This is a genomic window from Klebsiella sp. K5-204 (assembly GCF_030128585.1).
Taxonomy (GTDB): domain Bacteria; phylum Pseudomonadota; class Gammaproteobacteria; order Enterobacterales; family Enterobacteriaceae; genus Klebsiella; species Klebsiella quasipneumoniae.
Genome location: NZ_JAKUZS010000007.1, coordinates 1 through 229,077, shown reverse-complemented (window position 1 = coordinate 229,077; position 229,077 = coordinate 1). Strand labels below are relative to the sequence as shown.

Below are 229,077 nucleotides of genomic sequence, written 5' to 3'. Positions count from 1 at the left end.
TCAGGGCACACCCGGCTCCAGGCGATCTGAAAACGGTAGCAGTTCATGCCCAGATCCTGCATCAGATCGAAATCTTCCCTAAAGCGATGATAGGAATCGGTCGCCACCTTCCAGTCGGAAGCGAATTCTGCCGGTTGCCGGATATCGTACACCGACATCCCCTTGCCGCCCTCGTTCCACGCCCCCTCCGTCTGCATGCTGGAGACGGAATTACCCCATAAGAAATCTGCCGGTAGTCTGTTCTTCATCCTGCGCCTCGATATATGACTAGTCATTTAAACTTCATGACTAGTCATATATCGAAAAGCGAACGGATGCGCAAAGCCAGGGATCGTTTTCTGTGAGCCGGGCAAAAAAAAGATCGCCCCGGAGGGCGATCCTGTCGAACGACGTGGAGGTCGGCAGACTGCTGCGGAAATCAGGCGCAGAGTTTGAAGAGCCAATAGCCGGTGAGGGCCGCCCACAGCAGCATGGGAATGGAGTAGAGATGGAAACGCCACCAGATCCGCCGATCGCCAGCCATGCGCAGGGCGATGATATTGGCCAGCGAGCCCGGCAGCAGACCAAAGCCCCCCACGTTAACAGCCCAGGCGAGCAGGATCGACGGTGGGACATAATTGAGCAGCAGAATGGTCGAGGGCACATTGCTGATCACCTGCGACAGGCCGATGGCGGTCAGCCACAGTCCACCGCCGGAGAGCGTCCCGACCCCGCTCAGCACCTGGTGCAGCGCCGGAAGCTGGGTCAGCAGATGGACGTCGATAAACATCACCATAAACACCAGCAGCAGCGACCAGTCAACATGGACGATCACCGCCCGGGCCAGCGCCAGAAAGCCCAGCAGCACCAGCGCCAGTCCCCACAGCGCCTGATCCATCTCCAGCGCCGTCAGGAACACCAGATAGAGCCCCAGACAGCTCCAGACGAGCTTAGGCTGCCACGATGGCGCCATATCGCTGCTCTGGTAGGTAAGCCGCTTTGCCGGGAAACAGAACCAGCACAGCGCCAGCAGGGTCAGCATCATTGCCGCCGCCAGGGGCAGCATCTGGCCGATAAACCCAGGGAAAGAGAGACCGGAGCGTCCCCACAGCAAGATGTTCTGCGGGTTGCCGATCGGCGTCAGCAGCGACCCGGCGTTCACCGCCAGCGCTTCGAAAATAATCAGCCGGTTTACCGGGATGGCGCACCACTTCTTCAGGGTCAGGGTCAGGGGCACCACAATAAACAGCGCGACGTCGTTGGTGAGGAAGGTGGACAGCAGCGCCGCCGCCAGCACCATAAACATAGCCAGCTGACGCTCGGTGACAAAGCGGCGGGCCATTTTACGCCCCAGCACGTCAAAATAGCCGCTCAGTTCAATTCCCTTAGTCAACAGCATCAGGCCGCTGAGGGTGATGATGGTATGCCAGTCAATGGCCGCCGGCCAGCTTGCCGGGACAAACGGCACCATCACGCTGAGCACGCAGGCGATAATCAGCAGCAGATGGAGAAAACGGTCGCGCAGCAGCGACTGGACGAAGGGAAGAGTCATGCTTCCTGAGATCCCTGTGTTTGGGTAAATTTCAGGAACATCGCCAGCGTCTCTTCGCTCACGTGATGCTCCATCCCTTCGGCATCACGACGGGCGATCTCCGGACTGACACCGATCGCCAGCAGGAAGTTCTCCACGATTTGATGGCGCTCGCGGCTCTCCTGGGCCAGCTTCTCACCCTCCGCGGTTAAGAATATGCCGCGCCACGGGATCTGTTCGATAAGGCCGACGCTGGCCAGCCGTTTGAGCATCTTGGCGACGGTGGGCTGCGAGACCCCCAGCCGGGCGGCCATATCCACCTGACGCGCCTCGCCCACCTCGCGGATGAGGTCGGAAATCAGTTCAACATAGTCGTCAATCAGCTCGCGTCGATGCGCTTCCCGCACCTGGCGGAACCCTTCAACGTGCTCTTCAACATTTACTAACTGCGTCACTTTTTTTGTTATTGGCTTACCTGCGCGACGGTTCATTGTGCTTCCTCATTCGTGTGACGCGTCAAGCATCATATAAAAAGATCCACATTGTAATGGATTGCGCCAAGAGCACAAAAATTTAACGTTTTAGCCATAGCTATAAAATATAGCCTGTGCTATATCTGTATATAATGCAAACATCCATCAGGGAGTGATGGAGCGAACAGGCAGGAGGAGAGCAGATGAACGAATTCAAGAGGTGCTTAAACGTGTTCAGCCATTCACCCTTTAAAGTACGCTTAATGCTGCTCGGTATGCTGTGCGAGATGATCAACGGTAAACCGCAGCAGGACAAACCCCATCGCTAAGGCGGCGTCGCGGTACGCCGCTTCATTTTTCCGTCATCATCTGCCGCTAAACTGACCGGTTTATCCCGTTTCCCCCACCTTTTTTCAAGTTTTGTAAGCGTCCTCGCAAAACAATCTGTTATGTCTGGTTGACCTTACCATTTACAAGCCCTATCTTTGCACAGCCCTGCCACATTCGCGGCTCGCAGAGACCCTCTTCACGCACTGTCCAGCAGGTTTTACCCCTTGAAGCCAGGGGATGCGCATGGCCTCTTTTTGATTGTTTACTATGAATGTCACCACCCTGAAAGATACGCTGGTCGCCCGCCGACTGGCACTGAACCCATGGACAGGATTCTACTTTTTACAATCGCTGTTGATTAACCTGGCGCTGGGCTATGAATTTAGCCTGCTCTATACCGTGGCATTTACCTGCGTGTTACATCTTCTGTGGCGTGCCTTTCCGCGCGTGCAGAAAGGAGTGGTCGGCGCTTATTCTCTGCTGGCGGCCCTCTACTACCCGTTTGGCCAGGCTTACGGCGCGCCCAACTTCAATACCTTGCTGGCGCTGCACGCCACCAACGTGGAAGAGTCCACGGAAATCCTCACCATCTTCCCGTGGTACAACTATCTGCTGGCGGTATTTATCTTCGCGCTGGGGATCATCGCGGTCCGCCGCAGGATCGTCGAGCAGACCCGCTGGGGAAAAATGGAGACCCTGGGCCTGCTGTTCAGCATCGGGATCTTCTTTCTTCAGCCGGTGCAAAATCTCGCCTGGGGCGGTGTATTCAAGGTGATCGATACTGGTTACCCGGCCTTCCGTTTTGTCAAAGACGTGGTGGTGAATAATAACGAGGTGCTGGACGAGCAGGCGCGGATGGCGCAGCTGGCCGGCATGAAAGATAGCTGGCACGTGCTGGCGGTGAAGCCGAAGTACCATCTCTATGTGGTGGTGATCGGTGAAAGCGCCCGCCGCGACGCCCTCGGCGCCTTCGGCGGCCACTGGGACAACACGCCGTTTGCCAGCTCGGTGAACGGGTATCTGTTTAACAACTACGTCGCCGCCAGCGGCTCGACGCAAAAATCCCTCGGCCTGACCCTTAACCGGGTGGTCGATGGCAAACCGCAGTTTCAGGATAACTTTGTCACCCTCGCCAACCGCGCCGGTTTCCAGACCTGGTGGTTCTCCAACCAGGGGCAGATCGGCGAGTACGACACCGCTATCGCCAGTATCGCCAAACGGGCGGATGAAGTGCAGTTCCTGAAAAACGGCGATTTCGAAGCCAATAAAAACACCCAGGACGAGCAGTTACTGAAGCTGACCGAGCAGGTGCTCTCCACCCAGCGTACCCAGCCGCAGCTGATTGTTCTGCATCTGATGGGCTCGCACCCGCAGGCCTGCGACCGGACCAAAGGCAAATATACGGTTTTCGTCCAGTCGAAAGAGACCTCCTGCTATCTCTACAGCATGACGCAAACCGATACCCTGCTGGCTAAGCTCTACAGCCAGTTGCAAAATTCCGGCGACACCTTTTCCCTGACCTACTTTTCCGATCATGGTCTGGCGTTCAAGGAGCGAGGCAAAGAGGTGCAGTATCTGGCGCACGACGATAAGTTCCAGCAGAACTTCCAGGTGCCGTTTATGGTGCTCTCCAGCGATGACAAAGCGCATAAAGTCATTAAGGCGCAGCGCTCGGCAAATGATTTCCTCAGCTTCTTCTCGCAATGGACCGGCATCAAGGCGGCGGAAATCGCCCCGCGCTATCGGTTTATCTCTGAGCAGAAGGCCGGCCCGGTGTATATCACCAACTTCCAGCTGCAGAAGGTGGACTATTCACACCTCGGCAGCGATGAGTTCACCATCAACTAAAACGACGCGGTCAGCGCCGGCCAACCGGCCGGGCTGGCGGTCAGCAGGCAAAAAAAATCCGCCCCAGGAGGCGGATTTTTTATATCACCGGAGTGATTAGAAGCGGTAACCCACGCCAGCGATCCAGGTGCCGACGTCAACGTTACGAATACGAGACTGCTCGTAGGAGAAGTCCAGAGCAACGTTTTCGATCGGGTTGAACTGCAGACCAGCACCGTAGGAGAAACCGTAGTCGCTCATATCGGATTTATTAGGGAAGTTGTTGTTCTGGAATTTACCGTAACCAACACCCACTACGCCGTAGATGCTTGCCCAGTCGTTCAGACGGTAAGCCGGACCAGCGGTGATGCCGTAGTACTGACCTTTGTTGTAAGTACCGTTGCTGTTATTATCCTTTTCGGTGTAGGTGAAGGAACCGATAACGCCCAGCGGGTTGTTATCTTGCTCGTAACGGTATTTCAGGTTGAAACCGCCAGCTTTGTTCGCTTTACCCTGCATGTCGCTCTGCGCGTAACCGCCGGTTACGGTAGAAGTTGCAGCAAATGCAGTGGTACCTACGGATGCAGCCAGAACAACGGCCAGTGCTGAAAGACGTGCAATTTTATTCATAACCACCTCAAATGTGTTTCTAATAAGTCCTAAGCCTTAAATATATCAAAAACTTTTGGGAAACTCTTTGGAGTTTACATTGTCTAACATACTTTTTCATGTAACCAAAAGTTTCCATATTTCTATAACAATATGGAAAACAAGAGTTTTTGGCGTTAACTTACAGTTTAACGCTCATTAAGAAATTCGCAAGCATCCAGATTAATCCTAATCACCTGGTGAATTTCTCAGCAACTTTCGCCATTGTACTGTTTTTGCCCCTGTTTTTTTCAACAATAGCTCAACCGCCAGCAGCTAATTCCAGTACACTGGAACTTTTACCCCTTTTGACAAAAATTGACAGGAGAAAGGATGCCCGGTCCATCCCGAAAAGCGGCGGCATGGTTGCCGATAGTGGTGATTTTAATCGCTATGACCTCGATTCAGAGCGGCGCATCGCTCGCCAAATCGCTGTTCCCGGTGGTCGGCGCCCCGGGAGTTACAGCCCTGCGCCTGGCGCTCGGGACGCTGATCCTGGTGGTGGTGTTCAAGCCCTGGCGGCTACGTTTCTCTCCGGCGCAGCGCGTGCCGCTGCTGCTGTACGGCCTGGCGCTCGGGGCGATGAACTATCTGTTTTATTTATCCCTGCAGCGTATTCCGCTCGGCGTGGCGGTGGCCCTCGAGTTTACCGGCCCGCTGGCGGTGGCGCTTTTCGGCTCGCGCCGCCCGCTGGATTTTGTCTGGGTGGCGCTGGCGATCCTCGGGCTGTGGTATCTCCTGCCGCTGGGGCAGAACGTGGCGCAGGTGGATTTAACCGGCGCGCTGTTCGCTCTCGGCGCCGGGGCCTGTTGGGCGGTCTATATTCTGACCGGCCAGCGCGCGGGTGAGGAGCATGGTCCAGCCACGGTGGCGATGGGGTCGCTTATCGCCTCGCTGGTCTTTGTCCCGTTAGGTATGGCGCAAGCCACCGATACGCTGTGGCAATGGTCGCTGCTGCCCCTGGGGCTGGGGATTGCCATTCTCTCCACCGCACTCCCCTACTCTCTGGAGATGATGGCCCTGACGCGCCTGCCGACGCGCACCTTCGGTACGCTGATGAGCCTCGAGCCGGCGCTAGCCGCCCTGTCCGGTATGATCTTCCTTGGCGAAACCCTGAACCTCTCCCAGACCCTGGCGCTGGGCGCCATTATCATCGCCTCAATGGGCGCCACGCTGACCATGCAGCGGCAGAGCAAAATCAAGCAAGTCGATATCAATTAACATTCTGTTACGGCGGCGGCCCGCGCCAGTTGCGGGCCTGCCAGCCTTCGCTAACCTTCTGATTGGACTTGTTTTTTCAAATAGCCAACCACTTTGCGCTATCGGAGTGATATGGCCTGCCGATGCCTCAAACTTTAAAACCCTTGCTATACTTAGTCCCGAAGTTACCTGGGACAACGCTCCACATCATTCAGTTTTGAAGTGTGACGAGCATCAATATCAAGAGGATATGAAACGATGAGTACCGCTAAACTGGTTAAATCAAAAGCATCTAATCTGGTCTATACCCGCAACGATGTCGCTGACAGCGAAAAGAAAGCGACCATTGAGCTGTTGAATCGCCAGGTGATCCAGTTCATTGACCTGTCCCTTATCACCAAGCAGGCACACTGGAATATGCGCGGTGCGAACTTTATCGCCGTGCACGAAATGCTGGACGGTTTCCGTACTGCGCTCACTGAGCATCTGGATACCATGGCGGAGCGCGCCGTGCAGCTGGGCGGCGTCGCCCTGGGCACCACTCAGGTGATCAACAGCAAAACCCCGCTGCAGAGCTACCCACTGGATATCCATCATGTTCAGGATCACCTGAAAGCGCTGGCTGACCGCTACGCGGTAGTGGCTAACGATGTGCGCAAAGCGATCGGCGAAGCTAAAGACGAAGATACCGCAGATATCTTCACCGCCGCTTCCCGCGACCTGGATAAATTCCTGTGGTTTATTGAAGCGAATATCGAGTAAGGCTTTGCCGTCGGCCGCAGCGCGGTCGACGGCGCCTTTGCTTTCCCCACCCAGCACTTATTGTTTTTCCCTCCTCCGTTTTCCCTCACCCGCTGGCCCTGCACCATTTCAGGGCATCAAATTGATGAAAATGCGCACAAAAGTAAAACAATTGTAATAATCACCTCACACAATCGTTACGGCGAGATTGTTTTCCCATCAGGGTTTGCGCTAAAAATGGGCTCGTTATTCAGCGACCTCAGGATGCACCAAAATAACGCCCCGTTATGGTGCACTCTTTGCCTGAAACGATCGATATTGTGCAACGGCTACCGCTTCGTTTGTTGAAAAACAACAGCTTGTAAAAGTGGCACGATTTTTTCATTAGGCTAGTCGTTCTCGCAGGGGATCGTCCCGTGGATATAAAAGGAAATGCTATGAAGTCTGTATTTAAAGTTTCACTGGCTGCACTGACCCTGGCTTTTGCGGTTTCTTCCCATGCCGCCAATAAGACCCTGGTTGTCGCCACCGATACGGCGTTCGTCCCGTTCGAATTTAAGCAAGGCGATAAGTATGTGGGTTTTGACGTTGACCTGTGGGCGGCCATCGCCAAAGAGCTGAAGCTCGACTACACCCTGAAGCCAATGGACTTCAGCGGCATTATCCCGGCGCTGCAAACCAAAAATATCGATCTGGCGCTGGCGGGGATCACCATTACCGACGAGCGTAAAAAAGCCATCGACTTCTCTGACGGCTACTACAAGAGCGGTCTGCTGGTGATGGTCAACGCCAATAATAACGACATCAAAGATGTGAAAGATCTGAACGGCAAAGTAGTCGCGGTGAAGAGCGGCACCGGCTCCGTTGACTACGCGAAAGCCAATATCAAAACCAAAGATCTGCGTCAGTTCCCGAACATCGATAACGCCTACATGGAGCTGGGTACCGGCCGCGCGGATGCCGTCCTGCACGATACGCCGAACATCCTCTACTTCATCAAAACCGCGGGCAACGGCAAATTCAAAGCGGTAGGTGAATCACTGGAAGCGCAAAACTACGGTATCGCCTTCCCGAAAGGCAGCGACGAGCTGCGTGAGAAAGTGAACGGTGCGCTGAAAACGCTGCGCGAGAACGGCACCTACAACGAAATTTATAAAAAATGGTTCGGCACTGAACCAAAATAATAAAAACGTACATCGCCGGGCGCAGTCCCGGCGACTTCACAACGGTCTTCCGGCACAGACGTTGCGGGAGACAGTATTTTGGCGGAGGCTTTCCTCTGCTCTCGACACGGTAACAGGAACGTATTATGCAGTTTGACTGGAGTGCCATCTGGCCTGCCATTCCGATTTTGTTGGAAGGCGCCAAAATGACGCTGTGGATTTCCGTCCTCGGCCTGGCCGGCGGCCTGATCATCGGTCTGGTGGCCGGTTTCGCCCGCTGCTTCGGCGGCTGGATCGCCAACCACATCGCGCTGGTGTTTATTGAAATCATTCGCGGCACCCCGATTGTGGTGCAGGTCATGTTCATCTACTTTGCGCTGCCGATGGCCTTTAGCGATCTGCGCATTGACCCCTTCTCCGCGGCGGTAGTGACCATCATGATTAACTCGGGCGCCTATATCGCGGAAATTACCCGCGGCGCGGTGCTCTCCATTCATAAAGGCTTCCGCGAAGCGGGCCTGGCGCTGGGCCTGTCGCGTCGCGAAACCATTCGCCACGTGATCCTGCCGCTGGCGCTGCGCCGCATGCTGCCGCCGCTGGGCAACCAGTGGATCATCAGCATCAAGGACACCTCGCTGTTCATCGTCATCGGCGTCGCCGAACTGACCCGTCAGGGACAGGAGATCATCGCCGGCAACTTCCGCGCGCTGGAAATCTGGAGCGCCGTTGCCGTGATCTACCTGATCATCACCCTGGTCCTGAGCTTTATTCTGCGTCGTCTTGAAAGAAGGATGAAAATCCTGTGATTGAATTTAAAAACGTCTCCAAGCACTTTGGCCCGACCCAGGTGCTGCACGATATCTCTCTGAAAATCAATCAGGGTGAAGTGGTGGTCATTATCGGCCCGTCCGGCTCCGGTAAATCGACGATGCTGCGCTGCATCAATAAACTGGAAGAGATCACCAGCGGCGATCTGATTGTCGATGGCCTGAAGGTCAACGATCCGAAGGTGGACGAACGTCTGATTCGTCAGGAAGCCGGGATGGTGTTCCAGCAGTTTTACCTGTTCCCGCACCTCACGGCGCTGGAAAACGTGATGTTTGGCCCGCTGCGGGTACGCGGCGCCAGCAAGCAGGCGGCGGAGAAGCTGGCGAAAGATCTGCTGGCGAAAGTCGGTCTGGCAGAGCGCGCGCATCACTATCCGTCTGAACTCTCCGGCGGCCAGCAGCAGCGTGTGGCCATCGCCCGCGCGCTGGCGGTGAAGCCGAAGATGATGCTGTTTGATGAGCCCACCTCCGCGCTCGACCCGGAACTGCGTCATGAAGTGCTCAAGGTGATGCAGGATCTGGCGGAAGAGGGCATGACGATGGTGATTGTGACCCACGAAATCGGCTTTGCCGAAAAAGTGGCCTCGCGACTGATCTTTATCGACAAGGGACGAATTGCCGAAGACGGCAACCCACAGGAGCTGGTGAACAACCCGCCAAGCCCACGTCTGCGGGAATTCCTGCAGCACGTCGCCTGACCCACAACGGCTCTCTCCGTCGCGGAGAGAGCCGCTTTCCAGATTCCTCTTCCCTCCCCTTCCGCCATCGGCTTCTATACTTACCCGTTTACGTTGCAACGGAGGTGCCCATGCCGTGGATCCTGCTTTTGCTCGCTGCGCTGTTTACTCCCCCGCTTTCCGCCGCCGCCCTGCCCGGCGTGCCGACCGCTAATGCCGATAAAACCAGCGCCAGCGAACCCGATGTAGAACAGAAAAGAGCGGCCTATGCCGCACTGGCCGACGTGCTGGCCAACGACTCCGCCCGCCAGGAGCTCATTGACCAGCTGCGTAAAGCGGCCGCCACGCCGCCGCCCGACAGCACCCCGACGCTGACGCCGCCGGCGGTGAAAGAAGAGACCACGGTGCTGGAGAACGTCACGCAGATCAGCCGGGAATATGGCGATGAGTTCTCATCGCGCTTCTCCCAGCTGTGGCGCAATATTACCGGCTCGCCGCATAAGCCCTTTAATCCGCAAACCTTTACCAGCGCCGCCTGGCATTTTTTACTGCTGGCCGGGCTGGTGTTTGCCTTCTGGTGGCTGGTACGCCTCGCGGCGCTGCCGCTGTATCGTAAAATGGGCGAATGGGGACGGCATAAAAACCGCGATCGCGGAAACTGGCTCCAGCTGCCGTTGACCATCGCCGGGGCGTTTATCATCGATCTGCTGCTGCTGGCGCTGACCCTGTTTATCGGTCAGCTGTTGAGCGATCGCCTGAATGGCGACAACCCTACTATCGCCTTCCAGCAGAGCCTTTTCCTCAACGCCTTCGCGCTGATCGAATTCTTTAAAGCCATCCTGCGGCTCATTTTCTGCCCGCGCATACCGGCGCTCAGGCCCTTTAACCTCAGCGACGAGGCCGCCTCCTACTGGAGCCTGCGCCTGAGCGCCCTCAGCAGCCTGATCGGCTACGGCCTGATCGTCGCGGTGCCGATTATCTCCAACCAGGTGAATGTTCAGGTCGGCGCGCTGGCTAACGTCGTCATCATGCTGTGCATTACGCTGTGGGCGCTGTATCTGATTTTCCATAACAAAGCGGTGATTACGCAGGGACTGATCCATCTGGCTGACCGCTCGCTCTCCTTCTTTAGCCTGTTTATCCGCGCCTTCGCTCTGATCTGGCACTGGCTGGCCTGCGCCTACTTTGTGGTGCTCTTTTTCTTTTCCCTGTTCGACCCAGGCAACAGCCTGAAATTTATGATGGGCGCCACCCTGCGCAGCCTGGCGATCATCGGCGGCGCGGCGCTGGTGTCCGGCATTCTGTCGCGCTGGATAGCCAAAACCATCACCCTCTCCCCTGCCACTCAGCGCAACTATCCTGAGCTGCAAAAGCGGCTGAACGGCTGGATCTCCGCGTCGCTGAAGGCAGCGCGTATTCTCACCGTCTGCGTCGCCATCATGCTGCTCCTGAGCGCCTGGGGGCTGTTTGACTTCCGCGAATGGCTGCACAACGATGCCGGGCAAAAAACGGTGGATGTGCTGATCCGTATCGCCCTTATCCTCTTCTTCTCCGCTATCGGCTGGACGGTGCTGGCCAGCCTGATCGAAAACCGGCTGGCTTCGGATATCCATGGCCGCCCGCTGCCCAGCGCGCGGGCCAGGACGCTGCTGACGCTGTTTCGCAACGCGCTGGCGGTGGTGATCAGCACCATCACGGTGATGATTTTGCTCTCGGAGATTGGGGTCAATATCGCGCCGCTGCTGGCGGGCGCCGGGGCGTTGGGGCTGGCCATCTCGTTTGGCGCGCAAACCCTGGTCAAAGACATTATCACCGGCATTTTTATCCAGTTTGAGAACGGGATGAATACCGGCGACCTGGTCACCATCGGTCCTTTGACCGGCACGGTGGAACGGATGTCGATTCGCTCAGTGGGGGTGCGCCAGGATACCGGCGCTTATCACATTATCCCCTGGTCCTCGATCACCACCTTTGCCAACTTCGTGCGCGGCATTGGCTCGGTGGTGGCCAACTATGACGTCGACCGCCATGAGGATCTGGATAAAGCCAGTCAGGCGCTGAAGGCGGCGGTGGACGATCTGCTGGCCCAGGAGGAGATCCGCGGCCTGATCATTGGCGAACCGTCGTTCGCCGGGCTGGTGGGGCTGAGCAATACCGCCTTTACGCTGCGCGTCAGCTTCACCACCCTGCCGCTGAAGCAGTGGACGGTGCGTTTTGCCCTCGACACCCAGGTGAAAAAGCACTTCGACCGCGCCGGGGTTCGCGCCCCGGTACAAACCTGGCAGCAGCTGCCGATGCCGGGCGCCGACAGCCCGGCCGCGGAGTAGTTAGAACGGACGGCGGCGTTTGGCGTCGTCCATAAAGCTCCAGGCGATAAAGCGGCTCTGCTTTTGCCCCTGGGCCATCTCTTTTTTCACCACTTTCACTGCCCCGACCTCGGTCAGCAGGCGGTAGAGCGGCGGCAGATTGTCGCCGCGCGACACCAGCGAGGTAAACCATTTCACCTGGCGGGCGAAGGCCTGACTTTCGCGGATCATCTGCGAGATAAAGGCCACTTCGCCCCCTTCGCACCACAGCTCCTGCTGCTGACCGCCAAAGTTAAGCCCGCTGTCGGCGCCGAGTCCGAGATTGCGGCGCTTGCGCTCACCGCCCGCCCGGGCGCTCTCTGCGGAGTCATGGAACGGCGGATTACACAGCGTGGCGTCATAGGTCTCGTTTTTGTGGATCACGCCGTGGAAGATAGCCTGGCTCTCTTTTTGCCGACGCAGACGGATCTGCCGGGTCAATCCCGGGTTGCCATTGACAATCGCCTGCGCGCTGGCGAAGGCTTCCGGGCTGATTTCGCTGCCGGTAAAGCGCCAGCCGTACTCGTGAACGCCGATCAGGGGATAAATGAGGTTGGCGCCGGTGCCAATATCGAGGATCGTGGCTTGCTTCGGCACTTCGCCGCTGTCCCCGGCCAGCAGATCCGCCAGATGATGAATATAATCGGCCCGCCCGGGCACCGGCGGACAGAGAAAACCATCAGGAATGTCCCAGTGTTTGACCGCGTAGAAATGCGCCAGCAGCGCTTTATTCAACGCCTTTACCGCCTGCGGATTGGCAAAATCAATGGTCTGCTCACCCAGCGGATTGAGCGTAATGTATCCCTGCAGGTCAGGATGCGCCTGGCAGAGCGCGGGCAGGTCGTAGCGTTGATGGTGGCGGTTACGCGGGTGTAACCCCGGTTTCTGGGCTTTCATGACAATCTCCTTTGAACAGCCGCGTAAGATACCCGTTGACGGCCGCTCGGTAAATAAGGGAGTCTGGATATCTCCTTTATCCGTGACAGGTGCAGCATGTACTTTTATCAACCTTCGCAGGGCCACGGCCTGCCGCATGACCCGCTCAACGCAATAATCGGGCCTCGCCCGATAGGCTGGATCGCCTCGCAGGACGCCGAGGGCCAGCGTAATCTGGCGCCATACAGCTTTTTTAACTGTTTTAACTATCGCCCGCCGATCATTGGTTTCGCCAGCAGCGGCTGGAAAGACAGCGTGCGAAATATCGTCGAAACGAAGGAGTTCGTCTGGAACCTGGCGACGCGCCCGCTGGCCGCCGCGATGAACGAAACCTCCGCCTCGATCCCGCACCATGAGGATGAATTCGTGCGCGCCGGACTCACCGCCGCCGCCAGCCGCCTGGTCAAGGCCCCCCGGGTGGCGGAGAGCCCGGTGAACTTTGAGTGCCGCCTGTCGCAATGTATTCAGCTCACCACCGCCGACGGCAACCTTGTCGATACATGGCTGGTGCTCGGCGAAGTGGTCGCCGTGCATATCGATGAATCACTGCTGGAGAACGGCATCTATCAAACCGCCCGCGCTCAGCCGATCCTGCGTGCCGGGGGGCCAAGCGCCTATTACAGTATTGATGACAGCCTGCGTTTTGACATGATCCGCCCGGATGCCCGCTAAATAATATCCCTGGCGCGGGGACCGCCACCCTGCGCCGGTTGCGGGCGAAACGCCTTGTTTTTGCATAAAAAATTCCCTACCGCGCGGGCTGGAAAGGCCTACACTTAAGCTATGTCCCATGCTGTTTATGAGGATATGCTGATGAAAATCACCTCGCTGCTGTTTGCCGCTGCGCTTGCCGCTCAGGCCGACGCGGCCTCTTCCCTGCCGCCGCCCCCCGTACTGCCCTATGACGGGCCGCTGCGTCCTGTCGGCACCGTCTCCGCCTCCGGGGCCCGCACCCTTGACGACCTGGTGGCCGCCCTCGCGGATAAGGCCCACCGTCGTGGGGCGATAGCCTGGCGGGTCAATGCCGCCAGCAGCGGTAACCGGCTGTACGGTTCAGCTATAATTTATCAATAACCCTTTTTTACAGGAGGCAGACAATGGCATCAGGTTGGGCAGGCGACGGCGCCGTACAGGATCAGATCGACAGCACCATTGACGATGCGGTGGCTCGCGCCCGCCGCGAGCTTCCGCACGGCGAAAGCAACAAATTTTGTGATGAATGCGGAGAGCCGATTCCAGAGGCGCGCCGACAGGCGATACCCGGGGTGAGATACTGCGTGAAGTGCCAGCAGGAGAAAGATTTACATAACAATACATTTTCAGGATATAATCGCCGTGGTTCCAAGGATAGCCAGCTACGCTGACTTTCCTTTACCGTTCATGACAGCCTTTCGCATTATCTTTTCGCGCACACTTTTTGGCGATAAATGTCGCAATATGTGCCCTTAAGCGTGCCGGTCTCCCTCGCTCCGCCATCAGACGAAAAGAGTGAGAAATAATTTATTAATAATCAGTAAATTATTAATCATTCAAAAAATTAGATGAAGACTGTGAATTTCCTTCGATTTTATCTCCCGCAAAAAAGCGTGATACTTATCACATCGACGGAACATCGTCCCCTGAACAGAACAACCTGCGAGAGATTAACTATGAAAAACATCAAATATGCTGCCGCTGCCATCGCTCTGACCGCCCTTTCCTTCGGCGCCTTTGCCGCCGAGCCGGTTACCCCCGCTCAGGCTGAAAGCATGAATAAGATCGGCGTGGTGTCTGCGCAAGGCGCAACCACGTTAGATGGTCTGGAAGCGAAACTGGCTGCTAAAGCCGAAGCCGCTGGCGCAACCGGCTATAGCATCACTTCCGCTAACACCAACAACAAACTGAGCGGTACCGCGGTTATCTATAAATAATCGCAGCTCAACCCTGTAAGCCACTGAATTAACCCTGAAAAGACCTTTAATACCCTTGCCTTGCCCGTCCGAGCCACCGGACGGGCTTTTTTTTATCCTGCCGATCCGATCACCAGCAGTCGTTGACGCGGCTGAGCCCCTGCTCCAGGGTTGAGACCTCCCCGCAGGCCAGCAGACAGCAGGCAAGCTGGATCTTCAGCGAGTGGGGTACCGGTTCGACGCCGGCGACGCAGCGCTCGATCCAGCGCGCGGTCACGTCGGGATCTTTTGAGGCCGGCAGAATGACTTCCTCCGCCGCGGCCTCGGTCTGACGGTCGCACAGCGCCCGCACGCCCTGGTCATCGATCAGGCTGATCTGCGGGCAGCGCTGCGGGTTGGCGTACACTTCGCCTTCGGTACCGTGCATCAGCAGCGCGCGGCCACCGGTCTCGCGAAAGAAGCCCGCCACCCTGGGAACATATTCCGGATGCGATACGCTGGAGAGACGTAACGCCTCCCCTTCGCCAAACGGCGTGGCCAGTTTGGCCAACGTATGGGCGCTGTTGCGCACGCCCATCCGCCAGCGCATCGCCAGCTGTTTCTCCAGCGGCGGGCAGAAGGCCCCCACCGGGATATATACCGGTTCATGCCCCTCCAGCTGCGCCTGAGCCTGGCCGGCATGCCGGGTAGCCGGAATGTCCAGCAGGGTAAAAATGGTCTCGGTCAGCACCCGGGTCGGATCGTGACTGACGCCGTGAACCACGACCGGAAACCCCAGCTTGTGCAGGAGCATCGCCAACAGCGGCGTCAGGTTCGCCTGCTTGCGCGCGCCGTTGTAGCTGGGGATAACGATCGGCATCGGCTTGCCTGCCGGCGGGGTCAGGCGCAGAGTATGCTGCTGCATCGCGGCGTAAAAGCCTTTCATCTCCGCTTCGCCTTCGCCTTTGATGCGCAGGGCGATTAATATTCCCCCCAGCTCCAGCTCCGGCACCTCGCCGTTCAGCATCCGCGCGTAGAGCGCACGGGCGGTCTCTTCATCCAGGTCGCGGGCATGATTCTTACCGCGGCCCACCTCTTTTATAATTTTGCTGTACTCCATGGCTCCCCCTGTTGCGTCACGCGCCGGCGTCAACGACGTTTGCGGCCTGTCTGTTTTGCTGTCTGTTTTGCTTTACGTTTTACTATAACCTCCGGGACGCCCGGCTGCTCTATGGGAAAAACAGGCAACGCGTTCAGTAGACGCGCGCCGTAGTTTTTGGTCAACAGACGCTTATCGTAAATCACCACCTCTCCCCAGCAGTGATGGCTACGGATCAGACGCCCCACCTGCTGAATAAGATTAAAGGAGGCGCTGGGCAAACTCTGTACCTCGAAGGGATAACGATTGAGGCTTTTCAGCCATTCGCCTTCGGTGATCACTACCGGGCTGTCGATGGGCGGAAAGGCGATTTTATGGATATGCACCTGGCTTAACAGATCGCCTTTTAAATCGAGACCTTCGGCGAAGGACTGCAGGCCCACCAGCACGCTGCGCTCGCCGCTTTCCACCCGTTTGCGATGCAGCTCCACCAGCCGGTAGCGCGGCTGGTCGCCCTGCACCAGCAGCATCAGGCGCAGATCGGTCACATGCTCCAGGAAGCGATTCATCGCTCGCCCGCTGGCGAACAGCACCAGCATCCCGAGATGTTTCTTGCTCTCCACCTGCTGGCGAAAATAGGCTGCCATCTCGGCGATGTGCTGCTCTTCGTTATCCATCAGCGGTTCATAGCGCATTTGAGGAATAATAATTTTCCCCTGCTCTACGTGGTTGAACGGCGAATCCAGCGCCACGAAGCGGTCGCCCGCTTTCTCCTTCAGGCCGCTCATCTCCTGCAGGCGCGAGAAGCTGTTTAGAGAGCGCAGCGTCGCTGACGTCACCACGATATGCGGCACGCTGCGCCACAGCAGTCGTTCAAGCTGATCGCTGACGCGGATGCCGACGCAGTGGAACCAGACGTGGATCTGGCCGTCGCGCACCACCCGCGTCGCCCATTTGGTCACCGGCGCGCCAGAGGACTGCGCCAGCGACGCCAGACGCCACAGCTTGCTTTGGCTTTCAAACATGCCGAGGGCGCGGTTCATCTGCAGCAGCACCCGATGCAGGCGCACCACGTCATGGCTGCCGGTCTTTTCGCTGAGATCGTTAAGGAACAGCTCCGCCAGCCCGCGCAGCGTCTCGGTGAGCTTCGCCAGCCGCTGGCAGATCTCCATCACCTCCTGCGGCAGTTCGCCCATCGGGAAGCGATGCTCCGCTTCCTGACCGGCGGGCATATAGAGATTGAGAATATTATTCAACGACGCAATCAGCTCGAACAGCTCTTCGCAATGGCCGGCGAGCCGCTCCGCATTGGCCAGCGGCGGCGTGGTTTTCGGGCGGAACTGCTCCATGCAGGTAGCCACCAGCTTGCAGAACAGATCCAGCTGCAGGCGAAACCAGGGGGCGGTGATCTCGGCGCTCATCTCCAGCGCGTCGCGGGCGACGTCCGGCAGATGATGGCCTTCATCGAGGACCAGCAGCAGGTTTTTCGGCTCCGGCAGCACCGCCTCGCTCTCCATCGCCGCCATCACCAGCGCATGGTTGGCCACCACCACTTCCGCCTCCTGAATTTCCCGCCGCGCCACAAAGAACGGACACTCCCGATAGTAGTGGCAGTTGCGGTTCAGGCAGCTGGCCTTATCGGTGCTCAGCCGGCTCCACAGCCCATCGTCGATGGCTTTGTCGGTATGGTCGCGCAGCCCGTCCCAGCGGTAGCTGTCGAGATCCTGCTTCAGCGTCGCGCACAGCTTCTGCTCGGCCTGGTTGTTCGGGGTGAGATCGTCGTCGAGGAAGGCCAGCAGATCCTGCTGCGTCGGCTCGGTGCTGGCCAGCGCCGTCAGATTGCGCGGGCAGACGTAGCGTCCGCGACCGAAGGCGGCGGTGAAGCGCAGGTCGGGGATAATCTTGCGCAGCAGCGGCAGGTCTTTACTGTAGATTTGATCCTGCAGGGCGACGTTGGCGGTGCTGACCACCAGCGTTTTTTGTTCCTCACGGGCGATGGCAATGCCGGGGATCAGATATGACAGCGTTTTACCAACGCCGGTCGGCGCTTCGATAGCCAGATGCCGGCCCTCATCCCCGGCGAGGGTTTTCGCCACATCAGCGATCATCTGCCGCTGCGGGGGGCGGGGAATAAAGTCCGGGATCTGTTCCTGAAGCGCCTTATACCAGGCGGCGATTTGCGCTTTCAGCGCAGCGGTCAAAGCCATGAGAAAACCTGAATACTGTATAAACAGCCACTATTGTGCCATTTTTGCCCGCCCGGAGGTATTGCTTTCTGCTCAGTGTGGAAGCGTGCTCGACAAATAGTGTAATGGAAAGAAAAAGGCCCGCCGCCGCGTAGCGGACAGACGGGCCTGAGCCGTGCTTAACCGCATTCTCGCGGTCCGGGCATCAGCCTGTTATTCGCCAGCCGGTTTACGCGGGCGACGGCGGCGCGGCGGTTTGCCGTCCTGAGTGCGCGCTTTCGGCGCCTCGCCGTCCTGACGACGCGGGGCGCTGCTCTGGCTGCGCGGCTGTCCGCTGCGCCCCTGACCCTGGCCGCCTCGTCCCTGACCCTGACCACGACCGCCGCCGCGCTGCTGGCGACCGTTCTGGATAGGCTCGGCTTTAATGGACGGATCCGGCTCATAGCCGGCAATCGCAATGCGCGGGATCTCTTTCTTCAGCAGGCGCTCGATATCGCGCAGCAGCTTGTGCTCATCCACGCACACCAGCGACAAGGCTTCGCCGGTGGCCGCGGCGCGACCGGTACGGCCGATACGGTGGACATAATCTTCCGGCACGTTCGGCAGCTCGTAGTTCACCACGTGCGGCAGCTCTTCGATATCCAGACCGCGGGCGGCGATATCGGTCGCCACCAGCACGCGAATGCCGCCGGATTTAAAGTCGGCCAGCGCGCGGGTACGCGCCCCCTGGCTCTTGTTGCCATGGATCGCCGCGCTGCGGATGCCGTCTTTGTTGAGCTGCTCCGCGAGGTGGTTGGCGCCATGCTTGGTGCGGGTAAAGACCAGCACCTGCTGCCAGTTGCCTTCGCCGATAAGCTGCGACAGCAGCTCGCGCTTACGGTTTTTGTCAACAAAATGGACGTGCTGGGTGATCTGCTCGGAGGCCGTGTTGCGACGCGCCACTTCCACTTCCAGCGGGTTGTGCAGCAATTTCTCAGCCAGGCCTTTGATCTCGTCGGAGAAGGTCGCCGAGAACAGCAGGTTCTGCCGACGCGGCGGCAGTTTAGCCAGTACGCGGCGGATGTCATGGATAAAGCCCATATCCAGCATGCGGTCCGCTTCATCCAGTACGAGGATTTCCACTTTATCGAGGCTGACGGCGTTCTGGTGTTCCAGGTCCAGCAGACGGCCCGGGGTGGCGACGAGGATATCGACGCCGCCGCGCAGCTTCATCATCTGCGGGTTGATGCTCACGCCGCCGAACACCACCAGCGAGCGAACATTCAGATATTTGCTGTAATCCCGCACGTTCTCGCCCACCTGCGCCGCCAGCTCGCGGGTCGGGGTCAGGATCAGCGCGCGCACCGGGCGACGACCCTTCGCGTGCGGCTCGTTCTGGATCAGGCGCTGCAGCAGCGGCAGAGTAAAGCCCGCCGTTTTACCGGTGCCGGTCTGGGCGCTGGCCATCAGGTCGCGGCCCTGCAGTACCGCCGGGATCGCCTGCTGCTGGATAGGGGTCGGCTCAACGTAGCCCTGCTCAGCGACAGCGCGCAGGATATCGGGATTCAGGCCAAGGGAATCAAAAGACATAACAACTCCGAACCGCCCCGGCCCGGTGAAGGGCGTAGTTTTCAGGGAGATTATTGCGATAAGAGATGGCAAAAACCACAATGCCATGAAGGGGCGCAGTCTAGCAGATTTTGTGACAGGCCGCATAAAATCTGCAAAAGAATGCCGCCCCTGGCTGGCGGGGGGAAGAAGGCCGCTGAGGGCGCTCAGCGGCCAGGCGGGTCGCCGCAGCGCGGTTAACGCAGACGATACTTAATTTTTTCAACGATCTTCGCGGTGGAGATGCCGTAGCGATCGTGGAGGGTCGGCAGCGCGCCGGCTAACAGGAACGCGTCAGGCAGCCCTACGGTATCCAGCTCGCAGCGAACCCCATTGCGCATCAGCAGGGCGGCCACCGCCTCTCCTAACCCGCCGACCGCGGTGTGGTTTTCGGCGGTGACCACCAGGCGACCCGGCTTCGACGCCTGTTCAATAATCGCTTGTTCATCCAGCGGTTTGATGGTCGGCACGTGCAGGACCGCCACGCTGATATTATCGTCCCGCAGCTTTTCAACCGCCTCCAGCGCGCGCATGGTCATTAGCCCGGAGGAGATAATCAACACGTCGTTGCCGTCCTCCAGCAGCTTCGCTTTGCCCAGTTCGAACTGATAGTCGTATTTATCCAGCACCAGCGGCACCTTCCCGCGAAGCAGGCGCATATAAACCGGGCCATGATGATCGGCAATGGCCGGTACCGCCTGCTCAATCTCCAGCGCATCGCAGGGATCGACGATGACCATTCCAGGGATACCACGCATGATCGCCAGATCTTCGGTGGCCTGATGACTGGGGCCATAGCCGGTCGTCAGGCCCGGTAGCGCCGCGCAAATCTTGACGTTCAGATGCTCTTCAGCGATCACCTGATGAATAAAATCATAGGCGCGACGGGTCGCAAAGGCGGCATAGGTGGTGGCGAAGGGAATAAATCCCTCCTTCGCCATGCCTCCCGCCGCCGCCATCAGCAGTTGCTCCGCCATTCCCATCTGGAAAAAGCGATCCGGGAAGGCCTGGGCGAAAATATGCAGGTCAGTATATTTTGACAGGTCCGCTGTCATACCGACGATCGCCGGGCGCTGCGCCGCGAGTTTCGACAGCGCGACGCCGAAGGGCGCAGAGACGGTGGCCTGGCCTTCATCGGCAATCGAAGCGATCATCGCCGACGTTTTTAAACGGGGTTTACTCTGGCTCATTACAGCACTCCTTCCGGTTTGTTAGCGTCCAGCACCGCAATCGCTTTTTGCCATTCGTCGGCATCGACGCGAATAAAATGGTTCTTATCGCGGGTTTCGAGGAACGGCACCCCTTTGCCCATCAGCGTGTCGCATAAAATGACCCGCGGCTGGTTGCCGGAATAACTTTTCGCGTTGTCAAAGGCGGCCATCACCGCCGACAGATCGTTACCGTCCACGCGCTGCACGTACCAGCCGAAGGCGGCCCATTTATCCTGCAGCGGCTCAAAGCCGAGGATTTTGCGTGAATCGCCGTCGGCCTGCTGTTTGTTGACGTCGACAAGGTTAATCAGGTTGGTCAGGCCATAGTGAGCCGCCGACATCGCCGCTTCCCAGGTCGAACCTTCATCCAGCTCCCCATCGGACATCGAGTTATAGACCCAGGTCTTGCTCTGTTTCTGCCGCAGGCCGAGCGCCATGCCGACGGCGATAGACAGCCCCTGCCCCAGCGAGCCGCCGGACATCTCCATCCCCGGGGTGTAGGTCGCCATGCCGGACATCGGCAGGCGGCTGTCGTCGGAGCCGTAGGTTTCCAGTTCCGCTTCCGGAATAATGCCCGCCTCCAGCAACGCGGCATAATAAGCGATAGCGTAATGGCCATGAGAAAGCAGGAAGCGATCGCGCCCCTCCCACTCAGGATCTTCCGGGCGATAGGTCATGGCGTAACTGAAGGCGGTAGCCAGCACATCGGCATACCCCAGCGCCTGGCCAATATAGCCCTGCCCCTGAACTTCCCCCATTTGCAGGGCATAGCGGCGGATACGCCACGCCGCCGCGGCGACTTTTTGTGATTCGGTGATGTTCATCTCTGTGCCTCGCTTAGTGAATTAACATGCCGCCGTTAACGTCCAGGGTGATACCGGTGGAGTAGGAAGAGAGGTCGCTGCCGAGGAACAGCGCGGCGCGGGCGATGTCCACCGCGTCGCCGAGGCGGTTCATCGGAATGCCGGCAAGAATATTGGCCGTCATGTCGTCCGTCAGCTTGCCGGCGGTAATGTCGGTCTGAATTAGCCCCGGGGTGATGCAGTTAACGCGGACGTTGTCCGGGCCAAGCTCGCGCGCCATCGCCCGCGCAAGGCCGAGCACGCCGGCTTTTGCCGCGCTGTAGTGCGGACCGCCGAAGATACCGCCGCCGCGCTGGGCGGAAACGGACGAGATGCAGACGATGCTGCCGGATTTTTGCGACCGCATCGTGGGGATCACCGCCTGTGACATCAGCAGCGTGCCGCGCAAGCTGACATCGAGCACCGCGTCATAGTTGGCGCGCTTGATGTCCATTAGCTTCAGCGGCTGGGTGATCCCGGCGTTATTGACCAGCACATCGACCCGGCCGTATTTCGCCAGAATCTGTTCGATGGCCGCCTGCACCTGCACTTCGTCGGCGACGTTCGCCGCCAGGCCGAGATGGCCTTCGCCCAGCGCCGCCGCGGCGGTTTTACTGGCTTCGCCATTGAGGTCGATAATGACCACTTTCGCGCCGTTTTCGGCGAATAATTTCGCGGCCGCAAAACCCAAACCGCGTGCGGAGGCCGCGCCAGTAATAATGGCGACTTTATCTTTTAATAACATAGTTTCACTCCATGACATTACGTCATATTAATTAACAGGATCTATTTTCGTTATTGTGGCTCATCGAGGAAAAGAATCACCACCAAACCGATTGCGGCGCAGATACCAAAATAGGTAAAGACAGAATTAAAGCTCCCCGTTTTATCCAGTAAGAAACCGGCCACCATCGGCGCCACAAATCCGCCGAGGTTGCCGCCGCTATTAATAATGGAAGAGGCGATCGGATAGGTTTTGCTGTCCGAAACGGCCATACCGTAGGCGGTAAAAGCCGGCCAGCCGATATTCAAACAGAAACCGACAAAGAATAAACCAATACAGACCGCCAGGCTGCTTGCCGGTATATTCAGCATAATTAACATCATGACTACGGTTGATACCGCTGTGAATATCATGGTTGGTTTACGCCGACGGCCTAATAATTTATCCGAAATCCATCCGCCGCCAATCGCGCCAATAAAGCCGCCGATGCACGGCATACTGGCCACGAACCCCATACTCATCACATCGAAACCGCGCTCTTTCACTAAATACAGCGGGATCCAGGTTAATAATCCATATAACACGCTGACCATCATAAAATATGCGAGGCAGTCTCCTAGAATATTTTTTGAGGTAAATAATCCCTTCGCCGTATCCACAGGCGGCATTTTTTTCACCCGGATAATTTTATCCAGCCAGGTGAAGCGATCGGCGATTAATATATTTTCACGTACACCGTCATTATGATGGCTGTCCCGCCCGGCATTAATCTCTGCCAGTTCGCTTGGAGATACGAATCCGCTTTCCGCGGGCTTTGACTTCACCAACAGGTACCACGCTATCGCTGCTACGATCCCGGGAATAGCAAAGGAGAAAAAGACCCACCGCCAGCCCCAGGTCACCGCAATCCACACCGCCAGCGGCGGCACGATAATCGGGGCAAACATGGTCGCCGCGATGTAAACGCCGGTTGCCGTGGCTTTCTCTTTCGGCGGAAACCAGTTGTTTATCGTCGACGCCAGCCCCACCGGGCAGGGACCTTCGCTTAGTCCCAAGCCCAGCCGCACCAGCTTCAGGCCAAATACGGAGCTCACCGTGCCCATCAGCCAGGTAAAAGCGGAGAAGCCGAAAATAGATAGCGAAACCAGCCCTCGAGTGCCGCGTCTGGCGATGAAAAAGCCGGCCGGGATCTGGCTGACCGCATAGCCGAGGAAAAACATACTGGCAATCGCTCCGGCCTCAAAATTATTGATATGAAATTCATCAATGATAAACGGCAGTACCGCGCCGATGTTCGTTCTGTCGGCGTAATTGATGGCATACACCAGGAAAATCATCGTCAAAACCACAAAACGATATTTTGTTTTCCTGGCGTCAGTACAGACCAGCGTATCTATACGTGACATAGGGTTTCCTCATCTTATACCTCTTCCACTTCGCCGTAGGTTGCCGCCAGGGATCGCCGCGTTTCACGCGCCCTGGCGCAACAAGAGAGACATGTCTTTTCGCACAGCGAAACAGGTGGTTAGGTGTTTTATTATTGCGATCCAAGCGCATCGCAGTTTGTGATCAGGCCTGTGAGGGGAATATAACAACCCAAAAATGAAAAGGTATTCAAAAAAGCTCAATTATGATTGAGAAAAATTGAGTTAGTGACTCCCCGCAAATTTTAGCCTTTACTGAGAGGCGCGATTTTAACGAGATAAATTGTTAAGCCCATCACAAATTAAAAGGTTATTTTCGCTTTTCCCTATGCTGTTCATCACGGCTGCGCCACGCTGTTCGCCATTTTCTTTTATTCGCGCCCCGCGCAGGATGCCGCCATGAGTCAACCGCTGCCCAATAAAAATCTGCCGATGCCCTCTTTACGCAATATCCAGGCTTTTATTGAAGTCGCCGCAACCGGCAGCCTCAACCTGGCCGCAGAGAACCTCAACATTACCGCCTCGGCGGTCAGCCACCAGATAGCCAGTCTGGAGCACTTGCTGGGAAAAAAACTGTTCTCCCGCAGCAGCAAAGGCGTGATGTTAACCGCAGTGGGAGAAAAATATCTCAAAGAGGTCTCCGGAGCGCTGAATATGATTGGCCAGGCCACCAGCCAGGTGATCAACGATATTCATCAGGATTATTTACGCATTCACTCAGCGCCGAGCTTCGGCCTGCTGTGGCTGATGCCGCGGCTGAATAAATTCCGTCAGGCATGGCCGGAGCTAAAAATTAGCCTGACCTGCTCTTACGAAAGCATTCAGTTCTCCCGGGATAATATTGATATCGATATTCGCCACGGGCTGTCGCAGTGGCCGACGCTGCTGGTCAGGACCATTAAAAATGAGTGCGTCCTGCCCTACAGCGCCTCCTCTTATTTAGCCCGCCATGCGGTTCGCGCCCCGGAAGATCTGCTGGCCTGCGATCTGATCCATTCCGACAGCACCTTAATTAACTGGAGCAACTGGCTGTCGTGGCACAAGGTCCGCGGCTGGCACAAAAACTTTATCTTTAATTTCGACCGGTCGTACATGAGCATCGAGGCGGCCCGGATGGGGATGGGGGTGATCCTGGAAAGCAATCTGCTGGCCGGCGGCCACGTGCGTCAGGGGCAGCTGACGCCGGTGTTTGCCGACGAGCGGAGTATGCCGGTCGGCGCGCACCACTTCGTCCTTCCCCACGCCAATGAACAGAAGGAAAAGGTCCAGCGCTTCTTCGCCTGGGTCGCCGGGGAGCTACAGGAAGACGGTTTTCATATTTAGTCCAGGCTGGTGGACAAACCGCCAGTCGGCGCCTAAAGTTAATCAATCGATTGATTAATTTTTTCAGAGCGCGATGACCAGCAAAGGCGAACAGGCAAAAAGCCAGCTTATCGCGGCCGCTATCGCCCAGTTTGGCGAGTACGGCCAGCATGCCACCACCCGCGATATCGCCGCCCAGGCCGGGCAGAATATCGCCGCTATCACCTACTATTTTGGCTCGAAAGACGACCTGTATCTCGCCTGCGGCCAGTGGATCGCCGATTTTATCGGTGACAATTTTCGCCCGCACGCCGAAGCGGCGGAGGCCCTGCTCGCCGGAGAGTCGCCGGATCGCCAGGCGATCCGCGCCCTCATCCTCAGCGCCTGCCATAACATGATTCTGCTGCTGACCCAGGATGATACGGTCAACTTGAGCAAATTTATTTCCCGGGAACAGCTGGCGCCCACCGCCGCGTACCATCTGATCCACCAGCAGGTGATCGCCCCCCTGCACCACTATCTCACCCGGCTGATCGCCGCCTGGACGGGTCGCGATGCCGGTGATACGCAAATGATCCTCCATACCCACGCCCTGCTGGGCGAGGTGCTCGCTTTCCGTCTCGGGCGTGAAACCATCCTGCTGCGCACCGGCTGGACGCAGTTTGACGCGCAAAAAACCGAACAGATTTTTGAGGTCATTACCTGTCATATCGATTTCATTCTGCATGGGTTATCGCAAAGGAGTTTGGGCTGATGAAAAAACCCGTCGTCGTCATTCTGCTGATCGTGATTCTTCTCGCCGCGCTGGGCGGCGGCTGGTGGTGGTACCAGAGCAGCCGGCAGCAGCCGCTGACTCTGTATGGCAATGTCGATATCCGCACCGTCAATATGAGCTTCCGCGTCGGCGGCAGACTGGCCTCGCTGACCGTCGACGAAGGCGACAGCATCCGCGCCGGGCAAACCCTCGGCGAGCTTGACCGTGCCCCCTATGAAAACGCCCTGCTGCAGGCGCAGGCCAACGTCTCCACCGCCCAGGCGCAGTATGACCTGATGATGGCCGGCTACCGCTCGGAAGAGATTGCCCAGGCCGCGGCGGCAGTGAATCAGGCGCAGGCCGCTTACGACTACGCGCAAAACTTTTATCAGCGCCAGCTGGGTTTACGCGCCAGCAGCGCCATTTCCGCCAACGATCTGGAGAACGCCCGCTCCTCGCGCGACCAGGCGCAGGCAACGCTGAAGTCAGCGCAGGATAAACTGCGTCAATACCGCGCCGGCAATCGTCCGCAGGAGATAGCCCAGGCCAAAGCCAGCCTCGAACAGGCGCAGGCGGCGCTGGCCCAGGCTAAACTGGACCTGCACGACACCGTGCTGACCGCCCCTTCCGACGGCACGCTGATGACCCGCGCCGTCGAGCCCGGCACCATGCTCAACGCCGGCGGCACCGTGCTAACCCTCTCCCTGACCCATCCAGTATGGGTCCGCGCCTACGTTGACGAGAAAAACCTTGGCCAGGCGCAGCCGGGACAAGCAGTGCTGCTCTATACCGACAGCCGGCCGGATAAGCCCTATCACGGCAAAATCGGCTTTGTCTCGCCGAGCGCTGAGTTCACGCCGAAGACTGTCGAGACGCCGGACCTGCGCACCGATCTGGTCTACCGTCTGCGCATCGTGGTAACCGACGCCGACGGCGCGCTGCGCCAGGGGATGCCGGTGACCGTCTCCTTTGACAACGGGAACGGACATGAGTGAGGCCGTCATCGCCTTAAACGGCCTGAGCCGCCGTTTCCCCGGGATGGACAGGCCAGCGGTGGCCCCGCTGACCTGTACGATCCGCGCCGGCTACGTCACGGGACTGGTAGGCCCCGACGGCGCAGGGAAAACCACCCTCATGCGGATGCTCGCCGGGTTGCTTAAGCCTGATGAGGGCAGCGCCAGGGTGATTGGCTTTGATCCGCTAAAAGACGACAGCGCTCTGCACGCGGTGCTCGGCTATATGCCGCAGAAGTTCGGCCTGTATGAAGATCTGACGGTGATGGAAAACCTCACCCTGTACGCCGATCTACGCAGCGTTACCGGCGAGGCGCGGAAGAAAATTTTCGACCGCCTGCTGGAATTCACCGCCCTTGGCCCGTTCACCGGGCGGCTGGCGGGCAAGCTCTCCGGCGGCATGAAGCAAAAGCTGGGGCTCGCCTGTACCCTGGTGGGTGACCCGAAGGTGCTGCTGCTGGATGAGCCCGGCGTCGGCGTCGATCCGATCTCTCGCCGCGAGCTATGGCAGATGGTGCACGAGCTGGCCGGCGACGGCATGCTGATCCTGTGGAGCACCTCTTATCTCGATGAAGCCGAGCAGTGTCGTGATGTGCTGCTGATGAACGAAGGCAAACTGCTCTATCAAGGGGAGCCGACGGCCCTGACGCAAACCATGGCCGGGCGCAGCTTTCTGGTCTCCAGCCCGCAGGAGAACAACCGCCGCCTGCTGCAGCGGGCGCTGAAGCTGCCGCAGGTTAGCGACGGCGTGATTCAGGGCAAATCGGTGCGTCTGATCCTGAAAAAGGAGGCGCGCATCGATGAGGTTCAGCAACATGACGATATGCCATCGCTGCAGGTGACCGACACCGCGCCGCGCTTTGAAGACGCCTTTATCGACCTGCTCGGCGGCGCCGGGACCGCCGAATCGCCGCTGGGGGCGATTATCCATCGCGTTGACGGCAGCAAAGACGAAACGGTGATTGAGGCGCAGTCGCTGACTAAAAAATTTGGCGATTTCGCCGCCACCGACCACGTCGATTTCCAGGTCAAGCGCGGCGAGATCTTCGGCCTGCTCGGCCCCAACGGCGCAGGGAAATCCACCACCTTCAAAATGATGTGCGGCCTGCTGGTGCCCACCTCCGGCAAAGCGCTGGTGCTGGGGATGGATCTCAAGGTCAGCTCCGGCAAGGCGCGTCAGCATCTGGGCTATATGGCGCAAAAATTTTCGCTGTACGGCAACCTCAGCGTCGAGCAGAACCTGCGCTTTTTCTCCGGGGTCTACGGCCTGCGCGGCCGGGCGCAAAATGACAAAATTGCCCGCATGAGCGATGCCTTCGGTCTGAACAGCATCGCCCGCCACGCCGCCGACGAGCTGCCGCTCGGCTATAAGCAGCGGCTGGCGCTGGCCTGCTCCTTGATGCATGAGCCCGACATTCTTTTTCTCGACGAACCCACCTCCGGGGTCGATCCCCTCACCCGTCGCGAGTTCTGGCTGCATATCAACAGCATGGTGGATAAAGGGGTGACGGTGATGGTCACCACTCACTTTATGGATGAAGCGGAGTATTGCGACCGCATTGGGCTGGTCTATCACGGCAAGCTTATCGCCAGCGGCACCCCGGACGCGCTGAAGGCCCAGGCGGCGGATGACAACCAGACGGACCCGACCATGGAGCAGGCGTTTATTACTCTGATTAACCGTTGGGATAAGGAGAATGGCCATGAGCAGTAATCTCCTCTCCTGGCGGCGGGTCCGCGCCCTGTGCGTCAAAGAGACCCGGCAGATCGTCCGCGATCCCAGCAGCTGGCTGATTGCGGTGGTGATCCCTCTGCTGCTGCTGTTTATCTTCGGCTACGGCATTAACCTCGACTCCAGCAAGCTGCGGGTGGGGGTTCTGCTGGAGCAGCAGAGCGAAGAGGCGCTGGACTTCGTGCATACCATGACCGGATCGCCCTATATCGACGCCACCGTCAGTGACAATCGCCAGCGGCTAATTGAGCTGATGCAGGCCGGTCGCATCCGCGCGATGGTGGTCATTCCGGTGGACTTCGACCGCCAGATGGCCCGCCCCGGCGCCACTGCGCCGCTCCAGCTCATCACCGACGGCAGCGAGCCCAATACCGCTAACTTCGCCCAGGGCTACGTGGAGGGTATCTGGCAGATCTGGCAGCAGCAGCGGGCGGAAGACCGCGGCGAGACCTTTGAACCGCTGATCGACGTGCAGATGCGCTACTGGTTTAACCCGGCGGCCATCAGCCAGCACTTTATTATCCCCGGGGCGATCACCATTATCATGACCGTGGTCGGCGCCATATTGACCTCGCTGGTGGTGGCCCGCGAATGGGAGCGCGGCACCATGGAGGCGCTGCTGTCGACGGAGATCACCCGCGCTGAACTGCTGCTGTGCAAGCTCATCCCCTACTACTTCCTCGGCATGCTGGCGATGCTGCTGTGTATGCTGGTGTCGGTGTTTATTCTCGGCGTCCCCTATCGCGGTTCGCTGCCGATCCTGTTTGTCATCACCAGTCTGTTTTTGCTCAGCACCCTGGGGATGGGACTGCTGATCTCGACGATCACCCGCAACCAGTTTAACGCAGCGCAGGTGGCGCTGAACGCCGCCTTTTTACCGTCGATAATGCTGTCCGGGTTTATTTTCCAGATAGACAGCATGCCGGCGGTGATCCGCGCGGTGACCTATGTGATCCCGGCGCGCTATTTCGTCAACACCCTGCAAAGCCTGTTTCTGGCGGGCAATATTCCGGTGGTGCTGCTGGTGAATGTGCTGTTTTTGATTGCTTCGGCGGTGATGTTTATCGGCCTGACGTGGCTGAAAACCAAACGGCGTCTGGATTAGGTTTTGCCCGGTGGCGCTGCGCTGACCCGGCCTACGGTTTAACCAACATCGATTATACGGTTCGCCGAACCCGTAGGCCGGGCGTACGCAGTGCCGCCCGGCGTTGTTGAATGGGCCAAAGGAGCTATTATGTTTCACCGTTTATGGACATTGATCCGCAAAGAGCTGCAGTCGCTGCTGCGCGAACCGCAGACGCGGGCGATTTTAATCATGCCGGTGCTGATTCAGGTGCTGCTGTTTCCCTTTGCCGCGACGCTGGAGGTGACCAACGCCACCATCGCCATCTATAACGAGGACAGCGGTCGCCACGCGGTGGAACTCACTCAGCGCTTTGCCCGCGCCAAAGCCTTTACCCACGTCCTGCTGCTGAAAAGCCCGCAGGCGATCCAGCCGACCATCGATGAACAAAAAGCCCTGCTGGTGGTGCGCTTCCCGGCGGATTTCTCACGCAACCTCGACAACTATCAAACCGCCCCGCTGCAGCTCCTGCTCGACGGGCGCAACTCCAACAGCGCGCAAATCGCCGCCAACTATCTGCAGCAGGTCGTGAAAAATTACCAGCAGGAACTGCTGGAGGACAAAGCGAAGCCGAACAATAGCGAACTGGTGGTGCGCAACTGGTATAACCCGAATCTCGACTACAAGTGGTTCGTGGTGCCGTCGCTCATCGCCATGATCACCACCATCGGGGTGATGATCGTCACCTCGCTGTCGGTGGCCCGCGAGCGCGAGCAGGGCACCCTCGATCAGCTGCTGGTCTCGCCTCTCGCCACCTGGCAAATCTTTGTTGGTAAAGCGGTGCCGGCGCTGATCGTCGCCACCCTGCAGGCGACTATTGTGCTGGCGATTGGTATCTGGGCCTATCAGATCCCGTTTGCCGGCTCGCTGCTGCTGTTCTATTTCACCATGGTGATTTACGGTCTATCGCTGGTGGGCTTTGGCTTATTAATCTCATCGCTGTGCGCCACGCAGCAGCAGGCGTTTATCGGCGTGTTCGTCTTTATGATGCCGGCGATTCTTCTCTCCGGCTACGTTTCACCGGTGGAAAACATGCCGCAGTGGCTCCAGGATCTGACCTGGATAAACCCGATCCGCCACTTTACCGATATCACCAAGCAAATTTATCTGAAGGATGCGAGTCTGGAGATTGTGTGGGGAAGTTTGTGGCCGCTACTGGTCATAGCGGCCACCACCGGCTCAGCGGCGTATGCGATGTTCCGAAGAAAGATTGCGTAATTTTTTATCTTTCGCCAGCAGCGAGACCACCGCCGGGCCTGCCAGTATCACCAGCCCGGCGAGGGCCAGCAGCAGGTTGTTGTGCAGCACGCGCGACAGCAGCCACAGCGCTATCATGGCGGCGCCGAAGTACCAGGTGGTGGTGAGCTCCTCAAGGAAGTCTCCCACATCGCGCCAGCGCGCCTCGTGATGACGCTGCAGAAACAGCATCGCCAGCAGCGTGACGCTGTAGAGGACGCACAGCCCTAATCCGACGCGCACCAGCGCGCCGCTCATCCATCCCATCACCAGCACTGCCACGACCAGTAGATGCAACATAATCTGCCAGCAACTAAGACCTGTTGCGACGCGTACACGTTGTTGCCACTTCATGGCTTCTCTCCTGAAGGATTTTTCTCTGCTACTCAGAGTACCGCACTTTACGGAAAATTCCGTAACACCGCATCTTTTTGTGACGTCTACTACACTATTTTATTCAGGAAAGTGACATTTACTGGAGAATTATGGCTGAGCCAACGTCGGGATTTTCGTTGAACGTGCTGACAATTAACACCCATAAAGGCTTTACGGCGTTTAATCGGCGTTTTATTTTGCCCGAGCTGCGCGAAGCCGTTCGCAGCGTCAGTGCTGACATAGTTTGCCTGCAGGAAGTGATGGGCGCTCATGAAGTTCACCCGCTGCATATCGAAAACTGGCCAGATACGACCCATTACGAATTTCTCGCCGACACCATGTGGAGCGACTACGCCTATGGGCGCAACGCGGTCTATCCGGAAGGTCACCATGGCAATGCCGTGCTGTCGCGCTTCCCGATTGAATACTATGAGAATCGCGATATCTCGGTCGGCAACGGGGAGAAACGCGGCCTGCTGTACTGCCGCATCGTGCCGCCTCAGAGCGGCGTCACGATTCACGTCATTTGCGTTCATCTCGGACTGCGTGCCGACCAGCGGCAGGCGCAGCTGGGGATGCTGACGGAATGGGTCAACACCCTGCCCGCCGGCGAGCCGGTGGTGGTGGCCGGGGATTTTAACGACTGGCGTCAGCAGGCTAACCAGCCGTTAAAAGCCCAGGCGGGGCTGGAAGAGATTTTTACCCGCGCCCGCGGACGCCCGGCGCGCACCTTTCCGGTCAGTTTTCCGCTGCTGCGCCTCGATCGCATTTACGTCAAGAACGCCCACGCCAGCCGCCCGAAGGCGCTGGCCCTCAAACAGTGGCGGCATCTGTCCGATCATGCACCCCTTAGCGTGGAGATTCATTTGTGAAATGTCGTTGGCAGGAAGGCAACCGCATTACGCTACTGGAGAACGGCGACCAGTACTATCCGGCGCTGTTTGCGGCCATCGGTCGCGCCAGCCGGCGGGTGATCCTCGAATCCTTTATCTGGTTTGAAGATGAGGTCGGCCGACAGCTGCACGCGGTTCTGCTGAAGGCCGCCCGCCGCGGCATCCAGGTGGAAGTGCTGCTTGACGGCTACGGCTCGCCGGATCTTAGCGATGAGTTTGTCGGCGAACTGACCGCCGCCGGGGTGATTTTCCGCTATTACGATCCGCGCCCTAAGCTGATGGGAATGCGCACTAACCTGTTCCGTCGCATGCACCGTAAAATCGTGGTGATCGACGACACCACCGCCTTTGTCGGCGGCATTAACTACTCCGCCGAACATATGAGCGACTATGGCCCGGAGGCGAAGCAGGATTACACGGTGCAGGTCGAGGGGCCGGTTGTGCTCGATATTCTGCAGTTCGAACTGGAGAATCTGCCCAACAGCGAAACCGCCCGCCGCTGGTGGCGCCGTCGTCGCCATCAGCCGGAGATCAACCAGACCCCCGGCGAGGCGCAGGCGCTGTTCGTCTGGCGCGATAATCAGGATCACCGCGACGATATCGAACGCCACTACCTGAAGATGCTGACCAGCGCCCGCCGGGAGGTGATAATCGCGAACGCCTATTTTTTCCCCGGCTACCGTCTGCTGCATGCGATGCGCAATGCCGCGCGGCGCGGGGTGCGGGTGAAGCTGATCGTCCAGGGCGAACCGGATATTCCAATTGTGAAATTTGGCGCCCACCTGCTCTATCACTACCTCGTCAAAGGCGGCGTGCAGATCTACGAATATCGCCGCCGTCCGCTGCATGGCAAAGTCGCCCTGGCGGACGACCACTGGGCCACCGTTGGGTCGAGCAACCTGGACCCGCTCAGCCTGTCGCTGAATCTGGAAGCCAATCTGATCATCCACGACCGGGTGTTTAACCAGACGCTGCGCGATAACCTTAACGGGCTTATCGCCCGGGATTGCCAGCGGATCGATAAAGCAATGCTGCCGAAACGCAACTGGTGGCGGCTGGGGGTGAGCGTGATGGCCTTCCACTTTCTGCGCCACTTTCCGGCGTGGGTCGGCTGGCTGCCGGCCCATACTCCGCGGCTGGCCAGGGTCAGCCCGCCGGTGCAGCCGGAGATTGAAACGCAGGATCGCGTCGAGTCACCTACCAGGGATAATCCACTATGAGCAAATCGCACCCGCGCTGGCGGATGGCAAAAAGAGTGCTGACCGTGCTCTTTTTTATCGCCGTGATCGTCCTGCTGGTGATTTACGCGCAGAAGGTCGACTGGCAGGAAGTGTGGAAGGTGATCCGCGGCTACGATCGGCTGGCCTTGTTCAGCGCCATTGCGCTGGTCATCGTCAGCTATCTGATCTACGGCTGCTACGATCTGCTTGGCCGCGCCTGGTGCGGACACAAGCTAGCGAAACGCCAGGTAATGCTGGTGTCGTTTATCTGCTATGCCTTCAACCTGACCCTCAGCACCTGGGTCGGCGGCATCGGCATGCGCTACCGGCTGTACTCCCGGCTGGGGCTGAACAATAGCACCATCACCCGTATTTTTTCCTTAAGCATCACCACCAACTGGCTGGGCTATATCCTGCTCGGTGGGGTGATCTTTACGGCGGATCTGGTGAAGCTGCCGTCGCACTGGTACATCAGCCAGACCACCCTGCGGATTATCGGCGGAGCGATGCTATTTCTCACGCTGTGCTATCTCTTCGGCTGCGCGTTCGCCAAACGCCGTCACCTGACGATCAAAGGCCAGCGGCTGGTGCTGCCCTCCTGGCGATTCGCGCTGCTGCAGATGGGGGTCTCGGCGGCGAACTGGATGGCGATGGGGGCGATCATCTGGCTGCTGTTGGGTAGCGAGATTAACTATTTCCTGGTATTGGGAGTACTGCTGGTGAGCAGTATCGCCGGGGTGATTATCCACATCCCGGCCGGGATTGGCGTGCTGGAGGCGGTGTTTATCGCCATGCTCTCCGGGGAAGAAATTTCGAAGGGGGCGATCATCGCCGCCCTCCTCGCCTGGCGCGCGCTCTATTATTTCCTGCCGCTGCTGCTGGCGACGGTGGCCTATCTGCTGCTGGAGAGTCGGGCGAAAAAGCTGCGGCAAAAGAACCAGCGCAAGCTGGCCCGCGAGTGAAATCGCCCGGCGGCGCTGCGCTTGCGCGGGCCTACGGGGTGTGAGCCTGTGAGGGGGGTCCTCCAGGCCGGGTAAGGCGCAGCCGCCACCCGGAAACATCACCGGTACCGCGCCTGGCGTCTCGTCCGGCGGCGCTGCGCTTGCGCGGGCCTACGGGGTGTGAGCCTGTGAGAGGGTCCTCCAGGCCGGGTAAGGCGCAGCCGTCACCCGGCAACATCACGGGTACCGCGCCTGACGTCTCGCCCGGCGGCGCTGCGCTTGCATGGGCCTGAACGCCAGCCGGACTGTTTCCGGGAGAGGGGAAGCACTGCCGTGTGGTTGTTTATGTTATCTGTGGCTTCAGCGTAGTTTGCGCTCCCGGCTAGTCTTCTGCGTTATGTCTCTTACGGCGCGGGGAGCGCACAGGGGGCGGCCAGTCGCCGCCGCCCCCTGTACCCCCGGGCTCCGGCCAGCAAAATCGCCACTGCGTGGTCCCTTCGACTTATCCCTGCAGGCTTCGGGTCGGGCCGAGGCAGCATCCATGCAAAACACGGCCCTCAGCCCGCATCCATGCGGGCTGCCCCGGCCTTCCGGGAACGTCTCAGCGATTTTGAGGCCGTCAGCACCGGCAGTTTCAGCAAGGCTGGTGAACAAATGAACGACACCCTGTAGGCCGGGTCAGGCGCAGCCGCCACCCGGCAAAAAAACGGCGCAACAGGGTTGCCTGGAAGGTAATCAAGCTTGCCCGGCGGCGCTGCGCTTGCCGGGCGTTCGGAGATGCAACCTCTTGATATAAAGAGGTTAGCGGCGATTGCCCATAATACGTAGCAGCATCAGGAACAGGTTGATGAAATCCAGATACAGCGTTAAGGCGCCGAGGATCGAGTATTTACGCAGCGTGGCGCTGTCGCGGGTATCAATCTGCTCGCCGATATTTTTCAGCTTCTGGGTGTCGTAGGCGGTCAAGCCGACAAACAGCACCACCCCAATGTAGGTCACGGCCCACATCAGCGCCTCGCTCTTCAGCCACAGGTTGACCAGCGACGCCAGTACGATGCCAATCAGCCCCATAAACAGCATGCTGCCGAAGCCGCTCAGATCGCGTTTAGTGGTGTAGCCGTAAAGGCTCATCGCCCCGAACATCCCGCCAGTGACCACAAAGGTGCTGGCGATGGACGAGTAGGTATAAGCGATAAAAATGCTCGACAACGTCAGCCCGGTGAGCGCCGAATAGAGCATAAACAGGGTGGTCGCCATCCCGGCGCTCAGCCGCTGTACCATCCCCGACAGCACAAACACCAGCGCCAGCTGGGCGATGATCAGCCCGAAGAAGGTGATTTTGCTCGAAAAGACGAACATCATCACCGCCGGGGTGTTAGCCGCAAACCACGCGATAAACGCCGTCAGCAGCAGGCCAACCGTCATCCAGCCGTACACCTGCGCCATATAAGTCTGCAGGCCGCTGCGGCCCTGCACTATTGAATCGGAACGCGGATATCTGTCCATGACTCTCTCCTGATTAACAAAGTTTCACTCTGTAAGCGTATCACACTACCAGCGCTCTGCCGCCTGGCGATCGCTGTCGCGGGCGTCGACCCAGCGCTCGCCCTCCGGCGTCGCCTCGCGTTTCCAGAACGGCGCGCGGGTTTTCAGGTAGTCCATCATAAACTCGCCGGCGGCGAAGGCGCTGCCGCGGTGGGCGCTGGTGACGCCGACAAACACAATCTCTTCCCCCGGCCACATTTCGCCGATGCGATGGATAATGGTTACCCGGCCCAGCGGCCAGCGCTCGCGCGCCTGGTCGACGATCTCCGCCAGCGATTTCTCGGTCATCCCCGGATAGTGCTCGAGGGTCAGCGCTTTCACGCTGTCGCCGAGGTTGTGATTGCGCACTTTGCCGGTGAAGGTGACCACCGCGCCGTCTTCATCGCGTTCGGCCAGCCAGGGATACTCCTCGCCGACGCTAAAGCGCGCCGGGCTAACGACGATACGAGTTTGCGTCATGTCAGCCTCCGGTGACCGGCGGGAAGAACGCCACTTCATCCCCGCTGGCGACAGGATGGTCAAAGGCGGTCAGCGTCTGGTTAACCGCCGCCAGCAGTTTGCCCTCCTCCAGGGCCAGCGCCCAGCGATCGCCGCGAGCGGCAAGCTGCTGACGCACAGCCTCAACGGTGGCCAGGTCGCTGGCGTCGAGAGTCAGCGAATCAGTACCCACCAGCTCGCGCACCTGGGCAAAAAACAGAACCTTAATCATGGCGTTCGTCCACCTTAAAATCGCCGGACTTGCCGCCGCTTTTCGCCAGCAGACGCACCGGGCCAATCACCATATCCTTCTGCACCGCTTTGCACATATCGTAAATGGTCAGCGCGGCAACCGAGGCGGCGGTAAGGGCTTCCATCTCGACGCCGGTTTTGCCGGTCAGGCGGCAGAGCGATTCGATGCGCACCCGGTTATGTTCCGGCTGCGCCTGCAGATTGACTTCCACTTTGCTGAGCATCAGCGGATGGCACAGCGGGATCAGCTCCCAGGTGCGCTTGGCCGCCTGGATCCCGGCGATACGCGCAGTGGCGAAAACGTCGCCTTTATGGTGGCTGCCGTCGATAATCATCGCCAGGGTCGTCGCCTGCATCTCGACATAAGCCTCAGCGCGCGCTTCGCGCACCGTTTCCGCTTTGCCGGAGACATCCACCATATGGGCTTCGCCCGCGGCGTTAATATGGGTCAGTTGTGACATAAATTATTTCTTCAGGTGAGGAATAAAATTACAAGGACGGGTGCGGGCATCCAGCTGCGGGGCAATAATGTTGTCCCACGCGGTGCGGCAGGCTTTCGTCGAGCCCGGCATGGCGAAGATCAGCGTGTGGTTGGCGACGCCGGCCACCGCCCGGGACTGCAGCGTCGAGGTGCCGATCTCTTCGAACGACAGCATGCGGAACACTTCGCCAAAACCTTCCACCTCACGGTCAAACAGCGGCAGCAGCGCTTCCGGCGCCTGGTCCCCTTCGGTGAATCCGGTCCCGCCGGTGATCAGCACCACCTGCACCTCATCGCTGGCGATCCACGCCGATACCTGGGCGCGGATGGCGTAGCGGTTCTCTTTGACTATCGCCTTATCGACGACATGGTGCCCCGCCTCCTGCGCCGCCTCACGCAGCCAGTGGCCGGAAGTGTCGTCCTCTTCGCCGCGACGACTGGAAACGGTAAGAATAGCAATACGGGTCGGAATAAACTCAGCGCTAGCCTGGCTCATCTGAATGCTCCTTTCGAATACGATTATCCGCCAATATAGGACAGGTTCTGCGTAATGCCGGTGTTGCCCTGATGCAGGAAATGGGTCTGCTTTTTGTGGGTTAAGGCTTCGGCGATCCGCGCTTCCAGCGCAGCCTGCTGCCGATCATCGGCCATCAGGTCGCGCAGGTCGACGCCGCCTTCGCCAAACAGGCACAGGTGCAGTTTGCCGACGGAGGAGACGCGCAGACGGTTGCAGGTGGCGCAGAAGTCTTTTTCGTACGGCATGATGAGGCCGATCTCGCCGGCGTAGTCCGGATGACAAAAGACCTGCGCCGGACCATCGCTGCGCTGGCGGATCTGGTGGATCCAGCCGCGGCGCAGCAGCTCGTCGCGCAGCACCATGCCGGAGAGATGGTGACGGCGGAACAGGTCGCTGCCCTCGCCGGTTTCCATCAGTTCAATAAACCGCAGCTGAATTCGACGCGGCTGGATCCACGCGAGGAAGGTATCAAGCTGGTGATGGTTAACATCGCGCATCAGCACGGTATTCACCTTCACCTTGTCAAAGCCCGCGGCGAAAGCGGCGTCAATCCCGTCCATCACCTGGTGGAATTTGTCCTGGCCCGTGATGGCATGGAACTGGCGGGCGTCGAGGCTATCGACGCTGACGTTGATCGCCGTCAGCCCGGCATCGCGCCAGCGTTCGACATCGCGCGCCAGGCGGTAACCGTTGGTGGTGACGGCAATCTGACGGATCGCCGGGTTTTCACGCACGGCGGCGATGATCTCGGTGAAGTCACGGCGCAGGGAGGGTTCCCCACCGGTGAGGCGAACTTTTTCAGTGCCCAGCGCGGAGAAAGCGCGCGTAACCCGGCGCACTTCGTCTACGCTGAGAAAGCCGTTGTTATTGACGGCGCCGGGCTTGTAGCCATCCGGCAGGCAGTAGGTACAACGAAAATTGCACACATCGGTAATCGACAGACGCAGGTAATAAAACTTACGCGCGAATGCATCGGTAAGCTGTGAGGCCATATACACCTTTCCAAATACGGGAGACGCGGTCATTTCTTCCCACGCCCTGGCGACAACCGGCGGCGTCGCGGCCAAACCGCCATATCTTTTGACACAGGCGAAGAGGCTAGAGTGTTAACAGGTTATGCCGATAGTAGCGCGTTCCAGGCGGTTTCGCCATTTGCGATTTCGCTATATACTCTTGTATATATCGCTACCTTCGTGCATTTTCGTTACAGAATAGCCATAAATCATCTTTTTGCCTTGATATCGGTCAGTTTGTCGGGCTCCTCCCATCGTCTTTTAGGGGTAGATCGGGTAGTGTGTGGCCGTTTATGTGAAATAAGGAATTTCTATGCGCAATCGTACATTCGCTGACCTGGATCGGGTGGTGGCGCTCGGCGGCGGGCATGGTCTGGGTCGGGTGATGTCCTCCCTCTCCTCGCTGGGCTCACGGCTGACCGGCATTGTGACCACCACCGACAACGGGGGATCCACCGGGCGGATCCGCCGCTCGGAAGGCGGCATTGCCTGGGGCGATATGCGCAACTGCATCAATCAGTTAATCGCCGAGCCGAGCGTGGCGTCGGCGATGTTTGAGTACCGTTTTAGCGGCAATGGCGAGCTTTCCGGCCATAACCTGGGAAATCTGATGTTAAAGGCGCTGGATCACCTCAGCGTGCGGCCGTTAGAAGCGATCAATTTGATCAGAAACCTGCTCAAAGTGGACGCTTTTCTTATTCCGATGTCGGAACAACCGGTGGATTTAATGGCGCTCGATCATGAAGGCCATGAAGTATACGGTGAAGTGAATATCGATCAGCTGGATAGCGTGCCGCAGGAGTTGATGCTCACCCCGCCGGTACCGGCCACCCGCGAGGCGGTAGAGGCCATCGCCGAAGCCGATCTGATCCTCATCGGCCCGGGCAGTTTCTATACCAGCCTGCTGCCGATCCTGCTGCTTGACGAGATGGCCCAGGCGCTGCGCCGCACTCCGGCGCCGATGGTGTTTATTGATAACCTCGGCAAAGAGCACAGCCCGGCCGCGAGGCTCTCGCTGGCGGAGCGCATCGCGATTATGGAGCGCTACGTGGGCAAGCGGGTGGTGGATGCAGTCATCGCCGGCCCAAAAGCCGATATCAGCGGCATCGACGACCGGCTGGTGATCCAGACGCCGCTGGAAGCCAGCGACGTGCCCTATCGCCATGACCGGGCGCTGCTTCGCGGGGCGCTGGAGAAAGCGCTCCAGCTGCCGGGCTGATCCTGCGCGCCGAAGGCTCGGTTTTCGGCGCACCTTAAAATCTTAAGGTTGTCTTAAAACAGAGCTGGCACTATACCCTTATCTCTTCCTGTGGGTATGTACTATGTCGTTATTGCCTCTGCGTCGGCCGGTCGTCAGCCGCACGACTTATCTGATTATTTTCGCGGTCTATATCGGGCTTTTTCTTAACCTCGCCTTCTACCGCCAGGCGTATACGCTGCTGCCGGTGAACAACCTGCACACCGCGCTGGTGTTTCTGAGTATGCCGCTGGTGGCATTCAGCGTGATGAATATCCTCACCACCCTCGCCTCGTTCCTCAAGCTTGACCGGCTGGTGATTAGCCTTTTTATTCTGCTCAGCGCATCGGCGCAGTACTTCATCTGGAGCTTCGGCGTGGTGATCGACCGCAGCATGATCACCAACATCCTCGACACCACCCCAGCGGAGAGCTTTGCCCTGCTCTCCGGCGAAATGATCGTTGTCCTTGGACTCTCCGGGGTGCTGGCGGTGCTGGTCGCCTGGTGGGTTAAAATTCGTAAACCGGCCACGCTATGGCGCGGCGTGGCCTGGCGCCTGGTGAATATGGTGGCCTCCGCGCTGCTGATCGTCCTGATTGCCGTCCTCTTTTATAAAGACTATGCCTCGCTGTTTCGCAACAACAAGGAGCTGGTGAAATCCCTGAGTCCCTCCAACAGCATTGTGGCGGTGAACTCCTGGTATGCGCACCATCGCATGGACAACCTGCCGCTGGTGAAGATTGGCGAAGATGCCAAACAGAAACCGGTGATGCATAACGGTCCCCGTAAGAACCTGACGATTGTGGTGCTGGGCGAAACTTCCCGGGCGGACAACTTCTCGCTGGGCGGATATCCGCGCGACACCAACCCGCTGATGCAACAGGACGGGGTGATCTACTTCCCGCACACCACCTCCTGCGGAACCGCCACGGCGGTCTCGGTGCCGTGCATGTTCTCCAACATGCCGCGCGCGCACTATGACGAAGAGCTGGCCCATCATCAGGAAGGGGTGCTGGATATTCTGCAGCGCGCCGGCATTCAGGTGTTGTGGAACGACAACGATGGCGGCTGCAAGGGGGCCTGCGATCGGGTACCGCATCAGAACGTGACCGATCTGAAGCTAACCGGGCAGTGCATCGACGGCGAGTGCTACGATGACGTGCTGTTCCATCATCTCGACAGCTATATCGATAACCTGCAACAGGATGGCATTATTGTGCTGCATACCATCGGCAGCCATGGGCCGACGTACTACAATCGCTATCCGGCTGAATTCAAAAAATTCACCCCAACCTGCGACACCAATGAGATCCAGGGCTGTACCCGGGAGCAGTTGACCAACACGTATGACAACACCATCCTGTACGTCGACCACGTGGTGGATAAAGCGATAAAACTCCTGCAGGCGAAACAGGACAAATTCACTACCAGCCTGGTCTATCTTTCCGACCACGGCGAGTCGTTAGGGGAAGATGGGGTCTATTTGCATGGTCTGCCGTACTCTATCGCGCCCGATACGCAGAAACACGTGCCGATGGTGATGTGGCTCTCTGCCGACTACCAGCAACGCTACGGCATTTCCGCGCAGTGTCTGCAGCAGCGAGCGAAAAAAGAGAATTACTCGCAGGATAATCTGTTCTCCACCCTGCTCGGCCTGCTCGGCGTCAGCACCCACGAGTACCAGGCGGCAGATGATATTTTAACGCCATGTAGAGAGGCTGGTTGATGAAAATCTTAGTCATTGAAGACGATGCGCTGCTGTTGCAGGGGTTAATCCTGGCGATGCAAAGTGAAGGATACGTGTGCGACGGCGTCTCCACAGCGCACGAAGCGGCGCTGTCGCTGGCCAGCAATCACTATAGCCTGATCGTGCTCGATCTTGGCCTGCCGGACGAAGACGGCCTGCATTTTCTCGCCCGCATGCGACGGGAGAAAATGACTCAGCCGGTGCTGATCCTCACCGCCCGCGATACCCTTGAGGATCGCATTAGCGGTCTCGACACCGGCGCGGATGACTATCTGGTGAAACCCTTTGCCCTGGAAGAGCTGAACGCGCGCATTCGCGCCCTGCTCCGTCGGCATAATAATCAGGGCGATAACGAAATCAGCGTCGGCGACCTGCGCCTCAACGTCACCCGTCGCCAGGTGTGGCTCGGTGAGACGGCGCTGGATCTGACGCCGAAGGAGTATGCCCTGCTATCGCGACTGATGATGAAAGCCGGCAGCCCGGTACATCGCGAGATCCTCTACAACGATATCTACAGCTGGGACAATGAGCCAGCGACCAATACCCTGGAAGTGCACATCCACAACCTGCGCGATAAGATTGGCAAATCGCGGATCCGCACCGTCAGGGGCTTCGGCTATATGCTGGCTAACCACAACGAGACGGAATAGACCATGGCTCTGTTTGCAACCGAAAACTGGACCATGCGCCACCGGCTGCTGTTGACCATCGGCGCCATTCTGGTGGTCTGTCAGCTGATCAGCGTCTTCTGGCTATGGCATGAGAGCAAAGAGCAGATCCAGTTGCTGGTGGCCAGCGCCATCGAAGGGCACAACAATCAGAAGCATGTGGAGCATGAGGTAAGGGAAGCGGTCGCCAGCCTGCTGGTGCCGAGCCTGTTGATCGTGGGTCTGGCGCTGTATATCAGCATGCTGGCGGTACGCAAAATCACCCGCCCGCTTTCACGTCTGCAAAGCGAGCTGGAGAGTCGCACGCCGGACAACCTCACCCCCATCGTGCTCAGCGAATCGGTACCTGAGGTGACGGCGGTGACCACCGCCCTGAATCAGCTGGTTTCCCGCCTCAATCTGACCCTTGACCGCGAACGGCTGTTTACCGCCGACGTGGCGCATGAGCTGCGCACCCCGCTGGCCGGGCTGCGGCTGCACCTTGAGCTGCTGGCGAAAGTGCATGGCATGGGCGTCGACCCGCTGATCCAGCGCCTCGACCAGATGACCACCAGCATTTCGCAGCTGCTGCAGCTGGCACGCGTCGGTCAGTCCTTTTCCGCCGGCAGCTATCAGCAGGTGCTGCTGCTGGATGACGTGGTCAAACCGCTGCAGGATGAGCTGGAGACCATGCTGGCCGAGCGCCAGCAACGGCTGCTGCTGACGGATGTCGAAAGCGAGGCCGTCGTCTCTGGCGACGCGACGCTCATCCGCGTCATTCTGCGCAATCTGGTGGAGAATGCCCATCGCTACAGCCCGCAAGGGTCGACGATCCGCGTGTCGGTGAAAGCGGGTCTGATGCCGGTGATGGCAGTGGAAGATGAAGGACCGGGAATTGATGAGGCGAAAAGCGGCGAACTCAGTAAGGCCTTTGTACGCATGGACAGTCGCTACGGCGGCATAGGGCTTGGACTGAGCATCGTCACGCGCATTGCTCAGCTGCATGACGCCCAGTTCTTTTTGCATAACCGCCAGCCGGGGCCAGGGGTCCGCGCGTGGGTGTTATTCCCGCGGCGTGCGGGTCAGAACGTCAGCACCCACTGATGGAAGAAGGCAACAATAATGACCAGGGCGGTGGCGACCGCCAGATATTCACGGAAGTTGATTTTTTGCATGGGCACTATCCTCATCAGGTTGAGGATAGTGTCGCCTGGCGAGATTAAGCAAACATTAAGAAGGCCGCTTTGCGGCCTTTTTTCTTCTCCGCCGTGGGTTATCTGGCTGCGGAACGGTCAGCGCAGCGCCGTACCTTCACTGCCCCCTCGCCTATCCCCGTCCGGCGGTATGCGCCAACACTCAGGAGGCGGCGATAAACAGTTCGCGCAGCTGATGCAGCTGGTCGCGAATTTGCGCCGCCTCTTCGAACTCGAGGTTCTGCGCGTGCTGCATCATCTGCCCTTCCAGCTCGTGGATTTTCTGCTGCAGCGCTTTTGGCGTCATATCCACGCCGCTGAGCCCGGCAGGCTCGACGGCCTTCGCTTTACCGCGCCCTTTGGCTTTGGTTTTCGCCAGGCTCTGGCCCAGCTGCAGGATATCCACCACTTTCTTGTTCAGCCCCTGCGGCACGATGCCATGCTCTTCGTTGTAGCGCTGCTGCTTCTCCCGTCGCCGCTCCGTCTCACCGATGGCTTTCGCCATCGAGGGAGTGATCTTATCGCCGTACAGAATAGCCTTGCCGTTGACGTTGCGCGCCGCGCGGCCGATGGTCTGGATCAGCGAGCGTTCGGAGCGCAGGAAGCCCTCTTTGTCCGCATCGAGGATCGCCACCAGCGACACCTCCGGCATATCCAGCCCCTCACGCAGCAGGTTGATCCCCACCAGCACGTCAAACTCGCCAAGACGCAGGTCGCGGATAATCTCCATACGTTCGACGGTGTCGATATCCGAGTGCAGATAGCGCACCCGCTCGCCGTGCTCCTCAAGGTACTCGGTTAAGTCTTCCGCCATCCGCTTGGTGAGGGTGGTGACCAGCACGCGCTCGTTGATGGCCGTGCGCAGGCGGATCTCCGACAGCAGGTCGTCGACCTGGGTGGCCACCGGCCGCACTTCGATGATCGGGTCCAGCAGACCGGTCGGACGCACCACCTGATCCACCACCTCGCCGCCGGATTTATCCAGCTCGTAGGCGCCGGGGGTCGCCGACACGTAGATGGTTTGCGGCGCCAGCGCTTCGAATTCTTCAAACTTCATCGGCCGGTTATCCAGCGCCGACGGCAGGCGGAAGCCGTACTCCACCAGCGTCTCTTTGCGCGCCCGGTCGCCGCGGTACATGCCGCCGATCTGCGGCACCGTGACGTGGGATTCGTCGATCACCAGCAGGCCGTCTGCCGGCAGGTAGTCGAACAGGGTGGGCGGCGGCTCGCCGGGCCCGCGCCCGGAGAGGAAGCGCGAGTAGTTTTCAATGCCCGAGCAGTAGCCCAGCTCGTTCATCATTTCGAGATCGAACTGGGTGCGCTGGGTTAAGCGCTGCTCTTCCAGCAGCTTGTTGTTGGCCAGCAGCACCTTGCGCCGCTCCGCCAGCTCCAGCTTAATCTCTTCCATCGCCTGGACGATGCGTTCCCGCGGCGTCACGTAGTGCGTCTTGGGATAAATGGTGTAGCGCGGCACCGTCGATTCCACATGGCCGGTAAGCGGGTCGAACAGCGACAGGCGCTCAACTTCTTCGTCAAACAGCTCAATGCGCAGGGCGATATCGTCGGATTCCGCCGGGAAGACGTCGATCACCTCGCCGCGCACGCGGAAGGTGCCGCGCTGGAAGGCCTGATCGTTGCGGGTATACTGCAGCTCGGCCAGGCGGCGCAGGATCGCCCGCTGGTCAATCAGCATCCCCACCGTCAGATGCAACATCATTTTCAGATACAGGTCCGGGTCGCCGAGGCCGTAGATAGCCGAGACCGAGGCCACCACCACCACATCGCGCCGCTCAAGCAGCGCTTTAGTGGCCGACAGGCGCATCTGCTCGATATGTTCGTTTACCGAGGCGTCCTTCTCAATGAAGGTATCTGAGCTGGGGACGTAAGCTTCCGGCTGGTAGTAATCGTAGTAGGAGACGAAATACTCGACGGCATTCTCGGGGAAAAACTCTTTCATCTCGCCGTAGAGCTGGGCCGCCAGAGTTTTGTTTGGCGCCAGCACCATCGTCGGCCGCTGCAGATCGGCAATCACGTTGGCGATGGTAAAGGTTTTACCGGAGCCGGTGACCCCCAGCAGCGTTTGATGCGCGAGCCCATCCTCCAGCCCCTCTTCCAGGCGGCGGATGGCTTCCGGTTGGTCTCCGGAGGGGCGAAAGGCGGAATGCAGAACAAACGATTTACTCATCAATCAGAACCTGAAAAAGATTTAGCGGCCGGTGTTTAATTCTACCCCTCGGGCCGTTTTTTGCCAACAAAATATACTGGATATTTAAACAGTACGTGATTATGATAGCGCCACGATTTGGCCTTTTTTGCCGGCAACCGGGATATAAAACGCGCGCCGGGCGGAATAATCCTCCGGCCGTCAGGGTTATCCCCAGAAATTTTTACCTTTTAACATTTGTCAAGCGGACGGGTGAAAGTTTTATGGCAGAAGATGACGCTTTTCTTACACCCATTGATTTTATCTAACAAGCTGATATTTAATGCTTTTAAAGAAAAGACGCCTTTCGCGCCAATTCAGCCGCAAGCCGCGTACGCTCTAGCTTACCGCAGGTTTTCTAACTCTAATACACAAGGTTATCCACAGGAATAGTGGATAACTGTCTGCAGCCCAAGACCGCCGCCGCCCGGCGCAAATCGTCTGGCGGCCTAAACCGCGCGGCGAAAAATTTTTATCGAACTATTTTTGATAACTATCCGCTTAAAGCCGCTCGATTTTTGCTGCTTTTTGCACCACCCTTTAGCGTCGGGCACCGGAAAAGTGCAGCCCCGGCGCTGGCTGTGCCTGATGGTATCGGCGTTTAGCGTTTTTTTCCGAGCGTTCTTTTTCCTGGCAAGAGTTTTGCAGCATCTTTCTGTCGCCCTGACGCCAGGATAAGGAGAAAACGTCCATGTTGAATTTACAGGCAGTAAATCACTTTTACGGCAACCAGCATTCGCTGTGGAATGTCGATCTTGAACTACGCCCGGGGGAGTGCATTGGCGTACTGGGACGCGAGGGCATGGGAAAAACCACCCTGGTTAACTGCATTGCCGGGCATCTGCCGGTGGCCAGCGGCCGGATGACCTGGCATGACATTGGCGCCCCGCCGCAGGATCTCACCCCCCTGTCGGCCCAGTCGCGCAGCGCCATCGGTATCGGCTATGTGCCGCAGGATAAACGCATCTTCTCCCAGCTCAGCGTGGAAGAGAATCTACATATTGCCCTCGCGGCCGGGAAACCCGGGGCTAACGCCAGCGGCGGCGAAATCTATGAACATTTTCCCGAACTCTATGCCCTACGGCAGCGCAAAGGCGCCTCGCTGAGCGACGACGATCAGTACCAGCTGGCGCTGGCCAGGGCGCTGATTGTCCAGCCGCGGCTGCTGATCCTTGATGAACCCTCGCGCGGCAGAGGGCCGCGCTGTCTGCAAAAGCTGGCGGATCTGCTGCTGCGGTTGAATCGCGATATCGGCCTGACGGTGCTGCTCGCCGAGCAGCACCTGCCCTTTATCCGCCGGGTGGCGGATCGTTTCTGTGTTTTGCACCGGGGCCGTAACGTCGCCGAAGGCGATATTATGGCGCTGGATGAACCGCTGCTGGCGCAGTGGATGACGCCGGATCCAGCGCCCTGAGGTCCAGATACTGGCCGAGATCGTCGCGCTGCGCGATATCGGCAAGCCACGGTATTTCACCGAGGAACGGCGCGGCCAGCCGGTTTTTCAGCGTCGCCAGATACTCGGCGTGGCGCTTGCCCGGCGGCAGCACGTCATTGGCGATCCACCCCGCGAGCGGCAGCCCCGCCTGACGTACCGCCTGGGCGGTAAGCATCGCGTGGTTGATGCAGCCGAGCTTGACGCCCACCACCAGAATCACCGGCAGCTGCTCCGCCTGCGCCCAGTCGGCGAAGGTCAGGGTTTCCGAAAGCGGCGTAAACCAGCCGCCGGCCCCTTCCACCAGCACCCAGTCGGCGAGGCGTTCTAACTCGCGCAGCCCGCTGGAGAGCCTCGCCGCGGCGATCGGCCGTCCTTCGTCGGCGCTGATGATATGCGGTGAGGTCGGCTCGGCGAAGGTATACGGGTTAACCTGCTCATAGCGCAGCGCGACCCGGCTATGACGCTGCAGCGCCAGCGCGTCCTCATTACGCAGCCCGGCGGCGGTAAGCTCGCTGCCGGAAGCCACCGGCTTGTAGCCGGCGGTGTGAAAACCCAGCTGATTCGCCGCCTGCAGCAGGGCGCTGCTGGCGATGGTTTTCCCGACTTCAGTGTCGGTCCCGGTGACAAAAAAACGTTTAGTCACGCTCAATGACTCCTGTAAAAAGAGAATACGTCAGCGGGCAGACGCCCTGCCGCTGCGGCCAGGCCAGCTGTAGCTCGCGCAGTTTACCGCGGCTAAGCGGGGCCGATGCCCGCCCCTGGTGCAAATGGGTGGCGCCGATGCCCTTCAGCGATCGCATGGCGCTCAGCGCATCGACGAACGGCAGGCTAATCTGATGCACCTCACCGGACGCCCGCAGGCCGCTCAGCGCCTCGCGCACCGCCGCTTCGCTGAGAAAACGGTTGGCATGCGGCCGGTCGTCGATGGCCTGCCACGCCTGATTGAGCTCCGGCAGCGAGTCGGCCAGCAGCGTGCTAAACGCCACGCTGCCGCCGGGACGCACCACCCGGTACAGCTCGCCAAGGGCTGCGCGCAGATCGTCGCACCACTGCACCGCCAGATTGCTCCACGCCAGATCGACGCAGGCATCGGGCAACGGCAGCGCCTCAATGTCGCCCAGCAGGTAATGCTGGGCGGCGTCGTTACGCTGCGCCTGGGCCAGCATCCCGGGGGAGAGATCCAGCGCGGTCACCACGCTGCCCGCCTCACGCCAGCGGCGGCTCATGCTGCCTGGGCCGCAGCCGGCATCCAGCACCCGGGGAAAATCGCGACGCGCCAGCTGGCGCAGCAGCAGTTCCGCGCTGCGCCGCTGCAGTTCATCATGTTGCGAATAGCCGCTGGCCGCCCGGCCAAACGCCGCGGCGACCGCCTGCTTATTCACCGTGGCCATGCAGCACCTCCAGTAAACGGTTAATGTCCTCAGCCTGATGGGCGGCGGTCAGGGTCAGGCGCAGACGAGCGCTGCCGACCGGCACCGTCGGTGGACGGATCGCCGTTGCCCAGCAGCCCGCGTCGCGCAGACGGCTGGCCAGGCTCAGCGCCCGGCCGTTATCGCCGACGATCAGCGGCTGGATCGCGCTGACGGAGTCGGTCAAACCCAGCGACGTCTCGCCCATCCCCGCGCGGAACTGACGGATACGGGCGGCCAGGGTGTCGCGGCGGCGCTGGCCTTCATCGCTGCGTATCACCTGCAGCGCGGCGCTCAGCGCCACCGCCTGGGCGGGCGGCATCGCGGTGCTGTAGATCAGATGGCGGGCAAACTGCAGCAGATAATCGGCCAGCGCGTCATCGCACAGCACCGCCGCGCCGCTGACGCCGAACGCCTTGCCGAAGGTAACCACCAGCAGCTCAGGGCGCACCGCCTGCGCGGCGCAGCTCCCGCGTCCTTCGTCGCCGACCACGCCGACACCGTGGGCGTCATCCACCAGCAATAGCGCCCCGGCGGCCTGCGCCGCGGCGTGAATGGCCGCCAGCGGCGCGCTGTCGCCGTCCATGCTGAAAATGCCTTCGGTGACCGCCAACTGTTCGCCCGCCAGCGGCTTAGCCAGCAGTTGAGCGAGCTGTTGCGGATCGTTGTGGCCGAAACGGCGTAGCTGCGCCGGGCTCAGACTGGCCGCCTCCAGCAGGGAGGCGTGGCTCAGGCGGTCGGCCACAATCCGATCCTCTTTATCCGCCAGGGCGGCGATCAGCGCCTGATTGGCGGCAAAGCCGGAGATAAACAGCAATGCGCGCGGGTAGCCCAGCCAGTCGGCAAGTTCCTCTTCCAGCGCACGGTGGGCCTCGCTATAGCCGCTTACGTGTCCCGAGCCGCCGGAACCGATGCCATAACGTTCCGCCCCCTGCTGCCAGGCGGCGATAATCGCCGGATGCTGGCTCAGGCCGAGATAGTCATTGCTGGAGAAGTTAAGCCAGCGCTCCCCTTCCCGCTCCAGCCAGCGCCCGGCGCCGTGCGTCACCGGCAGGCGGCGGCGAAGGGCATCCGCCACCCGTCGCTCGTCCAGCGCCCGATCGATTCGCTGCTGCCAGGTCATAGCGCCGCCGCGTTGTAATATTCCTCAGTGTCCGGGGTGAGTAAGGCCTGCTCCAGACGCTGCTGCTGCTCATTGTCGCCTTCCAGCACCGCCGTCTGTTGCGGGTTGATCCCCAGCTTGCGGAACAGCTGCAGATCGTTGTCCTCTTCCGGGTTCGGCGTGGTCAGCAGCTTGCAGCCGTAGAAAATGGAGTTCGCCCCGGCCATAAAGCACATCGCCTGGGTCTGCTCGTTCATCTGCTCGCGGCCGGCGGAGAGACGCACGTAAGAGGTAGGCATCATGATGCGCGCGATGGCGATAGTGCGAATAAAATCGAAAGCGTCGACGTCGTCGTTATCCGCCAGCGGCGTACCTTTGACTTTTACCAGCATGTTGATGGGCACGCTTTCCGGCGGCGTGGGCAGGTTGGCCAACTGCAGCAGCAGGCCAGCGCGGTCTTTCACGGTCTCCCCCAGCCCGACGATACCGCCGGAGCAGACTTTGATCCCGGCGTCACGCACTTTGTCCAGAGTATCCAGGCGCTCCTGGTAGGTGCGGGTGGTGATGATGTTGCCGTAAAATTCCGGCGAGGTATCAAGGTTGTGGTTGTAGTAATCGAGGCCCGCCTCGGCCAGGCGCTGCGCCTGGCTGTCGGTCAGAGTGCCGAGCGTCATGCACGACTCCAGCCCCAGAGCCTTCACCCCTTTCACCATCTGCTCCAGATAGGGCATATCGCGATCGTTGGGGTTTTTCCACGCCGCTCCCATGCAAAAACGCGTGGAGCCGGCGTTTTTTGCCTGACGGGCGGACTCCAGAACCTGCTCGACCTCCATCAGGCGCTCGGTTTCGAGCCCGGTTTTATAGCGCGCGCTCTGCGGACAATATTTACAATCTTCCGGGCAGGCGCCGGTTTTGATCGACAGCAGGGTGCTGACCTGCACCTGGCGCGGATCAAAGTGTTGCCGGTGGATTTGCTGCGCTTCGAATAACAGATCGATGAGTGGTTTATTAAATAATTCAGTTACTTGCGACATTGTCCAACGTACGTGGTGAGCCATTGGCTTCTCCAAAGGGTTTTGTTAATTTACGGTTCGGTTTATACTCGTAAACCTAAATGTTTTCAAAATGGTTTACAAGTCGCTTATGACCCTGGACGATCTCGCCTTCGATCGGCGCCACATCTGGCACCCCTACACCTCTATGACTTCCCCCCTGCCGGTCTACCCGGTGGTTTCCGCCCACGGTTGCGAGCTGTCCCTCGCCGGCGGCGAACAACTGGTTGACGGTATGTCCTCCTGGTGGGCGGCGATCCACGGCTACAATCACCCGCGTCTTAATGCGGCGATGAAAGCGCAAATCGACCAGATGTCGCACGTGATGTTCGGCGGGATCACTCACCCCTCGGCGGTGGCGCTGTGTCGTCAGCTGGTGGCAATGACTCCGCAATCGCTGGAGTGCGTTTTCCTCGCCGACTCCGGTTCGGTAGCGGTTGAGGTGGCGATGAAAATGGCCCTGCAGTACTGGCAGGCGAAAGGCCAACCGCGTCGTCGTTTCCTGACCTTCCGCAACGGCTATCACGGCGATACCTTCGGCGCGATGTCGGTCTGCGATCCGCAGAACTCGATGCACAGTCTGTGGCAGGGCTATCTGCCGGATAACCTGTTTGCCCCCTCGCCGCAGAGCCGCTTTGACGGCGAGTGGGATGAAAGGGATATGGTGCCCTTTGCCCGCCTGATGGCCGCGCACCGTCACGACATCGCCGCGGTGATCCTCGAACCGATCGTTCAGGGCGCGGGCGGAATGCGGATGTACCATCCGGAGTGGCTGAAGCGGGTGCGTAAAATGTGCGACCGGGAAGGGATACTGCTGATCGCCGATGAGATTGCCACCGGCTTTGGCCGCACCGGCAAGCTGTTCGCCTGCGAGCACGCCGGTATCGCCGCCGATATTCTGTGTCTGGGCAAGGCGCTGACCGGCGGCACCATGACCCTCTCCGCCGCGCTGACCACCCGCGAGGTGGCGGACACCATCAGCAACGGTGAAGCCGGCTGCTTTATGCACGGCCCAACCTTTATGGGCAACCCGCTGGCCTGCGCGGTGGCCAGCGAAAGCCTGCGCCTGCTGGAGAGCGGCGAATGGCAGCGGCAGGTGGCGGCGATTGAAGCCCAGCTGCAGACCGAGCTGGCTCCGGCGCGGGGATCCGCCCTGGTCGCCGACGTCCGCGTGCTGGGCGCTATTGGCGTGGTTGAAACCTGTCGCCCGGTCAATATGGCTGCCCTGCAGCGCTTTTTCGTCGAGCAGGGGGTGTGGATCCGACCGTTTGGCCGCCTGATCTACCTGATGCCGCCGTATATCATCACGCCTGAACAGCTGTCCCGCCTGACCCGCGCCGTTAACCTGGCGGTGCAGGACGAAACATTTTTTAGCGAATAAATAGCGGAATTGCGTCGTGGTGCAGACTACACTTCCTGGTTAATCAGCGCATTATCAATGAGGATGAAGCATGAAACTGATCAGTCACGATCTCCAGGACGGCGGTAAGCTGCCTAATCGTCACGTCTTCAACGGCATGGGCTACGATGGCGACAATATTTCGCCGCATCTGATGTGGGATGATGTGCCCGCAGGAACCAAAAGCTTTGTGGTGACCTGCTACGATCCGGATGCGCCGACCGGCTCCGGCTGGTGGCACTGGGTGGTGGCTAACCTGCCTGCGGATACGCGCGTCCTGCCGCAGGGGGCCGGTTCCGGCCAGGCGGAGCTGCCGGAAGAGGCCGTTCAGACCCGCACCGATTTTGGCAAGGCGGGATACGGCGGCGCGGCGCCGCCGAAGGGCGAGACCCACCGCTATATCTTTACCGTCCACGCCCTGGACGTTGAGAAAATTGAGGTGGATGCCGAGGCCAGCGGCGCAATGGTCGGCTTTAACGTCCATTTCCATTCCCTCGCCAGCGCCTCCATCACCGCCCTGTTCAGTTAATCTTCCCCCGGATAGCGGCTTGCGCCTTATCCGGGCTACCTGCGGCGCCACGTGTTTTTCAGGTGGCGCTACACTCATCTTTACCAGATAACACTTACATATCAAATAAATACACATAGCTGTAGGCCTGGCAAGCGCCGCGCCGCCGGGAAAGTATTGATTACCTTCCAGGCAACCCTGTTGCATGGTTATTTTGCCGGGTGGCGGCTGCGCCTTACCCGGCCTACAGGGTCCTCTCCCAGGCTCATACCTCGTAGGCCCGGTAAGCGCAGCGCCACCGGGCGATGACAGCAGGCGCAGAGCCGATTTTGTGCCGGGTGGCGGCTGCGCCTGACCCGGTCTGGGGTTCGTGCAACCTGTCGTTCATTTATTCACCAGCCTTGCTGAAACTGCCTGTGCTGGCGGCCTCAAAATCGCTGAGACGTTCCCGAAAGGCCGGGGCAGCCCGCATGGATGCGGGCTGAGGGCCGTGTTTTGCACGGACGCTGCCTCGGCCCGACCCGAAGCCTGCAGGGATAAGTCGAAGGTACCGCGTAGCGGCGATTTTGCTGGCCGGAGCCCGGGGGTACAGGGGGCGGCGGCGACTGGCCGCCCCCTGTGCGCTCCCTGCGCCATGATTGACATAACGCAGACGATTAGCCGGGAGCGCAATCTGCCCGGAATTAACATAGAAGTTGTAGCCCTGCCAGGCGCAGTGCGAACAAGACATTTCCGGTTGTGCCGTTATTTTGCCGGGTGGCGGCTGCGCCTTACCCGGCCTACAGTTCCCTCTCACAGGCTCATACCTCGTAGGCCCGGTAAGCGCAGCGCCACCGGGCGATGACAGCAGGCACAGAGCCGATTTTGTGCCGGGTGGCGGCTGCGCCTGACCCGGCCTGGAGGGTCCTCTCACAGGCCAACACCTCGTCGCCCCGGCAAGCGCCGCGCCGCCGGGGAGATCTGATTTACTGCTCAGTGACAACCTGCAGCGCGGTTTTACGCACCCGCGCGTACCACACCACCGTCAGCAGCCCGAGCCAGACCAGGCCGGCGATCAGCGCCATCCGCGTCTCGGCAAACATCCCCAGCACAGCGATGACCAGCCCCATAAACAGCAGCGTTAACAGCGGCGCCACCGGCCAGAACGGAACGGGGAAGGCAATCTGGCTGCGCTCTTCGGCAGACAAACTACGGCGCATGGCGAAATGGGACAGCAGGATCATCAGCCATACCCACACCGTGGCGAATGCCGCCAGCGAAGCAATCAGCACAAATACCTGCTCGGGGATCAGATAGTTCAGCACCACCGCCGCCAGCAGCGCGCCGCCCATGACCACCACCGTCATCCAGGGTACGCCGTTGCTGGCGATGCGCTGGAAGCTTTTCGGCGCCAGCCCCTCCTTCGACATGCCATACATCATGCGTCCGGCACCGAAGATATCGCTGTTAATCGCCGAGATGCTGGCGCTGATCACGATGATGTTAAGGATTGTCGCCGCCGCCGGGATCCCCAGACCGTCGAAAATCAGCACAAACGGACTCCCCTGCTCGCCAAAGCTGTTCCACGGGAAAATCGCCATCAGCACCGCCAGGGTGCAGACGTAAAACAGGATAATGCGCAGCGGAATGGTATTGATGGCCTGCGGGATGACCTTCTTCGGATCCTTCGCTTCCGCGGCGGTGACGCCGATAATCTCCACCCCGCCGAAGGCGAACATCACGATGCCAAGCGAAGCGATAACGCCCTGCCAGCCGTTAGGGGCAAAGCCGCCGTGGCTCCAGAGATTTTCCAGCCCGGTGGCCGGGAAGCTATGGCCGAAACCAAAGAAGATGATCCCCGCCCCCGCCAGCATCATGGCGATAATCGCCACCACCTTCACCAGCGACAGCCAGAACTCCATCTCGCCGAACACCCGCACGTTGCACAGGTTCATGGCGCCGATAAAGAAGATGATGCTGAGGATCCAGATCCAGCGCGGGACATCGGGATACCACAATCCCATATAGATGCCGAAGGCGGTCACGTCGGCCAGGGCGACGATCACCATTTCAAAAGTGTAGGTCCAGCCGGTAATAAACCCGGCCAGCGGGCCGAGATACTGGCGGGCATAGCTGCCGAAGGAGCCGGAAACCGGGTTGCGCACCGCCATCTCGCCCAGCGCGCGCATGACGATAAACACCGCCGCGCCGCCAATCAAATAGGCCAGCAGCACCGCCGGGCCCGCCGCCTTGATGGCGGAAGCCGAGCCATAGAACAGCCCGGTGCCGATCGCGGAGCCGAGCGCAATAAATCGAATGTGTCGGGCATTGAGCCCGCGCAGCAGATGTGGCTTGTGTTGTTGTTGCATATACAGGTGTCCTGGTTTTTTTATTTGACGACAAATATGCGATGTAGGGCGGTCGGGGGAATGATTTCCCCCGACGCGGGTACAGAGAACAACGGTGATTAGTGCAGGCCTGGCAGTACGGCAGGCAGCAGACGCGTCAGGTGACGGGCCGCCAGAAGCGCAATGGCATTATCGATATCCGGGGCGAAGTAGCGATCCTGCGTATAGTGAGGGACGCGTTCGCGCAGCAGATGGCGCGCCTCTTCCAGCAGCGGGCTGGTGGTCAGCCCTTCGCGCATATCCAGCCCCTGCGCCGCCGCCAGCCACTCGACGGCCAGTACGCCGCGGGTGTTCTCGGCCATCGCCCACAGGCGGCGACCGGCCGCCGGCGCCATCGAGACGTGATCTTCCTGGTTGGCGGAGGTCGGCAGGCTGTCGACGCTGTGCGGGTGCGACAGCGCTTTGTTTTCACTGGCCAGCGCCGCCGCCGTGACCTGGGCAATCATAAACCCGGAGTTCACCCCGCCGTTTTTGACGAGGAACGGCGGCAGCTGCGACATATGGCTGTCCATCATCAGCGCGATGCGACGCTCGGAGAGCGAGCCGATTTCGGCAATCGCCAGCGCGATATTATCCGCCGCCATCGCCACCGGCTCGGCGTGGAAGTTACCGCCGGAGATCACGTCATTCTCGGCGGCGAAGACCAGCGGGTTATCGGACACCGCGTTGGCTTCGGCCAGCAGCACCTCAGCCGCCTGGCGGATCTGGGTCAGGCAGGCGCCCATCACCTGCGGCTGACAGCGCAGGGAGTACGGGTCCTGCACCTTGCTGCAGTTATGGTGCGACAGCGAGATCGCGCTGTCGTCGGTCAGCAGATGGCGATACAGCGCCGCCGCGTCAATCTGCCCGCGCTGGCCGCGCACTTCATGGATGCGCGCATCAAACGGACGACGGGAGCCCAGCGCCGCTTCGGTGGTTAACGCCCCGCAGACGACCGCGGAGGCGAACAAATCTTCGGCTTCGAACAGACCGCGCAGGGAAAAAGCGGTCGACGCCTGGGTGCCGTTGAGCAGCGCCAGCCCCTCTTTCGCCGCCAGGGTAATCGGCTCCAGCCCCGCCTGACGCAGCGCTTCGGTGGCCGGCAGCCAGTCGCCGCCGCGTACCCGCGCTTTACCTTCGCCAAGCAGGGTCAGCGACATATGGGCCAGCGGCGCGAGGTCGCCGGAGGCGCCGACGGAGCCTTTCGCCGGGATCCACGGCGTCACGCCGGCATTCACCAGGCCAATCAGCGCCTGGATCACGCTCAGGCGGATCCCGGAGAATCCGCGGGACAGACTGTTAATCTTCAGCACCATAATCAGGCGCGCCAGGTCATCGTCCAGCGGCTCGCCTACGCCCGCCGCATGGGACAGCACCAGCGAACGCTGCAGGTTCTCCAGATCTTCCGTCGAGATACGGGTCTGCGCCAGCAGGCCAAAACCGGTGTTGATGCCGTAGGCGGTCCGCCCTTCGGCAAGGATAGCGTTGACGCAGGCCACGCTCTCGTCAATGGCGGCAAACGCGCCGCTGTCGAGGGCAATATTCACCGGGTGGCTGTAGATGTCGCGGAGCTGCGACAGGCTGAGTTGACCCGGGATCAGAGTTAAAGATTTCATTTCGCGTTCCCCTGCGTTGCCGCCACCATCGGAAGATTCAGACCCTGTTCTGCCGCGCATTCAATGGCAATCTCGTACCCCGCGTCGGCATGACGCATCACGCCGGTGGCCGGGTCGTTGTGCAGGACGCGGGCGATACGCGCTGCCGCTTCATCGGTGCCATCGCAGACGATAACCATCCCGGAGTGTTGCGAGAAGCCCATGCCTACCCCGCCGCCGTGGTGCAGCGACACCCAGGTCGCGCCGCTGGCGGTGTTGAGCAGCGCATTCAGCAGCGGCCAGTCAGAGACCGCGTCAGAGCCGTCGCGCATCGCTTCGGTTTCGCGGTTCGGGCTGGCGACGGAGCCGGAGTCAAGATGATCGCGGCCAATCACGATCGGCGCGGAGACTTCGCCGCTGCGCACCATTTCGTTAAACGCCAGGCCCAGCTTCTGCCGCCATTCCAGACCGACCCAGCAGATACGCGCCGGCAGTCCCTGGAAGCTGATGCGCTCGCGCGCCATATCCAGCCAATGGTGCAGATGCTTATCATCCTTGATGATCTCTTTCACTTTCGCGTCAGTCTTGTAGATATCCTGCGGATCGCCGGAGAGCGCCACCCAGCGGAACGGACCGATACCGCGGCAGAACAGCGGGCGGATATAGGCCGGCACGAAGCCCGGGAAATCGAAGGCGTTGCTGACGCCCACTTCCTGAGCCATCTGGCGAATGTTGTTACCGTAGTCGAAAGTCGGCACCCCCATCTCATGGAAGGCCAGCATCGCCTGCACGTGGTCGGCCATCGAGTGTTTCGCCGCCAGAATGGTGCCCTGCGGATCGGATTCAGCTTTCTGCTGATACGCTTCCCAGCTCCAGCCTTTCGGCAGATAGCCGTGCAGCGGGTCGTGGGCGCTGGTCTGGTCGGTGACCATATCCGGGCGCACGCCGCGTTTCACCAGCTCCGGCACGATCTCCGCGGCGTTGCCGCACAGCGCGATGGAGATAGCCCGGCCTTCGGCGGTGTATTTCTTGATACGCGCCAGGGCGTCATCCAGAGAAGTGGCCTGTTCGTCCACGTAGCGGGTGCGCAGACGGAAATCGATGCGGCTCTGCTGGCATTCAATATTCAGCGAGCAGGCACCGGCCAGCGTCGCGGCCAGCGGCTGCGCGCCGCCCATGCCGCCCAGCCCGGCGGTTAGCACCCAGCGGCCTTTCAGGCTGCCCTGATAGTGCTGGCGACCGGCTTCGACGAAGGTTTCGTAGGTGCCCTGGACGATGCCCTGGCTGCCAATGTAGATCCAGCTGCCGGCGGTCATCTGGCCGTACATCGCCAGCCCTTTGGCATCCAGCTCGTTAAAGTGTTCCCAGGTCGCCCAGTGCGGAACCAGGTTGGAGTTAGCGATCAGCACGCGCGGCGAGTGTTCATGGGTTTTGAAAACGCCCACTGGCTTGCCGGACTGGACCAGCAGGGTCTCGTCGCTTTCCAAGTTCTTCAGCGCCTTCACGATAGCGTCATAGCATTCCCAGTTGCGCGCTGCGCGACCAATACCGCCATAGACCACCAGTTCGTGCGGGTTTTCGGCAACATCGGGATCGAGGTTATTCATTAACATACGCAGCGGGGCTTCGGTCAACCAGCTCTTCGCGGTCAGCGTCGTGCCTCTTGGCGCACGGACGTCCAGCTGGCGATATTTGCTTTGCGACATCGGGGTTTCTCCTGACAATGAACGTTGTTTACGTAGATACATATACTTGTCTATACAAGCATGCGCAAGCCAGGATTTAACAGAAATGATACAATTTTGTTATATTGCGTCAGCAATCACGTTTTGCTGACGCCAGCGTGGATCAGGAGCCAAAGCGGCCCTGCAGACGATAGCGGCTACCGGGAAACAGCAAGCGCGCGTGGGAGACGATGTGGGTTGTCGACCAGGTGCGGCGGCGGATCAGCAGGCAGGGATCGTGGGCGTGAATATGCAGCAGCGCGCACTCTTCCGCCGTGGCCTGCACCGCTTCAACAATATGTTCACCTTCTGTTAACGGGGCGATCAGCGACAGATAATCATGGGGCGTGGTGGCGGTATAATCCTGCTGGAGATAGTCCGGCACCACCGCGGCATTGACGCAGCGATCTTCGATTTGCACCGGCACCTCGTTTTCGTAATGCACCATCAGCGAGTGAAAGATGCGGGTGCCTTCCGCTACGCTGAGCGCCGCCGCCTGAATATGATCCGCCCGGGTCTCCTCCAGCAGCAGCACCTCGCAGCGGTGCTGATGGTGACGGGCAATAATTTCTTCGGCAATGCTGCGCACCTCAAACAGCGCCGACTGCCCTTTCGGCTCGGCGACAAAGGTCCCCACCCCTTGCAACCTGACCAGCAGGCCTTCATCCGTTAGCTCGCGCAGCGCGCGGTTGATGGTCATCCGGCTGAAGCCGAACTGGGCCACCAGCTCCGCTTCGGAAGGGATACGGTCATGCGGTCGCCAGACGCCGCTGTGAATTTTTTCACCGATAGCCTGCTTCACCTTCTCATAAAAAGGCGCGGGCGCGGAACGGGGTTGCTGTGAAAACATAGCCTGGCTTTCCTTTTGCAAAATGGGCGGCGAAACACCCAGAATATACCGGAATGGCTACTGCCACCAATGGACGATTTGCCATGCCAGACGGGCGGCCGCGCGGGCGCCCTGACCGTCAATGTCAAACTGCGGGTTGAACTCCACCAGATCCACCGCCTGCAGCTTACCGCTGCGGCACAGCGGCTCAACGATGCGCAGCAGGGTCGCCAGCGGCACGCCCAGCGCCGCCGGGGCCGACACCGCCGGCATTTCCCGCGCCGGGAGCACGTCGAGATCGATGGTCAGATACAGACGATCGTACTGCGCGATGTTGCGCTCAAGCTCCGCCAGCACCCGGGTTTCGAAGGCCTCCAGCACCTGGAGATCCTCCACGATAGCCACCTCGCGCCGCGCCGCTTCCTCCCAGAGCGCCTGGGTGTTGGCCGCCCGACTGACGCCGATGCAGGTATAGTGAAAAGCGCGCTGCTGCGCGTCACACTCCAGCGCCAGCTGGCGGAACGGCGTCCCGGAGCTGGCGCGCTCGGCAACGCGCAGATCAAGATGCGCATCGAGATTAATAATGCCCACTTTTTCGCCCGGGAAGGCATCCAGTACCCCCGCGCCATGACCGAAGGCGGTCTCGTGGCCGCCGCCCAGAACCAGCGTGCGTTTCCCGGCGCGCTGGCAGGCGGTTACCGCCTCGCGCAGCGCCTGATGCGCGGCTTCCAGCTGGTCGCCATCGACGCTAATCGTGCCCATATCCACGCAGCGGTCGTGGCCCTGATGGCTGGCCATATTGGCCAGCGCCCGGCGTAGGGTCGCCGGGCCGTCAGCCGCTCCGGTACGCCCTTTGTTGCGCCGGACGCCTTCGTCACAGGCGAAGCCAAGCAGCGCGATATCGCCGGGCAGCGCCTGCGGCGCGAAGCGTTCCGCGCGGGGGATGGTCTGAAACAGGCGCAGCGCATTCGGCGCTTCCGCACTATCATCGCGCCCCTGCCAAAGGTTGGCGGGCGTAGCTTGCCACAGCATCATTGCCATTCTCCTTGTACCACGCGTCCCCAGAGCGGACTGCGCCCCGGCTCATACACCATCTCGACCGGATGCTCGGCATCCCAGATGGCAAAGTTCGCTACAAAGCCCGCCGCCAGCTGACCGTGGCTGTTCTGCCGCCCCAGCGCCCGCGCGGCATGGCGCGTCACGCCGGCCCACGCCTCCTCCGGCGTTAAACCAAACTTGACGCAGGCCATATTCATCGCCAGATGCAGGCTGGCGAAGGGGCTGGTGCCGGGGTTGAAATCGGTCGCCACCGCCATCGGCACCTGGTACTTGCGCAGCAGTTCCACCGGCGGTTTGCGGGTTTCATTGAGGAAGTAAAACGCGCCGGGCAGCAGGGCCGCCACGGTGCCGCTTTCGCGCATCGCCGCCACCCCCTCTTCCGTCAGATATTCAATATGGTCGGCGGACAGTCCGTGATAACGGCTCACCAGCTGGGCGCCGCCCAGCGAGGAGAGCTGCTCAACGTGACCTTTAACCGGAATGCCCAACGCCTGCGCCGCCTGAAACACCCGCTCGGTTTGCTGCGGGCTGAAGCCGACGTTTTCGCAGAAGACGTCAACGCTTTCAAACAGTCCCTCCCGCCACAGCGTCGGCAGGATAGTGTCGCAGACCAGCGTAATATAGCCGTCGGCGTCGCCTTGATATTCCGGCGGCGTGGCGTGGGCGGAGAGCAGCGTCGCCGAGAGTTCCACCGCGTTATCACGCGCCAGCTGGCGGGCGACCCGCAGCATTTTGCGTTCGTTTTGCAGATCGAGACCGTAGCCGGATTTGATCTCCAGGGTGGTCACCCCTTCACGCAGCAGGCGGGCCAGACGCGGCTGCGCCAGCGCCAGTAATTCAGCTTCGCTGCTGTCGCGGGTGGCGCGCACGGTGGCATTAATCCCCCCGCCGCTGGCGCTGATGGTCTGATAGGAGACGCCGTTCAGCCGCTGCTCCCACTCCTGCGCCCGGCTGCCGCCGAAGATCAGGTGGGTATGGCAGTCGATTAATCCCGGCGTGACCAGCCGGCCTTCGAGATCGATCCTGCGCCCGCTGGGGAGGTCATTTTCGGGGACGATCGCCGCAATGCGACCGTCGCGCACCAGCAGCGCGTGGCGCTCCAGCAGACCGTACGGTTGGGAAGCATCAGGGTTCAGGGTGGCGAGACGGGCGTTTCGCCAGATAACGCGTTCGGAGGTGGCTTCAGTCATAGCGTTCAACTTGTCATGGGTTGTATAGACATTTATTTTCATAACGCCGGGAATGTCAACAAAAGCGCGAGTAAATGTTATTTATTTGTGACTGGAGACCGTCCGGCGACGCGGCGTATTGCGTAAAGAAGGTAAGTTTTTCAGCCCACGTCTTCCCGTTTCGTTCAAGTTAGTATAAAACAGCAGGTTTTAAAGGACTTATACCCTGGCGTCTCAGCCGGGGTATTTCACTACGCTTAATTTTGCCCGGAGCAACATGAACACATATTCCGTTTCCCGTCTGGCGCTGGCGCTGGCCTTCGGCGTGACGCTGTCCGCCTGTAGCTCGACGCCTGCCGATCAACAGCCCTCAACGCAGACTGCACCGGGCACCAGCGCGCGTCCCATTCTGAACGCCGATGAAGCGAAAAACTTTACCCAGGCGGCCTATTTCCAGTCGCTGACCCCCAATGCCGCGGCCTGGACGCCGTCCGCCATCAGCCTGCCGGCGCAGCCTGACTTTATCGTCGGCCCGGCGGGAACCCAGGGCGTGACGCATACCACCGTCCAGGCGGCGGTGGATGCGGCGATTGCCCGCCACTCTAACCGTCGTCTGTTTATCGCCATCATGCCGGGCGAATACCCGGGCACCGTCTACGTTCCGGCGGCGCCGGGCGCCCTGACCCTGTATGGTACCGGCGATAAACCGATCGACGTGAAGATCAGCGAAGCCATTGATTCCGAAATGGATCGCAACACCTGGCGTCGTCTGGTCAATCCGGGTGGCAAATACATGCCGGGCAAACCAGCGTGGTATATGTTCGACAGCTGCCAGAGCAAATCCACCGCCACCGTCGGCGTGATGTGCTCCGCGGTCTTCTGGTCGCAGAATAACGGCCTGCAGCTGCAGAACCTGACCATCGCCAACAACCTGGGCGACAGCGTCGATGCCGGCACCCACCAGGCGGTTGCCCTGCGCAGCGATGGTGACCAGGTGCAGATTGATAAAGTGAACATTCTTGGCCGCCAGAACACCTTCTTCGTGACCAACAGCGGCGTGCAGAACCGTCTGCAGAACAACCGTCAGACCCGCACCCTGGTGACGAACAGCTATATTGAAGGCGACGTGGATATCGTTTCTGGCCGCGGCGCCGTAGTGTTTGATAACACCGACTTCCGCGTGGTGAACTCGCGTACTCAGAAAGAAGCCTACGTCTTCGCGCCGGCCACCCTGAAGAGCGTGACCTACGGCTTCCTGGCGACCAACAGCCGCTTCACCGCCTCCGGGGATAACGTCGCGCAGCTCGGCCGCGCGCTGGACGTTGACGGCAACAGCAACGGCCAGGTCGTGATCCGCGACAGCGCCATCAATGAAGGCTTTAACATCGCCCAGCCGTGGGCGGCGGCGGTAGGCTCCGGCCGTCCGTTCAGCGGCAACACCGGCAGCGCGGATGACAAAGGCAATCTGCAGCGCAACCTCAACGACAATGGCTTCAACCGTATGTGGGAATATAACAACCGCGGCGTGGGAAGCAGCGTGGTCGCCGAGCCGAAACAATAAATCGCGATACCGGCACAGCACAATAAAAAGAGGGGGCGATGCCCCCTCTTTCCTTTTTCGTTCAACGCTTCACGCCGTCAGGCGGTTCGCCATTTGCGGGTCAGCGGTTTTTCCAGCTCCACAATCAGGAACATGGCGAAGCCGATGATAAAGGTGATCACCCAGTAGCGGAACGGCAGCCCGGTGGTGCCGAACAGCATCTGCATAAACGGCGCATAGATAATCAGCAGCTGCAGCACCAGCAGCACGCCGCTAACGATCCAGATCCCTTTGTTAGCCAGCAGACCTTTGGTCAACGAGAAACCATCCGACACGCGGCAGTTCAGCATATAGAACCACTGGGCGGTGACCAGAGTCTGCAACAGCACGGTACGGATAAACTCCGGCGAATAGCCGCGGGGCTGCAGCCAGGCTTCGAGAATAAAAGCGCTGACCGCAATCATCGACCCCACAAACGCCACGCGCCAGATGGCAAAGCCGTCCATCACGTGCAGTTTCGGGTCGCGCGGCGGCCGCCGCATAATATTTTTCTCACCGGCTTCAAACGCCAGACCAAACGACAGCGTGGCAGAGGTGGCCATGTTCATCCACAGGATCAGCACCGGCGTCAGCGGCAGTACGTTGCCCGCCAGCAGCGCGATCACGATCAGTAACCCCTGCGCAAGGTTGGTCGGCATGACAAAAAGAATGGTTTTTTTCAGGTTGTCATACACCCGGCGCCCCTCGCGGACCGCGCTGGCGATGGTGGCGAAGTTGTCATCGGTCAGCACCATATCGGCGGCTTCCTTGGTCACTTCGGTCCCCTTGATCCCCATCGCCACGCCGACGTCAGCCTGCTTCAGCGCCGGGGCATCGTTCACCCCGTCTCCGGTCATGCCGACAATCTCTTTCTTGCTCTGCAGAGCCTGCACCAGACGGAACTTATCTTCCGGGCTGGTGCGGGCGAAGATATCGAACTGCTGCGCGGCCACGCTCAGCTGCGCGTCGTCCATCACCTCCAGCTCGCGCCCTGTAATGGCGTTCCCCGCATTGCCAATCCCTAGCATTTTGCCGATGCTCATCGCCGTTTGCGGGTGGTCGCCGGTGATCATCTTCACGCGGATCCCGGCCTGCAGGCAGTCGGCAATCGCCGTGATCGCTTCCGGACGCGGCGGATCCATCATCCCGGCAACCCCTAATAAAATGACCCCCTGCTGCAGATCCTGATGGGTCAGCTCGGTCTGGCCTGCGGCAGCCGGCTTCCAGGCCGCGGCCACCATTCGCAGCCCCTCCCGGGCGTACTCTGCAATTTTGCTTTCCCAGTACGGGAGATCCAGCGGCTGCAACCCGCTGTCGCTCTGCTGATACTGGCACAGGCGGAACAGAACATCCGGCGCGCCGGTGACCAGCACCACCTCCTCTTCGCCCAGCCGGTAAAGCGTCGACATGTATTTATATTGCGAATCAAAAGGAATTTTACTGCGCAACTCGCTGGGCTGCGGCGACAGGGTTATCTTCGCCGCCAGCACCTTCAATGCCCCCTCGGTGGGGCCGCCAGTGATTTTCCACAGCCCGCTTTCCTCTTTGATAAGCTGGCTGTCGTTACACAGATCGATGGTGCGCAGATAGCGCTCAAGAAGCGATCCTGGCGCCACCGCAACCGGCGACGGGTCGTCGATAGCATGGATTTTACCGACCGGCTCATAGCTGTCCCCTTCCACCCGATAGACGCTGTCCGCGGTGATCACCGCCTTCACCGTCATTTCGTTCATGGTCAGGGTCCCGGTTTTATCCGAACAGATAACGGTCATCGCGCCGAGGGTTTCTACCGTCGGCAGCTTGCGGATAATCGCTTTCTGGCGGGCCATCGCCTGCACGCCGAGCGACAGAATAATCGAGATAATCGCCGGCAACCCTTCCGGGACCGAGGCCACCGCGAGGCTAATCAACGACAGCATCAGTTCGGAGACCGGCATATCACGGAACAGCAGGCTAAAGACGAACAGCGCCGCCATCATCACCAGAATCAGGATGAAGATGGCTTTGCCCAGCTTGTCCATCTGCACCAGCAGCGGCGTGCGGTGCTTCTCAATGCCCGCCATCATTTGGTTGATGTGGCCCAGCTCGGTATCGCCGCCGGTGGCCACCACGATCCCTTTCCCCGCCCCTGAGCTGACGGTGGTCCCGGAAAACAACAGGTTGCTGCGATCGCCGAGCGGTAAATCGCCGCTTAGCGGCTCGGTGGTTTTTTCCACCACCGTCGACTCGCCGGTGAGGATCGCCTCTTCCACCCGCAGGTTGTGCGCCTCAATCACCCGTAAATCGGCGGGGATACGGTCGCCGGCGCGGATCACCACGATATCGCCGGGTACCAGCGAGGTGGTGGGGATGGTTTCATGGTTGCCCTGTCGGATCACCACCGCCTCGCTGGACAGCATATTGCGGATACTCTGCAGCGATTTTTCCGCATTACTCTCCTGAATGAAGCCGATCAGCGCATTGACCACCGCCACCGCGAGGATCACTGACATGTCGATCCAGTGGCCCATTACCGCCTTCAGCAGCGCCGCCGCCAGCAGAACGTAGATCAGCACATCGTTAAAATGCACAATAAAACGCAGCCAGGCGGGTTTACCCGGCTTCTGCGGCAGGGCGTTTTCGCCATACTGCTGCAGGCGCGTGGCCGCCTCTGTTCCGCTAATCCCGTCCGGCGAACTCTGTACGCTGGCGAGCGTCTCCTCGACGGAGCGCTGATAATAGGGCGCCCCCGGTTTATCTGTATTCATACTCTCTCCCTCGATTTCTGAAGCGGAAGTCAGGACGACATCCCGCCGTCATCAGCGCACAACGAAAACCGGTACATGGGCATAGCGCACGATATTGGCCGCTTCCGAGCCCAGCAGGTGAGTCTGAATCCCCGGATTGCGCGAACCGACAATCACCACGTCCGCTTGTAGCTCATCGGCCAGAGCAATCACTTGATCGCGAACATTGCCACTGCGCACATAAAGATGGCTGGCGTCTTCCGCAAGGCCATTTTTTTTGACCAGCTCAGTCAGTTTTTCCTTAGCGGTATTAATCAAATGGTCTTCCATCTTTCGCGCATCAGAGATAAATCCGCGCGTTAACACCGGAGAGAATGCCGGAATGACATGGACAAGATGAATTTGCCCGGAAGAATGCTGGGCGAGGAATTTCGCATGAGAAAGGGCTTTGTCGGCCAGGCCTGCATCAAACACGTCAACGGGAACAACGATATTTTTATACATGAGATAATCCTTTTATTACCAATACAATGCGTAGTGATGAATAACCCCATACTTGGGGAGGAACGAAATCTCAACAACAGAAGCGGCGAGCGGAATAGATGTTATTAAACGTAGCACAGGAAAATTAACATTAGAAAATGACGGATTAATAGACTGAAAAATATTATAAAAACCATATATTCCCTGCAGATCTCCTGCGTTTTCCCCAACAGTGCCGCTGCCGCTCGCGGTATGCTCTTTTTTAACACTTCACCTTTTCTCCGACTATGCTGATTACAAGCAGGAGTGCCGCTCCGAATGTCCGGTGGTCACCGTGGGGGCCGAATTAAATGACATTCGCGGTTCGGGTGGGAGTAAAGGGAGAAAATCATGTTTGGTTATAGCCTGTTACGTCTGGGATTATTTGTCGCGCTGGCCATTGTCGCCTGCACGCTGGTGGGACTATTCACCTATCTGGTTGTCGCCGCCCTCGCCGAATAAGCGTGCGCCGCGTAATAAAAATGTAAAATAAATCCTGAATCTGAGGGGAATACTGTGAACCGTTATTTTTCTCTCATCCCGGTTGTTATTTTATTTACAACCGCTTGCGATCAGAAATCGCCGTCCGTCGAGTCCGCCCCGCGCATGGTCAAGGTGGCGCAGGTGACCGCCGTGGGCAATACCCAGCAGCGAACGTTTCCGGCACGTATCGAGTCTGGCGACTCCACCGAGCTGTCGTTTAAGCGGGGGGGCCAGGTGGAATCGCTGGATATTCGCCAGGGGGCGACCATCGCCCAGGGGCAAACGCTGGCGCGCCTGAATGCCCGCGAGGCCCAACAGCGGGTCAATGAGCGACAAACGGCGGCTACGCTCGCCCAGCGTCAGTTTGATCGCTTCCAGACCCTGGCGGGACGTCAGGCGATTTCCCAGGCGGAGATGGACGTGCAGCGCGCCAATCGCGATGCCGCCAACGCGGCCTTAAAAATCGCCCGTGAAGAGCTGGCGCAAATGAGCCTCGCCGCGCCCTTCGGCGGGATTGCCGCCGGCGTGCATATCCGCAACCATCAGGTGGTCGCCGCCGGCCAGCCGGTGATCACCCTGACGCGTACCGACCTGCTGGATGTGGTCTTCAGCATTCCCGAAAATCTGTTCACCTCCCTGGATATCCGCAATACCGCCTACCGCCCCGTCGTCAGGATCAATACCCTGCCGGGCCGCGAATTTACGGCGGAATACAAAGAGCATACCGGCAGCAGCGACAACAGCACCCTTACCTGGCAGATCATTTTAACCATGCCGCGGCCGGATGATTTTCCCACCGTCGGCGGGGTCAGCGGCACCGTGACGGTCAATCTCGGCAATTTACCGGCCAGCGCCGGAAGGGAAACGCTCATGGTGCCGGTAGAGGCGGTGTTTAACCCGGATAACCGGCCGAAGAATGAACCGGTCGTCTGGGTGGTAAAAGGCGACAACGCGCATCGGTTTCTTGAGGAGCGCAAGGTCACGGTCGGCGAGGTGACCTCGCAGGGAGTGGCCATCACCGACGGTCTCCGCGCGGGTGAAGAGGTGGTCGCGGCGGGCGTGAGCGAGCTGCATGCCGGGCAGCCGGTGCGGATCTGGACGCGTGAACGAGGATTATAAATGGACATTTCCCGTCAGTTTATTAATAACCCGACCCGCGTCTGGTTAGCCATTCTGCTGCTGGGGGTGGGTGGTCTGTTCGCCCTGCTCAATATCGGCCGTCTGGAAGATCCTGCCTTCACCATCAAAACGGCGGTGATCGTGACCCACTACCCGGGCGCGTCCGCTCAACAGGTGGAGGAGGAGGTGACCCTGCCGCTGGAAAACGCGATTCAGCAGCTTCCCTCACTGGATAACGTCAGCTCCATCTCCTCAAATGGCTTATCGCAAATTACGGTGAATATCGCTTCGCAGTACCATTCCAGCGAGCTGCCGCAAATCTGGGATGAGCTACGTCGCCGCGTCGGTGACGCCAGCCGACTTTTCCCCCCTGGCGTAGTGACCCCCTTCGTCAACGATGACTTTGGCGATGTGTTTGGCTTTTTCTTCGCTATCTCGGGCGACAGTTTTACCAACCCCGAGCTGGTGCGCTATGCCGAACAGCTGCGTCGGGAGCTGGTGCTGGTTCCTGGGGTCGGTAAAGTCGCTATCGGCGGCGTCATTCCGCAACAGATCAATGTTGATATCTCGCTGGCGAAAATGGCGGCGCGCGGGATCACGCTCAACCAGCTCGCCGCTATCCTGACCCGGCTCAACGTGGTGTCCAGCGCCGGAGAGATCCGCGTTGGCAGCGAATCGATCCGCCTACACCCCACCGGGGAGTTTCAGAGCATCGATGAACTGGGGGATCTGCTGGTCAGCCCTCACGGCGCCAGCGCCACCACTCGACTGCGGGATATTGCCACGCTGTCGCGCGGACTGACTGACTCGCCGTCCAGTATTTATCATGCCAACGGCCGCCAGGCGGTGACCATGGGGGTCTCTTTTATTCCTGGCGTCAACGTCATTGACGTCGGGCACGCCCTTGAAGCCCGCCTCCAGCAGATGGCCGCCGACAAACCGGCGGGTATCGATATCGCCATTTTTTACGATCAGGCGGCTGAGGTCACCCACTCGGTCAATGGCTTTATTACCAACTTCCTGATGGCCCTGGCGATCGTGGTCGGCGTGCTGCTGGTGTTCATGGGAGTACGCAGCGGGATCATTATCGCCCTGTCGCTGGCGCTCAACGTCCTCGGCACCCTGCTTATCATGTTTGTCTGGGGGATCGAGTTACAGCGGATCTCCCTCGGGGCGCTGATCATCGCCCTGAGTATGCTGGTGGATAATGCCATTGTCATTGTCGAAGGGGTGCTTATCGCCCGCCAGCAAGGATCGCCGCTGCTGGGCGCCATTAACTATGTGATCCGCCGCTCCGCCCTGCCGCTGCTCGGCGCCACGGTCATCGCCATCCTCGCCTTCGCGCCGATTGGCCTCTCGCAGGACTCCACCGGAGAGTATTGCAAATCCCTGTTCCAGGTGCTGCTGATCTCCCTGATGCTCAGCTGGTTCTCCGCCCTGACCATCACTCCGGTGCTCATTAAGTGGTGGTTGTTTAAACACGCCCCGCCGGCCGCCGCGCCGGAGGAAAAAGCCGATCCCTACCGCGGCCGCTTTTACCGTGGCTATCAGCAGACGCTGCGAATACTGCTGCAGCAAAAGACCCTGACCCTGGTGCTGATGGGCGCCCTGCTGGCCGCGGCGATCTGGGGCTTCACCTTCGTGCGGCAGAATTTCTTTCCGTCATCGAATACGCCCATTTTCTTTGTCGACCTGTGGCTGCCCTACGGTACCGATATTAACGCCACCGAGCAGATGACCCGCGATATTGAGCGGTCGATCGCCGGCCAGCCGGGGGTGGTCACCACCGTCGCCACCATTGGCCAGGGCAGTATGCGTTTTATTCTTACCTACAGCGGTCAGCGGCAGTACAGCAACTACGCGCAGATTATGGTGCGGATGGACGACCAGCGCGGCATCGCCCCCGTCACCCGCCACGTCGAAACCTGGATCGCCAGAAACTACCCGCAGGTGAACGCCAGCACCAAACGCATTATGTTCGGCCCCTCCGGGGATAGCGCGATTGAAGCGCGCATTAAGGGCCCTGACCCGGATACACTGCGCGCGCTGGCCAGTCAGGTGAGCGATATTCTCGCTGAGGATCCGGCGACCGACAGCGTGCGTAACGACTGGCAGAACCGCAGCAAGGTGATCCGCCCGCAGTACTCCCTAGCGCTGGGGCGCGAGCTGGGGGTGGATAAACAGGACATTGATAACGCGCTGGAGATGAATTTCTCCGGCAGTCGCGCCGGGTTATATCGCGAGGGCGCCGATCTGCTGCCGGTGATCGTCCGGCCGCCGGCAGCGGAGCGACAGGATGCCAACCATCTGCATAACGTGCTGGTCTGGAGCCAGAGCCGCCAGCAGTATATCCCGTTGAGTAACGTCATCCATGGCTTCTCCCTGGAGTGGGAAGATCCCTTGATTCTCCGCCGGGATCGCACCCGGGTGCTGACGGTCCAGACCGATCCCAGCCCGCAAAGCGGCCAAACCTCGGGTGATATTCTCGCCCGGGTGAAACCGCGCATTGACGCATTGACGCTGCCGCATGGCTATCGCATCGAATGGGGCGGCGATGCCGAGAACTCCAGTGAAGCACAGCAAGGGCTGTTCACGACCCTGCCGCTTGGCTATCTGGTGATGTTTATCATTACGGTGCTGATGTTCAGTTCGCTGAAAAACGCTGTCGCCATCTGGCTGACCGTCCCGCTGGCGCTGATCGGCGTCACGCCCGGCTTTTTGCTGACCGGCATCCCCTTCGGCTTTATGGCCTTAATCGGCCTTCTCAGCCTCAGCGGCATGCTGATCCGCAACGGCATTGTGCTGGTGGAAGAGATAGAGCAACAAAAACAGGAGAAAGATCAACGACAAGCGATCATTGATGCGGCAACATCTCGTCTGCGGCCGATCCTGCTGACCGCCTTCACCACCGTGCTTGGCCTTGCCCCGCTGCTGCGCGATGTTTTTTTCCAGAGTATGGCAGTGGTGATTATGTTCGGTCTGGCCTTCGCCACCGTGCTAACGTTGCTGGTTCTGCCGGTGATTTACGCCTGCTTTCACCATAAGGATATGACGCCTCAACGATGAACAGTACCGGTCTGAGCATTATTAAGACACTCGGCTGTATGACAGCGGTGACTTTTTTCACCATCTATAACACCTGGGATCGCTTTGATTATGACTATCACTGGATCCTCGGGCTGCTGACCTTTGTCTCGACCATCGCCACGCCGCTGTTTTTTGTGGTTGCCGGCTATCTTGATGCGCAAACGCGACACGACGCCAACTGGCAACTTGGTAAAATTAAAAGCGTGGTGATCGTCTTTCTGTTTTGGGTGACGGTCTATTATGTCTGGGAGCCTTACCAGCGCGGCTATCTGATCCAGCCCTGGTTTATTTTCGCCCTGATTGTCATCTATACCTTCCATCCCCTGATTGCCTGGCTCAGCCAGCGGCGCGGTCTGTTTTTCACCGTGGTCCTGACGCTACTGTGCTGCTCTTATGGTTACGACCTGCTCTCGGTGCTCTACCCGGAAAGACATCTTTTCAGCCTGGCGCCGCAGTATCGTCTGTGGACGTGGCTACTTTTTTATTTAACCGGGCAGTTATTTAACGATCCGCGGGTCACGGAGTGGATACGCGACCCGCGGGTGATTAAAGCCGCCATTATCGCCCTGCCCTTTGTCTATTTATTTACCTGGTTTTATGAACGCCACTTTTTCTTCGCGTTGTTTAAAGCCGATCGCAATGCGTTCATTCTCACGGGGTCGCAGATTTATATTCTGATCGTCCTGCTGGTGATCGCCGCTAACGCCGTGCAGTTTAAAAAGAACCGCGAACTGAAGGAGGCCGTGCTGGCGACGGTTAGCAAAGCGATGACCGGGGTCTATATCCTGCACTACTCCGTTTTTCACCTACTGGTGATGCTGATCCCTATTCACTCGTTAGCCACCAAGCTGGGAGTGATTGTCCTAACGTTTGTCCTGTCGGTGCTCATTTCCCTCGCCGCGCTCTCCAGTACGCTGCTCAGGAAGGTGATAACCCTGTAACAAACGACGCGGTAACTTAGCGGAAGCTCCACTGGATGCTGATCACAAACACGCTGGGAATAATAATGCCGCTCTCAAGGGCGAAATAGTCGGTAAAGTTGTACTGGATAGCATGGTAGATATAGGGTGAAAAGCCGATCCCGGTGGCGTCCTTAAAATCTTTATAGGAGCCATGATCGCCGCAATGCTCGAAGGCGTCGAAGAAGAATTCGCCGGTATAGCCGTAAACGCCTTTGAAGGTCCACCCGCTGCCGTTGTGGTACCAGTCTCTTCTCACCCCCAGCGCCAGACAGCGATCGTCGAAACTGTTATTCATGGTGCCAATCAGCAGGCTGTATTTCGAGTCGTCAGAGAATTTCCGCTCCACCGAGAAAAAGTGGTTCTCGAAATTCTCAGTATATTGACCGTGATTATTGGTCAGATGGTAAACATAGGAACCGGTATTCACCGAATAGAGGTTAATCTCTTTCGCCTGCGCGAGAGTCGCTAACCCGGCCAGGAGTATCACGCTTTTAACGCGCATTTCCCCTCCTCACACCTCTACGCCTGTCCATAGACAGACTGCCTTTGCCGTATTTACCGGTCGTGACAGGGGTAAAAGACCCGACAGGGAAATGGGGGAAAGATAACGATGCCGAACCATCGCATCGCTAGTAAAAAGCGTAGCACACGCCTTATCCGCCAACAAACCGACCGAAGCGTTAACGAAATGGCCGATGTGTTGCTCTTTACCTGATTGTGCAAAAAACAGACAAAACCTCACCTGATATCCGCTATGATCAGCGTCCGACGCGGAAGAAAGCCACCTGTCGACGACAGAGTTGCTGTGTACCCCTTCCTGCGTCGGCGCGATTTCATCCAACACGCCAGCCAGCACAATACCTTCCCATTGAGCTCACGCCTGTCGTCAGCCTCTTCCCGCTAGTTTTACAGGTGGATCCTGCACAAACCGGCTTTTATGTACAAGTTATGCAAGCAATTAAACTATTTAAAATCAATAACTAAAAACACAAACTAAAAATCAGCCGTTCTGTTGTACATATAGTTCTGAAAAAAGTTGTACATAATGGGATCACCGTCTATAGTTTGGAGTGTTAACTGCTTGTTGCGTAACGAAGCGGGGATGTTTAACGGTGGCGCGGCAAGTCAGGCGGTGGTTCCTGGTTTTGCATTTCCTGTTCGTGACTTGGCGCGTACCGATGGTACGTAGCGACTTTTATTGTCAGTTTGCGTTATACGTGGGAGAGTTCGAGCTATGCATATTAAAAATACCATTCCAGCAGAGTTTGTCTTCAATTCGGCCCTGATGAAGAATATTGAAAATACGCTCATTAAGCAGCACAGAACGATAAATAATGAGCGGATGATTACGGAAATTCAGCATCGCCTGAAAACGGAAAGTAATGAAATACTCTCCGACCTCTATTTGCAGGCGCTGGATATGCTGTACAGCAAACCTCATCATTAATTAAACTCGCGGAGCTGGCAGCAGGCTTAAGCCTGCGGTGCCGGCACGCCTGGGTCTCTATCGGCTAACTGAGGCAAATAAAATGTCACACCATAATACCTGCTATCGTACTGAACATTACGATCTGTGGTTTGATAATCGTTTTCTTCTCTATGGGATGTCGCTGATCCTGAATAGTCTGCCGGCATCTTACTTTCGCAAAAAACATGTTTTCTTTACCAGCGACAATTATTTCGCGGTACTGCAGCACAACTATAATCGTCGGGATACGTTATTTATTCTGTTAACCGAAGGCAACGATCTTAATTTTCTTAGTGAACTGCCTATGCTGCGCTTACCGGCCAATTCAACGCCGGAAGAGTTAAAGATATTTCTGCACCAGCCAACCCGCTACTATAAAACCCACCCGGCGCCGGGCGCCTCGGTGCAGTTTACCGAGCGGGAAAAGAAAGTGATTCAACTTATCAGCAATGGCGAAGCGGTCGCCAGCATTGGCCGGTCGCTGAATCTGCATATTAAAACCATTTATCAGATCCGGCTGAATCTGATTAAAAAGCTCGGCTGTAGCGGTAGGACCGATTTTTTTAATATCAGCCGCAGCGAAACCTTTAAATCCTGGAGCCAGATCCACCTGTAACCCGGCGCGTTAGCCCCGGTCTGCTTTGCGGATCGGGGCGATTAATTATTACCGTGAAAATGGATGCTGAAGCCCTGCTCCTGCCAGTGGCTGAGCAGCTCTTCCTGGAGAGGGGTGGCGGCGCGTCCGGTCCAGACGAAGATATGCTGCCCGGGGAACAGCTCGGGCCGCGGCGACTCCAGCGGTTCGGCGAGGACGTTGACGTGCCAGCCGCGCTGGGAAAGACGCCATGCCTCCAGCCACAGACGCGTCCTGTCCTCATTGCTCCAGCCCACCAGCAGCGTCTCCCTGCCGTTCTTTTTACGCGCTTCGGCGAGAAACAGCGCCACGCAGTCAATCAGCAGACCATCCAGCAAACTACTAATCACCAGAGAGGTATTCTGATCGAGCTTCAGACGCTGACGTACCGGCACTATCAGGCTGTCGATGAGCGTGTCGACGGGGTGTTGATGGCTTAGCGCCAGTAATTTGGCACGGATTCTGGCGGGCTGCATATAACGCAGAATGGACATCATCTCTTCCTGAAGATGCGCAGATTCGTCGCGCGCCGCCGGCAGGTTACCCTCCAGCAGCGCTTTGACTTTCCCGACAGATACGCCGCGCTCGATCCAGCGCTTGATCTCTTCAATGCGCAGGATATCTTCTTCATCAAACTGCCGATGCCCGCCTTCGCTACGCTGCGGTTTCAGTAGACCGTAACGACGCTGCCAGGCGCGCAGTGTGACCGGATTGATTCCGCAACGTTCGGCGACTTCACCGATACTGTAAAACGCCATAGCAGCCTCACATCAACCTGATACTTTAATACCTAAACTAACGAATTCAGGCATCCTGTACAACTCTATTTTCTTGTACAGATAAAGATAACAGGTTGTGGCTCACAGCGCTTGGGAAAAAGATGAAAAAATAGTTGGCTGATTTCGCGGTGGATTATTTTTTTTCCGGCCAGGCGACGGCGGGTAAGCCCCCCAGGCGCGCGCTGGCGAACAAATTCCCCTGAAACTGCGAAATACCGGCTGATTCCAGCCACATCCACTCTTCAGCACGCTCAACGCCGACGGCAGAGACCGCAATCTCCAGCGAAAAACAGCATTTGATAATCGCCTGTACAATTGACTGACGCGGTCCATCCTGGTGGATATTGCGGATCAGCTCATGGTCGATTTTAATTCTGTCGGGCTGGTATTGCGCCAGCAGCGACAGCCCGGCAAACCCTGCGCCGAAGTGATCGATGGCAAGATTGATGCCCGCCCCTTTTAGCTTTCGCACCGCATCGGTAAAATCATCCATCCGCGAAATCACTTCCCGTTCGGTAAACTCGACAATAATCTGTTCAGGAATAAGATCATTACGCTGAATTTGATCGAGCAGGAAACCCACCGCGTTCGGCGCTTTAACCAGCGTCATCGGCAGTAAATTAATACTTAACGCCTTATTGCGTAAGCCTAATTTCCCGGCCAGCGACAGCGCGACGCGTTTACTGTGCAGATCGGCGAGATAAATATCGTCCCCGGAAAGCCCGGCAAAATAGGCGCCAGGCGACTGGCCGTCCGGTGTGCGTAACAGTGCTTCCCACGAAATAATTTCGCAGGCGAAAGGGTCGACGATCGGCTGGAAGGCAAAGGACCAGCTTTCCTTATTGTCAATTATCGGCGTATCAGGATAGAAAGTATTCTGATCGGGGATAAATACCCAGCTGTCAGCGGAAGGAATCTCAAAATAGTTCGCTTTTTCCGTTGATTCGACAAAGGTGCGGAAAAATTGCAGTGCCCGGTCGTCATAGGTGAGCTGATATTTTGTGGTCCCGCGGTCCATCACCGTCTGCAGCACCTCCTCGCGATCATGTTCCCGTAAATCAAACAGTTCCATACCGACCTTACCGAAACGGCGGGACGGCGCATAATCGCACAGAAGCTCTACCAGGTTATAATGGCGGGGATCGCGGCAAATATGCTGATAAATATCCTGAACCTTTTCTTCAGGCCCCTCAATGAGTTGAAAAAAATGCGTCCCGTTAAAAAGTAAAATACCGGTGACGTCCGCCTGCCCATTTCTTTCGTTTGCCCTGGCAACCATGGCCTCGATCGATTTGAATGAGACATTGTCGCAAATATGGCTGCGATAAATGATGGTGGTTAGCATAGTGATTCCAGATGGGAGGGTAAGCATTCACAGTAGCAGTTATCAGGCTAATCGTCTTGTAAAACTACGTTTTGTCTTAACAAAAAAGATACACTAAAAATCCCTTTTTTGTGCAAGGCTTTTTCATTTTTCTTTTCTTGTACAACGTGCACCGTTAAATCCTACCTTTACAAGCCAGAATCGCACAAAACACATAAAAATAAATTATTAAAAATCAACGGCTTAACCATGCCTGAATCATTATTGTTCAACTTTGTGTGTACAGGTTAATAATTATTGTATAAGTTTAATGGCAGTTAACAGATGAGTGAAATGTAAGGAGCAGATATGCAGCAGAATGGTTACATTCCAGATACAGCGAACGCAATTGCCCAGTATTTCAACAAAGCATCGTTACCTTCCCAGCAGGAAACGCTGGGTCAGATTGTGATGGATATTCTCAACGAAGGGCGTCATCTCAACCGCAAGGCGCTGTGCACTAAACTGTTGAGCCGCCTCGACCGGGCCCGTGCCCCCGAGGAAGAGAGTCACTATCAGACCTTAATTGGTCTGCTGTTTGCCGATCAGGAATAACGTCATCGATCGTCGCCTGTTGCGCCGCAGTAGCTGATGAGGGGCGATCGCTTCCATAAACCTGCTGCTGACCTGAATGCCCGTTCGCAGATTCAGGGAGAGAGTGGCATGCAGTGAGACGGTTATGAATAGCAGTGAAACTGAGGAAATCACCGATGAGATTATCGGCGAGGCGGTACTCGCGCTTCTGAAAACGAATCGCCCTATTACCACCCCGACCCTGCTGGTTCGACTTCGGTTGATGCAGGCGACAGAGTCAGACCGACAGCGAAGAAAGGTTATCGCTGCCGTGATTGAAGAAATTTGCGCAAAGCTTGCCCGTCAGCGGAAGCAAGCGCCTTTGCAGGTAAAGAAAATCAATGGCCGTTGGGAAACCCGAGGATCGCCGGCGCAAAGCGCCATGGCGCCGGAAGGTAAAAAGATCCACTGAGTATCCTAACCGTGGTGAATAACACAGAGTGAGAATGTGATGAGACAGACTATGCATCAGCAACCCGATATTTACGCAGGACTGCAGGACACCGCGCTCTCCGACTATTTCCGTAACGCCGGTGATAAGCTGGTTGATGAGTCCGCCGTGATGTCGCTGGCCATCAACAGTATTCTCCAGTCCGAAGGTCACCTGAACAATAAGGCCATTATTTTATGGCTGATTCAGGCGCTGGAAAGCACCGATGACGTGGTGACCGCAGACGTGATCCGTAAAACGCTGGAGATTGTCGTCGGCTACACCATGGACGATATCTAAGGCCGTCACGCTTCAGGCCCGCCAGGGCACCCCCTTTCCGACAGAGCCTGTCCGCTCTGTTAAAAAAACCTCGCTGACGCGAGGTTTTTTCTTTTACGCCTGACGGATCAGTGGGCGTTGACTACCACCCACATCGGCCCCTGCCCGACCGCATAGCGCCCCTTCTCCTGCAGCAGCCCCTGCTCGCCGCTAATTTTGTACACCGCGATATGGTGCGACTTCTGCCCGGCGGCAATCAGATACTTACCGCTGTGATCGAGATTAAAGCCGCGCGGCTGGGTTTCGGTCGGCTGATAGCCCTCCACCGCCAGCACGCTGCCATCTTCCGACACGCTGAACACCGTGATGATGTTGGCGGTACGATCGCAGGCGTACAGGTGACGACCGTCCGGAGTGATATGAATATCCGCCGCCCAGCGCACGCCGGTGAAATCAGACGGCATCATATCCAGCGTTTGTACACATTCGATATTGCCATTCGGGTCTTTCAGCTCCCAGACGTCAATTGAGCTGTTTAGCTCATTGACGCAGTAACCATACTGCTGGTTCGGATGGAACACCATGTGGCGCGGACCCGCCCCTTCGACGGTGGTGACTTCCGCTGGCTCCTGGGCGGAGAGGAAACCATCCTCGCTGAGGGTAAACAGGCAGATGCGATCCTGCTTCAGCGCCGGCACCCACAGGGTACGATTGTCCGGGGAGATATTGGCCGAGTGGCAGCCTTCCAGCCCGTCCACCACGGTGATGGTTTCGCCCGGCAGACCATCCTGCAGCGGGGTCACGCTGACGCAGCCCTGATTGTAAGAGGCGCTGAAGACAAAGCGACCATGATGATCGGTAGAGATGTGGGTCGGGCTGCCCGGCAGCGCCGCTTCCCCTGCGAAGGTCAACGCCCCGTTATCCGGCGTGATGCGATAAGCTAACACGCGAAACTCCGGACGAACGCCAACGTACAGATACTCCTTATTGGGGCTGACCACCATCGGCTGGACCTGCCCCGGGGCATCAACCACCTGCACCAGCGTCAGTTTGCCGTCCGCTTCAAGACTCCAGACGTGGATTTGTTGGCTTTCCGGGCTGGCGGTATAAACGGTTTGTTTCATGACTACTCCTTCCCTCACTGCACGTGGATTTTTCATTTTCAGGATAACTGCACCCTGAAAATTATAAGACATCCGCCCATGATACTCGCATCGCCCGCCGAATTACCGACGGACGGCGGCACAAAGGGCATACAGACATTCACGGCAGATGTGGAAAAATTGGTCCTGACGCCACGGCGGTGTACCATCATGGCCAGGTCACTTTTCAACATCAACCGGAAATAACACATGACAACACGCGTGATTGCCCTGGATTTAGACGGCACCCTGCTCACCAGCAAAAAAACCATCCTGCCCGCTTCGCTGGAAGCGCTGGCCCGCGCCAGAGAGGCGGGCTACCAGGTGATCGTCGTTACCGGACGTCATCACGTCGCTATTCATCCTTTTTATCAGGCACTGGCTCTCGATACACCTGCAATTTGTTGTAATGGCACTTATTTGTATGATTATCACGCAAAAAAGGTTTTGGCGGCCGATCCTATGTCGGTGGAACACGCGGTAAGCCTCACCGCCATGCTCGCCGAACAGCAGATCCACGGCCTGGCCTATGTGGATGACGCGATGCTTTACGAACAGCCCACCGGGCATGTGATCCGCACCCGCAACTGGGCGCAGGCGTTACCGGAGGATCAGCGCCCGGTCTTCAGCCAGGTCGACTCGCTGGCGCAGGCGGTCCGCGAGGTCAAGGCGGTATGGAAATTCGCCCTCACCGACGACGACATACCCCGTCTGCAGCGCTTTGCGCAGGAGGTCGGCGAGACGCTGGGCCTCGAGTGCGAATGGTCGTGGCACGACCAGGTGGATATCGCTCGCGCCGGCAACAGCAAAGGCAAACGCCTGGCGCAGTGGGTCGCTGACCAGGGGCTGTCGATGCAGAATGTGGTGGCCTTCGGCGATAACTACAACGATCTGAGTATGCTGGAAGCGGCAGGCACCGGGGTGGCGATGGGTAATGCGGTGGACGACGTCAAAGCCCGCGCCAACGTGGTCATCGGCGACAATGAGTCCCCCAGCATCGCCGAGTTTATCTACCGTCAGCTGCTGTGATCAGGCGGCAATCGACACGCTTTTGATCTGGGCAAATACCTGCTGGCCTGGCGCTATCGCCAGGTCATCCCGCGCCCACGGGCTGATTCGAGCCCACAGCGGATGGCCGCTCACCCTGAGCTGAACCTCAATCTGCCCGTTGACCTCCAGACACTGAACCACCTCGGCGCGTAAGATATTGCGGATGCTGGTTGCGGACGGCTGGGCCAGCACCAGCGAGACGTCCGACGCCTGGATGCGGATCCGCGCGCTCTCCCCGGCGGGACGATCGAGCCGGTTAACCCACAGCATTTGATCCCCCAGCGTCAGCGCGGTCATCGCGTACTGCGGATGCTGCGCGGCGACGGTGGCGCTGAGGATCGTACTCTGCTGTTCCGCCGGCAGCCAGGGGTGCATCACGCTGCTGCTCCAGACCTCCTCCAGCGGACCGAAAGCCTTCACCTTACCGGCCTCCAGCACCAGCACGCGATCGGCCAGATGCTGGATCTCGTCCAGCGAGTGGCTGACGTAGAGCATCGGAATATGGATCTCCTGCGCCAGCCGCTGCAGATAGGGCAACAGTTCGCGTTTGCGCGGAATATCCAGCGAGGCCAGCGGCTCGTCCAGCAGCAGCAGCTCCGGCGCGGTCAGCAGGGCGCGGCCGATGGCCACGCGCTGCTTTTCGCCGCCGGATAACCGGCTCGGAAGCCGATCCAGCAAAGGCGCAATTCCCAGCAGTTCCACCAGCTTATCGAACTGGCTGACCATGGATTTCGCCATTCCGTACTGCAGATTGCCGCGCACTTTATAGTGGGGAAACAGGCGCGCATCCTGAAATACATAGCCGATCCGCCGCTGCTCCGGCGCCAGGCAGATACGCTGCGCGGTGTCGTTCAGCACCCTGCCGTTGAGGACGATCCGCCCCACCTGCGGCCGGGTCAGGCCGCTGATAGCGTTGATCAACGACGTTTTCCCGGCGCCTGAGACGCCAAAGATGGCGGTGATCCCGCTGCTGGGCAGCGTTTCACGGATCTGCAGACAGTGGCTGCCGAGGGTCTGGGTGAAGTCCAGCTCGAGCATCATGATCCTCCCATTCGCTGGCGGCTCACGCGGGCCAGCCATTCTGAAATCAAGAGCGAGACCAGCGCCAGACCGATAGCGATGAGGCAGAGGCGGGCCGCCGCCCCCTCCCCACCCGGGGTCTGGATCAAGGTGTACATCGCCGAAGGCAGGGTGCGCGTTTCACCGGGAATATTGGAGACGAACGTGATGGTCGCGCCAAACTCCCCTAACGAGCGGGCGAAGGCCAGCACCGTGCCGACAATAATTCCCGGCAGAGTCAGCGGCAGCGTAATGGTGAAAAATACCCGCCAGCGGCTGGCCCCGAGGGTTCTCGCCGCCTGCTCCAGTTTGATGTCCACCCCCTCCAGCGCCAGGCGGATGGCGCGCACCATCAGCGGGAAAGACATCACCGCCGCCGCCAGCACCGCCCCGCGCCAGCTGAAGGCAAAGCTGATGCCGAACCAGTCATACAGCCAGCTGCCAATAAACCCGCGCCGCCCCATGGCCACCAGCAGCAGATACCCCACCACCACCGGCGGCAGCACCAGCGGCAGATGGAGAAGGCTGTCGAGCAGCGCCTTGCCGGGGAAGGTGCGCCGGACCAGCAGCCAGGAAAAAAAGATGCCAAAGGGCAGGCTCAGGGCCACCGCCAGGGAGGAGACTTTCAGGCTCAGCAGCACCGCCTGCCATTCGGGTTCGCTCAGAAACATCAGCGGGTGGTAAATCCGTAACGTTGAAAAATCGCCGACGCTTCCGGCCCTTTCAGGTAGTCATAGAAAGCGCTCACGGCCGCATTGCGGTGGCCATCGACAATCGCCAGCGGGTACTCGACTTTCTGATGCGACGCCTCAGGGAAAGTGCCAACCACTTTCACCCCTTTGCTGGCCACGGCATCCGATCCGTAGACGATGCCCAGCGGCGCTTCGCTACGCTCCACCAGCGCCAGCGCGCCGCGCACGTCTTCCGCCGGGGCGAGCTTCGGCGACAGGGTCTCCCAGGCGCCCAGTTTCTGCAGCGCTTCTTTGGCGTAGATACCTGCCGGAACGTGCTGCGGATCGCCCACCGCCAGACGGCCCCCTTTCAGCAGGCTGGTCCAGTCGGTTTTCTCATCAATGGTTATCGCCCCCTGCGCGCTGGCTTTCGGCGCCACCACCACCAGGCTGTTGCCAAGCAGGGTGGCGCGGGTCGCCGGATCGATGGCCTTTTTGTCTGCCGCGTAATCCATCCACTTTTGATCGGCGGAGATAAACAGGTCCGCCGGGGCGCCTGCTTCAATCTGCCGCGCCAGCGTTGACGACGAGGCAAACGACGAGACGACCTCGACGTTTTTCGCTTTCTTATACGCCTGGGCGATATCCTGCATCGCGTTGGTTAACGACGCGGCCGCGAAAACGGTCACTTTCCCCTCTGCCGCCAGCGCCTGACCCGCGACGCACAGCGTGAGCGATACCCCGACCACCCCGCGTAACCAAGAACCTGTCATCTGAATCTCCTGTCAATGCGTTATGTACTCGACAATATAACGATATGCGAAGCGTTTTTATAGTGACGCAGGACAATAAAATGAAGGGAAATGATACAGGAGGGAAATAGCACAGCGCCCGGTTAAACCGGGCGCCGGGAAATCAATGATTTTGCTGGCTGCGATCTTTGTGGCCGACGCCGGAGAAGAGGTTGAACACTTCGCCAAGACCGTAAATCAATCCCAGGATGACCGCCATCACCACCGGTACCATGATGACCGCAAAAACCAGACTTTTCAAAAGCTCTAACATGGTTCACTCCAGATAGTATGATTCCCTGATTGTAACGGTTTCAGCCGAAAAAACACGCCCCATTTGTGCGGTGGTTAATGACAAACCGCGCAGAGAGGTTTTGCAACGGGGTGACTATCGGTCACAATACGCTTTTTTGTCAGGAAACGATTATGCAGGCCGAAATTCTTCTCACCCTTAAGCTTCAGCAGCGCCTGTTTGCCGACCCCCGGCGGATCGCCCTGCTCAAACAGATTGACCAGACCGGTTCGATAAGCCAGGGGGCGAAGCACGCGGGTATCAGCTATAAAAGCGCGTGGGATGCCATCAACGAGATGAACCAGCTCAGCGAACAGCCGCTGGTGGATCGCGCCACCGGCGGCAAAGGCGGCGGCGGCGCGGTGCTGACCCGCTACGGGCAGCGTCTGATCCAACTGTACGATCTGCTGGCGCAGATCCAGCAGAAAGCGTTTGATGTGCTCAGCGATGACGACGCCCTGCCGCTGGACAGCCTGCTGGCGGCCATCTCGCGCTTTTCCCTGCAAACCAGCGCCCGCAACCAGTGGTTCGGCACTATCACCGGCCGCGATCGCCAGCAGGTGCAGCAGCACGTCGAGGTGCTGCTGGCCGACGGGCAGACCCGCCTGAACGTCGCCATTACCGCCCAAAGCGCTGAAAAGCTGGGGCTCGATGAGGGCCAGGAGGTGCTGGTCCTGTTGAAAGCGCCCTGGGTTGGCATCACCCTCGACCCGGCGGTGGCCCGCCAGGCCGAGAACCAGCTGTCGGGTCGCATCAGCCATATCGAATGCGGCTCCGGGCAGTGCGAAGTGCTGATGACCCTTGCGGACGGCCAGACCCTGTGCGCCACCCTGCCGCAGGCCCAGACCTCTGGCCTGACGGAAGGGACGGAGGCGATCGCTTACTTCAACGCCGATCGCATCATTCTCGCTACGTTATGCTGACCCCATTGACATTGCGCGCCTGAAGTCGTATCCCTGATGCACATCGCTGCAAAAAATGGGATACATCATGTCATCATTGCAAATTTCGCAAGGCACGTTTCGCCTGAGCGATACAAAAACCTTAAAAATAGACCACCTGAGCGTGGCGGCGGGTGAAAGCTGGGCGTTCGTCGGCAGCAACGGCAGCGGCAAATCCGCCCTCGCGCGGGCCCTGGCCGGCGACCTGACCCTGCTCAGCGGCCAGCGCGACAGCCTCTTCTCCCGCGTAACCCGCCTCTCCTTCGAACAGCTGCAGAAGCTGGTCAGTGACGAGTGGCAGCGCAATAACACCGACCTGCTCAGCCCCGGAGAAGAAGATACCGGACGCACTACCGCGGAGATTATTCAGGATGAGGTGAAAGATCCGGCCCGCTGCGCGCAGCTTGCCGAACAGTTTGCCATCAGCGCCCTGTTGGACCGCCGCTTTAAGTATCTGTCCACTGGCGAAACGCGTAAGACCCTGCTGTGCCAGGCCCTGATGAGCGATCCGCAACTGCTGATCCTCGACGAGCCGTTCGACGGCCTCGACGTCAACTCCCGCCAGCAGCTGGCCGCCCTGCTGGCCGACCTGCATCGCGCCGGCATCACCCTGGTGCTGGTGCTCAACCGTTTCGATGAGATCCCGGACTTTGTGCAATACGCCGGCGTGCTGGCTGACTGCCTCCTCAGCGAGACCGGCGAGAAGCACGCTCTGCTGCAGCAGGCGCTGGTCGCCCAGCTGGCGCACAGTGAAAAACTGGACGGTATCACCCTGCCGGAGCCGGATGCCCCACCGGCCCGCCATACGCTGACGGAGACGGCGCCGCGTATCGTGCTCAATGACGGGGTGGTCTCCTACAACGATCGCCCGGTCATCAACCACCTCTCCTGGACCGTAAACCCTGGCGAACACTGGCAGATCGTCGGCCCCAACGGCGCGGGTAAATCCACCCTCTTAAGCCTTATCACCGGCGATCACCCCCAGGGCTACAGCAACGATCTCACCCTCTTTGGCCGTCGGCGCGGCAGCGGCGAGACCATCTGGGATATTAAAAAGCATATCGGCTACGTCAGCAGCAGCCTGCATCTGGACTACCGGGTCAGCACCAACGTCCGCAACGTGATTCTGTCGGGCTATTTTGACTCGATCGGCATTTATCAGGCGGTGTCGGATAAACAGCATAAGCTGGTGCAGCAATGGCTGGATATTCTCGGCATCGATAAGCGCACCGCCGACGCGCCGTTTCACAGCCTGTCGTGGGGCCAGCAGCGGCTGGCGCTTATCGTCCGCGCGCTGGTGAAGCATCCAACCCTGCTGATCCTTGATGAACCGCTGCAGGGGCTGGATCCCCTCAATCGCCAGCTGGTGCGCCGCTTCGTCGACGTCCTGATTGGCGAAGGCGCCACGCAGCTGCTGTTTGTCTCGCACCATGCGGAAGATGCCCCGGACTGTATTACCCATCGCCTGGCGTTCGTTCCCAGTGGAGACGGTTACACTTATCAGCTCGGCCCCGTGGCCTGACGCCCCCTGCCGGGGATCGCAAGATCCCTGGTATTTTTCAGAAAAATAGCGCCTTACTCATCTAACAAGATGTATTTTAAACAAAATATATTAAACGATGCCGTTTCACTCTTGAGTGTAAACGATTCCACTAACTTGTTCTGTGTCACACTTTTCACTTCTTTGATATGCTATCTTCCTCATACACGATAAGCCGAATGGAGCGAATCATGAAAGTTCTGGTTACAGGTGGTAGCGGTTACATTGGAAGTCATACCTGCGTTCAACTGCTGCTGCAGGGGCATGAGGTGGTGATCCTCGACAATCTCTGCAACAGCAAGCGCAGCGTACTGCCGGTGATTGAGCGTCTCGGCGGCAAAGAAGCCACCTTTATTGAAGGCGATATTCGTAACGAAGCGCTGATGACCGAGATCCTCCACGATCACGCCATTGAAGCGGTGATCCACTTCGCCGGGCTGAAAGCCGTCGGGGAGTCCGTCGCCAAGCCGCTGGAATATTACGACAATAACGTCACCGGCACACTGAAATTAGTCTCCGCCATGCGCGCCGCGGGCGTGAAGAACTTCATCTTTAGCTCCTCCGCCACCGTCTACGGCGACCAGCCGAAAATCCCGTATGTCGAAAGCTTCCCGACCGGCACCCCGCAAAGCCCCTACGGTAAAAGCAAACTGATGGTGGAGCAAATACTGACCGACCTGCAAAAAGCGCAGCCGGAGTGGAGCATTGCGCTGCTGCGCTACTTCAACCCGGTCGGCGCCCACCCGTCGGGCGACATGGGCGAAGACCCGCAGGGGATCCCGAATAACCTGATGCCGTATATCGCCCAGGTCGCCGTTGGCCGTCGCGAATCGCTGGCCGTGTTTGGTAACGACTACCCGACCGAAGATGGCACCGGCGTGCGCGATTATATCCACGTGATGGACCTTGCCGACGGCCACGTCGCGGCCATGGAAAAACTGGCTGACAAAGCCGGGGTCCATATCTACAACCTTGGCGCCGGCGTCGGCAGCAGCGTGCTCGACGTGGTCAATGCTTTCAGCAAGGCCTGCGGCAAACCGATTAACTACCATTTCGCGCCGCGCCGCGATGGCGACCTCCCGGCCTACTGGGCGGATGCCGCCAAGGCCGACCGCGAGCTGAACTGGCGCGTGACGCGCAACCTGGACGAAATGGCGCAGGACACCTGGAACTGGCAGTCCCGCCATCCGCAGGGTTATCCAGACTAAGGAACCTTCATGAGCGTATTTAACCCCGTTGACCATCCGCATCGTCGTTATAACCCGTTAACCGGGCAGTGGATTCTGGTTTCTCCGCATCGCGCCAAGCGCCCCTGGCAGGGAGCGCAGGAGACACCGGCAAAACAGACCTTGCCGGCCCACGATCCGGACTGTTTCCTGTGCCCGGGCAACACCCGGGTCACCGGCGACACGAATCCGAATTACACCGGCACCTACGTGTTTACCAACGACTTTGCGGCCCTGATGACCGACACGCCGGATGCCCCGGAGAGTGACGATCCGCTGATGCGCTGCCAGAGCGCGCGCGGCACCAGTCGGGTGATCTGCTTCTCGCCAGACCACAGCAAAACGCTGCCGGAACTGAGCCTTGAAGCGCTGGAAGGCGTGGTTAAAGCGTGGCAGGAACAGACCGCGGACCTCGGGAAAAGCTACCCGTGGGTGCAGGTCTTTGAAAACAAAGGAGCAGCGATGGGCTGCTCCAACCCACACCCGCACGGTCAGGTATGGGCCAACAGCTTCCTGCCTAATGAAGCGGAACGGGAAGACCGTCTGCAGAAAGCGTATTACTCCAGCCAGGGCCAGCCGATGCTGCTGGACTACGCCCGGCGCGAACTGGCCGACGGCAGCCGCACGGTGATCGACACCGATCACTGGCTGGCGGTTGTGCCCTACTGGGCCGCGTGGCCGTTCGAAACGCTGCTGCTGCCGAAAGCGCCCGTGCAGCGTATTACCGATTTAAGCGACGCCCAGCGCAGCGATCTGGCGCTGGCGTTGAAAAAGCTGACCAGCCGTTACGACAACCTGTTCCAGTGCTCATTCCCCTACTCCATGGGCTGGCACGGCGCGCCGTTTAACGATGAAGACCATAACCACTGGCAGCTTCACGCCCACTTTTATCCGCCGCTGCTGCGCTCCGCGACGGTCCGCAAGTTTATGGTTGGCTACGAAATGCTGGCCGAAACGCAGCGCGATCTCACCGCCGAGCAAGCTGCCGAACGACTGCGCGCCGTCAGCGACGTCCATTTTCGTGAATCCGGAGTGTAATGATGAGTCTGAAAGAGAAAACCCAAACCCTGTTTGCTGAGGCCTTCGGCTACCCGGCCAGCCATGTCATTCAGGCGCCAGGCCGCGTCAACCTGATCGGCGAGCATACCGATTACAACGACGGCTTTGTGCTGCCCTGCGCCATCGACTACCAGACGGTGATCAGCTGTGCGCCGCGCGACGATCGTACCGTGCGGGTGATTGCCGCCGATTACGACAATCAGACCGACGAATTCTCTCTCGACGCGCCGATTCTCAGCCACGACACCCAGCAGTGGTCGAACTATGTCCGCGGCGTGGTGAAGCATCTGCAACAGCGGAACAGCCACTTCGGCGGCGCGGATCTGGTGATCAGCGGCAATGTGCCGCAGGGCGCGGGCTTAAGCTCCTCAGCCTCGCTGGAGGTCGCCGTCGGCACCGTGTTCCAGCAGCTCTACCATCTGCCGCTGGACGGCGCGCAAATCGCCCTCAACGGCCAGGAGGCGGAAAATCAGTTCGTCGGCTGCAACTGCGGGATCATGGATCAGCTGATTTCGGCGCTGGGCAAAAAAGACCATGCGCTGCTGATCGACTGCCGCTCGCTGGGCACCAAAGCCGTCTCGATGCCGAAAGGCGTGGCGGTGGTGATCATCAACAGCAACTTTAAGCGCACCCTCGTCGGCAGCGAGTACAACACCCGTCGTGAACAGTGCGAGACCGGCGCGCGCTTCTTCCAGCAGCCCGCTCTGCGCGATGTCACCCTTGAGCAATTCAACGCTGTCGCCCATGAGCTGGATCCGGTGGTGGCGAAGCGGGTACGTCATGTGCTGACGGAGAATGCCCGCACCGTGGAAGCCGCCAGCGCCCTTGAAAAAGGCGACCTGAAGCGGATGGGCGAGCTGATGGCCGAATCCCACGCCTCAATGCGCGATGATTTCGAGATCACCGTCCCGCAGATCGACACCCTGGTGGAGATCGTCAAGGCGACAATCGGCGATAAGGGCGGCGTGCGCATGACCGGCGGCGGTTTTGGCGGCTGTGTGGTAGCGCTGGTCCCGGAAGATCTGGTCGATACCGTTCAGCAGGCCGTTGCCAACGAGTATGAAGCGAAAACCGGAATTAAAGAGACGTTTTATGTCTGCAAACCGTCACAGGGGGCTGGTCAATGGTAACGCAAACTACCGCGCTGGCGCCGGACGGCCAGCCATGGCAGCAGGTAACCCTGCGCAATAAGGCGGGGATGACCGTCACCGTGGCGGACTGGGGCGCGACGCTGCTCAGCGCCGAGGTGCCGCTGGCCGATGGCAGCGTGCGCCATCCGCTGCTGGGCTGCGCAAAGCTGGAAGACTATGCCCGCCAGGCCGCGTTTCTTGGCGCCTCGGTAGGCCGCTACGCCAACCGTATCGGCAATAGCCGCTTCCCGCTTGACGGCCAGCTCGTCACCGTCACGCCGTCAAACGACGCGGGCCACCAGCTTCACGGCGGCCCGGAAGGGTTTGATAAACGCCGCTGGCGCATCGTCCGCGCCGACGAGCAGGAAGCGCTGTTCGCCCTGACCTCGCCCGATGGCGATCAAGGCTTTCCGGGCACTCTGCAGGCCACCGCGCACTATCGTCTGACCGACGATAACCGCATCGCGATTACCTATCGCGCCACCGTGGACCAACCCTGCCCGGTGAACATGACCAATCACGTCTATTTCAACCTCGACGGTGACCAGGGCGACGTGCGCCAGCACCAGCTGCAGATCCTCGCCCATCGCTATTTGCCGGTGGAAAGCGATGGTATCCCGGGCGGCGGACTCAAAGACGTCGCCGGCACCAGCTTTGATTTCCGCCAGCCGAAAACCATCGCCGCCGACTTCCTCGCGGATGCCGATCAGCAAAAGGTAAAGGGTTACGACCATGCCTTCCTGCTGGACGCCAGAGGCGACGCCAGTCAACCTGCGGCGCAGGTCTGGTCGCAGGACGGTAAGCTGCAGATGACGGTCTATACCTCCGCTCCGGCGCTACAGTTTTATTCCGGCAACTATCTCGGCGGCACCCCGTCGCAGACGACGGAACCCTACGCCGACTGGCAGGGGCTGGCGCTGGAGAGCGAATTCCTGCCGGATTCGCCGAATCATCCGGAATGGCCGCAGCCGGACTGTGTGTTACGTCCAGGCCAGGAGTACGTCAGCCTGACGGAATATCAGTTTATCGCCCGCTAATCGCCAGCGCCCTCCGCCGGGGGGCGCTGCTTTTCGTCCCCGCCCTCTTCTCTCCTGCCTCTTTTTTCAGCAACCTGCTCTATTTTCCGTCATCAAAGGACAAAAAAATAACCTGTGTTTTACAAGCACCTTACACTGAGCCACTATTTTCGCTATGGTTAGGGATAAGCATTGCCGTGAGCCAAATCACGGCAATATAATGAGAATAGTTATCAATCAATAACACATACACCAACATATTCAGCGCACCGTTCGCGGCGCGAGGGATGGCGTGTAGAGAGGAGTAAGAGAATGGCTGTAACTAAGCTGGTACTGGTTCGTCATGGCGAAAGCCAGTGGAACAACGAAAACCGCTTCACCGGTTGGTACGACGTTGATCTGTCCGAGAAAGGCGTTAGCGAAGCGAAAGCAGCAGGTAAACTGCTGAAGGCTGAAGGCTTCAGCTTTGATTTTGCTTATACCTCCGTGCTGAAACGTGCCATCCACACCCTGTGGAACGTGCTGGACGAACTGGATCAGGCCTGGCTGCCGGTTGAGAAATCCTGGAAGCTGAACGAGCGTCATTACGGCGCGCTGCAGGGCCTGAACAAAGCGGAAACTGCTGAGAAATACGGTGACGAGCAGGTTAAACAGTGGCGTCGCGGCTTCGCCGTTACTCCGCCGGAGCTGACCAAAGACGACGAGCGCTACCCGGGCCACGATCCGCGCTATGCAAAACTGACCGACGCGGAACTGCCGACCACTGAAAGCCTGGCGCTGACCATCGACCGCGTCGTGCCTTACTGGAACGAAACCATTCTGCCGCGCCTGAAAAGCGGTGAGCGCGTGATCATCGCCGCTCACGGTAACTCCCTGCGCGCGCTGGTGAAATACCTCGACAACATGGGCGAAGACGAGATCCTCGAACTGAACATCCCGACCGGCGTACCGCTGGTGTATGAGTTCGATGAAAACTTCAAGCCGATCAAACATTACTATCTGGGCAACGCGGAAGAGATCGCGGCGAAAGCGGCTGCCGTCGCCAACCAGGGTAAAGCGAAGTAATTTCCCCCGGTGAAAATAAAAAAGCGTGGAAATCTCCACGCTTTTTTTATGACCTGCGCGAGCGCAACGTAGCTTAGCCGCGGCGGGTTTTCACCGCTTCCGCCAGCTGACGCAGGATCGCTTCGGTATCCTCCCAGCCGATGCAGGCGTCGGTAACGCTCTTGCCGTAGGTCAGCGGTTCACCGCTCTCGAGGCTCTGGTTGCCTTCCACCAGATGGCTTTCAATCATCACGCCCATAATGGCGCGCTCGCCGCCGGCAATCTGCTGGCATACGTCGGCGCCTACTTCCATCTGCTTCTTGAACTGCTTGCTGGAGTTGGCGTGGCTGAAGTCGATCATCACCTGGGCCGGCAGGCCCGCTTTCGCCAGACCGATTTTCACCTCCGCCACGTGCTTCGCGCTGTAGTTCGGCTCTTTGCCGCCGCGCAGAATAATATGGCAGTCGCCGTTGCCGCTGGTATTGACGATAGCGGAGTGGCCCCACTTGGTGACCGACAGGAAACAGTGCGGCGCGCCGGCGGCGTTAATCGCGTCGATAGCCACCTTGATGGTGCCATCGGTACCGTTTTTAAAGCCCACCGGGCAGGAGAGCCCCGAGGCGAGCTCGCGGTGCACCTGGGATTCGGTGGTACGCGCCCCAATGGCGCCCCAGCTCATCAGATCGGCGACATACTGCGGGGTGATCATATCGAGGAATTCCCCCGCCGCCGGCAGGCCGCTGTCGTTAATGTCCAGCAGCAGTTTGCGCGCAATGCGTAACCCGTCGTTGATGCGGAAGCTGTTATCCATATGGGGATCGTTGATAAGCCCTTTCCAGCCGACGGTGGTGCGCGGTTTCTCAAAATAGACGCGCATGACGATCTCGAGCTCGCCCTTCAGCGCCTCGCGCAGGGTCAGCAGACGGGAAGCGTACTCTTTCGCCGCCGCCGGGTCGTGAATAGAACAGGGCCCAATCACCACCAGCAGGCGGTCATCATCACCTTTGAGGATCTGGTGGATCGCTTTGCGAGCATGTGCAACGGTGTTTGCAGCATTTTCGGTAGCAGGGAATTTTTCCAGGAGCGCAACGGGAGGTAATAATTCGTTGATCTCTTTAATGCGTAAATCGTCGTTCTGATAATTCATCTTCTTTCCAGCGTTGCCATACTTATTCAATGAAATGCAATCCCTCCAATCTATCTCTTCGCTGAAATAGTGTAAACGTGATTTTACAGTAGTGATGGAATAATCCTGGAAATAGGCAAAAATACGCCATAAAGTAGCGAAACCAGACTCATGAACTACAATATTTAACTGTTAAAGCTAATTAAGTCTTACGTTTCAGGATTATATAGTGACACTGCGATCGTCTGCGGAGTCTTTAACCATAGCGAGTCAGATCCCTGGCACACTTACCGCTGGAGGCGTGGTTACCGCTTCCCGACCCAACAGGAGTATCCGATGAACATGAAAAAACTGACGACCCTTTTGCTCACCGCCACCTTAGGTCTTGCCAGCGGCGCGGCCCTGGCGGCAGATGCCGGCGCCCAGTCCAACAATGGCCAGGCCAACTCTTCCGCTGATGCCGGTCAGGTGGCGCCGGACGCCCGTGAAAACGTGGCGCCGAATAACGTCGATAATAGCCAAATCAATTCTGGCTCTGGCACTGGCACTGGCGGCACCATGCTTCATCCTGACGGCTCGACGATGAGCCAGGACAATATGTCGAGCGATGAGGTCCATAAAAACTCGATGTGTAAAGACGGCCGCTGTCCGGACACCGGTAAGAAGCTGGACAACGGCGACAGCATGAACCATGACAACAGCAAAACCGACGGCACAACCCAATAATTGATGCGGTGAGTGCAAACAGAGAAAAGGCGAGCCGGGCTCGCCTTTTCTCTGTTTGTTATCGTTCTCTGTTTATGATGTCATAGCGTGATAATGATAACTATCAAGGGACGACACTATGGCGCACTCGCATTCGCACTCCCCTGCCCAGGCTCCGGATAACGGCAACGCCCGCCGGCTGCTCTGGGCGTTCATCGTCACCGCCGGTTTTATGCTGGTAGAAGCCATCGGCGGCGCGATCTCCGGCTCGTTGGCCCTGCTGGCGGATGCCGGCCATATGCTCACCGACTCCGCCGCCCTGCTGTTTGCGCTGCTGGCGGTTCGCTTCGCCAGCCGTCCCCCGAATGCCCGCCATACCTTTGGCTGGTTGCGTTTGACCACCCTGGCTGCGTTTCTCAATGCCATTGCTCTGGTGGTGATCACCATGCTGATTGTCTGGGAGGCCATTCAGCGCTTCCAGCACCCGCAGCCGGTTGCCGGCGTGACGATGATGGTGATTGCGGTCGCTGGCCTGCTGGCCAACGTGCTGGCTTTCTGGATCCTGCATCGTGGCAGCGAAGAGCGGAACCTCAACGTGCGCGCCGCGGCGCTACACGTGCTCGGCGATCTGCTGGGCTCGGTTGGCGCGATTGTGGCCGCCGTGGTGATCCTCACCACCGGCTGGACACCTGTCGACCCGATCCTTTCCGTGCTGGTTTCCTGCCTGGTGTTACGTAGCGCCTGGCGTCTGCTGAAGGAGAGTCTGAATGAGCTGCTGGAAGGCGCGCCGCGTTCGCTGGATGTGACGGCCCTGCAGCGGGATATCCGCCGCTCTATCCCGGAGGTGCGCGATGTTCACCACGTCCACGTCTGGCTGGTGGGGGAAAAACCGGTGATGACGCTGCATGTGCAGGTTGTGCCGCCGCACGATCATGATGCGTTACTCAACCGCATCCTGCATTTCCTGGAACATAAATATGAAATTGAGCATGCCACGGTGCAGATGGAGTACCAGCCCTGCAGCGGCCCGGAGTGCCATCTCAACACGATGCACGCCGGGCACGATCATCACCACCACCATTAGCCAGAAAACGCGTGAGAACCTCGCTCACGCGCGCTGTTTATCCACATCCGGCTGCCGTTCAGCGCAATGAACGTCAGCAAGAGATATTCCAGCGACATCGCATAGACGCCCTGACGGGCAAAAATCACCACGCTGATGACGTTGACGATGACCCACAGCAGCCAGTTTTCAACGTATTTGCGGGTCATTAAGATCATCGCCACTACCGACAGCACCGTCATACAGGAGTCCCAGAACGGGAAGGCGTCCGGCTGCAGTTCCGGCATAGTGACCTGCAAACCGAGCACTTGCATCAGGCTGACCGCGATCCGCGTCAGGAAAGCAAAAAAAGGATTGATAAACAGGGTCAGCAAGCCGATCGCCACCACGCAGGCCGCCAGCCAGCCCAGGGCTTTACTGCGCGGTAGCCAGCGGATCTGCAGCTCAGCCTCATGGTTGCTGCTTTGCCGCGACCAGGCATACCAGCCGTAAACGTTAGCGGCAAAGAAGAACAGCTGCAGCAACAGGCTGGCGTACAGCTGGATCTGAAAGAAGATGATGGCGAACAGCGTGACGTTGACCAGACCGAAGGCATAGTTACTGATCTTCTCCAGGCTCGCCAGCCAGATGCACAACAGCCCGGCGATGGTCCCCACGGCCTCTATCCAGGAGAGATCGTACCCCCCGGCGCCGATGGGTATATGTACTAAAATATTCTGCGTGCTAAAAAAATCCATTTTATCCTCTCAGCGCCAGATGACGCGGTAATAGGTTATCCCCGTAGTGTAGCCGCAAAATCCAGCATCCGGTTAAGGGGAATTAATGCGCCAGTCCGCAGCGCTTCGTCGACGTGGATTTCATGTTCAGCGCCGCCCTGCTCGAGACCCTCGGCAATGGCTTTCAGGCCGTTCATCGCCATCCACGGACAATGCGCGCAGCTGCGGCAGGTCGCCCCTTCACCGGCGGTGGGCGCTTCCAGCAGCGTTTTCTCCGGCACCGCCTGCTGCATTTTATAAAAGATACCGCGATCGGTCGCCACGATCAGCTGGCGCTGGGGCAGGCTTTTCGCCGCCGCGATCAGCTGGCTGGTGGAGCCTACGGCATCGGCCATCTCGACGATCGCCTGCGGCGACTCGGGATGGACCAGCACAGCGGCTTCGGGATGCAGAGCCTTCATCCGCATCAACGCCTGGGTTTTAAACTCGTCGTGCACGATGCACGCCCCCTGCCAGCAGAGCACATCTGCGCCGGTCTGACGCTGAACGTAACGGCCAAGATGGCGGTCCGGCGCCCAGAGGATTTTTTGACCAAGGCTATCCAGGTGGTCAATGAGTTCCACGGCGATGCTGGAGGTCACCACCCAGTCGGCGCGAGCCTTCACCGCGGCAGACGTATTGGCATAGACCACCACGGTGCGGTCAGGATGAGCGTCGCAAAAGGCGTTGAACTCCTCAATCGGACAGCCCAGATCCAGGGAACACTCGGCGTTCAGGGTCGGCATCAGAATGGTCTTTTCCGGGCTGAGGATTTTGGCGGTTTCCCCCATAAAACGCACCCCGGCGACCAGCAGCGTAGAGGCCGAATGGCGGGCGCCAAAGCGCGCCATCTCCAGCGAGTCGGCAATACAGCCGCCGGTCTCTTCCGCCAGCTGCTGAATTTCAGGATCGGTGTAGTAATGCGCCACCATCACGGCATCGCGCTCGCGCAGCAGACGCTTGATTTTTTCGCGGTAAAACTGCTTTTCATCGACGGTCAGCGGCTGCGGTTTCGGTGGGAAGGGATAAATCGCCGTTTCAGGATCAAACATTACGCTCATCATGCAATCTCGTTTTACTGGCTTAACTCTAAGACCGTCAGTATGGCCTGCCCGCGCCATGATACGGTCATGGTGTTTTATATGCTAAACAAGATAGCCGATTACGCGCCAAAAGTCGTGATGAATTTTGTACATCAGCGCCTGTTCCAGGGGACGATGCTGCGCAGGTGTCCGGACTACCGGTTCGCGCCCTGTGCAGGCGTGGTAAGCGCAGCGCGACCGTGGGAAAGCGCTGAATACAATATTGTGGCAATTGATGGGCTGGCAGATAGCAAAAAGGCGCCTTTAGGGCGCCTTTTTACATTGGTGGGTCGTGCAGGATGACTCGGCTTCGCCTCGCCCTTCGGGCCGTCGCCGCAAGCGGCTCCGTTGTCTCACTGCGTTCGACCCGAACCTGCTGCAGGTTCGAATCGTTAAGTTCCGCGGATAGCAAAAAGGCGCCTTTAGGGCGCCTTTTTACATTGGTGGGTCGTGCAGGATTCGAACCTGCGACCAATTGATTAAAAGTCAACTGCTCTACCAACTGAGCTAACGACCCCTTGCGGGATTTTGCTACTGTCACCATTCAGGATGGTGGGTCGTGCAGGATGACTCGGCTTCGCCTCGCCCTTCGGGCCGTCGCTGTCGCAACGTTATCCTTCACGTTTCTACCAGTTACCATCATTAAAGATTGGTGGGTCGTGCAGGATTCGAACCTGCGACCAATTGATTAAAAGTCAACTGCTCTACCAACTGAGCTAACGACCCGCTCTGGTACTACCTGAATAATTTCACTCGACACCAATATTGGAATTGGTGGGTCGTGCAGGATGACTCGGCTTCGCCTCGCCCTACGGGCCGTTGCTGACGCAACGTTATCCTTCACGTTCAACATCTGAGTTAAATGCTGAAATTGGTGGGTCGTGCAGGATTCGAACCTGCGACCAATTGATTAAAAGTCAACTGCTCTACCAACTGAGCTAACGACCCGAGTGGTGGGTGATGACGGGATCGAACCGCCGACCCCCTCCTTGTAAGGGAGGTGCTCTCCCAGCTGAGCTAATCACCCGATATTACGCTGGATACTGCTGATACTGCCTCCACCGACCCCATCATTAAAATGGTGGGTCGTGCAGGATTCGAACCTGCGACCAATTGATTAAAAGTCAACTGCTCTACCAACTGAGCTAACGACCCGGTGGTGGGTGATGACGGGATCGAACCGCCGACCCCCTCCTTGTAAGGGAGGTGCTCTCCCAGCTGAGCTAATCACCCGATACTACGCTGGATACTGCTAATTGGTGGGTCGTGCAGGATGACTCGGCTTCGCCTCGCCCTATGGGCCGTTGCTGTCGCAACGTTATCCTTCACGTTTTACTATCGCGTTCCACCATAACGATTGGTGGGTCGTGCAGGATTCGAACCTGCGACCAATTGATTAAAAGTCAACTGCTCTACCAACTGAGCTAACGACCCACTCTGGCGTCGCTTTGGGCTTGTTTGATATCCCTTGGCAACGGCGGCATATATTACTGATTTCAGAATTCAGCGCAACTAAAATTTCGATAAAGATCACTTAACTGCTGGCGATTCAGGCGACAAGACCAGAAATAACGCGATTTCTGGTCATGCCGTAATCAACCAAGAGCATTAAGTCGTTTTTGCGCTTGTTTCGCACCGTCGGTGCCGGGGAATTTGTTGATCACCTGCTGGTAAACCGCTTTCGCTTTCGCGGTATCACCTTTGTCCTGCATGATCACGCCGACCTTAAACATGGCGTCCGGCGCTTTTGGCGATTTCGGGTAGTTCTTCACCACCGAGGCGAAGTAAAACGCCGCATCGTCTTTTTTCCCCTTATTGTAGTTCAACTGTCCGAGCCAATAGTTGGCGTTCGGCTGATAAGTTGAATCCGGGTACTTTTTAACGAAGTTCTGAAACGCCGCCATGGCGTCATCCTGGCGTGAAGCATCCTTCACCAGGGCAATAGCCGCATTGTAATCGGTGTTCGCATCGCCGGTCATCGCCGGAGCGCCTGACGTGGCCGCTGGCGCTGCGCTGGCGGTAGCCGCGCTCTGATCGCCGGAAGACGACGACGCCTGGGCGCCCGCCGCCGCTGCGCCACCTCCGCTCGTCAGCCCGTCAATCTGCAGCAGAATCTGCTTCTGACGCTCAACGATCTGATTCAGCTGATACTGGTTCTCCTGGATCTGACCACGGAGAGAATCAATGTCAGTCTGGTTATCAGAGAGTTGTTGCTGGAGTTGGGTTAAAAGCTGGCTGTGAGCATTGGAAATACGCTCGAGTTGAGTGACACGGTCTTCGACCGAGCCTGAGCCGACACTACTGATTGGCGCCTGAGCAAAAGCGGCCCAGGGGGCCGCTATGCCAACCAGTAACGACAGACTCAATAAATGATGTCTGAAGTTACTGCTCATGCAATTCTCTTAGTAAACCAGTACGGCGCGACGGTTTTTGGCATATGCCGCTTCGTCATGACCCAGTACTGCTGGTTTTTCTTTACCGTAAGAAACGATGGAGATCTGATCGGCAGAAACACCTTTGCCCTGCAGATACATCTTAACGGCGTTAGCACGACGCTCACCCAGCGCGATGTTGTATTCCGGGGTACCGCGCTCATCCGCGTGACCTTCTACAGTCACTTTGTAGGACGGGTTGCTGCGCAGGAAGTTAGCGTGCGCGTCCAGCATTGCAGCGAAGTCAGAACGGATATCGTACTTGTCCAGATCGAAGTAAACGATGTTGTTCTGCTGCAGCTGCTGCATCTGCAGACGAGCTTGCTCTTCAGAAGACATGTTGCCGCCGTTACCGTTAGCGTCCATACCAGTGCCGGCACCCAGCATGCCTTCACCGCTCTGGTCGTTGCTGGCGTTCTTGTTAGAAGAACATGCCGCGATTGCCATAACCGGCAGAGCGATCATCAGCCCTTTCAGCACTTTGTTCAGTTGCATTTCTTTGATTCCTTTAATAATCAATTATTTATTATCACAGATACGGCGACCAGGCAGGCGATTTTACCTGTCCATCAGTTGCCGGAAGACGCGCTTTGAAACGCCCATCTGTAGAAACCAGATTCAGCACGGATCCCATCCCCTGAGAAGAGCTGTAGATTACCATAGTGCCGTTAGGTGCCAGACTTGGCGTTTCGTCTAAAAACGTTGATGACAGAACCTGTACACCACCCGCTTCCAGATCTTGTTTGGCAATGTGCTGCTGGCCGCCGGCCGAGCTGACCATTACCATCGTTTTACCATCCGCGCTCACGTCAGCGTCCTGGTTCTGCGAACCTTCCCAGGTGATACGCTGCGGCGTGCCGCCATTAATATTGACTTTATACACCTGCGGACGACCGGCCTGGTCAGAGGTAAAGGCCAGGTTCTGGCTGTCCGGGAACCAGCTTGGTTCGGTGTTGTTGCTGCGACCGTTGGTCACCTGACGAATCTGACCCGAGCCCAGATCCATCACGTACAGGTTCAGGCTACCGGTTTTCGACAGCGCGAAGGCCAGTTTAGAACCATCCGGCGAGAACGCCGGCGCGCCGTTGTGCTGCGGGAAGGAGGCAATCTGACGCACAGCGCCGTTCGCCAGGGTCTGCACCACCAGCGCAGAGCGACCGCTCTCGAAGGTGACGTAAGCCAGTTTTGAACCGTCCGGTGACCAGGCCGGGGACATCAGCGGCTGGGAGGAGCGGTGAACCACAAACTGGTTGTAGCCATCATAATCGGAAACGCGCAGCTCATACGGGAACTGACCGCCATTGGTCTGCACCACGTAGGCGATACGAGTCCGGAAGGCGCCTTTAATACCGGTCAGCTTTTCAAATACCGCGTCGCTGGCAGTGTGCGCGGCATAGCGCAGGTACTGTTTAGTGACTTTGAAAGAGCCTTGCGCCAGCGTTGTGCCCGGCGCACCGCCGGTATCCACCAGCTGATACGCTACCTGGTAAGAACCATCCGGGTTTGACGTCACCTGACCGACGACCACGGCGTCAATGCCCAGCGCAGACCAGGCAGCAGGCTGCACTTCCTGGGCACTGGTCGGCTGCTGCGGCAGACGCGAGCGATCCAGCGGGTTGAATTTACCGCTGTTGCGCAGGTCAGCCGCCACGATACCGCCAACATCTTCCGGCGCAGCGCCCTGGCCGGCCCACTGGAACGGTACCACGCCGATGGGGCGCGCCGAGTCCACCCCCTGGGTGATCTCGATACGTACTTCTGCGTGCAGCACCGCCGCCCACAGCATTAAAAAACCAAATGCTACTCGTAATGCCTGCTTCATCATATCTCCCTTATCCGGGCGGAAAGCCCACGATAATTTAGCAGAATGTTAACAAACTCAAATACACAAAACTACCAAAACCCATGACCGCCCTATTTTCTTTCCCCCCGCTGACGCGGGGGAAAAAGCGCTTAAGGTTTGAAGTCCAGTGGCGCATTTTTGAACGTTTCATAAACAGCCTGCGACGGCGGTTTAGGGAATTTGCTCATCCGACTGGTGGCCGCCAGCATTTGCTGGCAGAACGCCGGATCGCCGCCTTCCGATTTCACACTCAACAACGTTCCATCCTGAGCCAGGTTTACGCGCAACGTACATACTTTACCCTTGTACGTATCCCAGTCATAGAGATGTCCTTTAATCGCGGCCTGCACCTGCGAAATATAGCTGGCAATCTCCGCCTGAGACGCACCGCCCTGCCCCGGTTTACTTCCTTTAGCAGGTGAAGAGCCACCTGTGCTACCGCTGGTGCTACCTTTCGGCGCATTCTTACCTGAACTCAGATCGCCGAGCAGGTCGTCCACGCCGTCCGCTTCTTTCGCAGCAGCCGCTTTCTTCGCTGCCGCGGCTTTTGCTGCTGCCGCTTTGGCCGCTTTATCGGCCGCTGCCTTCTCAGCAGCAGCCGCTTTGGCTGCTGCGGCTTTTTCAGCTGCGGCGGCTTTCTCGGCGGCGGCCTTCTCCGCGGCCGCTTTTTGCGCGGCGGCCTTCTCAGCGGCTTTTTCAGCGGCTTTTTCTGCTGCCGCTTTTTCAGCCGCGGCCTGCTTAGCCGCTTCCTGCTGGGCCTTCTTCTCCGCTTCCTGTTGCGCTTTCTTCGCCGCTGCCGCTTCCGCTTTCTTCTGCGCCTCTGCCGCGGCTTTCGCCGCTTCGGCTTCCGCCTGTTTCTTCGCATCGGCCGCCGCTTTCGCGGCGGCGGCTTCGGCCTGTTTCTTCGCGTCAGCCGCCGCTTTCGCTGCCGCCAGTTCAGCCGCTTTCGCCTGGGCATCCGCCTTCGCTTTCGCCTCGGCGGCCGCTTTGGCCGCCGCTTCCTGCGCTTCTTTGGCCTGCGCATCCGCTTTGGCTTTCGCCGCCGCGGCAGCCTTGGCAGCGGCTTCCTCAGCCTGCTTCTGTTGTTCCTTCGCTTCTTTCGCCGCTTCCTGCGCCTGCAGCCGCTCCTGTTCGAGCTGTTTCAGCCGTTCCTGTTCCGCCGCCTGCTTCTCACGTAACTCTTCCGCCTGCTGCTGCGCCTGTTTTTCACGCTGTTCAGCGGCGCGACGTGCGCTGGCCTGCTGCTGTTGCTGACGGTTATAATTGTTTACCACCGCCCCCGGATCGACCATGACGGCATCAATCGACGATCCCCCGCCGCCGCCGGCAGAGGCATCCAGATGCTCGTCAAACGAACTCCATATCAGCAGCGCGATCAGTATGATGTGCAGCGCGACTGAAATGATGATCGCTCGTTTAAGCTTGTCGTTTTGTTCGGTTGCCTTTGACACTATCGGTTCCCAAAAACTGTTCGCCTGTACCCGCGATGCGCACCGACGGCGAGCGATACTCGCCGCCGAACGCCGTGCGGACGCACCTACCTGAAGCGATTAAATAGGTTTGGTCATCAAGCCGACCGATTTAACCCCTGCGCTATGCAACAGGTTCAGCGCTTTAATAATTTCATCGTAAGGGACGTCTTTCGCACCGCCGATCAGGAATACCGTTTTCTCATTGGCTTCAAGACGACGCTTCGCTTCGGCAATCACCTGCTCCGGCGGCAGCTGGGACAGCGTCTCCTGCCCCACTTTCACGCTGTACTGCCCTACCCCGGAGACTTCCACAATCACCGGCGGATCGTCATTGCTTTTCACCGCTTGCGATTCCGTGGCGTCCGGCAGATCGACTTCCACGCTCTGCGTAATGATCGGCGCCGTTGCCATAAAGATCAGCAACAGCACCAGCAGGACATCCAGCAGCGGAACGATGTTGATCTCGGACTTCAGTTCGCGACGTCCGCGTCCACGTGCTCTGGCCATGGCTTACCCCTTATTGCTTTCGCTGGTGGTAAAGGCCTGACGGTGCAGAATAGCGGTGAACTCTTCCATAAAGTTGTCGTAATTCAGTTCAAGCTTGTTCACCCGCTGGTTCAGGCGGTTGTACGCCATCACCGCCGGGATAGCGGCGAACAGACCGATCGCGGTGGCGATCAGCGCTTCGGCGATACCCGGCGCCACCATCTGCAGGGTGGCCTGCTTCACCGCGCCAAGGGCGATAAAGGCGTGCATGATCCCCCAGACGGTGCCGAACAGACCGATATACGGGCTGATGGAGCCTACGGTGCCGAGGAACGGAATATGGGTCTCCAGCGTTTCCAGCTCGCGGTTCATCGAAATACGCATCGCGCGCGATGCCCCTTCGACGATCGCCTCCGGCGCATGGCTGTTGGCCCGATGCAAGCGCGCAAACTCTTTGAAGCCGCTGTAGAAGATCTGCTCCGAACCGGTCAGATTATCGCGACGCCCCTGGCTCTCCTGATACAAACGGGACAGTTCAATCCCGGACCAGAATTTGTCCTCGAACGCTTCAGCTTCGCGCGCGGCCGAGTTAAGGATACGCGTTCTCTGAATAATGATAGCCCAGGAAGCGATAGAAAAACCAATCAAAATCAACATGATAAGTTTAACCAGAAGGCTCGCCTTCAGGAACAAATCAAGGATATTCATGTCAGTCACTGCTTAAACTCCGCGACAATAGACTTGGGAAGCGCACGTGGCTTCATTAAGAGTGGATCAACGCACACAATGAGAACCTCAGCTTCGTTTAACACTGTATTCTCGGCGTTGACGATTCGCTGCGTAAAAACCAAAGAGGTGCCGCGCATCGAGGTAATTTCCGTCTGGACTTCGAGCATGTCGTCGAGTCTGGCGGGGGCAAAATACTCCAGCGTCATTTTGCGAACCACGAAGGCAACGCGTTCAGCCAACAGAACCTGTTGACTAAAGTGATGGTGGCGCAGCATCTCTGTGCGTGCTCTTTCATAAAAAGCGACGTAACTGGCGTGGTAAACCACACCACCGGCGTCGGTATCTTCGTAGTAGACCCGAACCGGCCATCGAAACAGCGTTGTATTCACTTTACATCCCGGTAATGCAAAAAAAGGTTAGAGCTTTCAAACTTCGCTACTATACGCGCGGGAAAGGTGGTTTGGAATGGGGGAAAGTAAACGGGGAGTAAATTTTTATGGGCTTATGCAAGCCCATAGCATTAACAGAGATCTCTTATTCAAAAGAAGAAAAAGAAGAGACCTAAAGCGAGCACGATATCAGCGATAAGCGGACAAAAAATCCCCTGCCAGTGAACGGCACGCGGGCGGAAGCCCACGCCGTGAATTACGCCGCTGCAAACCGCCCACATCAGCAAGAAACCGTGCCAGATTTCCAGCTCGCTGGTCTTCGCGGCAAAGCGCGACGGATCCCAGAAAATGCAGCCTGCCAGCAGCAGCGCCATCAACAAGGAAAGCGCCCTTAACGGGCGCTTGTCCATTATCGCATACATATACTTTATCATTCACGTCGCCTCTTTGTTGGCTCCGTCTGCTTACCCCAGTCACTTACCGGTGTAAGCTCCTGGGGATTCACAGACTTGCCGCCTCGATGCAACCCGAATGATTTCGTATATCGCATCACGATAATACTCATCAGTGTTCTTCTTTACCTGCTTTGGTGGCTTCCACGTGCTCAAGCGCCAGCGCGGTAATCACCCCAAAGGCACAGGCAAGAAGCGTTCCCAAAATCCATGCGAAGTACCACATATATAGCTCCTTACCTTAGTACAGCGAGTGGGTGTTCTTTTCGATGTCTTCACGGGTGATGCGGCCAAACATCTTCCAGTAACACCAGCTGGTGTAGCCCAGAATGATCGGCACGAAGACAATCGCCACGTAGGTCATCAGGTTCAGCGTCCGCTGGCTGGAGGTCGCGTCCCACATCGTCAGGCTGGCGTTCAGCATGGTGCTGGACGGCATGATGAACGGAAACATCGCGATACCGGCAGTCAGAATGATGCAGGCCAGGGTCAGCGAGGAGAACAGGAATGCCCAGGCGCCTTTATCCGCTTTGGTCGAAACGACGGTCAGCAGCGGCAGCACCACGCCCAGGGCAGGGATCGCCCACAGCGCTGGCATATTGTTAAAGTTCACCATCCACGCGCCCGCTTCACGCACCACTTCTTTGGTCAGCGGGTTAGACGGGCCGGTATGGTCAATCACCGATTTCACCACATAGCCGTCGATGCCGTAGTAGACCCACACGCCCGCCAGCGCGAAGCAGACCAGCGTCACCAGCGCCGCCACCGTGGAGACGGTGCGGGTGCGCAGATGCAGTTCGCCTACGGTACGCATCTGCAGGTAGGTCGCGCCCTGGGTGAGGATCATCGCCACGCTGACGATACCGGCCAGCAGACCAAACGGGTTCAGCAGCTGGAAGAAGTTACCGGTATAGAACAGACGCAGGTATTCGTCGACATGGAACGGCACGCCCTGCAGCAGGTTGCCGAAGGCCACGCCAATCACCAGCGGCGGCACGAAGCTGCCGATGAAGATGCCCCAGTCCCACATGTTGCGCCAGCGGGTGTCCTCGATCTTGGAACGGTAGTCGAAACCGACCGGACGGAAGAACAACGAGGCCAGCACCAGAATCATCGCCACATAGAAACCGGAGAACGCCGCGGCGTAGACCATCGGCCAGGCAGCGAACAGCGCGCCGCCGGCGGTGATCAGCCACACCTGGTTACCGTCCCAGTGCGGGGCGATGGCGTTGATCATAATCCGACGCTCGGTGTCGTTACGGCCGAGGAAGCGGGTGAGCATGCCCACCCCCATGTCGAACCCGTCGGCGACGGCGAAGCCAATCAGCAGGATGCCAATCAGCAGCCACCAGATAAAACGCAATACTTCATAATCGATCATTTGACGACTCCTGTCTTAGCGTGCCGACTGAATAGCCGCAGAGGACTGTTCAAAGTGATAGCGGCCGGTTTTCAGGCTGCTAGGTCCTTTGCGGGCAAACTTGAACATCAGGAACAGTTCAGCCACCAGGAACAGCGTGTACAGACCGCAGATCAGCAACATAGAGAAGATCAGATCGCCCGCGGTCAGCGACGAGTTGGCCACCGCCGTCGGCAGGACTTCACCAATCGCCCACGGCTGACGGCCGTATTCGGCAACAAACCAGCCCGACTCCACGGCAATCCACGGCAGCGGCAGGCCATAGAACGCGGCGCGCAGCAGCCATTTTTTCTCGCCGATACGGTTACGAATCACGCTCCAGAAGGAGGCGCCGATAATCAACAGCATCAGGATGCCGCACGCCACCATGATACGGAAGGCGAAGTACAGCGGTGCGACGCTTGGAATAGAGTCTTTGGTGGCTTTGGCGATCTGCTCTTCCGTGGCGTCAGCGACGTTCGGGGTATAGCGTTTCAGCAGCAGACCATAGCCGAGATCTTTCTTCACGTTATTGAACTGGTCGCGAACGGCCTGGTCGGTGGAACCGGCGCGCAGTTGCTCCAGTAGCGCGTAGGCTTTCATGCCGTTACGGATACGCTCTTCGTGCTGAACCATCAGATCCTTCAGACCGATAACCGGCTTATCCACCGAGCGGGTGGCAATGATGCCCAGCGCGTAGGGGATCTGGATGGCGAAGTGGTTGGTTTGCGCATTCTGATCGGGAATACCAAACAGGGTAAAGGCCGCCGGCGCAGGCTGGGTTTCCCACTCTGCTTCGATAGCCGCCAGTTTGGTTTTCTGCACGTCACCCATTTCGTAACCGGATTCGTCACCCAGCACAATAACGGAGAGGATCGCCGCCATACCGAAGCTGGCTGCGATGGCGAAGGAGCGCTTAGCAAAGGCAAAGTCACGGCCTTTCAGCATGTACCAGGAGCTGATAGCCAGGATAAACATCGCACCGGTGACATAGCCAGACGCCACAGTGTGAACGAATTTCACCTGAGCAACCGGGTTGAGCACCAGTTCGGAGAAGCTGACCATCTCCATACGCATGGTTTCAAAGTTGAAGTCCGATGCGATAGGGTTCTGCATCCAGCCGTTAGCGACGAGGATCCACAGCGCGGAGAGGTTGGAGCCCAGAGCGACCAGCCAGGTGACGGCCATATGCTGAACTTTACCCAGACGATCCCAACCGAAGAAGAACAGACCTACAAAGGTGGATTCGAGGAAGAAGGCCATCAGACCTTCAATGGCCAGCGGCGCACCGAAGATATCGCCCACGTAGTGTGAGTAATACGACCAGTTAGTCCCGAACTGGAACTCCATGGTCAGACCGGTCGCCACACCCAGCGCGAAGTTGATACCAAACAACTTGCCCCAGAATTTGGTCATATCTTTATAAATCTGTTTGCCGGAAAGGACGTAGACCGTTTCCATGATGGCCAGCAGGAACGCCATACCGAGCGTCAGTGGCACAAACAGGAAGTGGTACATCGCGGTCAAGGCAAACTGTAAGCGCGACAGTTCGACTATATCTAACATCATGACTCCTTGCTCATCGCATGAAGACTCCGAAAATGAACCGAGAAGCTCTGGCTCATACGCATGCCCCAATACAAATTTTTATTTGTCGCCCGCCCGGAGCGGGTTTCAACCGAAAGTGAAACCACGCCAGGACAAGGTTACAAATACGTTAACGAAAAACCCAATTGATTCCCCAATATATTACGCCGCAATAACCTTACAATAAATATGTTTTTATTGTTCCAGTTTTACATTTTTCGACGGTGATCAATATATAGCGAAGATGGCCGGTTTAGGCCAATTTGACTTGAGACAATTTAACGTTTTTTGAAGGATTTTTCCAAGCATTAAGTATTGATATAAATCAATTTTTACTCTGCGTGTTAATTATGTAGCTCAATAAAGAATATTGGTAAACCCAATGTTAATGCTGTGTTTAAAGTATGCCTTGATTGGTTACTAAAAAGGGAAAGATGAGAATCATAGGTAATATTATTTAACGCCACAGGAAAAAAATAAAAAAAAGAGCCGATCCGATTAATGCTAGACCGCTCACAGTATTTTTTCCTGCTTTCTTCTCCCCTCCCCCACTCCTTTTTTTACTGTCTGTTTCGTTACCCTGCGGTACGACCAGGGCAAATTTTCATTTCCGACAACCGCGCGTCGATAATATTTATGAAATAATTCATAAAATCAATATGATAGATAAGGTTTTTGCCACACGCAGGGTTTACTGACGCAGCGGCGTACGGAAGAAGCGGACAACGGCCAAAAAAAAGGCCACCTGACGGTGGCCAACCATGTCGAAATCGGACAGATTTCTGCTTGCGGATAAGCAGAGAGGGTTTACTTGATGATAGCTTTCAGCGCTTCGCCGATATCGGCCAGGCTGCGAACGGTTTTCACACCGGCTGCTTCCAGGGCTGCGAATTTCTCATCGGCAGTACCTTTACCGCCAGCGATGATGGCGCCAGCATGGCCCATACGCTTGCCCTTCGGCGCGGTCACGCCGGCGATGTAACCGACAACCGGCTTGGTCACGTGCTCTTTGATGTAGGCAGCCGCTTCTTCTTCCGCGCTACCGCCGATCTCACCGATCATCACGATCGCTTCGGTCTGCGGGTCTTCCTGGAACAGCTTCAGGATATCGATGAAGTTAGAGCCCGGGATCGGGTCGCCGCCGATACCGACGCAGGTAGACTGACCGAAGCCGTAGTCGGTGGTCTGCTTAACTGCTTCATAGGTCAGGGTACCGGAACGGGAAACGATGCCCACTTTACCCGGCTTGTGAATGTGACCCGGCATGATGCCGATTTTGCATTCGCCCGGCGTGATCACGCCTGGGCAGTTCGGGCCGATCATACGCACGCCCGCTTCGTCCAGTTTCACTTTCACGGTCAGCATATCCAGCGTCGGGATACCTTCGGTGATGGTGATAATCAGCTTAATGCCCGCGTCAATCGCTTCCAGAATGGAATCTTTGCAGAACGGCGCCGGAACGTAGATCACGGTCGCGGTGGCGCCGGTCGCTTCAACGGCTTCGCGCACGGTGTTGAACACCGGCAGGCCCAGGTGAGTGGTGCCGCCTTTGCCTGGCGTCACGCCGCCAACCATTTGCGTACCGTAAGCGATCGCTTGTTCAGAGTGGAAGGTCCCCTGGCTACCGGTGAAGCCCTGGCAGATAACCTTGGTATCTTTATTAATTAAAACTGACATTATTTCCCCTCCACTGCGGCAACAACCTGCTGTGCTGCGTCCGTCAGACTTTTCGCTGCAATAATATTCAGGCCGCTGTCAGCCAGTTTTTTCGCGCCCAGTTCGGCGTTGTTACCTTCCAGACGAACCACGACCGGAACGTTAACCCCAACTTCCGCTACCGCACCGATGATGCCGTCAGCGATCAGGTCGCAACGTACGATACCGCCGAAGATGTTCACCAGCACCGCTTTCACGTTGTCATCAGAGAGGATGATTTTGAACGCTTCGGTGACGCGCTCTTTGGTCGCACCGCCGCCCACGTCGAGGAAGTTAGCCGGTTCGCCGCCGTGCAGTTTAACGATGTCCATGGTACCCATCGCCAGGCCTGCGCCGTTAACCATGCAGCCGATGTTGCCGTCCAGCGCGACGTAGTTCAGTTCCCACTGCGCCGCCTGCGCTTCACGCGGATCTTCCTGCGACTGGTCGCGCATTTCGCGCAGATCCGGCTGGCGGAACAGCGCGTTGCCGTCAGCGCCCAGTTTGCCGTCGAGGCAGATCAGGTCGCCCTGCTTAGTGATAACCAGCGGGTTGATTTCGATCAGCGCCAGGTCGCGCTCCAGGAAAATGGTCGCCAGGCCCATGAAGATCTTGGTGAACTGCTGAACCTGTTTACCTTCCAGACCCAGTTTGAACGCCAGTTCACGACCTTGATAAGGCATCGGGCCCGCCAGCGGATCGATGGCGATCTTGTGGATCAGGTGCGGGGTCTCTTCCGCCACTTTTTCGATTTCCACGCCGCCTTCGGTAGAGGCCATGAACACTACGCGACGGGAGCTACGGTCAACGACCGCGCCCAGGTACAGCTCTTTGTCAATATCGGTCGCCGCTTCAACCAGGATCTGGTTAACCGGCTGGCCGTTCGCATCTGTTTGATAGGTCACCAGACGTTTGCCCAGCCAGTGCTCGGCAAATGCGCGGATCTCTTCTTTGCTCTTCACCACTTTCACACCGCCCGCTTTGCCGCGGCCACCAGCGTGAACCTGACATTTCACTACCCACGGACCCGCGCCGATTTTTGAAGCGGCTTCTTCTGCTTCACGCGGAGTAGTACAGGCATAACCCACCGGCGCCGGTAAGCCATAGCGGGCAAAAAGTTGTTTTGCCTGATATTCATGTAAGTTCATGTGTTCAGTCCATCCTTCAGGGTGTAATTATCTTTAAACCTGTAGGCCTGATAACGGCGTTAACGCGTGTTATCCGGCCTACGGTAGGTAATACGCTTGCTGACTACACGTCCAGCAGCAGACGGGTCGGATCTTCCAGCAGCTCTTTAATCGCCACCAGGAAGCCTACCGATTCACGTCCGTCGATCAGACGGTGGTCGTAGGAGAGCGCCAGGTACATCATCGGCAGGATCTCTACCTTGCCATTCACCGCCATCGGACGGTCTTTAATGGCATGCATACCCAGGATGGCGCTCTGCGGTGGGTTGATGATCGGCGTGGACATCAGGGAGCCGAACACGCCGCCGTTGGTAATGGTGAAGTTACCGCCGGTCAGGTCGTCTACGGTCAGCTTGCCGTCACGGCCTTTCACCGCCAACTCTTTAATATTCTTTTCGATATCCGCCATGCCCAGCAGGTCAACGTCACGCAGAACCGGGGTGACCAGGCCGCGTGGAGTGGATACGGCCATGCTGACGTCGAAGTAGTTGTGGTACACCACGTCGTCGCCATCGATAGAGGCGTTCACTTCCGGATAGCGTTTCAGCGCTTCCACGACCGCTTTCACGTAGAAGGACATAAAGCCCAGACGGATGCCGTGACGTTTTTCGAACGCGTCGCCGTACTGCTTACGCAGATCCATGATTGGCTTCATGTTGACTTCGTTGAACGTGGTCAGCATGGCGGTGGAGTTTTTCGCTTCCAGCAGACGCTCGGCCACACGTTTACGCAGGCGGGTCATCGGGACGCGTTTTTCAGAGCGGTGGCCCAGCTGCGGCGCCGGCGCGGCTGCCGGGGCAGCGGCTGGCGCTTTGGCTTCTGCCGCCGCCGGGGCTTTCGCCAGATGTTTCTCGACATCTTCGCGGGTCAGGCGGCCGCCGACGCCGGTGCCTTTGATGGCCGCCGCGTCGAGGTTGTGTTCAGCCAGCAGACGACGGATCGCCGGGCTCAGCGCATCGTTGTTCTGCTCTTCCAGAGAGGCCTGCTGACGCTGCGCCGGCGTGGACGCTTTCGCATCGGCTTTTTCGCTGCTTTCTTTACCTGCGCTGTTACCTTCGCGCAGGCGGCCAAGGATCTGGCGAGACAGGACGGTAGCGCCCTCGTCTTCCAGCACTGCATCCAGAATGCCGTCCGCTGATGCCGGTACTTCCAGTACCACTTTGTCAGTTTCGATTTCGACCAGGACTTCGTCACGGACGACCGCGTCGCCCGGTTTTTTGTGCCAGGTGGCGACGGTTGCGTCAGCTACGGACTCAGGCAGGTCGGGAACCAGAATATCTACGCTACTCATTGTGTATCCTTTAATTAATCGACGTTCAGCGCGTCATTGACCAGATCTTGTTGCTGTTTCTGGTGAACGGACATATACCCTACCGCCGGAGAGGCGGAGGCCGGGCGGCCTGCATAACGCAGAGAGGCCCCAAACGGAATCACTTCACGGAAGTGATGCTGGCTGCAGTACCATGCGCCCTGGTTGAGCGGCTCTTCCTGGCACCAGACAAAATCATGTACGTGCGCATACGCTTTCAGCGCATCCTGCACCGCCTGATGCGGGAACGGATAGAGCTGCTCGATACGAACGATAGCGACATCTTTTTGCTCGTTTTTACGGCGCTGTTCCAGCAGGTCGTAGTAAACCTTACCAGAGCACAGCACCACGCGCTTCACAGCCTGCGGATCAAGTTGATCGATTTCACCGATGGCCGGCAGGAAAGTGCCGTTTGCCAGCTCATCCATGCTGGAGACCGCCAGCGGATGACGCAGCAGCGACTTCGGCGACATCACCACCAGCGGACGACGCATACCGCGCAGCGCCTGACGACGCAGCATGTGGTACACCTGCGCCGGCGTGGACGGCACGCATACCTGCATATTCTGCTCAGCGCACAGCTGCAGATAACGCTCCAGACGGGCGGAGGAGTGCTCCGGGCCCTGGCCTTCGTAGCCGTGCGGCAGAAGCATCACCAGGCCGCACATCCGGCCCCACTTCTGCTCACCGGAGGAGATGAACTGGTCGATCACCACCTGCGCGCCGTTGGCGAAGTCGCCAAACTGCGCTTCCCAGATGGTCAGGGTGCGCGGCTCTGCAGTGGCGTAACCATATTCAAACGCCAGCACCGCTTCTTCAGACAGCACGGAGTCCCAAACGCGGAACTGGCCCTGACCGTTATGGACATGCTGCAGCGGGGTGTAGGTTGAACCATTGGTCTGGTTATGGATCACCGCATGACGGTGGAAGAAGGTGCCGCGACCGGAGTCTTCCCCGGACAGACGCACCGGAATACCTTCGTCAACCAGCGTGGCGTAGGCCAGGTTTTCAGCGCCGCCCCAATCGAACAGCTTCTCACCTGCCGCCATCGCCTGGCGGTCGGCGTAAATTTTCGCCACGCGGGACTGCATTTCGATACCTTCCGGCACCGTACTGATGCGTTTGGCCAGCTCCTGCAGACGCTTCGGCTCCACTTTATCCGGATAGCTCTCGTCCCACTCATGGTTGAGGTACGGCGACCAGGTAAAGGAGTGCATGTTCATCGGACGCCATTCCTTCACCACGCATTCGCCGGCATCCAGCGCATCGCGGTAGAGGTTAACCTGCTCGGTAGCATCTTCCAGGGTCGCGACCTTGTCCTGCTCCAGCTTGTCAGCATAGATTTTGCGCGGAGTCGGGTGCTTTTTGATCTTCTGATACATCAGCGGCTGGGTTGCGCTCGGCTCATCGGCTTCGTTATGGCCGTGACGGCGGTAGCACACCAGGTCGATGAAGACATCGCGTTTGAAGGTATTGCGGAAATCCAGCGCCAGACGGGTGACGAAAGCGACCGCTTCCGGGTCGTCGGCGTTGACGTGGAAAATCGGCGCCTGCACCATTTTACCGATGTCGGTGCAGTACGGGGTCGAACGCGCATCCAGCGGGTTAGAGGTCGTGAAGCCCACCTGGTTGTTGATAACGATGCGCACGGTCCCGCCCACTTCGTAACCGCGGGCTTTGGACATGTTCAGGGTTTCCTGAACCACGCCCTGGCCGGTCACCGCGGCGTCGCCGTGGATAGTGATCGGCAGAACCTTGTTGCTGCTCGGCTCGTCCAGACGATCCAGACGGGCGCGTACGGAACCGATCACCACCGGGCTGACGATCTCGAGGTGCGACGGGTTAAACGCCAGCGCCAGGTGCACCAGACCGCCTTCGGTTTCTATATCGGAAGAGAAGCCCATGTGGTACTTCACATCGCCGGTACCAAGGTGTTCTTTATGTTTGCCGGCAAACTCGTCGAACAGGTCCTGCGGTTTTTTACCCAGCACGTTGACCAGCACGTTGAGACGGCCACGGTGCGCCATGCCCAGCACCACTTCACGGGTGCCGCTCTTACCCGCATGGCGGATCATCTCTTTGAGCATGGGGATCAGGGCGTCGCCACCCTCCAGCGAGAAGCGCTTCGCCCCCGGGAATTTGGCGCCGAGGTAGCGCTCTAGTCCTTCCGCGGCAGTCAGTTCGCCGAGGAAACGTTTTTTCTCTTCCGCGGTAAAGCTCGCTTTGCCGGCTACCGATTCAATGCGCTGCTGGATCCAGCGTTTTTCTTCGGTAGAGGTGATATGCATGTATTCCGCGCCGATGGAGCCGCAGTAGGTTTGCTTAAGGGCGGCAATCAGCTCGCCCAGCTTCATCGTGTCTTTACCGATGGCAAATGAACCTACGTTATAGCTTTCCTGGAAATCGGCCTCGGTCAGATCGTGGTAGGCCGGATCGAGATCCGCCACTCTCTCTTGCTTCCACAGCCCCAGCGGATCGAGATTCGCATGCTGGTGGCCACGGAAACGGTATGCGTTGATGAGCTGCAGGACTTTAACCTGCTTCACATTGGTGTCTGGGTCGGAAATCGAAGAAGTGTAACGTGAGGCATCCTTCGCCAGTCGACGGAAATAATCACGCGTTTTGGAATGAAATTGATCCGGTTTAACTCCGGTGCCAGGTAACTGCTGGAACATTGAACGCCAGTTGGCGTCAACAGAGTCAGGATCGGTTAAGAAGTCTTCATAGAGCTGTTCTATCCAGCTCTGGTTCGAACCAGAGAGGTAAGAAGAGTCCAGCCAGGCTTTCATTGCGCCGTTCTGCATCGTGATCCCTTAAGCATTCATATGCTTATTTCGCCGTAGAAACTACCACGCACACCGAGTGCACGTGCCGGGGTTCACTTGTTGCGGACGAGTTGTGGTTTCTATCCGCTAAGGAACCTTTAAAAACTGCCATTAATCTTCGGCGTTCAGGCTGCGGTTGCGTTAGCTGCCTTCACTTACCCCGGTCACATAGTTCACTATGCTCCCGGGGATGCGTTCAGTTGCCGCCTTACCTCGCTCGGAACGCCTTGATTACTGGTACATATTTGGCGGTTTTTAAAGATTTCCTGCTATATCTATTGCCTGATGGCGCTTCGCTTATCAGGCCTACAAAATATGCTCCTGTAGGCCGGATAAGACGTTTACGTCGCCATCCGGCAACTAAAACAACTTACGCGCTGCGCTGCAGCAGCATCGACTTAATATGGCCGATGGCGCGCGTCGGGTTCAGCCCCTTAGGACACACACTGACGCAGTTCATAATGCTGTGACAGCGGAATACGCTGAAAGCATCGCTCAGGCCGTCCAGACGCTCGCTGGTTTCGGTATCGCGACTGTCGATCAGGAAGCGATACGCGGCCAACAGGCCGGCCGGGCCGATGAACTTGTCCGGGTTCCACCAGAACGACGGGCACGAGGTCGAACAACATGCGCACAGAATACACTCGTACAGGCCATCGAGCTTCTCACGCTGCTCAGGCATCTGCAGATGCTCGCGAGCCGGAGGATTTTGCCCATTATTCAACAAGTAAGGCTTAATCTTCTCATATTGTGCATAGAATTGCCCCATGTCCACCACCAAATCACGGATAACCGGTAATCCTGGCAGCGGGCGGATAACAATCTTCTTGCCCGGCTGATTCAGCGCGGAGATCGGCGTGATGCACGCCAGACCGTTTTTCCCGTTCATGTTCAGGCCATCGGAACCGCAGACCCCTTCACGGCAGGAGCGGCGAAACGACAGCGACGGATCTTTTTCTTTCAGCTGGATCAGCGCATCCAGCAGCATCATGTCACGACCTTCTTCCGCGTCGAGGGTGTAATCCTGCATGTGCGGAGCGTCGTCAACATCCGGGTTATAGCGATAAATTGAAAACTCGAGTTTCATTTTCCTGTCTCCGCATTAATAAGTACGAATCTTCGGCGGGAATGCCGGACGCAGTTTCGGTTCCATGTTGACGCTACGACGCGTCATGGATTCCGACTCTGGCAGATACAGGGAATGGCACAGCCAGTTTTCATCATCACGATCCGGGAAGTCGAAGCGGCTGTGAGCGCCACGGCTCTCGGTACGGAAGTTAGCGGATACGGCGGTCGCGTAAGCGGTTTCCATCAGGTTATCCAGCTCCAGGCACTCAACGCGCTGGGTGTTGAACTCGCTGGAGGTATCGTCGAGACGGGCGTTTTTCAGGCGCTCGCGGATCACTTTCAGCTGTTCCAGACCTTTGTGCATCGCATCGCCTTCGCGGAACACCGAGAAGTTATGCTGCATACATTCCTGCAGCGCTTTGCGGATCGCCACCGGATCTTCACCGGAACGGGTGTTGTTCCAGCGGTTGAGGCGGTCCAGCGAGCCTTCGATATCGGATTCGCTGGCGTCGCGCAGCGTGCCCTGCTCGGCGATAGACTCCTGCAGATGCAGACCCGCCGCGCGGCCGAAGACCACCAGGTCGAGCAGCGAGTTGCCGCCCAGACGGTTGGCGCCGTGGACCGATACGCAGGCGATTTCGCCCACCGCGAACAGACCCGGGATCACCACGTCTTCGCCCTTCTCATTGACGGTCAGCGCCTGGCCGGTCACTTTGGTCGGAATACCGCCCATCATGTAGTGGCAGGTTGGGATAACCGGGATCGGCTCTTTCACCGGATCGACGTGAGCAAAGGTGCGGGACAGCTCAAGGATACCCGGCAGACGAGATTCCAGAACCTCTTTACCCAGGTGATCCAGTTTCAGTTTCGCGTGCGGGCCCCACGGACCGTCGCAGCCGCGGCCTTCGCGGATCTCGATCATGATGGAACGCGCCACCACGTCACGACCCGCCAGGTCTTTCGCGTTCGGCGCATAACGCTCCATAAAGCGCTCGCCGTGTTTATTCAGCAGATAACCGCCTTCGCCGCGGCAACCTTCGGTGACCAGAACCCCGGCCCCGGCGATACCGGTCGGGTGGAACTGCCACATTTCCATATCCTGCACCGGCACGCCGGCGCGGATGGCCATCCCGACGCCGTCACCGGTATTGATGTGGGCGTTGGTGGTGGACTGATAGATACGGCCTGCGCCGCCGGTCGCCAGCACGGTGGCGCGGGCTTTAAAGTAGACCACTTCGCCGGTCTCGATGCACAGGGCGGTACAACCCACCACCGCGCCGTCCTGGTTTTTCACCAGATCGAGGGCATACCATTCGGAGAAGATAGTGGTGTGGTTTTTGAGGTTCTGCTGGTACAGGGTGTGCAGCAGGGCGTGGCCGGTACGGTCAGCCGCCGCCGCGGTACGCGCCGCCTGCTCGCCGCCGAAGTTCTTCGACTGGCCGCCGAACGGGCGCTGATAAATACGGCCGTCGTCAAGACGGGAGAATGGCAAGCCCATATGCTCCAGCTCGAGAATCGCTTCCGGGCCGGTCTTACACATATATTCGATGGCGTCCTGGTCGCCGATATAGTCCGACCCTTTGACGGTGTCGTACATATGCCATTCCCAGTTATCTTCATGGGAGTTACCGAGCGCGACGGTGATACCACCCTGCGCGGATACGGTGTGCGAACGGGTCGGGAAAACTTTGGAGAGCAGCGCACAGGTCTGTCCGCTCTGGGAAATTTGCAGCGCCGCGCGCATACCTGCGCCGCCGGCACCGATGACAACAGCATCAAACTCTCTGACTGGCAATTTCATTACACACCCCACACCACAACAAATCCATAAAGAACGTAAGCCACCAGCGCCACAACGATAGCCAGTTGCAGAACCAGGCGCAGAGCCAGTGGTTTAACGTAGTCCGTTAACACCTGCCACATCCCGATCCAGGCATGGATAAGAATGGAAACGAGAGCCAGCAGAGTGAAGACTTTAGTGAAGCCGGAGGCAAAGAATCCGGTCCACACTTCCCATGAGATTTCACCGGTGGTCGCGAAGAAGCCAACCATGTAGATGATGTAGAGGGTCAGAACGATGGCGGTAGCACGGACCAGAATAAAGTCATGTACGCCGTTGCGTCCCAGTGCTGAGGCGTTGCTTACCATACGAGGACTCCTGCGAGAAGTGAAAGCACGACAGTAATAACAAAAGAAATCTTGGCGGAACGTTTCCCTGCTTCGAGGGTTTCGTCCAGGTAGCCAAAGTCCATCATCAGATGGCGGATACCAACAACGACGTGATAGGCCAGCGCGGTGAGAATGCCCCACATGATGAACTTCACAAAGAAGCTATCCATGATCGAGGCCGCCGTCAGAAAACCTTCAGGGGAGGAGAGGCTGGTGCCCAGCAGCCAAAGCAGAATTCCGACCGCCACGAAGGTGATGACACCGGAAACGCGATGGAGAATGGACGCTATCGCCGTGATTGGGAACCGTATCGTTTGTAGATCCAGATTGACAGGTCTTTGTTTTTTCACATTTCTTACCATGAATAACGCCCACATGCTGTTCTTATTGTTTCCTTCCTCCGGTCTGCTTGCGGGTCAGACAGCGTCCTTTCTATAACCAGAAGTCATGTTAAAACGTCTTTTCAGGCATTAAAACATCACTAAACAACGCTGGGTGGCTCGGGATTGCAGGGTGTTCCGGAGACCTGGCCGCAGTATAGGCCGTTCACAAAATCATTACAATTAACCTACATATAGTTTGTTGGGTTTTCTCCGGAACAGTGATCAAGGTCACGATAACAACATTTTTTTAATTTTTAATCACCTGATTTGACAAATATTAAACATTCTTGTTACAACCATTACCAGTTAAATGCAATAATGCTCAAAAGTTATGAGGTCACGCTTTCACCTGAGAATAAGTTATGTAACAGTGTGTCAGTATTGACCGATGTAATCAGGACAGTTATTAGTGGTATACAGGTTTTAATATTCGGACTGCTAAAACGCTGATTTGCTGTTGTTTCACCGCAGCCCTGAAGAACGTGCCATCAAGCGCCGTTGCTCTGTACCCTGCCCTTTTCGCTGACGCAGAGCTGTGTGCAACATAACAAACTGGTAACGTATACGGGCGCGGGCCGAAAGCAAATCCACCACCCGGCAGTCTTAAGCAATAAAGGCGCTAAGGAGACCATAAATGTCTGATGCTAAAGCAAAAATCACCCTGGGTGGTGACACTGCTATTGAACTGGATGTGCTAAAAGGCACGCTCGGTCAGGATGTTATTGATATTCGTAGTCTTGGTTCAAAAGGCGTATTTACCTTTGACCCAGGTTTCACATCTACCGCTTCCTGTGAATCTAAAATTACGTTTATCGATGGTGACGAGGGGATCCTGCTGCACCGTGGCTTCCCGATCGACCAGTTAGCGACCGAATCAAACTATCTTGAAGTTTGTTACATTCTGCTAAACGGTGAAAAACCGACCCAGGCCGAATATGACGAATTCAAAACCACCGTCACCCGCCACACCATGATCCATGAGCAGATTACTCGTCTGTTTCATGCGTTCCGTCGCGATTCTCACCCGATGGCCGTTATGTGCGGGATCACCGGCGCCCTGGCGGCGTTCTATCACGACTCCCTCGACGTGAATAACCCGCGTCACCGTGAAATTGCCGCCTATCGCCTGCTGTCCAAAATGCCGACCATGGCAGCCATGTGTTACAAGTATTCTATCGGCCAGCCGTTTGTTTATCCGCGCAATGACCTCTCCTACGCCGGCAACTTCCTGCGCATGATGTTCGCCACGCCGTGCGAAGAGTACGAAGTTAATCCGGTGCTGGAGCGCGCAATGGACCGTATTCTGATCCTGCACGCCGATCACGAACAGAACGCCTCGACCTCGACGGTACGTACTGCGGGCTCTTCCGGCGCTAACCCGTTCGCTTGTATCGCAGCCGGCATCGCCTCCCTGTGGGGACCGGCGCACGGCGGCGCCAACGAAGCGGCGCTGAAAATGCTGGAAGAGATCAGCTCCGTTGAGCACATTCCGGAATTTGTTCGTCGTGCGAAAGACAAGAATGACTCTTTCCGCCTGATGGGCTTCGGCCATCGTGTGTACAAAAACTACGACCCGCGCGCCACCGTGATGCGTGAAACATGCCATGAAGTGCTGAAAGAGCTGGGCACCAAAGACGACCTGCTGCAGGTGGCCATGGAGCTGGAGCATATCGCGCTGAACGACCCGTACTTCATCGAGAAGAAACTCTACCCGAACGTCGACTTCTACTCCGGTATCATCCTGAAAGCGATGGGTATTCCGTCCTCCATGTTTACCGTTATCTTCGCCATGGCGCGTACCGTGGGCTGGATTGCGCACTGGAACGAAATGCACAGCGATGGCATGAAAATCGCCCGTCCGCGTCAGCTCTATACCGGCTACGAAAAACGCGATTTCCAGTCCGACATCAAGCGTTAATCTCGCTGTCCGGATGATAAAAACGCGCCTGATGGCGCGTTTTTTTATGCCTGACGATGAGGTCTGGCGCTGCCTGGCCGCCGGCTTAATGCTGGCAGCGCGGGCACCAGTAAAACGGCCGCGAGGAGAGCATCGTCTTCTCAATCACGCCCCCGCAGCGCTCGCACTGTTCGCCATCGCGATGGAACACCTTAAAGCGGAACAGCGCGCCGTGGTGCTTGTTGTCATCGGGCTGGCCGCGGGTGCGATAAGAAAGCCGCGGGATATCGAGCAGCGCGTGCGCCAGCGCATCCAGTTGTATTGCATTCAGCTCCGAGGCCTTATGCTGCCCGGTCAGCCCCACCTGCCAGAGGATTTCCACCCGCAGATAGTTTCCCAGCCCGGCAAGAAAAGCCTGATCCAACAGCAGGCCGGAAAACTGACGATGGCGGAATTTGGCCGACAGCAGCCGCGCTTTCACCTGCTCCGCGGTTAACGTCATATCCAGTACGTCCGGACCGATGCGCAGCAAGAACGGATGGTTGGCCACCTGCTCCGCTGTGAGCATCTCAATGTCCGACGCGCTGTAGAGCAAAATCGCCTCGCTGGCGGTCTGGAGCCTGACGCGCAGCACCCGGTTAGAGGCGGGCTGTTCGCCAGCGTCAACCACGCGCCAGACGCCGTACAGCTGATTATGGCTGTACAGGGTCAGGCCGCCGGAGAAGCGGGTCAGCAGGGCTTTGCCCCGGGTGTCGATATGGGTAACCCGCTGACCAATCAGCGGGGTTTGGTAGGGTTGCAACCGGGGAAAGGCGAACCAGACGTCGGTTAAGGGTTCGTCTTTGATTGCCGCCTCCAGTGTATCCGCCGCGCGGCGGATCTCCGGACCTTCCGGCATACTGTCATCCTTTTGTCAGTGGGTGGCGCCGCCGCCCAGTTTACTGTCCACCAGCTGGCGCAGGGCCACGGCAATGGCCGTCTCCAGCGCCTCACGCACGGTGGCGATCGCCATACTCGGCTCACCGGGATGGGCCGCCGCCTGCGCCGGTAGCCATGGAATATGGATAAAACCGCCTCTCACCTCAGCCTGACCCTGCAGCCTGTGCAACAGGCCGTACATGACGTGGTTGCAGACGAAGGTGCCGGCGGTCTGCGACACCGAGGCCGGGATCCCGCGATCGCGCAGCGCGCTGACGATCGCTTTGATCGGCAAGGTGCTGAACCACGCCGCCGGCCCGCCGTCGACGATCGGCGTGTCGATGGGTTGCTGGCCTTTGTTATCGGGGATGCGCGCATCATCGACGTTGATCGCCACACGTTCGACGCTGATATCGACCCGACCGCCGGCCTGCCCCACCGCGATAACCAGCTTCGGCTGCAGGTCCTCTATCGCCGCGTCGAGCGCCGACAGCGCCTCGCCAAACACGCAGGGAAGCTGCCGGGCGGTCACCGGCTGGCCAGCAATCATAGTGCCGTCAAGCTGCTGCACCACTTCCCAGGAAGGGTTCACCGTCTCGCCGTCAAAGGGTTCGAAACCGGTGAGTAATACTCCCGCCACCATCCTCTCCTTCGCGGTCATGCCGATTGTCATATCTCAGCCTCAGGCTGAGCGCTGACCAGAATATGGCGCCCGGCGAACGCCGCCCGCAAACGGCGGGCAAAATCGAGGGCATGCGGACCATCACCGTGCAGACATACCGTCTGCGCCACCACGTTCGCCCATTCGCCGCTGACGCTGCGCACCCGGTGGTGTTGCACCATCTCGAGGGTTTGCGCCAGGGCCTGCTCTTCGCTGTCAATCAGCGCCCCGGGCTGGCTGCGCGGCACCAGGCTGCCGTCGGCCAGATAACCGCGATCGGCAAACACCTCCTGACGCGTCGTCAGACCATAGCGCTGTCCGGCGCGGATCAATTCGCTGCCCGCCAGACCCACCAGCACCAGCTGCGGGTTAACATCGCGGACCGCGCGGGCGATCGCGTCGGCCAGCGGCGGCGATTTGGCCGCCTGGTTGTAGAGCATGCCGTGCGGCTTCACGTGCTGCAGCTCGCCGCCCTGCGCCTGAACGATCGCCGCCAGAGCGCCAATCTGATACAGCGTCTGGGCATAGACCGTTTCCGGCGGTAGATCCATCGCCGTGCGGCCAAAATTTTCCCGGTCGGGATATCCCGGATGGGCGCCCACCGCCACGCCGTACTTTAGCGCCTCGCGCACGCTCTGCACCATCAGCCCGGCGTCGCCGGCGTGAAAACCACAGGCGATATTCGCCGATGACACCAGCTGGAGCAGCGCGCTATCGTTCGCCCCGCCTTCCCCGAGATCGGCATTAAGATCAATCATCATCGTGGAGTCTCCAGGCCAGTTGTTCCAGATAACGCTGGCGATCGGCCCGCGCCTTCAGCGCCTCCTCCAGCGAGCAGGCCACGAAATGGATTGGCTGCCCCAGCGGGATCTGCGCCAGCTGATACATATCGGCATCGATAATGCAGGCGATCCGCGGATAGCCGCCGGTGGTTTGCGCGTCGTTCATCAGCACAATGGGCTGGCCGTTGTGCGGCACCTGCACCACGCCCGGCAGCAGGCCGTGCGACAGCATTTCACGATCGGTGGTGCGTTTCAGCGGCTGCCCCTGCAGACGGTACCCCATGCGGTTACTCTGCGGACTGAGCTTCCAGGGGGCGCGCCAGAATGACGCCTGCGAGGCCTCGTCAAATTCATGGTACTCCGGCCCGGGCAGCGCACGAATGCGGTTGCCCAGCGGCAGCTGCTTGACGCCGCGCGGGGTGGTGAAGCGGCGGGCGGCTTTCCCGAGCTTCAGTTTGTCGCCATCCTGCAGGCGGCGTCCTTCCAGACCGCCAATCCCCGCCTTGAGATCCGTGCAGCGCGAGCCAAGGACCTCGGGGACCGCAATCCCGCCCGCCACCGCCAGATAGCTACGAATGCCATGCTGGGGCGTTTTCAGCACCAGCCGCTGCCCGGCCCGGTAGGCGGTGCGCCAGCCCACCCAGACCGCTTTACCGTCCAGCGTCGCTTCGCAGGCGGCGCCGGTCAGCGCAAACCAGCCGCTGCGGGCAAATTCGATCTCCACCTGGCCGAGGGTAATCTCCAGCCCGGCGGCATTCGCCTCGTTGCCAACCAGCAGATTGGCAATCACCAGCGAGGGATAATCCAGGGCGCCGCAGCGGCTGATGCCAGACTGGCGCAGGCCTTCTCGTCCACCGTCCTGTACAGAGGTGTACAGGCCGGCGCGGATCAAGGTCAACATACCCCCTCCTTTTGCGGCACAAAGCGAATTTTATCGCCCACGCGCAGTAGCGCAGGCTCCTTCCGCGCCGGGTCGAACAGCGTCAGCGCGGTGCGCCCCAGCAGCTGCCAGCCGCCGGGCGTCGCCAGCGGATAGATACCGGTTTGCGCGCCGCCGATACCCACCGACCCGGCCGGGACGAGCACGCGCGGTTCGGCGCGACGCGGCGTCGCCAGCGCCGCAGGCAGCCCGCCCAGGTAGGGAAATCCCGGCTGAAAACCAATAAACCAGACCAGATATTCCACCGAGGCGTGCAGCTCCACGACCTGTTTTTCACTCAGGCCGCTGTGCTGCGCCACTACCCCGAGGTCCGGTCCGGCCTCGCCGCCGTAGACGACCGGAACAGACAGCGAGCGCGACTCTGGCTCGATCGCGAGGCTCTCCTCCCACCAGCGCTGCAGACGGTCTATCGCCTCCCACGCCACCTCCTGCGGGCGGCGGAGCACCACAGTGATATTGTTCATGCCGGGAATGGCGTCAATCACCTCTTCATGGTTCGCCAGACGCTGGGCTAATCCCCAGATCCGTTGCTGGCTTTCAAGGGTAACCGGCGGCTCCAGCTCCAGCACGACAGCCGTTTCTCCTAACAGATAACAACGCGCTCGCTGCACTTTTCTCTCTCCCGTCAGGCAGGGTTAGGAATATCAATAAAGGTGACATCCAGGTCGGTGGTTTCCGTCAGCCATTCGCTGAGGGCGCGAATGCCGCCCCGCTCGGTGGCGTGGTGGCCGGCGGCATAAAAATGCAGGCCCTGCTCGCGGGCAGAGTGGATGGTTTGTTCCGACACCTCGCCGGTGATAAACGCGTCCACGCCAAAGCGCGCCGCGGCGTCGATAAAGCTCTGGCCGCCCCCGGTACACCAGGCGACGCGGCTGACGGTGTCCGGCCCGGTATCGCCGCACCACAGCGGCTTGCGTCCCAGCCGCGCTTCAATCCACGAGGCCAGCTCGAGGCCGGACACCGGCATCGACAGTTCGCCCCAGGGCACCAGCGGTTCGATTTCGCCCAGCACGTTAATCCCCAGCAGATGCGCCAGCTGCGCGTTATTGCCCAGCTCGGGATGGGCATCCAGCGGCAGGTGCCAGCCGTAGAGATTGATATCGTTGGCCAGCAGGGTTTTCAGGCGCCGGCGCTTCATGCCGCGGATCACTGGCGATTCGTTTTTCCAGAAATAGCCGTGATGGACGATTACCGCATCCGCCTGCAGGCGGACGGCCTCATCCAGCAGCGCCTGGCTGGCCGTGACTCCGGTGACGATCTTGTGCACCGTGTCGCGCCCTTCCACCTGCAGACCGTTAGGGGCGAAGTCACTGATGGCTGCGCTATTGAGCTTGTCGTTTATCAGTTGTTCCAGTTCGCTATTTTTCATCGCCACTCCAGCAGATAATCAGGGTATACAAAGGCATAACATAACCAGATCCATTCGGGTCGTCGATAGTCCGCCTCCGACACTGACGATGACTTTTTACCGAATAGCGCAATTTGTCTATTCATCCCGCCGCGCATTCGTGTATATTTATGCACTAATAAAGCATATTAAATAATCAGAAAGCCCCTCAAGCCATGAATATGACTAATTAAACGCTATTCATGCAGAACGATCGACTTTCGCTTTACGCCAGGAAACACACTTCTCATGAAGACAACATCATCGCAACCGCGGGCGATTTACTACGTCGTGGCGCTGCAAATCTGGGAATACTTTAGCTTCTACGGCATGCGCGCCCTGCTGATCCTCTATCTCACCAATCAGCTTAAATATGACGATAACCACGCTTACGCCCTGTTCAGCGCCTACTGTTCGCTGGTCTATGTGACGCCGATCCTCGGCGGCTATCTGGCCGATAAGCTGTTAGGCAACCGGATGGCGGTCATGCTCGGCGCGCTGCTGATGGCCATTGGCCATCTGGTGCTCGGGGCCAGCGAAACCGCCCCGGTCTTCCTCTACCTGTCGCTGGCGATCATCGTCTGCGGCTACGGGTTGTTTAAATCCAACGTCAGCTGTCTGCTGGGCGAGCTGTACGAACCCGCCGATCCGCGTCGCGATGGCGGTTTCTCGCTGATGTATGCCGCGGGCAATATCGGCTCGATCATCGCGCCGATCGCCTGCGGCTACGTCCAGGAGGAGTATAGCTGGGCGATGGGCTTTGCCCTGGCGGCCATCGGCATGGTGGCGGGACTGGTGATTTTCCTCTGCGGCAACCGTCACTTCCAGCATACCGCCGGCGTGAACCGCCAGGCGCTGTGCGCCCGTCGCTTCCTGCTGCCGAACTGGGGCTGGCTGCTGGTGCTGCTGGTCACTGCTCCGCTGCTGATTGCCGTGCTGTTCTGGCAGGAGTGGTCGGTATATGCCCTGATCGTGGCCACGGCCATTGGCCTCGCGGTGCTGGCGCGGATCTACCTGCGCGCCGAGACCGATAAACAGCGCAAGGATCTGCGCCTGATCGTCGTCCTGACCGCTTTCAGCCTGCTGTTCTGGGCCTTCGCCCAACAGGGCGGCAGCTCCATCAGCCTGTATATTGACCGCTTCGTTAACCGCCATATCATGAGCTACGAAGTCCCTACCGCTATGTTCCAGTCGATCAACGCCTTCGCGGTGATGCTCTGCGGCATGGTGCTGGCGTGGCTGGTGAAAGAGAGCGTCGGCGGTAATCGCACCGTGCGCATCTGGGGAAAATTTGCCCTCGGTCTGGGCCTGATGAGCGCCGGGTTCTGCATCCTAACCCTCAGCGCCCGCTGGTCGGCGGCCTATGGTCAGTCATCCATGCCGCTGATGGTGCTGGGGCTGGCGGTGATGGGTTTTGCCGAACTGTTTATCGACCCGGTCGCGATGTCGCAAATCACCCGCATTGAGATCCCGGGGGTCACCGGGGTGTTGACCGGCATCTATATGCTGCTCTCCGGGGCTATCGCCAACTATCTGGCCGGCGTTATCGCCGACCAGACCTCGCAGGCGTCATTCGACGCCGCCGGGGCGGTGAACTACTCCATTGACGCCTACATCAACGTCTTCAGCCAGATCACCTGGGGCGCGCTGGCCTGCGTCGGCGTGGTGCTGGTCATCTGGCTGTATCACTCGCTGAAGGTCAGGACCCGCCGTCTGGCGGTGGAGTAATCCCCTTTCTGGCGGCCTCCCAGGCCGCCAGCGTCTCCTGCCGCGCCTGCTTGTGATCGACTATCGGGCGCGGATAATCCAGCGTAATCCCCTGTTTATCCGCCCACGCCCACGGCTGATGCAGCGCCTTCTCCGGCACCTTTGCCAGCTCCGGCAGCCAGCGACGCATAAACACCCCCTGCTTATCAAACTTCTCGCCCTGGGTGGTGGGATTAAATATGCGGAAATAGGGCGCGGCGTCGGTGCCCGTCGAAGCCGCCCACTGCCAGCCGCCGTTGTTCGCCGCCAGGTCGCCATCAATCAGCTGGCTCATGAAATAGCGCTCCCCTGCCCGCCAGTCGAGGCGCAGATCTTTAGTCAGGAAGCTGGCGACGATCATGCGCAACCGGTTATGCATCCAGCCGGTGGCGTTAAGCTGGCGCATGGCGGCATCGACAATCGGATAGCCGGTCTCCCCGCGCTGCCAGGCCTGCAGGGCGCCATCCTCTTCGCGCCAGGCGACCTTATCGGTCCAGGCGACAAACGGCCGTCCTTTACAGAGTTTCGGATAGTAGACCATCAGATGGCGGTAAAACTCGCGCCAAATCAGCTCATTAAGCCAGGTGGCGCCTGCCCCGCCGTCCAGCGCGGCGGGGTGTTCCGTCAGCAGCCGATGCAGGCACTGGCGCGGCGACAGCACCCCGGTGGCCAGGCAGGGCGACAGGCGACTGGTCCCTTCCACGGCCGGGAAGTCGCGCTGCCCCTCATAATCCGCCGCCGGTTGCTGACAAAACGTGCGCAGCCGCGCCAGCGCCGTTTTTTCATCCGCGGCAAACAGCAGCCCATCGAACGGCGTTTGCGGATAGTTGAGCTCCGGCGGCGGCGGCGCCTGGCGGGCGGGTGCCTCGCGCGGCTTTGGCGCGGCCACGCACGCCGGCAGCCCTTCCCGCAGCCGGCGAATAAACGCATTCTTAAACGGAGTGAAGACTTTATACATTTCGCCGCCGCCGGTCAGTACGCTGCCGGGCGGCAACAGGACGCTGTCGTCAAATCCCTGGCAAATCACTTCGCTCAAGGTGTTCTCAACGGCGGCATCGCGCTGGCGTTCATTGAATTCGTACTGATAGTTGTAGAACAGGTGACTGACCTGGTGCTGCTGGCAAAACTGGGCCAGCCGCTCGACGCTGGCGCTAAAATCGTCCGCCTCTTCTACCCACAACGGTATGCCACGCTCCGCCAGCGCGGCGTGCAGACTGTGCAAATGGCTGGCGATAAAAGCGGCCTGCCGCGGCGCCATATGATGCTCGCGCCACTGCCCCGGGGTGGCAATATAGAGCGCCAGCACCTGCGCCTGCGAATCGCGGCAGGCGGCGGCCAGCGCCAGGTTATCGTGAATGCGTAAATCCGTGCGTAACCAGACCAGATGGGTGGCCATATCACTCCTCATTATCCGTCAGCAAAACTCATCTCATGATCTAAGCCGGAAAAAATAGCGCGCTCCGGCAAAATAAGCACCTGCCAATTCCGCTGCGGCGCTTGCAACGAGTGTAGACAAGCGACGAAAAAAAACCGCCGGGGGCAACCGGCGGTTATTGGCTTTCATTGCAGCAGGGCGAATCAGTAGAAGTCGTGAGCGGCTTTTTCCGCCTGCGCCATCCACACCGGCTGCTCGCTGGTTTTCGACCACACCCGGTGCAGCCAGCTGTAATAGCGGGCGCGATCTTTCCAGAACAGCATCACCGGCAGCGCCGCGACGCCAGCCACGACGGCGAAAGCCCGACGCAGCAAAATAATATGAGCAGGATAAGCTTTGTACAACGCCATCATTTCTCTCCCCTTTGTCAGGCCGGCAAGTCGCGCCGGTAAAAAATTACCATGTTTGTTTGAGCAAAATAGTACCGCGTTGGTTGTAATTTTACTACTCATCCGACCACTAAAAAGCACGTATTTATACTTAATTTACATTCATCCCGTAAATTAGTTACGAAAAAGTTAAATTAATACTAACCATCAGTTAAATTGTGCCTTTGCCATTTTTATACTTTTTTTACACCGCGCCCGCGGATTTTTGCGAAATCTTTGCGCCGTAATTTCTATTCTCCTGGTAAATCAAAAACACACCCGGAGGTGGATTGTGACTGCAGGCGTACTCACTGGCGTTGGGCTGGTGTTCCTGTTACTGGCTTATCTGGTTTATGCCTTGATACATGCGGAGGCATTCTGATGGCTGCCCAGGGATTTTTATTATTAGCCAGCTACCTGCTGGTATTGCTGGCGCTGGCGCGCCCGCTGGGGATGTGTCTGGCGAGAATGGTGAACAACATCCCGCTTCCCGGCCTGGCCGGCGTCGAGCGCGTCCTGTGGCGCGTGGCCGGGATCCGCGCCGATGAGATGGGCTGGCTGCAGTATTTGCTGGCGATCCTGCTGTTTAACGCCCTCGGCGGCCTGGCGCTGTTTGCCCTGCTGATGCTCCAGGGCGTGCTGCCCTTTAACCCGCAGCACCTGCCGGGGCTGCCGTGGGATCTGGCGCTCAACACCGCGGTCAGCTTTGTCAGTAATACCAACTGGCAGGCTTACGCCGGCGAAAGCACCATGAGCTATCTCAGCCAGATGGTGGGGCTGACGGTGCAGAATTTCCTCTCCGCCGCCACCGGCATCGCCGTGGTCTTCGCCCTGACCCGCGCCTTCGCCCGACAGAAAATGTCCACCCTCGGCAATGCCTGGGTGGACCTGACGCGCATTACCCTGTGGCTGCTGCTGCCGCTCTCTCTGCTGGTGGCCCTGTTCTTTATTCAGCAAGGCGTGCCGCAGAACCTGCAGGCTTACCAGCCCTTTACCACCCTCGAAGGGGCGCACCAGCTGCTGCCGATGGGGCCTGTCGCCTCACAGGAAGCGATTAAGCTGCTGGGCACCAACGGCGGCGGTTTCTTTAACGCTAACTCCGCCCATCCGTTTGAAAACCCGACGGCGCTGACCAATCTCGTGCAGATGCTGGCCATCTTCCTGATCCCGGCGGCGCTGTGCTTCGCCTTCGGCGAGGTGGTGAGCGATCGCCGCCAGGGGCGCGCTATTCTGTGGGCGATGACGCTGATCTTTATCCTCTGCGTCGCCGTGGTGATGTGGGCGGAAACCCGCGGCAACCCGCACCTGTTGACGCTGGGCGCCGACAGCAGCCTGAATATGGAAGGTAAAGAGAGCCGCTTCGGTATTCTCGCCAGCAGTCTGTTCGCGGTGATCACCACCGCCGCCTCCTGCGGCGCGGTCAACGCCATGCATGACTCCTTCACCGCGCTGGGCGGGATGGTGCCGATGTGGCTGATGCAGATTGGCGAAGTGGTGTTCGGCGGCGTCGGCTCGGGTCTCTATGGCATGCTGCTGTTCGTTATGCTGGCAGTGTTTATCGCCGGGCTGATGGTCGGCCGCACCCCGGAGTACCTCGGGAAGAAAATCGATGTCCGGGAAATGAAAATGATCGCCCTGGCCATTCTGGTCACCCCGACGCTGGTGCTGCTTGGCACGGCGCTGGCGATGATGACCGAGGCCGGCCGCGCCGGGATGTTCAACCCCGGACCACACGGCTTTAGCGAGGTGCTGTACGCCGTCACCTCGGCGGCCAATAACAACGGCAGCGCCTTCGCCGGCCTGGGCGCGGCGACGCCCTTCTGGAACCTGCTGCTGGCGTTCTGCATGCTGGCTGGACGCTTCGCCGTCATCATTCCGGTGATGGCTATCGCCGGCTCGCTGGTGGCGAAGAAAATTCAACCGGCCAGCCCCGGTACCCTGGCCACCCACGACGCCCTGTTTATCGGTCTGCTGATCGGCACCGTGCTGCTGGTGGGCGCCCTGACCTTTATTCCTGCGCTGGCGCTTGGCCCGCTGGCCGAACACTTTTCCTTACTTTGAGCGATGCGGAGCCCCCTGTTATGAGTCGCAAACAATTAGCCCTGCTGGAGCCGACGCTGGTGCGCCAGGCGCTGCTGGATGCCGTGAAAAAACTCAGCCCGATGGTGCAGTGGCGCAATCCGGTGATGTTTATCGTCTGGGTGGGCAGCCTGTTAACCACCCTGCTGGCCATCGCCATGGCTGGCGGCGCTCTGACCGGCAGCGCCACGTTTACCGCCGCCATCAGTATCTGGTTATGGTTTACCGTGCTGTTCGCCAACTTTGCCGAAGCGATGGCGGAAGGCCGCAGCAAAGCCCAGGCCAATAGCCTGAAAGGGGTGAAAAAAACGGCCTTCGCCCGTAAGCTGCGCGCCCCGCAGCACGACGCGACGGTCGACCATGTGCCGGCGGAAGACCTGCGCAAAGGCGACGTGGTGCTGGTGGAAGCCGGGGATATTATCCCCTGCGATGGCGAAGTCATCGAAGGCGGCGCCTCAGTGGACGAAAGCGCCATTACCGGCGAGTCCGCGCCGGTGATCCGCGAATCCGGCGGCGATTTCGCCTCGGTGACCGGCGGGACGCGCATCCTCTCCGACTGGCTGGTGATCCGCTGCAGCGTCAACCCGGGAGAAACCTTCCTCGACCGGATGATCGCCATGGTGGAAGGCGCCCAGCGCCGTAAAACGCCGAACGAAATCGCCCTGACGATCCTGCTGATCGCCCTGACGCTGGTGTTCCTGCTGGCCACCGCCACCATCTGGCCATTCTCGGCCTGGAGCGGCAATGCGGTGAGCGTCACCGTGCTGGTCGCTCTGCTGGTGTGCCTGATCCCGACCACCATCGGCGGTCTGCTGTCGGCGATCGGCGTCGCCGGGATGAGCCGTATGCTGGGCGCCAACGTGATCGCCACCAGCGGCCGCGCGGTGGAGGCCGCTGGCGATGTCGATGTCCTGCTGCTGGATAAAACCGGGACCATTACGCTTGGCAACCGGCAGGCCTCCGCTTTCCTGCCGGCGCGCGGTGTGGAAGAGCGAACCCTCGCCGACGCCGCCCAGCTCTCCTCGCTGGCTGACGAAACCCCTGAGGGACGCAGCATCGTGGTGCTGGCGAAGCAGCGCTTCAACCTGCGCGAACGCGATCTGCAGTCGCTGCACGCCACCTTTGTCCCCTTTACCGCGCAAACGCGGATGAGCGGCATCAATATCGATCAGCGCATGATCCGTAAAGGCTCGGTGGACGCGATTCGCCGTCACGTGGAGGCCAACGGCGGCCACTTCCCTGCCGATGTCGAGAAGCAGGTGGAAGAGGTCGCCCGCCAGGGGGCCACGCCGCTGGTGGTTGCCGAAGGTGAAAAGGTGCTGGGGATTATTTCGCTCAAAGATATCGTCAAAGGCGGCATCAAAGAGCGTTTCGCCCAGCTGCGCAAAATGGGCATTAAAACGGTGATGATCACCGGCGATAACCGCCTCACCGCCGCGGCGATCGCCGCCGAGGCCGGCGTCGACGATTTCCTCGCCGAAGCGACGCCGGAAGCCAAGCTGGCGCTGATCCGCCAGTATCAGTCGGAAGGTCGGCTGGTGGCGATGACCGGCGACGGCACCAACGACGCGCCCGCGCTGGCCCAGGCCGACGTGGCGGTGGCCATGAACTCAGGCACCCAGGCGGCGAAAGAGGCGGGCAACATGGTCGACCTGGATTCCAACCCCACCAAACTGATTGAGGTGGTCCATATCGGCAAACAGATGCTGATGACGCGCGGCTCGCTGACCACCTTCAGTATTGCCAACGACGTGGCGAAATATTTCGCCATTATTCCGGCGGCGTTTGCCGCGGTCTATCCCCAGCTGGCGATGCTGAACGTGATGGGCCTGCATTCGCCATCGTCGGCGATCCTCAGCGCGGTTATCTTCAACGCGCTGATCATCGTCTTCCTGATCCCGTTGGCCCTGAAAGGGGTGAGCTATCGCCCGCTCTCCGCCTCGGCGATGCTGCGCCGCAACCTGTGGATCTACGGCCTCGGCGGTCTGCTGGTGCCTTTTATCGGTATTAAAGCCATTGACCTGCTGCTGACCCTGAGCGGTCTGGTGTGAGGAACAAACTATGTCATTGATTCGTCCAGCACTTGTGCTATTTATTCTGTTAACCCTGCTCACCGGCGGCGTTTATCCTCTGCTGACCACCAGCCTGGGACAGTGGTGGTTTAACTCACAGGCCAATGGCTCGCTGATCCGCCTGCACGGCGAGGTGCGCGGCTCGGCGCTGATTGGCCAGAACTTTACCGCCGCAGGCTATTTCCAGGGCCGCCCGTCAGCCACCGCGGAAACAGCGGATAACCCGATGGCCTCTGGCGGCAGCAACCTCGCCGCCAGCAACCCGGCGCTGGATAAGGCGGTAAGCGAGCGGGTGCAGGCCCTGCGCGCCGCGAACCCGGATGCCGACCCGCGGGTACCAGTCGAACTGGTCACCACCTCGGCGAGCGGTCTCGATAACAACCTGACCCCGGCCGCCGCGCTGTGGCAGGCGCCCCGGGTGGCCAAAGCGCGCCAGCTGAGCGTCGACCAGGTGACCACGCTGGTTAACCAGGCCACACAAACGCCGCTGCTGAGCTTCCTTGGCCAGCCGGTGGTCAATATACTGCAACTCAATATGGCGCTGGATGCCCTGAAGGATAAGTAAATGAGTGACGAGCCGCTGCGTCCGGACCCTGACCGCCTGCTGCAGCACACCGCCGCCCCGCATCGCGGCAAACTGAAAGTCTTCTTCGGCGCCTGCGCCGGGGTGGGGAAAACCTGGGCGATGCTGGCGGAAGCGCAGCGGCTGCGGGCCCAGGGGCTGGATATTCTGATTGGCGTGGCGGAGACCCACGGCCGGAAAGAGACCGCCGCGATGCTGCAGGGCCTGAGCACCCTGCCGCCGCGGCGGCTCGCTCACCGCGGGCGCTACGTGTATGAGTTCGACCTCGACGCCGCCCTCGCCCGCCGCCCGGCGCTGATTCTGGTGGATGAACTGGCGCACAGTAATGCCCCCGGCTCCCGCCATCCGAAGCGCTGGCAGGATGTGGACGAACTGCTGGAAGCCGGGATTGACGTCTTCACCACGGTTAACGTTCAGCATCTGGAAAGCCTGAACGACGTTGTCAGCGGGATCACCGGCGTGCAGGTGCGGGAGACCGTCCCCGATCCCTTTTTTGACGCCGCGGACGACGTGGTGCTGGTGGACCTCCCCCCTGACGATCTGCGCCAGCGGCTCAATGAGGGCAAAGTCTACATCGGCGGCCAGGCCGAGCGCGCTATCGAGAACTTTTTCCGCAAAGGGAACCTGATTGCGCTGCGCGAACTGGCTCTGCGCCGTACCGCCGATCGCGTCGATGAGCAGATGCGCGCCTGGCGCGACCGCCAGGGCCAGGAGAAAGTCTGGCACACCCGCGACGCCATTCTGCTCTGTATCGGGCACAACACCGGCAGCGAAAAGCTGGTGCGTACCGCCGCCCGCCTCGCTGCCCGTCTGGGCAGCGTCTGGCATGCGGTATATGTCGAAACGCCTTCCCTGCACCGCCTGCCGGAATCCCGGCGGCGGGCCATCCTCGCCGCGCTGCGTCTGGCCCAGGAGCTGGGCGCCGAAACCGCCACCCTCTCCGACCCGTCTGAAGAGAAAGCGGTCCTCCATTACGCGCGCGAACATAACCTCGGAAAAATTGTCATCGGCCGCCAGAGCAAGCGCCGCTGGTGGGATCGCAGCGGCTTCGCCGACCGTCTGGCTCGTCACGCGCCGGACCTCGATCTGGTGGTCATCGCCCTGGATGAAAAGCCCTTCCCCCTTCCGGCGCGCGCCAGCGACACTCGTCCGGCGCTGGAGAAATGGCGGCTGCAGCTGCAGGGCTGCGCGTTGGCGGTGGCCCTGTGCGCCATCATTACTCTGGTGGCCATGCAGTGGCTGATGGCCTTCGAAGCCGCCAACCTGGTCATGCTCTATCTGCTGGGGGTGGTGATCATCGCCCTGCTCTATGGCCGCTGGCCGTCGGTGCTGGCGACGGTGATCAACGTTATCAGCTTCGATCTCTTTTTTGTCGCCCCGCGCGGCACGCTGGCGGTGTCAGATGTCCAGTATCTGCTCACCTTCGGCGTGATGCTCACCGTTGGCCTGCTTATCGGTAACCTCACCGCCGGCGTGCGCTACCAGGCGCGGGTGGCGCGCTATCGCGAGCGGCGTACCCGCCACCTGTATGAAATGTCCAAAGCGCTGGCGGTGGGTCGTAGCCAGCAGGATATCGCCACCACCAGCGAGCGGTTTATCGCCTCCACCTTTCAGGCTCGCAGCCAGCTGCTGCTCCCGGACGCCCAGGGGAAACTGCTGCCCTTAACCCACCAGCCCGGGCTGACGCCGTGGGATGACGCCATCGCCCGTTGGAGCTTTGATAAGGGGCAACCCGCCGGCGCCGGCACCGATACCCTGCCCGGCGTGCCGTATCAGATCCTGCCCCTGAAGAGCGCCGCCCGCACCTGGGGACTGCTGGTGGTGGAGCCGGCGAATCTGCGCCAGCTGATGATCCCGGAGCAGCAGCGGCTGCTGGAGACCTTCACCCTGCTGGTGGCCAGCGCCCTGGAGCGTCTCACCCTGACCGCCAGCGAAGAGCAGGCCCGGCTGACCAGCGAGCGCGAAAGCCTGCGTAACTCGCTGCTCGCCGCCCTGTCCCACGATCTGCGTACCCCGCTCACCGTGCTGTTTGGCCAGGCGGAAATCCTGACCCTCGATCTGGCCAGCGAGGGCTCGAAGCATGCCCCGCAGGCCAATGAAATCCGCCAGCATGTGCTCAATACCACCCGGCTGGTGAACAACCTGCTGGATATGGCGCGGATCCAGTCCGGCGGCTTTAATCTGCACAAGGAGTGGCTGACGCTGGAGGAAGTGGTCGGCAGCGCGCTGCGTATGCTCGAGCCGAGCCTCGGCGGCCAGCACGTTCAACTGGATTTACCCGACCCGCTGCAGCTGGTGCATGTCGACGGGCCGCTGTTCGAGCGGGTGCTGATCAATCTGCTGGAGAATGCCCATAAGTATGCCGGCGCCCGGGCGGACATCGGTATTCGCGCCGAAGCAGACGCCCGGCAGCTGTCGCTGGAGGTATGGGATAATGGTCCGGGGATCCCGGCGGGTCAGGAACAGGCTATCTTTGATAAATTCGCCCGCGGCAACAAAGAGTCGGCGATCCCCGGCGTCGGGCTGGGCCTTGCCATCTGTCAGGCCATCGTCGACGTCCACGGCGGGACCATCTCCGCCAGCAACCGGCCGGAAGGCGGCGCCTCATTCCGTGTTACACTGCCGGGAGAAACGCCCCCTGAACTGGAAGAGCTATCTGAGGAATTGTGATTAACGTTCTGATTATCGAAGACGAACACGCTATCCGTCGCTTTCTGCGCACCGCGCTGGAAGCCGACGGCATGCGCGTATTTGAAGCGGAAACCCTGCAGCGCGGGCTGATCGAAGCCGCCACCCGTAAGCCCGACCTCGCAATCCTCGATCTCGGCCTGCCGGATGGCGACGGCATTGATTTTATTCGCGACCTGCGCCAGTGGAGTCAGATGCCGATTATCGTCCTGTCAGCGCGTAGCGAAGAGCACGACAAAATTGCCGCCCTGGATGCCGGCGCCGATGACTACTTAAGTAAACCCTTTGGCATCGGCGAGCTGCAGGCCCGCCTGCGCGTCGCGTTGCGTCGTCACGGCGCGGCGCAGGCCGACGAGCCGGTGGTGCGCTTCGCCGACCTGGAGGTCAATATCCCCGCCCGCCGCATCCTGCGCGGCAGCGAAGAGATCCACCTGACGCCCATCGAGTTTCGCCTGCTGGCGGCGCTATTGAATAATCCCGGCAAAGTGCTTACCCAGCGCCAGCTGCTGAATCAGGTGTGGGGCCCTAACGCCGTGGAGCACAGCCATTATCTGCGGATCTATATGGGTCACCTGCGGCAAAAGCTGGAGGCCGATCCGGCGCGCCCGCAGCATCTGCTGACCGAAACCGGGATTGGCTATCGCTTTATGCCCTGAGCCCCGCCTCTGCAGTACCAGAGGCTGGCGATTTTCAACCCTTCAGAGAGCAGCAGGAAGCCTGCCAGGATCGCGAAATGCCGGACGCCGGCGGCCTGAATCAGCCACAGACCCACAGAAAGCGAGGGCTGCATAAACACCAGCCTGAGCGGCGCCTGCCCCCAGGCCAGCCACAGCCCATAGCGGCTCTGACGGAAAAAGAGGATCATCGACAGCGGGATGCTGATAATCAGCAGCACATTCAGCGGATAGAGCCAGACCGCCGCAGCGCCCCAGTCGTGCAGCAGCTGGAGGTAAGCCAGCAGGTCGTCGTAAAAAGGGAGTCGGCGGTGGGCAATATTCCACCATAAGAATTGCAGGACGAAAAAGAGATCCATCCACGCCCAGAACAAAAACAGGGACTTCCGTTGTATTTTCATCGCTATCCTTGCGAAAAAAATCAGGCCCGCGAGGGGCCTGATGGTCGTGCGCCTTTAGGCGTTCTTCAGCACTTCACTGACAATCTCTACCGCTTCTTTTTCGATCAGTTTGCGATGTTCTTCGCCGAGGAAGCTTTCGCAGTAGATCTTGTAGGCGTCTTCGGTGCCTGACGGACGCGCCGCGAACCAGCCGTTGTCGGTCATCACTTTCAGGCCGCCAATCGCCGCCCCGTTGCCCGGCGCTGCGGTCAGACGGGCGGTGATCGGATCCCCCGCCAGGGTGTCAGCGCTGACCATTTCCGGCGACAGCTTAGACAGCGCCGCTTTCTGCGCGGAGGTCGCGGAAGCCTGCAGACGGTTGTAGCTCGGCGCGCCAAAGCGCTCCGCCAGCTCGTTATAGTGCTCCTGCGGGTTTTTGCCGGTCACTGCGGTGATTTCCGCCGCCAGCAGGCACATGATAATGCCGTCTTTATCGGTGGACCACGGCGTGCCGTCGAAGCGCAGGAAGGAGGCCCCGGCGCTCTCTTCGCCGCCGAAACCGAAGCTGCCGTCGAACAGGCCGTCGACGAACCACTTAAAGCCCACCGGCACTTCCACCAGCTTGCGGCCCAGATCGTTCACCACGCGGTCAATCATCGCCGAGGAGACGAGGGTTTTACCGACCGCCACCTCTTTGCCCCACTGCGGACGATGCTGGAACAGGTAGTTAATCGCCACCGCCAGATAGTGGTTCGGGTTCATCAGCCCGGCTGGGGTGACAATCCCGTGACGGTCGTAATCCGGGTCGTTGGCAAACGCCAGATCGAACTTATCGCGCAGCGCCAGCAGGCCCGCCATCGCACATTCCGAGGAGCAGTCCATGCGGATGGCGCCGTCTTTATCGAGGTGCATAAAGCGGAAGGTCTGGTCTACCTGGTCGTTCACAATGGTCAGATTGAGCTTGTAGTGCTCGCCAATGCGCTTCCAGTATTCGATACCGGAACCGCCCAGCGGATCGACGCCCAGCGTCAGGCCCGCTTTCTGGATCGCCGCCATGTCGACGATATCCGCCAGGCCTTCAATAAACGGCTGCACCAGATCCTGCTCTTTGACGTGGCCGGAAGCCAGCGCCGCGTCCAGAGGAAGGCGTTTCACGCCCTGCAGGCCAGCGGCCAGTAGTTCGTTGGCGCGGTTTTCCACCACTTTGGTGACGTTGGTATCAGCCGGACCGCCGTTTGGCGGGTTGTACTTGATACCGCCATCTTCCGGCGGGTTGTGTGACGGGGTGATCACAATGCCGTCCGCCAGCGGACCGCCTTTTTTGTTATGCACCAGAATCGCGTTGGAGACCGCCGGCGTCGGGGTGAAGCCGTTGTTTTCCTGCACGATCACGTCAACACCATTGGCGGTTAACACTTCCAGCACCGAAATAAACGCCGGCTCGGACAGGGCGTGGGTATCTTTACCGACATAGCACGGACCGGTGATCCCGTTCTTCGCACGATCTTCCGCAATCGCCTGGGCGATGGCAAGGATATGCGGTTCGTTGAAGTTGTGACGCGCCGCGCTGCCGCGATGGCCGGAGGTGCCGAATTTGACCGCATGCTCCGCATTACCGACTTCAGGCTTCAGCACGTAGTACTGAGCAGTCAGTTGGGCGACGTTAATCAAATCACTCTGTTGCGCAGGCTGCCCCGCACGTTTATCGATTGCCATTGCCTGATCCTTCTGGTGCAAATGTTAAAAAGCTAGATCGTGCCGCAAACCTTTTCAATCAGCTCCGCAGGGAACTGCATCGACTGCATGATGTGCTCAATCATGCTGCATTTACGGCCGGTATTGGTATTGGTGATCACCCACCACGGTGTACCAGGAACCTGTTTCGGTTTGGTCTGATTACCGCTTTTCAGCAGCGTACGCGCATCTTCCGCGAAGTAGACGCGCGTGCGGCCATGCAGAGACTCGGTCGCCTCGGCAAATGCTTTACTGTCCAGGGAGTAGAGGGTCGTCAACACCAGCATAAAACGGTTCACCGCGCGCTTCTGCTCGGCGTATTCATCAGATAACAGCATCTCGCGCATGGCGCGGACTTTATCTTTCGCCGGGTTAGCGGGTTTCACCTCAACGGCAGGCGCGGGCGCCAGCGCCGGCGCGGCTTTGCTGACCTGTGTAGCCGGTTGGGAAACGGCGGAAAATTTCAGCATGCGCCGTAAAATGTCGGATGCGCTCTCGCCGATATGCAGAGTGTGGCTGGCAATATAGCGATAGAGTTCATCATCAACTTCAATTGTTTTCATCTTAATCCAGTGCGATATCTTTTCTGAATACAAATCGTTGGGATTATAAGTACAAATCCCAACCGCGGATAGCGTCAAACCAGGATGGCGGTAAAACTCAGAAAACTTCTGGGTCTTGCAGCCGGATGGCAGAATGTCCAACATAATACCCTAACCCGACGGAGCGAAAAAAAGAACTTTGCCATGAAATTAAATAGCCGAGCGCAATCTGCACAGAATCCGCACAACCACTCCCCGATCGTGCTGGTCCACGGTCTGTTTGGCAGCCTGGACAACCTGGGCATCCTCGCCCGCGACCTGGTCGCCGACCACGATATTCTGCAGGTCGATATGCGCAACCACGGTTTGTCGCCGCGGTCGCCAGAGATGACCTACCCCGCGATGGCGCAGGATCTGCTCGATACGCTCGACGCGCACCAGATTGAGCGCGCCACCTTTATCGGCCATTCGATGGGCGGCAAAGCGGTGATGGCGCTGACCGCCCTGGCGCCGGAGCGCATCAACGGTCTGGTGGCGATCGATATCGCCCCGGTGGATTATCATGTTCGCCGCCATGATGAGATCTTCGCCGCTATCCGCGCCGTCAGCGAATCCGCCGCCAGCACCCGCCAGCAGGCGGCGCAGGTGATGCGCGAGCATCTGCAGGAAGAGGGAGTGATTCAGTTCCTGCTGAAATCTTTCGTCGACGGCGACTGGCGCTTCAACGTCCCGGTGCTGTGGGACCAGTACCCGTATATCGTCGGCTGGGAAACCATCCCGGCCTGGCCGCACCCGACGCAGTTTATTCCCGGCGGTAACTCACCCTACGTGACCGACGCCTACCGCGACGCGCTGCTGGCCCAGTTCCCGCAGGCCCGGGCCCACGTCATCGCCGGCGCCGGACACTGGGTCCATGCCGAGAAACCCGAAGCGGTGTTGCGCGCGATCCGCCGCTATCTCACGAGCATTGGCGCCTGATTGGCTAAAATATGCCCGACCGCGCCGCAGAATGCCCGCGGTCGTTGGCGCAGCCGTTCGCCTGATGTATGATGGCGCGCTATCTGCGCCGGCTAGAGCCCGGCAGCTTGTTTCCCCGAAGTCACTCAGAATCATGGCAAAAGAACAAACGGACCGTACGACATTAGATTTGTTCGCAAACGAGCGTCGCCCGGGAAGACCAAAAACCAATCCGCTGTCGCGCGATGAACAACTGCGCATCAACAAACGTAATCAGCTGAAACGCGATAAAGTGCGCGGGCTGAAGCGCGTGGAGCTAAAGCTCAACGCCGACGCGGTCGATGCGCTTAACGAACTGGCGGAAGCGCGTAATATGAGCCGCAGCGATCTCATCGAAGAGATGCTGATGACGCAATTAACCGCCCTGCGCAGCCAGGGAAAAGTCTAACTTTCCGCGAAAAATCCGCATTCATGTAGCAGAGTGTGCAGTCGGGCGTGATTGCTGTTTCCGCGTCCTTGCCTGTTCTGCTATGATTGCCGTTATCTGTGGGCATCGCGTCCCTACCACATCATTTAAGTTTCAAGAGGTTATTTTACTCATGGCAATCATCGGCATCTTTTTTGGCAGCGACACCGGCAACACCGAAAATATTGCAAAAATGATTCAAAAGCAGCTTGGTAAAGATGTTGCTGATGTTCACGACATTGCCAAAAGCAGCAAAGAAGATCTGGAAGCCCACGACATCCTGCTGCTCGGCATCCCGACCTGGTACTACGGTGAAGCCCAGTGTGACTGGGACGACTTCTTCCCGACGCTGGAAGAGATCGACTTTAACGGCAAGCTGGTGGCGCTGTTCGGCTGCGGCGACCAGGAAGACTACGCAGAGTACTTCTGCGATGCGCTGGGCACCATCCGCGACATCATTGAGCCGCGCGGCGCGACCATCGTTGGCCACTGGCCGACTGCCGGCTATCACTTCGAGGCCTCCAAAGGCCTGGCGGATGACGACCACTTCGTCGGCCTCGCCATTGATGAAGACCGTCAGCCGGAACTGACCAACGAGCGCGTTGAGAAGTGGGTGAAGCAGGTGGCTGAAGAGCTGCACCTCGAAGAAATCAAAAACGCCTGATAATTAAGCGGCGCAATCGTTGAGTTGCGTCGTATTAATAGACAAAAGCAATCAAACTAATAGCTACAAGTTTTTAACTTTTAATCACATATCTGTACAATGTCCTCTGATTCTACGAGGCACGTGACGCAGTTTGTAGCTGGTGCCTCGTTTTTGACAGCAAACCAGGCCCGATGCTTGCAGTTTTCATTTACCAGTGGCAGTTCTATAATGAGACGCATTACGTCGGGTTAATTTCTGTATGACTTCCGTTGAAGGAAGTAGATCGTTTAGCAACAGGACAGATTCCGCATGACTGACAACAATACCGCATTAAAGAAGGCTGGCCTGAAAGTCACACTTCCTCGACTGAAAATCCTTGAAGTGCTGCAGGAACCGGATAACCATCATGTCAGTGCGGAAGACTTATATAAACGCCTGATCGACATGGGCGAAGAGATTGGTCTGGCGACCGTTTACCGCGTCCTCAACCAGTTTGATGACGCCGGTATCGTGACTCGTCATAATTTTGAAGGCGGTAAATCCGTTTTCGAACTGACCCAGCAACATCACCACGATCACCTGATCTGCCTCGACTGCGGCAAAGTGATCGAATTCAGTGATGACTCTATCGAAGCGCGCCAGCGTGAAATCGCTTCCCGTCACGGCATCCGCCTGACCAACCACAGTCTGTATCTGTACGGTCACTGTGCGGAAGGTGATTGCCGCGAGGACGAACACGCCCACGACGCAGTGGAAAAGTAATTCCCTGCTTCGCCTGCTCTGAAAAGCCAACCAGCCGGTTGGCTTTTTTATGGGCGCTTCTGCCGCGCTTCCCGCTCACGTCCCGGCGGCGACCCTCGCGAGTCCCCGCTTTGTCCGGAGAGTTGATATGGAACTTCGCCAGCTACGCTATTTTACGCGCATTGTTGAAACCGGCAGCATGGGCCGCGCCGCGCTCGATCTGAATATCGGCGTCTCGGCGCTCAGCCAGCAGATCGCGCGTCTGGAAAATGAGCTGTCCATTCGCCTCCTGCAGCGAACCTCTCGCGGCGTGACGCCCACCAGCGCGGGCCTCGCTTTCTACTCACAGGCGCAGCTGGCGCTGCGTCATGCCGATGATGCCATCCTCGCCGCCCGCGAGGCGCGGCTGTCGGGCCACGTCAGCGTCGGCATGGCCCCCAGCACCGCCTCCGTTCTTGGCGTACCGTTCATCAACGCGATGCGCGAGAGCTACCCCGACGTCCGCCTGCACCTGGTGGAAAGCCTCTCCGGGAATCTGGAGCGGATGATCAACACCCGCCAGCTGGATTTAGCCATCGTCTTCCAGCAGGAGAAGATCCTGCGCTGGAGCGCCAGACCGGTGCTCGAAGAGCGCCTGTTCCTGATTGGCACCCATGCGCTGTTGGCCTCGCTGCCGGATGACCCTGTTTCCCCTGACCAGCTCACCACCCTGCCGCTGATTATGCCAAGCCAGGGCCACGGCCTGCGCGGCAGGCTGGAGGCGGTTTGCCAGCAGCACAGCCTCAGCGTTGAGGTGGTGGCGGACATTGACGGTCTGGCCCTGCTGATGCAGGCCGTGCGCAGCGGACTGGGCGCCACTCTGCAGCCCGGGGCCGCTATTTCCCATCTCGACCATCAGGCGCTGAGGGTGATCGGCATCGCTAATCCGGTCCTCAGCCGCCCCAACTTTCTGGTCAGCCTGTCGGATGATGAGCTCACCCCGGCAGGCCTTGCGGCACGGGTCATACTAAGCAAAGTCATGCGCCAGCTGGTGGAGTCCGATCGCTGGCCAGGCGCCACCCTTTACGTTAACTAAACCCCTCTTTAGCGTTACGCCATAGCGCCCTGCCGCCGTTACCGCCTACATTCCCATTACAAATTTAACAATTAATTAAATTGTAAGGGAGCCGATAATGGTGGATGTACTGGTCATTGGCGGCGGCAATGCCGCGCTATGCGCCGCCTTAACCGCCCGGGAAGCCGGCGCCTCGGTGCTGCTGCTGGAGGCGGCGCCGCGGGAGTGGCGAGGCGGCAATTCGCAGCACACGCGTAACCTGCGCTGTATGCACGATGCGCCGCAGGACGTGCTGGTCGACAGCTATCCGGAAGAGGAGTACTGGCAGGATCTGCTGCGCGTCACCGAAGGGAACACCAACGAAGCGCTGGCCCGGCTGGTGATCCGCACCTCGTCACAGTGCCGGGACTGGATGCGTCAGCACGGGGTTAACTTTCAGCCGCCGCTCTCCGGCGCCCTGCACGTGGCCCGCACCAACGCCTTTTTTATGGGCGGCGGCAAAGCGCTGGTCAATGCCTATTACCGCAGCGCAGAGCGGATGGGGGTGCAGATCCGCTACAACACGCCGGTGCAGGCTCTGGAACTGCGCAACGGTGAATTTGTCGCCGCGCTGGCGGGCGAGGAACGGATTGTCGCGAGAAGCTGCGTCCTCGCCGCCGGCGGATTTGAATCCAACCGCGAGTGGCTGCGCGAGGCCTGGGGGCAAAATGACCGCGGCGAATGGCCCGCCGATAACTTTCTCATCCGCGGCACGCGCTTCAACCAGGGGGTGCTGCTCAAGTTTATGATCGACGCCGGGGCCGATATCATCGGCGATCCTTCCCAGTCCCACTGCGTCGCCATTGACGCCCGGGCGCCGCTCTATGACGGCGGGATCTGCACCCGCGTCGACTGCGTTTCGCTGGGGGTGGTGGTCAACCGCGATGCCGTGCGCTTTTATGATGAGGGGGAAGATTTCTGGCCTAAACGCTACGCCATCTGGGGCCGACTGGTCGCCCACCAGCCTGGACAGATCGGCTACTCGATCATCGACAGCAAAGCCATCGGCCACTTTATGCCCCCCGTCTTTCCCGGCGCTCAGGCCAATACCATCGAGGAACTGGCCCGCCAGCTGGGGCTGGACGGCGAACGCTTAGCGCAAACCATCGCCGACTATAATGCCGCCTGCGCGCCGGGCCAGTTCGATCACACCCGCCTGGATAACTGCGCGACCTCTGGCCTCACGCCGGCGAAAACCCACTGGGCGCGCCCCATCGATACGCCGCCTTACTACGGCTACGCCCTGCGTCCGGGGATCACCTTCACCTACCTCGGGCTCTACGTCGACGACACCGCCGCCGTCCATTTCGCCGGTCAACCTAGCCGTAATCTGTTCGTCGCCGGGGAAATGATGGCCGGCAACGTGCTGGGCAAGGGCTACACCGCCGGCGTCGGGATGTCGATCGGCACCACCTTCGGCCGCATCGCCGGCCAGCAAGCCGCCCGGGCGGCGCAGCAGGAGAAACACCATGAAGTCGCTTGAAAAGCTGATCATTGACGCGCAGATCATCACCGAGCCGGAGGCGGAAGTCGAACGGGTGATGCAGGTGTGTAACGCCTGCCGCTACTGCGAAGGGTTTTGCGCCGTGTTCCCGGCGATGACCCAGCGCCTGGCCTTTGGCAAGGCGGATATCAACTATCTGGCTAACCTGTGCCATAACTGCGGCGCTTGCCTGCATGCCTGCCAGTATGCGCCACCGCACGAGTTCGCCATTAACGTGCCGAAGGCGATGGCCGAAGTCCGGCTCGAGACCTATCAACACTACGCCCAGCCCGCCGCCTTTGGCAGCCTGTACCGCCGGGCCGGCATGACCACCGTGCTGGCGCTGGTCGGCGGCCTGATTGTCTTTCTGCTGCTGGCGATGGGGCTCAAAGGCTCGCTGCGCCATCCGCCGCTGGCGGGCGACTTCTACCAGATATTCCCCCATAACCTGCTGGCGTGGATGTTTGGTTCGGTCTTTGTGCTGGCGATTGGCTTACTGATGAGCGGGGTGATCCGCTTCTGGCGCGAGATCTCCCCGGGCCAGCCGCAACCGATTGATATTGCGAAGGCATCCCATGATGCGCTGACGCTGAAATATCTCGACGGCGGCCACGGGAAAGGCTGCAACGAAGCCGATGACGCCTTCACCCTGCTGCGCCGCCGTTTCCACCACTGCACCTTCTACGGCTTTATGCTCTGTTTCGCCGCCACCGTGGTGGCCACGGGCTATCACTATATCGCCGGCCAGGAAGCCCCCTACCCGTTCTTCAGCCTGCCGGTGCTGCTCGGCACCCTCGGCGGCATCGGCCTGCTGGTCGGCCCGGCGGGCCTGCTGTGGCTGAACCTGCGCCGCTCGCCGCTGCACGGCGACGCGCGGCAGAAACCGATGGATCGCGGATTTATTCTGCTGCTGCTGCTGACCAGCTTCACCGGCCTGGCGCTGCTGGCGGGGCGGGATACTTCGTGGATGGGCGTCCTGCTCGCCATCCACCTCGGGGTGGTGATGGCCCTGTTCTTAACCCTGCCGTATGGAAAATTTGCCCACGGATTTTATCGCTGTGCGGCGTTACTCAAGTGGGCGATTGAGAAACGCCGCGGAAAACAGGCGGGCGTCGCCGGCGACTGACCTGCCCCTCTGCACCCGATAACAACAAGATAATGACAATGGAGAGCACCCCCTATGACCCAACAACCCACCCGCGCCGGCACCGTCGGCGCTATCCTCCGCGTGACCAGCGGTAATTTTCTCGAACAGTTCGACTTCTTCCTGTTTGGCTTTTACGCCACCTATATCGCCCGCACCTTCTTTCCGGCGGAGAGCGAGTTCGCGGCGCTGATGCTCACCTTTGCGGTATTTGGCTCGGGCTTCCTGATGCGTCCTATCGGCGCGGTGGTGCTCGGCGCTTATATCGACAGAATCGGTCGCCGCAAAGGGCTGATGGTCACCCTGGCGATCATGGGCTGCGGGACGCTACTCATCGCCCTGGTCCCTGGCTATCAGACTATCGGCGTGCTGGCGCCGATCCTCGTGTTAGTGGGCCGTCTGCTGCAGGGGTTCTCGGCGGGCGTCGAGCTTGGCGGAGTGTCGGTCTATCTCTCTGAAATCGCTACGCCGGGCAATAAAGGCTTCTATACCAGCTGGCAGTCCGCCAGCCAGCAGGTGGCTATCATCATGGCGGCGCTGATCGGCTATGCGCTGAACGCCACGCTGGAACATGAGGAGATTGCCGCCTGGGGCTGGCGCATTCCCTTTTTTATTGGCTGTATGATCATTCCGCTGATTTTCGTGCTGCGCCGCTCGCTGCAGGAGACCGAGGAATTCCTGCAGCGTAAACATCGCCCGGATACCAAAGAGATCCTGACCACCATCGCCAGAAACTGGCGCATTATTACCGCGGGGACGCTGCTGGTAGCGATGACCACCACCACTTTCTACTTTATTACCGTCTATACGCCAACCTACGGCAGAGCAGTGCTGCACCTCAGCGCCCGCGACAGCCTGCTGGTCACCATGCTGGTGGGCATCTCCAATTTTATCTGGTTACCGATTGGCGGCGCGATCTCTGATCGGATCGGTCGTCGCCCGGTGCTGATGGGGATTACCGTGCTGGCGCTGCTCACCACATGGCCGGTGATGCACTGGCTCACCGCCGCGCCGGATTTCACCCGTATGACGCTGGTCCTGTTATGGTTTTCCTTCTTCTTTGGCATGTATAACGGCGCGATGGTGGCGGCGCTCACCGAAGTGATGCCGGTTTATGTCCGCACCGTGGGCTTTTCGCTGGCCTTCAGCCTCGCCACCGCCATCTTCGGCGGCCTGACGCCGGCTATCTCCACTGCCCTGGTCGAGCTTACCGGCGATAAAAGCGCGCCGGGATGGTGGCTGATGTGCGCTGCGCTGTGCGGGTTCATCGCCACCGCGCTGCTGTTCGTGCGCCTGAGTCGCGGCTATCAGCCGGCGGAGAGTCAGCGCTTAAAAAACAAACGGGCGGAGATAGACTCCGCCCGTTTGCCGCTGCCATCTGGCTTAATGGGTGGTGTTATTGCTGCGGATCTCTTTCCAGATCTGGTCGCAGCGCGCTTTCACCGCCTGATCGTTACCGGTACGGGTAGCCTGGATACACTGCTGATAATCCAGTACCCGGACGCTCTCCTGGTTAGCAAACTGCTGGTGCTGTTTATCCTCTTTCAGGACATTCAGTACGCTCTGGCAGGCTTCAATTTTGTCCGGATTGCCTTCCGCCGTATTAATACAGGCGCTATAGGCATCTTTCAGTTTGGTGTCTTCTTTCGGTGCCGGCGACGTGGTGCAGGCCACCAGAGCCGATGCCATCATGGCAATAAGCAGCATTTTTTTCATTGTCGTTCTCCCAGAGGTGCGGCAGGCTCACGCCCGCCGCGCAGGCATCAGAAAATTGTGAACGGGGCGATAACCATGAACTTCACGTCGCGCTCATCCTGGAAGATGTTGCCGTAGCCGCCGCTCCAGCTCGGAATATCGGAATGGTTGTCGTACTGGGTAAAGTGCAGTTTAAACAGCGTGCCCTTCGCCCGGCCTTCCTGCACGGTATACAGCGCATCCAGGCTGTAGGCCGACTCTTTCAGACGGTAATCAGCGTCATAGTAGGCGTCCGGGGAGGACATTTTGCCCGGCTTCGCATCCCAGGCGTACACATAAGACGCGCCAAACGCCCAGCCCGGCATATCCCAGTTTTTCATGTCATACATCGCGCCGAAGAAGACCGCTTTTTCGCCGTTGGCGTTGAAGTCGGAACGGTTATCCCACCAGATATCGAGACGACCGTTGGAGGAGGCGTAGGTCGGGGTCATACGCTGCAGGAAGTAGCCCTGCTGGCCATCGGCCTTCACCCAGGTCCCTTCCAGACGCAGATCCAGCACATCCGCCACTTTATAGCCAAAGGTTAACGCCTGCAGCCATGCGGTGCCGTCATAGATGTCGTTGACCCCGCCGTTGCTGACCTTATCGCGAGTGCCGTAGAACTGGTAGCTGGTGCTCAACGGCGCGCCGGCGACGTCAAACTTGTAGCTGGCTTTAGCAAAGTACTGATCGATATAGCCCTGAGCCTGACCAAATGCCGCCTCCAGCACCAGGTCGTTTTTGAAATCATATTTGGCGCCGACGGAGTGGAGATAATCGACTTTGGTCTTCTTATCGTTCTGGTAGAAATCATCCATCTCGATATGCCATGGCGCTTTATACTCGTTCGTCCACATGTAGGAGAAACTTAACGCGCCCGCGGTGCCATAGTCGAAGTTGGCCCCGGCTTCCGCCCCCTGATAGGTACCCGGCATAAAGCTCCAGTGCGGCGCCAGCAGGGTCTGACCGGTTGGCTGGATGTAGCCCGCGCGCGCCCATGCCGGACCGTATTTAAATTTCGCAGCGGCTTTATACAGGCTGATGCCGCTCTTATCGCCGGAGTAGTCTTCGTCATAGGCTTTGTTACGCGACGAGAAGGCGATTTCGTTCGGGTGGCCGCTGTCGCCGTTCTCCGCCATTTCAATCGCGGTAAACGCCGCAATATCAAGGCCAAACATATCGGCGGCATAGCCGGACTGGAAGTCCAGGTTGGCGTTCCAGGTGGAGTGGGAAAGGTTGGTTTTGTATTTGTCGCCGTCGGTCACATCTTTACGGTCACGCTCACGCTGCCAGTAATAGATACCGCCGGTTAAAGTAGAATCATCGATAAAGCCTGCTGCGCTGGCCTGCGGAATCACAACCCAGCCCGACATCGCGGTGACGGCGGCAATAGCCAGCGCCAGCGTACTACGTTTGCCACTAAACGTACGCATGTGCATATCCTCTTTGACGTTTTAAAAGGCGAAGACCAGGGGGTCATTCGCTAAAAAAATAAATAACACTGCAAAATGTGGGGCGGTGAAAAAGGCCGCGAAACCACTGTAGATAGACTATTTTTCGTGACGCGAATTATCAATGTTTTTCGTGAGGCAAAGCTTAAGATTATGACAAAGCGCACATAATTTATGTCGTTTTGTTACAGTCTTATCTCTGATGATTTTGTCATGGAAGTCATTGCAAAATCAGGGAAAAAAGCAAAACCTGAAAGCGATTACATTGGTTTTTTGTATGAGACAGGAAATATCAGAAGCGTTATTTATTTCCGGTTTGAAACAGAATTAATTCGCTTCGCGAAAATAAAAAGAGTAATTGGCTGATTCTGAAACAAAAAAAGCGCCGCAGAGTGCGGCGCTTTGACGGTAGGGAAACGGTTATTCGCCCGCTTTCGCCCAGGTATCGCGCAGACCGACGGTGCGGTTAAACACCAGACTGGTTGCGGTTGCATAGCGGCTGTCGAGGCAGAAGTAACCTTCACGCTCAAACTGGTAAGCTTTACCGGCTTCCGCCTGCGCCAGGCTCGGCTCCGCGTAACCCTGTTTGATCACCAGCGATTCCGGATTGATCACCGCGAGGAAATCCTCCGCTGCGCCCGGGTTTGGTACGCTGAACAGGCGATCGTAGAGACGGATCTCTACCGGCAGCGCATGCGCCGCGCTCACCCAGTGGATCACGCCTTTGACCTTGCGGCCGTCAGCCGGATCTTTACTCAGGGTGTCGGCATCGTAGGTGCAGAAGATAGTGGTGATATTGCCTTCGGCATCTTTCTCCACGCGTTCCGCTTTGATGACGTAGGCGTTGCGCAGACGCACTTCTTTGCCCAGCACCAGACGCTTGTACTGCTTGTTGGCTTCTTCACGGAAGTCCGCGCGGTCGATCCAGATTTCCGCGCTGAACGGCACTTCGCGGCTGCCCATCTCCGGCTTGTTCGGATGGTTCGGCATCGCCACCATTTCGCTTTCGCCCTGCGGGTAGTTCTCGATAACCAGTTTCACCGGATCGATCACTGCCATCGCGCGCGGCGCGTTTTCGTTGAGATCTTCGCGAATGCAGGACTCCAGCGACGCCATCTCAATAGTGTTGTCCTGCTTGGTCACGCCGATGCGCTTGCAGAATTCGCGGATGGATTCGGCGGTGTAGCCGCGACGACGCAGACCGGAGATGGTCGGCATACGCGGATCGTCCCAACCTTCCACGTGCTTCTCGGTCACCAGCTGGTTCAGCTTACGCTTGGACATCACCGTGTATTCAAGATTCAGGCGCGAGAATTCGTACTGGCGCGGGTGAACCGGGATGCTGATGTTGTCCAGCACCCAGTCGTACAGACGACGGTTGTCCTGGAACTCCAGGGTACACAGCGAGTGGGTAATGCCTTCCAGCGCATCGCTGATGCAGTGGGTGAAGTCGTACATCGGGTAGATGCACCACTTGTTGCCGGTCTGATGATGCTCAGCGAACTTAATGCGGTACAGCACCGGATCGCGCATCACGATGAACGGCGACGCCATATCGATCTTCGCGCGCAGGCAGGCCTTGCCCTCTTCGAAGCCGCCGCTGCGCATTTTTTCGAACAACGCCAGGTTTTCTTCCACGCTGCGGTCGCGATACGGGCTGTTCTTACCCGGCGCTTTCAGGGTGCCGCGATATTCACGAATTTCATCAGGAGAGAGTTCATCAACATAGGCCAGGCCTTTGTTGATCAGCTCAACCGCATACTGATGCAGCTGATCAAAGTAATCAGACGAGTAGCAAACGTCCCCGGACCAGTGGAAACCTAACCACTGCACGTCGTTTTTAATCGACTCCACGTATTCGATATCTTCTTTCACCGGGTTGGTGTCATCGAAACGCAGGTTGCATTGGCCCTGATAATCCTGGGCGATGCCGAAGTTCAGGCAGATGGATTTCGCATGGCCAATGTGCAGATAACCGTTCGGCTCCGGCGGGAAGCGGGTGTGAACGGTGGTGTGCTTACCGGTAGCCAGATCTTCATCAATGATCTGACGGATAAAGTTAGTCGGGCGGGCTTCTGCCTCACTCATCACGGGTTCCTCAAAGCGTAAACAACGTATAACGGCACATGATCTTACAAGCAGGGCGTAGTGACAACTATTAGTTACGTAAAATAGGTATCAGAAGAGGATTATGGGGCCGATTGCTGCAAAAAAAAGCGGCGAAGGTTTCCCTTCGCCGCTGAGGCATAAACTCGACTCAGGAGCCTTACTTGCCTTTAATCTCATACAGCGGCGTCTGGCCGGCAACAACCTTACCGCTCGCCAGTATCACCAGCGCGCTGTAGTCATCGCTGTTGCTGCAGACCACCGGGCTAATCATCGAGCGCGCGTTGGCGTTGAGGAAGTCCAGATCCATTTCCAGAATCGGCTCGCCCGCCTTCACGTCCGCGCCCTCTTCAACCAGTCGTTTGAAGCCCTTGCCTTCCAGCGCCACGGTGTCGATACCCATGTGGACAACGATTTCCGCACCGTTGTTGGTTTCGAGGCAGAACGCGTGGTTAGTGTTGAAAATTTTCACCACGGTACCGGCGGCCGGGGCCACCACGATGTTGCAGGTCGGTTTCACCGCGATACCGTCGCCGACGGCTTTGCTGGCGAAGGCTTCGTCCGGCACCTGTTCGAGGGCCACCACGTCACCGGTAATCGGCGAAACCAGCGACTCAACGGTCTTCGCGTTCGCTACCGCCTGCGGTTTAGCCGCGGGCGCTGCGGTGGCGACGTTGCCAGCCGGCGCGGCTGCCGCTGCCGCTACCGGGCCGCGGGTCACCACTTTTTTCATCTCATCGCCGATAGACTCTGCCTTCGCGCCGACGATAACCTGGATGGTTTGCTTATTCAGTTTCACCACCCCGGACGCGCCGAGACGTTTACAGGCGGCATCGTTGACTTTCGCCGAATCTCCCACGGTCAGGCGCAGACGGGTGATACAGGCGTCAATCGCTTTCAGGTTGTCCGTTCCGCCCACCGCGGCGATATAGCTGGTCGCCAGCTGGGTCAGGCCTTCTTCAGTGTTGCTGTTCGCTTCTTCCGTTACCACGTCAGCGGCTTTGTCTTCACGACCCGGCGTTTTCAGGTTGAACATGCGGATCACCGCGCTGAACAGCAGGAAGTAGACGAAGAAGAACACCACGCCCATCACCAGCAGCATCCAGACGTTTTTGCTGGCGGCCGGCAGGCTGTACATCAGCACGTAGTCAATAGCGCCTGCGGAGAAGGAGAAGCCCGCATGAATGCCCAGCGCCGTTGCGATGAACAGGCTGATACCGGTCAGTACCGCGTGCAGGAGGTACAGCAGCGGAGCCAGGAACATGAACAGGAATTCCAGCGGCTCGGTTACCCCGGTCAGGAACGCGGTGATGGCAACAGACAGCAGCATACCGCCCACCATCGGACGACGCGCTTTCGGAGCGGCCAGATACATCGCCAGCGCCGCGCCCGGCAGACCAAACATCATGATCGGGAAGAAGCCGGACATGAACATCCCCGCGGTGCCGTCGCCGGCGTAGAAGCGGTTGATGTCGCCGTGGAACACGGCGCCTGCGGCGTTCGTGAACTCACCAATCTGGAACCAGGCGATGGTGTTCAGCACCTGATGCAGACCGGTCGGGATCAGCAGACGGTTGATAAAGCCGAAGATACCGGAACCCAGCGCCCCTGCGGAAACGATCCACTCGCCGCCCGCATGGATAGCGTGCTGCACCGGCGGCCAGACGTAGCCGAAGAGCGCCGCGAGGATCAAACAGAAGAAGCCGGTGGCGATCGGCACGAAGCGTTTGCCGCCGAAGAAGCTCAGGAAGTCCGGCAGCTTGATGCCGGCCCAGCGATTGTACACCGCCCCTGCTACCAGACCGGTAATGATACCGGCCAGTACGCCCATGTTGATTTCCGGATTGATGGTGACCATCGCTTTGGTCATCACGAAATAACCTACTGCACCGGCCAGCGCCGCAGAGCCGGCGTTATCCTTGGACCAGCTTGACGCCACACCGATAGCAAAGATCAGCGCCAGGTTGTCGAAGATAGCCCCACCCGCTTGCGCGATGAAGGGTACATTCAACAGGTCTGGTTGCCCGAAACGCAGCAGCAATGCCGCGACCGGCAGCACTGCGATAGGGAGCTGTAACGCCCTACCCAGTCGCTGAAAGAAACCTAAAATATTCATCTTATTCCCCCTATGAGACCCCGATGAGGCTCATTTTCAAAGCCACTTTTTTATTGTGTAACAAGGTCGGTTTTATCACTTACCGGCAAAGTGTGTGAAAAATTAATTCGTATCGCAAATTAAACGGGTATTTTTTGTGATAATTATCACCAAATATCGTATTCCCCCCTCCCTTAGACTGGCTAACATCGAAAACTTATTTTATCATTCAAAAAATCAACACGGATTGACCCCGGTCGGCGCAGTTGCTGCAATACTCTCCTCAGAGTGCTGGCGCCAATCCGCCAGATTCTACTTTTAACTATAGAGGTGAAGAATGAGACTGATCCCCCTGGTAACCGCTGAGCAGGTCGGTAAATGGGCTGCCCGCCATATCGTGAACCGCATTAATGCATTCAAACCAACCGCGGACCGTCCGTTCGTGCTGGGTCTGCCGACCGGCGGCACCCCGCTCACCGCCTACAAGGCGCTGGTTGAAATGCATAAAGCAGGCCAGGTTAGCTTCAAGCACGTTGTCACCTTCAACATGGATGAATACGTTGGCCTGCCGAAAGAGCATCCGGAAAGCTATCATAGCTTCATGCACCGTAATTTCTTTGACCACGTTGATATTCCGGCAGAAAATATCAACCTGCTGAATGGTAACGCGCCGGACATCGATGCGGAATGCCGTCGCTATGAAGAAAAAATTCGTTCCTACGGTAAAATCCACCTGTTTATGGGCGGCGTGGGCAACGATGGCCACATCGCGTTCAACGAACCGGCCTCTTCTCTGGCGTCCCGCACCCGTATTAAGACCCTGACCCATGACACCCGTGTGGCGAACTCCCGCTTCTTCGACGGCGACGTGGATCTGGTGCCGAAATATGCGCTGACCGTCGGCGTGGGCACCCTGCTGGATGCAGAAGAAGTCATGATTCTGGTGCTGGGCCATCAGAAAGCGCTGGCGCTGCAGGCGGCAGTTGAAGGTAACGTCAACCACATGTGGACCATTACCTGTCTGCAGCTGCATCCGAAGGCGGTGATCGTCTGCGACGAACCGTCCACCATGGAGCTGAAAGTGAAGACGCTGAAATATTTCAACGAATTAGAAGCTGAAAATATTAAAGGTCTGTAATGTAGTCGCGTCCCGCGACTTTGCGCGGGACCATCTTTTTCTTTGTATGCATCATCAGGCCGGCGGCAAACGAACGTTCCCGGGCCTGATGAGACGTATATACCGGGGGTCGTAATGTATGCATTAACCCAGGGCCGGGTTTATACCGGTCATGAAATTCTCGATGACCATGCGGTTGTTATCGCTAATGGCCTTATCGAACGTCTTTGTCCGCTGGCAGATTTGCCGTCTGACATCGAGCAGCGCTCAGTCAACGGCGCGATCCTCGCCCCCGGTTTTATCGACGTCCAGCTCAACGGCTGCGGCGGCGTGCAGTTTAACGACAGCCCTGACGCGGTCACTGTCGAAACGCTGGAGATCATGCAGAAGGCCAACGAACGCTCAGGCTGCACCAGCTTCCTGCCGACGCTGATTACCTCCAGCGACGATCTGATGAAGCAAGGCGTCCGCGTGATGCGCGAATACCTGCAAAAGCACCCGAACCAGGCGCTGGGTCTGCATCTTGAAGGACCCTGGCTGAATATCGTTAAGAAAGGCACCCACAATCCCGACTACGTGCGTAAACCGGACGCGGCGCTGGTCGATTTCCTGTGCGACAACGCCGATGTGATCACCAAAGTGACCCTCGCCCCTGAGCGCGTCGAGCCGGAAGTGATCCGCAAACTGGTCGCCGCCGGGATCGTCGTCTCCGCGGGCCACTCCAACGCCACGCTGAAAGAGGCGAAAGTGGGCTTCCGCGCGGGCATTACCTTCGCCACCCACCTGTATAATGCAATGCCGTACATTACCGGCCGCGAACCGGGTCTGGCCGGGGCGATTTTTGACGAGCCGGATGTCTACTGCGGTATTATTGTCGACGGGATGCACGTCGATTACGCCAACGTGCGCAACGCCAAGCGCTTGAAAGGCGACAAACTGTGCCTGGTCACCGACGCCACCGCGCCGGCGGGGGCGAATATTGACCAGTTCATTTTTGCCGGGAAAACAATATACTACCGCAACGGGCTGTGCGTAGATGAAAACGGTACCCTCAGCGGATCTTCCCTGACCATGATTGAAGGGGTGCGTAATCTGGTTGAGCATTGCGGTGTGGCGCTGGACGAAGTATTGCGGATGGCGACGCTCTATCCCGCGCGCGCCATTGGTGTGGACAAGCAGCTCGGCAGCATTGCGCCGGGTATGGTCGCTAACCTGACCGCCTTTACACGCGATTATAAAATCACCAAGACCATCGTTAATGGTAACGAGGTCGTCACTGAGTAAGTAAAAGTATGACAGCAGGCGGACAAGCTCAAATTGGTAACGTTGACCTCGTAAAACAACTGAACAGCGCGGCCGTGTACCGCCTGATTGACCAGCATGGGCCTATCTCGCGCATTCAGATCGCGGAACAAAGCCAGCTTGCCCCTGCCAGCGTGACCAAAATCACGCGTCAGCTTATTGAGCGCGGCCTGATCAAAGAAGTCGATCAGCAGGCCTCCACCGGGGGGCGCCGCGCCATCTCCATCATTGCGGAGACGCGTAACTTCAACGCCATTGGCGTGCGCCTTGGCCGCTATGACGCCACCCTGACCCTCTATGATTTAAGCAGCAAGACCCTGGAGGAGGAGCATTTCCCGCTGCCCGAGCGCACCCAGGAAACGCTGGAACACGCCCTGCTGAATATCATCGCCACTTTTATCGAAAACTGTCAGCGCAAAATCCGCGAGCTGATCGCCATCTCGGTGATCCTGCCGGGGCTGGTGGATCCAGAAAGCGGCGTGATCCGCTATATGCCGCACATTGCGGTGGAAAACTGGGGCCTGGTCGGGGCGCTGGAAAAACGCTTCAACGTTACCTGCTTTGTCGGGCACGATATCCGCAGTCTGGCGCTGGCCGAGCACTATTTTGGCGCAAGCCAGGACTGCGAAGACTCCATTCTGGTGCGCGTGCACCGCGGCACCGGGGCGGGGATCATCTCCAACGGACGCATTTTTATTGGCCGTAACGGCAACGTGGGCGAAATTGGCCATATTCAGGTCGATCCGCTGGGCGAACGCTGCCACTGCGGCAACTTCGGCTGCCTGGAGACCGTCGCGGCGAACGCCGCCATCGAACATCGCGTTCGCCATCTGCTGGACCAGGGCTACCAGAGCCGCCTGACCCTCGATGACTGCACGATCAAAACCATCTGCAAAGCGGCCAACAAGGGCGATGCCCTGGCCTGCGAGGTGATCGAGTACGTAGGGCGTCACCTCGGAAAAACGATCGCCATCGCCATCAACCTGTTCAATCCGCAAAAAATCGTCGTCGCCGGCGAAATTGTGGAAGCCGAGAAAGTGCTGCTCCCGGCCATTGAGGGCTGCATTAACGCCCAGGCGCTAAAGGCGTTTCGTAAGAACCTGCCGGTGGTGCGCTCCACCCTCGATCATCGCTCAGCGATTGGCGCCTTCGCGCTGGTCAAACGCGCCATGCTCAATGGCACGCTGCTGCAGCGCTTGCTTGAGAGCTAATCGCCCCCCTTTACAGATAAGCGCGTCGCTCTGTCACTGGCGGGCATCGCCCGTCAGAGGTGTGAAACCGCATCGATGACGCGTATAGTTTCGTCTTTGTTAATGATTCTGGACCCACCATGACCATTCAAAACATAATTTGTGATATTGACGGCGTGCTGATGCACGATAACGTCGCCGTTCCCGGCGCTGCCGAGTTTATCAAGCGCATCCTCGATAAAGGCATGCCGCTGGTGATGCTGACCAACTACCCGTCGCAAACCGGCCAGGATCTGGCGAACCGTTTCGCCACCGCCGGGATTGAGGTGCCGGATAGCGCCTTTTACACCTCGGCGATGGCGACGGCCGATTTTCTGCGCCGCCAGGAAGGCAAGAAAGCCTATGTGGTGGGTGAAGGGGCGCTGATCCACGAGCTGTATAAAGCCGGCTTTACCATTACCGATGTCAACCCGGATTTTGTCATCGTCGGGGAAACCCGCTCCTTTAACTGGGAGATGATGCATAAGGCGGCCTTCTTTGTCGCCAATGGCGCCCGCTTCATTGCCACCAACCCGGACACTCACGGTCGCGGCTTCTACCCGGCCTGCGGCGCCCTGTGCGCCGGGATCGAGAAGATCTCCGGCCGTAAGCCGTTTTACGTCGGTAAACCCAGCCCGTGGATCATCCGCTCAGCGCTGAACAAAATGCAGGCCCACTCCGAACAGACGGTGATCGTCGGCGACAATCTGCGCACCGACATTCTGGCCGGCTTCCAGGCGGGGCTGGAGACCATTCTGGTGCTCTCCGGCGTCTCGACCCTCGACGACATCGACAGCATGCCGTTCCGCCCGTCGTGGATCTACCCTTCCGTCGCGGAAATCGATATTTTCTAATGCCAGCCACGTCTCAGGACGTGGTTGTTCATTTCTGACGCCTGCTAAAAGCCCCCCATCTAATAAAAACGGCTTATAATTGCGCATTCTTCAATAAAGCCGTTCAAAAGATACTCTTTTTTTACTATTCAACAATCGCAGTTGCGTTTTTTCTTTTTCCGGCCGTAAAACCCTTGCGCCGGCTTCCCCTTTACGGCATTTTCTTAAGCACGCACTCAGGCTTCGCCACGAGACGAAGCCAGCACAACATCAAACACGACAGGGTAATGGAGAAGGCTATGTGTTCTATTTTTGGCGTACTGGATATTAAAACTGACGCAGGCGAGCTGCGTAAAAAGGCGCTGGAGCTTTCCCGCCTGATGCGCCATCGCGGTCCGGACTGGTCTGGCGTGTATGCCAGCGACAAAGCGATTCTGGCGCACGAGCGCCTGTCGATTGTCGACGTCAACGCCGGCGCCCAGCCGCTGTACAACGCCGAAAAAACCCATGCGCTGGCCGTTAACGGCGAAATCTACAACCATCAGGCGCTGCGCGCGGAATATGGCGATCGCTATCAGTTCCAGACCGGCTCCGACTGCGAAGTAATCCTCGCGCTGTATCAGGAAAAAGGCCCGGCGTTCCTCGACGACCTGCAGGGGATGTTCGCCTTCGCCCTGTACGACAGCGAAAAAGACGCGTACTTAATTGGCCGCGACCATATCGGTATTATTCCGCTGTATATGGGCCATGACGAACACGGCAACTTCTACGTCGCCTCAGAAATGAAAGCCCTGGTGCCGGTGTGCCGCACCATTAAAGAGTTCCCGGCGGGCAGCTACCTGTGGAGCAAAGACGGTGAAATTCGCCAGTACTATCAGCGCGACTGGTTCGATTACGACGCGGTAAAAGACAACGTTACCGATAAGAACGAGCTGCGCCAGGCGCTGGAAGAGTCGGTGAAAAGCCACCTGATGTCCGACGTGCCCTACGGCGTGCTGCTCTCCGGCGGCCTTGATTCTTCGGTCATCTCCGCCATCACCAAGAAATTCGCCGCCCGTCGCGTCGAAGATCAGGAGCGTAGCGAAGCCTGGTGGCCGCAGCTGCACTCCTTCGCGGTCGGTCTGGAAGGCTCTCCCGACCTGAAAGCGGCGCAGGAAGTGGCTAACCACCTCGGCACCGTGCACCATGAAATTCACTTTACCGTTCAGGAAGGGCTGGATGCGATCCGCGACGTTATCTATCACATCGAAACCTACGATGTGACCACCATTCGCGCTTCGACGCCGATGTACCTGATGTCACGTAAAATTAAAGCCATGGGCATCAAAATGGTGCTTTCCGGCGAAGGCTCAGACGAAGTGTTCGGCGGCTACCTCTACTTCCATAAGGCGCCGAACGCCAAAGAACTGCACGAAGAGACGGTGCGTAAGCTGCAGGCGCTGCATATGTTTGACTGCGCTCGCGCCAACAAAGCGATGTCCGCCTGGGGCGTGGAAGCCCGCGTGCCGTTCCTCGATAAGAAGTTCCTCGACGTGGCGATGCGCATCAACCCGCAGGATAAGATGTGCGGCAACGGTAAAATGGAAAAACACGTGCTGCGCGAATGCTTTGAATCCTATCTGCCGGCCAGCGTGGCGTGGCGTCAGAAGGAGCAATTCTCTGACGGCGTCGGCTATAGCTGGATCGATACGCTGAAAGAAGTGGCCGCGAAACAGATCAGCGACCAGCAGCTGGAAACCGCAAGCTTCCGCTTCCCGTACAACACGCCGACCTCCAAAGAAGGCTATCTGTACCGCGAGATCTTCGAAGAGCTGTTCCCGCTGCCAAGCGCGGCGGAGTGTGTCCCTGGCGGTCCGTCGGTGGCCTGCTCTTCTGCCAAAGCCATTGAATGGGATGAAGCGTTCAAAACCATGAACGATCCGTCAGGCCGCGCGGTGGGCGTCCACCAGTCGGCCTATAAATAAGCCCTGACAGGCGATGAAACGCGAAACGGACCCTCCGGGGTCCGTTTTCTTTTTGCGGGATTTATGCCGCTGAAAAACGATAAATAACCAATAATTGCCGATTATTGCAGCGAGCTGTTCGCAACCTAACCAAACAGTCACATTACAACGATTTTCCTTGAAAAAGAGGTTGACGCTCGCAGGCCCAATACGCATAATGCGCCCCGCAACGCCGATAAGGTTACGCGAAAAAAAGATGGCTACGTAGCTCAGCTGGTTAGAGCACATCACTCATAATGATGGGGTCACAGGTTCGAATCCCGTCGTAGCCACCATCTTTTTTTGCGGGAGTGGCGAAATTGGTAGACGCACCAGATTTAGGTTCTGGCGCCGCAAGGTGTGCGAGTTCAAGTCTCGCCTCCCGCACCATTCACCAGTCAGCGTTGTACGGATGGGGTATCGCCAAGCGGTAAGGCACCGGTTTTTGATACCGGCATTCCCTGGTTCGAATCCAGGTACCCCAGCCATATTTCTTCGATATTTGCGGTTCACCGCGACGGTATTGGGGTATCGCCAAGCGGTAAGGCACCGGTTTTTGATACCGGCATTCCCTGGTTCGAATCCAGGTACCCCAGCCATCGAAGAAACAGTAAGACAATTTGGCTACGTAGCTCAGCTGGTTAGAGCACATCACTCATAATGATGGGGTCACAGGTTCGAATCCCGTCGTAGCCACCATATTCGGGACGTATCGATACACATCGATAAATCCGCAAACAATTTGTTGGGGTATCGCCAAGCGGTAAGGCACCGGATTCTGATTCCGGCATTCCGAGGTTCGAATCCTCGTACCCCAGCCAAATTAAAAAGTCGTTCAGCAATGAACGCACTGTTGCGCTAAAACCGGGATAGTGACGGTTAAATGCAACAGACAATTGGGGTATCGCCAAGCGGTAAGGCACCGGATTCTGATTCCGGCATTCCGAGGTTCGAATCCTCGTACCCCAGCCACTTCAATGCAAAAAAGCCCACCTCGGTGGGCTTTTTTGTTATTGGCGTTTTGCCATCCTGGCGCATCACTGACTGCCGGGCAGGCGCTTTCCACGACGCCCCTGCCCGCGACGCCGGTTTACAAGCCTAACGCATACTTCAGCGCCTGACGCTTCAGCGCCCCGGCGCGTTCGGCCGCCATCAGGCCAATATTGCGCAGCATCCGCACCGGCGCCAGGTCATTGCTGAATCCGGCGTAAAACAGATCCATCCCCGACTGCATAATAAAATTATCCGCCCGCCGCCGCCCCTGGTAGCGCTTGAGCACCAGCAGGCTGGCCCACTCTTCGCCGCGGCCGCGCGCTTGCGTCAGGACCTCCAGCAGGGCGTCGACATCACGGTAGCCAAGGTTAACCCCCTGCCCCGCCAGCGGATGAATGGTGTGCGCCGCATCGCCCACCAACGCCAGACCAGGCTGAACATACTGCAGCGCATGACGCCGGGTGAGCGGGAAGGCGCCGGCCGCCTGCGGCGTCACCCGCCCGAGACGCGCCGGGAAATGGCGGGCGATCTCCTGCTGGAGCTGGGGCATGGACATGCCCTGCAGCTGACGGATCCGCGCCGGGGCGTCATACCACACCAGCGAGGCCCAGTTGTCGAACAGCGGCAGGAAAGCGCGCGGTCCGCTGGGGGTAAACTGCTGCCAGGTGCTGTCGCCGGGATCGTCGGCGCATTGGACGCTAATGAGCATACAGGATTGCTGATATTGCCAGGCATGCACGCCGATGCCGGCCATCTCCCGCACCTGAGAGCTGGCGCCGTCGGCGCCGATAACCAGCCGGGCGTGGATCGTCTCCCCATCGCGTAAACGCAACGCCGTCTCCGCCTCGCCGCGCTGCATCGCCTCCAGTTCGCCGCCAACGCGCAGGGTAACCCCTTCGTGCGCCGTCAGCGCTTGCCACAGGCCCCACTGCAGGACCTTGTTCTCGACCATATAGCCCAGCTCCGGCAGCTTAAGCTCGGCGGCGTCAAAGGCGACGTGGGCGCTCTCCCACTCCCAGGTCTCCAGTCGACGGTAAGCGTGGACGCGCATCGCCCGCACGGCATCCCAGACGCTAAGGCTTTTCAGCAGGCCGACCGAGGCCGCGCTGATCGCCGAGATCCGCACATCCGGGGCGGATGCCGGATCGAAAGCCGGAGGCGCCGTTTTCTCAAGCACCGTCACGGTAAATCCCTGTTGCGCCAGCCCCAACGCCAGGGCGCCGCCGACCATGCCGCCGCCCACGATGGCGACATCTGTTGCGTGAATTGTCATGGCTATTATCCTTAAAGCAGAATCCGTTAAGTTTACCGGATTTTTCGCCCTCTTGCGGTGATAACGCTCGCACTGGTCAGGGGGCGACCAAAGCATTACAATACGCGCCCTGGAATGCGAAATTCACCCTGTATATATCCCCGCGTTTTGGATATCTATTACTGAGCATGAGCAAGTCAATGACAAAAAAACTCCATATTAAAACCTGGGGCTGTCAGATGAACGAGTATGATTCATCAAAGATGGCCGATCTGCTGGATGCGACACATGGGTATCAACTGACCGAAGTGGCGGAAGAAGCAGATGTGCTGTTGCTCAATACCTGCTCAATTCGTGAGAAGGCCCAGGAAAAAGTTTTCCATCAGCTTGGCCGCTGGAAGCTGCTGAAAGAGAAGAACCCGGACCTGATTATTGGCGTTGGCGGCTGCGTGGCTTCCCAGGAAGGCGACCATATTCGTCAGCGCGCGCACTATGTCGATATTATTTTCGGGCCGCAAACCCTGCACCGCCTGCCGGAGATGATTAACTCCGTGCGCGGCAACCGCAGCCCGGTGGTTGATATCAGCTTCCCGGAAATTGAAAAATTCGATCGCCTGCCAGAACCGCGCGCCGAAGGCCCGACCGCCTTTGTCTCGATTATGGAAGGCTGCAACAAATACTGCACCTACTGCGTGGTGCCCTACACCCGCGGAGAAGAAGTCAGCCGCCCGTGCGACGATATCCTGTTTGAAATCGCCCAACTGGCGGCGCAGGGCGTGCGTGAAGTCAACCTGCTGGGCCAGAACGTGAACGCCTGGCGCGGCGAGAACTACGACGGCACTACCGGCAGCTTTGCCGATCTGCTGCGCCTGGTCGCCGCTATCGACGGCATCGACCGCATTCGCTTCACCACCAGCCACCCGATCGAATTTACCGACGATATCATCGATGTCTATCGCGATACGCCGGAGCTGGTGAGCTTCCTGCACCTGCCGGTGCAAAGCGGCTCCGACCGCGTGCTGAACCTGATGGGACGCACCCATACCGCGCTGGAGTATAAAGCGATTATTCGCAAGCTGCGTGAAGCGCGTCCGGATATTCAGATAAGCTCCGACTTTATCGTCGGCTTCCCCGGCGAAACTACGGAAGATTTCGAAAAGACCATGAAGCTTATCGCCGACGTCAATTTCGATATGAGCTACAGCTTTATCTTCTCCGCCCGCCCGGGCACCCCGGCGGCCGATATGGTAGACGACGTGCCGGATGCTGATAAGAAACAGCGTCTGTATATTCTGCAGGAGCGCATCAACCAGCAGGCGATGGCCTGGAGCCGTCGCATGCTCGGCACGGTACAGCGCATCCTGGTGGAAGGCACGTCGCGCAAGAACATCATGGAGCTTTCCGGACGTACGGAGAACAACCGGGTGGTCAACTTTGAAGGCACCCCGGACCTCGTCGGCAAGTTTGTGGATGTCGAAATTGTCGATGTTTACACCAACTCGCTGCGCGGCAAAATCGTGCGCACCGAAGCGGAGATGGGTCTGCGTATCGCTGAATCACCTGAATCAGTGATTGCCCGCACCCGTAAAGAGAACGATCTTGGCGTGGGTATCTATCAGCCGTGATCCCTTCAGGCCTGTCGGTTCCGGCAGGCCTTGTAATTCCTCTCTCCGTCCCTATATCTACAGCAATGCTTGCGCCATTTTCCTGTGACGTAAATAATTTCCTGATTAGCCGGCCACGCGCCGCGTCCGGCCACCTGCGTAAAGAGGAACAGTTTGAACATAGACACTCGTGAAATTACCCTGGAGCCAGCGGATAACGCACGCCTGTTAGCCCTGTGCGGCCCGTTTGACGACAACATCAAACAGCTGGAGCGTCGGTTAGGCATTGAGATCAACCGCCGTGACAATCACTTTAAACTGACCGGACGCGCCCTTTGCGTGCACGCCGCCACCGATATTCTGCGCAGCCTGTATGTCGACACGGCGCCGATGCGCGGTCAGATTCAGGATATTGAACCAGAGCAGATCCATCTGGCGATCAAAGAGGCGCGCGTGCTGGAGCAGAGCGCCGAGAGCGTGCCGGAGTACGGAAAAGCCGTCAATATCAAGACCAAGCGCGGGGTGATCAAACCGCGTACGCCGAACCAGGCGCAGTACATCGCCAATATCCTCGATCACGACATCACCTTCGGCGTGGGTCCGGCAGGTACCGGGAAAACCTATCTGGCGGTGGCGGCGGCGGTCGATGCGCTGGAGCGCCAGGAGATCCGCCGCATTCTGCTGACCCGTCCGGCCGTCGAGGCGGGCGAAAAGCTCGGCTTCCTGCCCGGCGATCTGAGCCAGAAGGTCGACCCGTATCTGCGCCCGCTGTACGACGCGCTGTTCGAGATGCTCGGCTTTGAGAAGGTGGAAAAGCTGATTGAGCGTAACGTCATCGAAGTGGCTCCGTTGGCCTATATGCGCGGACGGACGCTGAATGACGCCTTTATCATTCTTGATGAAAGCCAGAACACCACCATCGAGCAGATGAAGATGTTCCTGACCCGCATCGGCTTTAACTCCAAGGCGGTGATCACCGGCGACATCACGCAGATTGACCTGCCGCGCAGCACCAAATCCGGTCTGCGCCACGCCATCGAAGTGCTGGCGGAAGTCGATGAGATCAGCTTCAACTTCTTCCATAGCGAAGACGTGGTCCGCCATCCGGTGGTTGCCCGCATCGTGAACGCCTATGAGGCGTGGGAAGCCGCAGACCAGAAACGTAAAGCAGAACTGGCCGCCGAGCGCAAACGCGAAGCCCAGGAACAGGAGCAAAAATGAGTCAGGTGATCCTCGATTTACAGCTGGCCTGCGAAGAGACCAGCGGCCTGCCGGACGAAGCCCTTTTTCAACGCTGGGTCGACGCCGTCATTCCGCCGTTTCAGGAGGAGTCAGAGTTAACGATTCGTCTGGTCGACGTTGCAGAAAGCCATGAGCTGAACCTGACCTATCGCGGCAAGGATAAACCGACCAACGTCCTCTCTTTCCCGTTTGAAGCGCCGCCGGGGATTGAAATGCCGCTGCTCGGCGATCTGATCATTTGCCGTCAGGTGGTGGAGCAGGAAGCCAGCGAGCAAGGGAAGCCGCTGGAGGCGCACTGGGCGCATATGGTGGTTCACGGCAGCCTGCATCTGCTGGGCTACGATCACATCGAAGATGACGAAGCGGAAGAGATGGAAGACCTCGAAACAGAGATAATGCTTGCTCTGGGCTATGAGGACCCGTACATTTCCGAGAAGATTGCTGAATAGCCCCCTGCCGGATGGCGGCGCTTGCGTCTCATCCGGCCGCTGTTCATGCATTTTACCCGCCTGAACCTCAGGCAACCCATGCCGTCCGGCGCTGAGTGTACGCGCGACGAGCGACATTAAATCAACATGAGAACCCAAACGACGCCATGAGCGACGACAATTCACACAGTAGTGACACAGTAAACAGCAAAAAGGGATTTTTCTCCCTGTTACTCAGCCAGCTCTTTCACGGGGAACCGAAAAACCGCGATGAACTGCTGGCGCTGATCCGTGATTCCGGGCAGAACGACCTTATCGATGAAGATACCCGTGACATGCTCGAAGGGGTAATGGATATCGCCGACCAGCGGGTCCGCGACATTATGATCCCCCGTTCACAAATGATTACCCTGAAACGCAATCAGACGCTGGACGAGTGCCTCGATGTCATCATCGAATCCGCCCACTCGCGCTTCCCGGTCATCAGTGAAGATAAAGATCACATCGAAGGGATTCTGATGGCCAAGGATCTGCTGCCGTTTATGCGCAGCGACGCCGAAGCTTTCAGCATGGAAAAAGTGTTACGGCCGGCGGTTGTCGTTCCGGAAAGCAAGCGGGTCGACCGCATGCTAAAAGAGTTTCGCTCACAGCGCTACCATATGGCGATCGTTATTGACGAATTCGGCGGCGTCTCCGGTCTGGTGACCATCGAGGATATCCTTGAGCTCATCGTCGGGGAAATTGAAGACGAGTACGACGAAGAAGAAGATATCGATTTCCGCCAGCTGAGCCGCCATACGTGGACGGTGCGCGCTCTGGCCTCTATCGAAGACTTCAATGACGCCTTCGATACGCACTTCAGCGATGAAGAAGTGGATACCATTGGCGGACTGGTAATGCAGGCCTTTGGCCACCTGCCGGCTCGCGGCGAATCTATCGACATTGATGGTTACCAATTCAAGGTAGCAATGGCAGATAGTCGTCGTATCATTCAGGTGCATGTTAAGCTGCCGGATGACGCTCCTCAGCCGAAGCTGGAAGAGTAAGCGGCGGCGCTGAAGGTCACGGCCAGCCGGGAGACAGACCGTGGGCGATCCCCGGTTGTCCCCTCCCCCGGCTGGCAAATAGCATAGCCTGTGGCAACAGGCGTTAATTAACGGGACGATTAGCCTAAATGGTATTTGCCTCTCTTCTTGAACGTCAGCGCGTACGTCTGCTGCTGGCGCTGCTATTCGGAGCCAGCGGAACGCTGGCTTTTTCACCTTATGACTTCTGGCCCGCGGCGATTATTTCGCTGGTCGGTCTGCAGGCGTTAACCCTCAACCGCCGCCCGCTGCAAAGCGCCGGCATCGGCTATTTCTGGGGGCTCGGCCTGTTCGGCACGGGTATCAACTGGGTCTATGTCAGTATCGCGCAGTTTGGCGGTATGCCGGGCCCGGTTAACGTCTTCCTCGTCATGCTGCTGGCGGCCTATCTCTCGCTCTACACCGGCCTGTTTGCCGGCCTGCTCGCCCGTCTGTGGCCCAAAACCAGCTGGCTGCGGGTGGCGATCGCCGCTCCCGTCGTCTGGCAGATCACCGAGTTCCTGCGCGGCTGGGTGCTGACCGGTTTTCCGTGGCTGCAGTTCGGCTACAGCCAGATTGACGGCCCGCTGAAAGGCCTGGCGCCGGTGATGGGCGTCGAGGCGATCAACTTCCTGCTGATGATGGTAAGCGGCCTGCTGGCCCTGGCCCTCGTACAACGCAACGGGAAGCCGCTGGTCATTGCCGCGCTGCTGTTCGCCCTGCCGTTCCCGCTGCGCTATATCCAGTGGTATCAGCTGCTGCCGGCGCGTGCGACGCAGGTCTCGCTGGTGCAAGGCGATATCCCGCAGGCCATGAAGTGGGACGAGAAGCAGCTGGTTAACACTCTGAAAACCTATCTGACGCTGACCCAGCCGCATATCGGCCACTCGCAGCTGATTATCTGGCCCGAATCGGCGATCCCGGATCTCGAGATCAACCAGCAGCAGTTCCTCAGCATGATGGACGATCTGCTGCGCGCAAAAGACAGCTCACTGATCACCGGCATCGTCGACGCGCGTCTCAATAAGCAGAACCGCTACGACACCTACAACACCATCATTACCCTCGGCAAAGATAACCCGTACCGCTACGACTCGACCAACCGCTACAACAAGAACCATCTGGTGCCGTTCGGCGAGTTTGTACCGCTGGAGTCGATTCTGCGTCCGCTGGCGCCATTCTTCGACCTGCCGATGTCCTCCTTCAGCCGCGGTCCCTACGTGCAGCCGCAGCTGATGGCGCATAACCTAAAGCTGACCGCGGCCATCTGCTACGAGATCATCCTCGGGGAACAGGTGCGGGATAACTTCCGTCCGGACACCGACTTCCTGCTGACCATCTCCAACGACGCCTGGTTCGGCAAGTCCATCGGCCCATGGCAACACTTCCAGATGGCGCGGATGCGCGCCCTGGAGCTGGCCCGCCCGCTGCTGCGCAGCACCAACAACGGCATTACCGCCGTCATCGGCCCGCGCGGCGAGATTCAGAAGATGATCCCGCAGTTTACCCGCGAGGTGTTGACCACCACCGTGACGCCCACCAGCGGCTTGACCCCTTACGCCCGCACTGGCAACTGGCCGCTGTGGGCGCTGACGGCGCTGCTCGGCTTCGGCGCGCTGCTGATGAGCCTGCGTCAGCGTCGCCGATAAATGCTCTGCCGGCGACGCCCGTCGTCGGCTTTTTTTTCTTCCCGTCATTTGCCACCCTGGCACAGTCATTGCTTTATTTAATCGGGTAGCGCCGTCCTCCGGCCCAGTGCAACCGGGTTGCACCATAAACGATCGGCGGTCGCGCTATTTTGGTGCAATGGAAGATATTTGCCTCCGATTGGTGCGGAGCGCTTCGCAAAAATAAACAATAAAACAGCAAAATCTTTACATTAAGCCAAACTAAATGCTAACAAACACATACAAATGCGGCACGTGGATGCGTGCCCCCAATAACAACACACACAATCACAATGGGTATCAATAGCGTCGGTGACGCTGCGGATAAGGAGTTGGATATGCAATTACGTAAACTGGCCACGGCAATGCTGGTAATGGGAATGACCGCTGGTCTGGCGCAGGCGGAAGATGCTGCCCCGGCGGCTGGCCAGAGCACTCTGGATAAGATCGCGAAAAATGGCGTTATCGTTGTCGGCCATCGCGAATCTTCCGTCCCTTTCTCTTACTACGATAACCAACAGAAGGTTGTGGGTTACTCTCAGGACTACTCCAACGCCATCGTCGATGCCATCAAGAAGAAGCTGAACAAACCCGATCTGCAGGTCAAACTGATCCCGGTTACCTCGCAGAATCGTATCCCGCTGCTGCAGAATGGCACCTTTGATTTCGAGTGCGGCTCAACCACCAACAACCTCGAGCGCCAGAAACAGGCGGCCTTCTCCGATACTATCTTCGTCGTCGGCACTCGTCTGCTGGTGAAGAAAGGCGGCCCGATCAAAGATTTCCCGGACCTGAAGGATAAGGCGGTCGTTGTCACCTCCGGGACCACCTCAGAGATCCTGCTGCATAAGCTGAACGATGAGAAAAAAATGAATATGCGCATCATCAGCGCCAAAGATCATGGCGACTCTTTCCGCACCCTGGAGAGCGGACGCGCGGTGGCCTTTATGATGGATGACGCTCTGCTGGCCGGCGAACGCGCCAAGGCGAAGAAACCGGATAACTGGGAAATCGTCGGCACCGCGCAGTCGAAAGAAGCCTATGGCTGCATGCTGCGTAAGGACGATCCGGCCTTCAAGGCGCTGGTCGATGAAACCGTTGCCCAGGCCCAGACCTCTGGCGAAGCGGCGAAGTGGTTCGATAAATGGTTCAAAAACCCGATTCCGCCAAAAAATCTTAACCTGAACTTCGAGCTGTCGGACGACATGAAAGCGCTGTTCAAATCACCTAATGACAAAGCACTGAACTAATTATAACAACCAGGGGCGGGATATCCTGCCCTCCCGATGATTGTCACAGCACGGACAGACTATACGGCGGCTGGTCGTTCCCCAGCCGCCGCGAATACCGAAACAAGCTGGACAACCGTCTTCGAGGGTAGCAATGGCTACCCTTTTTTTTCCAGGAGTCATGTATGTCAATAGACTGGAACTGGGGGATATTCCTGCAACAGGCCCCCTTCGGCAACACTACCTACCTGGGCTGGCTGTGGAGCGGTTTTCAGATCACCGTCGCCCTCTCCATCTCGGCCTGGATCATCGCTTTTCTCGTCGGCTCTCTGTTCGGTATTTTACGCACGGTGCCCAATCGTCTGCTCTCAGGGATTGGCACCTGCTATGTCGAACTGTTTCGCAACGTGCCGCTGATCGTGCAGTTCTTTACCTGGTACCTGGTGGTGCCGGAATTCCTGCCGGAAAATATCGGCATGTGGTTTAAATCGGAGCTGGACCCAAACATTCAGTTCTTTGTCTCCTCCATGCTGTGCCTGGGGCTGTTTACCGCCGCTCGCGTCTGCGAGCAGGTACGCGCCGCTATCCAATCGCTGCCGCGCGGGCAAAAGAACGCCGGTCTGGCGATGGGGTTGACCCTGCCGCAAACCTACCGCTACGTGCTGCTGCCGAACGCCTATCGCGTTATCGTGCCGCCGATGACCTCGGAGATGATGAACCTGGTGAAAAACTCGGCCATCGCCTCCACCATCGGTCTGGCCGATATGGCCGCGCAGGCGGGCAAACTGCTGGACTACTCCGCTCATGCCTGGGAGTCTTTTACCGCCATCACCCTGGCCTATGTTTTCATCAACGCGGTGATTATGCTGATTATGTATGTGGTCGAGCGTAAGGTTCGCCTGCCTGGCAATATGGGAGGCAAATAATGTACGATTTTGACTGGAGTTCGATCGTTCCCTCCATGCCCTACCTGCTGGCGGGGCTGGTGATCACCCTGAAGATCACAGTGATCGCCATCGTGGTCGGTATCGTCTGGGGCACCCTGCTGGCGGTAATGCGCCTGTCCAGCTTTCTGCCGCTGGCCTGGTTTGCTAAATCCTACGTTAACGTGTTCCGTTCCATCCCGCTGGTGATGGTTCTGCTGTGGTTCTACCTGATTGTCCCGGGCTTCCTGCAGAACGTGCTGGGACTGTCGCCGAAAACGGATATTCGCCTGATCTCGGCGATGGTGGCGTTTTCGATGTTCGAAGCCGCCTACTACTCGGAGATTATCCGCGCCGGCATCCAGAGCATCTCCCGCGGCCAGTCGAGCGCCGCGCTGGCGCTGGGAATGACCCACTGGCAGTCGATGCGGCTGGTGATCCTGCCGCAGGCCTTCCGCGCCATGGTGCCGCTGCTGTTAACCCAGGGGATCGTCCTCTTCCAGGATACCTCGCTGGTGTATGTATTGAGCCTCGCCGACTTCTTCCGTACCGCCTCGACGATTGGCGAGCGTGACGGGACCCAGGTCGAAATGATCCTGTTCGCGGGCGGCGTCTATTTTGTGATTAGCCTCAGCGCCTCGCTGTTGGTCAGCTGGTTGAAGAAAAGGACTGTGTAATGATTACCCTGAAAAATGTTTCAAAATGGTATGGTCACTTTCAGGTGCTGACCGATTGCTCCACGGAAGTGAAAAAAGGCGAAGTCGTGGTGGTCTGCGGGCCATCAGGCTCCGGTAAATCCACACTGATTAAAACCGTGAACGGCCTTGAGCCGGTGCAGCAGGGGCAGATTATCGTCGATGGCACCGTGGTTAACGATAAAAAGACCAATCTTGCCAAACTGCGCTCGCATGTCGGAATGGTGTTTCAGCATTTTGAACTATTCCCACACCTGTCGATTATCGACAACCTGACGCTGGCGCAGGTTAAGGTGCTCAATCGTGACAAAGCGTCATCGCGCAAGAAGGGTCTCAAGCTGCTGGAGCGCGTGGGCCTGGCGGCGCATGCGGAAAAATATCCGGCGCAGCTCTCCGGCGGCCAGCAGCAGCGCGTGGCCATCGCCCGTGCGCTGTGCATGGACCCGATCGCCATGCTGTTTGATGAACCTACCTCCGCGCTCGACCCGGAGATGATCAACGAGGTACTGGACGTCATGGTGGAACTGGCCAACGAAGGGATGACCATGATGGTGGTTACCCACGAAATGGGCTTCGCCCGCAAGGTGGCCAACCGGGTGATCTTTATGGATGAAGGAAAGATTGTCGAAGACGCCGATAAAGAAGCGTTCTTCGCTAACCCACAATCCGATCGCGCCAAAGACTTCCTCGCCAAAATTCTGCACTAACTTCTGCGGCGCGCACGATATCACCGTGCGCGCCTGTCAGCCCCTCCCCTTTTCAGTCGCTTCATCTCAAAGCGACAGCTTCACAACGTGAAGTAAAAATTTCACAAAGAATTCAGGGGCCGTAGAATAGATTAACCGCCACGTCATCGTTAGCATACGGCATCTTGTAATAATCCCCGTGAGTTTAAATTTCTTGAAAATAATATTTCAATTGACTTGCTATACGTCGCGCAGGCTATTTCATGCCGCGCACAACCATTAATTATAATCTTACTCAATGAAACAAACGGATATTGCTTCATGCGGACTAACACTAACAGACTGGCCATTATTTTGTGTTTAAATTTGCTCACCTGCTTTACCGCCTGGGCGGGTATTGAGGCCGCAACGGTAAACCAGGTTGAACAGGATAAAGCCCGTGAAAGCGCATTAATGCCCCATCAGCAGCAATACCAATCTTCTCGTACCCATACGAAAAAGCAAACCTTGATATTTCCCGAAGAAGCGACCTGTCGGTATATCACGAAAGTTGATATTACCTCCGAGGACAACGCAAAAACCACCGCCCTCCTCGGGAAGATCGCAGCCCAGGCGCCCGGCCATTGCCTCGGAATAGATGGGATTCGCCTGCTGACGAACGCCTTACAAAATGAACTGATAACGCAAGGATATATTACTTCCCTGATCGATATCCCTTCTCAGTCACTAGTAGGGGGCATTCTCAAAATAACGCTGACTTATGGCAAAACGGGGCATATTGATTTTGCGCCGAATAGTGCCGTGACGAACCTGTGGACCTCCATGCCCACGCATACCGGTAAAATCCTGCGCCTCAGCGATCTTGAACAAGGGATGGCTAACCTGCAGCGGCTGCCTGGCACCAGCGCCCATATGAAGCTGCGGCCCGGGGAACACATTGGCGAAAGTGATATTGAAATCGCCCGGGTAATGGATAAACAGTGGCAGGTTGGCGCCTGGCTTGATGACGCAGGCAGCCGCGCCAGCGGTCGCTATCAGGGCGGCGGCGCGCTATACCTTTACGATTTATCTTCATTGAACGATATTCTTTCCATCTCGGCAGGCGGCGACGTTGAATTCAACCAGCACAACGACGGCAACCATAACGGCAATCTTTACTACTCCGTGCCTTTAGGTTACTGGTCATTGAGCCTGTACGGCTCCTACAGCCAGTACCGCCAGCTGTTTAAAGGAAGATGGTCAAGCATCGACTACAAAAGTAAAAACCGTTATTACAGCGCGACCCTTAGCCGCCTGCTTTCGCATACCCGACAACAAAAAACGACCGCCGATCTGCGCATAGCAAAGAGCAGTTCGCACTACTTTTTTGGCGGCGATGAGCTGCATGTAATGCGTAAACAAAATCCTGTCTGGGAATTTACCCTGCGCCACCAGCGCTATTTTAACAATAAAATTGTCGACGCCAGCGTAGGTATTCAGCGCAGCCTGCCGTGGCTCAGCTCCGTGCCTACGCCGGAGGAAAAAGCCGGTTTATATAGCCGCCATTCGCGCATCGTTCACGCCGATATACAGGCCTTAATGCAGTTTGCCGCAACCGGCGAAAAGTTTAGCTGGATGCCGCGTTTCCATGCCCAGTTCAGCCCGGATAGATTATCTTCGGACAACCAGTTTAATATCGGCAATCGCTGGACGGTTCGCGGCTTTGATGGTGAAAATACGCTTTCGGCCAATCAAGGCTGGTACTGGCGCAATGATTTTAGCTGGAATATTCCCACCCCCGACCGGCAGGTATATCTTGGTCTTGACTTCGGCCGGATCATTGGTAGCGAGCGCGCCAGGCAAGGAAAAAGTCTTTCTGGCGCAGTCGGCGGCGTCCGCGGAGAAATAGCGTCTACGCAATATGACTTTTTTATCGGCACGCCCATCAGTAAACCTGACGACTTTCATAGCGATGCCATGAATATGGGCTTTTCATTACAGTGGAGGTATTAGTTTTCATCAGCACATTACTGCAATTTACTGATTCATTTTTTCATATTTAAAGGAATAAATTACATGTTTAAATTCAAGGTTTCATATGTTGCGCTGACTGCAGCGCTAAGTTCATCCGTTGTTTATGCCGATCCCTCAAGCTATACGCATAAATCAGGAGCAAATGTTATTGATATCGAAGCCCCAAATGCCGCTGGCGTCTCGCATAACTTATATCGCGAATTTAACGTCGGCCCTAACGGCACCATATTAAACAATAGTGCCAGTGACGTTAATCACGAAACTCACGGTAATATCGCAAAGAATAACAATCTGACCAACGGCAGCGCTTCCGTCATTTTAAATGAAGTGACCTCCAATAAAATGAGTAACCTGCAGGGCTTTATCGAGGTTAACGGACAAAAAGCCGATGTCGTTATCGCCAACCCTAACGGCATCTCCTGCTCCGGATGCAGTTTTATTAATACTAACAAAGCAGTGCTGACGACAGGCCAGGTCAATCTGAGCGACACCGGCGCGATTGATAGCTATACGGTCACGCAGGGTAAAATCACCATCGGTGATAAAGGCATGAACGCCTCCTCAAACTATGCGATCTTGCTTGCGGATGCCATTGCGATTAACGGTACCCTTAACGCCGCCAGCACCGCCCTCAGCGCGGGTAACTTCACATATAATAACGCTACCGGAGAGATAGCAAACCATGGGAAAACGGCTACGGTCATGCAGATGCTCATACCGGAATATAGTATTGATATCAGCAATCTAGGCGGTATCAAGGCCAATAGCATCAGTATGGTGGGGAATACCTTAGGCCTCGGCGTGCGTAATAAAGGCGTTATTAGCGCAAACTCTATGCTTATGATGACGAGCTATGGTTCTCTGATTAATGAGGGCGCCATCAACGCGGACGGCCTTGTCGCTAATATGGTGTCTGCAGGGGATATGAAAAATAAAGGTACCATTAATAGCACCGCTTACGCTACGGCGTTGTCCAGTTTGGGGACATTAAACAATGAAGGCACTATTGCCAGCAGCAAAACACTTGGCGTAAATGCTAGCGGCGATCTCGTTAACGCGGGTACTTTTAGGGGAACTCAGATGCTATCCGTAGCCAGCGGGGGCAATCTCACTACTCGCTATGGGTCCTATATCGACTCTGATGGCCAGTTAGCCGTGTCCGCTGTCAATATCGATAACGGCGGTTCAATCCTGGGCGATGTCACAAACATTGCTTTCAGCGGCAATACGCTTAACGTCACCGGCAACATCCGGGCTAACTCCAGCCTGACCGTGCAAGCTAAAAAGGATGACAACATCACTTCGGGGAAGATATATAACAAAGGTCGCATTGAAGGTAACGATGTATCCATAGTGACTAACGGTAATCTGGATCAGGAAGGGAATATTGTTGGTCAACATTCCCTGTCGATTAAAGGCGATGTGATCGATAATATTTATTATATTTACGGCGACACGCTGAGCATCGAGAGTAACTACCTGCGGAACAGGGCAACGATCGACGGGAATGCTGTCAACATCACCGCGAATAACGGCATACTTAATGAGGGTCAAATGATGAGTAGCGGGGACATGACTCTGTATACGCAACAAACCGCTGACATCACCAACTATAAAACGATTAAGGCGAATGGTTCCCTGACGATGACCACCCGGTATGTCAAAAATGGTGGCTACCGCTGCGGTTTCCTGAACCTTTCAATTTGTAATGCAGGTTCTCTTTCTGCTGATAAGTTAGTGGTCAATTCTTACCATAACTACGCCTCTGACATGGGTGGTCGCCAGCAGTATAAACAGGCAGAAATAAATACTATTCGTTGACAATAAGCGATGCGCTGGCGACAGCGCATCGCCGATGAGTCTCCGCAAATGACATAGCCTTGTTATCAGACAGCGCCCACGCCCCATTAGCAAGCGCACCGCGCATCTTATTCCAAATTAATTTGGTCAATATCATACGCTGAGCTGGCTGCGATACGCTGCGCGTTATGCTCCACGATAATCCGTGGCGGTGTAAAAAATATGAGCATAACACCAATAAATCTATAAGGTTTATATTGCCCCATTAGATTTATCATTAATTATTTTTTCACCGGCCCGGCGCAATCATTCAGCACCGGGCCCGATCGATCAGGGCTCAAACGGGCGACGCTGGAACTGATCGTGGCCGCACTTCGGACAGCGCGGTAGCACATCCGGGGTATACACCGCCAGGTGATAGTGACACTTCTCACACACCAGGTTACCTAAACCGACCACTTCGCCGCTGTGGTATACGCCGTGGTGATTCAGATCCTGAAAAACCTCCCGCCACTCAAGCTGGGTTTTGTCAGTGATATCAGCCAGCTCCTGCCACAGGCTCTCTTTGATCACCCGCATAAACACGCTGTCGCTCTCGTCTTCATGACTCTCTTCGTAGCTGCGGGCAAACTCCTCAAGATCGCGCTTGACCGCGGCTATCACCGACTCAATCTCGCTCTGCGTCAGATCGCCGGCGCGGACAATTTTATCGCGTGCCTGCGTCACCAGCGCGTCAATATCGCGTTCTCCATGGCGGAGCCGTTCGCTGAGCGAGGAGACCAGTTCACGGTAATATTGAGCAACCTTGTTCATCATTTCGCCTCCGGTGTGGTTAACGTCTTCTGATAATAGACCTTATTCCTCTCCCGCTGTGTCTGACAAGCCACAGACTCGCGAAATAATCTGCCCAGCTTTTGCCGATGTTGATGTGCGAAAAGCTGTTTTGACGTTGGCGTTTGGGCTATGCTATGCCGATCTGAAATAACACATCCATTGGCTACATTTTGTAGCTGTATTGAAAACAGGACCACTGGCTGCCATGCAAGAGCAATACCGCCCGGAAGAGATAGAATCGAAAGTCCAGCTTCACTGGGACGAAAATCGTACATTTGAAGTAACTGAAGACGAGAGCAAAGAGAAGTATTACTGCCTGTCGATGCTTCCTTATCCTTCTGGTCGACTACACATGGGTCACGTGCGTAACTACACCATCGGCGACGTGATTGCCCGCTATCAGCGCATGCTGGGTAAAAACGTCCTGCAGCCGATTGGCTGGGATGCGTTCGGTCTGCCTGCGGAAGGCGCGGCGGTAAAAAACAACACCGCGCCAGCGCCGTGGACCTACGACAACATCGCCTACATGAAAAACCAGCTCAAAATGCTGGGCTTCGGCTATGACTGGAGCCGCGAGCTGGCGACCTGCACCCCGGAATACTACCGCTGGGAGCAGAAGTTCTTCACCGAGCTGTACAAAAAAGGCCTGGTGTACAAAAAAACCTCCGCGGTGAACTGGTGCCCGAACGACCAGACCGTACTGGCCAACGAGCAGGTTATCGACGGCTGCTGCTGGCGCTGCGACACCAAAGTCGAGCGTAAAGAGATCCCGCAGTGGTTTATTAAAATCACCGCCTACGCCGATGAGCTGTTGAACGATCTGGATAAGCTGGACCACTGGCCGGACACCGTGAAGACCATGCAGCGCAACTGGATCGGCCGTTCTGAAGGGGTGGAAATCTCCTTTGACGTTAACCATTACGCCGACAAGCTGACCGTCTACACCACCCGCCCGGACACCTTTATGGGCTGTACCTACCTGGCGGTCGCTGCGGGTCACCCGCTGGCGCAGCAGGCTGCGGCCAACAATCCGGCGCTGGCCACCTTCATCGACGAATGCCGCAACACCAAAGTGGCGGAAGCCGACATGGCGACGATGGAGAAAAAAGGCGTCGATACCGGCTTTAAAGCTATCCACCCGCTGACCGGCGAAGAAATTCCGGTGTGGGCGGCTAACTTCGTGCTGATGGAGTACGGCACCGGCGCGGTGATGGCCGTTCCGGGTCACGACCAGCGCGACTACGAATTCGCCAGCAAATACGGGCTGAACATCAAGCCGGTGATCCTCGCCGCCGACGGTTCTGAGCCAGATCTCTCGGAGCAGGCGCTGACCGAGAAAGGCGTCCTGTTTAACTCCGGCGAGTTCAGCGGCCTCGATTATGAAGCGGGCTTCAACGCCATTGCCGACAAACTGGCAGCCATGGGCGTCGGCGAGCGTAAAATTAACTACCGCCTGCGCGACTGGGGCGTGTCCCGTCAGCGCTACTGGGGCGCGCCGATCCCGATGGTCACCCTGGAAGACGGCACCGTGCTGCCGACCCCGGAAGATCAGCTGCCGGTGATCCTGCCGGAAGACGTGGTCATGGACGGCATCACCAGCCCGATCAAAGCCGATCCTGAATGGGCCAAGACCACGGTTAACGGCCAGCCGGCGCTGCGCGAAACCGACACCTTTGACACCTTTATGGAATCCTCCTGGTACTATGCGCGCTACACCTGCCCGCAGTATCAGGAAGGGATGCTGGATTCGCAAGCGGCCAACTACTGGCTGCCGGTCGATATCTACATCGGCGGTATCGAACACGCGATCATGCACCTGCTCTACTTCCGCTTCTTCCACAAACTGATGCGCGACGCGGGCATGGTCAACTCCGATGAGCCGGCGAAACAGCTGCTGTGCCAGGGCATGGTGCTGGCTGACGCTTTCTACTACGTAGGCGAAAACGGCGAACGTAACTGGGTCTCCCCGGTTGACGCCATCGTCGAACGTGACGAAAAAGGCCGCATCGTGAAAGCGAAAGACGCGGCGGGCCACGAGCTGGTGTACACCGGCATGAGCAAGATGTCCAAGTCGAAAAATAACGGCATCGACCCGCAGGTCATGGTTGAGCGCTACGGCGCGGATACCGTGCGTCTGTTCATGATGTTCGCCTCCCCGGCGGATATGACCCTCGAGTGGCAGGAATCTGGCGTCGAAGGGGCGAACCGCTTCCTGAAACGCGTCTGGAAGCTGGTCTACGAACACACCACCAAAGGGGACGTTGCAGCCCTGAACGTGGCGGCGCTGAGTGAAGATCAGAAAGCGCTTCGTCGCGATATCCACAAAACTATCGCCAAAGTGACCGATGACATCGGTCGTCGTCAGACCTTCAACACCGCCATCGCGGCGATCATGGAGCTGATGAACAAGCTGGCGAAAGCGCCGCAGGAAGATGAGCAGGATCGCGCTCTGATGCAGGAAGCCCTGCTGGCGGTCGTGCGTATGCTCAACCCGTTCACCCCGCACGCCAGCTTCACCCTGTGGCGTGAGCTGAACGGTGAAGGCGATATCGACAACGCGCCGTGGCCGGTGGCAGATGAAAGCGCGATGGTGGAAGACAGCACCCTCGTCGTCGTCCAGGTCAACGGCAAAGTTCGTGGTAAAATTACCGTTGCGGTAGACGCAACTGAAGAGCAGGTCCGCGAGCGCGCCGGCCAGGAGCATCTGGTGGCGAAGTATCTCGACGGCAAAACCGTGCGTAAAGTGATTTACGTTCCGGGTAAACTGCTCAATCTGGTCGTTGGCTAAGCGCGGGAGGAAGCGTGCGATATCTGGTAACAATGTTGTTATCTCTGGCGGTGCTTGCCACCGCCGGCTGTGGCTGGCATCTGCGTAGCACTACCAAGGTGCCCACCACCATGAAAACCATGATCTTCCAGTCGAGCGATCCGAACGGGCCGTTAAGCCGCGCGGTGCGTAATCAGCTGCGTCTTAACGGCGTGGAACTGATCGACGCCAGCACGCTGCGTAAAGATGTCCCTTCTCTGCGCCTCGATGGATCGTCGATTCAGAAAGATACGGCATCGGTGTTCCAGGACGGTCGTACGGCGGAATATCAGATGGTCATGACCGTTCATGCCAGCGTCCTGATCCCGGGTCACGATATCTATCCGATAACCACCAAGGTCTATCGTTCGTTCTTTGATAACCCGCAGGCGGCGCTAGCCAAAGACGCCGAGCAGGATATGATTATCCAGGAAATGTACGATAAAGCGGCGGAACAGCTGATTCGTAAACTGCCAAGCGTTCAGGTAGCGGATGTTGAAGCCACCCAGCAGGAAGAAAAACCGGTCGCGGGCAGCACCGCGCCGGCGTCCTCGGGTAACCGCGTCTCCACCACGCTGGGTCAATGATGATTCGGTTGTACCCGGAACAGCTCCGCGCGCAGCTCACTGAAGGGCTGCGCGCGGCCTATCTGCTGCTTGGCAACGATCCTCTGCTGTTGCAGGAAAGCCAGGACGCTATTCGCGAAGCCGCTGCCGCGCAGGGCTTTACCGAACACCACTCCTTCACTATCGATAACAGCACCGACTGGCAGGCGCTTTTCGCCTTAAGCCAGGCGATGAGCCTGTTTGCCAGCCGGCAAACCCTGCTGTTGATCCTACCGGAAAACGGCCCCAACGCGGCGATCAACGAACAGCTGGCGACGCTGGTCGGTCTGCTGCACGACGACCTGCTGCTGATCGTTCGCGGCAGTAAGTTGACCAAAGCCCAGGAGAATGCCGCGTGGCTCACCGCGCTGGCTCAGCGCGCCGTCCAGGTCAGCTGCCAGACGCCGGAATACGCGCAACTGCCGCGCTGGCTGGCCGCGCGGGCCAAACAGCATCAGCTGCAGCTCGACGACGCGGCCAGCCAGCTGCTGTGCTACTGTTACGAAGGCAATCTGCTGGCGCTGGCGCAGGCGCTGGAGCGTCTGGCGCTCCTCTGGCCGGACGGTAAGCTGACCCTGCCCCGCGTTGAGCAGGCGGTGAACGATGCCGCGCACTTTACCCCTTACCATTGGGTCGATGCCCTACTGGCAGGCAAAAGTAAGCGCGTGCTGCACGTTCTGCAGCAGCTCCGTCTTGAAGGCTGCGAGCCGGCGATCCTGCTGCGTACGCTACAGCGGGAGCTGCTGCTGCTGGTCACCCTCAAGCGCCAGTCGGCACAGACGCCGCTGCGTTCGCTGTTTGATAAACATCGGGTCTGGCAAAACCGCCGTCAGCTGCTCAGCGACGCCCTCGCCCGACTCAGCGGCGAACAGCTGCGCCAGGCGGTGACCCTTCTGACCCGCGCGGAACTGACCTTTAAACAGGATTACGGGTACGACGTCTGGCCCGAACTGGAAAGTCTTTCGTTGTTGCTCTGCCACAAAGCCCTGGCGGACGTTTTTATTGATGGTTGATATGACTCACTTACAGGCAATCTATGGCGGCACCTTCGATCCGGTGCATTATGGTCACCTCAAGCCGGTCGAGATCCTGGCGAATCAGATTGGCCTGAGCAAGGTCATCATCATGCCTAATAACGTCCCGCCGCACCGTCCCCAGCCGGAAGCCACCAGCGCCCAGCGCGTGCACATGCTGAAGCTGGCGATTGCCGATAAGCCGCTGTTCACGCTTGATGAACGCGAACTGCGGCGCGATACCCCCTCCTGGACGGCGCAAACGCTGCAGGAGTGGCGCCAGGAGCAGGGGCCGCACAAGCCGCTGGCGTTTATCATTGGCCAGGATTCGCTGCTCACCTTTCCCACCTGGCATAACTATGAAACCATCCTCGACAATGTCCACCTGATTGTCTGCCGCCGGCCGGGTTACCCGCTGACCATGGCCCATGAGGCCGATCAGCGCTGGCTGGATCGCCATTTAACCCACGACGTGGAGTCTTTGCATCACCGCCCTTCCGGCGTGATCTACCTGGCTGAGACCCCGTGGTTCGATATTTCGGCGACGATCATTCGCCAGCGCCTTGAGCGCGGCGAGTCCTGCGCCGAGATGCTGCCGGCCGCGGTGCTGGACTACATCCGCGAGCAGGGTCTCTATTGCTGACCCCGGGCTGGGCCTGGCGCGAAAAAAGCGCTATCGTAACGCCACCTCTCCAACGCCTGTCAGAGCCTGTTCATGAAATTGTGGTTAGTTCGCCATGGCGAAACCGAAGCTAACGTTGCCGGGTTATACAGCGGCCACGCCCCCACGCCCCTGACGCCGCGCGGCGTCGCTCAGGCGCGAGCGCTCGGTGAACGACTGCGCGCGGTGCCTTTCGATAAAGTCTTCTGCAGCGAGCTGGCGCGGACCGGGACAACGGCCGATCTGCTGCTTGGCGATCGCGCTATCCCGCGTGAATGCCATGCCGCGCTCAATGAGATGTTTTTCGGCGACTGGGAGATGCGCCATCATCGCGACCTCCAGCGAGAAGATGCGGAAAACTATGCCGCATGGTGCGCTGACTGGCAGCACGCGGCCCCGACCAACGGCGAAAGCTTTCAGCGTTTTGCCCGCCGCGTCAGCGAGTTTACCCCAACGCTGACCGACTGCCGCCATCTTGACCACCTGCTGATCGTCGGCCATCAGGGCGTCCTGAGCCTGCTGACCGCCCTGCTGTTGCAAATGCCCGCCGCGGCGATGTGGCACTTTCCGATAGCCCATGGCGCCTGGAGTCTCCTCGACATTCGCGACGATTTCACCACCCTGCGGGTATTAAATAGCCAGGCCGTCTGGCAGCCGCAAGAAGAATTCCCGCCGAACCATTGACAGGCCAGAGCAGGCTGCTATTCTCCGCTGCCAGGCAGCATCCGCCAAAGCAGGTTTGCAGAAATTGTTTTACAAAAATGGCGATGCAATCCTCGGCGAGGGATGGGATGATACTCCGCCGCGAACGCCCGCCGACAGACATTTCACCCGACTTTTTCATTAGTTCAGGTATACTGTCAGGCTCTTTATGATTATCAATCTTCACGCACCCAGGGGGAACACTTGCAGGGTAAAGCACTCCAGGATTTTGTTATCGACAAAATTGATGACCTGAAAGGTCAGGACATCGTTGCCATTGATGTACATGGCAAATCCAGCATCACCGATTGCATGATTATCTGCACCGGCACCTCCACGCGTCATGTGATGTCCATCGCCGACCACGTGGTCCAGGAATCCCGCGCCGCCGGCTTGCTGCCGCTGGGCGTTGAAGGGGAAGCCGCCGCCGACTGGATCGTCGTCGACCTCGGCGACGTGATGGTTCACGTCATGCAGGAAGAGAGCCGTCGTCTGTACGAGCTGGAAAAACTCTGGAGTTAATGCGTGAAGTTGCAGCTGGTGGCCGTTGGCACCAAAATGCCGGACTGGGTACAGACCGGCTTTAGCGAGTATCTGCGCCGTTTTCCCAAAGATATGCCGTTCGAACTGGTGGAGATCCCTGCCGGTAAGCGCGGCAAGAACGCTGATATCAAGCGCATCCTCGAAAAAGAGGGCGAGATGATGTTAGCCGCTGCCGGTAAAAACCGCATCGTGACCCTGGATATTCCGGGTAAACCATGGGATACGCCGCAGCTGGCGCGCGAACTGGAACGCTGGAAACAGGACGGGCGCGACGTCAGTTTGCTGGTCGGCGGCCCGGAAGGCCTCTCTCCAGCCTGTAAAGCAGCGGCGGAACAGAGTTGGTCGCTCTCCACCCTCACCTTACCTCACCCGCTGGTGCGCGTACTGGTGGCCGAGAGCCTGTATCGGGCGTGGAGCATTACCACCAACCATCCGTACCACCGTGAGTAATGATGATCAGGGTAGACTGAGCAGCGAATGAAATTACAGAATTCTTTCCGCGACTATACGGCTGAATCCTCGCTGTTCGTGCGCCGGGCGCTGGTCGCTTTTTTGGGGATTTTGCTGCTTACCGGCGTTCTGATCGCCAACCTGTACAATGTGCAAATCGTTCGCTTCGACGACTATCAGACGCGCTCGAACGAAAACCGCATCAAGCTGGTGCCGATCCCGCCGAGCCGCGGCATTATTTACGATCGCAACGGCACCCCGCTGGCGCTTAACCGCACCATTTATCAGCTGGAGATGATGCCGGAGAAAGTCGATAACGTGCAGCAGACGCTGGATGCGCTACGCGACGTCGTCGATTTAACCGACGATGATATCGCCGGTTTCAAAAAGGAGCGCGCCCGCTCCCATCGCTTTACCTCGATTCCGGTCAAGGTCAACCTCAGCGAAGTGCAGGTGGCCCGCTTTGCCGTCAACCAGTACCGCTTTCCCGGCGTGGAAGTCAAAGGCTACAAGCGCCGTTACTACCCCTATAACTCTGCGCTGACGCACGTCATCGGCTACGTGTCGAAAATTAACGATAAAGACGTCGACCGCCTCGATAAAGAGGGCAAACTGGCCAACTACGCCTCGACCCATGACATCGGTAAGCTGGGTATTGAGCGTTATTACGAGGACGTCCTGCACGGTCAGACCGGCTACGAAGAGGTTGAAGTAAACAACCGCGGCCGCGTTATTCGTCAGCTCAAAGAGGTGCCTCCGCAGGCCGGACGCGACATCTACCTCACCCTCGACCTCAAGCTACAGCAGTATATCGAAACGCTGCTGGCCGGCAGCCGCGCCGCGGTGGTGGTCACCGACCCGCGTACCGGCGCCATTCTGGCGCTGGTTTCGACGCCGAGCTACGACCCGAACCTGTTCGTCGACGGCATCTCCAGCAAAGATTACTCCGGCCTGCTCAACGATCCCAACACGCCGCTGGTCAACCGTGCGACGCAAGGGGTCTATCCGCCGGCATCGACGGTCAAACCGTACGTCGCCGTCTCGGCGCTGAGCGCCGGGGTGATCACGCGCAATACCAGCCTGTTCGACCCGGGCTGGTGGCAGCTGCCCGGCTCGGAAAAACGCTATCGTGACTGGAAAAAATGGGGCCACGGCCATCTGAACGTCACCAAAGCGCTGGAGGAGTCCGCGGATACCTATTTCTATCAGGTCGCCTATGACATGGGCATCGATCGCCTCTCGGAGTGGATGAGCAAGTTCGGCTACGGCCACTATACCGGTATCGACCTCGCCGAAGAGCGCTCGGGCAACATGCCGACCCGCGAATGGAAGCTCAAACGCTTTAAAAAACCCTGGTACCAGGGGGACACCATTCCGGTGGGCATCGGCCAGGGTTACTGGACCGCCACGCCGATCCAGATGAACAAAGCGCTGATGATCCTGATTAACGACGGGGTGGTGAAAGTGCCGCACCTGCTGCAAAGCACCGTGGAAGACGGCAAGCCCGTTCCGTGGGTCCAGCCTCATGAGCCGCCGGTAGGCGACATCCATTCCGGCTACTGGGAAATCGCCAAAGACGGCATGTTCGGCGTGGCCAACCGCGGCAACGGCACCGCGCACAAATATTTCGCCAGCGCGCCGTATAAAATCGCGGCCAAGTCCGGTACCGCCCAGGTGTTCGGCCTGAAGGCCAACGAAACCTATAACGCGCACCGAATCTCTGAGCGTCTGCGTGACCATAAACTGATGACGGCGTTTGCGCCTTATAACAACCCGCAGGTTGCCGTGGCGATGATCCTGGAAAACGGCGGTGCCGGCCCGGCGGTCGGTACGATTATGCGCCAAATCCTCGATCACATCATGCTGGGCGATAATAACACCACGCTGCCAAGCGAAAACCCGGCGGTAACCGCAGGGGAGGATCAATAATGACGGATAATCCGAACAAAAAATCGCTGTGGGATAAGATCCATCTTGACCCCACTATGGTGCTGATCCTGCTGGCGCTGCTGACCTACAGCGCGCTGGTTATCTGGAGCGCCAGCGGTCAGGACGTCGGCATGATGGAGCGTAAAATCGGCCAGATCGCCATGGGCGTGGTGATCATGATCGTCATGGCGCAGATCCCGCCGCGGGTCTATGAGGGCTGGGCGCCCTACCTCTATATTTTCTGTATTATTCTGCTGGTGGCCGTCGACGCCTTCGGCGCCATCTCCAAAGGGGCGCAGCGCTGGCTGGATCTCGGTATCGTCCGCTTTCAGCCGTCGGAGATTGCAAAAATCGCCGTGCCGCTGATGGTGGCGCGCTTTATTAACCGCGACGTCTGCCCGCCTTCGCTGAAGAATACCGGTATTGCCCTGGTGCTGATCTTCCTGCCGACGCTGCTGGTGGCGGCGCAGCCTGACCTCGGGACCTCGATTCTGATCGCCCTCTCCGGTCTGTTTGTGCTGTTCCTCTCCGGCCTCAGCTGGCGCCTGATCGGCATTGCGGTGGTGCTGGTCGCCGCCTTTATCCCGATTTTGTGGTTCTTCCTGATGCACGACTATCAGCGCCAGCGCGTGATGATGCTGCTCGATCCGGAAACCGATCCGCTGGGCGCGGGGTATCACATTATTCAGTCTAAAATTGCCATTGGCTCCGGCGGTCTGCGCGGCAAAGGCTGGCTGCACGGCACCCAGTCGCAGCTGGAGTTCCTGCCGGAACGCCATACCGACTTTATCTTTGCCGTTCTCGCCGAAGAGCTGGGCCTGATTGGCGTACTGATCCTGCTGGCGCTCTATATTCTGCTGATCATGCGCGGACTGTGGATCGCCGCCCAGGCGCAGACCACCTTTGGCCGGGTCATGGCCGGTGGTTTAATGTTGATTTTATTCGTTTATGTCTTCGTAAATATTGGTATGGTGAGTGGTATTTTACCGGTGGTGGGCGTACCGTTGCCGCTGGTGAGCTACGGGGGCTCCGCCCTGATCGTATTGATGGCCGGGTTTGGTATCGTGATGTCGATCCATACCCACAGAAAAATGTTGTCGAAAAGCGTTTAAAGGGGTTCGCAATGCGTAAGCAATGGCTGGGGATCTGCATAGCAGCGGGGCTGCTGGCGGCATGTTCGAGTGATGACGTGCAACAAAAGACGGTCAGTACTCCACAGCCGGCCGTCTGTAATGGCCCGACGGTTGAGATCAGCGGCGCCGATCCGCAGTATGAAACGCCGAACGCGACGGCGAATCAGGATTATGAGCGCGACGGTAAGCGCTACAACATCGTCCAGGATCCGGCAAACTTTACTCAGGCCGGTTTCGCGGCGATCTATGACGCGGAACCCAACAGCAACCTGACCGCCAGCGGTGAAACCTTCGACCCGACGCAGTTGACCGCGGCGCACCCGACGCTGCCGATCCCAAGCTATGCGCGGATCACCAACCTCGCCAACGGGCGCATGATCGTCGTGCGGATTAACGATCGCGGTCCCTACGGCAACGATCGGGTTATCTCGCTCTCCCGCGCGTCCGCCGACCGCCTGAACACCTCGAATAACACCAAAGTGCGTATCGACCCGATCATCGTCGCGCCTGACGGTTCGCTTTCCGGCCCGGGAATGGCTTGTACCACCGTCGCCAAACAGACTTACGCCCTGCCCGCCCGTCCGAATCTGGACGGCGGTGACGCCGCTGGCATGAGCCAGCCCGCGCCCACTGACGTTCGCCCGATCAGCAACAGCACGCTGAAGCCGGAAGACAGCGTTGGCGCACCGGTGAACAGCGGCGGTTTCCTCGGCGCCCCGACGCCGCTGAATAGCGGCGTGCTGGAGAGCAGCGAACCCGCGGCCGCCGCCGCGACGGCACCTGCCGCCGGCGCCGTTGCCGCTTCGTCTTCCGCCACCTCCAGCGCCAGCGGTAGCTTTGTCGTGCAGGTAGGCGCAGTGAGCGACCAGGCGCGGGCGCAGCAGTATCAGCAGCGTCTGAGCCAGCAGTTCTCTGTGCCAGGCCGGGTCATGCAAAACGGCGCGGTGTGGCGTATTCAGCTGGGGCCGTTTGCCGACAAGGCGCAGGCCAGCGCCGTTCAGCAGCGCCTGCAAAGCGAAGCGCAGCTGCAGTCCTTTATTACTCGCGCCAACTAAAGGCCGCGGGCAGCCCGTTCACCTTGCGCATGTAAAAGTCATTAACAAACTCATGCGCAATGTCGGATGCTGGCCCGCAGAGCATTTGCTATAGTAAGGCACTTTTTTTAACTCCATCACGGATGCCGTTGTTCTGACCATGAAGACCTCTTTCACCGCTCGTTTACTCATCACGGCGCTCTCCGTTGCAGCGCTCTCCTCCGCTGCCCGCGCCGATGACCTGAATATCAAAACGATGATCCCAGGCGCCCCGCAGATTGACGCCGAATCCTGGATCCTTATCGATTACAACTCTGGCAAGGTGCTGGCTGAAAACAACGCCGACTCCCGCCGCGACCCGGCCAGTCTGACCAAAATGATGACCAGCTATGTTATCGGTCAGGCGATGAAAGCGGGCAAATTCAAAGAGTCCGATCTGGTCACCGTCGGCAACGACGCCTGGGCCACCGGCAACCCGGTATTCAAAGGCTCTTCCCTGATGTTCCTCAAGCCGGGGATGCAGGTGCCGGTTTCCCAGCTGATCCGCGGTATCAACCTGCAGTCCGGTAACGATGCCTGCGTGGCGATGGCCGACTATGTCGCCGGCAGCCAGGACGCCTTCGTCAGCCTGATGAACAACTACGTCAACGCCCTCGGCCTGAAAAACACCCATTTCCAGACTGTTCACGGCCTCGATGCTGACGGCCAGTTCAGCTCGGCGCGCGACATGGCGCTGATTGGCCAGGCGCTGATCCGCGACGTGCCGAACGAGTACTCCATCTATCGTGAGAAAGAGTTCACTTTCAACGGTATCCGCCAGCTGAACCGTAATGGCCTGCTGTGGGATAACAGCCTGAACGTCGACGGCATCAAAACCGGCCACACCGACAAAGCGGGCTACAACCTTGTCGCTTCCGCCACCGAAGGGCAGATGCGTCTGATCTCGGCGGTAATGGGCGGCCGGACGTTCAAAGGGCGTGAGTCGGAAAGCAAAAAACTGCTGACCTGGGGCTTCCGCTTCTTTGAAACCGTCAACCCAATTAAAGCCGGCAAAGAGTTTGCATCCGAACCGGCCTGGTTCGGCGACAGCGATCGTGCTTCGCTGGGGGTGGATAAAGACGTCTACCTGACCATCCCGCGCGGCCGGATGAAAGATCTGAAAGCCAGCTACGTGCTGAATAACACTGAGCTGCACGCCCCGCTGCAGAAAAACCAGGTCGTCGGCACCATTAACTTCCAGCTGGATGGTAAAACCATTGACCAGCGCCCGCTGGTGGTGCTGCAGGAAATTCCGGAAGGTAATTTCTTCGGTAAAATTATTGATTACATTAAATTAATGTTCCACCACTGGTTTGGTTAAAAATCGAACACTTGAAAGTGTGATTTCCATCCCCATATACTATTCATCCAAGTAACCTGATAACTCCCGCCCTTGGTGGGAGTTATTATTTTGTCGTAACACCGGAGCTGACATGAAAACCAAACTTAACGAACTGCTTGAATTCCCTACGCCATTTACTTACAAAGTAATGGGGCAGGCGTTGCCTGAGCTGGTTGATCAGGTGGTGGAAGTGGTACAGCGCCATGCGCCTGGTGATTACTCGCCGTCAGTAAAACCGAGCAGCAAAGGTAACTACCACTCGGTCTCCATCACCATCAACGCCACTCACATTGAACAAGTGGAAACGCTGTACGAAGAGTTAGGCAATATCGATATCGTTCGGATGGTGCTGTAACCTTTTCCCTGACCCGGCCGCCGTGCCGGGTCTTCTCATACCCTTCCGCACGGCTGTGATATACTCCCCGACCTGAATTCTCTCTTCCCGGCGGAGATGTTGTTTTGCAGCACAATAAAATTCTAATCCGGCAGCTAGGCCTGCAACCTTACGAACCCGTCTCGCAGGCGATGCATGAATTTACCGACGCCCGTGATGAAGACACCCTCGATGAGATCTGGCTGGTGGAACATCACCCGGTCTTCACCCAGGGTCAGGCCGGCAAAGCGGAACACCTGCTGGTGCCCGGTGATATTCCAGTGATCCAGAGCGATCGCGGCGGCCAGGTAACCTATCACGGCCCGGGACAGCAGGTAATGTACGTCCTGTTGAACCTCAAGCGCCGCAAGCTGGGCGTACGTGAACTGGTGACGCTGCTGGAGCAAACGGTCGTCAATACCCTTGCCGAATACGGTATTGAGTCGCACCCCCGCGCCGACGCCCCTGGCGTCTACGTCGGCGATCGCAAAATATGCTCTCTGGGGCTGCGGATCCGTAAAGGCTGCTCTTTCCACGGCCTGGCGCTCAATATCGCGATGGATCTGACGCCGTTTCTGCGTATCAACCCCTGCGGCTATGCCGGTATGGAGATGACGCAAATGCGCCAGTGGCAGCCGAAAGCCACTCCGGAGACAGTCGCTCCGCGGCTGGTCGCCCATCTGCTGGCGCTGCTGAACAATCCCCCGCACGAATACCTTCCTCAGCGTTAAGGGCAGACCAGCGCCCCGCTGACGGCGGGGTGCTGAACGAGTAACACATTATTTTTGCAATCAATTGTCACGCACGGCAACGCGGTGGGCCGCTATACTTGGCCTATCATTCCCAACCGGACTCATCGCGTGCCAGAGAATACGCCGCCGTCAGAATCTCCTGACCGACAGGACGAACGTTACGACCGTCAGATGTTTCGCATCCTGCGTAATATTGACCTCAATCTGTTGACCATCTTCGAAGCCGTGTACGTACACAAAGGTATCGTCAATGCCGCGAAGATACTCAATATCACGCCGTCGGCCATTAGCCAGTCAATAAACAAACTGCGGGCGCTGTTCCCCGATCCGCTGTTTATCCGTAAAGGCCAGGGCGTAACGCCCACCGCCTATGCCACCCATCTTCACCAGTACATCAGCCGCGGTATGGAGGCTTTCCTCAGCGCGCTGGATATCACCGGCAGCCCGCATCAGCAGCGGGTGATCACTATCGCCACCACGCCAGCCATGGGGGCGCTGCTGATGCCTGGCCTAGCCTGCGCGCTGAAGCCGGTCTTTCCGCAGATCCTGCTGCACAACATCGCCCTCACCGACGCCGCGCGGCAGCTAGAGCAGCGCCAGGTGGATCTGTTAATTGATACCCATCTGCACAGCGGCCAGGCGATAAGCCATCATGTCCTGTATCAGGATCGGGTGCAGATGTACTGCCGCGCAGGGCATCCCGCGCTGGACGGTCCACAGGATGAAACTACCCTCGCGAAGTATGAATTTGCGCTGCTGCTGCCGGAAGGCCAGCGCTACCCCACCCTCCACCGACGTTTGCAGGAAGAGATGGGCGAGCGCCGCTGCGGTTTCAGCACCTTCAACCTGCTAACCCAGGCGGCAATGATCGCCGAGAGCGACATGCTGGGGCTGACCACCGAGCGCCTGTTCGCCATGGTATCCCGTCTCTGGCCGCTGCAGACCCTGGACTTCCCCTCCCTGCGGGAAGAGCAGATTGATGTTGCGCTGCACTTCAATAAGCAGAGCGGGAAAGAGCCATTGCTGAAAGAGATCATTGAGACCGTGATCCAGGCGTTTAAGGCGTAGCGCACGGAAGGGAAAAGGATAAAACAACAACTATTTTACAATTTGCCGGGCAGGCAGGCTGCTTTCTGCCCCTTTTCAATGGTATACTGCCTGCTCTTGATTCAAAAATAGTTGATAATTGCAACATTTCATTGAATTAATTCGCTTTCCTTCGTGACTCGCAACTGGAACACGCACGCTATGAGTAAACCCATTGTGATGGAACGCGGTGTTAAGTACCGCGACGCCGATAAAATGGCCCTTATCCCGGTGAAGAACGTGGCAACTGAGCGTGAAGCTCTGCTCAGAAAACCGGAATGGATGAAAATCAAACTTCCGGCAGACTCGTCCCGTATCCAGGGAATCAAAGCAGCGATGCGTAAGAACGGCCTGCACTCCGTGTGCGAAGAGGCCTCCTGCCCGAACCTTGCAGAGTGCTTCAACCACGGTACCGCGACCTTTATGATCCTCGGCGCGATCTGTACCCGCCGTTGCCCATTCTGCGACGTCGCGCATGGCCGCCCGGTCGCGCCAGATGCGAACGAACCACAGAAGCTGGCGCAAACTATCGCCGATATGGGGCTGCGCTACGTGGTGGTCACTTCGGTGGACCGTGACGACCTGCGCGATGGCGGCGCACAGCATTTTGCCGACTGCATCAGCGCCATTCGCGAGAAAAACCCGACGATTAAAATCGAAACGCTGGTCCCGGATTTCCGCGGCCGCATGGATCGCGCCCTGGATATTCTGACGGTGACCCCGCCGGACGTCTTCAACCACAACCTCGAAAACGTACCGCGCCTCTATCGTCAGGTGCGTCCGGGCGCGGATTACAACTGGTCGCTGAAGCTGCTGGAGCGTTTTAAAGAAGCGCACCCGGAGATCCCGACAAAATCCGGCCTGATGGTGGGCCTGGGCGAAACCAACGACGAGATCATCGAAGTCATGCGCGACCTGCGCCGTCATGGCGTCACCATGCTGACGTTAGGCCAGTATCTGCAGCCGAGCCGTCACCACCTGCCAGTGCAGCGTTACGTTAGCCCGGAAGAGTTTGAAGAGATGAAAGCGGAAGCCATGGCGATGGGCTTCACCCACGCCGCCTGCGGCCCCTTCGTTCGCTCTTCCTATCACGCCGACCTGCAGGCTAAAGGGATGGAAGTTAAATAACCTGCCGCTTCTCCCGCTGCGTCACTTCCCGGCGCAGCGGCGCTCTCCGCTTCATTCGCTTCGCCTTCCCGTAACAGTTAGTTGCATCTTTCCTGCGCGGCGTCGACAAAAACGACAAAGGCCGCAACGTCAAACGTCGCGGCCTCTTCGCCGTACCACCCGCATCCCGCCAGGGGACGCAGCCGGAGAATTACTCTTTATGAGAGAGCTTCTGCGCCGGTGCTTCGTCTTCAGCGGTGGTTTTTTTCGCGCTATCGTCATCTTCGTTCATGGCTTTTTTAAAGCCCTTGATAGCCGATCCCAGGTCGCCGCCCAGCGTACGTAATTTCTTGGTACCAAACACTAAGATAATCAGTGCTGCGACTACCAGCAGTTTGGTAATACTAATCTCACCCATAGCTAACCTTCTTCTCTATACAAGCTGCGAATACGCCATCATACACGCATTTATCCGTCATATTGTAATCCACCTGTGCGTGGGCTGCGTGATTCAGCCCGAGGCCTCCCCTCCGGGAGCGAGCGCTGGGGTGTCCGTCCTGACGTGCACAGCGAATTATTGGGATAAACAATACGGGTATTTGGCGCGCGGACACAATAGCAATCTGTAACAAGGTGAATCAAGCCTTGTTTAAAAAAACATCACAATAATTGCGGTGGCGCAAACCGTCGGTTCTGCAGCACCGGCAAACGCTCGCGAACCCGCGCAAGGTAGTCTGCGGATATATCGGCATAGATAAGCTGCGGCTCGCTCCCCGCGCCCGCCACGGTGGTCCCCAGCGGATCGACGATGCGGCTCTGCCCGATGTTACGCGTCCCGCATTCGCCTGCCGCCACGACGTAGCAGGTCGTGTCCAGCGCGCGCGCCGCCAGCAGCGTCGCCCAGTGATGCTCTTTTTGCGGCCCTTTCACCCATGCGGTGGGCAGCACCAGCAGCTGCGCCCCGTTCAGCGCCAGCGACAGCGCCAGCTCCGGAAAACGCAGATCGTAACAGGTCATCAGGCCAACGCGGAAACCCGCCACTTCAATCACCGGCGGGATTTGCCGGCCGGGATCCACCCGCCGGGATTCCTGCATAGCGAAGGCGTCGTATAAATGAAGTTTGTGATAATGGGCAATAACCTTCCCTTCACGCAATACCACCAGCGTGTTGGTTGCTCTCCCCTCCCCCGACGGCACATGCAGCGTCAGGATCGTCGTCAGGCCGTTACGCGCGCTCTCGGCCAGCAGCAGCTGTAAAAACTCTCCATCCAGCGTTTGGGCCGAGTTCACCGACAGATCCGGGTCGTTGTCATCACGTGCCAGCAACGCCTCCGGCAGCACCAGCAGCGCCGCCCCTTCACGCGCCGCCTGCTGCATCATCGCCACACAAGTTTGCGCATTCGTCCGCCAAACTGGCGTGACGATAAACTGCCCTGCCGCTACCCGCATGTTTTTCTCCCGTCAGGTTATGAATAGCCAATTGCGTCCGTTGCGCGCTACACTTGACACTCTCTTACATCAAATAGCAGGAAACGACCGTGTTTCAACTTCTTTGCGCCGTTTTTATTGGCGGCGGCACCGGCAGCGTTTTGCGCTGGTGGCTCGGCATGAAGCTCAATCCTGTGCACCATGCTATCCCGATTGGGACGCTGACTGCCAACCTGTTAGGCGCCTTTGTGATCGGCGCCGGGCTGGCGTGGTTTAATAGACTGACCGGCATTGACCCGATGTGGAAACTGCTGATTACCACGGGTTTCTGCGGCGGGTTGACCACCTTCTCCACCTTCTCTGCGGAAGTGGTGTTTCTTCTGCAGCAGGGGCGAGTGAGCTGGGCGCTCCTCAACGTCGCGGTGAACTTGCTGGGCTCGTTTGCCATGACGGCTGTCGCCTTCTGGCTCTTCTCGCAGGCCGCCAGCCGCTAAAGGCGTAATCAACAGGCAAAAAAAAACCCGCTGATTAGCGGGTTTTTATATTCTACTGACGCGTTGCTTACAGAGCGATTACGTTTGCAGCAGAAGGGCCTTTGGCACCGTTAGTGATTTCGAACTCTACGCGCTGACCTTCAGCCAGAGTTTTGAAACCGTTGGACTGGATTGCAGAGAAGTGTACGAATACATCTTTGCTGCCATCTTCCGGAGTAATGAAACCGAATCCTTTGGACTCATTAAACCACTTAACGTTACCTTTAATCTTAGACATCAAAATTACCTTTATATGAAAAATCGACACTAATGCTGTGTCGGGTATCAGTACACCAATTGTGGTACCTTTTGTCCAGTGCAACTTTGCTAAAAAGTGATAAAAGTCGCTATCTTTTTTAGTGGGTAACGCTTTAGTCCTTGTTTTTCCACAAGACGCATCGCTTATCTCATTTATTGCTAAGACTTAGCGAATTAAAACTGTATGCGAGCCCAGGCGAAGTAAACGTTACCGTTATTGTAGGTACCGGGAATATAGGTCATCTGGAACGTTGCCGGACCGTAACCTATTGACGCTAAGGGCAAGATCACCGGAATCGGGATGTAGTTCCAGTTATCGCGCGCCGTCACCCCGAGGGTATAGCCGAGACCGAGGTGGAAGTTCTGGTCCGTCAGCGGACGCCAGGTTTTCTCCCAACCGTAGCCGCCGATGGGTTCCCACTTATTGAAAGAGTCTTTAAACGCCATCAGGTACAGGCCGTGCCAGTTCCCTTTCTCATCCCAGCGCGAAACGCCGAAGCCTGCCCCCCACGGACGTTCGTTATACTTGTCCGTCTTTTCCTTATCATAAGCAAAGCGCGCGTGCCAGGTGATGGCTGGAACGTACAGATCATAGTGCTCCGGCTCATTCCAGGTCTGCGCAACGTTATTACTTAAGGTATGGTAACCTTCGCTAAGGGTCGATGAAAACGACGCGCTGGCGTTTCCGGATACCAATAACCATCCTAAAAAACCAAGAGAAAACAATGAAAAACGACGTAACATCAACACTTTTCTATTACCACTTTCATTTAAAAGCCACCTAAGATAGCAAAGATAGTCTCAATACAGGTTGAACGAAATAAGGCAAACTCCTGATTTTCGCCCGCTGACCATCAGAACCGCTTAACTATCCATCTGGTGATTATATCCAGGCGGGACGGGAGGGGCGTAGTTCTTATCGCTTTATTGATTTGCATCAGCGAGTTTCGTCCGTTTTTTCGGCACATTCGCACATTAAAATTTGGTGTGGCGCTTTTTAACTACATATTCTTTGGGCTTAGGGGAAATGAATGCTGACGTTTGTTGAGATCCTGATCGGGATTGCGGTCATTGTGGGCGTCGCCCGCTATATCATTAAGGGCTATTCAGCCACCGGCGTGCTGTTCGTCGGCGGCTTAATATTGCTGATCGTCAGCGCCCTGCTGGGTCATAAAGTCTTACCAGGCAATACCGAGGGCACCGGTTACTCCGCCACTGACATTATTGAATACATTAAGATTCTACTCATGAGCCGTGGCGGCGATTTGGGTATGATGATCATGATGCTGTGCGGCTTCGCCACCTATATGACGCATATTGGCGCCAATGATATGGTGGTGAAATTAGCCTCAAAGCCATTGCGCTATATCAATTCGCCCTATCTGCTGATGATTGCCGCCTACTTTGTCGCCTGCCTGATGTCGCTGGCCGTCTCCTCCGCGACCGGCCTCGGCGTCCTGCTGATGGCGACGCTATTCCCGGTGATGGTAAACGTCGGTATCAGCCGCGGTGCGGCGGCGGCCATCTGCGCCTCCCCGGCGGCGATTATCCTTTCGCCTACCTCGGGTGACGTCGTGCTGGCGGCAAAAGCGGCCGAAATGCCGCTGATCGACTTTGCCTTCAAGACCACGCTGCCGATCTCCATCGCCGCTATCATCTGCATGGCGATCGCCCACTTCTTCTGGCAGCGCTATCTGGATAAAAAAGAGAACATTTCCCACGAAATGCTCGACGTCAACGAGATCACCACCAATGCCCCGGCGCTGTACGCCATCCTGCCGTTTACCCCGATTATTGGCGTACTGATCTTTGATGGCAAATGGGGGCCGGAACTGCACATTATTACCATCCTCGTCGGCTGCATGCTGCTGGCGGCGATCCTCGAATTCCTGCGCGGGTTCAACACCAAAAATGTCTTCAGCGGACTGGAAGTCGCCTACCGCGGGATGGCTGACGCCTTCGCCGGGGTGGTGATGCTGCTGGTCGCCGCCGGCGTTTTTGCTCAGGGATTAAGCACCATCGGCTTCATCAACGGTCTGATCTCCATCGCCACTTCCTTCGGCTCGGCCAGTATTATTCTGATGCTGGTGCTGGTGATCCTGACCATGCTGGCGGCGATGACCACCGGCTCCGGCAATGCCCCGTTCTACGCCTTTGTCGAGATGATCCCCAAGCTGGCGCACTCCTCCGGCATCAATCCCGCCTATCTGTCGATCCCGATGCTGCAGGCCTCTAACCTTGGCCGCACGATCTCGCCAGTCTCCGGCGTGGTGGTGGCCGTCGCCGGGATGGCGAAGATCTCCCCATTCGAAGTGGTCAAACGCACCTCGGTGCCGGTGATGGTTGGCCTGCTGGTGGTGATTGTCGCGACCGAGATCCTCGTCCCGGGCAGCGCGGTCCACTAATGGTCTAACCACGTGAAAAGGCGCCAGCAGGCGCCTTTTTTATGCTTTAATAACTCCCCGTTATCTTTTGCCATCCACAATCAGGAATAAACATGTTCAGGAAGGAATTCGCCGCGCTTGCCCTTGTGCTTACCGCCACTCAGGCCGGCGCTGAACCGCTCACCGCGACGCGATACGCTGATTTTGACCGCTATGTCCTGGCCCTCTCCTGGCAAACCGGATTCTGTCAGAGCATGTATGACCGTAACCGCAACGAACCGGAAGAGTGCCGCCTGCAGCAGGAAACCGCGAATAAAGCCGATTTTCTGACCGTGCACGGCCTGTGGCCCGGGCTGCCAAAGTCCATTGCCGCGCGCGGAGTGGATGAACGACGCTGGATGCGCTACGGCTGCGCCACGCGCCCGCTGCCCGACATGCCGGAGGTGAAAGCGAACCGCAAATGTCAGGCGGCGGAGACGGGATTGTCGCTGGAGATGGCCAACAAACTGAATAGCGTAATGCCGGGCGCGGGCGGCACCTCCTGCCTCGAACGTTACGAATATGCCAAACATGGTGTCTGCTTCGGCTTCGATCCCGACAGCTATTTTGGCGCCATGGTGCGCCTGAACGGGGAAATTAAGCGCAGCCCGGTTGGTGATTTCCTTGCCAAACACTATGGCCAAACCGTCAGCCGGGCCGACTTCGACGCCGCCGTGGCCCGCGCCTGGGGTCCGCAGAGCGTGAAGGCGTTTAAATTAACCTGTAACGGTAATCCTGCCTATTTGACCGAGATGCAAATCTCGCTCAACGCCGCGACCATCAACGCCCCACTGGCCACCTCCGCCTTTCTGCCCCAGCCTCACCCGGGTAACTGCGGCGCGCAGTTTATCCTCGATAAGGTTGGCCACTAGCGCAACGCGGCATACTGTTCAGAAAACGCCCTTCGCCGGAGGCGTTGCGCGCTGATTGTGCGTTTCATCACTTCAAACTGCCGGCAACTCTCAGTATGATGGGAGAACCTTAACCCTTGCCTTTTTCGGCGAGGGTTTTCTTTTACGGACAGGTTCCTGGATAACATGGAGTATGCAATGACCAGACCCGCAATCATCATTAACGAACTGGATGCCGAACGTATCGACAGGCTGCTGGAGCAGCCGGCTTTCGCCAGCTCGCCGGTTGCCGATGCCCTGAACGACGAGCTCGACCGCGCGCAAATGCTGGCGCCGGAAGCGATGCCGCACGATGTCGTCACCATGAACAGTACGGTTAAATTCCGCGATTTAACCAGCGGCGAAGAGCGCGTGCGGACGCTGGTGTTTCCGACGCAGGTGACCGACAGCGCCAGCCAGCTCTCCGTCCTCGCGCCGGTGGGCGCCGCGCTGCTCGGCCTCAAGGTCGGCAGCACCATTCACTGGGAGCTGCCGGGCGGGGCGTCGACGCACCTGGAAGTGCTGGCGCTGCTGTACCAGCCGGAAGCCGCTGGCGAATTCCACCGTTAATCCCCGCTGCCTGAGGCGTATCGCGCTTTATTCAGAGGATGTCCACACATCCTCTTTCTGCTGTCTTTCCCCCCGCTAACCTTTTTTTACGCTTTGCGCCTGCCTGACTGACAGTTTTGCGACCTGAATGACACAATATCCGCATATAATATGTTGATATAGACGCAAACGAACAAGGAGGATTGCATATGTATAAGACTATCATTATGCCGGTTGATGTCTTTGAGATGGCGCTGAGCGATAAAGCCGTCCGGCATGCGGAGTTTCTGGCCCAGCAGGACGGGGTGATCCATCTGCTCCACGTCTTACCCGGTTCAGCGAGCTTCACGATGAGCCGTTTTACCGCCGACCTGCGGCGTTTTGAGGAACATCTGCAGCACGAGGCGGAAACCCGCCTGCAGACCATGGTCAGCCATTTCAGCATTGACCCATCGCGGATCAAGCTGCATGTGCGTTTCGGCAGCGTGCGCGACATGGTCAACGAACTGGCCAGCGAAATAAACGCCGACGTGGTGGTGATTGGCTCACGCAATCCCTCCATCAGTACCCACCTGTTGGGCTCCAACGCCTCGAGCGTCATCCGTCACGCCCATATCCCGGTGATGGTCGTCAGGTAAGGCTGAGAAAAAGCGCATAAAAAAAGAGGCTACCCCCGGGTAGCCTCTTTGTTATGCAGGTCTATTGTCTGACTTGTTATGCGGTTTTCGTGCGGATCAGATAGTCGAAGGCGCTCAGCGACGCTTTCGCCCCCTCCCCTGCCGCGATGATAATCTGCTTGTACGGCACGGTGGTGCAGTCACCGGCGGCGAATACGCCTTTAACGTTGGTTTCGCACTTCGCATCGATGATGATCTCGCCCATACGGTTACGCTCAACCGCGCCTTCCAGCCAGGTGGTATTAGGCAGCAGGCCGATCTGCACGAAGATGCCCGCCAGCGCGACGTGATGCTCATCGCCGCTCACCCGGTCACGATACTGCAGACCGGTGACCTTGCTGCCGTCGCCTTTCACTTCCGTGGTCTGCGCATTGAGAATGATGTCGACATTCTTCAGACTGCGGACTTTATCCTGCAGCACCTGGTCGGCCTTCATCTCCGGTGCGAATTCCAGCAGGGTCACGTGTTCCACGACGCCCGCCAGGTCGATGGCGGCTTCCACGCCGGAGTTCCCCCCGCCGATCACCGCCACGCGCTTACCTTTAAACAGCGGGCCGTCGCAGTGCGGGCAGTAGGTTACGCCCTTGGTGCGATACTGATCTTCGCCCGGCACGTTCATGTTGCGCCATTTCGCCCCGGTGGCAATGATGACGCTGCGCGCCTTCAGCACCGCGCCGGAGGCGGTTTCGATCTGATGCAGGCCGCCCTCTGTCGCCGCTGGCGTCAGTTTGGTCGCGCTCTGGGAGTCGATCACATCGACGTTATAGTCGCTAACGTGCGCTTTCAGGGCCCCGGCCAGCTTCTGGCCTTCGGTTTTCGGCACCGAAATGTAGTTTTCGATATCCACGGTATCCAGCACCTGGCCGCCGAAGCGTTCGCCCATCAGGCCGGTACGAATCCCTTTACGCGCAGAGTAAACCGCGGCCGCCGCGCCGGACGGGCCGGAACCGACGATCAGCACATCGTAAGCGTCACGCTGATTCAGCTCTTCCGCTGCGCGTTTTTCCGCACCGGTGTCCACTTTGGCGACGATTTCCGTCAGCGTCATCCGCCCCTGACCAAACTCCTGGCCGTTCATGAACACCGCCGGCACGCCCATCACGTTGCGCTCGGTGATCTCATTCTGGAACGTCCCGCCGTCAATCGCCGTATGTTTGATACGCGGGTTGAGCACCGCCATCAGGTTCAGCGCCTGGACCACGTCCGGGCAGTTATGGCAGGAGAGCGAGTAGTAGGTTTCAAACTCGAAGTCGCCATCGATATCGCGGATCTGCTCCAGCAGAGACTGGGCCTCTTTCGACGGATGACCGCCGGTCCACAGCAGCGCCAGCACCAGCGAGGTAAACTCGTGGCCCAGCGGGGAGCCCGCAAAGCGTGGGCCCTGGTCGGAACCGGGGTTAGTAATCAGGAACGATGGCTTGCGTACCGCCAGCGTGTTGTCTTCTTTAAAGGTGACTTTGTCTGACAGTTCAGCAATTTCAGCCAGCAGTTCCCTGATTTCTGCCGATTTAGCGCTGTCATCCAGCGTGGCAATCAGCTCAACAGGCTTGGTCAGCTTCTCAAGATAGGCCTTGAGCTGGGTTTTCATGTTGGTGTCGAGCATTGTTATCTCCTGGGCTTAAAACATCATCATGCAAGCGGCCTTGTCAGGCTGCCTGAATGCGCTTGCATCATGGTGTTGGAATGAAATGGGCGCAGGTGCGCCCATGACTGAAGTAATTTCCAAAGTATTTCGCGTCAGAGCAAGGCGGCTAGCCTGAGAATCCCCGAGAGCTTACTGAAGTAAGCGACCGGGGTGAGCAGGCGACGCCAACGCAGCTATGGCGTGAAAGGCGACGGAAATTGTAATTCACCAGTATTTCGCGTTAGAGCAAGGCGGCAAGCTTATGAACCCCCGGGAGCTTACACGAGTAAGTGACCGGGGTGATTAAGCGCAGCCAACGCCGCTATGATGCGAAAGACGCCGTGATTATTAGATTTTGCCGACCAGGTCCAGGGATGGAGCCAGCGTCGCTTCGCCTTCTTTCCATTTCGCCGGGCACACTTCGCCTGGGTGGGAAGCAACATACTGCGCCGCTTTGATTTTACGCAGCAGGTCAGACGCGTCACGGCCGATACCTTCAGCGGTAACTTCGATCGCCTGGATGATACCCTGCGGGTCAACCACGAAGGTGGCGCGGTCAGCCAGACCTTCATCTTCACGCATGTTGTCGAAGTTACGGGTCAGGGCGCCAGTCGGGTCGCCAATCATCGCGTATTTGATTTTCGCGATGGTTTCAGAGCTGCTGTGCCACGCTTTGTGGGTGAAGTGGGTATCGGTAGAAACAGAGTAAACGTCTACGCCCAGCTTCTGCAGTTCTTCGTAATGGTCAGCCACGTCGCCCAGTTCGGTCGGGCAGACGAAGGTGAAGTCAGCCGGATAGAAGAAGAAGACGCTCCAGCGGCCTTCGGTGTCTTTCTCGGTGACTTCGATGAATTCACCATTTTTGAATGCCTGGTTTTTGAACGGTTTGATTTTGGTGTTAATTAAGGACATCTATACTTCCTCCGTGTTTTCGTTGAGGTCTAAGTTAACGAATTTTTCCTGACCCGACCAATGCGTTTACATTATCGAATCAATAAGCGTTATCTAACAACCGGAACAAGACAACAATGTGAACCTGTCGACGCGTTCAGCGCAGTTCGCTGTTTTTCGCATCATTTGCCGCGACAAAAGTAAAAAGGCCACCCTTTCAGGCGGCCCCGTTACCTGAAATACCCGAAGGTAGGTTCAGCGCCAGTCAGACTGGCTATGTGTTGCGCTCTACATTACCTTAATGTAACAGCATCCAGGATTACATCACCCATGCCAGGAAAGGGCAATCCGTCGTTCTGCTGATCCTGCCTATAACTGTAATAGGTTTGGCAATGTTTCTTCCTTTCCTGCTGATTTTACAAGGAATACTCATGTTAAAACGTCTGCTGTTGCTCAGCCTTATGCCTTTTTGTAGCTATGCGGAAGAACTGCCCGCCCCGGTAAAAGCAATTGAAAAACAGGGCATTACCATCATCAAACCCTTTGACGCGCCGGGGGGAATGAAGGGCTGGCTGGGGAAATACCAGGATATGGGCGTCGCCATCTACCTCACGCCTGACGGCAAACATGCCATTTCCGGTTATATGTACGACGAAAACGGCAACAACCTCAGCGAGCAGTTATTTCAAAAAGCGCTCTACACGCCGGCGGGACAGGAGATGTGGAAGAAGATGGCCAGCGCCCACTGGCTGCAGGATGGCGACAAGGACGCCCCCATCGTGCTGTATGTCTTTGCCGATCCCTTCTGCCCTTACTGCAAACAGTTCTGGCAGCAGTCCCGTCCCTGGGTGGAGGCCGGTAAAGTGCAGATCCGCACCCTGCTGGTAGGCGTGATCAAGCCGGAGAGCCCGGCCACCGCCGCGGCGATCCTCGCCAGTAAAGATCCGGCGAAAACCTGGCACGATTACGAGCAATCGAACGGCAAAATGGCCCTGACGATACCGAAGGCTATCCCGCCGGAGAAGATGAAAATGCTCAACGTCAACCAGCAGCTAATGGACGATCTGGGGGCCAACGTCACGCCAGCTATTTATTATATGAATAAGGATAATATGCTGCAGCAGGTGGTCGGCCTGCCGGATAAAGAGAAGCTGTCTATTATGATGGGTGAAAAAGAGTAATTTCGTCCCGGTGTGGCGCCTGGCGAATCCGACCGCTGGTGCCACTGCCGATAGTAAGATATATTAAGCAAAACTTAATTTTATTTGCCCACAATTAAATTCACACCACAAATACTAAGACTCAAGATATTATCGTTAGAAATATTTTAACTTACACTGGCAATAAACAGGACTGTGTTAATGGCAAATCTTTACGATCTGAAAAAGTTCGATCTAAATTTATTGGTTATTTTTGAATGTATCTATCAGCATTTAAGCATCAGCAAAGCGGCGGCGATGTTATTTATCACCCCGTCAGCGGTAAGTCAGTCATTGCAGCGTCTGCGTCAGCAGTTAGACGACCCGCTATTTGTGCGCGTCGGGAAGGGAATGACGCCCACCACCGCCTGCGTGAATCTTCATTACCACCTGCAGCAAAATCTGGAGCAGCTGGAAAAAACGATCAATCTCAATAACCGCTCCGATCTGCGTAAACGTATTGTAATATATGGCCCCCCGCTGTTCTGTTCAGTAAACAGCCACTTTATGATTAACCAGCTTTGTCATCAGGCCAACTTGCAAATTGAGCACCATAACCTGACCACCACCGAATCGGCTGAGGAGCTGCTGGCATATCGCCAGGCTGACCTGGTGTTCACCCGAATGCCCATCACCAACCGCGCCACCATCTGTCAGCCCTATCAGACGGTGCAGACCCTCGCGGTGTGTCGGACGAACCATCCGCGGCGCGAGGCGCTCACGTCAGTTGACGCGCTGGCGCAGGAGTTTTTCACCCACTATATTACCAACGATCCCGTTATCCAGCGCGTTCAGCAAAGCAGCACGCCCTGGCTGAACCCGCGTAATATTGCCTTTCGCAGCGACTCTTTTATGACCATTCTTAACATGATCAATAAAACCGATCTGATTGGCTTCTTGCCATCCTATTTATATGATTTTATTTCGCCAGCCATGCAACTTCACGTCCTCGATATAAACGAACTTTTTCCAGACATTACGATATATATTAACTACCATCAATCATCCGCACAAAATCATTTTTTATCTGAATTAATCACCATTTTAATGAATGACAGAGAGATATCACGTCCCCAATTCAATAACAGCCAATAACGATCCGACTTATTGCCCCTCCCCAAGGGAAAGGAAAGTCGACCATTAATTTCCCGCTCGTCATCGTTTATACTGAGCGAACGGGAATCTCTAGTATTAAAGGATTAATGGTCATGTCGTTTATCAAATATCCCTTAGCGGAATCGGTGCTGCAGGCGACGGAGCAGCGGATCGATTGGGTTATGGATAATTTTTCACGCATTTGCGTCTCTTTCTCTGGCGGAAAAGACTCTACCGTTATGCTCCATTTAACCGCGCAGGCAGCGCGGTTACAGGGTAAGAAAATCAGTGTGCTGTTTATTGACTGGGAAGCGCAGTTCTCCTGCACCATCGCTCACTGTGAAAAACTGCGCGCCCTCTATCAGGATGTTATCGATACCTTTTACTGGGTCGCCCTGCCGCTCACTACCCAAAATGCCCTGACGCAGTATAAGCCGCAATGGCAATGCTGGCAGCCCGGCACCGCCTGGGTCCGCCAGCCCCCCTCCTGGGCCATTACCCACCCGGGCTATTTTTCGTTTTACCAGCCGGGGATGAGCTTTGAAGCCTTCGTCAGCCACTTTGCCGAGTGGTTTTCACAGCGCCGTCCCGCCGCCGTGCTGGTGGGTATTCGGGCAGATGAGTCGCTGAATCGCTTTATGACCATCTCTTCTCAGCGAAAACAGCGCTTCGCCGACGATAAACCGTGGACCACCTCGGCGCCGGGCGGCCACGCCTGGTACATCTACCCGATCTATGACTGGAAAACCGCCGATATCTGGACCTGGTTTGCTAAAAGCGGCCAGCCCTATAACCCGCTGTACGATCTGATGTATCAGGCCGGTGTGCCGCTGCGCTATATGCGCATCTGCGAACCCTTCGGTCCTGAGCAGCGCCAGGGGCTATGGCTGTACCATGTGCTGGAGCCGGAGCGCTGGGCCGCGATGTGCCAGCGGGTGAGCGGCGCGCACAGCGGCGGCGTCTATGCCGGGCATGATAATCAATTCTACGGTCACCGAAAAATCGACAAACCGGACCATTTGACATGGAAAAGCTATGCGCTGTTTCTGCTCGACAGCATGCCGGAAACCACCGCCGAGCATTACCGCAATAAGATCGCCGTCTACCTGCGCTGGTACCAGAAAAAAGGCATGGAAGAGATCCCCGATACTCAGCCCGCGGACGTTGGCACCAAAGATATCCCCTCCTGGCGACGGATCTGCAAAGTGCTACTCAATAATGACTACTGGTGCCGCCAGCTCTCCTTCAGCCCAACCAAAAGCAGCCACTATCAGCGCTACCGAAAACGTATGGAAAAACATCGCCAACAATGGGGGATATTATGCAACAACAACTAACGCAGGCGCTGGAGGATTTCCTGCAAACGCTGGATGACGAAGCGCGTATCGAGGCTATCAACGCGTTTCGCCAGGTGCTCCACCAACACAGTCCCTTCCGCTCGCAGCCCGTTGACTGTGTGCTGTGGGTCAAACAGGAGCAGGTTATCCCCAACGACTATAATCCGAATAACGTGGCGCCGCCGGAGAAGCGCCTGCTGCAGACCTCGCTGGAGGCCGATGGCTTTACCCAGCCGGTGGTGGTCATCAGGCAGGGACCGCAGGGGTACGCGATTGTCGACGGTTTTCACCGCCATGAGCTGGCCTGCAGCAAAGCGTCGCTGAAAAAAAAGCTGAAAGGCTATCTACCGGTCACCTGCCTGACGCATGAAAACGCCTCACGCGACGGGCTGATGGCAGCGACAATACGCCACAACCGGGCGCGCGGACGCCACCAAATTCACGCCATGTCAGATATTGTCCGCGAGCTAACCCGGCTCGGCTGGACGCCGCAAAAGATCGGCAAAGAGCTGGGGATGGATGCCGATGAGGTGCTGCGCCTGAAGCAAATTAGCGGCCTGGCAGAGATGTTCGCCGACCGCCAGTTCTCTCAGGCGTGGACCATAAAGTAACTACAGCTCGCACAAACGCGCCGCCGCGGCCAGCAGGGTCTCCGGTTGTTTAGCGAAGCACAAGCGGATCAGCTTGTGCGGGAACGGGTCGGCGCAGAAGACGGAGAGCGGGATCGCCGCCACCCCAACCTCTGTCGTCAGCCAGCGGCAGAAGCTGACGTCGTCAAGGTCGGAGATGGCGCTGTAGTCCGCCAGCAGGAAATAGGTCCCCTCACAGGGCAGGAGCTCCAGCCGGCTGGGGCGCAGCGCCTCAATAAACAGATCGCGGCGTTCACGATAAAAGGCCGGTAGTTCTCGGTAGTGATCCGGCGCCTCGCGCAGCATGTCGGCGATCGCCAGCTGCGCCGGGGTATTTACCGAGAAGGTCAGATACTGGTGCACCTTGCGCAGCTCCGCGCTGATGGCCGCCGGCGCCACGCAGTAGCCAACCTTCCAGCCGGTCATATGAAACGTTTTGCCAAACGAAGAGACCGCCACCGCCCGCTCGCGCAATAGCGGATGCGCCAGCACGCTGGCGTGGCCGTCCTCGGCAAAGTTGATATGCTCATAGACCTCGTCGCTGAGAACATAGATCTCACGTTCGGCAATCGCCTGCCACAGGGCGGCAAAATCCTCGCGTTGCCAGACCGTGGCCGAGGGATTGTGCGGGGTGTTGAGGATCACCAGCCGGGTTTTGTCGCTCAGCGTCGCGGCAAACTGCTGCCAGTCGACGCGAAAATGCGGCGGCTGAAGGGCAATACGGCGTAATTCGCCGCCGGCCAGCGCCACCGCGGGAGCATAGCTGTCGTAGCTGGGATCGAAACAGACCACCTCGTCGCCGCGGCGCACCAGAGCGGTAATCGCCGCGTACAGGGCCTCCGTCGCCCCGGCGGTGACCGTAATATCGCTGTTGACGTCGGGTCGATATCCATACCGCTCCGCCGTCTTGTCAGCGATCGCCTCGCGCAGCGCCGGCACGCCGGTCATCGGGGCATACTGATTCGCCCCCTGCGCCACGTGGTACGCCAGACGCTCCTGAAGATAGCGCGGGCCGTCGAAATCGGGAAAGCCCTGCGACAGGTTTATGGCCTGATGCTGCTGGGCGAGAGCGCTCATCTGGGTAAAAATGGTGGTGCCAAGTGACGGGAGTTTACTCTCTGGAATCAATGGGTTATTACTCATTCTTTTTGTACCGATTGTAATGCTGTTGTTGAAGCCACTATAACACGATGTTAATATTTGGCAATCAAGACGCTTAGACGTCTAAATGCTAATGTTATTCCACGCTACGCCCACTCTGGAGAAACCATGATCCGCGCCATCGTGACCGACATAGAAGGCACCACCAGCGATATCCGCTTCGTGCATAACGTGCTGTTCCCCTACGCCCGCGAACGACTGGCCGGCTTTGTGACCGCTCAACAGCACGCTGAACCGGTGAGAACGATCCTCGACAACTTGCGCCGCGAGACAGACGCCCCCGCCGCCAGCACCGCCGACCTGATTGCTACCCTCTTCGCTTTTATGGACGAAGATCGGAAATCCACTGCGCTGAAGGCGCTGCAGGGGATCATCTGGCGCGACGGCTACCTCAACGGCGACTTTACCGGCCATCTCTACCCGGACGTGCTGCCGGCGCTGGAGAAATGGAAAGCACAGGGCATTGATCTGTATGTATATTCTTCTGGCTCCGTGGCAGCGCAGAAATTGTTATTTGGCTACAGCGATGAAGGTGATATTACTCATCTGTTTACGGGCTATTTCGATACCCTGGTAGGCGCCAAACGCGAAGCGCAGTCCTACCGCAATATTGCTGAACACCTGGGCCACGCCCCCGGGGCCATCCTGTTCCTGTCGGATATCCATCAGGAACTCGACGCCGCCGAAGCCGCGGGGTTGCGCACTGTCCAGCTGGTACGCGGCGACCGCGACCCGGCAAGCCGCCACCCTCAGGTTCAGCGTTTTGACGACATTCATCCGGAGCAGATCCCAGCATGAGCGCATTAACCCTTTTTTCCGTGAAAGATCCGCAAACGCCGGTCTGGCACAGCACCGACGCCAAAGCGATTCAGGAGCAGCTTAACGCCAAAGGCGTCCGTTTTGAGCGCTGGCAGGCTGACCGCGATCTCGGCGCGGCCCCCAGCGCAGAAACTGTGATTGCCGCCTATCAGCATGCGATTGACAAACTGGTCGCCGAAAAGGGCTATCAGAGCTGGGACGTCATCAGCCTGCGCGCCGATAACCCGCAGAAAGAGGCGCTGCGGGAAAAATTCCTGAACGAACACACTCATGGCGAAGACGAGGTCCGGTTTTTTGTCGAGGGCGCCGGCCTGTTCTGCCTGCACATTGGCGACGAGGTGTTCCAGGTGCTGTGCGAAAAGAACGATCTGATTTCGGTTCCCGCCCACACTCCGCACTGGTTTGATATGGGTTCAGAACCGAACTTCACCGCCATTCGCATTTTTGATAACCCGGAAGGCTGGATCGCCCAGTTTACCGGCGACGATATCGCCAGCGCCTACCCACGGCTGGCGTAACGTCGCCCTGTCATCAGCCTTAAAACGCCTGGCGCGCGCTTTCCCGGAGGCGGCGCATACCGCGCCTTCTCCGGGATAGCCGACCCGCCGCCGGCGATCCCTGACACCTAAACCGCAATAAACTTCGGCGGGTCAAAGGCGGTGATCGGCGGCAGTTCCTCTCGCCACGGGGCGATCTCCACCCAACAGCTCTGGGCGCTACAGCCCTGTCCCAGGCGCGAACTGCCGCGATCCGCGGTTAACACGTTGGGATTACCGTGCTTATCGAGAGATCCTTTTTCATTCGGATCCAGAGGGTCATACCACGCGCCGGTGGACATCTGTACCACCCCCGGCAAAATCTGCTCGCTCAGGTGCACGCCCGCGAGAATCGCCCCACGGTCGTTATACACTTTCACCACGCTGCCTTCGCGAATGTCTCTTGCCTGCGCATCCTGCGGATGCATCCACAACGGCTCGCGTCCCTGAATTTTCGTCGCCCGGCTGACGCTGCCGTGGTCGTACTGACTGTGCAGACGGGCGCGCGGCTGACTGGAGAGCAGATGAAGCGGCCAGCGCGCCGCCTCCTGTCGCTGCCGGGCGGCCTCTTCCTCATCCCACCAGGGATGGCCAGGGCATTCGCGATAGCCAAACCCGGCGACGGTAGCGGAAAAGAGTTCAATCTTGCCGGAGGGCGTGGAAAGCGGATAGCGCTGCGGATCGGCGCGAAAATCGGCGAGAAAGACCTGCGGCCGCGCCGGCGCGCTGTACTCCAGCACCCCTTGCTGCCAGAAGTCTTCGAACGAGGGCAGCGCAATGCCCTCCTCCTGCGCCCGCGGTCTTGACTCCTCATAGAGATGGCGCAGCCATTGCCCGGCGTCCCGCCCCTCGCTGAACTGTTCTCCGAAGCCCAACCGCCCGGCAAGATCGAGGAAAATAGCGTAATCATCACGCGCTTCGCCCACTGGCGGGATCTGCGCGCTCATGGCAATCATAAACCCGTCGTGACCGCCGCTGCCGATATCCTCTCGCTCCAGCGAGGTGGTAGCCGGCAGAACGATGTCGGAGAATTTGGCCTGCGCGGTCCAGTACTGCTCATGCACCACCACCGTCTCCGGACGGCGCCAGGCCTCGCACAGTCGGTTAATATCCTGGTGATGATGAAACGCATTGCCTCCCGCCCAGTAGACCAGACGGATGTCGGGATAATGCAGCTGCTGACCGTCGAACCCATAGGCTTCTCCCGGGTGCAGCAGCATATCGGACAGCCGCGCCACCGGGATGACGCTGTCCACCGCATTCTCCCCGGCGGGCAAGCGCGGGCCGGAAAACGCTTTTCGCACCGCGCCCGCCAGGTTGGTACAGGCATAGCCAAACCCGAGGCCGCCGCCCGGCGTGCCGATCTGTCCCAGCAGCGCGGTCAGGGCCACCGTCGCCCAGTAGGCCTGCTCCCCCTGACGGGCGCGCTGGATAGACCAGGAGATATTCACCATCGTCCGGTGGCGGGCCATCTCCCGCGCCAGGTCGGCGATGCGCTGCGCGTCCAGGCCGGTTATCGCCGCCGCCCACGCCGGGGTTTTCGCCACGCCGTCATGCTCGCCCAACAGATAGGCGCGATAGGGAGCAAACCCGACGGTATGGCTGGCGACAAACGCCTGGTCGTAGAGGGACTCAGCGATCAGCACATAGCTCAGCGCCAGCAGCAGTGCGGTATCGGTACCCGGCCGAATGGCCAGCCACTCGGCGTCGGCCACCGCGCTGAGGTCATTGCGCACCGGACTGATATTAATAAACCGCGTGCCGTTGGCCTGCATCTTATCCAGCCAGTACGGCAGCATATGGTCATTGGCGCCGCCGCCGTTGACCTGGGCATTGCGCAGCGGCAGACCGCCAATCGCGACAAACAGCTGACACTCCCGCGCCAGCTCGGAAAAATGGGTATGCTGACGGTGCAGCGGGCTCAGCGGCCCGAGAATATGCGGCAGAATGCGCTCGCCCGCGGCGCTGCTATAGGTATTGGTGCTGGCGGTATACCCGCCAAAGCCCTTAAGAAAACGGTGCAGCTGGCTCTGCGCATGGTGAAAGCGCCCGGCGCTGGCCCAGCCGTAGGAGCCGCCGTAAATCGCCTCATTGCCGCAGCGCGCCTTGACCGAGCGCAGCTCGCGAGCCACCAGGTCCAGGGCCACCTCCCAGCTGACTTCGACAAAGGGCTCCTTGCCTCGCCCTTCTCGTGACGCCGGCCCGTGCTGCAGATAGCCGACGCGCACCGCCGGGCGGCGAATGCGCGTTTGGCTGGTCACCGCGTCGGGGAGCGATTGACCGATGCGTGAGGGGTTTTTATCCCAGGGCACCGGCTTAACCGCCACGATCTCGCCCTCGCGGCTCTCCACCTGCCAGGTTCCCCAGTGCATCACCGTATAATTATGCTGTTTCTTCATAGCGCCCGCGTTCTTCTCAGCCTAAGGTTCGTTAAAATAAAGCGGGGAAATGCGGTAATATTCCTTACCCGGCCAGACATTGCTCTGCTAAAAAAAGCGTTAGCCCGCGCAATCTTCTCTTTTTCGCAGTAGAGGCCGTATTTCCCATGCACGCATAATATTAAGAAAATTGCCTTTATCCGCTAAATAAACACAGAACAAACCAAAAATAAAACCACAAAATAAAAAGGCCTACCCGGCATCATGAAATATTTTCAGGTTCTTCATGACAAAATAAACTTTTTCTCTGGCGTTTCCGCGATATAACATTGCCGGCATAACTTAGACTTATTTTGTATTTGAGGTGGCGAGGTGCTTCTTGTCATGCTACCGGTCCGCAACCACCTTCATCACAGGATCATAATAACAATGTCGCAGAAGAGAAAATTATTGCCTGCCGCGCTGGGACTGCTTTCCCTTGCCTCGCTGAGCGTCACCGCCGCTGACGCCCTCTCATTACAGGGAAAAACCATTGGCGTGGCCGTCGTAGGCACCCAGCATTTCTGGGATCGCGAGGCTTTCAAAGGCGCGACAGAAGAAGTGGAGAAGCTGGGGGGCAAAGTCATTGGCGTCGATGGCGGCCGGGATAATCAGGTTCATGCCAATAATCACGATATTTTACTGTCACGCAAGGTGGACGCGGTAATTAGTATTCTCGGCGACAGCGCCGTCGAACCCAAATTTAAAGCCTTACGTGATGCCGGCATCCCGGTATTCACCGTGGATCATGTTTCACAATATTCGGTCAACAATTCCACCTCCGATAACTACACTCTGGGCTCCACCATCGGTCGCTACATGGCGGACGAATTAGGCGGCAAAGGTAATGTGGCGGTATTTAACGCGTTCTCCAGCGCGCTGCGTATTTGCGGAATTCGCTACGATCAGTGGAAATATGTCCTTAAGGATTATCCGGATATTCATATTATCCAGCCTGAGCTCGCGGAACAGTTCGCCAACTCGCCGGAAGACGCGCGGAAGAAAACCCTCGAATTACTCAGCCAGTATCCGAAAGGCAAACTGGATGCCATCCATGTCGCCTGCTGGGATCAACCGGCCATCGGCATCGTCCAGGCGCTGGAAGAGACCGGTCGTGATAAGGACGTGAAAGTGACGGCCATCGATGCCGGCCCGGAGACACTGGAGATCATGGCGGAGCCCGGCAGCCCCTTCGTGGCTAACGTCGCGCAGCAGCCGCATCTGATCGGCCAGACCTCCGCCGATAACGTGGCCCGCTACTTTGCCGGTCAGAAACTGCCGGTGCAAACCTTTATCCCGGTCATACCGGTGAAAGGTCCGCAGGAAGCGAAAGCGGTGTATAAACAGTTGGGATACGGCGAACTGCAGTGATAAATCAACACCCTGGCGGGGAGCGCCCCGCCGCGGGTCTGGTCATGGACCAGATCGGCAAACGTTTTGCCAGCGTAACGGCGCTGAATGCGGTTACCCTGCGCCTCAATCCTGGGGAGATTCACGGCCTGATTGGCGAGAACGGCGCCGGTAAATCGACGCTGATCAAAATCCTCGCCGGCGTCTATCAGGCCGACAGCGGCAGCGCGACCCTCGACGGCCGCCCGCTGCCCCTCGGCAACCCGGCAGCCATCGAAGCCGCCGGCATCCGCGTGATCCACCAGGAGCTTAACCTGATCCCGCACTTTACCGTCGCGGAATCGGTGTTTCTGGGTCAGGAGTATCGTACCCGCTGGGGGGCGCTGGATCGCCGACGGATGAGGGCCGCCACGGCGCAATTTTTCCAGCAAAACTGGCAGCTGGCGATCGACCCCGAACGCCTGGTGCGGGATCTGAGCCTGGCCGAGCGCAAGCTGGTGCAAATCGCCCGCGCGCTGATCGACGGCGCGGCGCGGCTGGTGGTATTCGACGAGCCCACCGCCCCCCTCGAGGCCCAGGAGGCCAGTCTGGTCTCCTCCGCCATTCTGCGCCTGCGCGACCAGGGCATTGCCATTCTGTATATTTCCCACTACCTCAATGAGATAGCCACCCTCTGCGACCGCGGCACCGTGCTGCGCAACGGGGAAGTGGTCGGCTACCCGGACCGCGACCTGCTGCAGAATACCGAGGCGCTGATCGCCATGATGGTCGGCCGGGAAATCGACCAGCTGTATACCCCGCGCCAGCGCCCGGCGGCAGACAACGGGGCGGCTCCATTACTCTCGGTGCGCCAGCTGAGCGACGGACGGCAGCTACAGGACCTCTCTTTTGATATTCACCCGGGGGAGATCGTCGGCGTCGCCGGCCTGCTCGGCGCCGGGCGCGATGTGCTGGTTGACTTACTCTACGGCTTGCGCCCGGCGGAGCGCGGTACGATCCACCTCGACGGCCAGCCGCGACGTATCCGTACGCCAAAGCAGGCGATCCGCGCCGGAATGGCGCTGGTCCCGCGTGACCGCCGTCATCAGGGGCTGATCCTGCCTTTCACCACCGCTGACAACATTAATCTCGCCTCGCTGCCCGAGACCGCCACCTTTGGCTGGGAGCGGCGGGGGCTTGCCGAGCAGAAAGCGCGCGACTGGATAGCGCAGCTGGCTATCCGCCCGGGACGCCCGGCCCTGCCGGTACGCTACATGAGCGGCGGCAACCAGCAAAAAGCGATCCTCGCCCGCTGGCTCGGTACCGATGCCCGGCTGTTTATTCTCGATGAACCCACCCTTGGGGTTGATATCGGCGCCCGCCGCGATATTTATCAACGTACGCGCCAGCTGGCCGATCAAGGACGGGCGGTGCTGGTCTCCTCCAGCGACGCCACCGAATTACTCGGACTATGCGACCGGATCCTCGTCCTCTGGCGCGGCGCGCTGGCGGCCAATCTGCCCACCCGCGGGCTGACCCTCGACGCCCTGCTGGTGGCGATCAACGGCGGACAGGAGCCTTCACCATGAGTACCGCTATCCAGCGTCGCAGCCGTCCGGGCCTGGCGACGCTTATTGAAAAATTCCCCCTGATCCTGTTTCTGGCGCTGCTGGTGTGGCTGAGCGTGCAGTCGCCCTACTTCCTCAGCTGGCAAAATATCAGCCTGATGCTGGTCCAGAGCGTACCGCTGGCGATCCTCTGTTTCGGCCTGGTCTGCGTCATCGCCGTTGGCGGAGATGACGTGGTCTCCGGCGGCATCGACCTCTCCCTGCCGGCGACCGCGGTGCTCGGCGTCGCGCTGCTCAGCCTTGGGCTGGCCGAATGGCAGACGCCGTATCTCCTGCTGCTGGCGCTGCTGGCGGCGGTTTGCCTGCTCTGCGGGGCGATCAACGGCTTCCTGGTGCTGGCGGCCGGCCTGCCGCCGCTGCTGGCCACCCTCTCGACCTCGGTGGCGTTTACCGGCCTGACGGACCTGTTGACCGGCCAGCGGCGCATCGCGGTCAGCGATCCGCTGATGGTCGCCTTTCGCGATAACAGTGTGCTGGGCCTGCCCTGGCCGCTGGTCTATCTGCTGGGGGTGTTTATTCTGTTCCAGTTCCTGCTCCATCACTCCCGCTTCGGCCAGCATGTGCAGGCGGTGGGCGGCAATCGCGATATGGCGCAGATGAGCGGCCTGAACGTGCGCCGCTTAACCTTGCTGGTCTGGCTGTTAGCGGGCATCGCCGCCGGGCTGGCTATTCTGCCGCTGCTCAGCCAGGGCTCCGGCAGCTCCAGCGGAACGGCCACGCCGCTGCTGCTGGAAACCGTGCTGGCGACCTTTATCGGCGCCGCCTTCTCGCGTCGTCGGGTGGTCACCATCTGGGGCGCGCTGCTGGGGGCGATTCTGGTTAACGCCCTCTCTAACGGGCTCGGCCTGCTGGGGGTCAATATCTTCTGGATGGGCGCCATTAAAGGCGGCCTGATCCTGGTGGTGCTGGCGGCATCGGCGGTCAGACACAAAGGAGGCGAGGCATGAGCCAAATCACCCTGAAAACCCCAGCGCCTGCGGAACAGACGGTCAGCAGCCCGCTGGCCTGGCTGTCGCGGGCCGGATTCGGCGTCATCACCCTGCTGGCCATTGCCCTGTTCGGCTGGGCGAATCCGGTATTTTTAACCGTGGATAACTGGGCCAACCTGCTGCAGGGCAGCGCGATCCTGCTGATTGTGGCGATGGCGATGACCTTGATCGTCAGCGCGGGCGCGATTGACCTGTCGGTAGGCGTCGCGCTCGATTTTGGCGCCGCCTTCGCCCTCGTCGCCCTGAAAACCTGGCATCTGCCGTGGCAGGCGGCGGTGGGCTGCGCCCTGCTCGGCGGGGTGCTGATTGGCCTGCTCAATGCTTTTCTGATCCTCATCTGCCGGATCCGCCCCTTCCTCGCCACCCTCGGCACCTGGTTTATCGCCAGCAGCGCCGAACGCATCTATACCGATGGCGGCGGCGCGATAGCCTATCGGCGGATGGCCCCCGAGTATCACGACCTGGCGGTGGGTAACCTTGGCGGCATCCCCACGCCGGTCGCGATCGTGCTGGCGCTGTGGCTGGCGGCCTGGCTGGTCACCGAGCGTACCCTGTGGGGCAAATATATCCGCGCCATCGGTCAGAACAGCGAAGCGGCGCGCATCGCCGGGATCCGCGATAGCCTGACCATGCTCGGCGTGCTGGTGGCCGCCTCGGCCCTCTGCGCCATCGGCGGGGTGATCCTCTCCGCCAACCTGCGGCAATTTACCCCGCTGGCCGGGCAGTCTTATCTGATGGACGCCATTGCGGCGGTGTTTATCGGCACCGCCTTTAACCGTCTGGGACGGGTCAGCATCGCCGGCACGCTGGGCGGCGTGCTGTTCCTAGCCATTATTGATAATGGTCTGAATCTGATGGGGCTCAATTATCTGGTGAAGGACGCTCTGGTCGGGGTGATTCTGGTGGTGGCCCTCGCCCTATCCTTCTGGCAGGCGCGCCTGCGCCAAACGCATCGCTAAACGGGAGAACGATGGCAACCTTTGACGCCGTGTTTGTCGGCCTGACTATTCTGGATATCGCCGGGCGCCCGGTGGTGGCGATCCCGCCGCGCGGCGGCGTCGCCTTTATTGAGCAAATTCGCCTCAACCCCGCCGGCACCGCCGCGGGGGCCAATATTAACGCCGCGAAGCTCGGGATCCGCACCGCAGCGGTGGCCTGCCTGGGCGAAGATGAAAAAGCCGACTTTATCCTCGCCAGCTATGCCCGGCTGGGCATCGACTGCTCGCTTATCCAGCGCACCGCGCTGAAGGAGACCTCGGCGACGATCCTGCCGATTCGCCCCAACGGCGAACGTCCGGCCCTGCACTGCCGGGGCGCGTCTGACGCCCTGTTCGTCAGTGAGGCGGAATTTGACGCCGTCCTTGACTGTCGCTTCCTGCATCACGGCGGGACCGGACTGCTGGCGGCAATGGACCAGGGACAGAGCGCGCGGCTGTTGCAGGCGGCCAAAGCGCGCGGGGTCACCACCAGCTTTGATCTTATCGCCCCGAATGAACACACCCTGGAACTGCTGCGGCCCCTGCTGCCGTCGGTGGATTATTTCATGCCTTCCCTGGAGGAAGCCGCCTTTCTCTCCGGGGAGACGCAGCCGGAGGCCATCGCCCGCTTTTTCTTTGCGCTGGGCGTGGGCACCTGCATTCTGAAAGACGGCGAGAACGGCTCCTGGCTTATCGGCCGCGATGGCGTGCTGGAGCATATTGCGCCGTGGCCGGTCGAGGCGGTGGATACCACCGGCTGCGGCGACAGCTACTGCGGCGGGTTTATAGCCGCGCTGGCGCGCGGACTCAGCGTGAAAGCAGCGTGCGACGTCGCCTCGGCGGTGGCCGCGCTGGTGGCGACCGGGATGGGATCGGATGCCGGGGTGGTGGACTGGGAACAGACCCAGGCTTTTATGGCGGCCCATCGCCCCTGACGCTGGACCCGCGCCGCCGCAGGCGCGGCGGCGCTAGCGGCTTAACGCCACTGGTACAGCAGCGGCTCTCCGGCGACATAGCGCTGAAGATCGGCGGCAATCATCGCCGTGTGTTTGGCGATACTCTCCCGGGTAGCCCCGGCGATATGCGGCGTAATAATCACGTTATCGAACTCGGTGACAAATGGGTGATCGCGCCACAGCGGTTCTCGGTGATACACGTCCAGCGCCGCGCCGCCCAGCGGGCCGTGACGCAGGGCATCAATCAGCGCCGCTTCGTCGACCACCGCCGCGCGGGAGGTATTGATCAGCAGCGCGCCGGGCTTCATGCTGTTTAACAGCGCCGCATTCACCAGCCCGTCGCTGTGCGGTCCGCTGCTCAGATGCAGGCTGACGATATCCGCGTCGCGGAACAGCGCCTCCAGGGTCGTTTTCTGTAGCCCTGGCTCATTGATATCCTCTGCGGCGACGAACGGATCCACCACCCGCACCGCCATGCCGAACGCCCGGGCGATACGCGCCACCCGGCGGCCAATGTTGCCATAGCCCACCAGCCCCAACGTTTTATTGCGCAGTTCACTGCCCTTAAACACTTCATAGGGGCTTTCCGGGCTTACGTCCCAGACCACATCCCGCCGCAGGCCCTGCTGAGTGGCGGCGGCGGCATTATCAGCCTGCGTGAACTCCCCCCGCTTCAGCGCCGCATGGGATTGCGGAATGTGGCGCGCCAGGCTAAGCATCAGGCCAAGCGTCAGCTCCGCGGCGGCATCGGCATTGCGCCCCGGGGTGTAGAGCACCCGGATGCCGCGCGCCTGCGCGGCCTGGGTATCAATATTCACCGGATTGGCGCGGGTACAGGCGATCACCTGCAGACGCGGACAGGCGGCCATCACCGCGTCCGTCACTTCATCATAGCTGGTCACCAGCACCTCGGCGTCGTGGGCCAGCTCAATCAGCTGGCCGGCGCTGAGTTTCGGTTTGCCCAGCGCCCATCCCTCCACCAGCAGCTCGCCCAGCTGGTGGAAGGCGCTAAGGTCGCCAGCATGCTCGGCGGTAAAAACGATTTTCATGGTTGTACTTCCTGAGAAAGATGTTGAAGAGCGGCCTGCCTGGCCTGCCATACCGGCAGCATCTGCTCGCGCAGCAGGCGATAAACGGGATACAGCGCCGCATAGCGGGCATGCGCCTGAGGGCGCGGCTGATAGCGGGTCTGCGCCAGCGGAGGCGTCTCGGCCAGCGCAGCGACGCTGCGGGCCGCCAGAATCGCCGCCCCGCGCGCGCTCAGTTCGTTAAAGGCGCTGGAGACCACCGTGCGCCCGGTACAGTCGGCGATAATCTGCAGCCAGGTGGCCGAGGCGGCGCCGCCGCCGGTCAGATACAGCTCGCCGCCCTGCGGATAACCCTGCAGCGCATCGACAATGGCGAAGGCCAGGCCTTCAAACACCGCGCGCTGCAGTTCGGCGCGGGTGGTGTGCGGGCTAATGCCGATAAAGCCGGCCCGCGCGTCGGGACTGTAAAACGGCGCGCGTTCGCCATTGAGGTACGGCTGCCAGAAGACGCCGCCGCTGCCCGGCTCCACGTCCGCGATCGCCTGCTCCAGCCGACCCAGATCGGCGTCCAGCGAAATATGCTGCTGCAGCCAGTCAATGTTTGGCGTACCGGCCTGCATCGGAAACAGCGAGATCACCTGTCCGGCTTCGGTATGGGTGACAAAGCGCGTCGCCTCGTTCACCGTCTGCGGGCCGCGGCAGACGATCCCGGTGCAGCAGGTGGTGCCGAGGATCGTGTAGATGTCCCCTTCGTTGACCGCGCCGCAGCCCAGCGCGGCGCTGCAGACATCCAGCGCCCCGGCGGCCACCGGCGTCGCGGCGGGCAGCCCGGTCAGCGCCGCCACCGCGTCGCTCAGCGTGCCGGCCGGAGCATCCGGGGCCAGCAGCGGGGGAAACAGCGGCAGCAGTTCGTCCAGCCCCATCTCGTTCATCACCACCGAGGACCAGCTGCCGCTCTGCTGATTGAGTAACGAGCTGCTGGCGTCCGTCAGCTCCAGCGCCGCCACGCCGGTCAGGCGAAAGCGGATCCAGTCCTTGGCGAAAAACAGATAGCGCGCGGCCGCCAGCCGCTCCGGCTGATACTGTTTCAGCCAGTACAGCTGCAGGCTGGTATTGCAGGGCTGCAGGTGGGTGCCGGTATCGGCGAAATAGCGCCGGTCAAAGCCGGGCCGGCGCAGCAGGTCGCTCATCAGCGCGTGGCTGCGGGTATCGCTCCACAGGATCCCCGGGCCCACCGGTTCGCCCTGCTCATCGCTGAGCCAGACTCCCTCCCCTTGCCCGGCGAGGCCGATGGCCCGCAGCCGCCCCGCCTGCAGCGCCGGGTGGCGGGCAATCTGGCGCAGAATAGCCAGCACCGAATGCCACAGCTGGGTCATATCCTGTTCCGCGTAGCCATTGGCCGACAGGCGGGGGGAGGTGTTTTCCGCGGCGCTGGCGCGCGCGGTGAAATGCTGATCAAACAGCACCGCTTTCACCCGGGAGGTGCCGATATCGATACCAAGATAAAAATCCATACCTGCTCCGGCTCAAGGCTCGTAGCGGCGGCGCATCAGCTCGCACTCGAACAGGAACTCCAGCCCTTCCAGTTGTCGGCGGGCCTCCTGAATATCTTTCCCCCAGCAGGTCAGGCCATGTCCGCGCAGCAGAAAGCCGTAGCGCAGCGGGCGGGTTTGCGCATAATCGGCAATCCGCGCCGCCAGGGCGTCAATATCCTGATCGTTATCGAAGATGGCGACCGGAACGGTGTCGAGATGGCTGTGCTGCCCGCTGAGGGTTTTCTGCATTTCATACCCCTGCAGCGCCAGCGTGTCGCTTTTTTCGATGCGCGACAGCACGGTGGCGTTGACGGTATGCACATGCAGCACCACGTTGGCCTCCGGGAACAGGCGATAGACCAGCGTGTGCAGGCCGGTCTCGGCCGACGGTTTCCGTCCGGAAGGGGCCTGGTTGGTGGCGATCTCCACCTGCAGGAAATCCTCGGTCGTCAGGCTGCCTTTGTCGCGGCCCGACTCGCTTAGCCAGCACCAGGTGTCATCCTGACGCACCGACATATTGCCGCCGGTCGCCGGCGCCCAGCCTTTCGCGCCGATCCAATGACAGGTGGTAACCAGTTGCGCGAGTCTTTCTTGCCACATAGCAGTTCCTTAGGTTAGCGATGATTTATTTAGCCGTCTAAATGGCTATTTACCCGATACTAACACCGCTAACCGGAGGGAACAATATTTCAGGAAACACACATAAGACAAATGGTTATATCATAAATGCATATTAAATAACCTTTATTCACAGCAATTTAACCAACCGCGGTGAGTCCGCTACGATTCCCTCCTGTCTGGCGCCAAAACGCTGGCGGATTCTGCTGGTTGAAATTCTCCGCCTGCGCCGGGAATACCGTCGCCGCTCTCCTCTGCCCCCGACTGGTGCAAAACATGGCAGGATGCACACTAAAATGGCATTACTCCCCCTTCATCCTGCAATAACTGTGCATATTGCACACCGCGCGCTATTCCCCGTGCCCGGTTTTTCCTGGCACATCTCTTGCTACTTCCGGCTATCACCGCCCATCTAACCAGCCAGAGGTTCCAGGATGTCAAACAGCAATGATTTTCCCCTCGTCGAAGCGCCCGCCGCCGGACGTAAAGGCGTATTTTCCATCGCCATGGTGTTATTCAGCTTTACCTTTTTCACCGGCACGATGTTCGCCGGCGGTAAACTCGGCGTCTCCTTTTCCATCGTCAATCTGCTGTGGATAGCCTTCATCGGCAACGCCTTGCTGGCCCTGTATGCCGCATCGCTGGGCTGGATCGCCGCGCGCAGCGGCCTGAATACGGTGCTGATGGGCCGCTTCTGCTTCGGCGAGATCGGCAGCAAGCTGGCCGATTTTATCCTTGGCTTTGCCGAGCTGGGCTGGTACGCGTGGGGGACGGCCACGGTCGCTATCTCGCTGGTGAAGATCCTCGCCCTGCCCGAGGCGCTGACCCTGCCGCTGATGGTGCTGTTTGGCATTCTGTTCTGCGTCACCGCGCTGGTGGGCTACAAGGGGCTGGACGCGCTGTCGCGCCTGTCGGTGCCGCTGATGTTCGTGCTGCTGGTGGTCTCCATGTATCTGGCGCTGCGCCACGCCGGCGGCTGGCAGGCGATGACCCGCATTGCGCCAGGCGACGCCATGACCTGGTCGGCGGCCATCACCATGGTCTTTGGCACCTTCGCCAGCGGCGCCACCCAGGCGACAAACTGGACCCGGCTGGCCAACTCCAGCCGTACCGCCATTCTCGCCAGCATGGGCAGCTTCCTCGTCGGCAACGGGCTGATGATCGTCGCCGGCGCCTGGTGCGCTATCGTCTATCAACAGGCCGATATCGTCGAAGTGCTGATCCTGCAGGGGCTGTCGGTGGCCGCGGTGATCATGCTGTGTCTCAATCTGCTGACCATCCAGGGCCCCACCATCTATAACGTCTCCGCCGCCGCCTGCCATCTGCTGCGCAGCGAACGTCGCCGCACGCTGACCCTCGCCGCCGCCGGGGTGGGCATTGTGCTGGCCATTGGCGGTATGTACGAAATGCTGATCCCGTTCCTCGTGCTGCTGGGCAGCATTATCCCGCCCATCGGCGGGGTGATCCTCGCCGACTACTGGTTCGCCCGCGGCGGGCGCTATCCCCTGCTGCAGAACGCCCGCCTGCCGCGTTTTAACTGGCTGGGACTCGGCGCCTACGCCGCCGGCGCGGTGGTGGCTTATCTGTCGCCGTGGATCGCGCCGCTGGTGGGGATCACCGTCTCCGCGCTGGTCTATATCGCCCTGACCCTGCTAAGCAAGCGTCAGCCTGCCGCCGTCGCGGAGCAGGAGCCATGAGCCTGACGGTCAGCGAACTGCTGGCCCTTGAGGGACTCTCCCCCCTGCGTCTGCGGGCGGGAAAGCAAGGGCTGCAGCGGGCGGTACGCTGGTACTACGTGGCGGAAAATGAGCATATCGCCGAGTGGATCATGGGCGGCGAGCTGGTCTTTATCACTGGCATCAACCATCCCCGGGATGAAGCCAACCTGATCCAGCTGCTGATGGAGGGCAAACAGCGCGGCATCGCCGGGATGGTGATCCTCACCGGCGAGGCCTATATCCACGCCATTCCCGCCACGCTGATCGCGCTTGCCGACGAGCTGGGCATTCCACTGATCGAGCAGCCCTACCTGCTGAAGATGGTGATTGTCACCGAGCGGGTCGGCACCGCGCTGGTTCGCAGCGAAAGCGCCCTGCAGTCGCAGCGCGACATCCTGATGCAGCTGGTCACCGGCGACTATCCGGACCTGCAGATGCTCCACCAGCGCGCCCTCCACCAGCAGCTCGATTTTACCCGCCCGCTGCGGCTGGCGGCGCTGCGCCTGGAGGGACTGTCCCGCCTGTTTCGCCAGTTTCCGCCCGAACAGGCCGAAGCCTGGCTGCAGCAGGCCCACCGCAGCGTGCGCCAGCAGCTGCAGCTGCAGCTCAACCAGCAGGGCAACCCCTTCCCGCTGCTGGAGCGCAGCAATATGTTCCTTTTCCTGCTGCCGGATGAGGAGGGGGATGGCTTTCAGCAGAAAAAGTGGCTGCAGCAGTGGCTGCAGACGCTGGCGGAGGGAGAAGAGAGTTTGTCGCTGCTCTGCGGCCTTTCCGCGCCGGTCAGGCAGCTGCAGGGCTACCCGCGGGCGCTGTCGCAGGCGCGACAGGCACTGGATCTTTGCGATACCCTGCGGCCGACCCAGCGGATCAGCGACTATCAGCAGCTGGGGTTTATCAAACTGCTGTCCGCGGTCAGCGACCCGGCGCTGCTCAACGATTTTATGCACGACACCCTGGGCTGCCTGATCGAGCCGGGCCGTAAAGCGCCGTGGCTGCTGCTGGAGACCCTCGAGACGCTGCAGCAGGAGAACGGCAACGTGGTGCGGGCCGCCGACCGGCTGGGTCTCCATCGCAACACCTTGCATCAGCGCATCCAGCGTATTGAAAAACTGACCGGCTACCCGGTCAGCCACCCTCAGTTTCATCTCAACGCCTCGGTCGCGCTGGTGATCTGGCGTTTATCGCAAAACCATTTACAGGACCAACCATGAAAATTGTTAACGCCCGCCTGCGCCGCCAGGAGGCGCTGTTTACCCTTGAGCTGCAGGACGGCCTGATTCAGCGCATGACCGCCCAAACCGCGATGCAGACCGCCGTCGCCGGCGATATCGACGCCCAGGGCCGGCTGGCGATCCCCCCCTTCGTCGAGCCGCATATTCATCTTGACGCCACCCTCACCGCGGGCGAGCCGGAGTGGAACCGCAGCGGCACCCTGTTTGAAGGCATCACCCGCTGGAGCCAGCGCAAAGCGAGCATCACCCCGGAGGACACCCGCCAGCGGGCGCTGAAAACCATCGGCATGCTGCGCGATTTCGGCGTCCAGCACGTCCGGACCCATGTGGATGTCACCGACCCGTCTCTGTCGGCCCTGCAGGCGCTGCTGGCGGTGAAAAAAGAGGCCGCCGATCTCATCGATCTGCAGATTGTCGCCTTTCCGCAGGAGGGGATTGAATCCTACCCCGACGGTCGGGGGCTGATGACGCGCGCCATCGAGATGGGCGCCGACGTGGTGGGCGGCATTCCGCACTATGAAAACACCCGCGACAAAGGGGTCAGTTCGGTGATGTTTTTGATGGACCTCGCCCAGCGCTATGGCCGCCTGGTGGATGTCCACTGTGATGAAATCGACGATCCGCAGTCGCGTTTCCTCGAAGTGCTGGCGGAAGAGGCCCGGGTGCGCGGTATGGGGGCGCAGGTCACCGCCAGCCACACCTGCGCGATGGGCTCTTATGACAACGCCTACTGTTCGAAGCTGTTTCGCCTGCTGAAAGCCTCGGGGATCAACTTTATCTCCTGCCCGACCGAAAGCATTCATCTGCAGGGCCGGTTTGACAGCTGGCCGAAACGGCGCGGCGTCACCCGGGTGGCGGAGCTGGATCGCGCCGGCATCAACGTCTGCTTTGCTCAGGACTCGATTCAGGATCCGTGGTATCCGCTGGGGAACGGCAATATCCTGCGCATTCTGGATGCCGGACTGCACATCTGTCATATGCTCGGCTATGACGATCTGCAGCGCTGCCTTGACTTCGTCACCGACAACAGCGCCCGGGCGCTCAGTCTGGGCGATAACTACGGCCTCGCCGAAGGCCGCCCGGCTAACCTGCTGATCCTCGATGCGGAAAACGACTACGAGGCCGTCCGCCGCCAGGCGCGGGTGCTAACCTCCATTCGCCACGGTAAGGTGATTTTACAGCGTGAGGTGGAGCACATCCGCTACCCGGCATAAGGCGCAAGGCGCTGCGCGTCGGCGCCTTTCTGTGATACCTTTTCAGGCAGTGTGCGTGACCGACGCCCGCCCGGGCGTCGGCTTCCTGGAAAACAGACGGCGCGAAACGACGATGAGCGATAAAAAATGGATTAAGGCCGAGGATGTGGCCAGACTGGCCGGCGTCTCGCGCTCGGCGGTCTCCCGGACCTTCACCCCCGGCGCCTCGGTGTCGGAAAAGACCCGGCAGAAGGTGCTGAGCGCCGCGGAAGCTCTGGGCTATCAGGTGAATATCATCGCCCGGACGATGATCACCGGCAGCAGTAATTTTATCGGCATCGTCACCGCCGGTTTCGACAACCCGTTTCGCAGCAAACTGCTGGCGCCGCTGGTCCATCAGCTGGCGCTCAACGGCTTTATGCCGCTGCTGATGAACGCTGACGATCCGCAGCAGCTCGCCCCTTCGCTTAAACAGCTGCTGAGTTACCACGTCGCCGGCGTGATCATCACCTCCGGCGCGCCGCCGCTGTCGCTGGCGGAAGAGTACCTGGCGCGCAAGATCCCCGTCACCCTGATCAACCGTCATGCGGACCTCGCCGGCTGCGACCGGGTGTGCAGCGATAACGCCCAAGGGGCGAAGCTGGTGGCGGGCTTGTTCAGTCGTCGAGGCTGGCGGCAGGTTGGCTTTATTGGCGAAAATCGCGAGAACTTCAGCACCCGCCAGCGTTATGACGCGTTCATCGCTCAGACGTCGGGCATGACAGTGACCAGCCGCTTTTGCGACGGCGGCGGTTATCAGGCCGGCCACCAGGCCGCCAGAGAATTAGTTGCTGAAAACCCCGGGGTGCAGGCCCTGTTCTGCGCCACCGATATGCTGGCGCTGGGCGCCCTGGACGGCCTGCGGGACGCCCCCGCCGCCGCCCCGCTACCGGCCATCGTCGGCTTTGACGATATCCCGCAGGCGGACTGGCGCCCCTATCAGCTCACCACCGTTCAACAGAATACCGCCCTGCTGGCCCACCACGCGGTGGATCTGTTGATGACGCGGATCGCCCGCTTCAGCCTGCCCTCGCGCCATCGCGAAGTGCCAGTGAAACTAATTATTCGTCAAAGTGCGAAATGAAAAAATCATTTTATGCTGGATCGATCACAGAATCTTCTGTGAAACCCGGCCACACTCATTCGGCCCTTCGGGGCTGTTTTTTTCACGCAAAATGCACACGTGTGCAAAATAGGGAGTCACTATGCAATCTCAGGAATCAGAAGCGCTACAGACCCGCTACCGCCTGGCCTGCGAGCTGGCGAAAGCGGGGGCTGAGCTGGCGTTTGAATACTATCAACAACGCGAAGCGCTGACCGTCGACCATAAGGGCGACGATCTGCAGGATGTGGTCAGCGTGGCCGATAAGCGGGTGGAGGCCTTTGTGAAACAGCGCATTCAGAGCGCGTTTCCGGAGGATGGTTTTCTCGGCGAAGAGAGCGGCGCCCGCCTGTCCGACGCGCGGGTGCTGTGGGTGGTCGACCCCATCGATGGCACCAGCTGTTTCCTCAACGGCCTGCACACCTGGTGCCTGTCGCTGGCGATCGTCGCCGACGGCGAACCGGTCATCGGCGTGGTCTATGACCCCAACCATCGCGAGCTGTTTCACGCCCTGCGGGGCCATGGCGCCTGGCTCAACGACGCCCCGATCCGTCCGCACCCCGCGACGACGGTCAGGGAGGGGGTGATGGGCGTCGGCACCTCGCATCGCGTCACCCCGGCGGACTTTCTGCCGTTTCTGCAGGCGCTGCTCAGCGACGGCGGCATGTTTATCCGCAACGGCTCCGGCGCGCTGATGAGCGCCTGGGCGGCGGCAGGCCGGTTGATTGGCTACTACGAGCCGCACATGAACCCGTGGGACGCCCTGCCGGGGCTGGTGCTGATGCGCGAAGCGGGCGGCGCCAGCAACGATTTTCTGGCGCAGGAGGGGATCCAGCGCGGCAACCCGCTACTGCTGGCCAGCCAGACGCTCTACCCGCAGCTGAAAAAGATGATCCTACAACCATTACATTAACCCTTACGGGTCAGGCTATTTCTGATTATGTACTCTACACAGTAACGATAACTTCATTCACGGACGAACCACATCAATCAGTCAGGCCTCCGACCTGCGGAGAACCACCTATGTCTGGAATTATCGCTTTTTTCCGGGCGTCGCCGCCGAAAGCGGGCGCCGCGTTTGATGAACACCGTTTTCGCCGGGTGCGCTGGCAAACCTTTATCGCCATGACCCTGGCCTACGTCACCTTTTACGTCTGCCGGTTATCGTTCACCGTCGCCAAAAGCGCGCTGGTGGAGCTGGGGATCACCCCGACGGAGCTCGGCATGATCGGCTCCACCCTGTTCTTCAGCTACGCCATCGGCAAACTGGTCAACGGCTTCATCGCCGATCACGCCAACGTGGTGCGCTATATGAGCCTCGGTTTATTGCTCAGCGCCGGGATGAACCTGATGATGGGGATGACCACCAACGCCCTGCTGCTGGCCATCTTCTGGGGGATCAACGGCTGGGCGCAGTCAATGGGCGTCGGCCCCTGCGCGGTCTCGCTGGCGCGCTGGTACGGCGTTAAGGAGCGCGGCACCTTCTATGGCATCTGGTCGACGGCGCATAATATCGGCGAGGCCGTCACCTATATGGTGATCGCCGCGGTGATCGCCGGGTTTGGCTGGCAGATGGGCTACCTGTCCACCGCCGCGCTCGGCGCCGCCGGCGTGGTGCTGCTGGTGCTGTTCATGCACGATTCGCCGCAGAGCAGCGGCTTCCCGTCCATCAACGTCATCCGCGATGAACCGCAGGAGGAGGCCGAAGCCCGCGGCTCGGTGTTTAAAAACCAGCTGCTGGCGCTGCGCAACCCGGCGCTGTGGACCCTCGCCCTCGCCTCCGCCTTTATGTACATCGACCGCTACGCCGTCAACTCCTGGGGGATCTTCTTTCTGGAGCAGGATAAAGCCTACTCCACGCTGGAGGCCTCCGGGATTATCGGCGTCAACGCCATCGCCGGCATCGCCGGGACCATCATCGCCGGCATGCTCTCCGACCGCTTTTTCCCGCGCAACCGCAGCGTGATGGCCGGGTTTATCAGCCTGCTGAACACCGCCGGCTTCGCCCTGATGCTCTGGTCGCCGCACAGTTATTACACTGATATTCTGGCGATGATTATCTTCGGAGCAACCATTGGCGCTCTGACCTGCTTCCTCGGCGGGCTGATCGCCGTCGATATCTCCTCGCGCAAAGCGGCGGGGGCCGCGCTCGGCACCATCGGCATCGCCAGCTACGCCGGCGCCGGCCTGGGCGAGTTTCTCACCGGGATCATTATTGATAAAACGGCTATCCTTGAGAACGGCAAAACGCTGTATGATTTCAGCACGTTGGCGCTGTTCTGGGTGGGTACCGGTCTGGGTTCCGCGCTACTCTGTTTTACCACTGCCGCCATCGTCGCCCGGCGCCATGCCGTCGAACGGCAAACCTCGTTCTCCTCATAACCGATTAACGAATTAAGGAAGAAGATATGATGCCTGCAAGACATCAGGGGCTGTTACGCCTGTTTATCGCCTGCGCGCTGCCGCTGCTGGCGCTGCAATCTGCCGCCGCCGCGGACTGGCAGCTGGAGAAAGTGGTGGAGCTTAGCCGCCACGGGATTCGTCCGCCGACGGCCGGCAACCGGGAAGCCATCGAGGCCGCCACCGGACGACCGTGGACCGAGTGGACCACCCATGACGGCGAGCTCACCGGTCATGGCTATGCCGCCGTGGTCAATAAAGGGCGTGAGGAAGGCCAGCACTATCGCCAGCTTGGCCTGCTGCAGGCGGGATGCCCGACGGCGGAGTCGATTTACGTGCGCGCCAGCCCGCTGCAGCGGACGCGGGCGACCGCCCAGGCGCTGGTGGATGGCGCCTTCCCCGGCTGCGGCGTCGCTATCCATTACGTCAGCGGGGACGCCGATCCGCTGTTTCAGACCGACAAATTCGCCGCCACGCAAACCGACCCCGCCCGCCAGCTGGCGGCGGTAAAAGAGAAGGCTGGGGATCTGGCGCAGCGTCGGCAGGCGCTGGCGCCGGCCATCCAGCTTTTGAAACAGGCGGTTTGTCAGGTCGATAAGCCCTGTCCGGTCTTCGACACCCCGTGGCAGGTCGAGCAGAGCAAAAGCGGGAAAACCACCATTAGCGGACTGAGCGTGATGGCCAATATGGTGGAGACGCTGCGTCTCGGCTGGAGTGAAAACCTGCCTCTCAGCCAGCTGGCGTGGGGCAAGATCGCCCAGGCCAGTCAGATCACCGCCCTGCTGCCGCTGTTAACGGAAAACTACGATCTGAGCAACGACGTGCTGTATACCGCGCAAAAGCGCGGGTCGGTGCTGCTTAACGCCATGCTCGACGGCGTCAAACCAGAGGCGAATCCGAACGTACGCTGGCTGCTGCTGGTGGCCCATGACACCAATATCGCCATGGTGCGCACGCTGATGAACTTTAGCTGGCAGCTGCCGGGCTACAGCCGGGGAAATATCCCGCCGGGCAGTAGCCTGGTGCTGGAGCGCTGGCGCGACGCGAAGAGCGGGGAACGCTATCTGCGGGTCTATTTCCAGGCGCAAGGCCTCGACGACCTGCGTCGTCTGCAGACGCCGGACGCGCAGCACCCGATGCTGCGTCAGGAGTGGCGTCAGCCGGGCTGCCGTCAGACCGACGTCGGTACGCTGTGTCCCTTCCAGGCGGCTATCACCGCGCTGGGTCAGCGTATCGACCGGCCCTCCGCCCCGGCGGTAGCGATGGTCCTGCCGTAGCGGCCAGGCGATTGCCCGGGCCCGGGAAACCGTTTTTTCCAGGCCCGGCACAAGGTCCGCTATCCGTGGTCCGCCGCAAACGCCCCGGCGGCAACTTGCGCCGGGGTGACCACCCCGCTGTCCAGCACCCAGCCGCTAATCAGCCCGGCAGGCGTGACGTCGAACGCCGGATTGTAAACGGCAGCCCCGGTCGGCGCCCACTGTACCGCGCCAAAGCTGCCCGCCACCCCGGTCACTTCCGCCGCGGCGCGCTGCTCAATGGGGATGGTCGCCCCGTTCGGGCAATGGCGGTCGAGGGTCGTCTGCGGCGCAGCGACGTAAAACGGGATCTGGTGATAATGGGCCAATACCGCCAGCGAATAGGTGCCGATTTTATTCGCCACATCGCCGTTGGCGGCGATGCGGTCGGCACCGACCCACACCGCATCCACCTGCCCCTGCGCCATCAGGCTGGCGGCCATTGAATCGGTGATCAGCTGATAGGGCACGCCCAGCTCACCCAGCTCCCACGCGGTTAAACGTCCGCCCTGCAGCAGCGGCCGGGTTTCATCGACCCACACGCTGGCCACCTTTCCCTGCTGGTGCGCCAGCGCGATAACGCCCAGGGCGGTCCCCACCCCGGCGGTCGCCAGGCCACCGGTGTTGCAGTGGGTCAGCAGGCGGCTACCGGGCTTCACCAGCGCACCGCCTGCCTCAGCGATGCGGTCGCACAGCTGTTTATCTTCTTCGACCAGACGCAGAGCTTCCGCTTCCAGCGCCTGCGGGTAATCCTCCCGGGCCAGCGCCTGCTTCATGCGATCCAGATTATTCATCAGGTTGACCGCCGTCGGCCGCGCCGCGCGCAGCGTCTCCAGCGCCTGCTGGAGTTCATCCCGGCTCAGGCCGCGCTGGGCCAGCAGGGCCAGCAGCAGGCTGGCGGACAGGCCAATCAACGGCGCGCCGCGCACCCGCAGGGCGTGAATATGGTCCACCAGCAGCGCAACGTTATCCGCCGCCAGCCAGCGTTTTTCCTGCGGCAAGGCCTGCTGGTCGAGAATAAAAAGCTGATTTTCACTCACCCGCAGGCTGGTGGTCTGTAATGTCTGCATGTCGTTAAATCCCTGTTGCGTTGTTGTATCACATTGTGTCAGGATGAAATCCAGAAGTATAGACGTCTGAACGGCTTAATCAGAATTCGAGGATCGAGGCAATGTCGCAATACCATACCTTCACCGCCCACGACGCCGTGGCTTACGCGCAGCAGTTCGCCGGCATCGACAACCCATCTGAGCTGGTCAGCGCGCAGGAAGTGGGCGATGGCAACCTCAATCTGGTGTTTAAAGTGTTCGATCGCCAGGGCGTCAGCCGGGCGATCGTCAAACAGGCCCTGCCCTACGTGCGCTGCGTCGGCGAATCCTGGCCGCTGACCCTTGACCGCGCCCGTCTGGAAGCGCAGACCCTGGTCGCCCACTATCAGCACAGCCCGCAGCACACGGTAAAAATCCATCACTTTGATCCCGAACTGGCGGTGATGGTGATGGAAGATCTTTCTGACCACCGCATCTGGCGCGGGGAGCTTATCGCTAACGTCTACTACCCTCAGGCGGCCCGCCAGCTTGGCGACTATCTGGCACAGGTGCTGTTTCACACCTGCGATTTCTATCTCCATCCCCACGAGAAAAAGGCGCAGGTGGCGCAGTTTATTAACCCGGCGATGTGCGAGATCACCGAGGATCTGTTCTTTAACGACCCGTATCAGATCCACGCGCGCAATAACTACCCGGCGGAGCTGGAGGCCGATGTCGCCGCCCTGCGCGACGACGCCCAGCTTAAGCTGGCGGTGGCGGCGCTGAAGCACCGTTTCTTTGCCCATGCGGAAGCGCTGCTGCACGGCGATATCCACAGCGGGTCGATTTTCGTTGCCGAAGGCAGCCTGAAGGCCATCGACGCCGAGTTCGGCTACTTCGGCCCCATCGGCTTCGATATCGGCACCGCCATCGGCAACCTGCTGCTGAACTACTGCGGCCTGCCAGGCCAGCTCGGCATTCGCGACGCCGCCGCCGCACGCGAGCAGCGGCTGAACGACATCCACCAGCTGTGGACCACCTTTGCCGAGCGCTTCCAGGCGCTGGCGGCGGAGAAAACCCGCGACGCGGCGCTGGCTTACCCCGGCTACGCCTCCGCCTTTCTGAAAAAGGTCTGGGCGGACGCGGTCGGCTTCTGCGGCAGCGAACTGATCCGCCGCAGCGTCGGGCTGTCGCACGTCGCGGATATCGACACTATCCAGGATGACGCTATGCGGCATGAGTGCCTGCGCCACGCCATTACCCTGGGCAAAGCGCTGATCGTATTGGCCGAGCGTATCGACAGCGTCGACGAGCTGCTGGCGCGGGTGCGCCAGTACAGCTGAGCGCGGCCTGTTGCCCTCACCCCAGCCCTCTCCTCTGGGAGAGGGAGCAAAGCCTAAAAAGTGCAATCTTCTGGGATTGCCCGGCGGCGCTGCGCTTGCGCGGGCCTACAGATAATGGCATAACAGTTTGATCTTGCAGTCTTTCGCAGGCCGGGTAAGGCGAAAGCCGCCACCCGGCAGACATGCGAGCACAATAACGAAACAGGTTTGTCATCAGCCAGAAAAAGGCAATTGTCATTGCCTTTTTGCGTTTACCTTGCCCTCACCCCGGCCCTCTCCCCCAGGGAGAGGGAGCAAAGCCTAAAAAGTGCATTCTTCTGGGATTGCCCGGCGGCGCTGCGCTTGCGCGGGCCTACAGATAACCGCATGACGGTTTGATATTGCAGTCTTTTGTAGGCCGGGTAAGGCGAAAGCCGCCACCCGGCAGACATGCGAGCACAATTTTGCGTTGACCTTGCCCTCACCCCAGACCTCTCCCCTGGGAGAGGGAGCAAACCCTAAAAAAGTGCAATCTTCAGGGATTGCCCGGCGGCGCTGCGCTTGCGCGGGCCTACAGATAACCGCATGACGGTTTGATATTGCAGTCTTTTGTAGGCCGGGTAAGGCGAAAGCCGCCACCCGGCAGACATGCGAGCACAATTTTG

The 229,077-nt window shown here is 58.7% G+C and carries 210 protein-coding genes, 14 tRNA genes, 1 other RNA gene, 3 pseudogenes and 1 riboswitch (1 of these 229 only partly in view); of the genes and pseudogenes, 128 read left to right on the top strand and 100 right to left on the bottom strand.

What is annotated here, in order from left to right; all coding sequences use genetic code 11:
* From MKR05_RS19270 to mntR, 3 genes are all read right to left on the bottom strand, one after another.
* Positions 1–248, bottom strand: the 5' end (the start) of a protein-coding gene (locus MKR05_RS19270; RefSeq protein WP_032455223.1) for a glycoside hydrolase family 1 protein. 1,129 nt of this gene lie to the left of the window's left edge; 248 of the gene's 1,377 nt are visible here — the first part of the coding sequence; the start codon lies at positions 246–248; its stop codon lies off the left edge, out of view.
* A gap of 170 nt (positions 249–418) precedes the next feature.
* Entirely contained in the window at positions 419–1,531 is a 1,113-nt protein-coding gene (locus tag MKR05_RS19265; protein ID WP_032455222.1) for an anion transporter, read from the bottom strand.
* Complete coding sequence (gene mntR, locus MKR05_RS19260) at positions 1,528–2,001, bottom strand: manganese-binding transcriptional regulator MntR (protein ID WP_004886216.1); 474 nt, start codon at positions 1,999–2,001, stop codon at positions 1,528–1,530. The genes MKR05_RS19265 and mntR overlap by 4 nt, the downstream gene beginning before the upstream one ends.
* Positions 2,002–2,186: 185 nt before the next feature.
* On the opposite strand from mntR, the gene mntS reads away from it, so the two are divergent.
* Both mntS and MKR05_RS19250 read left to right on the top strand, forming a co-directional pair.
* Positions 2,187–2,312 (top strand): manganase accumulation protein MntS, encoded by a 126-nt coding sequence (gene mntS, locus MKR05_RS19255; RefSeq protein ID WP_023288948.1) that lies wholly within the window; start codon positions 2,187–2,189, stop codon positions 2,310–2,312.
* A 268-nt stretch (positions 2,313–2,580) separates the two neighbouring features.
* The gene (locus MKR05_RS19250) at positions 2,581–4,161 is read left to right on the top strand and encodes a phosphoethanolamine transferase (RefSeq protein ID WP_023288947.1); all 1,581 of its coding nucleotides are present in this window, start codon (positions 2,581–2,583) and stop codon (positions 4,159–4,161) included.
* A 96-nt stretch (positions 4,162–4,257) separates the two neighbouring features.
* Here the strand turns inward: MKR05_RS19250 and ompX are convergent, their stop codons facing one another.
* Positions 4,258–4,770: an outer membrane protein OmpX gene (gene ompX, locus MKR05_RS19245; RefSeq protein ID WP_004886207.1), complete on the bottom strand. Its 513-nt coding sequence runs from the start codon at positions 4,768–4,770 to the stop codon at positions 4,258–4,260.
* 351 nt (positions 4,771–5,121) lie between these two features.
* On the opposite strand from ompX, the gene rhtA reads away from it, so the two are divergent.
* The 6 genes from rhtA (at position 5,122) to ybiO (ending at position 11,723) form a co-directional block, all read left to right on the top strand.
* On the top strand, positions 5,122–6,009 hold the full coding sequence (gene rhtA / locus MKR05_RS19240; RefSeq protein ID WP_023288946.1) for a threonine/homoserine exporter RhtA: 888 nt from the start codon (positions 5,122–5,124) through the stop codon (positions 6,007–6,009).
* Between the two features lie 237 nt (positions 6,010–6,246).
* On the top strand, positions 6,247–6,750 hold the full coding sequence (dps, locus tag MKR05_RS19235; RefSeq protein ID WP_004886200.1) for a DNA starvation/stationary phase protection protein Dps: 504 nt from the start codon (positions 6,247–6,249) through the stop codon (positions 6,748–6,750).
* 416 nt (positions 6,751–7,166) lie between these two features.
* Complete coding sequence (glnH, locus tag MKR05_RS19230) at positions 7,167–7,913, top strand: glutamine ABC transporter substrate-binding protein GlnH (RefSeq protein ID WP_004886198.1); 747 nt, start codon at positions 7,167–7,169, stop codon at positions 7,911–7,913.
* A 125-nt stretch (positions 7,914–8,038) separates the two neighbouring features.
* Positions 8,039–8,698 carry a glutamine ABC transporter permease GlnP gene (gene glnP / locus MKR05_RS19225; protein WP_002895837.1) on the top strand — a complete coding sequence of 220 codons (660 nt, stop codon included), beginning with the start codon at positions 8,039–8,041 and terminating at the stop codon, positions 8,696–8,698.
* Positions 8,695–9,417: a glutamine ABC transporter ATP-binding protein GlnQ gene (gene glnQ / locus MKR05_RS19220; protein ID WP_004212183.1), complete on the top strand. Its 723-nt coding sequence runs from the start codon at positions 8,695–8,697 to the stop codon at positions 9,415–9,417. Before glnP ends, glnQ begins: the two co-directional genes overlap by 4 nt.
* Positions 9,418–9,527: 110 nt before the next feature.
* On the top strand, positions 9,528–11,723 hold the full coding sequence (ybiO, locus tag MKR05_RS19215; protein WP_044521827.1) for a mechanosensitive channel protein: 2,196 nt from the start codon (positions 9,528–9,530) through the stop codon (positions 11,721–11,723).
* Here ybiO and rlmF read toward each other — a convergent pair whose 3' ends face one another.
* Positions 11,724–12,638, bottom strand: a complete 915-nt coding sequence (rlmF, locus tag MKR05_RS19210; RefSeq protein WP_044521825.1) for a 23S rRNA (adenine(1618)-N(6))-methyltransferase RlmF — start codon at positions 12,636–12,638, stop codon at positions 11,724–11,726. It abuts the gene before it with no gap.
* Positions 12,639–12,734: 96 nt separating this feature from the next.
* Here rlmF and MKR05_RS19205 point away from each other — a divergent pair, with 96 nt between their 5' ends.
* The 4 genes from MKR05_RS19205 to ybiJ all read left to right on the top strand — a co-directional run bounded on the left by MKR05_RS19205 (position 12,735) and on the right by ybiJ (position 14,587).
* Positions 12,735–13,349, top strand: coding sequence for a flavin reductase family protein (locus tag MKR05_RS19205; RefSeq protein ID WP_023288943.1), 615 nt, complete (start codon positions 12,735–12,737; stop codon positions 13,347–13,349).
* Between the two features lie 141 nt (positions 13,350–13,490).
* On the top strand, positions 13,491–13,751 hold the full coding sequence (locus tag MKR05_RS19200; RefSeq protein WP_032455234.1) for a DUF1471 domain-containing protein: 261 nt from the start codon (positions 13,491–13,493) through the stop codon (positions 13,749–13,751).
* 23 nt (positions 13,752–13,774) lie between these two features.
* The gene (locus tag MKR05_RS19195) at positions 13,775–14,041 is read left to right on the top strand and encodes a DksA/TraR family C4-type zinc finger protein (RefSeq protein ID WP_023288941.1); all 267 of its coding nucleotides are present in this window, start codon (positions 13,775–13,777) and stop codon (positions 14,039–14,041) included.
* A 285-nt stretch (positions 14,042–14,326) separates the two neighbouring features.
* On the top strand, positions 14,327–14,587 hold the full coding sequence (gene ybiJ, locus MKR05_RS19190) for a DUF1471 family protein YbiJ (RefSeq protein ID WP_004176772.1): 261 nt from the start codon (positions 14,327–14,329) through the stop codon (positions 14,585–14,587).
* A gap of 109 nt (positions 14,588–14,696) precedes the next feature.
* Here ybiJ and ybiB read toward each other — a convergent pair whose 3' ends face one another.
* The 8 genes from ybiB to MKR05_RS19150 form a co-directional block, all read right to left on the bottom strand.
* Complete coding sequence (gene ybiB / locus MKR05_RS19185; RefSeq protein ID WP_117145631.1) at positions 14,697–15,665, bottom strand: DNA-binding protein YbiB; 969 nt, start codon at positions 15,663–15,665, stop codon at positions 14,697–14,699.
* A 29-nt stretch (positions 15,666–15,694) separates the two neighbouring features.
* Positions 15,695–17,851 (bottom strand): ATP-dependent DNA helicase DinG, encoded by a 2,157-nt coding sequence (gene dinG, locus MKR05_RS19180; protein WP_048334490.1) that lies wholly within the window; start codon positions 17,849–17,851, stop codon positions 15,695–15,697.
* Between the two features lie 192 nt (positions 17,852–18,043).
* Complete coding sequence (gene rhlE, locus MKR05_RS19175; RefSeq protein ID WP_044521817.1) at positions 18,044–19,399, bottom strand: ATP-dependent RNA helicase RhlE; 1,356 nt, start codon at positions 19,397–19,399, stop codon at positions 18,044–18,046.
* 215 nt (positions 19,400–19,614) lie between these two features.
* Positions 19,615–20,607 carry a transketolase family protein gene (locus MKR05_RS19170; RefSeq protein WP_050532951.1) on the bottom strand — a complete coding sequence of 331 codons (993 nt, stop codon included), beginning with the start codon at positions 20,605–20,607 and terminating at the stop codon, positions 19,615–19,617.
* The gene (locus MKR05_RS19165) at positions 20,607–21,452 is read right to left on the bottom strand and encodes a transketolase (RefSeq protein WP_072421344.1); all 846 of its coding nucleotides are present in this window, start codon (positions 21,450–21,452) and stop codon (positions 20,607–20,609) included. Before MKR05_RS19165 ends, MKR05_RS19170 begins: the two co-directional genes overlap by 1 nt.
* 13 nt (positions 21,453–21,465) lie before the next feature.
* Positions 21,466–22,215, bottom strand: a complete 750-nt coding sequence (locus tag MKR05_RS19160; RefSeq protein WP_044521813.1) for an SDR family NAD(P)-dependent oxidoreductase — start codon at positions 22,213–22,215, stop codon at positions 21,466–21,468.
* Between the two features lie 50 nt (positions 22,216–22,265).
* The gene (locus MKR05_RS19155) at positions 22,266–23,600 is read right to left on the bottom strand and encodes an MFS transporter (protein ID WP_064158105.1); all 1,335 of its coding nucleotides are present in this window, start codon (positions 23,598–23,600) and stop codon (positions 22,266–22,268) included.
* 288 nt (positions 23,601–23,888) lie between these two features.
* Positions 23,889–24,026 carry a hypothetical protein gene (locus MKR05_RS19150; protein WP_032428692.1) on the bottom strand — a complete coding sequence of 46 codons (138 nt, stop codon included), beginning with the start codon at positions 24,024–24,026 and terminating at the stop codon, positions 23,889–23,891.
* Between MKR05_RS19150 and MKR05_RS19145 the strand changes: the two genes are divergently transcribed.
* The 6 genes from MKR05_RS19145 to MKR05_RS19120 all read left to right on the top strand — a co-directional run bounded on the left by MKR05_RS19145 (position 24,018) and on the right by MKR05_RS19120 (position 30,760).
* Positions 24,018–24,941: a LysR substrate-binding domain-containing protein gene (locus tag MKR05_RS19145; RefSeq protein WP_065812177.1), complete on the top strand. Its 924-nt coding sequence runs from the start codon at positions 24,018–24,020 to the stop codon at positions 24,939–24,941. The genes MKR05_RS19150 and MKR05_RS19145 overlap by 9 nt on opposite strands.
* A gap of 73 nt (positions 24,942–25,014) precedes the next feature.
* Positions 25,015–25,674 carry a transcriptional regulator CecR gene (gene cecR / locus MKR05_RS19140; RefSeq protein ID WP_023288932.1) on the top strand — a complete coding sequence of 220 codons (660 nt, stop codon included), beginning with the start codon at positions 25,015–25,017 and terminating at the stop codon, positions 25,672–25,674.
* Positions 25,674–26,669, top strand: a complete 996-nt coding sequence (hlyD, locus tag MKR05_RS19135; RefSeq protein ID WP_023288931.1) for a secretion protein HlyD — start codon at positions 25,674–25,676, stop codon at positions 26,667–26,669. Before cecR ends, hlyD begins: the two co-directional genes overlap by 1 nt.
* Positions 26,662–28,401: an ATP-binding cassette domain-containing protein gene (locus MKR05_RS19130; protein WP_023288930.1), complete on the top strand. Its 1,740-nt coding sequence runs from the start codon at positions 26,662–26,664 to the stop codon at positions 28,399–28,401. Before hlyD ends, MKR05_RS19130 begins: the two co-directional genes overlap by 8 nt.
* Positions 28,391–29,524 carry an ABC transporter permease gene (locus MKR05_RS19125; protein ID WP_023288929.1) on the top strand — a complete coding sequence of 378 codons (1,134 nt, stop codon included), beginning with the start codon at positions 28,391–28,393 and terminating at the stop codon, positions 29,522–29,524. The genes MKR05_RS19130 and MKR05_RS19125 overlap by 11 nt, the downstream gene beginning before the upstream one ends.
* A 129-nt stretch (positions 29,525–29,653) precedes the next feature.
* Complete coding sequence (locus MKR05_RS19120; RefSeq protein ID WP_023288928.1) at positions 29,654–30,760, top strand: ABC transporter permease; 1,107 nt, start codon at positions 29,654–29,656, stop codon at positions 30,758–30,760.
* Here MKR05_RS19120 and MKR05_RS19115 read toward each other — a convergent pair.
* Positions 30,722–31,132, bottom strand: a complete 411-nt coding sequence (locus tag MKR05_RS19115; RefSeq protein WP_012542390.1) for a YbhQ family protein — start codon at positions 31,130–31,132, stop codon at positions 30,722–30,724. The two genes, MKR05_RS19120 and MKR05_RS19115, sit on opposite strands and share 39 nt — an antisense overlap.
* Before the next feature lie 131 nt (positions 31,133–31,263).
* On the opposite strand from MKR05_RS19115, the gene MKR05_RS19110 reads away from it, so the two are divergent.
* Genes MKR05_RS19110 through MKR05_RS19100 form a run of 3 tightly spaced genes read left to right on the top strand, consistent with a single transcriptional unit; the run spans position 31,264 to position 34,228 of the window.
* Positions 31,264–32,025, top strand: coding sequence for an endonuclease/exonuclease/phosphatase family protein (locus MKR05_RS19110; RefSeq protein WP_023288927.1), 762 nt, complete (start codon positions 31,264–31,266; stop codon positions 32,023–32,025).
* Positions 32,022–33,266: a cardiolipin synthase ClsB gene (clsB, locus tag MKR05_RS19105; protein WP_023288926.1), complete on the top strand. Its 1,245-nt coding sequence runs from the start codon at positions 32,022–32,024 to the stop codon at positions 33,264–33,266. The genes MKR05_RS19110 and clsB overlap by 4 nt, the downstream gene beginning before the upstream one ends.
* The gene (locus MKR05_RS19100) at positions 33,263–34,228 is read left to right on the top strand and encodes a lysylphosphatidylglycerol synthase domain-containing protein (RefSeq protein ID WP_023288925.1); all 966 of its coding nucleotides are present in this window, start codon (positions 33,263–33,265) and stop codon (positions 34,226–34,228) included. Before clsB ends, MKR05_RS19100 begins: the two co-directional genes overlap by 4 nt.
* Before the next feature lie 780 nt (positions 34,229–35,008).
* On the opposite strand, the gene MKR05_RS19095 is transcribed toward MKR05_RS19100, so the two are convergent.
* The 6 genes from MKR05_RS19095 to moaA all read right to left on the bottom strand — a co-directional run bounded on the left by MKR05_RS19095 (position 35,009) and on the right by moaA (position 38,471).
* Entirely contained in the window at positions 35,009–35,713 is a 705-nt protein-coding gene (locus MKR05_RS19095) for a Bax inhibitor-1/YccA family protein (RefSeq protein ID WP_032455204.1), read from the bottom strand.
* A gap of 45 nt (positions 35,714–35,758) precedes the next feature.
* The gene (gene moaE, locus MKR05_RS19090; RefSeq protein ID WP_023288923.1) at positions 35,759–36,211 is read right to left on the bottom strand and encodes a molybdopterin synthase catalytic subunit MoaE; all 453 of its coding nucleotides are present in this window, start codon (positions 36,209–36,211) and stop codon (positions 35,759–35,761) included.
* Position 36,212: 1 nt separating this feature from the next.
* Positions 36,213–36,461, bottom strand: a complete 249-nt coding sequence (gene moaD, locus MKR05_RS19085; RefSeq protein ID WP_023288922.1) for a molybdopterin synthase sulfur carrier subunit — start codon at positions 36,459–36,461, stop codon at positions 36,213–36,215.
* On the bottom strand, positions 36,454–36,942 hold the full coding sequence (gene moaC, locus MKR05_RS19080; protein WP_004886142.1) for a cyclic pyranopterin monophosphate synthase MoaC: 489 nt from the start codon (positions 36,940–36,942) through the stop codon (positions 36,454–36,456). The genes moaD and moaC overlap by 8 nt, the downstream gene beginning before the upstream one ends.
* Positions 36,943–36,945: 3 nt before the next feature.
* Positions 36,946–37,458, bottom strand: coding sequence for a molybdenum cofactor biosynthesis protein B (gene moaB / locus MKR05_RS19075; protein WP_023288921.1), 513 nt, complete (start codon positions 37,456–37,458; stop codon positions 36,946–36,948).
* Positions 37,459–37,481: 23 nt separating this feature from the next.
* On the bottom strand, positions 37,482–38,471 hold the full coding sequence (gene moaA / locus MKR05_RS19070) for a GTP 3',8-cyclase MoaA (RefSeq protein ID WP_017900173.1): 990 nt from the start codon (positions 38,469–38,471) through the stop codon (positions 37,482–37,484).
* Positions 38,459–38,597: riboswitch (molybdenum cofactor riboswitch) on the bottom strand. Its footprint overlaps the gene before it by 13 nt.
* 208 nt (positions 38,598–38,805) lie before the next feature.
* On the opposite strand from moaA, the gene yvcK reads away from it, so the two are divergent.
* The 4 genes from yvcK to pmrB all read left to right on the top strand — a co-directional run bounded on the left by yvcK (position 38,806) and on the right by pmrB (position 43,227).
* Positions 38,806–39,711 (top strand): uridine diphosphate-N-acetylglucosamine-binding protein YvcK, encoded by a 906-nt coding sequence (gene yvcK, locus MKR05_RS19065; protein ID WP_023288920.1) that lies wholly within the window; start codon positions 38,806–38,808, stop codon positions 39,709–39,711.
* Between the two features lie 103 nt (positions 39,712–39,814).
* The gene (gene eptA / locus MKR05_RS19060; protein ID WP_050532957.1) at positions 39,815–41,455 is read left to right on the top strand and encodes a phosphoethanolamine transferase EptA; all 1,641 of its coding nucleotides are present in this window, start codon (positions 39,815–39,817) and stop codon (positions 41,453–41,455) included.
* On the top strand, positions 41,455–42,126 hold the full coding sequence (gene pmrA, locus MKR05_RS19055; RefSeq protein WP_023288918.1) for a two-component system response regulator PmrA: 672 nt from the start codon (positions 41,455–41,457) through the stop codon (positions 42,124–42,126). Before eptA ends, pmrA begins: the two co-directional genes overlap by 1 nt.
* 3 nt (positions 42,127–42,129) lie before the next feature.
* Positions 42,130–43,227 carry a two-component system sensor histidine kinase PmrB gene (gene pmrB / locus MKR05_RS19050; protein WP_023288917.1) on the top strand — a complete coding sequence of 366 codons (1,098 nt, stop codon included), beginning with the start codon at positions 42,130–42,132 and terminating at the stop codon, positions 43,225–43,227.
* Between the two features lie 252 nt (positions 43,228–43,479).
* Here the strand turns inward: pmrB and uvrB are convergent, their stop codons facing one another.
* Positions 43,480–45,501: an excinuclease ABC subunit UvrB gene (gene uvrB, locus MKR05_RS19045; protein ID WP_004886127.1), complete on the bottom strand. Its 2,022-nt coding sequence runs from the start codon at positions 45,499–45,501 to the stop codon at positions 43,480–43,482.
* Between the two features lie 410 nt (positions 45,502–45,911).
* On the opposite strand from uvrB, the gene MKR05_RS19040 reads away from it, so the two are divergent.
* Positions 45,912–46,124 (top strand): hypothetical protein, encoded by a 213-nt coding sequence (locus MKR05_RS19040; protein WP_032428688.1) that lies wholly within the window; start codon positions 45,912–45,914, stop codon positions 46,122–46,124.
* Between the two features lie 86 nt (positions 46,125–46,210).
* On the top strand, positions 46,211–46,933 hold the full coding sequence (locus tag MKR05_RS19035; protein WP_017900923.1) for an ABC transporter ATP-binding protein: 723 nt from the start codon (positions 46,211–46,213) through the stop codon (positions 46,931–46,933).
* Here the strand turns inward: MKR05_RS19035 and bioD are convergent.
* Genes bioD through bioB form a run of 4 tightly spaced genes read right to left on the bottom strand, consistent with a single transcriptional unit; the run spans position 46,875 to position 50,523 of the window.
* Positions 46,875–47,597 (bottom strand): dethiobiotin synthase, encoded by a 723-nt coding sequence (bioD, locus tag MKR05_RS19030; protein WP_023288916.1) that lies wholly within the window; start codon positions 47,595–47,597, stop codon positions 46,875–46,877. The two genes, MKR05_RS19035 and bioD, sit on opposite strands and share 59 nt — an antisense overlap.
* Positions 47,590–48,345, bottom strand: a complete 756-nt coding sequence (bioC, locus tag MKR05_RS19025) for a malonyl-ACP O-methyltransferase BioC (protein WP_048297102.1) — start codon at positions 48,343–48,345, stop codon at positions 47,590–47,592. Before bioC ends, bioD begins: the two co-directional genes overlap by 8 nt.
* Positions 48,329–49,486 (bottom strand): 8-amino-7-oxononanoate synthase, encoded by a 1,158-nt coding sequence (gene bioF / locus MKR05_RS19020; protein ID WP_238875142.1) that lies wholly within the window; start codon positions 49,484–49,486, stop codon positions 48,329–48,331. The genes bioC and bioF overlap by 17 nt, the downstream gene beginning before the upstream one ends.
* The gene (bioB, locus tag MKR05_RS19015; RefSeq protein WP_238875140.1) at positions 49,483–50,523 is read right to left on the bottom strand and encodes a biotin synthase BioB; all 1,041 of its coding nucleotides are present in this window, start codon (positions 50,521–50,523) and stop codon (positions 49,483–49,485) included. The genes bioF and bioB overlap by 4 nt, the downstream gene beginning before the upstream one ends.
* A gap of 85 nt (positions 50,524–50,608) precedes the next feature.
* Between bioB and bioA the strand changes: the two genes are divergently transcribed.
* Both bioA and MKR05_RS19005 read left to right on the top strand, forming a co-directional pair.
* A complete protein-coding gene (gene bioA, locus MKR05_RS19010) occupies positions 50,609–51,898 on the top strand; it encodes an adenosylmethionine--8-amino-7-oxononanoate transaminase (protein ID WP_238875138.1) in 1,290 nt (429 codons plus the stop codon).
* Positions 51,899–51,968: 70 nt separating this feature from the next.
* Complete coding sequence (locus MKR05_RS19005) at positions 51,969–52,445, top strand: kinase inhibitor (RefSeq protein WP_002895575.1); 477 nt, start codon at positions 51,969–51,971, stop codon at positions 52,443–52,445.
* Positions 52,446–53,389: 944 nt separating this feature from the next.
* Here the strand turns inward: MKR05_RS19005 and MKR05_RS19000 are convergent.
* The 6 genes from MKR05_RS19000 to hutI form a co-directional block, all read right to left on the bottom strand.
* Entirely contained in the window at positions 53,390–54,772 is a 1,383-nt protein-coding gene (locus MKR05_RS19000; protein ID WP_023288910.1) for an amino acid permease, read from the bottom strand.
* A gap of 98 nt (positions 54,773–54,870) precedes the next feature.
* Positions 54,871–56,406, bottom strand: coding sequence for a histidine ammonia-lyase (gene hutH, locus MKR05_RS18995; protein WP_238875268.1), 1,536 nt, complete (start codon positions 56,404–56,406; stop codon positions 54,871–54,873).
* Positions 56,403–58,091, bottom strand: a complete 1,689-nt coding sequence (gene hutU / locus MKR05_RS18990) for a urocanate hydratase (RefSeq protein ID WP_238875267.1) — start codon at positions 58,089–58,091, stop codon at positions 56,403–56,405. The genes hutH and hutU overlap by 4 nt, the downstream gene beginning before the upstream one ends.
* Before the next feature lie 142 nt (positions 58,092–58,233).
* Positions 58,234–58,959, bottom strand: a complete 726-nt coding sequence (locus tag MKR05_RS18985) for a histidine utilization repressor (protein WP_023288907.1) — start codon at positions 58,957–58,959, stop codon at positions 58,234–58,236.
* Positions 58,960–59,016: 57 nt separating this feature from the next.
* Positions 59,017–59,973 (bottom strand): formimidoylglutamase, encoded by a 957-nt coding sequence (hutG, locus tag MKR05_RS18980; RefSeq protein WP_023288906.1) that lies wholly within the window; start codon positions 59,971–59,973, stop codon positions 59,017–59,019.
* Positions 59,970–61,229, bottom strand: a complete 1,260-nt coding sequence (hutI, locus tag MKR05_RS18975) for an imidazolonepropionase (protein ID WP_171005052.1) — start codon at positions 61,227–61,229, stop codon at positions 59,970–59,972. Before hutI ends, hutG begins: the two co-directional genes overlap by 4 nt.
* Positions 61,230–61,443: 214 nt before the next feature.
* Here hutI and MKR05_RS18970 point away from each other — a divergent pair, with 214 nt between their 5' ends.
* Positions 61,444–62,727 (top strand): putative acyl-CoA thioester hydrolase, encoded by a 1,284-nt coding sequence (locus MKR05_RS18970; protein ID WP_238875265.1) that lies wholly within the window; start codon positions 61,444–61,446, stop codon positions 62,725–62,727.
* A 77-nt stretch (positions 62,728–62,804) separates the two neighbouring features.
* On the opposite strand, the gene MKR05_RS18965 is transcribed toward MKR05_RS18970, so the two are convergent.
* Together MKR05_RS18965 and MKR05_RS18960 are read right to left on the bottom strand one after the other, a co-directional pair.
* Positions 62,805–65,492: a cation-transporting P-type ATPase gene (locus tag MKR05_RS18965; RefSeq protein ID WP_238875263.1), complete on the bottom strand. Its 2,688-nt coding sequence runs from the start codon at positions 65,490–65,492 to the stop codon at positions 62,805–62,807.
* A gap of 51 nt (positions 65,493–65,543) precedes the next feature.
* Complete coding sequence (locus tag MKR05_RS18960) at positions 65,544–65,975, bottom strand: universal stress protein (RefSeq protein ID WP_023288902.1); 432 nt, start codon at positions 65,973–65,975, stop codon at positions 65,544–65,546.
* Between the two features lie 534 nt (positions 65,976–66,509).
* Between MKR05_RS18960 and MKR05_RS18955 the strand changes: the two genes are divergently transcribed.
* Genes MKR05_RS18955 through MKR05_RS18945 form a run of 3 tightly spaced genes read left to right on the top strand, consistent with a single transcriptional unit; the run spans position 66,510 to position 71,623 of the window.
* Positions 66,510–67,595 carry an efflux RND transporter periplasmic adaptor subunit gene (locus MKR05_RS18955; RefSeq protein ID WP_232712603.1) on the top strand — a complete coding sequence of 362 codons (1,086 nt, stop codon included), beginning with the start codon at positions 66,510–66,512 and terminating at the stop codon, positions 67,593–67,595.
* The gene (locus MKR05_RS18950; RefSeq protein WP_284118522.1) at positions 67,596–70,661 is read left to right on the top strand and encodes an efflux RND transporter permease subunit; all 3,066 of its coding nucleotides are present in this window, start codon (positions 67,596–67,598) and stop codon (positions 70,659–70,661) included.
* Positions 70,662–70,699: 38 nt separating this feature from the next.
* Complete coding sequence (locus tag MKR05_RS18945) at positions 70,700–71,623, top strand: acyltransferase (protein WP_238875270.1); 924 nt, start codon at positions 70,700–70,702, stop codon at positions 71,621–71,623.
* A 16-nt stretch (positions 71,624–71,639) separates the two neighbouring features.
* On the opposite strand, the gene MKR05_RS18940 is transcribed toward MKR05_RS18945, so the two are convergent.
* On the bottom strand, positions 71,640–72,146 hold the full coding sequence (locus MKR05_RS18940) for a hypothetical protein (protein ID WP_238875259.1): 507 nt from the start codon (positions 72,144–72,146) through the stop codon (positions 71,640–71,642).
* A gap of 732 nt (positions 72,147–72,878) precedes the next feature.
* Here MKR05_RS18940 and MKR05_RS18935 point away from each other — a divergent pair.
* The gene (locus MKR05_RS18935) at positions 72,879–73,091 is read left to right on the top strand and encodes a biofilm development regulator YmgB/AriR family protein (protein ID WP_044521698.1); all 213 of its coding nucleotides are present in this window, start codon (positions 72,879–72,881) and stop codon (positions 73,089–73,091) included.
* An 82-nt stretch (positions 73,092–73,173) separates the two neighbouring features.
* Positions 73,174–73,728, top strand: coding sequence for a helix-turn-helix transcriptional regulator (locus MKR05_RS18930; RefSeq protein ID WP_017899620.1), 555 nt, complete (start codon positions 73,174–73,176; stop codon positions 73,726–73,728).
* Between the two features lie 41 nt (positions 73,729–73,769).
* Here MKR05_RS18930 and MKR05_RS18925 read toward each other — a convergent pair whose 3' ends face one another.
* A complete protein-coding gene (locus tag MKR05_RS18925) occupies positions 73,770–74,504 on the bottom strand; it encodes a MerR family transcriptional regulator (RefSeq protein WP_284118520.1) in 735 nt (244 codons plus the stop codon).
* 154 nt (positions 74,505–74,658) lie between these two features.
* Positions 74,659–75,870, bottom strand: coding sequence for a diguanylate phosphodiesterase (locus MKR05_RS18920; RefSeq protein ID WP_023288895.1), 1,212 nt, complete (start codon positions 75,868–75,870; stop codon positions 74,659–74,661).
* Between the two features lie 327 nt (positions 75,871–76,197).
* On the opposite strand from MKR05_RS18920, the gene ycgZ reads away from it, so the two are divergent.
* From ycgZ to MKR05_RS18905, 3 genes are all read left to right on the top strand, one after another.
* Positions 76,198–76,443, top strand: a complete 246-nt coding sequence (gene ycgZ, locus MKR05_RS18915) for a regulatory protein YcgZ (protein ID WP_023288894.1) — start codon at positions 76,198–76,200, stop codon at positions 76,441–76,443.
* 124 nt (positions 76,444–76,567) lie between these two features.
* Complete coding sequence (locus MKR05_RS18910; protein WP_023288893.1) at positions 76,568–76,873, top strand: hypothetical protein; 306 nt, start codon at positions 76,568–76,570, stop codon at positions 76,871–76,873.
* Positions 76,874–76,924: 51 nt separating this feature from the next.
* On the top strand, positions 76,925–77,191 hold the full coding sequence (locus tag MKR05_RS18905; protein ID WP_004886050.1) for a biofilm development regulator YmgB/AriR family protein: 267 nt from the start codon (positions 76,925–76,927) through the stop codon (positions 77,189–77,191).
* 107 nt (positions 77,192–77,298) lie between these two features.
* Here MKR05_RS18905 and pgl read toward each other — a convergent pair whose 3' ends face one another.
* Positions 77,299–78,294 (bottom strand): 6-phosphogluconolactonase, encoded by a 996-nt coding sequence (pgl, locus tag MKR05_RS18900; RefSeq protein ID WP_072413655.1) that lies wholly within the window; start codon positions 78,292–78,294, stop codon positions 77,299–77,301.
* 228 nt (positions 78,295–78,522) lie between these two features.
* Here pgl and MKR05_RS18895 point away from each other — a divergent pair, with 228 nt between their 5' ends.
* A complete protein-coding gene (locus MKR05_RS18895; protein WP_072413656.1) occupies positions 78,523–79,341 on the top strand; it encodes a pyridoxal phosphatase in 819 nt (272 codons plus the stop codon).
* Here MKR05_RS18895 and modC read toward each other — a convergent pair whose 3' ends face one another.
* The 4 genes from modC to MKR05_RS18875 all read right to left on the bottom strand — a co-directional run bounded on the left by modC (position 79,342) and on the right by MKR05_RS18875 (position 82,157).
* Positions 79,342–80,400, bottom strand: a complete 1,059-nt coding sequence (gene modC, locus MKR05_RS18890; RefSeq protein WP_072413695.1) for a molybdenum ABC transporter ATP-binding protein ModC — start codon at positions 80,398–80,400, stop codon at positions 79,342–79,344.
* A complete protein-coding gene (gene modB / locus MKR05_RS18885; RefSeq protein WP_023288889.1) occupies positions 80,400–81,092 on the bottom strand; it encodes a molybdate ABC transporter permease subunit in 693 nt (230 codons plus the stop codon). Before modB ends, modC begins: the two co-directional genes overlap by 1 nt.
* A complete protein-coding gene (modA, locus tag MKR05_RS18880; RefSeq protein WP_023288888.1) occupies positions 81,092–81,865 on the bottom strand; it encodes a molybdate ABC transporter substrate-binding protein in 774 nt (257 codons plus the stop codon). Before modA ends, modB begins: the two co-directional genes overlap by 1 nt.
* A gap of 142 nt (positions 81,866–82,007) precedes the next feature.
* Positions 82,008–82,157 carry an AcrZ family multidrug efflux pump-associated protein gene (locus MKR05_RS18875; RefSeq protein ID WP_002895156.1) on the bottom strand — a complete coding sequence of 50 codons (150 nt, stop codon included), beginning with the start codon at positions 82,155–82,157 and terminating at the stop codon, positions 82,008–82,010.
* Between the two features lie 152 nt (positions 82,158–82,309).
* Between MKR05_RS18875 and modE the strand changes: the two genes are divergently transcribed.
* The 7 genes from modE to gpmA all read left to right on the top strand — a co-directional run bounded on the left by modE (position 82,310) and on the right by gpmA (position 90,152).
* Positions 82,310–83,098, top strand: coding sequence for a molybdenum-dependent transcriptional regulator (gene modE / locus MKR05_RS18870; protein WP_004886029.1), 789 nt, complete (start codon positions 82,310–82,312; stop codon positions 83,096–83,098).
* Positions 83,099–83,165: 67 nt separating this feature from the next.
* Positions 83,166–84,638, top strand: coding sequence for a molybdate ABC transporter ATP-binding protein ModF (gene modF / locus MKR05_RS18865; RefSeq protein WP_044521688.1), 1,473 nt, complete (start codon positions 83,166–83,168; stop codon positions 84,636–84,638).
* Positions 84,639–84,847: 209 nt separating this feature from the next.
* Positions 84,848–85,864 carry a UDP-glucose 4-epimerase GalE gene (gene galE / locus MKR05_RS18860; RefSeq protein WP_023288886.1) on the top strand — a complete coding sequence of 339 codons (1,017 nt, stop codon included), beginning with the start codon at positions 84,848–84,850 and terminating at the stop codon, positions 85,862–85,864.
* A 9-nt stretch (positions 85,865–85,873) separates the two neighbouring features.
* Positions 85,874–86,920 carry a galactose-1-phosphate uridylyltransferase gene (galT, locus tag MKR05_RS18855; RefSeq protein ID WP_238875254.1) on the top strand — a complete coding sequence of 349 codons (1,047 nt, stop codon included), beginning with the start codon at positions 85,874–85,876 and terminating at the stop codon, positions 86,918–86,920.
* Between the two features lie 2 nt (positions 86,921–86,922).
* Complete coding sequence (gene galK, locus MKR05_RS18850) at positions 86,923–88,071, top strand: galactokinase (RefSeq protein ID WP_032455171.1); 1,149 nt, start codon at positions 86,923–86,925, stop codon at positions 88,069–88,071.
* Positions 88,065–89,108, top strand: coding sequence for a galactose-1-epimerase (gene galM, locus MKR05_RS18845; RefSeq protein ID WP_049013646.1), 1,044 nt, complete (start codon positions 88,065–88,067; stop codon positions 89,106–89,108). The genes galK and galM overlap by 7 nt, the downstream gene beginning before the upstream one ends.
* Before the next feature lie 291 nt (positions 89,109–89,399).
* Positions 89,400–90,152, top strand: coding sequence for a 2,3-diphosphoglycerate-dependent phosphoglycerate mutase (gpmA, locus tag MKR05_RS18840; RefSeq protein WP_002895089.1), 753 nt, complete (start codon positions 89,400–89,402; stop codon positions 90,150–90,152).
* 73 nt (positions 90,153–90,225) lie between these two features.
* Here the strand turns inward: gpmA and aroG are convergent, their stop codons facing one another.
* A complete protein-coding gene (gene aroG, locus MKR05_RS18835; protein ID WP_023288882.1) occupies positions 90,226–91,278 on the bottom strand; it encodes a 3-deoxy-7-phosphoheptulonate synthase AroG in 1,053 nt (350 codons plus the stop codon).
* Between the two features lie 315 nt (positions 91,279–91,593).
* Between aroG and MKR05_RS18830 the strand changes: the two genes are divergently transcribed.
* Together MKR05_RS18830 and zitB are read left to right on the top strand one after the other, a co-directional pair.
* The gene (locus MKR05_RS18830) at positions 91,594–91,983 is read left to right on the top strand and encodes a YbgS-like family protein (protein ID WP_023288881.1); all 390 of its coding nucleotides are present in this window, start codon (positions 91,594–91,596) and stop codon (positions 91,981–91,983) included.
* Between the two features lie 118 nt (positions 91,984–92,101).
* Entirely contained in the window at positions 92,102–93,046 is a 945-nt protein-coding gene (gene zitB, locus MKR05_RS18825) for a CDF family zinc transporter ZitB (RefSeq protein WP_032455168.1), read from the top strand.
* On the opposite strand, the gene pnuC is transcribed toward zitB, so the two are convergent.
* Complete coding sequence (gene pnuC, locus MKR05_RS18820; protein ID WP_060589637.1) at positions 93,043–93,762, bottom strand: nicotinamide riboside transporter PnuC; 720 nt, start codon at positions 93,760–93,762, stop codon at positions 93,043–93,045. The two genes, zitB and pnuC, sit on opposite strands and share 4 nt — an antisense overlap.
* A 35-nt stretch (positions 93,763–93,797) precedes the next feature.
* Positions 93,798–94,841, bottom strand: a complete 1,044-nt coding sequence (nadA, locus tag MKR05_RS18815; protein WP_023288879.1) for a quinolinate synthase NadA — start codon at positions 94,839–94,841, stop codon at positions 93,798–93,800.
* Positions 94,842–94,910: 69 nt separating this feature from the next.
* On the opposite strand from nadA, the pseudogene MKR05_RS18810 reads away from it, so the two are divergent.
* Positions 94,911–95,057 (top strand): annotated as a pseudogene (locus MKR05_RS18810) (hypothetical protein); the annotation flags it as partial.
* An 88-nt stretch (positions 95,058–95,145) separates the two neighbouring features.
* On the opposite strand, the gene MKR05_RS18805 reads toward MKR05_RS18810, so the two are convergent.
* The 27 genes from MKR05_RS18805 to sdhC form a co-directional block, all read right to left on the bottom strand.
* A non-coding RNA gene (locus MKR05_RS18805) (RtT sRNA) lies at positions 95,146–95,279 on the bottom strand.
* Between the two features lie 24 nt (positions 95,280–95,303).
* Positions 95,304–95,379: transfer RNA gene (locus tag MKR05_RS18800), tRNA-Lys, on the bottom strand.
* A gap of 133 nt (positions 95,380–95,512) precedes the next feature.
* A tRNA-Lys gene (locus MKR05_RS18795) sits at positions 95,513–95,588 on the bottom strand.
* A gap of 146 nt (positions 95,589–95,734) precedes the next feature.
* Positions 95,735–95,810, bottom strand: a tRNA-Lys gene (locus tag MKR05_RS18790).
* A 3-nt stretch (positions 95,811–95,813) separates the two neighbouring features.
* Positions 95,814–95,889: transfer RNA gene (locus tag MKR05_RS18785), tRNA-Val, on the bottom strand.
* Between the two features lie 52 nt (positions 95,890–95,941).
* Positions 95,942–96,017, bottom strand: a tRNA-Lys gene (locus MKR05_RS18780).
* Between the two features lie 2 nt (positions 96,018–96,019).
* A tRNA-Val gene (locus MKR05_RS18775) sits at positions 96,020–96,095 on the bottom strand.
* Between the two features lie 125 nt (positions 96,096–96,220).
* Positions 96,221–96,296, bottom strand: a tRNA-Lys gene (locus tag MKR05_RS18770).
* Positions 96,297–96,457: 161 nt separating this feature from the next.
* Complete coding sequence (gene cpoB / locus MKR05_RS18765) at positions 96,458–97,255, bottom strand: cell division protein CpoB (protein WP_064155123.1); 798 nt, start codon at positions 97,253–97,255, stop codon at positions 96,458–96,460.
* Positions 97,256–97,264: 9 nt separating this feature from the next.
* Positions 97,265–97,789 (bottom strand): peptidoglycan-associated lipoprotein Pal, encoded by a 525-nt coding sequence (pal, locus tag MKR05_RS18760; protein WP_002895068.1) that lies wholly within the window; start codon positions 97,787–97,789, stop codon positions 97,265–97,267.
* A gap of 34 nt (positions 97,790–97,823) precedes the next feature.
* On the bottom strand, positions 97,824–99,116 hold the full coding sequence (tolB, locus tag MKR05_RS18755; RefSeq protein ID WP_023288877.1) for a Tol-Pal system beta propeller repeat protein TolB: 1,293 nt from the start codon (positions 99,114–99,116) through the stop codon (positions 97,824–97,826).
* A 131-nt stretch (positions 99,117–99,247) separates the two neighbouring features.
* Positions 99,248–100,588, bottom strand: a complete 1,341-nt coding sequence (gene tolA, locus MKR05_RS18750) for a cell envelope integrity protein TolA (RefSeq protein WP_004885996.1) — start codon at positions 100,586–100,588, stop codon at positions 99,248–99,250.
* 99 nt (positions 100,589–100,687) lie between these two features.
* A complete protein-coding gene (gene tolR, locus MKR05_RS18745; protein ID WP_002895061.1) occupies positions 100,688–101,116 on the bottom strand; it encodes a colicin uptake protein TolR in 429 nt (142 codons plus the stop codon).
* A gap of 3 nt (positions 101,117–101,119) precedes the next feature.
* A complete protein-coding gene (gene tolQ, locus MKR05_RS18740) occupies positions 101,120–101,812 on the bottom strand; it encodes a Tol-Pal system protein TolQ (RefSeq protein ID WP_004152221.1) in 693 nt (230 codons plus the stop codon).
* Positions 101,809–102,213: a tol-pal system-associated acyl-CoA thioesterase gene (gene ybgC / locus MKR05_RS18735; RefSeq protein WP_002895056.1), complete on the bottom strand. Its 405-nt coding sequence runs from the start codon at positions 102,211–102,213 to the stop codon at positions 101,809–101,811. Before ybgC ends, tolQ begins: the two co-directional genes overlap by 4 nt.
* 149 nt (positions 102,214–102,362) lie before the next feature.
* The gene (ybgE, locus tag MKR05_RS18730; protein WP_008805691.1) at positions 102,363–102,647 is read right to left on the bottom strand and encodes a cyd operon protein YbgE; all 285 of its coding nucleotides are present in this window, start codon (positions 102,645–102,647) and stop codon (positions 102,363–102,365) included.
* A gap of 130 nt (positions 102,648–102,777) precedes the next feature.
* Positions 102,778–102,891 (bottom strand): cytochrome bd-I oxidase subunit CydX, encoded by a 114-nt coding sequence (cydX, locus tag MKR05_RS18725; protein WP_004100325.1) that lies wholly within the window; start codon positions 102,889–102,891, stop codon positions 102,778–102,780.
* A gap of 15 nt (positions 102,892–102,906) precedes the next feature.
* On the bottom strand, positions 102,907–104,046 hold the full coding sequence (gene cydB / locus MKR05_RS18720) for a cytochrome d ubiquinol oxidase subunit II (RefSeq protein WP_004885993.1): 1,140 nt from the start codon (positions 104,044–104,046) through the stop codon (positions 102,907–102,909).
* A 15-nt stretch (positions 104,047–104,061) separates the two neighbouring features.
* Positions 104,062–105,630: a cytochrome ubiquinol oxidase subunit I gene (gene cydA, locus MKR05_RS18715; protein ID WP_002895047.1), complete on the bottom strand. Its 1,569-nt coding sequence runs from the start codon at positions 105,628–105,630 to the stop codon at positions 104,062–104,064.
* A gap of 828 nt (positions 105,631–106,458) precedes the next feature.
* Entirely contained in the window at positions 106,459–107,328 is an 870-nt protein-coding gene (sucD, locus tag MKR05_RS18710; protein WP_004885990.1) for a succinate--CoA ligase subunit alpha, read from the bottom strand.
* Positions 107,328–108,494, bottom strand: a complete 1,167-nt coding sequence (gene sucC / locus MKR05_RS18705; RefSeq protein ID WP_002895039.1) for an ADP-forming succinate--CoA ligase subunit beta — start codon at positions 108,492–108,494, stop codon at positions 107,328–107,330. Before sucC ends, sucD begins: the two co-directional genes overlap by 1 nt.
* 103 nt (positions 108,495–108,597) lie before the next feature.
* Positions 108,598–109,824 carry a 2-oxoglutarate dehydrogenase complex dihydrolipoyllysine-residue succinyltransferase gene (gene odhB, locus MKR05_RS18700; RefSeq protein ID WP_023288876.1) on the bottom strand — a complete coding sequence of 409 codons (1,227 nt, stop codon included), beginning with the start codon at positions 109,822–109,824 and terminating at the stop codon, positions 108,598–108,600.
* 14 nt (positions 109,825–109,838) lie between these two features.
* Positions 109,839–112,646, bottom strand: a complete 2,808-nt coding sequence (gene sucA / locus MKR05_RS18695) for a 2-oxoglutarate dehydrogenase E1 component (protein ID WP_023288875.1) — start codon at positions 112,644–112,646, stop codon at positions 109,839–109,841.
* A 391-nt stretch (positions 112,647–113,037) separates the two neighbouring features.
* Positions 113,038–113,754 carry a succinate dehydrogenase iron-sulfur subunit SdhB gene (gene sdhB, locus MKR05_RS18690; RefSeq protein ID WP_023288874.1) on the bottom strand — a complete coding sequence of 239 codons (717 nt, stop codon included), beginning with the start codon at positions 113,752–113,754 and terminating at the stop codon, positions 113,038–113,040.
* A gap of 15 nt (positions 113,755–113,769) precedes the next feature.
* Positions 113,770–115,536: a succinate dehydrogenase flavoprotein subunit gene (gene sdhA / locus MKR05_RS18685; protein ID WP_004179067.1), complete on the bottom strand. Its 1,767-nt coding sequence runs from the start codon at positions 115,534–115,536 to the stop codon at positions 113,770–113,772.
* Positions 115,536–115,883 (bottom strand): succinate dehydrogenase membrane anchor subunit, encoded by a 348-nt coding sequence (gene sdhD, locus MKR05_RS18680; RefSeq protein ID WP_002894949.1) that lies wholly within the window; start codon positions 115,881–115,883, stop codon positions 115,536–115,538. Before sdhD ends, sdhA begins: the two co-directional genes overlap by 1 nt.
* On the bottom strand, positions 115,877–116,281 hold the full coding sequence (gene sdhC, locus MKR05_RS18675) for a succinate dehydrogenase cytochrome b556 subunit (protein ID WP_004142216.1): 405 nt from the start codon (positions 116,279–116,281) through the stop codon (positions 115,877–115,879). Before sdhC ends, sdhD begins: the two co-directional genes overlap by 7 nt.
* 640 nt (positions 116,282–116,921) lie before the next feature.
* On the opposite strand from sdhC, the gene gltA reads away from it, so the two are divergent.
* Positions 116,922–118,205 carry a citrate synthase gene (gltA, locus tag MKR05_RS18670; protein ID WP_023288873.1) on the top strand — a complete coding sequence of 428 codons (1,284 nt, stop codon included), beginning with the start codon at positions 116,922–116,924 and terminating at the stop codon, positions 118,203–118,205.
* A gap of 85 nt (positions 118,206–118,290) precedes the next feature.
* Here gltA and nei read toward each other — a convergent pair whose 3' ends face one another.
* The 6 genes from nei to MKR05_RS18640 are packed head-to-tail and all read right to left on the bottom strand — an operon-like array spanning position 118,291 to position 122,854.
* Positions 118,291–119,082 carry an endonuclease VIII gene (gene nei, locus MKR05_RS18665; protein ID WP_238874934.1) on the bottom strand — a complete coding sequence of 264 codons (792 nt, stop codon included), beginning with the start codon at positions 119,080–119,082 and terminating at the stop codon, positions 118,291–118,293.
* A 15-nt stretch (positions 119,083–119,097) separates the two neighbouring features.
* On the bottom strand, positions 119,098–119,742 hold the full coding sequence (pcp, locus tag MKR05_RS18660) for a pyroglutamyl-peptidase I (RefSeq protein WP_238874937.1): 645 nt from the start codon (positions 119,740–119,742) through the stop codon (positions 119,098–119,100).
* A 29-nt stretch (positions 119,743–119,771) separates the two neighbouring features.
* Entirely contained in the window at positions 119,772–120,524 is a 753-nt protein-coding gene (gene pxpA, locus MKR05_RS18655; protein ID WP_044521673.1) for a 5-oxoprolinase subunit PxpA, read from the bottom strand.
* Positions 120,514–121,446, bottom strand: a complete 933-nt coding sequence (gene pxpC, locus MKR05_RS18650) for a 5-oxoprolinase subunit PxpC (RefSeq protein WP_023288869.1) — start codon at positions 121,444–121,446, stop codon at positions 120,514–120,516. The genes pxpA and pxpC overlap by 11 nt, the downstream gene beginning before the upstream one ends.
* Positions 121,440–122,096 (bottom strand): 5-oxoprolinase subunit PxpB, encoded by a 657-nt coding sequence (pxpB, locus tag MKR05_RS18645; RefSeq protein WP_044521671.1) that lies wholly within the window; start codon positions 122,094–122,096, stop codon positions 121,440–121,442. The genes pxpC and pxpB overlap by 7 nt, the downstream gene beginning before the upstream one ends.
* A 14-nt stretch (positions 122,097–122,110) precedes the next feature.
* Entirely contained in the window at positions 122,111–122,854 is a 744-nt protein-coding gene (locus MKR05_RS18640; protein WP_004885970.1) for a type 2 GTP cyclohydrolase I, read from the bottom strand.
* 267 nt (positions 122,855–123,121) lie between these two features.
* On the opposite strand from MKR05_RS18640, the gene MKR05_RS18635 reads away from it, so the two are divergent.
* Positions 123,122–124,600, top strand: a complete 1,479-nt coding sequence (locus MKR05_RS18635; RefSeq protein ID WP_032455154.1) for an MFS transporter — start codon at positions 123,122–123,124, stop codon at positions 124,598–124,600.
* Here MKR05_RS18635 and phrB read toward each other — a convergent pair.
* Entirely contained in the window at positions 124,572–126,014 is a 1,443-nt protein-coding gene (gene phrB, locus MKR05_RS18630) for a deoxyribodipyrimidine photo-lyase (RefSeq protein ID WP_064155119.1), read from the bottom strand. The genes MKR05_RS18635 and phrB overlap by 29 nt on opposite strands.
* Before the next feature lie 182 nt (positions 126,015–126,196).
* Positions 126,197–126,406, bottom strand: a complete 210-nt coding sequence (locus MKR05_RS18625; protein WP_004142243.1) for a DUF2517 family protein — start codon at positions 126,404–126,406, stop codon at positions 126,197–126,199.
* A gap of 307 nt (positions 126,407–126,713) precedes the next feature.
* On the opposite strand from MKR05_RS18625, the gene kdpF reads away from it, so the two are divergent.
* The 6 genes from kdpF to kdpE are packed head-to-tail and all read left to right on the top strand — an operon-like array spanning position 126,714 to position 134,499.
* A complete protein-coding gene (gene kdpF / locus MKR05_RS26985) occupies positions 126,714–126,803 on the top strand; it encodes a K(+)-transporting ATPase subunit F (RefSeq protein ID WP_020323459.1) in 90 nt (29 codons plus the stop codon).
* A complete protein-coding gene (kdpA, locus tag MKR05_RS18615) occupies positions 126,803–128,482 on the top strand; it encodes a potassium-transporting ATPase subunit KdpA (RefSeq protein ID WP_060589633.1) in 1,680 nt (559 codons plus the stop codon). The genes kdpF and kdpA overlap by 1 nt, the downstream gene beginning before the upstream one ends.
* Positions 128,483–128,502: 20 nt before the next feature.
* Positions 128,503–130,551, top strand: coding sequence for a potassium-transporting ATPase subunit KdpB (gene kdpB, locus MKR05_RS18610; protein WP_004885966.1), 2,049 nt, complete (start codon positions 128,503–128,505; stop codon positions 130,549–130,551).
* Positions 130,552–130,561: 10 nt separating this feature from the next.
* Entirely contained in the window at positions 130,562–131,137 is a 576-nt protein-coding gene (kdpC, locus tag MKR05_RS18605; RefSeq protein WP_049014758.1) for a potassium-transporting ATPase subunit KdpC, read from the top strand.
* Positions 131,138–133,825, top strand: coding sequence for a two-component system sensor histidine kinase KdpD (kdpD, locus tag MKR05_RS18600; protein WP_032455149.1), 2,688 nt, complete (start codon positions 131,138–131,140; stop codon positions 133,823–133,825).
* Positions 133,822–134,499 carry a two-component system response regulator KdpE gene (gene kdpE, locus MKR05_RS18595; protein WP_002894776.1) on the top strand — a complete coding sequence of 226 codons (678 nt, stop codon included), beginning with the start codon at positions 133,822–133,824 and terminating at the stop codon, positions 134,497–134,499. The genes kdpD and kdpE overlap by 4 nt, the downstream gene beginning before the upstream one ends.
* Here the strand turns inward: kdpE and MKR05_RS18590 are convergent.
* From MKR05_RS18590 to seqA, 3 genes are read right to left on the bottom strand one after another with little or no spacing between them, the layout of a single operon-like run.
* Positions 134,481–134,918, bottom strand: coding sequence for a hypothetical protein (locus tag MKR05_RS18590; protein ID WP_049014755.1), 438 nt, complete (start codon positions 134,916–134,918; stop codon positions 134,481–134,483). The genes kdpE and MKR05_RS18590 overlap by 19 nt on opposite strands.
* Positions 134,919–134,972: 54 nt before the next feature.
* A complete protein-coding gene (gene pgm / locus MKR05_RS18585; protein WP_023288859.1) occupies positions 134,973–136,613 on the bottom strand; it encodes a phosphoglucomutase (alpha-D-glucose-1,6-bisphosphate-dependent) in 1,641 nt (546 codons plus the stop codon).
* A gap of 32 nt (positions 136,614–136,645) precedes the next feature.
* Positions 136,646–137,194, bottom strand: a complete 549-nt coding sequence (gene seqA, locus MKR05_RS18580; RefSeq protein WP_032428668.1) for a replication initiation negative regulator SeqA — start codon at positions 137,192–137,194, stop codon at positions 136,646–136,648.
* 183 nt (positions 137,195–137,377) lie between these two features.
* Between seqA and ybfF the strand changes: the two genes are divergently transcribed.
* The 8 genes and pseudogenes from ybfF to MKR05_RS18540 form a co-directional block, all read left to right on the top strand.
* Complete coding sequence (gene ybfF / locus MKR05_RS18575) at positions 137,378–138,151, top strand: esterase (protein WP_048297063.1); 774 nt, start codon at positions 137,378–137,380, stop codon at positions 138,149–138,151.
* 133 nt (positions 138,152–138,284) lie between these two features.
* Positions 138,285–138,578, top strand: a complete 294-nt coding sequence (gene ybfE / locus MKR05_RS18570) for a LexA regulated protein (protein WP_002894767.1) — start codon at positions 138,285–138,287, stop codon at positions 138,576–138,578.
* Between the two features lie 151 nt (positions 138,579–138,729).
* The gene (fldA, locus tag MKR05_RS18565; RefSeq protein ID WP_002894765.1) at positions 138,730–139,260 is read left to right on the top strand and encodes a flavodoxin FldA; all 531 of its coding nucleotides are present in this window, start codon (positions 138,730–138,732) and stop codon (positions 139,258–139,260) included.
* A gap of 291 nt (positions 139,261–139,551) precedes the next feature.
* Positions 139,552–140,004 carry a ferric iron uptake transcriptional regulator gene (gene fur / locus MKR05_RS18560; RefSeq protein ID WP_004885952.1) on the top strand — a complete coding sequence of 151 codons (453 nt, stop codon included), beginning with the start codon at positions 139,552–139,554 and terminating at the stop codon, positions 140,002–140,004.
* 127 nt (positions 140,005–140,131) lie between these two features.
* Positions 140,132–141,058 (top strand): tricarballylate utilization LysR family transcriptional regulator TcuR, encoded by a 927-nt coding sequence (gene tcuR, locus MKR05_RS18555; protein WP_023288855.1) that lies wholly within the window; start codon positions 140,132–140,134, stop codon positions 141,056–141,058.
* A 97-nt stretch (positions 141,059–141,155) separates the two neighbouring features.
* Complete coding sequence (gene tcuA / locus MKR05_RS18550; RefSeq protein ID WP_032455143.1) at positions 141,156–142,559, top strand: FAD-dependent tricarballylate dehydrogenase TcuA; 1,404 nt, start codon at positions 141,156–141,158, stop codon at positions 142,557–142,559.
* Positions 142,546–143,685 (top strand): tricarballylate utilization 4Fe-4S protein TcuB, encoded by a 1,140-nt coding sequence (tcuB, locus tag MKR05_RS18545; RefSeq protein WP_023288853.1) that lies wholly within the window; start codon positions 142,546–142,548, stop codon positions 143,683–143,685. Before tcuA ends, tcuB begins: the two co-directional genes overlap by 14 nt.
* A gap of 54 nt (positions 143,686–143,739) precedes the next feature.
* A pseudogene (locus MKR05_RS18540) lies at positions 143,740–145,029 on the top strand (MFS transporter); the annotation flags it as partial.
* Positions 145,030–145,086: 57 nt separating this feature from the next.
* Here MKR05_RS18540 and chiQ read toward each other — a convergent pair.
* Together chiQ and chiP are read right to left on the bottom strand one after the other, a co-directional pair.
* Positions 145,087–145,419: a ChiQ/YbfN family lipoprotein gene (gene chiQ / locus MKR05_RS18535; protein ID WP_023288851.1), complete on the bottom strand. Its 333-nt coding sequence runs from the start codon at positions 145,417–145,419 to the stop codon at positions 145,087–145,089.
* 47 nt (positions 145,420–145,466) lie between these two features.
* On the bottom strand, positions 145,467–146,870 hold the full coding sequence (gene chiP, locus MKR05_RS18530) for a chitoporin ChiP (protein ID WP_023288850.1): 1,404 nt from the start codon (positions 146,868–146,870) through the stop codon (positions 145,467–145,469).
* Positions 146,871–146,945: 75 nt separating this feature from the next.
* Here chiP and MKR05_RS18525 point away from each other — a divergent pair.
* Positions 146,946–147,254, top strand: a pseudogene (locus MKR05_RS18525) (methionine synthase).
* A 54-nt stretch (positions 147,255–147,308) separates the two neighbouring features.
* Here the strand turns inward: MKR05_RS18525 and glnS are convergent.
* On the bottom strand, positions 147,309–148,976 hold the full coding sequence (glnS, locus tag MKR05_RS18520; protein ID WP_004885933.1) for a glutamine--tRNA ligase: 1,668 nt from the start codon (positions 148,974–148,976) through the stop codon (positions 147,309–147,311).
* Positions 148,977–149,154: 178 nt separating this feature from the next.
* Positions 149,155–151,110 carry a PTS N-acetyl glucosamine transporter subunit IIABC gene (nagE, locus tag MKR05_RS18515; RefSeq protein WP_048297056.1) on the bottom strand — a complete coding sequence of 652 codons (1,956 nt, stop codon included), beginning with the start codon at positions 151,108–151,110 and terminating at the stop codon, positions 149,155–149,157.
* A 316-nt stretch (positions 151,111–151,426) separates the two neighbouring features.
* Between nagE and nagB the strand changes: the two genes are divergently transcribed.
* From nagB to MKR05_RS18455, 12 genes are all read left to right on the top strand, one after another.
* The gene (gene nagB / locus MKR05_RS18510; protein WP_012542446.1) at positions 151,427–152,227 is read left to right on the top strand and encodes a glucosamine-6-phosphate deaminase; all 801 of its coding nucleotides are present in this window, start codon (positions 151,427–151,429) and stop codon (positions 152,225–152,227) included.
* A gap of 114 nt (positions 152,228–152,341) precedes the next feature.
* Positions 152,342–153,490, top strand: coding sequence for an N-acetylglucosamine-6-phosphate deacetylase (nagA, locus tag MKR05_RS18505; protein ID WP_032455137.1), 1,149 nt, complete (start codon positions 152,342–152,344; stop codon positions 153,488–153,490).
* An 8-nt stretch (positions 153,491–153,498) separates the two neighbouring features.
* The gene (locus MKR05_RS18500) at positions 153,499–154,719 is read left to right on the top strand and encodes an N-acetylglucosamine repressor (protein ID WP_032455136.1); all 1,221 of its coding nucleotides are present in this window, start codon (positions 153,499–153,501) and stop codon (positions 154,717–154,719) included.
* Positions 154,720–154,838: 119 nt separating this feature from the next.
* Positions 154,839–155,591, top strand: a complete 753-nt coding sequence (locus tag MKR05_RS18495) for an HAD-IIA family hydrolase (protein ID WP_023288846.1) — start codon at positions 154,839–154,841, stop codon at positions 155,589–155,591.
* Positions 155,592–155,869: 278 nt separating this feature from the next.
* Positions 155,870–157,534, top strand: coding sequence for an asparagine synthase B (asnB, locus tag MKR05_RS18490; RefSeq protein ID WP_004885914.1), 1,665 nt, complete (start codon positions 155,870–155,872; stop codon positions 157,532–157,534).
* A 237-nt stretch (positions 157,535–157,771) separates the two neighbouring features.
* Positions 157,772–157,848: transfer RNA gene (locus MKR05_RS18485), tRNA-Met, on the top strand.
* Between the two features lie 9 nt (positions 157,849–157,857).
* Positions 157,858–157,942, top strand: a tRNA-Leu gene (locus MKR05_RS18480).
* Positions 157,943–157,965: 23 nt separating this feature from the next.
* A tRNA-Gln gene (locus MKR05_RS18475) sits at positions 157,966–158,040 on the top strand.
* Positions 158,041–158,076: 36 nt separating this feature from the next.
* A tRNA-Gln gene (locus tag MKR05_RS18470) sits at positions 158,077–158,151 on the top strand.
* A 23-nt stretch (positions 158,152–158,174) separates the two neighbouring features.
* Positions 158,175–158,251, top strand: a tRNA-Met gene (locus MKR05_RS18465).
* Between the two features lie 47 nt (positions 158,252–158,298).
* A tRNA-Gln gene (locus MKR05_RS18460) sits at positions 158,299–158,373 on the top strand.
* 76 nt (positions 158,374–158,449) lie between these two features.
* Positions 158,450–158,524 (top strand) — tRNA-Gln (locus tag MKR05_RS18455).
* A 118-nt stretch (positions 158,525–158,642) separates the two neighbouring features.
* Here MKR05_RS18455 and ubiF read toward each other — a convergent pair.
* A complete protein-coding gene (ubiF, locus tag MKR05_RS18450; RefSeq protein ID WP_049015348.1) occupies positions 158,643–159,818 on the bottom strand; it encodes a 3-demethoxyubiquinol 3-hydroxylase in 1,176 nt (391 codons plus the stop codon).
* Positions 159,819–159,997: 179 nt separating this feature from the next.
* Between ubiF and miaB the strand changes: the two genes are divergently transcribed.
* From miaB to MKR05_RS18395, 11 genes are all read left to right on the top strand, one after another.
* Positions 159,998–161,422 carry a tRNA (N6-isopentenyl adenosine(37)-C2)-methylthiotransferase MiaB gene (miaB, locus tag MKR05_RS18445; RefSeq protein ID WP_004885906.1) on the top strand — a complete coding sequence of 475 codons (1,425 nt, stop codon included), beginning with the start codon at positions 159,998–160,000 and terminating at the stop codon, positions 161,420–161,422.
* A gap of 153 nt (positions 161,423–161,575) precedes the next feature.
* Positions 161,576–162,622 carry a PhoH family protein gene (locus MKR05_RS18440; RefSeq protein WP_115674921.1) on the top strand — a complete coding sequence of 349 codons (1,047 nt, stop codon included), beginning with the start codon at positions 161,576–161,578 and terminating at the stop codon, positions 162,620–162,622.
* A complete protein-coding gene (gene ybeY, locus MKR05_RS18435) occupies positions 162,619–163,092 on the top strand; it encodes an rRNA maturation RNase YbeY (protein WP_238874932.1) in 474 nt (157 codons plus the stop codon). Before MKR05_RS18440 ends, ybeY begins: the two co-directional genes overlap by 4 nt.
* Positions 163,093–163,238: 146 nt before the next feature.
* Entirely contained in the window at positions 163,239–164,117 is an 879-nt protein-coding gene (gene corC / locus MKR05_RS18430) for a CNNM family magnesium/cobalt transport protein CorC (protein ID WP_004197606.1), read from the top strand.
* Between the two features lie 128 nt (positions 164,118–164,245).
* A complete protein-coding gene (lnt, locus tag MKR05_RS18425) occupies positions 164,246–165,784 on the top strand; it encodes an apolipoprotein N-acyltransferase (protein ID WP_064155111.1) in 1,539 nt (512 codons plus the stop codon).
* Positions 165,785–166,140: 356 nt separating this feature from the next.
* The gene (locus MKR05_RS18420; protein ID WP_023288842.1) at positions 166,141–167,052 is read left to right on the top strand and encodes an amino acid ABC transporter substrate-binding protein; all 912 of its coding nucleotides are present in this window, start codon (positions 166,141–166,143) and stop codon (positions 167,050–167,052) included.
* A 164-nt stretch (positions 167,053–167,216) separates the two neighbouring features.
* Positions 167,217–167,957, top strand: a complete 741-nt coding sequence (locus MKR05_RS18415) for an amino acid ABC transporter permease (protein ID WP_032455129.1) — start codon at positions 167,217–167,219, stop codon at positions 167,955–167,957.
* Positions 167,957–168,631 (top strand): glutamate/aspartate ABC transporter permease GltK, encoded by a 675-nt coding sequence (gene gltK / locus MKR05_RS18410; RefSeq protein WP_002894707.1) that lies wholly within the window; start codon positions 167,957–167,959, stop codon positions 168,629–168,631. Before MKR05_RS18415 ends, gltK begins: the two co-directional genes overlap by 1 nt.
* Positions 168,631–169,356, top strand: coding sequence for an amino acid ABC transporter ATP-binding protein (locus MKR05_RS18405; protein WP_004885898.1), 726 nt, complete (start codon positions 168,631–168,633; stop codon positions 169,354–169,356). Before gltK ends, MKR05_RS18405 begins: the two co-directional genes overlap by 1 nt.
* A 300-nt stretch (positions 169,357–169,656) precedes the next feature.
* Complete coding sequence (locus MKR05_RS18400) at positions 169,657–171,327, top strand: ShlB/FhaC/HecB family hemolysin secretion/activation protein (RefSeq protein ID WP_238874930.1); 1,671 nt, start codon at positions 169,657–169,659, stop codon at positions 171,325–171,327.
* A 63-nt stretch (positions 171,328–171,390) separates the two neighbouring features.
* Complete coding sequence (locus MKR05_RS18395; RefSeq protein WP_238874928.1) at positions 171,391–173,169, top strand: filamentous hemagglutinin N-terminal domain-containing protein; 1,779 nt, start codon at positions 171,391–171,393, stop codon at positions 173,167–173,169.
* A 309-nt stretch (positions 173,170–173,478) separates the two neighbouring features.
* Here MKR05_RS18395 and MKR05_RS18390 read toward each other — a convergent pair whose 3' ends face one another.
* On the bottom strand, positions 173,479–173,961 hold the full coding sequence (locus MKR05_RS18390) for a zinc ribbon-containing protein (protein ID WP_025999140.1): 483 nt from the start codon (positions 173,959–173,961) through the stop codon (positions 173,479–173,481).
* 226 nt (positions 173,962–174,187) lie between these two features.
* On the opposite strand from MKR05_RS18390, the gene leuS reads away from it, so the two are divergent.
* From leuS to lipA, 15 genes are all read left to right on the top strand, one after another.
* Entirely contained in the window at positions 174,188–176,770 is a 2,583-nt protein-coding gene (gene leuS / locus MKR05_RS18385) for a leucine--tRNA ligase (protein ID WP_044521615.1), read from the top strand.
* 14 nt (positions 176,771–176,784) lie between these two features.
* A complete protein-coding gene (gene lptE, locus MKR05_RS18380) occupies positions 176,785–177,375 on the top strand; it encodes an LPS assembly lipoprotein LptE (protein ID WP_004885890.1) in 591 nt (196 codons plus the stop codon).
* Positions 177,375–178,406 carry a DNA polymerase III subunit delta gene (gene holA / locus MKR05_RS18375; RefSeq protein ID WP_284118584.1) on the top strand — a complete coding sequence of 344 codons (1,032 nt, stop codon included), beginning with the start codon at positions 177,375–177,377 and terminating at the stop codon, positions 178,404–178,406. Before lptE ends, holA begins: the two co-directional genes overlap by 1 nt.
* Positions 178,399–179,049 (top strand): nicotinate-nucleotide adenylyltransferase, encoded by a 651-nt coding sequence (gene nadD, locus MKR05_RS18370; protein ID WP_032455122.1) that lies wholly within the window; start codon positions 178,399–178,401, stop codon positions 179,047–179,049. The genes holA and nadD overlap by 8 nt, the downstream gene beginning before the upstream one ends.
* Before the next feature lie 72 nt (positions 179,050–179,121).
* Entirely contained in the window at positions 179,122–179,751 is a 630-nt protein-coding gene (locus tag MKR05_RS18365) for an adenosylcobalamin/alpha-ribazole phosphatase (protein ID WP_023288835.1), read from the top strand.
* A 222-nt stretch (positions 179,752–179,973) separates the two neighbouring features.
* Positions 179,974–180,291, top strand: coding sequence for a ribosome silencing factor (gene rsfS / locus MKR05_RS18360; RefSeq protein WP_023288834.1), 318 nt, complete (start codon positions 179,974–179,976; stop codon positions 180,289–180,291).
* 3 nt (positions 180,292–180,294) lie between these two features.
* Positions 180,295–180,762, top strand: a complete 468-nt coding sequence (rlmH, locus tag MKR05_RS18355; RefSeq protein ID WP_002894620.1) for a 23S rRNA (pseudouridine(1915)-N(3))-methyltransferase RlmH — start codon at positions 180,295–180,297, stop codon at positions 180,760–180,762.
* A gap of 27 nt (positions 180,763–180,789) precedes the next feature.
* Positions 180,790–182,691 (top strand): peptidoglycan DD-transpeptidase MrdA, encoded by a 1,902-nt coding sequence (gene mrdA / locus MKR05_RS18350; RefSeq protein ID WP_023288833.1) that lies wholly within the window; start codon positions 180,790–180,792, stop codon positions 182,689–182,691.
* The gene (gene mrdB / locus MKR05_RS18345) at positions 182,691–183,803 is read left to right on the top strand and encodes a peptidoglycan glycosyltransferase MrdB (RefSeq protein WP_004885876.1); all 1,113 of its coding nucleotides are present in this window, start codon (positions 182,691–182,693) and stop codon (positions 183,801–183,803) included. The genes mrdA and mrdB overlap by 1 nt, the downstream gene beginning before the upstream one ends.
* Positions 183,804–183,814: 11 nt before the next feature.
* Positions 183,815–184,879, top strand: coding sequence for an endolytic peptidoglycan transglycosylase RlpA (gene rlpA / locus MKR05_RS18340; RefSeq protein ID WP_284118494.1), 1,065 nt, complete (start codon positions 183,815–183,817; stop codon positions 184,877–184,879).
* A gap of 139 nt (positions 184,880–185,018) precedes the next feature.
* The gene (dacA, locus tag MKR05_RS18335) at positions 185,019–186,218 is read left to right on the top strand and encodes a D-alanyl-D-alanine carboxypeptidase DacA (protein WP_023288831.1); all 1,200 of its coding nucleotides are present in this window, start codon (positions 185,019–185,021) and stop codon (positions 186,216–186,218) included.
* 112 nt (positions 186,219–186,330) lie between these two features.
* Complete coding sequence (gene ybeD / locus MKR05_RS18330) at positions 186,331–186,594, top strand: DUF493 family protein YbeD (protein WP_002894474.1); 264 nt, start codon at positions 186,331–186,333, stop codon at positions 186,592–186,594.
* Positions 186,595–186,698: 104 nt separating this feature from the next.
* Positions 186,699–187,343, top strand: coding sequence for a lipoyl(octanoyl) transferase LipB (gene lipB, locus MKR05_RS18325; protein WP_049015332.1), 645 nt, complete (start codon positions 186,699–186,701; stop codon positions 187,341–187,343).
* Positions 187,344–187,472: 129 nt separating this feature from the next.
* Positions 187,473–188,432: a YbeF family transcriptional regulator gene (locus MKR05_RS18320; protein ID WP_101991824.1), complete on the top strand. Its 960-nt coding sequence runs from the start codon at positions 187,473–187,475 to the stop codon at positions 188,430–188,432.
* A 180-nt stretch (positions 188,433–188,612) separates the two neighbouring features.
* The gene (gene lipA / locus MKR05_RS18315; RefSeq protein ID WP_023288828.1) at positions 188,613–189,578 is read left to right on the top strand and encodes a lipoyl synthase; all 966 of its coding nucleotides are present in this window, start codon (positions 188,613–188,615) and stop codon (positions 189,576–189,578) included.
* A gap of 190 nt (positions 189,579–189,768) precedes the next feature.
* Here lipA and tatE read toward each other — a convergent pair whose 3' ends face one another.
* The gene (tatE, locus tag MKR05_RS18310) at positions 189,769–189,975 is read right to left on the bottom strand and encodes a twin-arginine translocase subunit TatE (protein ID WP_023288827.1); all 207 of its coding nucleotides are present in this window, start codon (positions 189,973–189,975) and stop codon (positions 189,769–189,771) included.
* Between the two features lie 242 nt (positions 189,976–190,217).
* The gene (locus MKR05_RS18305) at positions 190,218–191,006 is read right to left on the bottom strand and encodes a deaminated glutathione amidase (RefSeq protein ID WP_023288826.1); all 789 of its coding nucleotides are present in this window, start codon (positions 191,004–191,006) and stop codon (positions 190,218–190,220) included.
* Positions 191,007–191,095: 89 nt separating this feature from the next.
* On the opposite strand from MKR05_RS18305, the gene crcB reads away from it, so the two are divergent.
* Positions 191,096–191,479 carry a fluoride efflux transporter CrcB gene (gene crcB, locus MKR05_RS18300; RefSeq protein ID WP_002894459.1) on the top strand — a complete coding sequence of 128 codons (384 nt, stop codon included), beginning with the start codon at positions 191,096–191,098 and terminating at the stop codon, positions 191,477–191,479.
* Positions 191,480–191,546: 67 nt separating this feature from the next.
* Here the strand turns inward: crcB and cspE are convergent, their stop codons facing one another.
* Both cspE and pagP read right to left on the bottom strand, forming a co-directional pair.
* A complete protein-coding gene (gene cspE, locus MKR05_RS18295) occupies positions 191,547–191,756 on the bottom strand; it encodes a transcription antiterminator/RNA stability regulator CspE (RefSeq protein ID WP_002439184.1) in 210 nt (69 codons plus the stop codon).
* A gap of 194 nt (positions 191,757–191,950) precedes the next feature.
* Positions 191,951–192,472 carry a lipid IV(A) palmitoyltransferase PagP gene (gene pagP / locus MKR05_RS18290; RefSeq protein ID WP_023288825.1) on the bottom strand — a complete coding sequence of 174 codons (522 nt, stop codon included), beginning with the start codon at positions 192,470–192,472 and terminating at the stop codon, positions 191,951–191,953.
* Positions 192,473–192,807: 335 nt separating this feature from the next.
* Between pagP and dcuC the strand changes: the two genes are divergently transcribed.
* The 4 genes from dcuC to uspG all read left to right on the top strand — a co-directional run bounded on the left by dcuC (position 192,808) and on the right by uspG (position 196,276).
* Positions 192,808–194,181 (top strand): anaerobic C4-dicarboxylate transporter DcuC, encoded by a 1,374-nt coding sequence (gene dcuC / locus MKR05_RS18285; RefSeq protein WP_023288824.1) that lies wholly within the window; start codon positions 192,808–192,810, stop codon positions 194,179–194,181.
* A 92-nt stretch (positions 194,182–194,273) separates the two neighbouring features.
* Positions 194,274–195,071, top strand: a complete 798-nt coding sequence (gene rna, locus MKR05_RS18280) for a ribonuclease I (RefSeq protein ID WP_023288823.1) — start codon at positions 194,274–194,276, stop codon at positions 195,069–195,071.
* Positions 195,072–195,248: 177 nt separating this feature from the next.
* On the top strand, positions 195,249–195,659 hold the full coding sequence (gene rnk, locus MKR05_RS18275) for a nucleoside diphosphate kinase regulator (protein ID WP_032455114.1): 411 nt from the start codon (positions 195,249–195,251) through the stop codon (positions 195,657–195,659).
* 188 nt (positions 195,660–195,847) lie between these two features.
* Positions 195,848–196,276 (top strand): universal stress protein UspG, encoded by a 429-nt coding sequence (uspG, locus tag MKR05_RS18270; protein ID WP_002894401.1) that lies wholly within the window; start codon positions 195,848–195,850, stop codon positions 196,274–196,276.
* 76 nt (positions 196,277–196,352) lie between these two features.
* On the opposite strand, the gene ahpF is transcribed toward uspG, so the two are convergent.
* Together ahpF and ahpC are read right to left on the bottom strand one after the other, a co-directional pair.
* Positions 196,353–197,918: an alkyl hydroperoxide reductase subunit F gene (gene ahpF / locus MKR05_RS18265; protein WP_017899084.1), complete on the bottom strand. Its 1,566-nt coding sequence runs from the start codon at positions 197,916–197,918 to the stop codon at positions 196,353–196,355.
* A gap of 369 nt (positions 197,919–198,287) precedes the next feature.
* Positions 198,288–198,851: an alkyl hydroperoxide reductase subunit C gene (gene ahpC, locus MKR05_RS18260; RefSeq protein ID WP_002894394.1), complete on the bottom strand. Its 564-nt coding sequence runs from the start codon at positions 198,849–198,851 to the stop codon at positions 198,288–198,290.
* A 410-nt stretch (positions 198,852–199,261) separates the two neighbouring features.
* On the opposite strand from ahpC, the gene dsbG reads away from it, so the two are divergent.
* From dsbG to MKR05_RS18240, 4 genes are all read left to right on the top strand, one after another.
* A complete protein-coding gene (gene dsbG / locus MKR05_RS18255) occupies positions 199,262–200,011 on the top strand; it encodes a thiol:disulfide interchange protein DsbG (RefSeq protein WP_238874924.1) in 750 nt (249 codons plus the stop codon).
* Positions 200,012–200,191: 180 nt separating this feature from the next.
* Positions 200,192–201,124: a DNA-binding transcriptional repressor CitR gene (gene citR, locus MKR05_RS18250; RefSeq protein WP_044521604.1), complete on the top strand. Its 933-nt coding sequence runs from the start codon at positions 200,192–200,194 to the stop codon at positions 201,122–201,124.
* 113 nt (positions 201,125–201,237) lie between these two features.
* Positions 201,238–202,461: a phosphoadenosine phosphosulfate reductase gene (locus MKR05_RS18245; RefSeq protein WP_048334386.1), complete on the top strand. Its 1,224-nt coding sequence runs from the start codon at positions 201,238–201,240 to the stop codon at positions 202,459–202,461.
* The gene (locus MKR05_RS18240; protein WP_023288818.1) at positions 202,446–203,072 is read left to right on the top strand and encodes a ParB/RepB/Spo0J family partition protein; all 627 of its coding nucleotides are present in this window, start codon (positions 202,446–202,448) and stop codon (positions 203,070–203,072) included. The genes MKR05_RS18245 and MKR05_RS18240 overlap by 16 nt, the downstream gene beginning before the upstream one ends.
* On the opposite strand, the gene MKR05_RS18235 is transcribed toward MKR05_RS18240, so the two are convergent.
* Positions 203,073–204,218, bottom strand: a complete 1,146-nt coding sequence (locus MKR05_RS18235; RefSeq protein ID WP_074186690.1) for a pyridoxal phosphate-dependent aminotransferase — start codon at positions 204,216–204,218, stop codon at positions 203,073–203,075. It abuts the gene before it with no gap.
* Positions 204,219–204,359: 141 nt separating this feature from the next.
* Here MKR05_RS18235 and mtnC point away from each other — a divergent pair, with 141 nt between their 5' ends.
* Both mtnC and MKR05_RS18225 read left to right on the top strand, forming a co-directional pair.
* Positions 204,360–205,049 carry an acireductone synthase gene (mtnC, locus tag MKR05_RS18230; RefSeq protein WP_023288816.1) on the top strand — a complete coding sequence of 230 codons (690 nt, stop codon included), beginning with the start codon at positions 204,360–204,362 and terminating at the stop codon, positions 205,047–205,049.
* Positions 205,046–205,588: an acireductone dioxygenase gene (locus MKR05_RS18225; RefSeq protein ID WP_023288815.1), complete on the top strand. Its 543-nt coding sequence runs from the start codon at positions 205,046–205,048 to the stop codon at positions 205,586–205,588. Before mtnC ends, MKR05_RS18225 begins: the two co-directional genes overlap by 4 nt.
* Positions 205,589–205,695: 107 nt before the next feature.
* Here MKR05_RS18225 and MKR05_RS18220 read toward each other — a convergent pair whose 3' ends face one another.
* The gene (locus MKR05_RS18220) at positions 205,696–208,005 is read right to left on the bottom strand and encodes a molybdopterin-dependent oxidoreductase (RefSeq protein WP_064155103.1); all 2,310 of its coding nucleotides are present in this window, start codon (positions 208,003–208,005) and stop codon (positions 205,696–205,698) included.
* Positions 208,006–208,413: 408 nt separating this feature from the next.
* Between MKR05_RS18220 and MKR05_RS18215 the strand changes: the two genes are divergently transcribed.
* From MKR05_RS18215 to MKR05_RS18195, 5 genes are read left to right on the top strand one after another with little or no spacing between them, the layout of a single operon-like run.
* Positions 208,414–209,394: a sugar ABC transporter substrate-binding protein gene (locus tag MKR05_RS18215; protein WP_023288813.1), complete on the top strand. Its 981-nt coding sequence runs from the start codon at positions 208,414–208,416 to the stop codon at positions 209,392–209,394.
* Positions 209,395–209,438: 44 nt separating this feature from the next.
* The gene (locus tag MKR05_RS18210) at positions 209,439–210,941 is read left to right on the top strand and encodes a sugar ABC transporter ATP-binding protein (RefSeq protein WP_074186689.1); all 1,503 of its coding nucleotides are present in this window, start codon (positions 209,439–209,441) and stop codon (positions 210,939–210,941) included.
* A complete protein-coding gene (locus MKR05_RS18205) occupies positions 210,938–211,927 on the top strand; it encodes an ABC transporter permease (RefSeq protein ID WP_023288811.1) in 990 nt (329 codons plus the stop codon). Before MKR05_RS18210 ends, MKR05_RS18205 begins: the two co-directional genes overlap by 4 nt.
* Entirely contained in the window at positions 211,924–212,928 is a 1,005-nt protein-coding gene (locus MKR05_RS18200; protein ID WP_117145622.1) for an ABC transporter permease, read from the top strand. Before MKR05_RS18205 ends, MKR05_RS18200 begins: the two co-directional genes overlap by 4 nt.
* 11 nt (positions 212,929–212,939) lie before the next feature.
* Positions 212,940–213,881 carry a carbohydrate kinase family protein gene (locus tag MKR05_RS18195; RefSeq protein WP_044521592.1) on the top strand — a complete coding sequence of 314 codons (942 nt, stop codon included), beginning with the start codon at positions 212,940–212,942 and terminating at the stop codon, positions 213,879–213,881.
* A 41-nt stretch (positions 213,882–213,922) separates the two neighbouring features.
* On the opposite strand, the gene MKR05_RS18190 is transcribed toward MKR05_RS18195, so the two are convergent.
* From MKR05_RS18190 to MKR05_RS18180, 3 genes are read right to left on the bottom strand one after another with little or no spacing between them, the layout of a single operon-like run.
* Complete coding sequence (locus MKR05_RS18190; RefSeq protein WP_023288808.1) at positions 213,923–214,951, bottom strand: 2-hydroxyacid dehydrogenase; 1,029 nt, start codon at positions 214,949–214,951, stop codon at positions 213,923–213,925.
* On the bottom strand, positions 214,948–216,444 hold the full coding sequence (locus MKR05_RS18185) for an FGGY-family carbohydrate kinase (protein ID WP_044521590.1): 1,497 nt from the start codon (positions 216,442–216,444) through the stop codon (positions 214,948–214,950). Before MKR05_RS18185 ends, MKR05_RS18190 begins: the two co-directional genes overlap by 4 nt.
* Before the next feature lie 12 nt (positions 216,445–216,456).
* On the bottom strand, positions 216,457–217,065 hold the full coding sequence (locus tag MKR05_RS18180) for a methylthioribulose 1-phosphate dehydratase (RefSeq protein ID WP_008805607.1): 609 nt from the start codon (positions 217,063–217,065) through the stop codon (positions 216,457–216,459).
* A gap of 452 nt (positions 217,066–217,517) precedes the next feature.
* Between MKR05_RS18180 and codB the strand changes: the two genes are divergently transcribed.
* The 7 genes from codB (at position 217,518) to MKR05_RS18145 (ending at position 226,044) form a co-directional block, all read left to right on the top strand.
* Positions 217,518–218,780, top strand: a complete 1,263-nt coding sequence (gene codB / locus MKR05_RS18175) for a cytosine permease (protein ID WP_044521587.1) — start codon at positions 217,518–217,520, stop codon at positions 218,778–218,780.
* Positions 218,777–220,012: a PucR family transcriptional regulator ligand-binding domain-containing protein gene (locus tag MKR05_RS18170; protein WP_238874920.1), complete on the top strand. Its 1,236-nt coding sequence runs from the start codon at positions 218,777–218,779 to the stop codon at positions 220,010–220,012. Before codB ends, MKR05_RS18170 begins: the two co-directional genes overlap by 4 nt.
* Complete coding sequence (gene codA, locus MKR05_RS18165) at positions 220,009–221,247, top strand: cytosine deaminase (protein WP_238874918.1); 1,239 nt, start codon at positions 220,009–220,011, stop codon at positions 221,245–221,247. The genes MKR05_RS18170 and codA overlap by 4 nt, the downstream gene beginning before the upstream one ends.
* Positions 221,248–221,392: 145 nt before the next feature.
* Positions 221,393–222,349 (top strand): LacI family DNA-binding transcriptional regulator, encoded by a 957-nt coding sequence (locus tag MKR05_RS18160; protein ID WP_072096504.1) that lies wholly within the window; start codon positions 221,393–221,395, stop codon positions 222,347–222,349.
* A 121-nt stretch (positions 222,350–222,470) separates the two neighbouring features.
* Positions 222,471–223,280, top strand: coding sequence for an inositol monophosphatase (locus MKR05_RS18155; protein ID WP_044521584.1), 810 nt, complete (start codon positions 222,471–222,473; stop codon positions 223,278–223,280).
* Positions 223,281–223,390: 110 nt separating this feature from the next.
* Positions 223,391–224,749: an MFS transporter gene (locus MKR05_RS18150; protein ID WP_044521583.1), complete on the top strand. Its 1,359-nt coding sequence runs from the start codon at positions 223,391–223,393 to the stop codon at positions 224,747–224,749.
* Positions 224,750–224,775: 26 nt separating this feature from the next.
* Complete coding sequence (locus tag MKR05_RS18145; RefSeq protein WP_117145621.1) at positions 224,776–226,044, top strand: histidine phosphatase family protein; 1,269 nt, start codon at positions 224,776–224,778, stop codon at positions 226,042–226,044.
* 59 nt (positions 226,045–226,103) lie between these two features.
* Here the strand turns inward: MKR05_RS18145 and mtnA are convergent, their stop codons facing one another.
* The gene (gene mtnA / locus MKR05_RS18140) at positions 226,104–227,132 is read right to left on the bottom strand and encodes an S-methyl-5-thioribose-1-phosphate isomerase (protein ID WP_284118332.1); all 1,029 of its coding nucleotides are present in this window, start codon (positions 227,130–227,132) and stop codon (positions 226,104–226,106) included.
* A 101-nt stretch (positions 227,133–227,233) separates the two neighbouring features.
* Between mtnA and mtnK the strand changes: the two genes are divergently transcribed.
* Positions 227,234–228,433 (top strand): S-methyl-5-thioribose kinase, encoded by a 1,200-nt coding sequence (mtnK, locus tag MKR05_RS18135; protein ID WP_238874914.1) that lies wholly within the window; start codon positions 227,234–227,236, stop codon positions 228,431–228,433.
* Positions 228,434–229,077: the final 644 nt, after the last annotated feature.

What these genes read in the sequence shown, in the direction of transcription:
- dinG (WP_048334490.1), bottom strand. Translation starts at nt 17,851, where the DNA reads ATGGCTTTGACCGCTGCGCTGAAAGCGCAAATCGCCGCCTGGTATAAG.
- MKR05_RS18225 (WP_023288815.1), top strand. Translation starts at nt 205,046, where the DNA reads ATGAGCGCATTAACCCTTTTTTCCGTGAAAGATCCGCAAACGCCGGTC.
- MKR05_RS19100 (WP_023288925.1), top strand. Translation starts at nt 33,263, where the DNA reads ATGAGCAAATCGCACCCGCGCTGGCGGATGGCAAAAAGAGTGCTGACC.
- MKR05_RS18830 (WP_023288881.1), top strand. Translation starts at nt 91,594, where the DNA reads ATGAACATGAAAAAACTGACGACCCTTTTGCTCACCGCCACCTTAGGT.
- MKR05_RS18390 (WP_025999140.1), bottom strand. Translation starts at nt 173,961, where the DNA reads ATGAACAAGGTTGCTCAATATTACCGTGAACTGGTCTCCTCGCTCAGC.
- nagA (WP_032455137.1), top strand. Translation starts at nt 152,342, where the DNA reads ATGTATGCATTAACCCAGGGCCGGGTTTATACCGGTCATGAAATTCTC.
- tatE (WP_023288827.1), bottom strand. Translation starts at nt 189,975, where the DNA reads ATGGGTGAGATTAGTATTACCAAACTGCTGGTAGTCGCAGCACTGATT.
- MKR05_RS18950 (WP_284118522.1), top strand. Translation starts at nt 67,596, where the DNA reads ATGGACATTTCCCGTCAGTTTATTAATAACCCGACCCGCGTCTGGTTA.
- dsbG (WP_238874924.1), top strand. Translation starts at nt 199,262, where the DNA reads ATGTTAAAACGTCTGCTGTTGCTCAGCCTTATGCCTTTTTGTAGCTAT.
- pmrB (WP_023288917.1), top strand. Translation starts at nt 42,130, where the DNA reads ATGGCTCTGTTTGCAACCGAAAACTGGACCATGCGCCACCGGCTGCTG.
- nagE (WP_048297056.1), bottom strand. Translation starts at nt 151,110, where the DNA reads ATGAATATTTTAGGTTTCTTTCAGCGACTGGGTAGGGCGTTACAGCTC.
- mntR (WP_004886216.1), bottom strand. Translation starts at nt 2,001, where the DNA reads ATGAACCGTCGCGCAGGTAAGCCAATAACAAAAAAAGTGACGCAGTTA.
- MKR05_RS18155 (WP_044521584.1), top strand. Translation starts at nt 222,471, where the DNA reads ATGCAATCTCAGGAATCAGAAGCGCTACAGACCCGCTACCGCCTGGCC.
- modC (WP_072413695.1), bottom strand. Translation starts at nt 80,400, where the DNA reads ATGCTCGAGCTGGACTTCACCCAGACCCTCGGCAGCCACTGTCTGCAG.
- modB (WP_023288889.1), bottom strand. Translation starts at nt 81,092, where the DNA reads ATGTTTCTGAGCGAACCCGAATGGCAGGCGGTGCTGCTGAGCCTGAAA.
- ybiO (WP_044521827.1), top strand. Translation starts at nt 9,528, where the DNA reads ATGCCGTGGATCCTGCTTTTGCTCGCTGCGCTGTTTACTCCCCCGCTT.
- MKR05_RS18195 (WP_044521592.1), top strand. Translation starts at nt 212,940, where the DNA reads ATGGCAACCTTTGACGCCGTGTTTGTCGGCCTGACTATTCTGGATATC.
- galK (WP_032455171.1), top strand. Translation starts at nt 86,923, where the DNA reads ATGAGTCTGAAAGAGAAAACCCAAACCCTGTTTGCTGAGGCCTTCGGC.
- MKR05_RS18415 (WP_032455129.1), top strand. Translation starts at nt 167,217, where the DNA reads ATGTCAATAGACTGGAACTGGGGGATATTCCTGCAACAGGCCCCCTTC.
- MKR05_RS18625 (WP_004142243.1), bottom strand. Translation starts at nt 126,406, where the DNA reads ATGATGGCGTTGTACAAAGCTTATCCTGCTCATATTATTTTGCTGCGT.
- ybeD (WP_002894474.1), top strand. Translation starts at nt 186,331, where the DNA reads ATGAAAACCAAACTTAACGAACTGCTTGAATTCCCTACGCCATTTACT.
- lipA (WP_023288828.1), top strand. Translation starts at nt 188,613, where the DNA reads ATGAGTAAACCCATTGTGATGGAACGCGGTGTTAAGTACCGCGACGCC.
- MKR05_RS18365 (WP_023288835.1), top strand. Translation starts at nt 179,122, where the DNA reads ATGAAATTGTGGTTAGTTCGCCATGGCGAAACCGAAGCTAACGTTGCC.
- mtnC (WP_023288816.1), top strand. Translation starts at nt 204,360, where the DNA reads ATGATCCGCGCCATCGTGACCGACATAGAAGGCACCACCAGCGATATC.
- glnS (WP_004885933.1), bottom strand. Translation starts at nt 148,976, where the DNA reads ATGAGTGAGGCAGAAGCCCGCCCGACTAACTTTATCCGTCAGATCATT.
- MKR05_RS18190 (WP_023288808.1), bottom strand. Translation starts at nt 214,951, where the DNA reads ATGAAAATCGTTTTTACCGCCGAGCATGCTGGCGACCTTAGCGCCTTC.
- MKR05_RS19035 (WP_017900923.1), top strand. Translation starts at nt 46,211, where the DNA reads ATGTTGAATTTACAGGCAGTAAATCACTTTTACGGCAACCAGCATTCG.
- MKR05_RS19005 (WP_002895575.1), top strand. Translation starts at nt 51,969, where the DNA reads ATGAAACTGATCAGTCACGATCTCCAGGACGGCGGTAAGCTGCCTAAT.
- MKR05_RS19265 (WP_032455222.1), bottom strand. Translation starts at nt 1,531, where the DNA reads ATGACTCTTCCCTTCGTCCAGTCGCTGCTGCGCGACCGTTTTCTCCAT.
- nadA (WP_023288879.1), bottom strand. Translation starts at nt 94,841, where the DNA reads ATGAGCGTAATGTTTGATCCTGAAACGGCGATTTATCCCTTCCCACCG.
- tcuB (WP_023288853.1), top strand. Translation starts at nt 142,546, where the DNA reads ATGAAGTCGCTTGAAAAGCTGATCATTGACGCGCAGATCATCACCGAG.
- sdhA (WP_004179067.1), bottom strand. Translation starts at nt 115,536, where the DNA reads ATGAAATTGCCAGTCAGAGAGTTTGATGCTGTTGTCATCGGTGCCGGC.
- sucC (WP_002895039.1), bottom strand. Translation starts at nt 108,494, where the DNA reads ATGAACTTACATGAATATCAGGCAAAACAACTTTTTGCCCGCTATGGC.
- MKR05_RS19115 (WP_012542390.1), bottom strand. Translation starts at nt 31,132, where the DNA reads ATGAAGTGGCAACAACGTGTACGCGTCGCAACAGGTCTTAGTTGCTGG.
- nei (WP_238874934.1), bottom strand. Translation starts at nt 119,082, where the DNA reads ATGCCGGAAGGTCCGGAGATCCGCCGCGCGGCGGATACACTGGAGGCG.
- fldA (WP_002894765.1), top strand. Translation starts at nt 138,730, where the DNA reads ATGGCAATCATCGGCATCTTTTTTGGCAGCGACACCGGCAACACCGAA.
- galT (WP_238875254.1), top strand. Translation starts at nt 85,874, where the DNA reads ATGAGCGTATTTAACCCCGTTGACCATCCGCATCGTCGTTATAACCCG.
- ubiF (WP_049015348.1), bottom strand. Translation starts at nt 159,818, where the DNA reads ATGACAATTCACGCAACAGATGTCGCCATCGTGGGCGGCGGCATGGTC.
- ybfE (WP_002894767.1), top strand. Translation starts at nt 138,285, where the DNA reads ATGGCAAAAGAACAAACGGACCGTACGACATTAGATTTGTTCGCAAAC.
- holA (WP_284118584.1), top strand. Translation starts at nt 177,375, where the DNA reads ATGATTCGGTTGTACCCGGAACAGCTCCGCGCGCAGCTCACTGAAGGG.
- dcuC (WP_023288824.1), top strand. Translation starts at nt 192,808, where the DNA reads ATGCTGACGTTTGTTGAGATCCTGATCGGGATTGCGGTCATTGTGGGC.
- ybiB (WP_117145631.1), bottom strand. Translation starts at nt 15,665, where the DNA reads ATGGAGTACAGCAAAATTATAAAAGAGGTGGGCCGCGGTAAGAATCAT.
- galM (WP_049013646.1), top strand. Translation starts at nt 88,065, where the DNA reads ATGGTAACGCAAACTACCGCGCTGGCGCCGGACGGCCAGCCATGGCAG.
- MKR05_RS18935 (WP_044521698.1), top strand. Translation starts at nt 72,879, where the DNA reads ATGCATATTAAAAATACCATTCCAGCAGAGTTTGTCTTCAATTCGGCC.
- bioA (WP_238875138.1), top strand. Translation starts at nt 50,609, where the DNA reads ATGACCCTGGACGATCTCGCCTTCGATCGGCGCCACATCTGGCACCCC.
- MKR05_RS18210 (WP_074186689.1), top strand. Translation starts at nt 209,439, where the DNA reads ATGGACCAGATCGGCAAACGTTTTGCCAGCGTAACGGCGCTGAATGCG.
- ahpF (WP_017899084.1), bottom strand. Translation starts at nt 197,918, where the DNA reads ATGCTCGACACCAACATGAAAACCCAGCTCAAGGCCTATCTTGAGAAG.
- MKR05_RS18305 (WP_023288826.1), bottom strand. Translation starts at nt 191,006, where the DNA reads ATGCGGGTAGCGGCAGGGCAGTTTATCGTCACGCCAGTTTGGCGGACG.
- hutH (WP_238875268.1), bottom strand. Translation starts at nt 56,406, where the DNA reads ATGAAATCTTTAACTCTGATCCCGGGTCAACTCAGCCTGTCGCAGCTC.
- nadD (WP_032455122.1), top strand. Translation starts at nt 178,399, where the DNA reads ATGGTTGATATGACTCACTTACAGGCAATCTATGGCGGCACCTTCGAT.
- phrB (WP_064155119.1), bottom strand. Translation starts at nt 126,014, where the DNA reads ATGGCCACCCATCTGGTCTGGTTACGCACGGATTTACGCATTCACGAT.
- MKR05_RS18405 (WP_004885898.1), top strand. Translation starts at nt 168,631, where the DNA reads ATGATTACCCTGAAAAATGTTTCAAAATGGTATGGTCACTTTCAGGTG.
- MKR05_RS18215 (WP_023288813.1), top strand. Translation starts at nt 208,414, where the DNA reads ATGTCGCAGAAGAGAAAATTATTGCCTGCCGCGCTGGGACTGCTTTCC.
- MKR05_RS19160 (WP_044521813.1), bottom strand. Translation starts at nt 22,215, where the DNA reads ATGTTATTAAAAGATAAAGTCGCCATTATTACTGGCGCGGCCTCCGCA.
- pgm (WP_023288859.1), bottom strand. Translation starts at nt 136,613, where the DNA reads ATGGCAATCGATAAACGTGCGGGGCAGCCTGCGCAACAGAGTGATTTG.
- MKR05_RS18965 (WP_238875263.1), bottom strand. Translation starts at nt 65,492, where the DNA reads ATGAATACAGATAAACCGGGGGCGCCCTATTATCAGCGCTCCGTCGAG.
- leuS (WP_044521615.1), top strand. Translation starts at nt 174,188, where the DNA reads ATGCAAGAGCAATACCGCCCGGAAGAGATAGAATCGAAAGTCCAGCTT.
- corC (WP_004197606.1), top strand. Translation starts at nt 163,239, where the DNA reads ATGAGCGACGACAATTCACACAGTAGTGACACAGTAAACAGCAAAAAG.
- sucA (WP_023288875.1), bottom strand. Translation starts at nt 112,646, where the DNA reads ATGCAGAACGGCGCAATGAAAGCCTGGCTGGACTCTTCTTACCTCTCT.
- MKR05_RS18905 (WP_004886050.1), top strand. Translation starts at nt 76,925, where the DNA reads ATGCATCAGCAACCCGATATTTACGCAGGACTGCAGGACACCGCGCTC.
- tolB (WP_023288877.1), bottom strand. Translation starts at nt 99,116, where the DNA reads ATGAAGCAGGCATTACGAGTAGCATTTGGTTTTTTAATGCTGTGGGCG.
- MKR05_RS18420 (WP_023288842.1), top strand. Translation starts at nt 166,141, where the DNA reads ATGCAATTACGTAAACTGGCCACGGCAATGCTGGTAATGGGAATGACC.
- MKR05_RS18925 (WP_284118520.1), bottom strand. Translation starts at nt 74,504, where the DNA reads ATGGCGTTTTACAGTATCGGTGAAGTCGCCGAACGTTGCGGAATCAAT.
- rnk (WP_032455114.1), top strand. Translation starts at nt 195,249, where the DNA reads ATGACCAGACCCGCAATCATCATTAACGAACTGGATGCCGAACGTATC.
- MKR05_RS18220 (WP_064155103.1), bottom strand. Translation starts at nt 208,005, where the DNA reads ATGAAGAAACAGCATAATTATACGGTGATGCACTGGGGAACCTGGCAG.
- rlmF (WP_044521825.1), bottom strand. Translation starts at nt 12,638, where the DNA reads ATGAAAGCCCAGAAACCGGGGTTACACCCGCGTAACCGCCACCATCAA.
- codA (WP_238874918.1), top strand. Translation starts at nt 220,009, where the DNA reads ATGAAAATTGTTAACGCCCGCCTGCGCCGCCAGGAGGCGCTGTTTACC.
- MKR05_RS18180 (WP_008805607.1), bottom strand. Translation starts at nt 217,065, where the DNA reads ATGTGGCAAGAAAGACTCGCGCAACTGGTTACCACCTGTCATTGGATC.
- MKR05_RS18640 (WP_004885970.1), bottom strand. Translation starts at nt 122,854, where the DNA reads ATGAAAAATAGCGAACTGGAACAACTGATAAACGACAAGCTCAATAGC.
- MKR05_RS18170 (WP_238874920.1), top strand. Translation starts at nt 218,777, where the DNA reads ATGAGCCTGACGGTCAGCGAACTGCTGGCCCTTGAGGGACTCTCCCCC.
- moaD (WP_023288922.1), bottom strand. Translation starts at nt 36,461, where the DNA reads ATGATTAAGGTTCTGTTTTTTGCCCAGGTGCGCGAGCTGGTGGGTACT.
- ompX (WP_004886207.1), bottom strand. Translation starts at nt 4,770, where the DNA reads ATGAATAAAATTGCACGTCTTTCAGCACTGGCCGTTGTTCTGGCTGCA.
- modF (WP_044521688.1), top strand. Translation starts at nt 83,166, where the DNA reads ATGTCATCATTGCAAATTTCGCAAGGCACGTTTCGCCTGAGCGATACA.
- MKR05_RS19250 (WP_023288947.1), top strand. Translation starts at nt 2,581, where the DNA reads ATGAATGTCACCACCCTGAAAGATACGCTGGTCGCCCGCCGACTGGCA.
- ahpC (WP_002894394.1), bottom strand. Translation starts at nt 198,851, where the DNA reads ATGTCCTTAATTAACACCAAAATCAAACCGTTCAAAAACCAGGCATTC.
- kdpA (WP_060589633.1), top strand. Translation starts at nt 126,803, where the DNA reads ATGGCTGCCCAGGGATTTTTATTATTAGCCAGCTACCTGCTGGTATTG.
- MKR05_RS18205 (WP_023288811.1), top strand. Translation starts at nt 210,938, where the DNA reads ATGAGTACCGCTATCCAGCGTCGCAGCCGTCCGGGCCTGGCGACGCTT.
- MKR05_RS18200 (WP_117145622.1), top strand. Translation starts at nt 211,924, where the DNA reads ATGAGCCAAATCACCCTGAAAACCCCAGCGCCTGCGGAACAGACGGTC.
- sucD (WP_004885990.1), bottom strand. Translation starts at nt 107,328, where the DNA reads ATGTCAGTTTTAATTAATAAAGATACCAAGGTTATCTGCCAGGGCTTC.
- mntS (WP_023288948.1), top strand. Translation starts at nt 2,187, where the DNA reads ATGAACGAATTCAAGAGGTGCTTAAACGTGTTCAGCCATTCACCCTTT.
- sdhD (WP_002894949.1), bottom strand. Translation starts at nt 115,883, where the DNA reads ATGGTAAGCAACGCCTCAGCACTGGGACGCAACGGCGTACATGACTTT.
- rna (WP_023288823.1), top strand. Translation starts at nt 194,274, where the DNA reads ATGTTCAGGAAGGAATTCGCCGCGCTTGCCCTTGTGCTTACCGCCACT.
- cydX (WP_004100325.1), bottom strand. Translation starts at nt 102,891, where the DNA reads ATGTGGTACTTCGCATGGATTTTGGGAACGCTTCTTGCCTGTGCCTTT.
- hlyD (WP_023288931.1), top strand. Translation starts at nt 25,674, where the DNA reads ATGAAAAAACCCGTCGTCGTCATTCTGCTGATCGTGATTCTTCTCGCC.
- cpoB (WP_064155123.1), bottom strand. Translation starts at nt 97,255, where the DNA reads ATGAGCAGTAACTTCAGACATCATTTATTGAGTCTGTCGTTACTGGTT.
- kdpB (WP_004885966.1), top strand. Translation starts at nt 128,503, where the DNA reads ATGAGTCGCAAACAATTAGCCCTGCTGGAGCCGACGCTGGTGCGCCAG.
- MKR05_RS18500 (WP_032455136.1), top strand. Translation starts at nt 153,499, where the DNA reads ATGACAGCAGGCGGACAAGCTCAAATTGGTAACGTTGACCTCGTAAAA.
- chiP (WP_023288850.1), bottom strand. Translation starts at nt 146,870, where the DNA reads ATGCGTACGTTTAGTGGCAAACGTAGTACGCTGGCGCTGGCTATTGCC.
- MKR05_RS18635 (WP_032455154.1), top strand. Translation starts at nt 123,122, where the DNA reads ATGAAGACAACATCATCGCAACCGCGGGCGATTTACTACGTCGTGGCG.
- modA (WP_023288888.1), bottom strand. Translation starts at nt 81,865, where the DNA reads ATGACAGGTTCTTGGTTACGCGGGGTGGTCGGGGTATCGCTCACGCTG.
- cydB (WP_004885993.1), bottom strand. Translation starts at nt 104,046, where the DNA reads ATGATCGATTATGAAGTATTGCGTTTTATCTGGTGGCTGCTGATTGGC.
- asnB (WP_004885914.1), top strand. Translation starts at nt 155,870, where the DNA reads ATGTGTTCTATTTTTGGCGTACTGGATATTAAAACTGACGCAGGCGAG.
- bioC (WP_048297102.1), bottom strand. Translation starts at nt 48,345, where the DNA reads ATGGCCACGGTGAATAAGCAGGCGGTCGCCGCGGCGTTTGGCCGGGCG.
- MKR05_RS19145 (WP_065812177.1), top strand. Translation starts at nt 24,018, where the DNA reads ATGAGTCAACCGCTGCCCAATAAAAATCTGCCGATGCCCTCTTTACGC.
- tcuA (WP_032455143.1), top strand. Translation starts at nt 141,156, where the DNA reads ATGGTGGATGTACTGGTCATTGGCGGCGGCAATGCCGCGCTATGCGCC.
- dacA (WP_023288831.1), top strand. Translation starts at nt 185,019, where the DNA reads ATGAAGACCTCTTTCACCGCTCGTTTACTCATCACGGCGCTCTCCGTT.
- seqA (WP_032428668.1), bottom strand. Translation starts at nt 137,194, where the DNA reads ATGAAAACAATTGAAGTTGATGATGAACTCTATCGCTATATTGCCAGC.
- MKR05_RS19155 (WP_064158105.1), bottom strand. Translation starts at nt 23,600, where the DNA reads ATGTCACGTATAGATACGCTGGTCTGTACTGACGCCAGGAAAACAAAA.
- MKR05_RS19110 (WP_023288927.1), top strand. Translation starts at nt 31,264, where the DNA reads ATGGCTGAGCCAACGTCGGGATTTTCGTTGAACGTGCTGACAATTAAC.
- MKR05_RS18895 (WP_072413656.1), top strand. Translation starts at nt 78,523, where the DNA reads ATGACAACACGCGTGATTGCCCTGGATTTAGACGGCACCCTGCTCACC.
- bioB (WP_238875140.1), bottom strand. Translation starts at nt 50,523, where the DNA reads ATGGCTCACCACGTACGTTGGACAATGTCGCAAGTAACTGAATTATTT.
- MKR05_RS19195 (WP_023288941.1), top strand. Translation starts at nt 13,775, where the DNA reads ATGGCATCAGGTTGGGCAGGCGACGGCGCCGTACAGGATCAGATCGAC.
- codB (WP_044521587.1), top strand. Translation starts at nt 217,518, where the DNA reads ATGTCAAACAGCAATGATTTTCCCCTCGTCGAAGCGCCCGCCGCCGGA.
- rhlE (WP_044521817.1), bottom strand. Translation starts at nt 19,399, where the DNA reads ATGTCTTTTGATTCCCTTGGCCTGAATCCCGATATCCTGCGCGCTGTC.
- MKR05_RS18875 (WP_002895156.1), bottom strand. Translation starts at nt 82,157, where the DNA reads ATGTTAGAGCTTTTGAAAAGTCTGGTTTTTGCGGTCATCATGGTACCG.
- MKR05_RS18395 (WP_238874928.1), top strand. Translation starts at nt 171,391, where the DNA reads ATGTTTAAATTCAAGGTTTCATATGTTGCGCTGACTGCAGCGCTAAGT.
- MKR05_RS18145 (WP_117145621.1), top strand. Translation starts at nt 224,776, where the DNA reads ATGATGCCTGCAAGACATCAGGGGCTGTTACGCCTGTTTATCGCCTGC.
- cecR (WP_023288932.1), top strand. Translation starts at nt 25,015, where the DNA reads ATGACCAGCAAAGGCGAACAGGCAAAAAGCCAGCTTATCGCGGCCGCT.
- gpmA (WP_002895089.1), top strand. Translation starts at nt 89,400, where the DNA reads ATGGCTGTAACTAAGCTGGTACTGGTTCGTCATGGCGAAAGCCAGTGG.
- bioF (WP_238875142.1), bottom strand. Translation starts at nt 49,486, where the DNA reads ATGACCTGGCAGCAGCGAATCGATCGGGCGCTGGACGAGCGACGGGTG.
- glnP (WP_002895837.1), top strand. Translation starts at nt 8,039, where the DNA reads ATGCAGTTTGACTGGAGTGCCATCTGGCCTGCCATTCCGATTTTGTTG.
- MKR05_RS18930 (WP_017899620.1), top strand. Translation starts at nt 73,174, where the DNA reads ATGTCACACCATAATACCTGCTATCGTACTGAACATTACGATCTGTGG.
- MKR05_RS18970 (WP_238875265.1), top strand. Translation starts at nt 61,444, where the DNA reads ATGAACACATATTCCGTTTCCCGTCTGGCGCTGGCGCTGGCCTTCGGC.
- MKR05_RS18590 (WP_049014755.1), bottom strand. Translation starts at nt 134,918, where the DNA reads ATGAAAATACAACGGAAGTCCCTGTTTTTGTTCTGGGCGTGGATGGAT.
- MKR05_RS19200 (WP_032455234.1), top strand. Translation starts at nt 13,491, where the DNA reads ATGAAAATCACCTCGCTGCTGTTTGCCGCTGCGCTTGCCGCTCAGGCC.
- moaA (WP_017900173.1), bottom strand. Translation starts at nt 38,471, where the DNA reads ATGGCCTCACAGCTTACCGATGCATTCGCGCGTAAGTTTTATTACCTG.
- hutU (WP_238875267.1), bottom strand. Translation starts at nt 58,091, where the DNA reads ATGTCGCAAAGCAAATATCGCCAGCTGGACGTCCGTGCGCCAAGAGGC.
- pnuC (WP_060589637.1), bottom strand. Translation starts at nt 93,762, where the DNA reads ATGGATTTTTTTAGCACGCAGAATATTTTAGTACATATACCCATCGGC.
- moaE (WP_023288923.1), bottom strand. Translation starts at nt 36,211, where the DNA reads ATGACGCAAACTCGTATCGTCGTTAGCCCGGCGCGCTTTAGCGTCGGC.
- MKR05_RS18960 (WP_023288902.1), bottom strand. Translation starts at nt 65,975, where the DNA reads ATGTATAAAAATATCGTTGTTCCCGTTGACGTGTTTGATGCAGGCCTG.
- aroG (WP_023288882.1), bottom strand. Translation starts at nt 91,278, where the DNA reads ATGAATTATCAGAACGACGATTTACGCATTAAAGAGATCAACGAATTA.
- MKR05_RS19205 (WP_023288943.1), top strand. Translation starts at nt 12,735, where the DNA reads ATGTACTTTTATCAACCTTCGCAGGGCCACGGCCTGCCGCATGACCCG.
- ybfF (WP_048297063.1), top strand. Translation starts at nt 137,378, where the DNA reads ATGAAATTAAATAGCCGAGCGCAATCTGCACAGAATCCGCACAACCAC.
- uspG (WP_002894401.1), top strand. Translation starts at nt 195,848, where the DNA reads ATGTATAAGACTATCATTATGCCGGTTGATGTCTTTGAGATGGCGCTG.
- fur (WP_004885952.1), top strand. Translation starts at nt 139,552, where the DNA reads ATGACTGACAACAATACCGCATTAAAGAAGGCTGGCCTGAAAGTCACA.
- mtnK (WP_238874914.1), top strand. Translation starts at nt 227,234, where the DNA reads ATGTCGCAATACCATACCTTCACCGCCCACGACGCCGTGGCTTACGCG.
- MKR05_RS18150 (WP_044521583.1), top strand. Translation starts at nt 223,391, where the DNA reads ATGTCTGGAATTATCGCTTTTTTCCGGGCGTCGCCGCCGAAAGCGGGC.
- pxpA (WP_044521673.1), bottom strand. Translation starts at nt 120,524, where the DNA reads ATGATGATTGATCTTAATGCCGATCTCGGGGAAGGCGGGGCGAACGAT.
- MKR05_RS18985 (WP_023288907.1), bottom strand. Translation starts at nt 58,959, where the DNA reads ATGTTTTCACAGCAACCCCGTTCCGCGCCCGCGCCTTTTTATGAGAAG.
- kdpC (WP_049014758.1), top strand. Translation starts at nt 130,562, where the DNA reads ATGTCATTGATTCGTCCAGCACTTGTGCTATTTATTCTGTTAACCCTG.
- eptA (WP_050532957.1), top strand. Translation starts at nt 39,815, where the DNA reads ATGTCGTTATTGCCTCTGCGTCGGCCGGTCGTCAGCCGCACGACTTAT.
- sdhC (WP_004142216.1), bottom strand. Translation starts at nt 116,281, where the DNA reads ATGTGGGCGTTATTCATGGTAAGAAATGTGAAAAAACAAAGACCTGTC.
- pxpC (WP_023288869.1), bottom strand. Translation starts at nt 121,446, where the DNA reads ATGTTGACCTTGATCCGCGCCGGCCTGTACACCTCTGTACAGGACGGT.
- uvrB (WP_004886127.1), bottom strand. Translation starts at nt 45,501, where the DNA reads ATGAGTAAATCGTTTGTTCTGCATTCCGCCTTTCGCCCCTCCGGAGAC.
- pal (WP_002895068.1), bottom strand. Translation starts at nt 97,789, where the DNA reads ATGCAACTGAACAAAGTGCTGAAAGGGCTGATGATCGCTCTGCCGGTT.
- citR (WP_044521604.1), top strand. Translation starts at nt 200,192, where the DNA reads ATGGCAAATCTTTACGATCTGAAAAAGTTCGATCTAAATTTATTGGTT.
- MKR05_RS18910 (WP_023288893.1), top strand. Translation starts at nt 76,568, where the DNA reads ATGAATAGCAGTGAAACTGAGGAAATCACCGATGAGATTATCGGCGAG.
- ybiJ (WP_004176772.1), top strand. Translation starts at nt 14,327, where the DNA reads ATGAAAAACATCAAATATGCTGCCGCTGCCATCGCTCTGACCGCCCTT.
- chiQ (WP_023288851.1), bottom strand. Translation starts at nt 145,419, where the DNA reads ATGAAAAAAATGCTGCTTATTGCCATGATGGCATCGGCTCTGGTGGCC.
- moaC (WP_004886142.1), bottom strand. Translation starts at nt 36,942, where the DNA reads ATGTCACAACTGACCCATATTAACGCCGCGGGCGAAGCCCATATGGTG.
- MKR05_RS18495 (WP_023288846.1), top strand. Translation starts at nt 154,839, where the DNA reads ATGACCATTCAAAACATAATTTGTGATATTGACGGCGTGCTGATGCAC.
- MKR05_RS19130 (WP_023288930.1), top strand. Translation starts at nt 26,662, where the DNA reads ATGAGTGAGGCCGTCATCGCCTTAAACGGCCTGAGCCGCCGTTTCCCC.
- odhB (WP_023288876.1), bottom strand. Translation starts at nt 109,824, where the DNA reads ATGAGTAGCGTAGATATTCTGGTTCCCGACCTGCCTGAGTCCGTAGCT.
- miaB (WP_004885906.1), top strand. Translation starts at nt 159,998, where the DNA reads ATGACAAAAAAACTCCATATTAAAACCTGGGGCTGTCAGATGAACGAG.
- tolR (WP_002895061.1), bottom strand. Translation starts at nt 101,116, where the DNA reads ATGGCCAGAGCACGTGGACGCGGACGTCGCGAACTGAAGTCCGAGATC.
- ycgZ (WP_023288894.1), top strand. Translation starts at nt 76,198, where the DNA reads ATGCAGCAGAATGGTTACATTCCAGATACAGCGAACGCAATTGCCCAG.
- MKR05_RS19120 (WP_023288928.1), top strand. Translation starts at nt 29,654, where the DNA reads ATGTTTCACCGTTTATGGACATTGATCCGCAAAGAGCTGCAGTCGCTG.
- MKR05_RS18185 (WP_044521590.1), bottom strand. Translation starts at nt 216,444, where the DNA reads ATGGATTTTTATCTTGGTATCGATATCGGCACCTCCCGGGTGAAAGCG.
- hutG (WP_023288906.1), bottom strand. Translation starts at nt 59,973, where the DNA reads ATGATGCTGTGGCAAGCTACGCCCGCCAACCTTTGGCAGGGGCGCGAT.
- sdhB (WP_023288874.1), bottom strand. Translation starts at nt 113,754, where the DNA reads ATGAAACTCGAGTTTTCAATTTATCGCTATAACCCGGATGTTGACGAC.
- MKR05_RS18245 (WP_048334386.1), top strand. Translation starts at nt 201,238, where the DNA reads ATGTCGTTTATCAAATATCCCTTAGCGGAATCGGTGCTGCAGGCGACG.
- gltK (WP_002894707.1), top strand. Translation starts at nt 167,957, where the DNA reads ATGTACGATTTTGACTGGAGTTCGATCGTTCCCTCCATGCCCTACCTG.
- MKR05_RS18400 (WP_238874930.1), top strand. Translation starts at nt 169,657, where the DNA reads ATGCGGACTAACACTAACAGACTGGCCATTATTTTGTGTTTAAATTTG.
- MKR05_RS19125 (WP_023288929.1), top strand. Translation starts at nt 28,391, where the DNA reads ATGAGCAGTAATCTCCTCTCCTGGCGGCGGGTCCGCGCCCTGTGCGTC.
- ybeY (WP_238874932.1), top strand. Translation starts at nt 162,619, where the DNA reads ATGAGTCAGGTGATCCTCGATTTACAGCTGGCCTGCGAAGAGACCAGC.
- glnH (WP_004886198.1), top strand. Translation starts at nt 7,167, where the DNA reads ATGAAGTCTGTATTTAAAGTTTCACTGGCTGCACTGACCCTGGCTTTT.
- MKR05_RS18940 (WP_238875259.1), bottom strand. Translation starts at nt 72,146, where the DNA reads ATGCGCGTTAAAAGCGTGATACTCCTGGCCGGGTTAGCGACTCTCGCG.
- kdpD (WP_032455149.1), top strand. Translation starts at nt 131,138, where the DNA reads ATGAGTGACGAGCCGCTGCGTCCGGACCCTGACCGCCTGCTGCAGCAC.
- pmrA (WP_023288918.1), top strand. Translation starts at nt 41,455, where the DNA reads ATGAAAATCTTAGTCATTGAAGACGATGCGCTGCTGTTGCAGGGGTTA.
- ybgE (WP_008805691.1), bottom strand. Translation starts at nt 102,647, where the DNA reads ATGATAAAGTATATGTATGCGATAATGGACAAGCGCCCGTTAAGGGCG.
- cydA (WP_002895047.1), bottom strand. Translation starts at nt 105,630, where the DNA reads ATGTTAGATATAGTCGAACTGTCGCGCTTACAGTTTGCCTTGACCGCG.
- rhtA (WP_023288946.1), top strand. Translation starts at nt 5,122, where the DNA reads ATGCCCGGTCCATCCCGAAAAGCGGCGGCATGGTTGCCGATAGTGGTG.
- tcuR (WP_023288855.1), top strand. Translation starts at nt 140,132, where the DNA reads ATGGAACTTCGCCAGCTACGCTATTTTACGCGCATTGTTGAAACCGGC.
- MKR05_RS18920 (WP_023288895.1), bottom strand. Translation starts at nt 75,870, where the DNA reads ATGCTAACCACCATCATTTATCGCAGCCATATTTGCGACAATGTCTCA.
- MKR05_RS19170 (WP_050532951.1), bottom strand. Translation starts at nt 20,607, where the DNA reads ATGAGCCAGAGTAAACCCCGTTTAAAAACGTCGGCGATGATCGCTTCG.
- nagB (WP_012542446.1), top strand. Translation starts at nt 151,427, where the DNA reads ATGAGACTGATCCCCCTGGTAACCGCTGAGCAGGTCGGTAAATGGGCT.
- dps (WP_004886200.1), top strand. Translation starts at nt 6,247, where the DNA reads ATGAGTACCGCTAAACTGGTTAAATCAAAAGCATCTAATCTGGTCTAT.
- galE (WP_023288886.1), top strand. Translation starts at nt 84,848, where the DNA reads ATGAAAGTTCTGGTTACAGGTGGTAGCGGTTACATTGGAAGTCATACC.
- MKR05_RS19095 (WP_032455204.1), bottom strand. Translation starts at nt 35,713, where the DNA reads ATGGACAGATATCCGCGTTCCGATTCAATAGTGCAGGGCCGCAGCGGC.
- pgl (WP_072413655.1), bottom strand. Translation starts at nt 78,294, where the DNA reads ATGAAACAAACCGTTTATACCGCCAGCCCGGAAAGCCAACAAATCCAC.
- MKR05_RS19165 (WP_072421344.1), bottom strand. Translation starts at nt 21,452, where the DNA reads ATGAACATCACCGAATCACAAAAAGTCGCCGCGGCGGCGTGGCGTATC.
- mtnA (WP_284118332.1), bottom strand. Translation starts at nt 227,132, where the DNA reads ATGCAGACATTACAGACCACCAGCCTGCGGGTGAGTGAAAATCAGCTT.
- MKR05_RS18945 (WP_238875270.1), top strand. Translation starts at nt 70,700, where the DNA reads ATGACAGCGGTGACTTTTTTCACCATCTATAACACCTGGGATCGCTTT.
- moaB (WP_023288921.1), bottom strand. Translation starts at nt 37,458, where the DNA reads ATGAGCCAGGCTAGCGCTGAGTTTATTCCGACCCGTATTGCTATTCTT.
- zitB (WP_032455168.1), top strand. Translation starts at nt 92,102, where the DNA reads ATGGCGCACTCGCATTCGCACTCCCCTGCCCAGGCTCCGGATAACGGC.
- hutI (WP_171005052.1), bottom strand. Translation starts at nt 61,229, where the DNA reads ATGAAAATAAATGTCTATACAACCCATGACAAGTTGAACGCTATGACT.
- modE (WP_004886029.1), top strand. Translation starts at nt 82,310, where the DNA reads ATGCAGGCCGAAATTCTTCTCACCCTTAAGCTTCAGCAGCGCCTGTTT.
- MKR05_RS19000 (WP_023288910.1), bottom strand. Translation starts at nt 54,772, where the DNA reads ATGCAACAACAACACAAGCCACATCTGCTGCGCGGGCTCAATGCCCGA.
- gltA (WP_023288873.1), top strand. Translation starts at nt 116,922, where the DNA reads ATGTCTGATGCTAAAGCAAAAATCACCCTGGGTGGTGACACTGCTATT.
- MKR05_RS18240 (WP_023288818.1), top strand. Translation starts at nt 202,446, where the DNA reads ATGCAACAACAACTAACGCAGGCGCTGGAGGATTTCCTGCAAACGCTG.
- mrdA (WP_023288833.1), top strand. Translation starts at nt 180,790, where the DNA reads ATGAAATTACAGAATTCTTTCCGCGACTATACGGCTGAATCCTCGCTG.
- mrdB (WP_004885876.1), top strand. Translation starts at nt 182,691, where the DNA reads ATGACGGATAATCCGAACAAAAAATCGCTGTGGGATAAGATCCATCTT.
- yvcK (WP_023288920.1), top strand. Translation starts at nt 38,806, where the DNA reads ATGCGCAATCGTACATTCGCTGACCTGGATCGGGTGGTGGCGCTCGGC.
- lnt (WP_064155111.1), top strand. Translation starts at nt 164,246, where the DNA reads ATGGTATTTGCCTCTCTTCTTGAACGTCAGCGCGTACGTCTGCTGCTG.
- cspE (WP_002439184.1), bottom strand. Translation starts at nt 191,756, where the DNA reads ATGTCTAAGATTAAAGGTAACGTTAAGTGGTTTAATGAGTCCAAAGGA.
- rlpA (WP_284118494.1), top strand. Translation starts at nt 183,815, where the DNA reads ATGCGTAAGCAATGGCTGGGGATCTGCATAGCAGCGGGGCTGCTGGCG.